The organism is Pseudarthrobacter lactosi (assembly GCF_055412785.1).
The window spans coordinates 1,027,760-1,258,445 of record NZ_JBVAYS010000001.1; the positions used below are offsets into that span (position 1 = coordinate 1,027,760).

Genomic DNA, 230,686 nt, shown 5'->3' on the forward strand with positions numbered 1-230,686 from the left:
GAAGCCGTCACGACGTGAGTCGTCCGGACCACAGCAACAAAGCCATACCCGCCTACCCCGGGTAGCCACGACCCTACAACGGCAACGGACCCACCCGTCAACACCATAAGGACAGTAACAAGCGTGGCCCGGGATGCACAGCACCCGGGCCACAACTGTCTCCTGGGCCGCTACTTCCGGCCGATGAACCAGTCCTGGAGCTTGCGCAGCCGGGACTGGAGCTGATCCTCGTTCGCCTGGGCCACCGGAGGGCCGCCACAGACAGTCCGCAGCTTCGTGTGCACCACACCGTGCGGTGTTCCGGTCCGGGCCGACCAGGCCGCCACGTTTTTGGCCAGCTCGTTGCGCAGGTCCATCAGCATCCGGTGGTCCGGTATGGCCGGCGCCGCGGCGGCCGGCTCGGCTGCCGGCGCACGCCGGTTCTTGCGGTTGAGCTGTTCGTGCTGGCGCTGCCGCAGCAGCGTTCCCACCTGCTCGGCGTCCAGCAGCCCGGGGATGCCCAGGAAGTCCAGTTCGTCCTCCGAGCCCACCTCTCCCCCGGTGCCGAACTCGCCGCCGTCATACAATACGCGGTCGAAGGACGCCTGCGAGTCGAGGGCCTCGAATTTGCCCTTGGTGAGGCTGTCGGACGCCTTGTCCTCCCGGTTGGCCTCTTCCATCAGGGAGTCCTCGGGATTGAACAGGCCGTCGCTGTCCTCTTTCTCGGGGCGGTCCAGCGCGTGGTCGCGTTCGGCCTCCATCGAGTTGGCCAGGGCCATCAGCGTCGGCACGGACGGCAGGAAGACCGAGGCCGTTTCGCCGCGCTTCCGGGCACGCACAAAGCGGCCCACCGCCTGGGCGAAGAATAGCGGCGTGGAGGTGGACGTCGCATAGACGCCGACGGAAAGCCGGGGCACATCCACGCCTTCTGACACCATCCGGACGGCAACCATCCACCGTTTCTCGCTCACGGTGAATTCCTCGATCTTGCTGGAGGCCTTGGCGTCGTCGGAAAGGATCACTGTGGGAGACTCTCCGGTGATCCGTTTCAGCTGCCCGGCATAGGCTCTGGCATCGTCATGGTCCGTGGCGATGACCAGCCCGCCGGCGTCCGGAACCGTGCGGCGCACTTCGCTGAGGCGTTTGTCCGCCCCCGCCAGGACAGCGGGGATCCATTCCCCGGTCGGGTTCAGCGCCGTCCGCCACGCCTGCGACGTGATGTCCTTGGTGACCGCGGCCTCGCCGAGGGAAGCCGCCATTTCCTCGCCGGCACTGGTGCGCCACCGCATCTGGCCCGAGTAGGCCATAAACATGACGGGACGCACCACGTGGTCACGCAGGGCGTTGCCGTAGCCGTACGTGTAGTCAGCTTTCGAGCGCCGGATGCCGTCCTTGTCCTGCGCGTATTCAACAAACGGGATGGGCGAGGTGTCGGAGCGAAACGGCGTACCAGTCAGGGAGAGCCGCCGTGTCGCCGGGTCAAACGCTTCGCGGAGGCCATCGCCCCAGGACAGGGCTTCGCCGCCGTGGTGGATCTCGTCAAGGATCACCAGCGTGCGGGCCGCCTCGGTCTTGGCCCGATGCAGCATGGGTTTGCTGGCCACCTGGGCGTACGTGACAGCCACCCCAACAAAACCGCGGCCGTGCTGGCCGTCGGAGTTCTTGAAGTTGGGGTCGATGGCGATGCCCACCTTCGCAGCGGCGTCGGCCCACTGCCGTTTCAGGTGGTCCGTGGGCGCTACAATGGTGACCCGGTTAACCGCCCCGGATTCGATGAGCATGGAAGCCACGCGCAACGCGAAGGTGGTCTTCCCGGCGCCGGGAGTTGCTACGGCCAGAAAGTCGCGGGGACCGGTCCTGAAGTAGAGGTCAAGGGCTTGCTGCTGCCAGGCACGGAGTTTTTGGGCGGTTCCCCAGGCTGCGCGTTCCGGATAAGCCGGTGGCAGGGTGGGGCCGCCAAAGAGCGTGTCCGTCACTACTTGTTGTCGCCCGAGTCCCCTCCGGGACCCTTGCCGCCGTCGTTGCCCGGGCGGAGGCCGTCATAAACCTCTTTGCACATGGGGCACACCGGGAACTTCTGCGGATCCCGGCCCGGTGTCCATACCTTGCCGCACAGGGCAATAACAGGATCACCCGTCAGCGCGGATTCCATGATCTTTTCCTTGCGCACGTAGTGCGAGAAGCGTTCCCGGTCACCGGGCTCCACTTCCTGGCGCAGCTCTTCGCGCTCGATGGTGGCCGTGGACGTTCCAGCCCCGGAAAGCTCGCGCATCGGGTCGTTTTCGAGAGGGTCCGTCATGCTAGTCATGGCATCCATCTTAGCGTCCCGGGAGGGCGGACGTTCGACGGCGGGAGGACCGTTTTGCACTCACCGCGCCGTTTGCCGCAGCCCGTTCCGCGCAACGCGGTACCCGACCACCCGTGGCGTGTGGCCGGAATTACAGCCCCCCGGAATTACAACTCCTGCCATGCAGGCTTGTGATCGTACGTGTGCCGGTAGAAGTCCGCGAGCTTCAGCGACGACGCCGCAGCCTCATCCACCAGGATGGTGGCGTGGGGGTGGAACTGGAGGACCGAAGCCGGGCAGAGGGCGGCAACGGGACCCTCCACGAAGTCGCGGACCGCCGGCGCCTTCTGCGCCCCGGTAGCGATGAGGACAACGTGCCGGGCCTCGAGAATGGTGCCCAGCCCCTGGGTCACCACGTGGTGGGGCACTTCTGCCAGGCTGGTGAAGAACCGGGCGTTGTCGCGGCGCGTCTGCTCGATCAGGGTTTTGATGCGGGTCCGGGATGCGAGCGAGGACGCGGGCTCGTTGAACCCGATGTGGCCATCCGTGCCGACGCCCAAGAGCTGCAGGTCCACGCCGCCCGCCGCCCGCATGGCATCTTCGTAGTCGCGGCAGGCCGCGGCCAGGTCAAGGGCCGCGCCGTCAGGCGTATGTACGTTGCGTTCGGCGATGTTGACGCGGCTGGTGAATTCCCGCCGGATGACTTCCCGGTAGGACTCCGGATGCCCGTGGGCAAGCCCCACGTATTCGTCCAGGGCGAAGGCGTGGGCATTGCTGAAGTCCAGTCCCGCATTCTGATGCCGCGCCGCCAGCTCGTCGTAGACGGGCAGCGGCGATGACCCCGTGGCGAGGCCCAGCACACAAGCTGGCTTCCGCCGGAGCAGGGCCTCGATGGCGTCGGCAACGAGCCGTCCGATCTGTTTGCTGCCCTGGAGGATGACAACTTCCATGTTGGCCGCCTTTCTGGTGCTTTTCGGAATCAGCGGTTGACGGTCAACTGGGCCAGCATTTCGGGGCCACGGGCCTCCAGCCAGCGGCCACCGAGCCTGATGCCCACGACAAAAAGTAGCAGTCCCAGGATGGGGCCCACTGCAAGGTTCAGCCATCCGAAGACAGGGTTTCCGGTCACACTTTGGGCAATGACCAAGCCAGCTTCCGGAAGCACCAGGACGGACAGGACACCCATGCCGCCGAACTGCACGGCCATGGTCTGGCCGACGCTGCCTGGGGGCTTCTTGAACGGGCTGTCCCCGGGCAGTGGCACTGCGACGTTGTACCGCGCCGAGACTACCGACGAGAGGCCAAGACCGGTCAGCAGAATTCCTACCGAAAGTCCCAGCACGCCGGGCAGCCATTCCCAGCTGCCGGTGAACATAAACGGCACCACTGAAAAGGCGAGCACCACCGGGACGGCGAGTATCAGGCACGCCAAGGCCCGGCCCAGCCGGTCCGGTACACCCCGCACGCCCGTGGCAAGGTGGAGCGCAAACGCGGTGTTGTCGTAGGAGATGTCGGCGGAGATCGCCCAGGCCATAAGGAAAGCGGTCAACGGGCCCAGCATCGCGAGGATCCCGAAGCTGTCCCCCTGGCTCGCCTGGAAGAACATCACCACGGCCAGCAGCGGAATCACAATGAGCGATCCGCCGTAACGGGGATCCCGCAGCCAGTAGGTCAGGGCACGTGCTGTGACGGCACCGGTGGGCGTGGCGGGCAGGAGCGCGAACAGCCCCAGCTTGCCGCCCTTCCGGCTCCCGCTTCCCTGGTACGGAGGGTTCACCAGGGCACGTTCCAGGAGGACTTTCCAGCACCACGCAAGTCCCGCGAGGGTGAGCAGCGAAATAAGCAGCTTCACGGCGGCCTCGCCGGGCCGGCCGGCGTCGAAGTCGCCGCCCAGGGACCAGGCAGCGCCGAGCGGCGTCCAGGCCAGCGTCCGGGCAAAGTCAGGCAGGAACCCGGCGGACGCTGAGATCCCCTGCGACACGCCCGCAACAATGGGGCCCATCAGAATCAACGGAACCATAAAAACAACGCCGCTGACGTCCTTGAAGCGCCGCGACGCCGCCAGGCTGGCCGTGGCGGTGGTGACCACTTTGGACAGCACAATGCACGTCATCACACCGAGGGCCGCTCCCAATAAGGCGGCAACGGCAGGAACGAAGCCACGGGCCCACGTGCCCACGGTGGCCAGCGCAACCAATGACGTGGCTACCCCGGGAATTCCGATCAGGCCGCCCAGGGCCAGGCCGGCCAGGAGCTGCCGCATGGGGACAGCAAATGTGGTGAAGCGGGCAGGATCGAGGGTCATGTCGGTGGCCGAAACCGCCACCGGGATGATTCCCCAGCCCAGGATGGCAGCTGAACCGCCAAGCACTATGGCCGTGTACGCCAGCTCGTTGTTTTCCTGCCGCAGCATCACCAGGGCCACAACGAGAGCACCCACGATGAAAAGCGCATAGAGGACGCCGAACGCCAGGCCCACGAGCTGCCAAGGGCTGCGGCGGAGGCCGTTCCGCAGCAGCGTCAGCTTGAGCCTTAGGAGGTGCGCAACCATTCCAGACCCTCCGTGTGGTTGCGTCCACCGACAAGCTGGACAAACCTTTCTTCCAGCGTTGCCCCGGCGCGGACTTCGTCCACGGTCCCGGCAGCGAGAAGCCTTCCGGCCGCCACCACGGCGACGTGGTCGCACATGCGCTGGACGAGATCCATCACGTGGCTCGAGACGATCACCGTCCCGCCGGAGGCTACATAACTGTCCAGGATGGAGCGGATGTTGGCAGCCGAGACGGGATCCACGGACTCGAAGGGTTCATCGAGCACCAACAGTCTCGGGGCGTGGATCAGGGCCGACGCCAGGGCGATCTTTTTTGTCATGCCGGCCGAATAGTCCACCACGAGGGTCCCGGCGTCCTCGTTGAGGTCCAGGGCGAACAGCAGCTCCCCCACGCGGGAGGCCACCACCTCTTTGTCCATGCCGCGCAGCAGCCCGGCGTAGGTGACCAGCTGTTCGCCGGTGAGCCGGTCAAAGAGGCGGACACCGTCAGGGAGAATGCCCATCAGTTTCTTTGCTTCCAGCGGGCGGGCCCAGACGTCAACCCCGTGGACAATGGCCGTGCCGAAGTCGGGCCGCAGCAGGCCGGTGGCCATGGACAACGTTGTGGTCTTGCCGGCGCCGTTGGGTCCCACGATGCCAAAGAACGAACCCGCCGGGACGTCGAGGCTGATACCGTCCACGGCGATTTTTCCGCCGAAACGCTTGGCGAGCCCGCGGATGGACAGGGCAGGAACGGGCCCGGTGTGCGCCACCGGATCAGAGTGGGGATCAGGATGCGGAGCAGTCATAACGCCAGCCTAGACCCAGGGCCCTGCCGAGGGGGTCCTCCCGCAGGACTAGGGCCAAAGGCGTAGGGAAGGCTAGAACGAATGCCGCGGCAGTGCCCGTTCGTACTGCGGCGCCCACGGGAGGTCATGCCCAAGTTCAAAAGCCGCCCGGAGCCACCAGTGCGGATCCCGGAGCGCGGCCCGGGCAATAAACACACCGTCGGCCTGCCCGGTGGCCACGGCATGCTCCGCCTGGCCCGCGGAGGTCAGCAGGCCAACGGTGCCTGTGGGGATCCCGGCTTCCCGGCGGATGCGTGCGGCGAACTCCGTTTGATAGCCCGGACCCGGCGTGATGTCCTGATGGGCCACGGCCCCTCCGCTGGAGACGTCAATGAGGTCCACCCCGTGCTCCGCCGCCCGGGCTGCCAGCCGGACCGAAGCCTGGACATCGACGCCGCCCGGCGCCCAGTCGGTGGCTGAAATCCGAAGCAGCAGGGGCATCGATTCAGGGATGACGTTGCGGACGGCGTCAACAACGGCGAGCATCAGCCGGTTCCGGCCGGCTTCGTCCCCGCCCCAGGAATCGATCCGGGTATTGATCAGCGGGCTCTGGAACTGGTGCAGGAGATAACCGTGCGCGCCATGGATCTCCACGGTGTCGAAGCCGGCGTCGACCGCACGCACCGCGGCCGCCGCGAAATCGGCAATAACGTCCTGGATCTGCGCCTCGGTCAGCGCAGCGGGCTCAACATAGCCGTCGAAAGCAAGCCCGGACGGACCCACCGTGGGCCAGCCGCCGTCGGATTCCGGGACGCTGCCCCGCAGGCCGGCGAATGGCCAGTAGGTGGACGCTTTCCGGCCGGCATGGGCAAGCTGGGCCCCGATCTTCGCTTCCGCCGCACCGTGCCGGTGCACAAAGGACGTGATCCGCTGCCAGGCCTCAGCCTGTTCGTCGTTGTACAGCCCGGCGTCACGGGGGCTGATCCTGCCGGCTGCATTAACCGCCGCCGCCTCGGTGAGGATCAACGCTGCGCCACCCGCGGCGAAGGAGCCCAGATGCATCAGGTGCCAGTCATTCGGAACCCCCGGGGCGCCGTCGGGACCGCAGCTGTACTGGCACATGGGTGAAACCCAGCCGCGGTGCGTGAGCTCCAGGGAACGGAGCTTGAGCGGCTGGAACAGGGCAGGCACTAGAACAGGACCCTGGCGAGTCCTTGGCGTGCCTTGGCAACACGGGGGTCGGAGGTGCCCACCACGTCAAAGAGCTCCAGGAGGCGTACGCGGGCGGTCTCCCGTTCCGGGCCAAAGTTCCGGCCAATGAAGCTGACCACGCGGTTCAGGGCGTCCTCCACATGGCCGCCGGACACATCCAGGTCCGCCACGCCCAGCTGGGCGGCCAAATTGTCAGGCTCGTTGGCGGCGAGGGAACGCAATGCTTCAGAGTCCTCTGCGGAGAGCGGCTGGAGCCGGGCCATCAGCTCCACCTGGGCGAGGCCGGCCTTGGCCTCCGCGTCGGCCGGCATTTCCAGCAAGGCCTGGCGGTAGGCCACGGCCGCTGCTTCATAGTCGCCCGCTTCGATGGCGTCGAAGGCGGCCTGGTGCAGCGGCGGAAGGGGTGCCGGTTCGGTTTCCGGCGGCGTACCGCCACCGCCGAGGCTGCCCGTGACACCATTGGCGGCCGCCACTTTGAGCAGTTCATCCAGGAGGGGCCGGATCTGGGCTTCCTCGGCGCCACCCTGGAAGAGCGGTACGGGCTGGCCCTTGAGCACGGCAACGGCGGTGGGGACGGCCTGGACCTGGAAGGCCTGAGCCAGCTGCGGGAAGGCTTCGATGTCCGCCGCCCCCAATACGAGGCGGCCGCCGTAGCTGTTGATGACCCGCTCCAGCGAGTCGAGCATCTCGGCGGATTCCGGCGAGTACGCCGCCCACAGCGCGAAGACCACCGGCACCTGCGCGGAGAGCTCCACGAGTTCCTGGAAATTGCCTTCGGTGACTGTGACCCGCAGCGGCGCAGCGCCGTCGTCGGGCGTTACTGCACCTGGGTCTGCGCTGGCACCCGCATCCCCGGGAACCGGCGGATTGCCGGGAGCGGCAGGAGGTGCCTGGCGCTGTTTCAGGGATGAAAGGTCGACGGCGCCACGCAGGTTAAGCAGGCTGGCAGCGGCTGGAGGGACTGGGCGGGAAGCTGGCGAACTCATGCTTTCCACTCTAGCCACTCCGGCCGCTGCCGGGGGTACTGCTTCAGGGACTGGACCCTGCGGACCTACTTGAAGCTTGCGCCTACAAGCCCGCGCGTTGCAGCGACCAGCTTGATGGGATCCGTCGAACCTGTCGGCGGGACGTAGACCGCCATTGATTCTGCAAAGTTCAGCACCATGCCGGTGGTGGTTTCCTTGCCGCCGGCAAGCGCCGCCGCGTCGTCGCCGATGGTGAGCTTGTCACCGGAGGCCTTTGGCGTGCCGTCAAAGCCGAAGTTGATCCGGCCCAGCACCAGCGCCCCGCCGTCAGCCGTCCGGAACACCACAGTGCTTTCCGGCGCCACCTTGTGGGTGAAGGAGAAGTTGCCGTTCTCTCCCGACTTCACTACCTCCGCCTGGTAGGACAGCGTGTCGGCGATGTACGGCGAAGAAGCGCCCTCCACCACCTTGTCCTTGAAGCTCGACTCCGGGTTGGTCAGGCGGTCGGCCAGCCCGGCCAGGGCTTCCTCGCCGCTGTACAGCAGGCCCGATTTGTCGTTGGCGGCCAGCGTGTCGGTGCCGTCCCGGCCGATGGCGGGGAACGTGGTTCCCGGCTGCAGCGGGGTGGTCTCGGTGAGCTTGTAGTTCTCCCGGGGCGAAGGCTGGACCAAGGTCAGGAGCTGCGGGACAACGTTGCCGTCGCCCTGTGTGACCGCGAGGACTGAACGGGGCCAGCTCTGGTCGCTAGTGACCACGGTGGTGAGGAGCTTCGTGGAACGGACAGGCATCCGGGCTTCATAGGTGCCCACCTGGGAACGGATCTTGTAGTTCTGGGTACGGACCTCAAGCTCCGTCCCGGCGACCCGCTCTGCGAGCTTGGCTGCATCCTTCGCGGCGTCGCCGGCATCGGCGGCGCTGGAGACCTGTTCCAGGATCCTGCGGAACTGGGCGTCCAGGAGGACCGGCGCGGCGGCCTGGGCGGCCTCCGGTGTCGCAGATCCGGTGGCCGGAGCCGGAGCGGGTGTGGTGGCAGCGTTCGCAGCAACACCCGTCCCGGCCATAACAAGGGCTGTCACTGCGGCGGTGACCATGCCGCCGGAAACCATGCCGAGCCGTGCGGAGGACTTCGCCTCGGCCTTGGCCCGTGCACGCCGGGCGAACAGGCTGCCCTTGCCGGTGCCTTCGCCATCGTGCTTGCGGGCGGACAGAACCACCAGCGCGAGGCCGGCGAGGATCAACAGGCCGCCAAGCACCATAAGCGGGATGGCCCAAGGGGTGGAGGTGTCATTCGGGAACGTCATGGAGATCGACGACGGTGCGGGCTTGGTGCCGTCGGAGGCCAGCAGCAGTGACCATTCGCCGTCAGCCGGCGGAGTCCACGAGTACTCCAGCTCACCACTCGCGTTCTCAGTGGACACCCAGAGGTCGGATCCGGACGGATTCGGCGCCGTGGCGTCGCCGTCGGCGTGCTCAACCTGCAGGGATTTGTTGTCCTCGGAAACCCCGGTGATGGTGTTGTGGGCCGTCGGGCCCACCCAGGCGTCCACGTCGCCAGGCCGGCCGGCTGCGAGCAGGAAGTTGCCGTCGCCTTCGATCTTGATCTTCACCGTTCCGCCCTGCGCGGTGCGCAGGTTCTGGTCGATGACGGTCAGTGGCGCCGCTGCGGCATCTGCCGGGGCGGAAGCCGTAAAGGTCTCGGAGGGAGCCCAGATTGTCTTTTGGCCGATACCGGCCAGAAGTGTCAGGAGGCCGAGCAGCACGAGTGCAACTGCAGTCTTGAAACGCAAAGGAAACACCTATCATTCGCGGGGGTTTACTTTCAATAGTAACCGTTTTGTTACCAGAACCCCCGTTTGGGCGTCGGCAGGGTCCGGAAACGACGCCGTCTGGGCGGCCCTACGGGCGCCCTCGCTCCTGTTGGCAAGGCTGCTGATAGTGTTTGCGATGATCATCACACCGGCCCGCAAATGCGGCGCCACGCACGGAACAGGCCCATAAACCAGTGACTGACAAGACGGAAGAGTCCTCCACGGGACACGAAAATCAACCGGCCGCTGGCTCTTTGGAATCCTCGCCGGACATGCCTGCGACGGCGAAGCGACGAGGGTCAGCAGCTGCGGCGCTGGGCCAGCTTGTGCGGCGCTTGCGCCAGCCGCTGCCGGGCGCCCAGCCCAGGCTCCGGTTTGAGTTCCCACCGGAATACAACCACACGGAAGAACCTGCCGCTACCGAAGACGACGAGGCTGACGGAACGAGTGGTAGGCCCGAGCAATTCGGCCGTCCGGGTCCGCGGATGTCAATGCAACATCCCCTCTATATGGGCTTCATGGGCACTGTGGGCGTGGGGCTTGCCCTGCTGGTCTACTGGATCGGCTCCAACACCACGCAGCTGCTGCTGTGGATTGTGGCTGCCCTTTTCATTGCCCTGGGCCTGGAACCCGTGGTGGGCTGGCTCGAGACCCGCCGGATTCCCCGCCCGGCCGGCATTCTTCTGGCCGTCCTGGTCCTGGTGATGGCTGTGGGAGGGTTCTTCGCCACCCTCATCCCCACCATCGTGGAACAGGTCACCGAAATCGTGGAGCAGGCACCCACCTGGGTACGTGATTTCATAGACTCTGAATTCTTCCGCAACGTGGATGACCAGTTTGGTGTGCGCGACCGCATCAATGAGGAACTCGACAAGTTCGTCAACAATCCCGAGGCCCTGGGCGGAATCTTCGGCGGGGTGGTGGGCTTCGGCTCCACGCTGGCCAACGGCCTCTTCGGCACGTTAATTGTCCTGGTCCTGAGCCTCTATTTCCTCGCAGCCCTTCCAGCCATGAAGAAGTGGGGCTACCGGCTGGCTCCGCGCTCCCGCCGGGCCCGGGTGGAGGCCCTCTCTGAGGAGATCACCCGGTCCGTCGGCAACTACGTGATCGGGCAGGCCTGTGTGGCTTTGCTCAATGCCACCTTCGCCTTCATCGTGATGTCCATTGTGGGTGTCCCATTCGCCCTCTTGCTGGCCTTCGTGGTGGCCCTGCTGGCTTTTATCCCCCTGGTGGGCGGCATGATCGCCGGCGTTGTGGTCCTGCTGGTATCCCTGACGGAGGGCTGGCAGACCGCCGCCATCTACGGCATCTGCTACTTCGCCTACCTTCAGTTCGAGGCTTACTTCATCTCGCCGCGCATCATGCAGAAAGCCGTGGCCGTCCCGGGCGCCGTCGCCGTGATCTCCGTGATTGCCGGCGGCAGCCTGCTGGGAGTCCTGGGGGCGCTGATCGCCATCCCCACAGCGGCGGCCATCCTGCTGCTGGTCAAGGAGATCTACATCGTCCGCCAGGACAAGCACTAAATCTCCAACACCAACGCCCAGGAACTAGGCGGCCGCGGTGGCCACCGGGCCGTTCCACACCTGCGGCAGACCTTCGGATCCGGAGCCTGCCTCCGTTACCTCATCCACAATTTCGTTGAGCACCCGGGAAGCGTATTTCTCCCCCACCCAAAGGTGCTTGGCGCCGTCGACGCCCACCACCCGGGCATGCGGCACCAGGCTGAATCGTTCAGCGGCGGCCGCGGGCTGGAGGTAGTCGTCATGCTCCGGCACGAGGACAGTAAGCGGCTTGGCGGAATCCGCCCAAAGGCGCAGGTGCGCGTCCGATGCGCGGTGCAGCGGCGGCGAGAGCAGCACGGCACCTTCGATCTGGCTGGCCACCGGCTCAACCGCCCCGTACATCAGCGCCAGCTCGGTGCCGAAGGACCAGCCCACCAGCCAGCGGTTGGGCAGTTGGCGTTCGACGGCGTAACGCACCGCCGCCTCAACGTCCTGCCGCTCGCCGATCCCCTCTTCGAAGGACCCTGCACTGGTTCCCCGCGGAGACGCAGTCCCGCGGGTGTTGAAGCGAAGCACGGCCACGCCGGCGAGCGCAGGAAGCCGGTAGGACGCCTTGCGGTAAACGTGCGAGTCCATAAAACCGCCGTGCGTCGGCAGCGGATGCAGCGTGATCAGGGTCGCCGTGATCGCGCCGGACTCCGGCAGCGCCAGCTCCCCCACCAGAATGTGGCCATCCTCGGTGCGGAGCTCGATGTTCTCGCGCCGGGCCGGCAACACTGTTGACGCGCGGATGGGGGTGGGCCCTGTTGGCTGGCTGAATTCGTACGACGCCGGATCAAAAGTCATGCCTGCCAGCTTAGCGACTCCCGTGGCCCGCAAGGTGCGGTGTTGCGACTCGTTAGCGGGCTTCTGCTGGGCGCCGATCGCCCGGGCCAGTGCCAGTCAGCGGTAACGGTAGGTCCGGGACAGCCAGCAGTTTGTGTGCCAGTGCCGACGTTCAGCCAGGCCTGCGGCCGCACCGAAGATATGATCGTCCTTCCACACCACCAAATGGGCGATGCCGGGGACCACCGCGGTGGAGCAGCCGGGGCAAATATAGGTCTTTTCCGCGTTCCTGGCGGTCATGGTCCTGACCATCCACTCGCCGTCGGGCGCGCTTTCCCGCCTCGCGATTCCAGCCCGTGCCCGCTCCAGATCCAGCTCAGGAACGTCGCCGTTGCCCTTCTTACCGGCCGGCTTTCCTGCAGTTACTCCCGGCCTTCCTGAGACAGGGCGGCGGGGACGGTTGGAACGCGGCATGCCTCCATTCTGCCCCAGCCCCGGTAGTGTGTACGGCGTGCGACTTGTCATAGCCCGATGTTCAGTTGATTATGTTGGCCGGCTCAAAGCCCATCTCCCCCTTGCCACCAGGCTCCTGCTGGTCAAGGCCGACGGCTCGGTGCTGGTCCATTCCGACGGCGGCTCCTATAAGCCGCTGAACTGGATGAGCCCGCCCGCCAGTCTCCGCGTGTCCTCGCCAGAGGATATTGACCTGGAGCTTGGTGTCACGGAACAGTGGACCGTCCAGTCCGCCAAGACAGATGACCGCCTGATCATCAACATCCACGAGCAGCTGCACGAGTCCTCCCACGACCTCGGGGTGGATCCCGGCCTGATCAAGGATGGCGTCGAAGCTGACCTCCAGCGCCTGCTCGCCGATCAGATCGAGACCCTGGGCTCTGGCTTTTCACTCATCCGGCGCGAATACTTCACCGCAATCGGCCCCGTGGACATCCTGGCCCGCGACGCCAGTGGAGCCACCGTGGCCATCGAGCTGAAGCGGCGCGGCGACATTGACGGCGTGGAGCAGCTCACCCGCTACCTTGAACTTCTGAACCGCGACCCGCTGCTGGCCCCGGTCCGTGGCATCTTCGCTGCCCAGCAGATCAAGCCGCAGGCAAAGGTGCTGGCAAACGACCGCGGCATCGACTGCATCACGCTGGACTACGATGCCATGCGCGGTGTGGACGACAGCGACTCACGGCTTTTCTGAGTCCAACAATCCGCTATTCTGACGCCGGGTATCCGCACGCGTCACGGCCTTCGGCCCCTGACAAGGGGAATCATCCCTTTTATGCCCAAAATTTGCCGTATTGACCGTTCAGAGGCGTTGACCTGGCGGAATCGGCGTGAAATTCTTAGATCAGTCTTTGTGTAGGTGTTTTTCATGCTCGCAAGACATGTTGCGAGCGCGAAGCTCCTGCAGCGCATGTTCCCAGGAACGGCATTGAAGGATTCTTCTCGCGGAGTGACCGAGTCCGGCACGAGGTGTGCCGGACTTAGACAAGTTCCATAATGAGGAGAAATAAATGGCACAGGGAACCGTCAAGTGGTTCAACGCTGAAAAGGGCTTCGGCTTCATCACCCCGGATGACTCCGATGGCGATGTCTTCGTTCACTACTCGGAAATCCAGACCGGTGGCTTCAAGACCCTCGACGAGAACCAGCGCGTTCAGTTCGAAATCGGTCAGGGCGCCAAGGGCCCCCAGGCTACCGGCGTAACGCTGGTCTAGTCCCCCGCCCGGCGGCCGACATCTGCTCGGTCTCCAGCGAAGACAAGATCCCCGGCATTTCTGCCGGGGATCTTTTCTTCGTCCCAGCGTCTTTGCCGACCACGGCTGCTCCAGACGAAAACCGTTCAGGGCTTCTGTGACGATCAGCTTCCCTGGCCCACCAGGCCCCGAACCAGCCGTGCCCCCTGCTGAAGCGAAAGGCCGGGCAAGTAGGCCCGCGTGAGCGCTCGCCCGATCGCCGGCAGCTGCAGCGGATCCTGATAATACAGGTAAAGCGCCCGGTACTCGGGTTGGAAGCGTGATTTGAAAGCCGCCAGGGACCGGAATCCGTAGACCGGTTCTAGGGCGTGGCCCACCACATTGAGAATCCGGACAAGATTCTCTGCCTGCAGCGGCTCCCCCGGCGTTTCGTCGCCGGGCCGGCTGGCGAGCGGGGACCCGGAGAGCGAGATCACTTCGACGGATTCGCGCAACTCCAGGACCGCCGAAGCAATGAGGAACTCCATCACCCCGGGAAATCCGTCGGCACCCCGGCGCATGACGTCCAGCGTGCGGCTAACGAGTGTCCCGCCGTCGTAAACGGGCAGCCAGCTCGTTAGCCCGTGCACGTGGCCGTCGCCGTCCACGGCCAGGCAACACAGCACTTCGTCGTCCATCAGTTCGTCCATGCCGCCGAGCGTAAACCCCATTTCCGGAACCGTTTTTCCTGCCGCCCATTCCTCCGATACTTCGCTGAGGCGGGCACGCAGCGCGGAGGGAAGCCCGTGGTATGTGCCCCAGACGGCTTTGACGCCCATCTTGGCGGCGCGGTTGCGGGCAGTCCTGACGTTCTGCCATTCCTTGCCGGTGAATTCGAGGTGCTTGACGGCCAGCCTGGTCTCCTGGGCCACGGACACGCGTTTGAAGCCCCGGTCCTGCAGTAGGGGCCACAGCGTGTCATCGCACGAGTAGAAGGCCGGGATGAGCGCCCGGTTGCCGCAATAGGAAAGAAAGCCTTCGGCGGTCTGCTGACGGGCGTTCGCCGCACCGAAAGGGCCCGCCAGCGTCAGTGCGACACTGCCGTGCAGCTGATAGGCGACTGCACCGCGGCCATCCGGGCTGAACCAATACCGGTTGGGCTCCCAGAGCGCCATCCACGACAGTGAATCGCCGCCCTCGTGCAACAGCTTCCGCGCCGCGGTCCTGTCGTCGTGGCCTGAATCGCTGCCATGGTGCCGGCCCAGGAGCACGGACCAGACGCCGGCCAGCGCAACGAGCCAGAAGACCGGTCCTGCATAGCCAAAAATCAGGGACTCGAGGCCGTCCCGTTCAGCAAAAACACGGCGGTAGAGATTCGGCAGCGGAACCGGCAGATACTGCCTGGACAGTTCAGCCAGCAAACCCAGCAGGCCGCCGTCGCGTGTCATCCCCCCAGCGCCAAACCAGGCCACGGCGTAGCTCCCCGACAGGAGGAGCCAGACGCCACCTACCACCGCCAAGAGCCGACGGCGGGCGGCTGGGATGGTTTCGACGCGGAATTGGCGGCGGTTAGCCCAAAGCAGGACGGCCAGCAGCAGGGGGACGATCACCAAGGGAAGGATGTGGGCAAAACCCGAACCCATGGCGGCAGTATACGGCCGCGCGGGATAGTGCGGGATCAGGGCGAACAAGGCCAGGTACACGGCGGCCATCGCCGTGACCGCCACCTGAAGGGCCAACGTGATGCGCAGTGCCATGCGGCGGCCCCGGCGCATTCCGTCAGCACAGATGAGGAGCAGAACCACCGGGACCACTGCCAGGGCGAGGCCAAAGGGTCCGGCGAAGCCTGTCCGCCCCACCTCCAGGCAGGATGCCTCCACTGTTGCTCCGCAGTTTGCTTCGAGCTGACCCAGTGTGGGCATGGGGTTCAGCACCACATCCCGGAGCAGCGCCAGTGGGCCGGTGGGCGTCCGGGCCACGGCGGTAATAATAGGTCCCACGGCGAACACGGCCACCGTCAGGGCGAGCAGGTTCCTTGTTTCCCGGCCGCTCGAACGGGGCGGGTGAACCTGGCCGTGCTCGCCCTGGTTCCACCAGCTGGCTGCGAGACCCACCAATGCACCTACCAGGCCGATGACGGTCTCGGCATGCCCCACATACAGAACCAGCAGCAGCGACACCGAGAGCACCGCCGTCCGCAGCCGGCGCCGCCACAGGACAGGAATCCTACCGCTCGCTGCCAGCGAAGCCGCAAGGACAGCGGCGTAAGGACCGATCAGGCTGTAGTCCGCCATCAGCCCCAGCCAGCCGTCTCCCGCATACCGCGCCAACTGGGTCAGAAGCAGGAAGACTGTAACAGCAGCAAACTGGCCACCGAGGAAAAACGCTGCAGCCTGAAGCGGCCCAAGGTTCCTCTCGGCCAGCCCCAGCAGCAGCAGGATCATCAGGGACGCCACAAGATAGGCCAGCGGGTTCGTGGCAAAGAACAGTGACGTCACCAGGGCCCACCAGTTGCCCGCCTTCAGACCAGGGGCGCTGACACCTGCGACGGAAAGAAGCTCCTCCGGCGGTCCGCTGAGGAAGCTGCCGGTTGCCGCCCCGACCAACAGGAAAATGCCGAGGATGCTGAGCGTCAGCGGCACCGACCGCAGGTAACCCCCCAATCTTCGGCCAGCCGGAAGCATGACGGTTGACCAGAGCAATCCCGGCGCACGGGATTCGCCAGCTTGCCTCATGTCGCCCACCCCCAGTGTGCCGCCAGCAGCACAAGCCCATTGTCCATGCCGGGAGTCAGCACGTCCCACGAATGGCCGGTGTGAGCCACCACGTCCGAGCCCACGGTGAAACCCGCCCCGCTGGCCGCGGCCTCAAGGGTCCGCAGATTTGCCACGAACTCCGGATCGGTGGCCCCGGCGGCAAAATATGCCACGCTGCCAGGATATTTGCGCTGATTCAACAGCGTCAGCGGCACCTGGGCGTCAAAGGCGGCGGTATCGCCGTGGAAAGCCGCGTCAACCGTTTTCTGGCGCTCCTTGGCCAGCGCAGGCTCGCTCTCGCTGGAGAAGGCGAGAACACCCGTATACAGTTCCGGGTGGCGGGTGCCCATCTGAACCGCGCACGTGCCACCAAAACTGAAGCCGCCGATGGCCCACTGCCGGTGGTCAGCGTCCACGTCCAACTTTCCTGAGATCCAAGCGGGAACGTCCACGGAGAGGTAGGTGTCCGCCTTGGCAATGGCGCTGTCCATGCAGAGATTGTTCGCTGACTGGTTGCCGTTGGGATCAACCACCACAACGACTGGTGCCACTCCCCCGTGCCGGGCGGAGAAATTGTCCATCCGTGCCGGAAGCGACCCGCCGGTCAGCCAGTCAGCGGGGCCGCCGGGCTGGCCGGGTACCAGAACCAGCACCGGAAGGCTGGGACGGTTCGAAGCAAAGTAGGCCGGCGGAAGGTAGATGTAGGCGTCGCGGGTCTGGAGGCCCGAGGCGGTTCCTGGAATGGATGCGGTACGGAGAACGCCATGGGCAGGGAGCTGATTGGCGGGTTTCCATCCGTCCAGGGACGTTGCCGGGCTGTTCGGCTGGCGCATCAGCTCCTGCTCCAGAGCAGGTATGCGGCTCAGCGCCGTTCCCGTCAGGTCCGCGACTGTCCGGTTGAGGCCGAAATAAGCGTTGATCTGCACCGTAGCCAGCAGCACCACTGCGAGGAGGGCAAGCACATCCAGCGCACGTCGCCGCCACGACGCCGAACGGAGCCGGAGCAACACGACCAGAAGTGCGGCCACAGCGAGCAACACCCATGCCAGGACGTCAAACGGCAGTTCTTCGGGAAAGGTTGAGGCCCAATAGATGAGGACCCAGTGGACCAGGAGCACCACTACGGCCGCGGCGGCCACTGCGGCGGCAACACTGAGGAACCAACGGCGGCGGCCAAGGGTGCGCGGACGCCAGACCAGGAAAAGTGCGGCGGTGGCTCCAAGTACCCAGGCGGCCCAGTACACAGGTCCGTCGGTTAAGCGGATATCAGCGATCCAGTCCACGTGGCTAGCGCCAGGTACCCACGCCGATGACCGGCCCGGCTTCCAGCCAGGAGGACAGCCCCGTGTAGGCATCGAATTTCATGGCCAGCCGCAGATCCTGCCCTTCGTACCGCAGCTCGACAATCACGACGTCGGGCTGGACCTTCACGGCCTCGGCCTCGGTGGGCTTGCGGCGGCCCATCAGCTCCAGGGAGCTGCGTTTGAACTTATGTTTGGGCCGCACGCTCAGGGAAAGCAAGCGGAACCATTCAAGGTCGTTGTCCTGATAACGACAAACCCCCATCTGCCAGCTGTTTCCAGCAATGCAAATGGAGGCGTCCACTGTGCCAAGGGCGCGCCGCAAATTGAAGCGGCGCACCCCCGAAAGGCACAGTGCGAAAACCAGCAATCCAAAAACGATTGCCAAGGCGATGAACGTAAGAGTCGGCGCGTCCATCAAGGTCGTGCTAGCGGATCCCAGCAGTAGCCGCGTCACCCAGTTGGGCGTTGTCAGCAACAATCACCACGCGGTTGTTGTCGACGGAGAAGAATCCGCCGTCAACAGCCACGGCAATGCGGTTCCCGGAAACCGGCTCAATAGCCAGTTCACCTTCGGCCAGGATCGCCAGCAGGGGCGAGTGGCCGGGCAGGATTCCGATCTCACCATCGCTGGTGCGGGCCTTGACCATCTTGGCCGCTCCGGACCACACGAAGTGATCCGCTGCGACAATCTCAACCTCAAGCTCAGCCATATTACTTGGTCTGTTCCTGGATCTTGGCCCACTGGCGCTCAACATCATCCAGGCCGCCGACGTTGAAGAACGCCTGCTCTGCGATGTGGTCAAGTTCGCCGTCGCAGATAGCGGTGAAGCCTTCAACCGTGTCCTTGATGGTCACGGTGGAGCCCTCGACGCCGGTGAACTGCTTGGCGGTGTAGGTGTTCTGGGAGAGGAACTGCTGGATACGGCGTGCACGCGACACAACGATCTTGTCCTCTTCCGACAGTTCGTCAACACCAAGGATGGCGATGATGTCCTGGAGTTCCTTGTTCTTCTGCAGGATCTGCTTCACACGGACAGCCGTGTTGTAGTGGTCCTGACCGATGTACTGCGGGTCCAGGATGCGGGACGTCGACGTCAGCGGGTCAACGGCCGGGTACAGACCACGGGAAGCAATTTCACGGGAAAGTTCCGTGGTTGCGTCGAGGTGCGCGAAGGTCGTGGCCGGGGCCGGGTCGGTGTAGTCATCTGCGGGAACGTAGATGGCCTGCATCGAGGTGATCGAGTGGCCCTTGGTGGACGTGATGCGCTCCTGGAGGAGACCCATCTCATCAGCCAGGTTGGGCTGGTAGCCCACGGCCGACGGCATGCGGCCGAGGAGGGTGGAGACCTCGGAGCCTGCCTGGGTGAAGCGGAAGATGTTGTCAATGAAGAGCAGCACGTCCTGGTTCTGCACATCGCGGAAGTACTCCGCCATGGTCAGAGCGGACAGCGCAACACGCAGACGCGTTCCCGGCGGCTCATCCATCTGGCCGAATACAAGGGCGGTGTCCTTGAGGACGCCGGCCTCTTCCATTTCAACCCAGAGGTCGTTACCTTCACGGGTACGCTCGCCAACACCGGCGAATACCGAGGTACCACCGAAGTTACGGGCCACACGGGTGATCATTTCCTGGATCAGAACCGTCTTGCCCACGCCGGCGCCGCCGAACAGGCCGATCTTTCCACCCTTGATGTACGGGGTGAGAAGGTCGATGACCTTGATGCCGGTTTCCAGCATCTCCGTGGAGCCTTCGAGCGTTGCGAAGGCCGGAGCCTTGCGGTGGATCGGCCAGCGTTCGCTGATGTTCAGTTCCGACTCAGCAACGTCCAGCGGCTGGCCGAGGACGTTGAAGATGTGGCCCTTGACGCCGTCGCCCACGGGCACGGTGATCGGAGAGCCGCTGTCCACTACGTTGGTGCCGCGGACGAGTCCGTCGGTAGCCTGCAGGGAGATGGCTCGGATGAGGTTGTCGCCCAAGTGGAGGGCAACCTCGAACGTGATGGTCTTGGTCTCACCGTTGAGGGTAATCTCCGTGGTGAGGGCGTTGTAAATCGAGGGGATTGCGTCAGCCGGGAATTCGACGTCGACAACCGGGCCAATAACACGTGCAATACGGCCGGTAGCACCGGTCGTCGCGGCTACGTGTTCGGTAGCAGTGGCAGTCATCTCTCTCACTTCACTCAGTAGATGGCGTGGGGTTTTAAGTTTGTTCTTTGGTGCAGGTACAGCTGGACCGGACCGTGCAGGCTAGGACGCGTTCAAGGCGTCGGCACCGGCAACAATTTCGGAAAGCTCCTGCGTAATTTCAGCCTGACGGGCAGTGTTGCGCAGACGCGTGTACTTCTTGATGAGGTCCGTGGCATTGTCGCCGGCGGACTTCATCGCCCGCTGGCGGGCTGCGAGCTCGGAAGCTGCTGCCTGCAACATGGCGGCGAAAATGCGTGACTCGATGTAGCGCGGGAGCAGGGCATCAAGAACCTGCTCAGCTTCCGGCTCGAATTCGTAGAGCGGCAGGAGGTCCGATTCGGACGCGGCCTGCTCTTCGACAACCTCAAGCGGCAGCAAACGGATAACCGTCGGCTCCTGAGTCACCATGGACTTGAAGCGGGTGTATACGACATGGATCTCATCGACACCGCCCTCTTCGTAGTCTGCAGCGAAGGCTTCGAGCAATGCCGCGCCAACCTCCCGTGCAGTTCCAAACTCCGGCGCATCGGTGTTGCCGGTCCACACGCGCTCGTAAGAAAGGTTACGGAAGTCGAAGTACGCCTGTGCCTTGCGGCCCATTACATACGTCTTGACTTCTTTACCCTCCTCATGGAGCAGCTCAGTGAGACCAACCGCCTGCTTAAGCACAGTCGCCGAGTAGGATCCTGCGAGGCCGCGGTCCGCACTGATGACCAGGACGGCTGCCCGGCGGATTTGCGCCGGCTCGGTGACCAACGGGTGGTCAATTTCGCTCTGGCTTGCGACAGCAGAAACGGCACGCGTAATCGCGTTTGCGTAAGGCAGTGAAGCCGCTACGCGTGCGCGGGCCTTGCCAATGCGCGAGGTAGCGATCAGTTCCATCGCCTTGAAGATCTTGCGCATCGACGTGGTCGAGCTGATCTTCTGGCGGTAGACCCGAATCTGGGCTCCCATACTTTTCCTTTCCTAAGATCCCGATGGCCGGGACTGCCGGAACCTTAGGGTTCCGGCAGTCCCTGCCAGCGAAACTAGCGCTTCTGCTTGACGATCTTTTCCTGGTCTACATCGGCTTCCGAGATAGCGTCGTGCTCCTCGTGGCCGGCGCCTACCAGGCGGTTGTCACCTTCACCGAAGAAGCCCTTTTTGAAGCTCACAATCGCGGTCTTCAGTGCTTCAGCGGTGTCATCGTCCATAACGTTGGTCTGCGCCAGCGTGGTCAGGATAGAGGACTTGTGCTTGAGGTGCTCCAGGAACTCGGTCTCAAAGCGGTTGATGTCCTCAACCGGAACCTCGTCGAGGTAGCCGTTGGTACCTGCCCAGATGGACACAACCTGGTTCTCGATCGGGAACGGTGAGTACTGGCCCTGCTTGAGCAGTTCCATCAGGCGGGCGCCGCGGGTCAGCTGCTGGCGCGATGCGGCATCGAGGTCCGATGCGAACATGGCGAAAGCCTGCATGTCGCGGTACTGGGCCAATTCCAGCTTCAAAGTACCGGAAACCTTCTTCATGGACTTGACCTGCGCAGCACCACCAACGCGGGACACAGATACACCCACGTCGACGGCCGGACGCTGGTTGGCGTTGAAGAGGTCCGACTGCAGGAAGATCTGGCCATCGGTAATGGAGATCACGTTGGTCGGGATGTAGGCAGAGACGTCATTTGCCTTGGTTTCGATGAGCGGCAGGCCGGTCATCGAACCGGCACCGAGCTCATCGGAGAGCTTGGCACAACGCTCCAGCAGACGGGAGTGCAAGTAGAAGACATCGCCCGGGTAGGCTTCGCGTCCCGGCGGGCGGCGCAGCAACAGTGACACTGCACGGTAGGCCTCAGCCTGCTTGGAGAGGTCATCAAACACGATGAGGACGTGCTTGCCGCCGTACATCCAGTGCTGGCCGATAGCCGAACCGGCGTACGGTGCCAGGTACTTGAAGCCTGCGGGGTCAGACGCGGGAGAAGCCACAATGGTGGTGTATTCCAGTGCGCCGTTGTCCTCAAGGGTCTGACGGACAGCCGCAATGGTGGATGCCTTCTGACCGATTGCCACGTAGATGCAACGCACCTGCTTGGTCACATCGCCGGAAGCCCAGTTGGCCTTCTGGTTAATGATGGTGTCGATAGCGATAGCCGACTTGCCGGTCTGGCGGTCACCGATGATCAGCTGACGCTGGCCGCGGCCGATCGGGATCATGGCGTCGATAGCCTTCAGACCGGTCTGCATCGGCTCGTGGACCGACTTACGCTGGGTCACGCCGGGCGCCTGAAGCTCCAGTGCACGGGTGGTTTCGGCCTTGATCTCGCCGAGGTCGTCGATGGGCTGGCCCAGGGGGTCAACCACACGGCCGAGGAAGGCGTCGCCTACCGGTACGGACAGAACCTGACCCGTACGGTGGACTTCCTGGCCCTCTTCGATTCCGGTGAAGTCACCGAGTACGATGACACCGATCTCGCGGACGTCGAGGTTCTGGGCAAGGCCCAGTGTGCCGTCTTCAAAGCGAAGCAGCTCGTTCGCCATGACCGAGGGAAGGCCCTCAACACGGGCGATGCCGTCACCTGCGGTTGTTACACGGCCAACCTCTACGCGCTCTGCGTTTCCGGGTTCGTAGGACGCCGCGAACTCGTTCAACGCATTACGGACGTCGTCGGCGTTGATGGTCAATTCGGCCATCTGCAGTCCCTGCTCTCCTGTTTTCGTGATCATCGTTGCTCACGATGACCGGGGTTTCGTTTCGTTAAGTTGTGCTTGTCCGGCTAACCGGCCAGTTGGCGGTGAAGCTGTCCCAGCCGGGTGATAACCGAAGCGTCAAGCACTTCGTCACCCACCTGGACACGGATTCCACCGATCAGTTCAGGATCAACGGTGATGTTGATCTTGAGCTCGCGACCGTACAGGGAATTAAGCCCTGACTGGAGGCGGGCAAACTGCGTTTCCGTCAAAGGACGGGTAACGCTGACCGTTGCAATCCAGCGCTGCTGCCGTTTGGCTGCCAGCTCGGCGAACCGGGCTACGAGCCTGGTCGGCTTGATGCCGCGGGGCTGGGAAACTGCCTGCGCAATGAGGACGTTTGCTTCCTCGCCTGCGCCGGGATTCAGCTTCCTCGCCAACCCGGTCTTCGCTGCAGCACTGGCCTGCGGCTCCGACAGAGCACGTTGTACCTCATGGTTGGAGGCAACGGCCTGGTTGAAGGAGAACAAATCGTTCTCCAGTTCTTCCAGCCCAGAGATTCCGGAGGCAGAAACGGCCGACTTGTTTTCAGCAACGGCAATGACCACCGTTGCGGCAAGCGTCTCGAGTGCATCGCCGATATCTCGGGCCGATGCCCAGCGTGAACTGGCCAGTCCACCCGCGATGTCCGCAGCCTCGGCGGAGACTTTTCCGCCAACAAGCTGCTTGACCAGCGCCGACTTTTCTTCACCGGTGCGGGATGGGTCAGTCAGGGCACGGCGCAAGCCAGCCGAGCTGTCCACCGTTCCCAGGATTCCGAAGAGTTCCTTAGCCAACTGCAGCGAGGCCAACGGAAGTTTTGCTTCCAGTTGGGTCAGCGCCGTGGTCAGCGATTCGCTCGATACACCTGACATTACTTAGCTGCACCTGCGTTCTGGTTCTCCAGATCTGCCAGGAAGCGGTCAACCACACGGGCGGAACGCTCGTCATCGTTGAGTGCTTCGCCAACGATGCGGCCTGCCAGCGTGGTGGCCAGCGTGCCTACCTCGGAGCGCAGGGACACAACTGCGGCCTGGCGCTCCGACTCGATCTGCACGTGTGCCTGGGCCGTGATGCGGGCAGACTCAGAGGCGGCCTTTTCCTTCAGATCTGCAAGGATCTGGGCGCCTTCAGCACGGGCTTCCTCACGGATGCGATTAGCTTCCGCGCGGGCGTCCGAGAGCTGCTGCTTGTACTCTTCGAGGGCGGCTGATGCTTCAGCCTGGGCCTTTTCAGCCTTGGCAATGCCGCCTTCGATTGCCTCTGCGCGCTCTGCAAATGTCTTTTCGAACATCGGGACAACGAACTTGACCACGATGAACATGAGGACAGCAAAGCCGACGAGGACAACGCCCATTTCCCAGACGTTGGGTACCAGTGGGTTAGTCTCGCCCTCTGTGGCGGCTGAGATGATCACCTGGTTCATAATTCACCCGTCCTTATCTACTCGGTTCTGGATGTTCGCTTGGTTCTGAGGACTAGCTCAGGACGAAGGCGAAGACCAGGCCGAGGATGGCGAGGGCTTCAGTCAGCGCAAGGCCGAGGAATGCGATCGGCTGCAGGACGCGCTGGGCTTCCGGCTGACGTGCCACGCCGTTGATGTAAGCGGCGAACACGAGACCAACACCGATACCACCGCCGATAGCGGAGAGACCGTAGCCGATGAGGTTGAGGGAGCCGTTAATGGAGCCTTCCATTTTTCTTCCTTTCAAGATGCCACCCGTGTGGCAGGTTGTTTGGTTTGCTTCATCCCCGTGAGGGGAAGTTTGTGGGTGCCTAGTGGCTGTCCGCGTGCAGCGCGCCTTCGATGTAGATGGCGGTCAGCAGCGTGAAGACGTAGGCCTGGAGGGCCATGATCAGTGCTTCCAGCATGTACATGGCGACGGCCCCGGCGATGACCAGAAGGGAGGTTCCCTTGAGCAGGATGTTCTCCTGCATGATCAGGAACTCAATGCCCGAACCGGCGATCATGACGATCAGGTGACCGGCCAGCATGGTGGCAAACAGACGAAGGCTGTGCGTGACCGGCCGGACCAGGAAGTTCGAGATGATCTCGATGGGGATGATGAGCGGGAGAATATAGACCGGTACGCCGGAGGGTACGGTGGCCAGCTTGAAGTACTTCAGGCCATTCTTCTTGATGCCGATGGCAATCCAGGTGACATAGACAATGCCCGCGAGGACATAGGCGCCGCCAACGTGCGAGAAGCTCGGGAGCTGAATGACGGGAATGGCGCCGTAAATGTTGTTTACGAGGATGAAGAAGAAGAGGCTGAACAACAGCGGCACGTACTTCATAAAGTCTTTGCCACCGATAATGTCCTTGGCGATGCTGTTACGCACAAAGCCATAGGCCATTTCACCAGCGAACTGGAGCTTGCCGGGAACGAGCTGCTGCTTCCGCGCAGCTAGCAGAAAGAATGTGGCGATAATGACGACCGACAGGATTACGAGCAGCATCTGCTTGGAGAATCCGTCAGCCACCCCCCACGGCAGGATTGCCGGCAGGTGCATTTCTTCAATTCCAGGAGGATTAAACTCTCCTGAATCTTGGGCCGGGAGCGCAAGCGCGATCAACGCGTTTCCTCTCTGCAGTGTCCATCATTGGGCGTTGGTCGAGGATCCGCGGATTTGTGCTCCGCAGCTCCCCCTGTGAAATTATTTGGCATTTGTGTTTCCGTCCGCGGACGGGCCGCTGTCTGCGCTGCTCTTACCGGCCGTGGTTCTGGAGCTGGTAAGGCCATGCATGTGGGAAAGATAGAAACCCCCGAGTGCTCCAAGCAGAGCGCCTGCGAGCACGATCCAGCGGGTTCCCCACAGATAATCCAGACCCCACCCTATCAAACTCCAGACGATGATTCCGCCAATAATGTAGCTAAAGACGGCCATTCCGGCGTTGTATCCGCCGTCATTGTTTTCGGCCGACACCCCCGGCGTTGGGGCAGCGTTCTTGGGCACCGAGGAACCGTTTTTCGCTGCTCGTTTCCGATCAGACATCGTTCGGCTCCTTTGGCTCGGGGTCGTTGTAAATCTGCAGGCGCGCTTTGCTGAACCCATAGATTTCGGCTGCCTGCCAGAAGACAACAGTGGCAACGGCACCGATCAGGAACCATTGCCCGTGAAGCCAGGCAGGTGCTCCGATCACAAACAGGACAACCGCAAAACCCACTACCTTGACAAAGTAGGTGGCCGCGAACATTCCGATGGCACCGGAGGGGTTGCTGCGCCCCATGAAGTGGCCCACCAGAAGACTGATGGCGAAGAAGAGCATCACCAGAAGGCCGCCCAGAGTACTGGACAGGACGCCGCTGGGGCCGTTGAGGATAACAGCCGGGATACCGGCCAGGATCAGTGCGCCTGCACCGGCAGCTGAACTATATGCGAGGAGGCTAAGCCACAGGGACCGTGTGGGACCGGAAACACCAACGGGTCCGCTGCCGGACGCACGTCCGGATTCGGCGTTGGAGGTCATAAGATCCCAATCGTTGGGGCCTGCTGGCGGCGCAGTGGAGTAGCAGCTTTGGCTGCCCCTAAATTCTACACGAGATAGAACTCAGCAACTCACAACGCGTCCCCGGGGTCGCAGAGTCGTCCAAGTCACGACTGCTCATTCTTCACCCAGCATCCAGGAAATAACCTATGAAATTTGCCGAGACGTCCTCAAACTCTCTTCACCCCGATTATCGAGATGAAGTCTTCCGTCACATAGCGTTGCGACCCTAGGCCGCCACCTCACTCAGAGCAGGGACCTCGGCAGACACCCTTTCGGCGTTTCAAAAAAGATGAGGGGAGGCGTTCGACGTCTTGGTCGAACACCTCCCCTCTCCTGCTACCCGAGCTTCAACTAGGGAACCTAGAGGATGTAATCAGCACTCACGGGCATCCGTAGCACCAAATCCCCAGGCTCCCGAAACGCGAACTACAGCCGTCTGGCCCGCCCCGACGGTCACACAGTCGCTATTGGCTCCAAATCCTGTAGCCATGATGTTTCTGGTGGAATCGCAGGTGTTCTTGATGGATGCAAAGGTGCTGTGCTCGCCCCGAATCGCACCATCAATCAACTGGGCACAGCCAGAGGCTTGTGCCGGAGCTGCCCCCACGGCAGCCCCCACCATGAGCAGGCCAAAGACCGCAATTCCGCTAGAAAGCTTCTTCATTTTTAACTTTACAGTTTTAGTCATAGCAATTTATCCATTCAACGGAAATATGATTACAGAGTCAGCTTTACATGATAGTTCTGTCATTGCAACCGACAAGATCCCCATGAGCGTGCTGGGCACACACCAGATCAAGGCTTCTTTAGGCAGGAAGGCGACGAACTCTGATCCGTCGGTTTCGTTAGGCTCCGCGCCGTAATGCCTGTGGAGCATCATCTGGCTAGTAGTAGGGGCCGTCATTTCATAGCGCGGAGGGCCAAGGACGCCACAGCGGGGGTCAGATCCCGCGTGCTGCCGGGGCCCAAGGTTTCCGGGACCTGGTACCACGGAATGAGAGTCCCTACGTCCGTTGAGGGCATGTTGAAAACCATGGAAATACGCCATGAGACGCCGACCGTCACCTGCAGATGATCGAGGCGCTCCTGGACGCTCGGGTGACCCTGAAGGAGTCAGGCATGACTGAGGATTAAGCGCTGATCTAGCCGTAACCGAATGGGAGGCGGCAGATTGACTCGACCGAATGGCTGCTGGCTTGCAACATGAATGTCGCGATCTTCCAACCGATTGATAATGATTCGCGGCTGGCACTGGCATCGTTGACAGCCACCGCCGAGATGAGCGAGGCCGCTATGCGCGTCGTGTCGGCAGCGATTACCGCCCATGTCGACGCTGAAGCCGACCAGGCGTGGAGGATGGGCCCGTTGGAGAATGTCTCAAATCCCTCAGCGTAACTTGCTCACCGACAACCCTCAAAAACCACCACCCAGACCAAGAACGAGCACTTACACCAGACGCTGCACCGGAATCTGAATCAATAACCATCGACACACACGATGGTGGCAGAACTCCAGGGATCGCTGAGTCTGACTGCTGCTACAACACTTAACCTGAGCCTGAATCAGTGCCACCAGGCTCCGCCCCACAGGCGGCCTGGGACGCCACAGCCATCGCCACACAACCCCGACATCACTGTGCTCTCGACGAGGCACAACGTTCAACGACGGGTCGGGAAAACGGTTCTGTTGCCGTCATCCGTACGCACTAAGCATAGGCAAAAACCACCTCGGCCATACCGTCCGTGTCCTCTAGGATGAGGCCACACCGTTCATCGACGGGCGCGGAAGCTGGACCATCATGTCCCCGTTCCCGTCCAAGGCTCAAACTACGTCGGGAACAACAAGCCCCGGGCTTCATTGACAACTACTGAGTCGCCAAATGTCCACTATGTAGTGAGGCACGGCACCGTCCTTTGGCACGAGGAGCTCAGCCATCGTCCTAAATGGGCCGTAACCCGAACCGACTTCGTTGACAACAAGAGTCGTGTGGCTGCCGTACGTGACGCTGTGTTTCGAAACCATCGACGGGGCGAGGCATCGGCTCATGCCAGATTGACGCTCCATTGCAGCAGGAAAATCAGTTTATTTGACGGCGTATATCCGACGCCTAAACGTGTCCTTAATTAGGGCCTGTCTTTACGCCGTCGGCTGGTCGCTGTTGCGGCGCAGGTACGGCCAGGCAGTAATCAGCCCCATGACGAGCGTGGCAAAGATGTCGGCCGCCAGCACAACTTGCCAGGGGAAGACGGCAAAAGCCAAACCCCCGAAAGACAGGATGGCGGTCCAGAGGTACATAAGGATCACAGCAGTCCGGTGCGAGTAGCCGATATCCAGCAGCTTGTGGTGGAGGTGGCCGCGGTCTGCGGACCAGGGCGAGCGGCCCCGCGCCGTCCGCCGGACAACGGCAAGGCCGAGGTCCAGCAGTGGCAGGAACAGCACGGCGAAGGGCAGCAGAATAGGTATGACGGTGGAGATACCGTTGGCGCGGTCGTAAAGCCCGGAGCCGATCTGACCCGTGGAGACGATACCGGCGGCCGCCATCAGCAGGCCGATCAGCATGGCACCGGAATCCCCCATAAAAATCTTGGACGGGAACCAGTTGTGCGGCAGGAAGCCGACGCAACTGCCAACGACGACGGCGGTGAGGAGCGTAGCCAGGTCCGAGTAGTCCAACAGGACGGCGTTACGGTGCACCCAGTATGCCGTGAAGAAGAACGCGGTTCCGCCGATGATGGCCACGCCGGCCGCCAGCCCATCGAGGCCGTCAATGAAGTTAAAAGCGTTCATGGTGGTGACAATCAGCCCGGCCGTCAGTACCACCCGCAGCAGTTCGCTTTCCAGGAGGATCGGCTCCGGGACCCACGGGACAATGGTCATCCGGACTCCCCAGATGGCCACCACCAGGGCTGCGGCGCTCTGGCCAATGAGTTTGACCCACCACCGGATGTCCAGGAGATCGTCCGCGATCCCCACCAGCACGATCAGCGCCGCACCCGCCAAGACGCCCCAAGGCGAAAAGTTGTTCCGGTAGATGTCCTTGACGAAGAAGGACTGGCTGGCCACGATGAGGGCCACCAGGATGCCAAGGAAGATGGCCACACCGCCCAGCCGGGACACCGGCGTCGTATGCATGTCACGGCTGCGGATAGGGGCATGGAGTTCAAGCCGGTGCCCGATGACCCGGGCACCCCAGGTGGCCCCGTAGGACACAATGGCAGCCGTCAGCCCCATAAGCAGGTACATAATCATGCGGCGGGTCCCCCTGCACGCCGCACATCGCGGAGCGGATAGATTCCGCTGAGGACCTGTTCGTTGCTCCGGGGCGCCTTCATTCCATGCAGCAGCCCGCGCAGGAGTCCTTTGATCAGGAGGAGTTTGTTCGGTGAGCCGGCAATGGTCCGGGTCCAGTTGCGGGCGGAGGCGCCCGAGTACAGCACCTTCTCCCAAGGAGTGAGCGCCGCTGAACGTGTGTAGACCCAAAGTTTGTTCCGCACTTCGTAGTAGAAGCGCGCACCGGGATCGGCACCGGCGTCCCCAAAGGACTTCGTATGGTGGTTCGCCACGGACTTTTCAACGGAAATGGCATTCCTGGCACGGGAGATCCGAGCCGTGTACTCCAAATCGTCATTCCAGATGAAGTAGTCGGCAATGGGAAGTCCGTGGTGCCGAATCTGCCCGGCTTCGATCAGTATCGAGACGAAAGAGGCCGTCCTGATCTGCACTCCCCCGGCCCGGCCCGCGATCCCGCGGTCGTCCTCGCTGGCACCCAGCCGTGGACGCATCCGGTTCATCGGATGGTCGCGGCCGTCGGTCCAGACCACCTTGCTGGCTACAAAGCTTGGCTCCCCGCCGGATTCGGCAGCGTAGGTCTGTGAAGCTGAAAGGGCTTCTTCCAGCGTCCGAGGCTGCGGTTCCGTGTCGTCGTCCATGATCCAGACATAGTCCGCCGCATGGTCCAGGACCGCACGCTCCATGCCTACCACAAACCCGCCGGCCCCGCCCAGGTTCTGCGGGAGCCTGATGGTGTCTGTGGGAACCGGTCCGTCATACGACGCCAGGAAACCCTGCGTGCCGTCCGTGGACGCATTGTCGACGACGACGATCGTGGAAGGCAGAACCGTTCCTGAGGTGATGCCTCGGAGCGTGGTCTCGAGGAGGTCCCGACGGTTGTACGTGACAACCACGGCGACGACGTTCTTGGTCATTTGCTGGCCTCTGTATCCGTGGATCGAAATTTCCGGCTGGCAAGGACAGCGGCCAGCTTCCAGGGCTCAATGAACACGCGTCCGAAGACCCGCCGGGGTGAATGAATGAGACGCCACAGCGATTCAAAGCCCAGCCGGCCCAGCCACCGCGGGGCGAGCCGCTGGTGGCCGGAAATCTGGTCCACTGCGCCGCCCACGGCACCATACACCGCTTCGGGGAGGTCTTCGCGGCGCTGCCACAGGAAGGTTTCCTGCAACGGCATGCCCAATCCCACGAGGACGAGGTTCGGCCGGAAGGCCCGAAGTTGATCGACAACCGAGAGTTCCCGGTCCGGGCCCCAGTTCTCCCCGGCGAGGCCCAGAATCTCTGTTTGAGGCAACTGCATCCCCAACCGGCGGCAGGCCTCCGCGTTGCTTGGGCTGTTGGTCCCCACCACGGCCAGCCGGTCAAGCCCGGTCACTGACGGCAGATGTTTGATCCAGTCCGTGGAACCGACGCGGAAGCTGGAATCGGCCGCCGCGGCTGCTTCTTGCCGCTTCCAGATCGCGTACACGGGTGCGCCGTCCATCAGCACAACGTCTGCGGAATCGTACAGTGCCTTGAAGGCGGGAAGCGTGTGATACAGGTAGCAGCTGTGCAGGTTATGACCCACAACAGTGCGTCGGCCCCCCGCGGCAATAAGATCGCCGAGGACTTCTGCCATCCCGTGTTCGGGCAGCGCAGTGACCTCAACGTCCAGGAGTCTTAGGCGGTCGCGGCCAACGGTCATGCCTCCGGATCCTTCTTGGCGGGACCTGAGGGCTCCCGTGTTGAAGGTGCGTCTTCCACAGCTCCTTCAGTCGCTACGGAGTCATCAGTCGCAGCCACTTCCTCAGTTGATGCGCGCTCCGTGACAGCGCTTTCCTCGTCCGCTGCGGCTTCCTCGGCCGCTACAGCTTCCTCGGGCTCAGCCATCGGAATTTCGCCCAGGCCCAAGACACCCGGAACGTGCTCGCGGAGTTGTTCCAGTGACACGGCGCCGTTCCGAACCACTCGCAGCAACGCCCCGGTGGCGTCCACGATGGTGGAGGGCACGGCGTCGGTTCCTTCCACCGGCCGGAAACCGCCTTCGAGGTATACCTCCACGGACTCCGCGAGCTGGGCCCGAGCCTCCGCGGCGGTCTGTGCAGGCGGCTGACCCGTCCGGTTGGCGGAGGACACAGCCAGCGGACCGGTCAGTGTCAGGAGTTCCTGGGCCACTTCGTCGGCGGGCATGCGCAGGGCCACTGTTCCCTGGGTCTCGCCCAGGTCCCAGTCCAGTGACGGCTGGGCGTGCAGGATCAGGGTCAGTCCACCGGGCCAAAACGCCTCGGCGAGCTTGCGGGCATCAGCGGAAACATCTGTGGCCAGGCCGTCCAGCGCGTTGATCCGGGGAATCAACACCGGCGGCGGCATGGTGCGGCTGCGCCCTTTGGACGCCAGCAGCATGGTGACTGCCTGCGGCGAAAAAGCATCGGCGGCAATCCCGTAGACCGTGTCCGTGGGGAACACCACGCACTTCTTTTCGCCGATGGCACGCTGTGCATGCTCCAGGCCAAGGGCGCGCTGATCCTCTGTCGTGCAGTTGTAGGTTGTGGTCACTGGCCTATTCTTTCATCACTCGTGGTGCGGACAGGCAAGGACGGCGCTGGTGGCGCGTTCTTTGCCGTTGAGGTCCAGGTTCGTGGTGATCTCCGACCAGACACCCATCCGCTGCATCATGCCGGCGATCCAGCCGGCCTGGACTTCCGCGTGTTCCATCACGAAGTAGCCGCCGGGAACCAGCAGCCGGGCAGCCGAGGCGGCCGCCGCCGTCGGAAGTTCCATGCCGTCCGCTCCCCCGCCGTACAGCGCTTCGGGAGGATCGTGGAGGGCAACCTCGGGTTCATTCGGGATGGCTTCGGCGGGAATATAGGGTGGGTTGGAGATGACGACGTCGAAGGTTCCGTTATGTTCCGGCAGCGCGTCACGGAGGTCCCCCAGGACCAGCTTGACGCCAAGTGGCGCCAGGTTCCGGGCTGCCCACGCGTGCGCGAACGGGCTGTACTCCACGGCGTGGACTTCGGCGCCGGACACCTCGTGGGCGATGGAGCCGGCGATCGCGCCGGAGCCCGTGCCGAGGTCCACAATCCGCGGATGCGCCATGCCCTTGACATGGTCGATGACCAGCTGCACCACGGACTCTGTTTCCGGCCGGGGGATAAAAACGCCGGGACCGACCGCAAGCTCCAGATACCGGAAGTGCGCCACTCCGGTGATGTGCTGCAACGGGATCCGTTGGGCCCGTTCAGAAACAAGTTCGGCATAGCCAACCGGCGCTGGGGTATCCCCCAGCATCATTGCCCGGAGCCTGCCGAGCCCCACGCCGAGCAGGTGGTCCGCCAGGAGTTCCGCGTCGACGCGGGGGCTGGGGACCCCGGCGTCCTGCAGGATAATCGTGGCCTCGCTGACGGCAGCCGCGAGGGACTGCTCCGACCCGAGTGTCATGGGCGCCGGGGCTAGTCGCCGATGGCGTCCAGGCGTGCCTGTTCGTCCATCTCGATGGCGGACTGGATGACCGGTTCCAGGTCACCGTTCATGACCTGGTCCAGGTTGTAGGCCTTGTAGCCGGTGCGGTGGTCCGCGATCCGGTTTTCCGGGTAGTTGTACGTGCGGATGCGCTCGGAACGGTCCATGGTGCGGATCTGGGATTTACGCTGGGCCGAGTTCTCGGCGTCGATGATTTCCTGCTGGTGCGCCAGGATGCGGGCGCGGAGCACACGCATGCCTGCTTCGCGGTTCTGCAGCTGGGATTTCTCGTTCTGCATGGCCACGACGATGCCGGTGGGAAGGTGCGTGATACGGACAGCGGAGTCCGTGGTGTTCACGGACTGGCCACCCGGACCCGAGGAGCGGTAGACGTCGATCTTGAGGTCGTTCTGGTTGATGTCCAGTTCTTCGGGCTCGTCAACTTCGGGGAGGACCAGGACGCCGGCAGCGGAGGTGTGGATGCGGCCCTGGGATTCGGTGACGGGCACACGCTGCACGCGGTGGACGCCGCCTTCGAACTTGAGCCGCGCGTAGACGCCTTCGGCAGGATCGTTCGAGTTGCCCTTGACGGCCATCTGGACGTCCTTGTAGCCGCCGAGGTCGGATTCGTTGGCTGAGATGAGTTCGGTCTTCCAGCCGCGGGATTCCGCGTACCGGGTGTACATCCGCAGGAGGTCGCCGGCGAACAGTGCGGCTTCGTCGCCGCCTTCTCCACCCTTGACCTCGAGGATCACGTTGCGGGCGTCGTCAGGGTCCCGCGGAATGAGGAGCCTGCGCAGGTTGGCCGAAGCAGCCTCCAGGGCCACCTCCAGCACGGGAACCTCGGCAGCGAACTCAGGGTCCTCCGAGGCCATTTCCTTGGCCGCGGCGAGGTCGTCCTCCAGGGCGTGCCACTTGTTGTATGCCTCGACGATGCCATTGAGCTGAGCAGAGCGCCGCCCCAGCTTCCGGGCCAGCCGCTGGTCAGCATAAACAGCAGGGTCACCAAGCTGCGCCTGGATAGCATCATGCTCATCAAGCAGGCCCTGTACGGACTCAAACATTTCAAAACCTCTTTCGACTCTTACAAGTCTAGTTTCATGGGACTTAACGACGAACCGCCCAAAACATGCCGGCCATCAGGCCGGCATGTTTTGAGCGGTGAGCGCAGCTACTTGTCGTTATCCGACTTCGCACCAAGCGTTGTCTTCTGGACCTGCATGAGGAACTCGACGTTGCTCCCGGTCTCCCGGATCTTGTTGGTCAGCAGCTCAAGGCTCTGCTGCGTTTCGAGTCCGGAAAGGACGCGGCGCAGCTTCCACATGATCTTGACTTCCTCGGGCGAAAGCAGGTTCTCTTCGCGGCGGGTACCGGACGCGTTGACGTCCACAGCCGGGAAGATGCGCTTGTCCGCCAGCTGGCGGGACAGGCGGAGCTCCATGTTGCCGGTGCCCTTGAACTCTTCGAAGATGACCTCGTCCATCTTGGAACCGGTCTCCACGAGCGCGGTGGCCAGGATGGTCAGCGAGCCACCGTTTTCGATGTTGCGGGCTGCACCGAAGAAGCGCTTCGGCGGGTACAGCGCAGCGGAGTCGACGCCACCGGACAGGATACGGCCGGAAGCCGGCGCTGCCAGGTTGTAGGCGCGGCCCAGGCGGGTCATGGAGTCCAGAAGGACCACCACGTCCATGCCCATTTCCACGAGGCGCTTGGCGCGTTCGATGGAGAGCTCGGCCACCGTGGTGTGGTCATCGGCGGGACGGTCGAAGGTGGAGGCAATAACCTCACCCTTGACGGTGCGCTGCATGTCCGTCACTTCTTCAGGGCGTTCGTCAACGAGCACCATCATGAGGTGGACCTCAGGATTGTTAATGGTGATGGCGTTGGCGATGGACTGCAGGATGAGCGTCTTGCCGGCCTTCGGCGGGGAGACGATCAGGCCACGCTGGCCCTTGCCGATCGGGGCAACCAGGTCAATGACGCGGGGCCCGATCTTCTTGGGGTCCGTCTCGAGGCGCAGGCGCTCGGACGGGTACAGCGGAACCAGCTTGGCGAATTCGACGCGGTCCTTGAGCTCTTCCGGCGTCTTTCCGTTGACGGACGTGACGCGGACCAGGGCGTTGAACTTCTGGCGGGCAGTCTGCTGGCTGCGGTCTTCGCCTTCTCGCGGTGCACGAATGGCACCAACACAGGCATCGCCCTTGCGCAGGTTGTACTTCTTGACCTGGGCCAGGGAGACGTAGACGTCGTTCGGGCCCGGCAGGTAGCCGGAGGTGCGGATGAAAGCGTAGTTCTCCAACACGTCCAGGATGCCGGCGACGGGCAGCAGGACGTCGTCCTCGGTGACCTCGACGTCGTCGACGTCCGGTCCCTGGGTGCGTCCCCGACGGCGGTCGTTGCGGTCGCGGAAACGGTCGTTGCGGGAGTTGTCCCGGCTGTCCTGGCCACCCTGGCCGCCGGAGCGGTCATTGCGGTCGTTCCGGTCGCGGCGGTTGCGGCGGTTCCGGCGGCTTCCGCCATCAGTGTCGTCGCCATCGCGAGAGTTGTCGCGGTTGTTGTCGCGGTTGTCATCGCGGCGGGCACCGTCACGCTGGCCTGCGTCACGGCTGCCTGCATTGTCGCGGCCGCCATCGGTGGTCTCGCGGGTAGCGGTTTCACGAGCCGTGGTGTCACGGGCTGCAGTGTCACGGGCAGGGGTTTCGCGAGCCGTGGTGTCACGGGCTGCAGTGTCGCGGGCTGCAGTGTCGCGGGCGCCCCGGGTGCGGCCGCTCTCACGACGGTCAGCACGCTGGCCGTCGCCTGATTCGGCAGCCTGGGAATCGGCACGCTGGGTTTCGGTGCGGTCAGCCTGGCGCTGTTCAGCGGCGGGCTGCTCGGCCGGAGCCTCAGTGGCTTCTGCCTGCGTTGACGTGGCGGCGGCTTCGCCGCGGCGGCGGTTGCGGGTACGCGGCTGGCGGCGTTCGCCTTCAGCCGCGGCCTCAACGGGCGCCGATGCCGGTGCCTCGGCGGGTGCGGCAGCGGAAGCTTCGGCGGCGGGTGCCGCTGCGGGTGCCGTTACTACTCCGTCGCTGACAGCGCGGCGGCTGCGGCCACGGCCACGTGCACGGGTCCCCTCCGCGGCCGGTGCCTCCGAGGTTTCGCTTGCGGCAGCCACCGGTGCAGCAACCGGTGCGGCAGCGGCCGGGGCTACGTGGTTTTCGGTCGCCTTCTCGGCCGCTTTGGCCGGGGCCTTGGCGGGTGCCTTGCTGGCTGATGTGCCTGCGCGATGGGCGGAAATGGCGGTTACCAGATCACCCTTACGCATGCGGGATCCACCGGAAATCCCCAACTGGCTGGCAAGTGCCTGCAGCTGGGCGAGCTTGAGGCCGGCGAGGCCACTGCTCTTGGCGGGTGCGGCCGTTGACGATCCGGCAGCAGAAGTTGATGGTTCCACAGCTGCGGACAGCTCAGTGGTTTCGGTCACGAAGGATCCTTCCCCCTCGACGGCGTCCAGACTAGGAGCTGGACGCGATGATTTTGATCTGGGCTGCAGTTCAGATCTGCAGCCGACATTTTCGGTCTTGCCGGTTGGATTTCGGCCAGCAGGGCCGGATACTGATTCACCTCACGCACCGATTAATGGCGGGGCGCCGGGCTGACGATTCAGGGGCAGTCAATTCTAGGCTGCAGATTCCTGCGACAGACCAAGCAGGCGGCACCGGAGAATATTTCGCAGTAGGAGATCACTAACAGCTGAATGCAGCTGCCGATCAGATAGGCGGGATTACCGCCGGTGCATGTCCACCTTAGCACCTTCGACGTCCACTGCCAGTTTCAGCACGCGCCAGCCGATGCCCGGCGTGTTCGCCTCCGTAAAGGACTCTATGAACCCAAGCACCTCGGCGGCTTCGGCGTCGCCGTCGGCGAGTACCAGGACCGTAGGTCCGGCACCCGAAACAACTGCCGCGTGGCCGGCGTTGCGCAGTGCCCTGATGAGGGCCGCGCTGGGCCGCATCGCCTCGGCGCGGTAGCTCTGGTGAAGGTAATCCTCCGTGCCTGCGTGCAGAAACTCGGGCTTCTGGGTCAGTGCATGGATCAGCAGCGCAGCCCGGCCGGAGTTCATTGCCGCGGCATGATGGCCCACAGACGCAGGCAGCAGTGCGCGCGCGGCCTCGGTAGACAATTCAAAATCGGGGACAGCCACGATGGGAATCACGGAGCCGGCCACGGTAGCGCGCGTGCTGCTGTACTGGTCACTGTCCTGCCATGACAGCGCCAGTCCGCCGAAAATCGCGGGCGCGACGTTGTCCGGGTGGCCTTCCATCTCGCTGGTCAACTGCAGGATCCAGTCCCGCCCGCGACGCGCCGCTTCGGGCACCATGGCGTTGGCAGCCGAGACGGCCGCCACCACTGCCGATGCCGACGATCCCAGGCCGCGGCCGTGGGGGTTGACGTTCGTCGCCGTGATCCTGAGCCCGCCGTGGCGGTAACCAAGCCGGGAAAAGGCAGCCTCCATCGCCCTGACCACCAGGTGGCTGGCGTCGCGCGGCAGCGTGTCCGCCCCCTCTCCGCTGAGCTCAAAGACGAGCTCAGCGGATTCGAGGCTTTCCACCGTCAGGGTGTCGTGCAAAGCCAGCGCCAGGCCCAGGCTGTCGTACCCCGGTCCAAGGTTGGCACTCGTGGCCGGGACCCTGACGGTGACACGCTGTCCTGCTTCGATGACAGGCAGGGTAACGGTGGTGGGCGACGTGGTTTTCAAGGCTACTTTTCTTCCAGTCCCAGTTCAGCTGCGACGGTCACGACGTCGTTGGAGACCTTGACGGGCTGCACTTCGCTGCCGTCTTCGGTCCGGAGGGCCCACTGGGGGTCCTTGAGGCCGTGGCCGGTAACGGTAATGACGATCGTCTTGCCTGTAGGAACTTCACCGGCGGCGTGCTTCTTGAGCAGGCCGGCCACACCGGCGGCGGAGCCGGGCTCCACAAAGACGCCTTCGCGGGCGGACAGCCAGCGGTGGGCATCCAGGATCTGCTCGTCAGTAACAGCGTCAATGAATCCGCCGGACTCGTCGCGGGCAGCGATGGCACCGTCCCACGATGCCGGGTTGCCGATCCGGATGGCTGTGGCGATGGTGTCCGGCTCCGTGATGGGGTGCCCCGCCACGAACGGTGCGGCACCTGCCGCCTGGAAGCCCCACATCTGGGGTGTTTTAGTGGACACGGCAGGCAAGGTTCCGGCTGTTTCGGATTCGAACGGCGCCGAGTACTCCTTGTAGCCCTTCCAGTACGCGGTGATATTGCCGGCGTTGCCTACCGGCAGGACATGGATGTCCGGAGCATCGCCGAGCGAATCGACAATCTCAAACGCGCCCGTCTTCTGGCCCTGGATGCGGGCCGGGTTGACGGAGTTGACCAGGAACACCGGGTAGGACTCCCCCAGCTTCCGCGCGATGTCCAGGCAGTTATCGAAGTTGCCGTCCACCTGGAGCAGCGTGGCGCCGTGCGCGATGGCCTGGCTCAGCTTGCCCATGGAGATCTTGCCTTCGGGGACCAGCACGGCGCATTTCAGTCCCGCAGCCGTGGCATAGGCCGCGGCGGAAGCTGAGGTGTTGCCGGTGGACGCGCACACCACAGCCTTGGCACCGGACGCAACAGCGGCGGTCATGGCCATGGTCATGCCGCGGTCCTTGAACGAACCAGTGGGGTTCATCCCCTCGACCTTCAGGTACACGGTGGAACCCGTGAGCTCGGAGAGCTTCTTCGCGCGGACCAGCGGCGTGCCGCCCTCGCCCAGCGTGATGACCCGGGTGGATTCCGTGACGGGCAGACGGTCAGCGTATTCGCGGATAACGCCGCGCCATTGGTGAGCCACTTAGACTCCTTCTACCCGCAGAACGGATGTTACTGAATTGATGACGTCCAGGCCCTTGACGGCCTGGACGGTGGCTGCGAGGGCAGCCTCTGATGCGCGGTGCGTAACGATCCGCAGTTCGGCCGACTCCACGTTGGACTCTGCGTCCCGGTGGATGGTCTGCCGCATGATTTCGATGGACACGCCATGCTCCGCAAAGAGCTGGGCGATCCGGGCCAGCACGCCGGGCTGGTCAGCCACGTCCAGACCGATGTAGTAGCTGGTCATGACCGCGTCGATGGGCAGCGCCGGGACGTGGCCCGTGGTGGTCTCCGTGCGTCCGGGGCCACCCAGCACAATGCGGCGGGCGGCCGAAACGAGGTCACCCAGCACGGCAGACGCCGTCGGGGTACCGCCGGCACCCTGGCCGTAGAACATCAGCTCGCCGGCGTTTTCCGCCTCAATGAAGACCGCGTTGAACGCGCCGCGGACGGCGGCCAGCGGGTGCTCGCGCGGCAGCAGCGTGGGGTGCACGCGCACGGAAACGCCTTCGCCGTCGCCTGTTCCTGTGTCTGCGACGGTCAGCTTTTCTGCAATCGCCAGCAGCTTGATGACAAAACCGGCGTCCTTGGCTGCGGCGATGTCCGCTGCGCTGACGGAGGTAATGCCTTCACAGTGGACGTTCTCCAGGGCGAAGCGGGTGTGGAAGGACAGCGAAGCCAGGATGGCGGCCTTGGCTGCGGCATCGTGGCCTTCGACGTCGGCGGTGGGGTCAGCTTCCGCGTAACCGAGGCGCTGGGCTTCGGCGAGGGCGTCGGCGAACTGGGCGCCGGTGGAATCCATCTGGTCCAGGATGAAGTTGGTGGTGCCGTTGACGATGCCCAGCACGCGGGTGATGCGGTCACCGGCGAGGCTGTCCCGGATGGGGCGCAGGATGGGGATGGCACCTGCTACGGCGGCTTCGTAGGAGAGCTGCACGCCGGCCTTGTCGGCCTCTTCGTACAGGGTGGGGCCGTCCTGTGCCAGCAGCGCCTTGTTTCCGGTGACCACGCAGGCACCGTTGCTCAGCGCGGAGAGGATCAGCGTGCGGGCAGGCTCGATCCCGCCCATCAGCTCGATGACGAGGTCCGCGTCTTTGACCAGGGTGTCGGCGTCGGTAGTGAAGAGCTCCTGCGGCAGTTCAACGTCGCGCTTGGCATCAAGGTTGCGCACGGCGATGCCGCTGAGCTGCAGGCGCGCACCGGTACGGGCGGCCAGGGTGTCGGCGTCCTCAATGAGAATCCGCGCAACCTGGGCCCCAACGTTGCCACAGCCCAGCAGGGCTACTTTCAGGGTTCGCAATTCAGTCATTCGGCACTCCCATGTCGCGGTTAAGCAGATCTTCTTCGGTTTCCCCGCGGACAATCAGCCGGGCAGATCCGCCGCGCACCGCGACAACGCCCGGCCGGGCCAGATAGTTGTAGTTGCTTGACAGGGCCCAGCAATAGGCGCCGGTCCCCGGTACAGCAAGCAGATCACCGGCTGCCACGTCCTCGGGCAGATATACATCTCTAACAACTATGTCGCCGCTCTCGCAATGTTTGCCCACCACGCGGGACAGCTGCGGGGCCGCGGAGGACGCGCGGGAGGCCAGAATCGCCGAGTAATCCGCGTCGTAGAGCACCGGGCGGGCGTTATCGCTCATGCCGCCGTCCACTGACACATACCGGCGGGGATGCGTAACGTTCTCCGGGCCTGCGTCGCTGGCCGGGGTGTCCACGCGCACGGTTTTCAGGGTGCCCACCTCGTACAACGTGAAGGTGGTGCTGCCCACGATTGCGCGTCCGGGTTCGATGGAAATCCGGGGTGACGTGATCCCCAGCTCAGCACAGGTGGAACGCACGACGGCGGCCATCGCCTGCGCGATGTCAGCTGCGGGGCGGGGGGTGTCCACCGGGGTGTAAGCAATGCCGTAGCCGCCGCCAAGGTCCAGCTCGGGCATAACGATGGAGTACTTTTCCTGCATGGCAGCGTGGAAGCGCAGCAGCTTCTGTGCGGCGAGTTCAAAGCCGTCCGGCTCGAAGATCTGCGAGCCGATGTGGCAGTGGAGTCCCAGCAGTTCGATGCTGGCGTAGCCGTTGGCCGCAGCCACAGCCTCCTCCGCTGCTGACAGCCCGGCCTGCTCCGTGGAATCCCCTGCCATGGAGAGGCCGAACTTCTGGTCCTCGTGGGCGGTGGCGATGAACTCGTGGGTGTGCGCATGCACGCCCGGCGTCAGACGGAGCATGACCTTGGCTGTTTCACCCCGGCCCGAGGCGATCCTGGCGACGCGGTCCAGCTCGTCGAGGCTGTCCACCACGATGCGTCCCAGTTTCATATCCAGCGCACGGTTGATCTCGGCGTCGGATTTGTTGTTGCCGTGCAGGCCCAGGTTTTCGCCCTGAATGCCAGCCCGGGCGGCCACGGCAAGCTCACCGCCGGAACAGGTGTCCAGCCGGAGTCCTTCGTCTGCCACCCAGGCGGCTACTGCGGTGCACAGGAAGGACTTGCCCGCGTAGTAGACGTCCACTCCCCCGCAGATGTCGGCGAACGCGGCGTCAAAGGCGTCCTTGAAGGAGCGGGCGCGGGCCCTGAAATCGGTCTCGCTCATCACAAAGAGCGGCGTGCCGAACTGTGCCTTGAGCTCGCTGACGGCGATGCCGTCGATGGCAAGCTCACCGGCGTCGTTCTTTTGGACATCCTGCGCCCACATGGGTTCGTGGAGCGCGTTCAGGTCCGCGGGAACGGTGAGCCATTCTGGCGCCAAGGGGGATGCGGTGTTGGTGTCCTGCGCTGACGCGTCCTGTGCTGAAATTTCCTGTGCCGGCATGGGTTTACATCCGTTCCGGCGCGGATACGCCCAGCAGGTCCAGGCCGTTTGCCAGCACCTGGCTGGTGGCGTCGTTCAGCCACAGGCGAGTGCGGTTAACGTCGGTCACCGGTTCGTCGCCCTGCGGGGCAACGCGACAGGCGTCGTACCAGCGGTGGTACGCGCCGGCAATGACCTCAAGATGGCGGGCCACGCGGTGCGGCTCACGCAGTTCGGCAGCTTTTGCCACAATCGAGGGATAGCTGCCCAGATAGGAGAGCAGTTCGTTTTCCGTGGCATGGTCCAGCAGGGAAGCTTCGAAGGCGCTCCGGTCCACGCCTGCAGCCACGGCGTTGCGGGCCGTTCCGCGGGACCGGGCGTGGGCGTACTGGACGTAGAACACCGGGTTCTCGTTGCTGTGCTTCTTCAACAGGTCAGGATCCAAGGTGAGCGGGGAATCCGCCGGAAAGCGGGCCAGGGAGTACCGTACGGCGTCCTTGCCCAGCCAGTCGATGAGATCCTTGAGCTCGATGATGTTGCCGGCACGCTTGGACAGCTTGGCGCCGTTAACCGACACCAGCTGGCCGATCAGCACCTCGATGTTCATCTCGGGATCGTCGCCAGCACACGCGGCGATGGCCTTGAGGCGGTTGATGTAACCGTGGTGGTCCGCACCCAGGAGGTAGATCTTTTCGGTGAAGCCGCGGTCCTTCTTGGACAGGTAGTACGCAGCGTCCGCGGCAAAGTAGGTGGGTTCACCGTTCGCGCGAATCATCACGCGGTCCTTATCGTCCCCGAAGTCCGTGGTGCGCAACCAGACCGCATCGCCGTCGTCGAACACGTGGCCCTGTTCGCGAAGGCGGGCAACGGCATTTTCGATGGCCCCGGCGTCGTGCAGTTCCTGCTCCGAGAAGTAAACGTCAAAGGCAACGCCAAAATCGGCGAGCGTGTCCTTGATGTCCTTCATCTGGGCTTTGTAGGCGGCGGCGCGGATGACGGGAAGGGCGGCCACCTCGGTGAGTTCGCGGATATCGGGGTGCACAGTCAGGACGTCATGGCCGAGGTCGGCAATGTATTGCCCCGGGTAGCCGCCGTCGGGCACGGGCAGGCCGTGGAGCCGGTTGTAGACCGACTGGGCGAAGGTGTTCATCTGCGAGCCGGCGTCGTTGATGTAGTACTCGGCCGTGACTTCAGCGCCGGACGCGCGCAGGACGCGGGCAATGGCGTCGCCGAGGGCAGCCCAGCGGGTGTGGCCGATATGCAGCGGACCGGTGGGGTTCGCCGACACAAACTCCATGTTCACCACGTGGCCGGCGAGCGTGGTGGTGGTGCCGTAGTCCCGTCCGGCCTCCACGATGGCCTTCGCCAAGGCACCGGCTGCAGCGGCGTCCACGGTGATGTTCAGGAACCCGGGGCCAGCGATGTCCACGGCAGAGACGCCGTTGATGGACTTCAGGCGGGCGCTCAGGACGGTGGCGAATTCGCGTGGGTTGGTGCCGGCCTGCTTGGACAGCTGGAGGGCGATGTTGGTGGCCCAGTCGCCGTGCTCCCGGGTCTTCGGTCGCTCCACGCGCACCTCATCAGGGACAGCTGATGCGGAAAGCGCGATTTCGCCAGCGGCGACGGCGTCTTTCAGGCAGGCGGATATGGCGAGGGAGAGTTCTTCGGGAGTCACCCCTCTAGCCTACCGGGGGCCGCCACGTGGACGAATTTGGGCGTGGTGGGTGACTGTCTCCGGACAACTTTCCGCACAGCGGACGCTCTGCTCATTCACAGGGTGAACCAATACGCTGAATCCGACGTTGAGTACAGCGTAAGCACCCGCCCACGAAACGAGCCCCAATATGAGACCGTCAGTCCGCAAGAGTGTTTTCGTCGGCATCGCCGGCCTGTCCCTCGCGGGAACGGTGGCTGGCTGCGCGCCGGCGGCCGCACCGGCCACGCCCGCTCCGGCTTCCGGCAACACGTCCGGCGCCTCCACTTCCCCTTCCGGGACGGCATCAACGCTGGCCAGCAGCGGCTCCCTCTATCAGGACGGCACCTACAGCGCCGACGGCACCTATGTTTCCCCCAATGGCACCGAAACGGTGGGGGTTGAGCTGACGCTAGCCTCCGGCACGGTCACGGCCGTCAACATCACCCAGCACCCTTCGAACCCGAACACGCGGAAATTCCAGGGCGAGTTCGCCGGCGGGATCGCAGCGCAGGTTGTGGGGAAGAGCATCGATGAACTCAAAATCTCCAAGGTGGCGGGCTCCTCGCTCACCAGCGGCGGCTTCAACCAGGCCCTGGACAAGATCAAGGCCGAGGCCCAGTAGGCCGTGCCGGACCCGGAGGACTTCCGCTTCGACGGGATCGGTACCCGTTGGGAAATCTCCACGCCCCGTCCGCTCAACGCAGGCGTCCGCGCCCGGCTGCTGGCCGAGGTGGAGCGGTACGACGGCGACTGGTCCCGATTTAAGCCCGATTCGACAGTCGGAGCCATGGCCCGCGAGCCTGGGCGGTATGAGCTGCCGTCGGAAGCCGCCGACCTTGGCCGGCTGTACCGATCGCTGTACGACATCACCGACGGAGCGATGACGCCCTTGATCGGCGGCAGCCTGGAACGCCTCGGGTACGACGCCGCATATACCCTGCGGCCTGCAGGGTCCGCTCTCCCGGCACCCCGCTGGGAGGACGTCCTGGCGTGGGACGGCTCAGTGCTCACCACATCCGCGCCCCTGGTCCTGGACATCGGTGCCGCCGGGAAAGGCCAGCTGGTGGACCTGCTCGCTGTGGAGCTGGGCTCCTGTGGCGTGGACACCTTCGTGATTGACGCCAGCGGCGACCTTCTTCACCGCGGGCCAGATCCGGTGTCCGTGGCATTGGAACACCCGTACGATCCGGCGAGGGCCATAGGCACCGTGTCGCTGGCAGGCAATGCTTTGTGCGCGTCAGCCTCAAACCGCCGGGCATGGGGCGACGGCCTGCACCATGTGCTCGATGGCACCACCGGGCTGCCCGTCAGCAAAGCGGTAGCCACGTGGGCCATGGCGGAAAGCACCATGGTCGCCGATGCTCTGGCCACTGCCCTGTTCTTTGTCCCCGGCAGCGAGCTGGAACGGAGCTTCGATTTCTCCTGGCTGACGGTTTTTTCTGATGGAAGTGCTGCCTACTCGGCCGGATTTGAAGGGACACTGTTCTCATGAGCCCCGTTGACGCCCCCAAGGCAACCGCCGTATTCACGGCTGGCCGGATGGACACCTTGTTGGGTAAGTACACGATGTACCGGCTGATCCTCCTGGTGCTGGGAGCCCTTGCCGCCTACAGCCTTCTGCTCAACGCCCTTGGCTGGCTGACGTTCGGCATCCCGCAGATGCTCGTTCACCTGGCCTTGTGTCTTGGCCTGACCTATGTGTCCAACCGCGGGCTGGCTGCCCTTTTCCACGTCCGCCCGCATTCCGAGTCCTCGTTGATCACCGGCCTGCTGCTGTATTTCCTGTTCTGGCCCTCCTTTATGCCTCTGGATATGGCAGGGGTGGCCCTGGCCTGCGTCCTGGCCTCCGCCTCCAAATACGCCCTGGCCTGGCGTGGCCGGCACATCTTCAACCCTGCCGCCGCCGGAGCCTTTGTGACCGGGCTGACCGGGCTGAACATCGCGACGTGGTGGGCGGCGACCCCCGCCATGCTCTGGCTGTTGATTCCGGGCATCCTCCTGGTGCTCTACCGGACACGTAAGTTGCTTATGGCGGCCGTGTTCCTTGTCGTTGCCACGGCGATTGTGAGCGCTGAGCTGCTGCAGGCCGGGCTCACCCTGGGCAGTGCACTCTGGCAGGCCCTTGCCCAACGGCCGCTGCTGTTCTTCGTCGGCTTTATGCTGACCGAGCCTCTCACCCTGGCGCCACGCCGCTGGCAGCAGCTCGCGCTCGCCGCCGTGGTTGGGGTGGTTTTTGCGGTGCCGTACAACTTCGGCTTCATCGCCAACTCACCGGAGCTGGCCCTGCTGGTCGGCAACCTGCTGGCGTTCCTCGTGGGCCAGCGCGGCGGGGTCAGGCTCCGGTTCACTGGCTCCCGTCCCCTGACGCCCAGCACCACAGAGTTCGCCTTTGAGCCGTCCCGGCCCGTCCGGTTTGTGCCGGGACAGTACATGGAACTGGATCTGCCGCACGCCAAGTCAGACGGTAAAGGCCGACGCCGGGTGTTCAGTTTGACCAGTGCCCCCGGTTCGGAGACGGTGAAGTTCGGCGTCCGGACGGCGGAGCCCCTGTCCGCGGTGAAGAAAGTCCTGCTGAACCTGAAGCCGGGTGATGAGGTGGCTGCCACGTCCGTGGGCGGAGATTTTGTCCTGCCCCGCGATCCCCGGACCCCCGTCCTCCTGATCGCCGCGGGCATCGGCATCACGCCTTATCTTGCACATCTGTCTTCCGGCGCCGCGCAGGACCGGGACGTGGTGGTGCTGCTGCTGGCGCGCGGTCCTGCCGAAATTGCCTACGCGGCCGAGCTGCAGGCATCCGGGGCGCGCATCCTGGCACGCCTTGCGGACGGTTCCGTCCCGCCGCCGTTCATCACCGATGCCGGGACGCTGGAGCCGGGCACGGCCGCTGGCACCAGGCTGGACGGAGATTCCCTTAAAGTCCTCGTGCCGGACATTGCCAACCGCGCAGTCTACGTCTCCGGGTCACCAGCGAGCGTCGCTTCGCTGCGCAGTGCAGCCCGGAAAGCGGGCGCGCGGCGCGTTCACGTGGACTCTTTTTCGGGCTACTGAAGCGAGCCGTTTTTCCTTGCAGGCACCTTCCTGCTAAGCTCTAGGACGTCCCGCTGGCAACGGCAGGATCCCTGAATTGCCCTCGTAGCTCAGGGGATAGAGCGTCTGCCTCCGGAGCAGAAGGTCGTTGGTTCGATTCCAATCGAGGGCACAGATGAAACCCCCGCCGCTTGCAAAAGTGGCGGGGGTTTTCTGCGTTTATCCGCCGGGCGCGAGCGGATACTTCAGGCCTTACCGCCCCGCGCGATCGGACAGTTCAAGCCCCACGAGGCTGCTCAAACAAACTGGCGCGTGCAGACACCCGCCGCGTGTGTAAGACGGGGCCTCCGCGGCACGCCGACTTGTCAGGCCCTGCCTCTGACGCTGAGCCTCAATACGCGGCGCACGCTAAGGCGGCGTGGTGCTCGATGCCCCCGACATCTGCGGCGCTGGCCAGGTGGGTGGTTCCCAGTCGGGGTGTTCGCTGGTGTAGTGGCGTCCGGTGGGTGATGTCCAGCCGGGTGGTTGGTTCTTGGTGGCTGCAGTGGGTTTCCAGGCTGTGGTGTGCCTGAGTCGGTGGTGTTTGTGGCAGGGCTGGCCGAGGTTGCTGATTCCGGTGGTGCCGCCGTGGGCCCAGGCAAGGAGGTGGTCCGCTTCGTTGTCGAGGGAGTGGTTGCTGCAGCCGGGGAACGGGCATTTCCCGTCGCGCAGTCTGAGCCATTGGCGTTGGGCTTTGGTGACCCGGTAGCTGCTCCGCCCGATCTCCAGCGGTTCACCATCGCGCGGGTCGATCAGGACGCGGTGGAACGATTCGGCGCCGCCGGCAACGAGTCGGCGGGCCATGGAGGGTGGGATGGGCCCGTATCCGTCGAGCATGGCTGGTTCATCGGTCAGGCCCATCAGCGCGAACACCGGCACGGTCACGAGAACTTGCGCCCGCGGCGAGGGGACACCGTCATTCCCATCCACGTCCCCGGCCGCATCGGCTTCCTCGCCCAATAGCCAGGTGGCGACGGTGTCGGCGCGGAGCTGGGTGAGGGTCCGGTCCTCGTCCGGTCCTTGGAGGGCGCGGGCTGCGGTGGTGGTGCGGTTCCAGATCCCGGCGGCGGTGTCGGCGGGGAGGTAGGCGGAGAGCCAGGCCATGCCGTCGCGGTCCGGGGCATACTCCACCCTTCGATCCTGGACACCGCGTGCGTGGCGTTTTTCGATGCTGACCGGGTGGTGCCGTTCCCGCCAGGTCCTGGCTTTGTGCCGGAACCTCCCGGGGATGAGTTCCCCGGCCAAACCACCCCTCGCCGCGTTCACCGCGTCGGGGTCCAGGAAATGTGCCTCCAGCGCCTGCGCGCCGGCGGGGTCCAGGTTGGTGGTTTCGTCGACCATGATCCTCGCGTGCTGCCAGGAAATGGTCCCGGCCTGCAGCGCGGACAACGTCAGCGGCAGGGCTGTCGTCAGGGAGTGGGCTTCGCCGAGCAGGGCACCGGCAGTGCGTTCGCTGACGGTCATGGCGCAGGCGACCTCGGCGATCACGGCCATCTCCTGGCCCCGGTGGTCCTGCGGGGACTCAGCCGGGCCGGCGAGAGCCTCGGCAGCGGCGCTGTAACCGGCAGCCAGCCAGACTTTGAGGGCGGCACTTTTCGCGTCCAGTCGTGAGATCTCGGCCAGCCCGTCCAGGAATCCATCCGCCGCCCGCCGCAGCGGATCAGCATCCCCGCGACCGGGGGAATCGGACCCGCCACGGAGCCGTGCAGCAAGCTCAGCGAAAGACACCGAAGGGGCCCCCGCCGTCACCACTCCCGCTCTGCTATCCATACCTAAATCATCCCGTGAGGGTCTGACAATAACAGCGAGGATGAACGCCTATGTGCATAACTCTGCTGACCTCATTATTGAGGTGCCGGCGGAGCTGGTCGGGCCTGAGTGTCCCTTCGCGACGTGGTTGGCCTCAAGGATCAACTCGCGCCCGGAGGCGAACGGGACGGTCCGCTTAGGGGCACCAGCTGTCGCTTCGTGCCATGAAACAGGGCCCCAACTGTCCGTTCGCGCTGGATTGCGTGCGCCTTCAACAGATTGTCGGTGGCCCCTCGTAGGCTGATTCAACGAACTCGAGGGGGTAGGCCAAGCACGTTCCAGCCACATTCTGTTACATCATTCCGCCGTATTTGCTGCGGCGGCTAGCTCGCCTGGACGAACCGCAGTTTTCCGCGGCTGCGCGGGCGGCCAAGGAAGCGCTGAGCCACGTCCGGTCCGTCCTGTCGGCCCGTACCCTGCCGGTCCCGGCCGCTCCCCCGGGACTGCGGCAGGTCCGCCCGGGCCCGCCCAGCAGGAGCATCTACGATGCCGGCGGTTCCGAGAACCTTCCCGGGAAGCTAGTGCGCAAGGAAGGCGAACCGGCTTTCGGTGATCAGTCCGCTGATGAGGCCTACGACGGCCTTGGGCAGACACACCGCCTGTTTGCCGATGTCTTCGGCCGTAACTCCATCGACGGCCAAGGCCTGCCGCTCGATGCCACTGTGCACTTTGGCAAGCTCTACGACAATGCGTTCTGGGACGGCCGGCAGATGGTCTTCGGCGATGGGGACGGTGAAGTTTTCGAGCGTTTCACGCGGTCGCTGAGCGTCATCGGGCACGAACTTACGCACGGCGTCACCCAGTACTCGGCGGGGCTGGCTTACCGCAACCAGGCAGGTGCCCTTAACGAATCCATGTCCGATGTTTTCGGCGCGCTCGTGGAACAGTACCTGAACAGCCAGTCGGTGACCGATGCCAGCTGGCTCATCGGTGAAGGACTCTTTACGCCTCAGGTTGAGGGATCGGCTCTCCGCTCGCTGAAGGCCCCGGGCACAGCGTACGACGACGACGTGCTGGGTAAGGATCCGCAGCCAGATTCGATGGACTCATACGTGCGGACGAGCGCCGACAACGGCGGCGTCCACATCAACTCCGGCATCCCAAACCGGGCCTTCTACCTCACTGCGCAGTCACTTGGCGGCAACGCCTGGGAGGCGCCGGGGCGGATCTGGTACGACGTACTGACCGGCGGCTCGCTGCCAGCCACCGCCACTTTCCGCGTATTTGCCAAAGCGACGGCAGCATCCGCCGTGGACCTGTTCGGCAGCGATTCGCCGGAGCATGACGCGGTGCGGCAGGCGTGGGAAACTGTGAAGGTCAAGCTTTAGTTGAACGCCTGCCCGCCGCGAGCCGGCGGCCAGGCCGCAGGAAAGCCCAGGACCGAGGCCATGAAGATCAGTGTGGAGCGCAGCGGCGGTATCGCGGCCCTGACCCGCGTATGGACAGTGCATGCCCAGACTGCGAGCGCCAAGAGCCAGTGGCAACCCATTGTGGAGGCATGCCCTTGGGATGCGGTACCCAAGACCGTCAGGGCCGCAGCCGCGGAAGCGCAAGGTCAACCTGACCGATTTATCTATTCGATCCGGGCCGGCCAGCGCCGCGCGGCGCTGGCTGAGCAGGCTGTCACAGGACCATGGCGCGTGCTGGTGGACAGCACCCGGGCCGCTTCCGAGGACGGCCCCGGGTTGCGGGACATGGCTGGACCGCAAGGGCCTACCCCGGCTTGATTAGCCCGCAGGGGGGAATACCTGCGTCGCCAGTCACCCTGCCGCAGGTCAGCCTGCCGTTACAAGTTGCCCTCGGAACGCCCGACGGTAGGACTGTGGGCTGGTGTCCAGCACTTTGGAAAAATGATGCCGGAGCAAGACTGGATGGCCAAAGCCCGATTCCCGGGCAACTTCGTCGATGTTCAGGTCAGTGGACTCCAGTAGTTCCTGCGCCCGGAGGACCCGCTGCGAGTTCAGCCAGGCAGCAGGTGTGGCCCCGGTTTCGGACCGGAAACGGCGGGCAAATGTCCTGGCTGACATGTGCACGCGTGCCGCCAACTCAACAACAGTGTGCTCCTGCTCCAGGTTCTGCACCATCCAGCGCAGCAGCTCTTCCATCGGCGCCGATCCACAGGCAGGCATGGGCCGGTCGATGAACTGGGCCTGGCCGCCGTCGCGGTGTGGCGGCACCACCATGTCCCGCGCAATGGCAGCGGCCACGTTGGCGCCCAGCTCAACGCGCACCAGATGGAGGCAGGCATCAATCCCTGCTGCGGTACCGGCACTGGTGATCAGGTTCCCGTCCTGAACGTAGAGCACGTTTTCATCGACCTGCACTTCCGGATACCGGCTTTCGAGCTCATGGGAATAGTGCCAGTGCGTGGTGCAACGCCGCCCGTTCAAGAGACCGGCGCGTGCCAGGGCGAAGGCGCCGGAGCAGATGGACATCACCCAGGCTCCCCGGGCGTCCGCGGCGCGCAACGCGTCCAACACCGATTCCGGAACGTCCTCGTTCCGGCCGAACGGCGTCATGATCACGAGGTCCGCGTCCTCAGTCGCGTCCAATCCCATCGAAACATTCATGGAGAGTCCCGATTTCATCCGGACATCACCCGGCTCCGGCGTGCATACACGGAAGTCAAAGGCGGGGACGTTGCTGCCGCGACCCGATCTGTCGATGCCAAACACCTCGCACGCCGTGGCGAACTCGAAGATCGAAAAATTGGGAACCACTATGACTGCCACTGATTTCAGCATGCATCCAGTATGGCAGAAATTAGAGCTTTTTGGGCATTTCTGCCACTGTTTCCTGGGCATGCATCGGAGCAGCATTGAGTCATGGAAATCCTCGGAATTGCCCTAGTGGTCCTGCTCCTCGTTGTTCTCGCCGCCACCGTCTCAGCGCTCCTGCGTGATGGCCGCGGCCACACCCCGCCCGTCACATCCGACCAGGCCTGGTCCGCTCTGGACCTGCCAAGCACCAACTACACACTGCGCATTTTCTAACCAGAAGGCATGCCTCAACCTGCCTTTATTAACCCATTCGTATTAACACAACAGGACCCGGCGAGAGCCGGGTCCTTCCTCATGTCCTGATTGAGCGGAGTCCGCGAGTCCGGGGCCAGGCGCGGCCGGCAGCGGACTGCCAGCAGCAAAGGCGGGAAACACGCGCAGCCCCAGTAGAATGGCTGCAGCCATGACATTTCATATCTCGTACCCTGCTGAGCTGCCCGTTTCCGAGCGCCGCGAGGACCTGATGGCTGCCATTGCTGCGAACCAGGTGACCATCATCGCCGGTGAGACCGGCTCCGGCAAGACCACCCAGATCCCCAAAATGTGCCTCGAGCTGGGGCTTGGGGACAACGGCCTGATCGGGCACACCCAGCCACGGCGGCTCGCTGCCCGCACCGTCGCTGAGCGCATCGCGGAGGAACTCGGTGTGGAGATCGGCCAGGAAGTCGGCTTCCAGGTGCGATTCACCGGCGAAGTCAGCCGCGCCACCAAGGTCAAGCTCATGACGGACGGCATCCTGCTCGCAGAGATCCAACGTGACAAACTGCTGCGCAAATACAACGCCATCATCATTGATGAAGCACACGAGCGCAGCCTCAACATCGACTTCATCCTGGGCTACCTCAAGCGCATCCTGCCGCAGCGGCCGGACCTGAAAATCATCATCACCTCGGCCACGATCGATCCGCAGCGTTTCGCCAAGCACTTCGGGTCCGACGACGAGCCCTCCCCCATCATCGAGGTGTCCGGGCGCACGTTCCCGGTGGAGGTCCGCTACCGGCCGCTGTCCCAGCCAGCTGGCGGACCCGCCGACGGCGAAGATGCAGACGCCTCCGACGACGAACTCGAAGAGGACCGCGATCCCCTGGATGCTGTCTGCGACGCCGTCGACGAGCTCGCCACTGAGGCCCAGGGCGACATCCTCATTTTCTTTTCCGGCGAGCGCGAGATCCGCGACGCGGCAGAGGCACTGAACGCCAGGATCCAGTCCAACCGGCGCCTGGCAGGAACCGAGGTGCTCCCGCTGTTCGCCCGCCTGAGCCTGCAGGAACAGCACAAGGTGTTCCACCCCGGCCGAAACCGCCGGATTGTGCTGGCCACCAACGTGGCCGAGACGTCCCTGACTGTCCCGGGCATCAAGTACGTCATCGACACCGGCACCGCCCGCATCTCCCGTTACTCGCACCGCACCAAGGTCCAGCGGCTGCCCATCGAGCGTGTGTCGCAGGCTTCGGCGAACCAGCGCTCCGGCCGGTGCGGCCGTGTGTCGGACGGCATTGCCATCAGGCTTTATTCGGAAGAGGACTTCGAGTCCCGGCCGCTGTTCACCGATCCGGAAATCCTGCGCACCAACCTGGCGGCAGTTATCCTGCAGATGACCGCCATGGGTGTGGCCCGTGGGCCCAAGGACGTGGAGAACTTCCCGTTTGTGGAGCCGCCGGACTCGCGGGCAATCAACGACGGCGTGACGCTCCTGCGCGAACTCGGCGCCTTGAATGCCGTTAGACCAGGTGACGCCCAGAGCGGTGGGCTGACCGCCGTCGGACAGCAGCTTGCCCAGCTGCCGGTGGATCCCCGCCTCGGCCGGATGATTGTGGAGGCCAGCAAGCGCGGCTGCGTCCGCGAAGTCATGATTCTGGCCGCGGCACTGACCATTCAGGACCCGCGCGAGCGTCCAACGGACAAGCAGCAGCTCGCCGCCGAGAAGCATGCCCGCTTCCGCGACGAAAACTCGGACTTCACCGGCTTCCTGAACCTGTGGAACTATCTGCAGGAAAAACAGCAGGAGCTCTCTTCCACCCAGTTCCGCCGCCTGTGCCGGACCGAGTTCATTAACTACCTGCGGGTCAGGGAATGGCAGGATCTCTTCGCTCAACTTCGCCAGATGGCCCGCCCGCTGGGGATCAGCCTGGACAACAAGCGCCTGGCCGATCCCGTGGGCAACCACGAGGGCATCCACATGAGCCTGCTGTCCGGTCTCCTCAGCCACATCGGCATCCTGGACGAGCGCAAGCGCGAATACGCGGGCGCCCGCGGCAGCCGCTTCGCCATCTTCCCGGGCTCGTCGCTCTTCAAGAAGTCCCCCACCTTTGTGATGGCTGCCGAGCTCGTGGAGACGAGCCGCCTCTGGGCCAGGGTCGCGGCAAAGTTCGATCCCGTCTGGGCAGAACAGGTGGCACCGGACCTCGTCAAGCGCAGCTACAGCGAACCGCACTGGTCCACCAAAATGGGCGCGGTCATGGCGTACGAGAAGGTGACCCTGTACGGGGTGCCCATCATCCCGCAGCGCCGGGTCAACTACAGCCGCGTGGACCCCGTGCTGGCCCGCGAGCTGTTCATCCGGCACGCCCTGGTGGAAGGCGACTGGAAAACGCACCACAAGTTCTTCCACCGCAACCGTGCCCTCCTCCTTGAGGTGGAGGAACTGGAGGCCAGGATGCGCCGCCGCGACCTGCTGGTGGACGACGAAACGCTGTTTGAGTTCTACGACGCCAGGATCGGGCCCGACGTTGTGTCCGAACGGCACTTCGATAAATGGTGGAAAGAGGCCCGGCAGCAGAGTCCGGACCTCCTGGACTATGACAAGTCACTGCTGCTCAACAACGACGCCGACGACCTGGACGAAGCCGCTTACCCGAAGACCCTGCTGCACAAGGGCTTCGAGCTGCCGCTCAGCTACGAATTCCACCCGGTGGCGCCCGGGTCACCGCCCAACCCGTCCGACGGCGTCACGGCCGAAGTCCCGGTACTCTTCCTGAACCAGCTCGATGATGCCGCCTTCCGCTGGCTGATCCCCGGCCAGCGTGCCGAGCTTGTGGCTGCCCTGATCAAGTCGCTCCCCAAGCAGGTCCGCAAGAACTTTGTCCCCGCCCCGGATGTGGCCCGGCAGGCAGTTGCTGCCCTGGAGTCGGACTTTGATCCGGCGCACGATGAGCTGGAGGCTTCACTGGAACTGGCCCTGCGCCGGATCCGCGGCCACGTCATCCCGCCCGGTTCCTGGAACTGGGACGCCGTGCCGTCCCACCTGCGGGTGAGCTTCAAGGTTGTCGATACCCAGGGCAAGGCGCTGGATGAGGGCAAGGACCTCGCAGCCCTGCAGGAACGGCTGGCCCCGGCAACACGCCGTGCCATTGCGGAATCCCTGGGGGCGACACCCGGAACCACCGCGCCGCAGTCCCGTGGGAATGCGAAGTCAGACGGAAAGTCCGGCGGGAACGTAACCGTGTCATCGGCAGGCGGACATTCAGCCGGCAGCAGCACGGGCTTCCAGGAACAGGCCGGCCTGACCGAGTGGGCCTTCGGCACGGTGCAGCTCCAGGTCAGCAACACTGTGAAGGGCCACACTGTCACCGGCTATCCGGCGTTGGTGGATGAGGGTACGTCTGTGGCGCTGCGCGTCTTCCAGACCTCCTCGGAGCAGCTTGAGGCCATGCGCGGCGGTGTGATCCGGCTGCTCGCCCTCAGGGTACCGGCCCCGGACCGCTACGTCCTGGAGCATCTCAACAACACCGAAAAGCTGACGTTCAGCCAGAATCCGCACGGTTCGGTGTCAGCCCTCATTGCCGATTGCGCCCTCGCTGCCGTGGACAAACTGACTCCGGCGGAACTCCCCTGGGACCGGGCGTCCTTCGACGCCCTCTACGAGCAGGTCCGCGCGGAACTCATCGATACTGTTTTCAGTGTGACGGCTGTGGTGGAGCGTGTCCTGGCCAGCACCCGGCGAATTGAGAAACAGCTGAAGGGCACCACCAGCCTGGCGCTTATCAGCGCACTGAACGATGTCAGGAGCCAGCTTGAACAGCTCGTGTTCCCGGGATTTGTGGCCCGCACAGGCTACAAGCAGCTGAGCCAGCTCCCCCGCTACCTTGCCGCCATCGAGAAGCGCCTCGAAAAGCTCCCTGGCAACGTTCAGCGGGATGGCCTGAGCATGGCTGCGGTGCAGCGGCTGGAAGACGACTACGACGACGCTGTGTCGGCCCTGCTCCCCGGGCGCCGGGTGGGTGCCGAATTGACCCAGGTCCGCTGGATGATCGAAGAGCTGCGGGTGAGCCTCTTCGCCGTCGAACTCGGAACGGCCTATTCCGTCTCCGAAAAGCGGATCAGGGCTGTCCTGAACAAGGCCCTCGCGCCGGCGTAGGCCGCCAGGAAAAATGACGCTGGACGGGCCACGCCGGCGCGAGCATCGGGCTCAGCTGGCGGGAACAAACTCCGCGTACCCGGCGGCACGGAGGCCGGCGCGCAGTTTTTCGGCGTTCGCGTCCAGCACCGCAGGATCCGGGTTCTGGTCGGCCGAGGCGAAATCAAAATCAGCCATTGTCCTGGACGGCCACACGTGGACGTGCAGGTGGTTGATCTCGTACCCGGCCACAATCAGCCCCGCCCGCTCGGCGGGGAAGACGTCCAGCTGCACGGCACCGATACGCCGGGCCACTTCCATCACCTTCGCGAGGGTTTCCGGGGACGCATCGGTCCAGCGGTCCACCTCCTCGGTGGGGACCACCAGCGTGTGCCCGTCCGCCAGGGGACCCGTGGTCAGGAACGCAGCAACTTCAGACTCCCGCCAGACGAATCGTCCGGGGATCTCGCCATTGATGATTTTGGTGAACAGGGTGCTCATACGTCTGCCTTCCCTGCCGGCGCCGGCAGGGTGCTGGCGTCCAGCACAAACCGGTACTTGACGTCGCCTGCCACCATACGGTCATAAGCCTCATTCAGCTGGTCGGCGTGCACCACTTCGATATCCGCCACCACTCCATGCTCGGCACAGAAATCGAGCATCTCCTGCGTTTCGGCGATGCCGCCGATCAGCGAGCCGGCGTACGCGATCCGCCGCCGGATCAGGGCTCCCGGGTTCACCGGAGGCATGGCGTCGGAGGGCAAGCCCAGCTGGAACAGCGCACCGTCCACGCGCAGGGTGCGGAAGAACGGATTCAAATCGTGCGGCGCGGCCACAGTGTCAATGATGAGGTCGATGCTGCGGTCCGCAGCAGCCATGGCGTCCTCGTCCCGGGACAGGATCACTTCGTCGGCTCCGAGTTCCAGCGCGGCCGGCACCTTGCCTTCGGAGGTGGTGAAGACCACTACCCGCGCCCCCATGGCCTTGGCGAGCTTCACGGCCATATGTCCGAGGCCGCCGAGGCCCACCACGCCCACAACGTCACCCTCCTCCACGTCAAAGTGCCGCAAGGGAGAGAACGTGGTGACACCGGCGCAGAGCAAAGGGGCGACGGCGGCCGGGTCCAGGTTTCCGGGCACCCGGACCACATAGCGCCGGTCCACCACCACGGCGGACGAGTAGCCGCCTTGGGTGATGGCATCGCCGTTGCGTGGGTCCTTGGCACCGTAGGTCCCGATCAGCCCGTTTTCGCAGTACTGTTCCAGGCCGTCCAGGCAGCTCTCGCATTCACGGCAGGAATCAACCATGCACCCGACGCCTACGCGCTCCCCCGGGGCGAAGTCAGTCACTGCCGAGCCGACCCGGCTGACAGTTCCGACGATCTCGTGGCCGGGGACCAGCGGGTATTTCTGGCTGCCCCATTCGCCGCGCGTGGCGTGCACGTCCGAGTGGCACAGGCCGCAAAATTCGATGGCGATCTCGACGTCGTCCGCTTTCGGGGCGCGCCGGGCGAGGGTCAGCGGCGCCAGGCCGCTGTCAGGGGAAACCGCGCCATAGGCGGCGGCCAGCAGGCCGGTGCCCGGATCCACAGCAGGATCGGCAACAGCGTCATTCGGTAATACGGGGCGGGCAAGGGGCGGCGGTACGGGGCGTCCTGGGGTCATCCTTCGACGCTACCCCCGCTGGCGGCCGCATCGCCACTCGGGCCGCTTCCCGTGGCCACCGGCCGGGCGGGGTCGTTGGACCATTCCGAGAAGGATCCCGGATAGAGGGCGGCCTGGAATCCGGCGATTTCGAGGGCAGCCACCTCATGGGCGGCGGTCACGCCCGAGCCGCAGTACACGGCCACGGCGACGTCGTCGCGGACTCCGAGGTCCTCGAACCGGCGCCGCAGCTCGTCGGCCGGCAGGAAATGGCCGGCTTCGTCCACGTTCTCCGTTGTTGGTGCGCTCCGGGCGCCCGGAATGTGGCCGGCGCGGGGGTCAACGGGTTCAAATTCGCCCCGGTACCTTTCGCCGGCCCTGGCATCCAGCAGGACACCCGTTGCCGGCCAGTCCGCTGCTCCGGCGGCCTCGATACTGGGCATCCTGCCTCCGGAAGGGCAAACGTCAAAGGAAACACGCCCGACGGCGGCGTCCACCGGTCCGGTGGCCAGCGGGAGACCGGCGTCCCGCCAGGCAGCCAAGCCGCCGTCGAGCAGGTAAACGGCCTGGAACCCGGCGTTGCGCAGCATCCACCAGAGCCGGGCTGCAGCCATGTTTTTGCTGTTGTCATAGGCCACCACAACGTCGCCGTTGTTGATCCCCCAGTGCCTGGCAGTTTCCTGGAATTCCGCGTCCGTGGGCAGCGGGTGCCTGCCGCGGGTGGGTGTAGCCGGCGTCGCCAGCTCGGTGGCAAGGTCCACAAAAACTGCGCCCGGGAGGTGGCCCCCAAGGTAGTGTTCCCGGCCGTGCGGGTCCCCCAGGGCCCACCGGACGTCCAGCAGGACGGTTCGCTGCCCGGCATCGAAACGCTCCGCCAAAGCCTGGACAGTCATCAGTGGACCCATCGTTCTCCTTGGCAATTGTGCTTGTGGGATTCAGTATCTGGTCCAACTCTAGCTGCGGCATGACACCTGGCAGGGAGAGCCAGGGGCGCCTGGTCGCAGCTAGAGTTGGTCCGGTGAAGAACGCGAGCGCGGAACGGGCCTGGGCTGACGAAGCCATGAGAAAAGTCATTGCAGAAAACAACAGGTCCGCCGATACCCATCTCTACTCAGTGCCGCTCCCGGAGCACTGGGGTGTCCAGCTGTACCTCAAGGACGAGTCCACGCACCGTTCGGGGAGCCTCAAGCACCGGCTGGCCCGCTCGCTGTTCCTCTTCGGCCTGGTCAACGGCTGGATCGGCGAAGGCACCACCATCGTGGAGGCTTCCAGTGGCAGTACCGCGGTCTCGGAGGCATACTTCGCGCAGCTCCTGGGTTTGCCGTTCGTTGCCGTTATGACCCGCACAACGAGCCCGGAGAAAATTGCGCTGATCGAACAGTTCGGCGGTTCGTGCCTGTTGGTTGACCATGCCTCAGAGGTTTACGCCGTGGCGGCGGACGTCGCTGCCACGTCCAACGGCCACTACATGGACCAGTTCACCTACGCAGAGCGGGCAACGGACTGGCGCGGCAACAACAACATTGCCGAGTCCATCTTCGGGCAGCTGGCGCTTGAGGAACACCCCGTTCCCCGCTGGATCGTGGTGGGCGCGGGCACCGGCGGCACCAGCGCGACCATCGGCCGCTACCTGCGCTACCGCGGCCACAACACGCGCCTTGCGGTGGTGGACCCGGAGAATTCCGCGTTTTACCCCAGCTGGGTGAACGAAACGGGCGCAGCCAGCACCGGCTTGCCATCACGGATCGAGGGCATCGGCCGTCCCCGGATGGAACCGAGCTTTGTTCCCGCCGTTATCGACCACATGATCCAGGTCCCCGATGCCGCCTCCGTCGCGGCCATGCGGCACCTGCGCACGGTCGCTGACCTGCATGCCGGACCGTCCACCGGCACGAACCTGTGGGGTGTCTGGCAACTCGTGGCGGAAATGGTCGCTGAGGGACAGCGCGGCAGCATTGTGTCGCTGATGTGCGACGCCGGCGACCGCTATGCCGGCAACTACTACAATCCGGAGTGGCTGTCAGGCCAAGGCCTGGACCCCGAGCCGCATGAGCAGGTCATCCGCCGGTTTTTCGAGACCGGCATCTGGAACGCGTAGCTGATCAGACCTCTACCGATTCCCGCGGGGCAAGGCGGGTGTACTCGGTGCCGTATTTCCGCCCCAACCGGGCAACATGGGCTTCTGCCACCTTCAGGCCGGTTTCGTTCAGCAGTCCGTCGTGGATCTGGAACGCACGCGGGGCCCGGACGGCGATGACAAAATCCACCACCTCGCTGACCTTGCTCCACGGCGCGTGGATCGGAACCAGCAGCGTCTTCACGCTGAGGCCGTCGGGGACGATGAACGAGTCCCCCGGATGGTACACATTGGCGTCCACCAGGTAGCCGATGTTGGCCACGATGGGAACCTGCGGGTGGATCAGTGCATGCTGTCCGCCGAAGCTGCGGACGTTGAAGCCGGCAGCGTCAAAAGTTGAGCCTGGTTCAACCGTGTGGATCTGGGCTGCCGCGTGCGGTGCCTCCTCCCGCAGGTGGGCGGCCACGCCGGCCGGCGCGAAGACCGCCAGGCCATCCGAGCCGCGGAGGGCGGTGACCATGGCCGGCACATCCACATGGTCGCTGTGCTCGTGGGTGATGAGCACCGCCTGCGCCCCTTCCAGCGCTTCCTCTGTTTCAGAGAATGTTCCTGGATCCAGCACCAGCACCCGGCCGTCCTGCTCAAGCCGGACGCACGCATGGGTGTATTTTGTCAGCTTCATAGCGCCAGCCTAGGGGCCGGGCCCAAACCTGTCCAAGGCACGTCTGGCGGCGCGCTCCCGGCTGGTAATCTGGATGATTGCCACCGTCCCTTAGGGAAGCGAGTACCTCCATGCCGTTCGGCACCAAAGCTGACGCGACGCCGTCGAACGCGGCATCCGGCGCAGGCACCGGCAGTGCGCCCGGCAAGGAGCAGCGCGTCACTAAACAGCGTGTGGCCGTCAGTGCTGCTCTGGACGAGCTGGACGACTTCGTCAGCACGCAGGAGCTCTACCGCATCCTGCAGAACAAGGGCGTCTCAGTTTCCTTGGCAACGGCGTACCGGATCCTGCAGTCCCTCGCCGACGACGGCCTAGTGGATGTGCTCCGCAACGGGGAGGGCGAAGCCGTCTACCGGCGCTGCGCCGTTACCGGGCATCACCACCATCTGCTGTGCCGCAACTGCGGGAAGGCCGTGGAAGTAGAGGCTCCGGCGGTGGAAACCTGGGCGGCCCGGATCGCCACGGAGCACGGCTACACCGAGGTGGCTCACACCGTGGAGATCTTCGGCTTATGCCCGGACTGCACAGCCCTTAGGGCCGCCGGAAAGCTCTGACAGCCTGCGCCGCCGCAACCTGGCGCATTCCACTTGAAGGGGTCAGCTTGACCGGGTCAGCGGGCGTGCACCAGCCGGCCGTTGATGCCCTTCTTGGCACGGACACTGCCGATGATGCGGCACACCACGTAGATCAGAAATGACAGCGTGGTGACATAGGGGCTGATGGGAATCCGTCCGCCCAAGGCCAGCAGGATTCCGCCCACCGTGGCCGTGACGGCAAAAACAACGCTGAGTGCCACCACCGCCACTGGAGCCGACGTCACCCGGAGCGCCGCGGCTGCCGGAGTGATCAGCAATGCGAGCACCAGGAGCGCCCCCACCACCTGGATGGACAGCGCCACGCTGACTCCCAGCAGCACCATAAAAACCAGCGCGAGCGTCCGGACAGGCACCCCGCGGGCCTCGGCCAGCTCGGGATCAACGCTGGCAAAGTTCAGTGGACGCCAGATGGCGGCCAAGGCTGCGATGACAAGCACGGCCGCGCCGGCGAGGACCTGGAGCTGGACGGTGTCCACGGAAACGATCTGCCCCGTGAGCAGCCCAAATTTGTTGGCGGCACGGCCTTCGTAGAGGGACAGGAACAGGATGCCGAGCCCCAGTCCGAACGGCATGATCACACCGATGATGGAGTTTTTGTCCCGGGCGCGGACCCCCATCAGGCCCAGGAGCAGCGCCGCCGCCACCGAGCCGATCAGCGAGCCAAACACGATGTCCGCGCCGATCAGGAGGGCAAACGCCGCGCCGGCGAAAGAAAGCTCTGAGATGCCGTGGACGGCGAAGGCCAGGTCCCGCTTCATCACGAAAGTACCCACCAGCCCGCCGAGCAGGCCCAGCACGGCCCCGGCCCAGATGGAGTTCTGGACCAGCACCAGCAGCTCGCCGTAGTTCTCGAAACTGAAGATCGCCCCGATAATGCTGTCCGCATCCATCAGGCCACCTCCCCCACCGTTGCGTGGACATCGGCATGGTGGTGCGTGGTCGCGTCGGGCAGGCCGACGACGACGATGCGGCCGTTCGCGTGGATGACCTCCACGTGGCTGCCGTAGAGCTCGGACAGGACTTCAGTGGTCATGACCTCGTCCGGGGTACCCACCCTGAAGCGGCCGCCGGCCAAGTACAGCACCCGGTCTACGTAATCGATGATGGGGTTGATTTCGTGGGTGACAAATACCACCGCGCTGTTCTGGGCGTGGCACTGCTTGTTGATCAGGGCACTGACGGCCTGCTGGTGGTGCAGGTCCAGGGACAGCAGCGGTTCGTCGCAGAGGAGGACCTTAGGATCCGTGGCCAGCGCCTGGGCCACCCGGAGGCGCTGCTGCTCGCCGCCGGAGAGCTGGCCCACCGGGACTTTGGCGTAGTCACTGGCACCCACCAGTTCCAGCAGCTCATCGATCCTGCGGTTTGCGCGGGACATGCCCAGCCGCAGCCCCCAGCGGTGGCCGTCCACGCCGAGCCCCACCAGGTCCCGGGCACGCATCGGGGTGTCCGGCGCAAAGGATTTCTGCTGCGGAATGTAGCCGATCAGGTTGCTGCCCCGCTCCACAGGACGGTCTCCCAGCGTGGCGTGGCCGGATTGCAGTTCCTGAAGGCCCAGAAGGACCTTGAGGAAACTGGTCTTGCCGCTGCCGTTGGGGCCAAGGACGGCGAAGAACTCACCAGGCCTGATGTCCAGGTCGAGATCCTCCCAGAGCAAGCGTTTGCCGAACTGCAAGGACGCCCCGCGGAGGCTGACCACTGGTTTCAACTATTTTTCTCCAAAACTTTGCTGACGTTGTCAACATTGTCCGTCATCCACTGCAGGTACGTCTTGCCTTCAGGCAGTGTTTCGCTGAAGTCAATGACGGGAACGCCGGCTGCTTCGGCTGCCTTTTTCAGCGCCTGCGTCTGGGGTCCCTCGGTCTGCTCGTTGTAGGCGAGGAACCTGATGTCCTTGGATCCGGCCAGGTCCGTGGCGGCCTTCAGTACGGCTGGCGGAACGTCCGAACCTTCCTCGATCGCGGCGGTGTAGTCGGCCGGGGTCCTGTTCTCCAGCCCTGCCGCCTCGAGCAGGTACAGCGGGACGGGTTCGGTCACGGCCACGGCGGCACCTGCTTCATTGGCCTTCAGTGCGGCGACCTTGCCAGCCAGGCCGTCCACGCCGGCCTTGAAGGTTGCGGCGTTGGACGTGAACAGGGCGGCTGAGCCCGGTTCGAGTTCGCCCAGCTTGGCCGCCACGGCATCTGCAAGTTTGCCCATGGCGTCCAGGCTGTACCAGGCGTGCTCGTTGAACTCCCCGTGCACGTGGTCATGGCCGTCAGCTGACTCGCTCGCCGCCGGCGTATCTGCGTGGTTTTCCTCCGGAGCGAGGCCAGCCACTTCGACGGCGGTGACGATATTGCTGTGCGGGATGTTGCTGTCGTCGGCCATCTTGTGGAGGAAGGCGTCGTAGCCGCCGCCGTTCTCGATCACCAGTTCCGCTTTGGAAACCAGCAGCCGGTCCTGTGCGGTGGCCTCGTAGGAGTGCGGGTCCTGGCTCGTCTTGGTGATGATGGACGTGACGTTGACCTTGTCCCCGCCGATGATCGCGGCGATGTCCCCGTACACATTGGTGGACGCCACCACATCGACGACGCCGGCGGGTGAGTCTGTGCCGGACGTCGCCGACGGCGCACCGCCGCCAGAGCCGCAGGCAGTGAGCATTAGGCTCACGCCGGCGAGGGCTGCGAGGGACATTCGGATGGCGGCGGGGTGGCGCACGGGAACCTCAGTTCAGTACAGGGGTGGACTTCTTGCGTCTCCAAAAAGCCTACCCCTAAATGTGAATGATTCCTATTTAGGATAGCCGCACTGGGCTCCTGCGGACCCGGGCGGGCTCAGTCTCCGTTCGGCTCGCCCAGCCTCCTGATGCCGGTGGCCTGCGTGGCGTCCCGGATCTCTCCCACTAACTGCTCGATCACGTCCTCCAGGAAGAGGACGCCGCGGGTCTGCCCGTCCGCACCTATCACGCGGGCCAGGTGTGAGCCCGTGCGCTGCATGACGGACATAGCCGTTTCAACTTCGTCGTCCAGCGCGAGGTTGGCCAGCGAGCGGATCCTGCTCTCGGCGATGGGGTGCTGGTAGTCCGAGTCTGGAATGGACAGCACATCCTTCACGTGGAGGTAGCCGGACAGCATGCCGTCATCGTCCAGCATCGGGAACCGTGAGAACCCGGTCCGGCTGACGGCTTTTTCAAATTCCACCGGTGTGGTGGCCGCCTTCAGCATGACCAGATCGTCCAGCGGAACCATGATGTTCGAAGCCGTGTATTCGGAGAATTCCAGGGCGCCGGTGATCAGGCCCGCGTCATCGTCCACCAGTCCGTGACGGGTGGATTCCTGCACGATCGACTGGACTTCCTCGAGCGTGAAGGACGAGTTCACCTCATCCTTGGGCTCAATCCGCAGGAGCTTGAGGATGTGGTTGGCCGACCAGTTCAGCGCGGCGATGGCCGGGTTGACCAGCTTCGCAACAAACATCAGCGGCGGGGCAAGCAGCAAGGCAGCTTTGTCCGCCACCGATACCGAAATGTTCTTCGGCACCATCTCGCCGAACGTCACGTGGAGGAAGGTCACCACCATCAGGGCAATGGCGAACGCTGCTACATCGGCAACTTCCACCGGCAGCCCAACAGCTTCCAGCGGAGCCGCCATCAGGTGGTGGATGGCCGGTTCGGCCACCTGCAGGATCAGCAGCGAGCACACGGTGATGCCCAACTGCGCACAGGCCAGCATCAAGGAGACGTTTTCCATGGCGCGCAACGTGGTCTGTGCCCGCTTGGAACCGGCTTCGGCGAGGGGTTCGATCTGGCTGCGCCTGGCAGACATCACGGCGAACTCGGCGCCGACAAAAAACGCGTTACCCAGAAGGAGGACAACCAGCCAGGCAATTCCGGCCCAGTCACTCATCGTTCGCTCCTGTCGTCCGGAGCGGGCTCCGCTTCGGGCGCGGCAGGATGGAACGAGATCCGCTCGATCCTTCGGCCGTCCATCCTGGTTACGCTCAGGGTGCCGCCGCCAACGTCGACGGTGTCCCCCACTGCGGCGATCCGGCCCAGTTCACTCATGACGTACCCGCCCACGGTTTCGTAGGCGGCTTCGTCCGGAACGGTCAGCCCCGGAATCTGTTCGGAAAGCTCGTCGGGGCGCAGCAGCCCGGGGAAGTACCAGTCGCCGGAGGCGCTCTGGAGCAGTCCCGGGCGTACCTTGTCGTGCTCGTCGGACACTTCACCGACGATTTCCTCCACGAGGTCCTCAAGGGTGGCGATGCCGGCGGTTCCGCCGTATTCATCCAGGACAATCGCGAGTTGGAGGTTTCCCTCGCGCAGCTCGGCAAGGAGCGCATCGAGGTGGATGGTCTCCGGCACGCGGAGGACATCGGTCATGATGGCTCCGGCCTCCAGATTGGCCCTCCGGTCCCACGGCACGGCAACTGCTTTCTTGACGTGGACCAGGCCCTTGATGTCGTCGGAGGACCCCCCGATGACCGGGAAGCGGGAGTACCCGGTGCGCCGGGCGGCGTCCAGGATATCCGAGACAGGCTGGTCGGCGTCGATGGTCTCCATCCGGATCCGGGGCGTCATAACGTCGGCGGCCGTCCGGGCCGAGAAGTTCAGGGTCCGCGCCACAAAGTTGGCCGTCCCGGCGTCGAGCGTTCCCATGGCGGCGGAGCGCCGCACCAGGGAGGCGAGCTCGGCCGGTGTCCGGGCACCGGAAATCTCCTCTTTGGCCTCCAGGCCAAAGACGTTCAGTACCTTGTTGGAAAAGCCGTTGAGCACCACGATGGCGGGCTTGAAGATGGCTGTAAAGACCAGCTGCGGCCGTGCCAATGCCTTGCCAACCTGGAAGGACAGCGCAATGGCCATGTTCTTGGGCACCAGTTCGCCAAGCAGCATGGACAGCAGCGTGGCCAGCACCATGGCGATGATCAGGGAAACGGATGCCGCCGCCACTTCGGGAACTCCGACGGCGGCCAGTGGGCCCTCCAGGAGGCGGCCCACCGACGGTTCCATCACGTAACCGGTTAGAAGGGTGGTGAGGGTGATGCCGAGCTGACAGCTGGAAAGCTGGGTTGAGAGGGATTTCAGGCACTTGAGCAGCGGGACGGCACCGGTGTCACCGTTATCGATGGCACGTTGGACCGTGGCCTGGTCAAGGGCAATCAGGGAGAATTCGACGGCGACGAAAAAGCCGGTGCCGGCGATCAGCAGGAGGCCTGCTGCGAGGAGCAACCACTCCATTCAGCATCCCGCCCGAAGGTCGGGGGCAATGGTGTGAGGCCGGGGGAAACGGACCGGCGGAGGATGATCGGCCGAGGCCGACGCTGTTTCCATAGGGGCTCCGACGCGATGGGCTGACGGAGAGTGATGGGCGCGTGTTCGGGGTTTGCCGGCTCTGTGGGTGGACTGCGCGGTGCTGTACTTCGTGCTCCGCTGACAGCCCCCAGGCCGGCACCTAGATTTACTGTCCATAAGAATTTCAGTCTACAGGAGCAGATTGCGCCTTTCGGATGGCCGCTCTGAGCTTCCGGCGCACCGGCGCCGTGGCGGCTTCCGGACGCCACAATCCGTGATCTCCACGTCATTGCCATGATTTGGGTCACCGTTATTGGCAGTTAACACAGAATGCTCATTAGACTGGCAACGGTCCGGGTTCAGGACGCAGAGACTGGTTCGAATGTTGTGCTGCGGCACCGTGGCGGCCAGAGAGAAATCAAACTCATGGAAGAGGCGTATTTCAAGTGCCAGAGCAGCCTAGCCACCGTCTACCAGAGGAATTTGGCGGAAACGAGTGGCTCGTTGACGAACTGTACGAGCAGTATCAGAAAGACAAGAACACGGTGGATACCAAATGGTGGCCCCTTTTCGAGTCCTTCGATTCAGGCAGCGGTTCTTCTTCCAACGGAAGCACGGCGGTAGCCGTGGCCCACCCAGCAACCCGCGAAATGCCGGCTGTACCGCCGGCACCTCCGGCTTCTGCAACTGCTGCACCGGCAACGTCGCCGGCCGCACAGCCCGCAGCACCGGCCACCGCCCCCGCGGCGGCAAAGAAAGCTCCCGCTACGGTCGCCCGCGATGGCGCGAAGAAGACCGAGCCCGGAAGCGGGGCCCAGCCGATCCCGGCCCAGCTTCCCAAGAACGTCAAGGCACCCACGGCCCCGGAAGAGGACGTGGTATCCGTTCTTCGCGGCCCGGCCAAGGCCATCGCCACCAACATGGTCACCAGCCTTGAGGTCCCCACGGCCACCAGCGTCCGGGCTATCCCGGCCAAGCTGCTGATCGATAACCGCGTGGTCATCAACTCCAACCTCGCCCGTGCACGCGGCGGCAAGGTCTCCTTCACGCACCTCATTGGCTACGCCGTGATCCGGGCACTCGCCCAGTTCCCGTCGATGAACGTCTACTACGACGAAATCGACGGCAAGCCCAGCGCTGTCCAGCCGGCCCACGTCAACTTCGGCATCGCCATTGACATGCCCAAGCCGGACGGTACGCGCCTGCTCATGGTGCCCAACATCAAGAAGGCGGAGACCCTCAACTTCTCCGAGTTCTGGCACACCTATGAAGACCTCATCAAGCGTGCCCGCGCCGGCAAGCTGACCGCTGATGACCACTCCGGCACCACGGTCTCCCTGACCAACCCCGGCGGCATCGGCACCGTTCACTCCGTGCCGCGACTGTCCAAGGGACAGGCTGCCATCATCGGCGTCGGCGCGCTGGACTACCCGGCCGAGTTCCAGGGTTCCAGCGAAAAGATCATTGCGCAGAACGCCATCAGCAAGGTCCTCACGCTGACGTCCACGTATGACCACCGCGTCATCCAGGGAGCCGGCAGCGGCGAATTCCTGAAGCTTGTGCACCAACTGCTGCTCGGTGCCCAGAACTTCTACGACGAAATCTTCGAGTCCCTCCGGATCCCGTACGAGCCCGTGCGCTGGAGCCCGGACCTGCAGGTGGATCCTGCCGACGAGATCAACAAGGTTGCCCGGATCCAGCAACTGATCCACTCGTACCGTGTGCGCGGCCACCTGATGGCGGACACCGATCCCCTGGAATACGTCCAGCGCAAGCACCCGGATCTTGACGTCCTCACGTATGGGCTGACCCTTTGGGACCTGGACCGCGAGTGGCCCACCGGCGGGTTCGGCGGCAAGCCGATGCTCAAGTTCCGCGACATCCTCGGTGTCCTCCGTGATGCCTACTGCCGCACCACCGGCATCGAGTACATGCACATCCAGGAGCCGGAGGAACGCAAGTGGTTCCAGGACCAGCTGGAGCACCCGTACTCGAAGCCGAGCCGCGAAGAGCAGCTGCGCATCGTGTCCCGGCTCAACGCGGCCGAGGCGTTTGAAACTTTCCTGCAGACCAAGTTCGTGGGCCAGAAGCGCTTCTCCCTGGAAGGCGGCGAATCCCTGATTCCGCTGCTGGACGCCATCATTTCCGATGCCGCTGATGACGGACTGGACGAGGTTGCGATCGGCATGGCCCACCGCGGCCGCCTTAACGTCCTCACCAACATCGCCGGCAAGACTTACGCCCAGGTGTTCCGCGAATTCGAAGGCACCCAGGATCCCCGCTCCGTGCAGGGCTCCGGCGACGTGAAGTACCACCTCGGTACCGAAGGCACGTTCACCTCGGAAAGCGGCAACGAGACCAAGGTCTACCTCGCCGCCAACCCGTCCCACCTCGAGGCTGTCGACTCTGTGCTCGAAGGCATTGTCCGCGCCAAGCAGGACCGTCTGGACCTGGGCGAGGCCTTCCCGGTCCTGCCCCTGATGGTCCACGGCGACGCTGCATTTGCCGGCCAGGGCGTGGTTGCCGAAACGCTGAACCTGTCCCAGCTCCGCGGCTACCGGACCGGCGGCACCATCCACGTGGTGGTCAACAACCAGGTGGGCTTCACCACGGCTCCGTCTTCGTCGCGCTCGTCCACGTACTCCACGGACGTCGCCAAGATGATCCAGGCACCGGTGTTCCACGTGAACGGTGACGATCCCGAGGCCGTGGTGCGCATTGCGCAGCTCGCCTACGCGTTCCGCCAGCGGTTCCACAAGGACGTTGTGATCGACATGGTGTGCTACCGCCGCCGTGGCCACAACGAGGGTGACGACCCCTCGATGACGCAGCCCATGATGTACAACCTGATCGAGGCCAAGCGCTCCGTCCGCAAGCTGTACACCGAGGCCCTTATCGGCCGTGGCGACATCACCGAGGAAGAAGCCGAGCAGTTGCTCCGCGACTACCAGGAACGGCTGGAACGGGTCTTCGCCGAAACGCACGCGGCCCAGACCTCGCCCATTCCGATCATCACCGCGGACTCCGCCGCCGTCTCCGACATTGAGCGTCCCATCGCCCAGCAGGCTGACTTCGGCACCAATGCCCCGGCGTCCACTGCGATTTCGCCGGAAACCCTGGCGCACATCGGCAAGGCCCACGTCCAGATTCCGGAGGGCTTCACTGTCCACGCCAAGCTCAAGCAACTCCTTGAGAAGCGCGAGCAGATGTCCCGCGAAGGCGGCATCGACTGGGGCTTTGGCGAGATCGCGGCCTTCGGTTCGCTGATCATGGAAGGCGTTCCCGTCCGGCTTGCGGGCCAGGACTCGCGCCGCGGCACGTTTGTGCAGCGCCACGCAGTGTTCCACGACCGCGCCAATGGCGGCGAGTGGCTGCCCCTGGGCCACCTCTCGGATGACCAGGCCAAGCTGTGGATCTACGATTCCCTGCTGTCCGAATACGCGGCCATGGGCTTCGAATACGGCTACTCGGTGGAACGCCCGGATGCCCTGGTGCTGTGGGAAGCGCAGTTCGGTGACTTCGTCAACGGCGCGCAGACCATCATCGATGAGTTCATCTCCTCGGCCGAGCAGAAGTGGGGCCAGCGCTCCTCCCTGGTCCTGATGCTGCCGCACGGCTACGAAGGCCAGGGCCCGGACCACTCCTCGGCACGCATCGAACGCTTCCTGCTGATGTGCGCCGAAGAGAACATGATCGTCGCCAACCCCACCACGGCGGCCTCGCACTTCCACCTGCTGCGCCGCCAGGCATACAGCAGGCCGCGCAAGCCGCTGATCATCTTCACGCCGAAGCAGCTGCTGCGCCTCAAGGCAGCCGCGTCGTCCGTCGAGGACTTCACCACGGGGGCCTTCCGTCCCGTCATCGGCGACCATGAGCAGTTGGCGGCAGACGCCGTCGAACGCGTACTGCTGGTCTCCGGCCGCCTGTACTACGATCTCCTGTCCACCCGGCAGAAGACCGATGACAAGACCACCGCGATTGTCCGCGTGGAGCAGCTCTACCCGCTGCCGCACGAAGAAATCGCGGCGGAACTGGCCAAGTACCCGAACGCGGAGGTTGTCTGGGCACAGGACGAGCCCGCCAACCAGGGACCATGGCCGTTTATGGGCCTGAACCTCCCGGAGGCGCTGGACCGGCGCGTCCGCCTGGTGTCCCGTCCCGCATCGGCCTCCACGGCGGCCGGCTCCATGAAGCGACACGCAGCTGAGCAGGATTCACTGCTGAAGCAGGCATTTGCGCGGAAGTAATACCAGTGGCTGCCCGGCCGGACGTCGAAATACCAGACTCCGGCCGGGCAGTTCTGTTTAATGAAGATGGATCATAGCCACGCCGGTTGACCTCAATCGGCACGGACGTTAAGAGGGACTTGTGGAAGACAGGAAGCTGCGGATCGCAGCTGTTGGAGACGAACTGCTGGCCGGTCTGGGCGATCCCAGGGCCCTCGGCTGGCTGGGCCGCGTGTTGGCCCGCACTCCGCAGGACGGCATGGTCATGGAAGCGTATGCCCTCCCCTGTCCCCAGGAAGGAACTGAAGGGCTGGCAGCCCGCTGGCAGGAGGAGGCCGGGCGGAGGTTCGGCGACCACCACGAGAACCGCCTGGTGATCGGCCTCTCGGGCCGGGACATCGAGTTCGGCCTTTCCACCGCCCGTAGCCGCCTTAACCTGGCCAACATCCTGGATACGGCAACGCAGAACCGGATCGAAGTGTTTGTGGTGGGACCGCCGCCCACGCTGGACCCGGTCCAGAACCGCCGGCTTGCCGATCTGAACACCGCCTTCGCTGACGTGACGACCAGGCGCAAGCACCTCTACGTGGACACGTTCTCCCCGCTGCTGAACCACGAACAGTGGCGCCAGGACCTGGCGGCCAACACCGGCACGCCAGGGCAGGCAGGCTATGGCCTGATGGCCTGGCTGGTCCTCCACCGCGGCTGGTTCCAATGGCTGGGCATGGACGCCCCCGAATAGGTTTTCTCCATTTCCCCATCGCGATATATCTTGACTCGCCCCGCTGGCCCGTTGTAGCTTGGGATATCAGTCACGATATATCGCGGTTTTGGAGGATTCATGACAGAGGACAGCTGGACCGTCACCGGTCCGCAAACCATCGACGTTGACCACGTCAGGTCGCTGAAGCTTGGCATGGTCCGCGGCAGGTTCGACGTCGTGACCCACTCGGAGGCCGTTGTTCGCGTGGAGATCAACGAGGTGCAGGGCGATCCTGTGTCGGTGACGCTGACGGACGGCAGGCTTGAGGTGCGCCATCAGCTGCACGGCCCCCAGGGCTGGTTCAAGAACCTGATGGGCACGGTCAACCACAACAGCAACAACTCAGCGGTTATCAGCATTGCCCTGCCCGCCGGCGTGGAGGTGGAAGCCGGCACGGTCAGCGGCGACGGCCTCGTCTCCGGAATCAGCGGGCACACCCGGCTCAATACCGTCTCGGGTTCTGTGATGGCAGACGGAACGTCCGGGGAACTTCACGTCAACACCGTCAGCGGCGAGGTCATCGCGCGAAACCACGACGGCGTCCTGACCGCCAAGAGCGTCTCCGGCGAGGTCACCGCATCCGGCCGGTTCAGCAATATCAGGGCTCACACCGTCAGCGGCGACATGAGTTTTGACCTTCTCAGTTTCACCCACGATTTCGGTGCCAATTCAGTCTCCGGCGACCTCACCATCAGGCTGCCGCACGACGTCGGGGTGGATATCGTGGCGAAGTCCGCCAGCGGCGTCGTGGTGATTGATGACCAGCAGTACTCCCAGCCCGGCGGCAAGGTGGAAACCATTGCCGGACCGGACGGCAAACTGATGCTGGTCCGGACGAACTCAGTGTCTGGGAAGACGTCCATCTTCCATGGCCAGCCGGCCCGCAGCGACGACGCAAGAAGCCCGGAAGCGGGGCACTGATGCCCCCGGTGTTCGCCCATGGGGCGCTCCGGCTTTACCTGCTCGCGCTGCTGGAGTCGGGGCCCAAACACGGTTATGAACTAATCAAGGCCCTCAGCGAACGCTTCGGCGGCACCTACTCCCCCAGCGCGGGAACCATTTATCCGCGGCTGGGGAAGCTGGAGGAAGAAGGACTCGTTGACACCGAGTCAGTTGGCCGCCGCACCAACTACCGCATCACCGCGGCGGGGCTTGCCGAACTCAACAAACGCAGGGACGAACTCGCCGGCGTCGAGAACGACATTTCCGCTTCCGTCCGCCGCCTGGCGGACAACCTGCGGTCGGATATCCGCGCCAACATGCGCGGGTTGCGGGCAGACCTGGCGGCTACAGCGGAGGCGGCCCGTTCCACGGCGCGGGCCGCCGATTTCCGGAGAGTCGGCCGCCAGCCGTCGGAGGGCATCCGGGAGCTAAAGGAAGCGGAGATGCTGCTGCAGGCGTTCCGGGACGACCTTCGCGTGGAGCTGCGGCTGCAGGCCACCCGGCAGCCGCTCAGCGCCGTGACGCTGGAAACTGTGAGGACCGTGCTGGACCAGGCGCGCATCTCCATCCGTAACTCACTGCCCGGCTGAAGCGCGGGCCGGCTGAAGCGCCGGGCTAAGCCGCCCGACTGTGCCGTTGAACTGCGCCGCCGGACCCTGTTGCCCCCGGTCACAGCCCGTTTCGGTTTCGCGGCGTGTCCCATGGTGTGGGAGACTTGAGGGCAGCTCTTTTGAGTACCAACATTTAAGGAGGCCAGCTATGAGCAAGCGTGCACGTAAACGTCGTGACCGTAAGCGTGGCGGCGCGAACCACGGGAAGCGCCCCAACGCCTAAGCTAAAGCTTGGAAAACGGTTTAAGCGAAGGACCCCGGAAGCCACACGGCTTCCGGGGTCCTTCGTCTTTGCCCTCTTCTTTTGCGCCTGCAGTACTGCTGGTGCCCATGGTGCTGCTGGCGGTCATCACCGCGGTCAAGCGGCCATGCGGTCATGTATCAGGCAGGCGGGTGTCGCTTGTGTCAGGCGTCCACCGGGCGGATGGAGTGGATCCTGTCCAGGATGGCGTTCTTCAGGTTTTCCGGAGCGGCCTCGGTGCACGAGCGCTTCACCATGGTGCGGATCACGCATTCCAGGTCGTACTGCTCGGTGCACTCAGGGCACTCATCAAGGTGGGTCTTGATTTCCGTGATGTCCTCGCGGGTCAATGCCCCGTCGAGGTATTCGTAGATGCGTTGCATCCTGGCGTCATCGCAGTCGCCCAATCCTTGGCAGTCGCTCATTTCCTGTTCTCCTGTTTTGTACTCGCGGCCGTGTCCTGTGATTCGACGGCGCCTTTGAATCCTCGTTCGGCGGCATAGTCCGCCAGCATGTCCCGCAACATTTTCCGGCCGCGGTGAAGCCGGGACATCACTGTCCCGATGGGCGTGTTCATGATGTCCGAGATTTCCTTGTACGCGAAGCCCTCGACGTCGGCGAAGTACACCGCCAGCCGGAATTCCTCGGGAATCGCCTGGAGCGCCCGCTTGACGTCAGAGTCCGGCAGGTGGTCCAGCGCCTCAGCCTCGGCTGATCGCAGGCCCCGGGAGGTGTGCGACTCAGCCCTGGCAAGCTGCCAGTCCTCAATGGTGTCCGAGTTCGACTGCAGCGGTTCGCGCTGCCGCTTGCGGTAGAGGTTGATGTACGTGTTGGTCAGGATCCGGTACAGCCAGGCCTTGAGGTTGGTACCGGGCTTGTACTGGTGGAATGCTGAGAACGCCTTGGTGTAGGCCTCCTGAACCAGGTCTTCCGCATCCGCGGGGTTCCTGGCCATCCGCATGGCGGCCGAGTAAAGCTGATCCACGTACTGCATGGCATCACGCTCAAAACGGACCCTGCGTTCCTCCGCCGATTCGGTAGCCACATCCACGGGTTGCTCAGCGGGCGCAGGCTCAACGGTTGCAGCGTGGACGGAAACAGGCTCAACGGCCGCAGGGACGCCCGCTTCAGGCTGCGCGTCGCTTCCTGCCGGCGTCTCACTGCTGGCGTTGGCTTCACTGCTTGTTTTGGCTTCGCGTTCGGATGCCTCATACATGGCCTCGAGGGCCGGATCCAGGGTGCTCATTGCGTTCAAGTGTACTGTGACGGCCTTGGCACGTGGCGTTCCGTACTCCGGAGGATCGGATTCCAGAGTCTGCAGTGCTACGGGCCCGGCGGATTCCGTCCCGTCCTTCAGTAACCTCAAGGGCAACTCCAGTCTGTCTCATGCCGGGGTGTTCAAGGCAAATACCTGCCCGGCATTTCGTGGTGCGTCAATTCGTCCGGTGTTCTGCGGACCCGCAATCCATAACCGCTGGCGGCAGGCAAATATTCCTCAAAAGTGCAAGACTAGAACGGACTCCGCCGCATTCGGTGCGGTTCGTCCAGCCAGGAGGAAATCCATGTCCTTTGTCCGTACTCTCGCCCGCCCCATGCTGGCTTCCAGTTTCGTCGTCGCCGGACTGGACAAGCTTAAGAACGCCGATGACACCGCCACCCAGCTCTCGCCGCTCCTGCAGAAGGCGGCCGCGTCGCTGCCGTTCCAGGCCGACGAGAAGATGCTGGCACGGGTGATTGGCGGAACGCAGGTGGGTGCCGGCGTGCTGTTCGGTCTGGGTAAGTTCAGCCGTCTCTCGGCCTCACTGCTGACCGTCATCTCCCTCCTTAATACCTTTGTGGAGTGGCGCAGCGCGGACATCAGCACCAAGGAAGGCCGTCAGGCCCGCCGGAACCAGCTGCTCAAGAACATTTCCCTCAGTGGCGGTGCTCTGCTTGCCTCCGTGGACACCGCCGGCAAGCCGGGCCTGGCCTGGCGTGCCGAGCACCTGGCCGCGGACGCCCGGAAGACTGCTGCGGGTGCCCGGAAGACCACCGGCCAAAAGCTCCACAAGGCGGACAAGGCCGTGCGCCGCGCCGTGGATCACGCAACGGGGGCGTAAGGACGGATGACCGGTTCCACCCCGCCCGCAGCCACGGATCCACTCGTCTCCAGCCACACGGTTCCGCACTGGCAGGCACCTTTCGCCAGCAGGCCCATCGATGCCACCGTCACGGTGCCTGGTTCCAAGTCCCTGACCAACAGGTTCCTGGTCCTGGCCGCGCTGGCCGACGGACCGTCCCGTCTCCGCGCACCCCTGCATTCCCGGGACTCCGCCCTGATGATCGAGGCCCTGCGCCAGCTGGGAGCCACCATCAAAGAGGTGCCCGGCGACGGGGCCTTCGGGCCGGACCTTGAGATCACGCCGCTGAGCCAGGAGGAGCCGTCGTCGACGACGCACATTGATTGCGGCCTCGCCGGAACAGTGATGCGTTTTGTTCCGCCGCTCGCGGCGCTGCGCAACGGCGTGAGCGTGTTCGACGGCGATCCCCACGCCCGGAATCGCCCCATGGGCACCATCATCGAGGCCCTGAAGGCCCTCGGGGTGGACCTGACCGCGTCCGACGGCGGGACCCCCTCGTCACTGCCGTTCACCGTTGAAGGCACCGGGGAGGTCCGGGGCGGCCACCTCGTGATCGATGCCAGCGCGTCATCCCAGTTTGTCTCCGCCCTCCTGCTGGTCGGCGCCAGATTTGCTGACGGACTCCACCTGGAGCACGTGGGCAGGCCGGTCCCCAGCCTGGACCACATCAACATGACGGTTGCCGTACTTCGCGGCGTCGGCGTGACCGTGGACGATTCGGTACCGAACCACTGGATGGTGGCCCCGGGCCCCATCCGTGCCTTTGATCAGCGCATCGAGCAGGACCTCTCCAACGCCGGCCCGTTCCTGGCCGCCGCCCTGGCCTCGGGCGGAACGGTGCGGATCCCGGACTGGCCCACCGGCACCACCCAGGTCGGAGATCTCTGGCGCAGCATCCTGGCGGACATGGGCGCAGAAGTCAGTCTGGCTGACGGCATCCTGACCGTCACCGGCGGACCAGAAATCAAGGGTGCAGATTTTGCCGAAACCAGCGAGCTCGCGCCCACCGTGGCGGCCCTCTGCGCCCTGGCCAGTGGACCTTCACGGCTGACCGGCATCGCCCACCTTCGCGGCCACGAAACAGACCGGCTGGCCGCGCTCGTCACCGAAATCAACCGCCTCGGCGGCGACGCGGAAGAGACCAGCGACGGCCTCGTGATCCGCCCGGCAAAGCTGCACGCCGGCGTCGTCCACAGTTACGCGGACCACCGGATGGCCACTGCCGGCGCCATCCTCGGCCTCGCCGTTCCCGGCATCGAGGTCCAGGACATCGCCACCACGGCCAAGACCATGCCGGAATTCCCGCAGATGTGGGCGGACATGCTCGCCCAGGGCGCGGCCGCCGGCGACGCCACGGAAGGTTCCGCTGGTGGCACGCAGCACTGATTCCTGGGACGAGTCCGACGTCCGGATCCGGCCCAGCAAAAAGGGCTCCCGGCCGCGCACGAAGGACCGCCCCAGCCACGATGACGCCGTCACGGGCCGCATCATCACCGTGGACCGCGGCCGCTACACCGCCGTCGTCGGAGAGGACTCGGGCGAGGAGCGGATCATCATTGCAGCGAGGGCCCGCGAACTGCGCCGCTCCCCCGTGGTGGCCGGCGACTTCGTCTCCCTTGTAGGCGATGTTTCCGGGGAGCCCGACACCCTGGCCCGGCTGGTCCGGATCCAGGACCGCAGGACCCTGCTGCGCCGCAGCGCCGATGACACTGATCCGATCGAACGTGCGGTGGTGGCCAACGCCGATCAGCTGGTGGTGGTAGTGGCCGCCGCAAACCCGGAGCCACGCACCGGGTTCATTGACCGCGCCCTGGTGGCCGCGTACGACGCCGGCATCGAGCCGCTGCTGCTCGTCACCAAGGCTGATGTCAAGGATCCCGCGGAACTGTTGTCCAACTATGAGCACCTCGACTTCCCGGTAATCATCAGCCGCACGTCAGACTCCGAGGCCTCAGGTATTGATGCCCGCTCCGATGACGGCCTCTCTGCCCGCCTGGACGGGGATGCGGTCTCGCAGCTCCGCGCGTACCTCGAGGGCAAGGTCTCGGTCATGTTGGGGCATTCGGGCGTGGGCAAGTCCACCATGGTCAATGCGCTCACCGGGGCCGAACGGGCTACAGGTGGAGTGAACGCGGTGACCGGCCGCGGCCGCCACACGTCGTCGTCGGCCCTTGCCCTGAAGCTGACCGGGGCTCCCGCCGGGAGCTGGATCATCGACACCCCTGGCATCCGCTCGTTCGGGCTGGCGCACGTGGACCCGGACCGGATCCTGCGGTCCTTCCCGGACCTGGAGCCGGGCACGGATGCGTGCGAGCGTGGCTGCAAGCACAACACGGCGGCCGTCAACTGTGGAGTGGACGCCTGGGTGGCGGCCGGTCAAGCAGGCCCCACCGGCCCGGCCCGGCTTGCGTCACTGCGCCGGCTACTCGGCACGGATCCCCGCCTGGTGGGCCAGGAAACCAAGGAACTGGGCAGCATAGGCTAGCGGCCTAAAGCCGACGTCCCCAACCCCACGGCCCTGAGACGGTAGTTTGTAACCATGATCCAACCCGCTTCGAGCTACAACGATGACCTGCGCCTTGCCCATGTGCTGGCCGATTCCGTGGACGACCAGACCATGAGCCGCTTCAAGGCACTGGACCTCCGCATCGAGACCAAGCCGGACCTGACACCGGTCACGGACGCGGACAAGGCCGCGGAGGAAGCCATCCGGGGCCAGCTCTCCCGCTCGCGTCCCCGCGACGCCGTGCTGGGCGAGGAATTCGGCAGCTCCGGCCACGGCTCCCGCCGCTGGATCATTGATCCCATCGACGGCACCAAGAACTTCATCCGCGGCGTCCCGGTCTGGGCCACCCTGATCGCCCTCGTGGACGAAGGCGAACCCGTGGTGGGAGTTGTCAGCGCCCCCGCGCTGGGCAAGCGCTGGTGGGCCGCCAAGGGTTCCGGCGCCTACATGGGCAAGTCGCTCGCCGCCGCAACGCGGCTCCGGGTCTCGGACGTCTCCCAACTTTCGGATGCCTCCCTGTCTTATTCCAGCCTGGGCGGCTGGAAGGAACGCGGCAACCTGGATGAGTTCCTGGGACTGACCGAAGAGGTGTGGCGCACACGCGCCTACGGTGATTTCTGGTCCTACTGCATGGTGGCCGAAGGTTCCGTGGACATTGCCTGCGAGCCGGAGCTGAACCTCTACGACATGGCTGCCCTGGTGCCCATCGTGGTGGAAGCCGGCGGCCGCTTCACCTCCCTGGAGGGTCAGGACGGACCGTTCGGCGGCAACGCGCTGGCCACCAATTCCATCCTGCATTCAGAGGTCCTCAAACGGCTTAACCCGGATCTGGACGACCTCCTTTAGGTCAATTTTCGAATTATCGACGGCGGGCACCTCCTGATGGGGGTGTCCGCCGTCGTATCTTCGACAAATGTTCCCTTCCTCAAACGCACGTAACAAAGCCCTTAACATTGAGCCGGGCTTCCTTCTCCCCCCGGCGCATGTTCTACGCTCTTAACAGGTCACGAGTGCCAGCGCTAAACCCCGGTTTGCTGGCCGGCAACCCTCCATTCGCGGTGGGGTGCCCCGGGTGACGACCAGGCCGGTCCGGAAGGGACACGGCAAGCGCGGATTCCCGGTACCGGGAGTCCTTTTAGAGTGAGGTCTCCGTGACAACTGCCACCGTCTCCCCCAGCAGTGTTTCTCCCAACAACGCCGCTTCGCTGTTCAAGGATGCCGCCGCCGTAGCCGGGCGGCCCCTTTCCGCGGTCACCGGCGCTGAAATCCAGGCACCGTTGATCCAGGGCGGCCACGTCCGCTACGCGAACCTGGACTACGGCGCCTCCGCTCCTGCCCTCTCCGTGGTGTCGGCCTACCTCAACGAGATCCTGCCGTTCTACGCCAGCGTCCACCGCGGCGCCGGCTTTGCATCGCAGATCAGCACCTCCGTCTATGAGAACGCCCGGAACATCGTGCGCGACTTTGTGGGCGGACGCCCGGACGACTCCGTCATCTTCACCCGGAACACCACCGACTCGCTCAACCTGCTGGCGGGCTGCCTGCCGGCGACGGACGGACGGCCCAACGGCGATGTCCTCTACCTGGACATCGAGCACCACGCCAACCTGCTGCCGTGGCAGGGCGTCCCGCACCGCAGCGTCGTCGCAGCGGACACCATCGTGGGGACGCTCGAGGTCCTCCGTGCCGAGCTTGAGCAGGGCAACGTGAGCCTCCTCGCGATCACGGGTGCCTCCAACGTCACCGGCGAGATCCTCCCGGTCAAGGCCCTGGCCGCCCTCGCCCATCAGTACGGCGCACGGATCGTGGTGGATGCCGCTCAGTTGGCGCCGCACCGGCGCATCAATATCAGTGCCGACGACGTCGACTACCTCGCCTTCTCCGGCCACAAGCTCTACGCGCCGTTCGGCTCCGGGGTACTGGTGGGCCGCACCGACTGGCTCGACGCAGGCACTCCCCATCTGGCCGGCGGCGGCGCCGTCCGCGAGGCCAGGCTCGACGGCGTCAGCTGGGCCACCGGTCCGGCCCGGCACGAGGGCGGCTCCCCCAACGTCCTGGGCGCGGCCACGCTGGCCCGAGCCACCCAGGTCATCGCATCCCTGGACCACGACCGCTGGCACGCCCACGAAGCGGCCATCAGGTCATTCCTGGTGGACGGGCTAGGGAAGATCGACGGCGTCACTGTGCATCAGATCTTCTCGGATACGGACGCTGAAACCGGCACCATCGGCGTGGTGAACTTCTCCGTGGCAGGGTACGACGCCGGACTCGTGGCCGCCTACCTGTCGGCCGAACACGGCGTTGGTCTCCGGGACGGCCGCTTCTGCGCGCACCCGCTGCTCAAGCGGCTCGGCCTTCCCTCGGGTTCGCTGCGGGCCAGCTTCGGCGTAGGATCCCGCCTGGAGGATGCCCAGCGGCTCCTCGCCGGACTGGAGCAACTTCGCCGGACCGGCCTGGGCTGGGATTACGTGGTGGACGCGGGGCGCTGGGTTCCGGCCAACGACACCCGAACGTACCCGCACTGGGCGCCCAACACGCCCGGCACTGCCGGTGCAGCTCCGTGCCTTGACGACTGAGCACCCTTTCGTCCCTGCTTCCTGACCTGACTGCTGCCCACCTGGTGGCGGCCCATGCGGTAAATTCGAAGGATACCGATGGGCACAGTTGAAGGAGGCCGCACGTGGCACGGGGTGGCCCCAGGCTTGAGCACGGACGCCGCCTGGAACTCGGGCAGAGTTTCCAGGACGGCGGCGAACATTATCAGCGTGTGCGTCCTGGCTACCCGGCCGAATCAGCGGACTGGCTGATCCCGGCAGGTGCCACGGACGCAGTGGACGTGGGCGCCGGGACCGGGAAGTTCACCGCACTGCTGCTGGAACGCGGCCTGGGGGTTTCCGCCGTGGACCCGTCCCCGGACATGCTTGACCAGCTGCGGGCACACTACCCGGGGGTGAACACGACCCAGGGGACCGCGGAGGCCACAGGACTCGCTGACTCCTCGTTCGACGTCGTGAGCGTTGCGCAGGCCTGGCATTGGTGCGATCCGCTGCCCGCGAGTACCGAACTGGCGCGGCTCCTGCGCCCCGGCGGAACGGTGGGGCTGATCTGGAACCAGCTGGACACGTCCGTTCCGTGGGTGCACCGGTTGTCCCGCATCATGCACGCGGGCGACGTCTACAAGCCCGGGTTCCGCCCGGTGGTGGGACCGGAGTTTGAAGGCCTCGAGAGCCATGTGACGCGGTGGGAGGACAGCCTCAGCACGGCGGAGATCATGGACCTGACGAAGTCCCGCAGCTACTACCTGCGCGCCGGCGAAGCCACCCGCAGCAAGGTCCTGGCCAATCTGGACTGGTATCTGCACGAACATCTGGGGCACGGCGTGGAAGAGGACATCGGCCTGCCGTACCTGACGCTGACGTGGCGGGCTACGAAGGCGTAACGGGCGCGGACCACCGGGTAGGCTTGGAGGCGTGAAGACCAGCGCGCCCTCCTCCTCGATCGAGGACTACGTCAAGGTCATCTACGGCTTCACGGAGTGGCAGGACAAACCAATTACGTCCTCCCAGCTCGCGCAGCGCCTGGGGGTGGCCAATTCCTCGGTCTCGGAGATGGTCCGCAAGCTCAAGGACCAGGGCCTGGTGGACCACAAGCCCTACAGCGCCATCACCCTCACGGACTCCGGTGTCCGGCTGGCACTGTCCATGGTGCGGCGGCACCGCCTTATTGAGACTTACCTCGTGCAGGAGTTCGGCTACAGCTGGGACGAAGTCCATGACGAAGCCGAACTGCTGGAGCATGCGGTGTCGGACACGTTTATCGAGCGCATGGCCGCGAAACTCGGCAACCCGCAACGCGACCCGCACGGCGACCCGATCCCCGCCGCGGACGGCACGGTGCTGCTGCCACCGGCCCATCTCCTCGGCGAACTCGATCCCGGGCACACCGGCCGGATCACCCGCATCAGCGACGAGAACCCGGATCTGCTCCGGTATCTTTCCGCCGAGGAAATCGATCTCGATGCAGAGGTGGAGGTAGTGGGCCGGAAGCCGTTCGGCGGCGCGCTGGTGGTGCGGATCAGTACCGCCGGCAGGAAACGGGACTACGATCTCGCGGATGAAGTCACCGCTGCGCTCTGGGTCCACAGCGACCACCCCCACACCGGCTGCACCCTCAGCGGCAGCTGAATGATGAACACCCGCGTGCCGCAGTGGCGGGCCTGGCTGGCCGTTGCGGTTGGCGGCCTGGCCGGAACGGAACTCCGGTACGGGCTGGGACTCGCGTTTCCGGAAACCGCGGGGACAATGCCTTGGACAACCCTGGGAATCAATGTGGCGGGCAGCTTTGTGCTGGCCGCCCTCACTACGGTGTGGATGGCCCGTCCGGAGACGGCATTCTGGCTCCGCGCCGGCCTCGGGCCCGGGCTCCTGGGATCATTCACCACTTTTTCAGCGGTGGTTTTCTCCATTGACCAGCTGGCCCGTGCCGGCGAACATCCGGTGTGGATGGCTTACCTGGGGCTGTCCGTGCTCTTGGGCTTGGGCGCCGCGGCCGGTGGCTGGCGGGCAGGGCGGCTGCTCGCCGATCGGTTGGGGGCGGCGGCATGATGGGCGCCGTCCTGGTGGGAGTGTTCGGTATGGCCGGCGCCCTGCTGCGCTTCGCCGTCGACAGCTGGTTCGCACGCCATTCGGGGCTGCGCGGCGCTGCCGGCCGCGGTAGTACTCCGCGGCACTGGCCGTGGGCCACGCTGACAGTCAACGTCACGGGGTGCCTGATCATTGGACTGTCCATCGGCATCACGGGGCGGCTCGGCCTTGCACCTGAGTGGCAGGCAGCCGTCGCCACCGGCCTTGCGGGCGGCCTCACGACATTTAGCTCCTGGACCACAGCTACGGTGCGGCTCTTGAGTGAGTCGCGGTTCGGAGCGGCAGTCCTGAACGTCGGAGCCAACCTGGCCGCCGGGGTTGCCGCGGCGGCTGTGGGCATCGCGCTGGCGTCGTAGGACGCTCTTCGGGTTTGGCCGAGTCCCGTATCGTTGACTCTGATGATTAGCAGACGTGACGCGGCAATTGCCCTTGATGTACCGATGGAAATGGCCCAACGCCATGGCATCCCGAAACGAATGACCGAGGCGGAGCTGGGCGACATCCTGGACAACCCGCCGGCATGGCTGATCCAGTCGCGGGCCAACAGGACCGGCAAGCGTCCGGTCTGGGTGCACCTGGAATGCGCCGTCTGCGGCTATGAGGAAGCGGCCCGGCCCAAGAAATGGTGGCCGGAATTCACGTATGTGGTGTGCGAGCACCATTCCCCGGAAGAGGTGCCCCCGCTGCGGGCGGGCCTTATCAGGAGCGAGTTCGACGGCGTCGGGACCCGTTTTGTGGGCATTGCGGACGTTGCAGTCCCGGACTGATCCGGGGCATTACATTCGGGGCTGAACAGGCGTATTTTACGAAGTGGGACGCAGCCCGTCCCCCGTTGTAAGGAGCACGCCATGCCGGACAAGTCACCACATCAGCAGCTGCACAAAAAGCCGGTCAAAACCATCAAGGAAAAACGCGCGGACAAGAAGGCCAAGAGTCCGATTGAAGGCCCGCAGGACCCGGTAGCGCACCTGAAGAAGCGCCGGTAGCGGTTTATCCGTTCCCGGCCATCTCTTCGGGCACTGCCACAATGTCCACTTCCTGGCCGTCCCTCAGCACCCGAATCGGCAGCGGCTGGCCGATCGCATCGGCGAACAGCAGCTTCTGCAGGCTCTCGGCGTTGCTGACGGGGCGGCTTCCGGCTGTCAGAATGACGTCACCCGCCCGGAGGCCCCCGCGATCTGCAGGCGAACCGGCCAGGACCTCCACCACGCGCAGCCCGTCCCTTTGTCCCGTCCTGATCACCGCGCTGGCGTTGAGCCGGAAGGGCGTGCTGACAACGCCGAGATAAGCGCGCCTGACTCGGCCGTCCTTCAGCAGCGCCGAGATGATGCGCCGCGTGGTGGTGTTGATGGGCACGGCCAGGCCCAGCCCAGCGCCGGCCACTGCGGTGTTGATTCCCACGATGCGTCCGTGGGTATCTGCCAGGGCCCCGCCGGAACTGCCTGCGTTGAGTGCCGCATCGGTCTGGATGACGTCCTCGATAACGCGCCGGTTGCCGCTGGACCACACCGGAATGGCGCGGCCCAGGCCGCTGACCACGCCTGCCGTAACGGATCCGGCCAAGCCCAGGGGATTTCCCACCGCGATGACCAACTGGCCAACCCGGAGGTTCTCGGCATCGCCGAACTGCGCCGGGGCCACCTTCGGAGCCCGGCCGTGGACCACCGCGAGGTCAGACAGAGGATCCGCCCCCACCAGCTCAAGATCGGTCCTGCTGCCGTCGGCAAAGGCCGCGTGGCCTTGGTGCGTGCCGGCCACGACGTGTGAATTGGTCAGCAGGTAACCGTCTTCCGTGAAGAGCACCGCCGAACCGGCGCCCATCCGGAAACGGCCGTTGCGGCGGTTGCCGGTCATTTCAATAGCCGCAACATGCGGGGTGACCATCTCGGCCACGCGCATGACGGTCTCCGAATACGAGTCCAGCGGACCGTCGTCGGCCGCTGCAAAGTTGTGTTCCCGCGCCGGGTCCATGGCGCACCTCCTGGCTGGCGTTGCTGCCTCCGGCTTCCAGCTCGTGTGCTGTGCCGGAGCTTATTGGCGACAACCACCCTGGGGCGGCCGGTAGTCCCGGAACGGCTACGCCGTCGGTGAACAAAGCGCCTAACACTGGGCTTAAATGCCAGAAGACCCGGACGCAAGGTCCGGGTCTTCTGGCAATGTCTTACGACATTCAAAATGTGGAGATGGGGGGAATTGAACCCCCGTCCGATGTCGTGTTGACAGGTCTTCTCCGGGCGCAGTTTGCGTCGGATTTTCTCGGCCCCAGCCCTCCTGCAAACAGGTGGCTGATCCGGGCCCAGTCATCTAAGAGTCCCGTTTGCCCCGATGACGGAGGCAAGCAGCAGTGGCTATCTAAATGACGCCAGGATCCGGGGCAATAGCAACCTCGGGCTGACGGACTGTCTTACTGCTTAGGCAGCGAGAGCGAAGTCAGTGCGGTTTGATTTGGCACTTATTGGTTTGCAGACAGCGTTTACGAGATAATTCTGCATCCTCGGCCCGCTTCACCTGTCGCGACTAACATCGTCGAAACCGATCATCCCCGTATTTTGTTTTCAAACCGGCCGGGCTGTGCAGGCACAAATCCCTGCCGGACTACCTATCCTAACGCATGCCAGGCGGAAAACATTCCTACCGGCGGTTGCGTTCGCGGACCTCGCGAAGGGCTTCGCGATTGTCCTGCTGCTCACGCAGGGTCTGGCGCTTGTCGTACTCCCGCTTACCGCGGGCGATCGCGATTTCCACCTTGGCCCGCCCGTCGAGGAAGTACAGCTGCAGCGGAACCACAGTGAAACCGGACTCGCGGATCTTCACAGAGATCTTGTTGAGCTCCTCACGGTGCAGCAGCAGCTTCCGACGGCGGCGTGCGGAGTGGTTGGTCCAGCTCCCCTGGTTGTACTCGGGGATATGGATGCCCTCCATCCACAGCTCGTCGTCGTAGAACGTGCAGAAGCCGTCCACCATGGAAGCGTGGCCCTCGCGCAGGGACTTGACCTCGGTACCCATCAGGGCGATGCCGGCCTCGTAGGTATCCAGCACAAGGTAGTCATGCCGGGCCTTGCGGTTGGTGGCCACTACTTTACGGCCACTTTCTTTGGGCACGGTGGAACTCCTCAGTTCTTGAATCCTGGTTGGCTCCGGCCGTTCCGGTGCGGAGTCATACCAGTCTACGGCAGGCGCAGACCAGCGTTACAGCAGGCGCATCGGGTCAACTGCGGCTCCGTTGAGCCAGGTCTCAAAGTGTGCGTGGCAGCCCGTTGAGTTGCCGGTGCTGCCCGAGTAGGCAATGAGCTGGCCCTGGGATACCTGCTGGCCGTTGGAGACCACGATGCTGCTGTTGTGGTAATAAATGGTGGTCAATGAGTTGCCCTGCACCACTCCGTGCGAGAGCTTCACGCGCCAGCCGCCGCCGTCGGCGGAGTTCCACCCCGAGGAGAAGACCTCGCCGGCTGCCGCTGCATAGACCGGTGTGCCGCAGGCGGCGCCGAAGTCGATGCCGGTGTGGAGGTAGCCGCCAGTGCCGTAGAAGTCGATGGTTCCCGGCGGCGTGGCACGCCAGCCGAAGCCGGAGGTGATGGGCACGTCACCGGAGAAGGGATGCCGCAGGCCAAAGGCCGACGGCGATCCGGTCACCGGGGCGTACGGCTGGACGGCCTGTCCCTTCGCAGCTGCTGCCGCGGCAGCAGCCTCCGCGAGCCGGCGCTGCTCGGCTTCCCACGCCTCCCGGAGCCTGCGGTCGCGCTCGGCGATCTCGTTGGCAACCGAGTTCTGGCTTGCCGCAACCGCCGCCATCTGACTCTGGATACCAGGCTTAGCCGCCTGGAGTTCAGCGTCAAGTCTTGTGGTATCGGCGATCAGCTGGTCAACCTGGGCCTTCTTGGCAGCGGCCTCGTCACGCGCGGCCTTTTCCCGCTCCAACGCGGCGTCGGCCTTGGCCTTGAGGTCCCGAATCTCAGTCTCGACGGCTTCAAGCCGGGCCTGCGAGTTCACGTTGGTGGCGCTCTGCTGGGACAGCTTGTCCATGGCGGCGTTCTGGCTGCGCATGGCCTGGTCCGCGAGGTCCATGGTGTCGGTCAGGCTGCCGCCGTTGTTGGCCCCGAAGAACAGCGTCAGGTTCGACGGGACACCGCCGGACTTGTAGGCCTGGGTGGCGATCTGGCCGATCAGCTTCTTGGTGCCCGCGATTTTCTGCTTGTCAGCCTCAAGCTGCTGGGTAATTTTGGCCTTGTTCTGCTGTGCAAGGTCAACCCGCGCCGTCAACGCTTCGACTTCCTTGACCGCACTGGCCACGCGCCCCTGGGCTTCAAGGAGGGCCTGCTGGGCGCCGGGCAGTTGGCCCTGGTAGATCACCAGGTCGCCGGCGGCTTTCGCAATGCGTGAGTCCACGAATTCCAAGGACTGCTGGACCCTGGCCGCCTCGGCTTCAAGGGCGGCACGCTTGTCATCGAGCTCGTCGGCGTGCGCCACCGGAGCTGAGGCGCCCATGCTGGCGGCGAGCAGCAAAGCCAGGACGCCGCTGACCAGGCCGGCGCGGCGGCCTGCAGGTCGCGTGCGTTCGGCCCGGTGCCGGGGCGCAGTTCGGTGCAATTCGATCATCAGGATTCCTTGTTCGGTTTGCACAGCCTAAACCTTCAAATATCTGCGTAAGGTCAAGAGAGACGAAATTCCTGCCAAAGATCCGCCAAGGATCAGCAAGGCTGGCGCAAGAATCAGCGTCTGCCCCGGTGAGATAAACGCCGTGTCCGGATACTGCTTGGACAGGTACTCGCCCAGGAAGAAGTGCGCCACTGCCCACAATGTGCCGGATGCCAGGGCTGCGCCGATCACAGCCGCAATCACGCCTTCCAGGATGAACGGGAGCTGGATAACGATCTTGGACGCACCCACAAGACGCATGATCCCGGTCTCCCGGCGGCGACTAAAGGCCGAGAGTCGGATGGTGGTGGCGATCAGGAGGATGGCGCAGACAATCATCACGCCGGCAATGCTGACAGCCACGAGGGACGCGGCATTCATGGCAGAGAAAAGCCGCTCGAGCAGCTGGCGCTGGTCAATGACCGTTTCGACGCCCGGCTGCGAGGAGAACGTCTCGCTGATGATCTGGTATTTTTCCGGATCCTTCATGTTGATCCGGAAGGATGAAGGGAGCTGGTCCGGCGTGACGGAATCGACGATCGGAGAATTGGAGAACTGGTCCTTGAAGTGCTTGTAGGCCTCTTCCTTGGACTCGTACTGGAAATCGTTGACGTACTGGGCCACAGAAGGTGACTTGAGCAGGGCCTGCAGGTTGTCCTGCTGCTCCGGGGTGACCGGACCTGTGGCGCAACCGGCCGCCGTCGAACCGTCACTGCAGAGGAAAATGGCGACCTGGACCTTGTCGTACCAGTAGCCCTTCATCTGGTTGATCTGGAGCTGGAGCATGCCTGCGGCACCGACAAATGTCAGTGAGACAAAGGTGACCAGGATGACCGAAACCACCATGGAAATGTTGCGGCGCAGTCCGCTTCCTATTTCACTGAGAACAAAAGCAAGCCTCATCGCTGCTCCTCCCCTGCATCGGCATTGCGTTCCCCGGGCGCGGGTGACTGGGCTTCGTCCCGGCCACTGGCGTCCCTGAGCCGGCGGGACTGGCCCACCACGGGAATCATGGAGGTATACAACGCCCTGGCCTCGTCGCGGATCACGATGCCGTTCTTGAGCTCCACAACCCGCTTGCGCATCTCGTTGACGATGTCGTCGTCGTGCGTGGCCATGACCACGGTGGTGCCATTCTGGTTGATCTTGTCCAGCACGCCCATAATGCCCATGGAGGTGGTGGGATCCAGGTTGCCGGTGGGTTCGTCGGCTAGGAGAATGCCGGGGCGGTTTACCACTGCGCGGGCGATGGCCACACGCTGCTGCTCGCCGCCGGAAAGCTCATGCGGAAGGCGGTTTTCCTTGCCTTCCAGGCCCACGGTCTTAAGGACTTCGGGGACGGTGTCGCGGATGACGCTGCGGCTCTTCCCGATGACCTGCATCGCGAAGGCAACGTTGGCGAACACGCTCTTCTGCGGCAGAAGCCGGAAGTCCTGGAAGACCACGCCGATGCCACGGCGGAGCCTGGGCACGCGCCAGCTGGAGATCTTGGCGACATTCTGCCCGGCCACGTACACGGCGCCGGAAGATGCCCTGTCTTCCTTCAGCACCAGCCGCAGGAAGGTGGACTTTCCGGATCCGGAAGCGCCAACGAGGAAGGCAAATTCACCACGGTCAATCTCAAGGCTGACATCGTCCAGCGCAGGCCGGGCCGTCTGGTCGTAGACCTTGGTGACATTTTCGAATCGGATCATGGCCCTAAGTACCCTGCAGGGCATGGCTGGTACAGCCCAGATCTGCAGCCGGCGCACGGGCTTTCGTTTGGGGGAAGTAGAGCTCCGGCTCCTCGACTATACGCAGTCTCTGGGCCGGTTTTCGGGGGCTTCGGGGGTGTGTCGCGCGATCGGGCCAACCGGGTGGGCCCGGCCGGTCCTACTTCGCAGCGTTGCGGTTGTCGGTGCGCCAGCGGATCCCGGCGTCAATGAAGTCGTCAATTTCGCCGTCGAACACGGCGGAGGTGTTACCCACCTCGTGCTCGGTCCTGAGGTCCTTGACCATCTGGTACGGGTTCAGGACGTAGGAGCGCATCTGGTCGCCCCAAGATGCCTTGACGTCGCCGGCGAACGCCTTCTTTTCTGCGTCCTCCTGTTCCTTCTTGAGGAGAAGGAGCCGCGACTGCAGAACGCGCAGGGCCGCTGCCCGGTTCTGGAGCTGCGACTTTTCATTCTGCATGGACACCACAGTGCCGGTGGGGATATGGGTCAGGCGAACGGCAGAGTCAGTGGTGTTAACCGACTGGCCGCCGGGGCCGGAGGACCGGAACACATCCACACGGATCTCGTTGTCCGGAATATCGATGGAATCCGTTGACTCGATGAGTGGAATGACCTCGACGGCGGCGAAGGACGTCTGGCGGCGGCCCTGGTTATCGAAGGGGCTAATCCGGACCAGGCGGTGGGTTCCGGCTTCGACGCTGAGCGTGCCGAACGCATACGGAGCCTTAACTTCGAACGTTGCAGACTTCAGTCCCGCCTCTTCGGCGTAGGACGTGTCCATCACGGTAGTGGGGTAACCATGGCGTTCGGCCCAGCGAAGATACATACGCATCAGCATTTCGGCGAAGTCTGCGGCGTCAACGCCGCCTGCCCCTGCCCTGATGGATACGACGGCTTCACGTTCGTCGTATTCTCCGGAAAGGAGGGTCACCACTTCGAGGTCTTTCAGGGATTTCCGGATGGACTCCAGCTCGGCAGCGGCTTCGCCCATGGAATCGGCGTCGTCCTCGTCCTGCCCGAGCTCCACCAGCACCTCGAGGTCATCAATCCGCGACACCAGCTTGTCCAGCCGCTCCAGCTCGGACTGGCGGTGCGACAGGCGTGAGGTGATCTTCTGGGCCGCCGCGGGGTCATCCCACAGGTTGGGCTCGCCGGCGCGTTCGCTCAGTTCGGCGATGTCTTCCTTCAATGCCTCAACATCGCTGACTTGCTCGATGGAGGTGTAGGTTGCGCGAAGAGCGCGGATTTCTGCGGAAAAATCAATAGTGGCCATGGTTGTTTAAGCCTACGCTATTAGGCCGAAGTGCCGGACTTCCCTGCGTCCACTCATCGGGTGAGCCGGGAACGGGCCGTGGAGGCAGCCTCGATTCTGATTCCATCAGGCACCAGGAAGTTCACTATCGGCGGGTGCACAACAGCACCGAGAACCACGACGGCGGTTGATCCGTCAGGGCTGCCGGTCCCCGCTGAAACGGCTAACCCGTCGAACCGGGCCGACGACGGGCTCCGCGCGACGAAGTCAGCCGCAACGCTGCGGACACGGCCAGAACCCAATACGGCTGAGGGGCTTCCGTCCTCTCCCCCGACCTCGCCCAGGGTATAGCTGTCGGCGGCAGCCAGCGAGGCGCCGTCGGCCAGGGACAACAGCCGCTTGTGTTCGAGGTAGACGCTCGAAATACCGATGACCACCGTCACCACCAGCAGTGCCAGGGCGACGTAGCCAATGATCATGACGATCATCTGACCGTATTCACTTGAATCGCTGGGCTTGGCTTCACGGTTCGCTTTGGGGATCGCTTTGCGCGTCACGTTCGGGTCACCGGAACCTGCCCACGAGTTGGGTGGAGGAGGCTTCAACTTCGCTGGCCCTGAGCCTGAAGTCTTCGTTGAACGGCACAAAAGGCAGCGGCACAGTGAGGTTGACCGTGATGGTGACAGCCGTGCCCGCAGCCTGGCAGTCGGCAGGGTCGCAACGGGTGGATATCCGCGCCTGCCCGGCATCGTGACCGAAGTCCGCGAGTGCGATGACTGCTGCCTGTTCGGCAGAGGCCTGCGCCGATGGTGCATCCGGCTGGGCCACGAACACCTTCGCAGCCTGGTCAGCGGCGCCGACTACGGCAAAGGACCCGCCCTGGATCTGGCCTACGGTGATGATGAAGTAGACCAGCGGGACCATCAGGAGCAGGGCGAGGAACGTGAATTCGACCACCGCACTCCCCTCCTCCCGCGCCCCCTCGCCGCGTGCCTCTCGGAGTCTTTGACGGAGGCGGGTTCGCAGGCTTTCAGGGCTGGATGGCCGCATGGCCTTTCACCTCCAGCAGGTCGCGGGGGCCGATCAGCCCGATGACGGGCATGGGAGCTTTGATCGTCACTTCCAGGGTCCGCAGGCCCTGGAACGTCATTTCGGTCGTGCTGATGTCCTGCGCGAAGTCAGCATTCAGTGCGGTCCCAATCAGCATGGCCGCCCGTTCCTCGGCATCTGACGCTCCCCGGTCCGCGAGCGTTCCATAGCGCGCCCCCGACGCGGCGGCGTCGATCAGTGTGTTGCGGACGTGTAGGACCAGGGTGAGCTGGATGATCGCCAGGAAAAACATGGTGAGCAGCCCGCCAACCATAACGAAGTCGACCACGGATGAGCCCCGTTCATCAGTGCGCCAGCCCGCATCGGCGCCGCCCCTGGACCGGCGCGGTAGCCTGCTGTAGGTGCACTGGCTGGCGCCCAGCATGCCTTACTTGCCGACCTTGTCCATCGCCTGGTTGAACATCGCTTCGAGAGCCGGGCCTGCGAGAGCCAACAAGCCCGCCACCAATACCGCGGACATCAGAGTGATCATCACCCAACCAGTTATGTGCATAATCTGGATATGTCTCATGAAATTGCGCAATATCCGAGTGCGAGCACTGTATTGCTGGTCTGGGCGACCAAGCCGTCAGCCGTAGCCAGTTCATGGCTGCGGGAAGGTGGGGTTAGCCCGGTGATCCTGGATCTCGTCGAAACCAAGAATGCTGAGACGATTCCCGTCCTCGTGGACCGGGGGATGCGCCCGCTGCAGTACTGGCCCAGCTATTTCTCCACTATGTCCGATGCGGTTTCAGCCTCAACTCTTCGGAACTACGCGTATGACGCTCGGCGATTCGCCGATTTCCTCTGTAATCGGGGCACCAACGTTGTAGCTGCCTCTCAGTCCGACATCGTCGAATATCGTCGGCATCGGACTGAGGTGACCGGTCAAAACGTGAGTCGCGCAACCTGGGATCGAGAGAAGGCGGTGATCACTTCTATGTATAAGTTCTTAATTGAACGGCGTCTTATCGACAAGGTGCCGTGGATTCAAATAGGCAGGCGTTCCCCAATTGACCATCCTTCCCTGCCCCGCAGCCCCCGGATCCGATTTCTTACCTGGGAGCAATGGCAGGTCTTTAGGAATGTTGGTCTGGGTGGCCAGCGCCCTGATGGAACTTCAGATTCGTCTTGGCGCGGAACCACCCCCCAACGGAATATTGCTGGAGCGGAACTAGCACTGGCCACAGGCATGAGGCTGCGCGAGTTCTCATCTGTGTTCGACCTTGAGGTCCCCTACAAGCCAGGGAGCACGGTTTCCTTCACGCTGGGCGCTACGGCCAAGTACTCACGCGAGAGGACTGTGCACGTTCCACCGGAAACCTTGAAAATCATCGACGTGTACCGGCGGACTGAGCGCGCCGACCTTGTCCGGAGAACGACACGAACCCGTCTTGAGCGTCGGAAGGATCTTCTCCTGGTTCACGACTTCGATTCCTCACAAAACAAGTTCCGCGGAACATACCAAGGCACGACCCGAACGTGGGCGCTGGAACGACTGCCTTCAGGTCTCCGTAGGCTCTGTGTGCGAGAGACAGAGCTTGGATTGGAACCCCTATCGCTTTTCGTCGGACTGGACGGTCTTGCAATCGGACAACGGGCCTGGAGCGGCGTGTTCCGAGCAGCAACAATTAGAACGAGTTCCGTCGGGGGCTTCCCCTTGGAAACCACAATGCCGCCCAAGGTGACTGCTCATGATTTGCGCCACACCTTTGCCGTTGTCATGCTTCGTTACCTCATGGTCAGAGCGTCTCAGAGGGAGGCCGATCGGAGGAACGGGCAACTCGGGCGCGGCACCATGAGTGACCACATCGTTTATTCGCCGATTTTGACCGTTCAGCGACTTCTCGGGCATTCCAGTCCGCTCACGACAATGACCTATCTGAGGTACGTGGAGGACACAGAAGAAATCGTCCGGCGGGCATTAGATACCTGGTCAGATTCCGAGACGACCTACGCAGACTACATTGGGGAGCTTTTTGCGATGCAGGCATCCAACTGATGAGCTTGGAATTGACGACAACTCGACGCTTGTCGTGGCGTATAGATGGCCGCGCCCGGGATCGAGTAGTGAACAGCACACTTGATCTTTCGTCCAGCAGGCTCCGCGGTCTCGCGGAAGAGATCGGAACTAGTTGGTTTGAAATGGCCAGCAATCTATCTTTAGCCCCGTCCACCGTCCGACGCCATTCGCATGTCGTACGTGACTTCTTCAGCTTTGCTGAGAAGACCGCGATCCACACTGGAGTTAGCCTCGCCGACGATGATTCAGCTTTCGTTGACTGTTTTCATGACTGGGAACTTCGACTCAAGCGGAAGTACTGGTCAACGAGCAACCTGCCGTACAAGGACGCAATGCAGTTTCTGCAAGTCCTTCGCTGGCACATTCAACGTGAACAACCGACCGGCGTCCTAACGAAATCTAGGGCACTTGCACCCCCGCTCGCTCCGAGCTTAAGCGAGTCTCCATTGGACGAGATTTCGAACGAAACCCGTGTACTGCTGAGGGATGCGTGCCGCCAAACAATCCGCGATGCCGAAAAGAGAATATCCGACGGCATACGGCTCGCGGACTTAGGGCTTCCAAGCGGAGACACTCAACCTTCGGAAGTCCGGAGCATACTTTGCAAGCTTTTGCAGGCGCCTCTGGATAGGACGGAGATTTTCCCAACAGCTGGGCGCGCTCTTCTCGCCCCCGAAGTGAGGGCTGTCCTCGACCTTCCTGAAAGTGGGCATCTGGGCGCCGATTGGCTGAAGGCACGTCAGCTCTTAATCGGCTTAGTCTCCCCGACAGCGCGGGATCTGCAGGCCTTCAGGATATTGCTCCTCATGGAGACAGGTTGGGCCCCTGAACAGCTTACGGATGTAAAAATGAAAGACATCGAATGGGGCGACGCCAAAGTTTCGGTGGTGACGCAGAAGCGCCGGGCAGGCACGCACAAGTCTTATGAGTACGCATCTGGAACAGCACGGTGGTCGGTTTACGCGCTCCTTGAACGGCTCGTTGCCATCACGGAACCTCTGAGGGGACAACAGCCTATTCCTGCTCCCGAGCAGTACCTGTTCGTCAAGTTTAGGGCACACGGCTCGAGGGCATCCGTCATCAATGAACTCTTTAATCATTATCTGCTCAAGGATTTTGTTCGGGACGCACGGATCCCCTGGACCGGAAAGTACGACATCCGTCGGCTGCGCAAGACATTCAAGTCCATCCAGGGGGCCGTTGCGGGAACAGCCGCAGGTGCTGCTGGATTCGATCACACGGTGCAGGTTTCACGAGATCACTACATGCAGACGACTACCATCAACGTACTCGCGGCTGGGGTTACCAACGCAGCTCAGAATTTCGTTTTCGACAGAGTCCGTCAAGGCCCTACAGTCGTCAACGGAACTGCAGCATCAGTCAGTAGAGACTTCGAATCCACCGCCGTCGGCGAACTCGCAAAGCAGACTTCATTCGAGTCTGAAAGAGACGCCGAAATGGGAGTTGCTGCGTGCCGCAACCCGTACGACTCGCCCTACACAAAATCGGGAAAGCTGTGCCATGTGCGGCCGACGATGTGCTTCCTGTGCCCCAATGCGTTAATCCTCCGGGATCACCTCCCGAGGATTCTTGCCTTCCAATCCACAATCCTCGATCAGAGACGAAACTATGACCCACGAGATTTCCAGGCCATGTGGGGAAATACGATTTCGGCGATCGACGCTGTATTGAATGAGTTCTCCTCGGACCAAGTAACTTATGCCCGGACTACGGCGCCCGGCCGCGTCCACATTCCATTGGCCCAGCGGGTGACCTTCTAATGGCGACGGTTTCAACGATCGAAGAGCCCGTCAAGCTCGTCAGCCAGACTTTCAATGACTCCGAACAGGTATTGCAAAGCGTCCATGTCATACCGGGACGGGAGATCCCCCGATTCGGCGATTCTGAATTCTGGGATTTGAATGCTTGGGAGCGCAACCCCAACCTTGGGCCGAGCGGTCACCGGATCGGGTTTGGTGAGTTGAGACCTGAATGGAATCTTCGAGCTAGGGAGGTCGCAATGATGATGCTGAACCCTTGCCATCCCAAAATTAGGAGGGCAGGCATTTTTCTCCGGATGTCACCCGCCGCCGTTTCCACCGTAAGGTCTGTCGTTTCAGGTATCAAGAAAATGGACGAATGGGCGCTTGCCAATGGCATGCCGGATGACTTGAATGACTGGACCCAGCAGCATGTGAATTCGTTCGCTGAAAGCCTCTCCAGTAACAACAGCAAGCATCTGCGCGCCGTACGGTGCCTCTATGACTACCGGTTCGCTTTGAGTGGAGGTGGGATAGAGTGCTCTGTTTCCCCTAAGCTCGGGGCCTCGCGAGCAGTCGGGCCTAAGGTCAAGACCGAAGCACTGCCGCCTACTGTGTGGTGGCCTCTCCTGCGAGCGTGTTGGAAGTATATTGATTGCTTCTCAGACGACATCCTGGACGCTCGCGATAAATGGATAACCCCGGAAATCCGAGGGGCGTCTTCAGCAAGCCCCGAAACGGAACTTTTGAGATGGCTCCAGGACGAAGGACACTACATTCCAACGCATCCGGAGGGCGCCCCTTCCCAAAACTCAGTCCACTGGAGCATGTTGTCACTGAGCGTTACAGCCGGCAGAACTTCACAAATATTTGTCGGCAACAAGAACACTAGGAAGCGGCTGCAATCGATCGTTCTGGATCCCGCGTTCCAGCACAGAAGACGCACGCTGAACCTCATTCCGAACGCGCAATTGATCGAGCATTCTGATGGGAGGAAAGCGCCATGGATAAGTGCCGTGACTCCGCGAAGACTCGGGCACGAGCTTGTAACCCTACGAACTGCCTGCTTCCTGTTCATAGCAGCCCTGAGCATGCTACGAGATTCAGAACTTCAGGGCATCCTCCGGGGGTCCGTCGTTGAGCACTTTGGCTCACCCGCAATCCGTTCCCGCAAGTTCAAACATGATCTCTCACGCGCTGACCAGAAGTGGTGGATCATTGAGCCCGTGGCGCAAGCGATTGCGGTTGCGGAGACGCTTTCCACGCACCCAACACGAATCTTCTCGTCAGTGCGAAACATCAACATTGACAACACATCCGTCAGCATCAACAAGGATATTCGAAAGTTTCTGCGCCACATCAATGAACATTGCGACGAGATGGGGTTACAGCCGATACCCGATCATCGCGTGAATCCGCACATGTTTCGCAAGACGATGGCCGTAATCGCGGGGCAGTTTCCTGATGGTGAAATTGCATTGGGGCTGACTCTCAAGCATGCTGCCATTCGAGCCCTGTCAAACAGCACAACTAGCGGATATGCGGAGCCGAGTGCGGAATGGGCCAAGGAGCTCAACATAGAGCTTGCGGATGCGGTTTCGGTCCGACTGTCCCGCCTACTAGAGGCACATCGGAACGGCGAAACCGTAGCATCCGGTCCGGGAGCCATCGAATTCACGGGCCGCCTTGACGCGGCCTTGGCGAAAATTGAGGCTATCTCTCCCTTTGCGGGCAGCGTCGTAGACGACCGGGTAGTGAGAAACCTGCTTCGCAGCGAATTCTCAAGCGTGAAGTTTGGCAACTTGAACGCCTGCCTGGGAGAAGAAGGAGCAGCCTTATGCCTTTCAGACCCTGATGCCAAAGCAGTCGGCTCTATGGGGATCAATCCTTCTCGTTGCAAGCCCCATCTTTGTAAGAACTCAGTGGTGACGGCCGAACATGAACCATACTGGCTTGCCACCGAAGAGGACCTAATGCGAGCACTTAAGGACAAGAGTCTTTCTGGCATGAACCGAGCGGAGCTCAGTCGAGAACTGGGGGACATCAGAAAGGTCGTGGACGGCAAGGGAAGGACAGCGCATGAGTAGTGCAACAAGCCGCACAACCGATAGCAAATTGCGGCAGGCCATGAATCGTCTCTTAGCCGGGGAAGCCATCCGGTGCGACGGACGGCTCACCAAGACGAACCTCGCGGTAGAGGCGCAGGTCTCCCGAGCAACTATGAATCGGGCCGCGAAGATCTTGGCCGACTGGGACCAACAGGTCGCAAACCGGTCACCGCGGAGTAGCACCGAGGAGACACTGCGATCACGTTTGTCGTCGGAGCAAGAACGAAACAGCGTGTTGGTTGCCGAGAACAAAGAGCTCAGCCGGCGAATCAGCGCCGCTCTTGGAGTTATCCTCGAGCTTCAGGCCCTGTTGGAAGCAGATAATCCGCACACGAAAATATCCGTCCTGAGAAGGACTTCAGGTGCAGCGGATTGAAGAAGCCGCGCCCCGCCCGCCTCGGGCTATAGCCAGTGCACGCTACCAGCCAGATAGCTCCGATACGTCAGATCATGCGCCATCGTGTCCAATAGACGAGCATAAAGGTCCGGCCGCATGACAATACCGCCAGTCATTTGGGCGTTGACTTGCGATCCGGTGACCTTCCAATACTGACCGCGTCGATATGCTGTGGCATGCGACTGCCCAATTTCAAATCAGAGTTTGCGCCACACGAAGTTCCGGAGCTGACCGGAGCGCGCATGACGAACAAGAATCTCGATGCCGAGGTCGCGAAGGTTCCCGAGCACGAACGTGTCGAGATCTCGCAGCAGAACCTCATTCTGAACGTCGTGAAGGACTTCTACTTCGCGAAGTATTTCTTCCTGAAGACAAACGCCGTGGACGACGAGGTCGACGACCGGCTCCAGGGGACTTTCAGCCATTTGTCGCACCAGCTGCTCAAGCAGGCCGTCATCTCGGTCGCCACGACGATCGACCTGACTGCTGGCCCTGCGGTGAACGGGCAGAAGCCGCCCGGCAGGACCGCGTCCATGCCTCACCTGCTCGAGAGGATCAAGAAGACGCTGGAAGACCTCGACACGGACGCCAGCGCCGAGCTCGACCTCGTGGAGCACATCAGAAAGTCTGTGGACCCCCAAAAGCACCCGACCCTAGGATATGTGCAGTACATGCGCAACAAGTGGGCGGGGCACGCTTCCATGGATCGCAGATTCGACACGTGGGTGCAAGCCCATGACAGCCTGAGCATCTCGGCTGTCGAAGCGGCTCTAGTGCGGATAGTGAACGCCTACGAGGATTTCTCGGACCTGGTGGAGATGAGCGACACCCTCACCGAGAAGACCAAGAAGCCGAAGCAGATGCCGACGATCAACGCGGATGGGCACAAGACCCGGAAGATGATGGTGAACTGGTCGAGCATCCGCACCTTCGCACCGCTCCAGAGGGATAGCGCACAGAAGGAAGCCGATCACTTCTTCGAGACGCTCTCGACCTCGGTGAACTAGATCCGATGGCACCGAAGATAGGCCCTGAGACAATGCTGGCCGAATGGCTCCTCGTCGAGACAGTCGCCGACGTCCGCCGGCGGAGCCAGGATCCGAGCGCGCGGAGCCGCTACGAGCTGCTCGGGATCGCGCCGCTCCTTCGCAAGCTCCTCATCGACGCCCGTCCCCTCCTCAACACTGTTCGAGCCGCTCACCCAGATGTTTCAACAGACTTTCGCATCAGGCAGTGGAGCGCTCCAGTCGACAGCCGCGACGACACGGATCTGCCGTATCTCCTGCGGCTCGGCGGACCGGAGCTCGTCGGTGGCCCTGAAGACCCGGCGCTGCCCAAGCTGAAACACTTCATCGGCGCGAGGGTGGGGCTGGTCGAAGGGCGGTCCCTGACCGTTAGCGAGGTGGTGAAGTACTACTCCAACGTGGAAGGCGGGGTCCACTTCGGCGCGCCCAAGGAGAAGGCCGACCACGTCTTGAGCGAAATGGCCCCCGTGCTTCTGGGGAGAACGACGGGGCAGATCGAGATCCTCGCCCACCTCGGCGCGATCGTGGTGGACGCGCTGACGCCGCTGTGCGAGTCGATCCTCGCCTCGCCCCTGATCGACGCGCGCATGCACCGGCGCAACGACCGGGGCTTCTTCGACGGCCACTGGACTACGGACCACTTCGAGAAGGTCAGCCAAGGGCGATAGCCGATGTTGGCTTGCCCTTAGTTGGGGTCAGACTGTCGTCGGCGACAGGGACAATGGTGCCGTGAGCGATTTCAATCTGTTCGAGGCAATTCTCGCCGGCGTCCCAGCGGCACCGACCAAAGTGTCGTCGCGCACTCTTCGGAACGCCATCGAGGAGGCGCTCATCCACACCTACACGCGGAGCGACCTCGAGACGGTATTCGCCGAGGAGCTTCGGCTGCCATGGCCGGGGACCGAGCATCAGCCGACCCACGCCGACTACTCGAAACGTGATGTCATCAAGGCCTACACCGCGGGCTGGGACCTTCCCCGCCTCGTGGCCCTTGCGCGACGCATCGTCGCCGAGCTCGAGGTGACCGGTGAGCTCCTCGCCGACCTGACTGCTCTGCTCGCCGAGTACGACCGTGGCGGAGGCGTCGGCACGCCGGCGAAGAACCTGATCTTCGCTGCGAACGGACCCAAGCCTGAGCTTGTGCTGCGCGACGCCGTCAACAACGACATCGAGATCGTCCGCAACGGCGACTACTGCCTCGTCTACGACCAGCCGATCCCTGCTGATGGCCTGACATTCAGCAATCTGATCGAGTGGTGGAGAGAGCATGAGGCCTTCGAAGACACGATCCCAGCACGGGACGTCGGGGTGGATCTGCACAATCGCCTGCGGGCTTCCCTGGGAAACAACAAGGTCGAGCTCTGCGTCTTCGACGCCTACGCGGCACGCTACAAGGACGGCCAGTTCGACATCCCGGCCCTGATCCCACAGGTCTACCTGCACTTCGACCCCGCAACCCAGTCGGCTCGTCGATCAGCTGGGCAAAGCGGCAGCCCGTTGGCACGGCAGCGGATGGACTTCCTCATCCTGTTCTCCAGCAGACATCGCGTGGTCCTCGAGGTCGACGGGAAGCAGCACTACGCGAACGGCGATACCGCGAGCCCAGCCCTTTACAGCGAGATGGTCTCCGAGGACCGACGGCTCAGGCTCGCCGGCTACGAGGTCTACCGGTTTGGCGGGGCCGAGTTGATGAAGGACAGTGCAGACAAAATGGTAGCCGAGTTCTTCGACCAGCTCGCCGAGCGCATGCGCTGATAGGCAATCTGGCGTCCTGAGATCGGTCCCTTGCTGGGCGCCCTTTCCTCCCTGGCGGCGTTCTTCGTCTCGGGAACCTGTCCACCTCATAGACTGGTTCACTGGTACCCCCTGGATCTAATACATGGCTTTAGGAGGGGACGTGCGACTCGTCCGTCTCAAATGAATGGAACACCCTTGACGCTTTCAATTTCAGATCCGGGTCAACTGACCCAGCGGCAGCTTGAATCGACACTCTGGTCGGCGGCTAATGCCCTCCGCGGGCCGGTCGATCCCGGTGACTTCAAGGCGTACGTGTTTCCTGTTTTGTTCTTCAAGTGGATTAGCGACAGTTGGGACCACGAACACGCCCGCGCTGTCGATGATTTCGGAGTTGCACTCTCACAAGAGATCGAGGCGGACTACCACACGTTCGCTATTCCAGACGGTTGCCACTGGGCAGATGTGATTGAGACGGCCCACCAGACCGGGGTCAAACTGGACAGCGCTATGCAACGAATTCAGCAGGCGAACCCCGATGCTCTTGCCGGGGTCTTCGGTGACGTCCAGTGGGCCAACCAGGAGAGACTTCCGCAGCCGGCCCTTGCGGCGTTGCTGAACTCATTCCATTCGGTCCGCCTCGATCCGGACAGTGTCAATGGCGACATGCTCGGCTCGGCCTACGAGTATTTGCTCCGGGAGTTCGCCGAAGCTTCCGGCAAGAAAGCAGGCGAGTTTTTCACCCCCCGCCACGTCGTCCACCTGCTGGTGAAGATCCTGGCGCCGAATGCCGGCGACACCATTGCCGACCCGGCTTGTGGTTCCGGCGGCATGCTGGTCGAGACGGTGACGGCTGTGAAGGATGCCGGGGGCGACCCCCGGACGCTCCGCCTGCACGGCCAGGAGATCAACCTGACAACCAGTGCCATCGCCAAAATGAACCTGTACCTGCACGGGCTCAAGGAGTTCAAGGTCGTCCGGGGCGACACGTTCCGGGAACCGAAACTGCTGGACGGTGACGGGCTGCAGAAGTTCGACGTAGTCATCGCCAACCCGCCGTTCAGTCTGCAGAACTGGGGTGCCGAAGGCTGGGCCAACGACCCGTATGGCCGCGTCATCTGCGGCGTCCCGCCGGCCAAGAACGGCGACTACGCCTGGATCCAGCACATGGTCGCCTCCATGAAGGAAGACACCGGACGGGTCGGGGTCGTCATGCCCCACGGCGTGCTGTTCCGCGGAGGAAAGGAAGGCGCCATCCGTGAGTGCCTGATCCGCAAAGACCTGCTCGAGGCCGTCATCGGCCTGCCCAACAACCTCTTCTACTCGACCTCCATCCCGGTGTGCCTGCTGATCTTCCGCAAAGCTAAACCCGCGGAACGCCAGGGCAAGGTCCTGTTTATCGACGCGACCAAGCGGTTTGTCGCCGGCAAGAACCAGAACACCATGTCAGACGAAGACATCGACGTCATCGACGCAGCCTACAAAGACGGCACTGACATAGACGGCGATGGTGGACTCAGCCTGCGCCTGGTCGGCATGGACGAGATCGTGGATAACGGCTTCGACCTCAACGTCGGCCGGTATATCAAGACCGACAGCATCGCCGAGGTCAACGTCGAGGAGGCCCTCATCGCTTACCAGGAAAGCCGTGAGCAGCTCGCTGCCGTCGAAGCGGTCCTGGCCGACAAGCTGAAGGCGGCCGGCTTTGTCCTCTGAGTGGGAGACCGTTGAGCTCGGTTGCCTGATGTCGAAGCGCACGGACTTCACCCCCATCTACGACGAGACTGAATACGATATTGTCGGCGTGCAGCGTAGTGGCTGGGGTTTAGTTCATCGGGACCCGGTCCGCGGCGACAGCATGAATTTCACCAAGCTCATGACGCTTGAAGAGGGCAATCTGGTTTACCGGACCATAACAGCCTTCGAGGCTCCTTCGGCTGTCGTCGGTCCTGATGATGCAGGAGCTTTCGTAACCCCTCAGGCCTTTCCGGTTTTCCGCCTTCATGAGAAGCGAATATTGCCGGCTTTCATGTCGCTAGTGACAACATTCCCGAAGTTCCACCAAGCCATGTCAGAGCGCTGTACCGGGACCGTACTCCGACGCAAGACTTTGGCGGTGGGTGCTTTTCTCGAAATTCCAATCCAACTTCCTCCGTTATCGGGACAGCGACGCGTCATCGATCTGATGGGTTCCATAGACGATGCGATCGAGGCTGCAAGCCGCCAGGGCGCTGCCTCAAACCGACTTCTCGAGGAGTACCTTGAGAGCGCAAGTTTTCCTCAGGAGAAGGCGTTGGGTGGGCTGGCCACGATGCGGTCCGGCCCTTCTTGGAAGGCAGCCGATGAATCTTCGGGTCCAATGCCTGGAAGCCACCCAGTCCTTGGAATAACGAACACGCCGCGAGGCCGGGATCTGGACCTCTCGGTTCAGAAGTACGTCTCAGGAATACCTGGAAACACGATGAAGGTGACCCCGAATTCGATAATCATGATCCGGACCAACGGAAATCGAAATCGAATCGGCAACGTCTACAGGCCATCACCGGGCATTGAGGGATTTGCCGTTTCGGCATTTCAGATCATGATCGAGCCAACCGATCCCGCAGATGCCGCCCTGCTCTATTGGGCCCTGAGCGCTCCCAGCATTCAGCGTCTTATCTCGGACGCGGCGAGTGGATCGACTGGTCTCGGAAATGTGGCAATAGGCTGGCTTCGTCAGCTGCAACTTCCGTACCCCTTGGGCGAGGAGCGACGCCGCTTGATCGAAACTTGCGAAGCACTGCACGATTCTGTGCAGGCCACGAATGACGTTAGTCTCCGTCTCCGTGACCTCCGCGCCGAGCTGCTGTCGTCCCTCCTCTCCGGTGCACATAGAATTCCAGAGACGTATGACGAACTAATGGGGACAGCATTGATGAATACGAGCGTCGGGTGACTGCCTGGGTCGTACGCGCCGGGCGGCACGGTGAAGACGAAGAGTGGAATCTCTCGAACGGCCGCGCGGGTGGTGGCTGGCAAGAGGTCGGAAATCTTACCAATGTCACATCTAGGGATCAGCTGAGAGAAACGGTTAATGAGGTCTTCTCAGGCTCGGCGCCAGGTAAAATCCGCAACTACACCGGCCAGCTGTGGGCGCTTCGGGAAGCTATCCAACCAGGCGACTTGATTGTTATGCCACGCAAGCGCGGCGGCCAGCTTGCCTTCGGAATGTGCACGTCAGGCTATGCCTATGACACGGACGAGCCCGACCGGCGCCGCCGGCACCACATCGTCGTCGACTGGGCGCCTGAAGAGGTCTCGCGGTCGGTTCTGAAAGATGACCTGGTCAACACGATCAACGGCGCTATGACGATCTTTACTGCTTCGCGGAATAACGCAGAGGCACGGCTACGGGCAGTTATGGAGCATGGCACGGACCCTGGCTCGAATGGAGTGCGCCCCCGACCCGTCCTGCCCGCGGTCCCTGCCGCTGAACGCCTTGAACTGCAAGAAGCCGGGGTGCTGGATCCGGAGCCGACGGTGACCTTGGAGACCATCCGCGACCGCATTTCTACACGGATCGTGGAGCATTTTTCTGGCCACAAACTGACTGCCCTCGTAGCCGACGTGCTCGCCGCCTTGGGATGGGTTTGCCGGGTGTCCCCGCCAGGTGCTGACGGTGGTGTGGACATCCTAGCCGGCCGTGGACCCTTGGGACTCGACTCACCCACTCTGGTCGTTGAGGTGAAGTCAGAACTGAAAGCCGTCGGTGCTCCCGTTGTTCGGGGACTCTCAGGAGCGGTCACGTCCAACGCCGCGGACCAGGGGTTACTGGTCGCGTGGGGCGGGGTGACTGATCCCGCGCGAAACGAGTTTGCCCAGCAGCGGACCCGGATCGCTATCTGGGACGCCAGCGACCTGCTGGAAAAGATCTTCGAGGTCTATCCGCAGCTCAGCGACGAAACCCGCGCGAGTCTGCCGCTGAAGATGGCGTGGGTCTTGGACGACGAAAACGATTTGGGGGCGTAGTTTCATGGCGGGGTTCAACGAGTCGAACACGGTGCAGCGGCCGGTCCTGGATTTGCTGGTGGCCGCAGGCTGGAAGCATATTCCGGGGCACCAGCTGAACCGGCATACCGAGGACGTGCTGATCGAGGCTGACCTCCGTAAGTCGCTGGGCAAACTCAACCCCGCCATTGCCAAATCGCCGGACCGCGCGGCCGAGCTCCTGACACCTCTGCGGAGTTTGATGCTCTCGGCCCGTGAGGATGGGCTGGTGCCGACGAACCAGCATTTCCTGGAGTGGCTCCGCGGCCAGAAAACCCACAGGTTCCAGGGCCGGGACGGGTTCGATCCGGTCCAGCTGATCGACTTCGCCAGTCCCGCCAGCAACATCCTGGTCGTCTCCGACGAGGTCACCTTCGGCACACCGGGCCATTCCTGCCGGTTTGACCTGGTCCTCTGGGTCAACGGCATACCCCTGGTGGTGATCGAGACCAAGACCCGGCTGGACGCACGAATCACCTGGCTGAAAGCCGCGCACGAGATCCACGCCATCTACGAACCGGGCTGGCCGGAATTTTTCGTACCCAACGCCTTCTCCGTCGCAACGGACGGCAAGGACTTCCATTACGGCGGCGTCGGGCAGGACATCGAATCGTGGGGCGTATGGGGCTGTACCGAAGAAGACATCCTGGCCGCCGGCTGGCCGCGGGTGAAACGCAGTGTCGAGCTGCTGCTCAACCCTGACACCGTGCTGTCGGTCATCGCCGACTTCACCGCCTACGAACTCAAAGGCAAGCATTCCGGCCTACCGCGCCTGCACAAGATCGTGCCCCGCTATCCCCAAGTTGAGGCCGTCCGGGCCATCCACGCCCGCGCCCTGCATGGGACCAAGAAGCAGGGCCTGATTCACCACACCCAGGGCTCAGGCAAGACCCTCGCGATGCTGTTTGCTGCCGTGAAGCTGGTCAACGAACCGAAGCTGAAAAACCCGTCCATCATCCTGATCGCGGACCGGATCCAGCTCGTCACGCAGATGTACCGGCAGTTCCTGCGGGCCGGCATGCCCTCCCTGGAGGCGCCGGAGAGCGCCGCCGACCTGCGGAAGATCCTGGGCGAGGACCGACGGGGCATCATCTTCACCACCGTCCACAAGTTCAAGAACGCCGGCGTCCTCAACACCCGGGAGAACATCATCGTCCTCGTCGACGAAGCCCACCGGACCCAGGAAGGCCAGCTCGGCAAGTTCCTCCGTGCCGCCTTCCCGAACGCCCGGTTCTTCGGCTTCACCGGCACCCCCATCGCCGATGAGGACCGGAACACGTACGAGCTCTTCGGGGACAAGGACGACCCCAACCATGCGATGAACACTTACGACTCGGACCGGTCCATCGCAGACGGCACGACCGTCCCTATGCACGTCTCGCCGCGCCTGGTGGATTTTCATATCCGCAAGGCAGACCTGGACAAGGCCTTCGATGAGCTCGCCGCCGAGGAGGGCCTCACCGAGGATGAGCAGGAGTACGTTGCCGCCAAAGCCACGGATACCCGGACGTTCTTCGCCAACCCGGAACGGGTCCGGAAAGTCTGCACGGACATCATCGACCATTTCTACTCCACAGTTGACCCGCTCGGCATGAAAGCCCAGGTTGTCGCCTACGACCGGGGACTCTGCTTCGCCTACCACCAGGAACTGACCCGGCAGCTGCAGGCCCGGGCCGTCAACGGATCCAGCCCCGGCGGGTCAACTGCTGACCAGGCCGCCGTCGTGATGTCCGTCCAGCCCAAGGACGACACAAGCTGGCAGCAGTTCCGGTTGACCGATGACAAGGAAGAAGCAGTCCTCAACCGGTTCCGCCAGCTCGGAGACCCGCTTAAATTCATCGTCGTCACGTCCAAGCTGGGCACCGGCTTTGACGCGCCCATCGAGGGCGTCATGTATCTGGATAAGCCGATGAAGCTGCACACCCTGTACCAGGCGATCACCCGGACCAACCGGAACTGGAAGAACCTGGCCACCGGGCAGGAGAAACGCTATGGGCTGATCGTGGACTACGTCGGGCTCGGTGACGGGTTCGCCCGCGCCATGTCACCGGCGAACCCCGAGCACGCCCGCAAGGAGATCGAGACGGACTCCCTGCTGGAGCAGTTCGAGATCGAGATCGCCAACGTCCTGGACCGGTTCGCCGGCATCGATCGGGGCGCCAGCGGTTTCGAGGCCCTCCAGGCCGCCCATGACCGGATCCCAGACGATAAGGCGATGGAGCGCTTCGCGGCCCAGTACGGGATGCTCCAAGGCATTTGGGAGGCCGCCTACCCGGACCTGCGTCTGGAAGCCCACCGGGCCGATTACAAATGGCTGTCCAAGGTGTACGCCTCCGTCGCCCCGGCAGATGACACCCGGGACCTGCTGTGGCACCGCCTCGGCGCCAAAACCCTGGAACTGGTGCACGGCCACATCGGCGAGGTCACCGTCAGCGACACTGGGGTCGACGTGGTCATCGCAGATGAAGGCACGATCAAGAGGCTCATTGAAGCCGGGGTCATTGACCCTGATGCCGGCTCCGGTGACACGCAGGTGACCACTGCCGGCGAAGTCATCGACAACATCGCCACCCGGCTCCATAAACGGCTTGAAGGGGACAACGGCGCACACCCCGCCTACAAGACACTCTCCGAACGCCTGGAACGGCTCCGGGAACGTCAGCTGGCCAAAGCCCACGACTCCGTGGATTTCCTCCGGGACCTCCTGGACCTGGCCCGCGACCTGGCCTCGGCGGAGAAGGCCGAAGACGAATCCGGCCCCGTGGGGCTGGACCTGTTGCCAGACCCGAACGTGGGCGCCCTGACCCAGATATTTGAGGAATTCAAACCGCAGGACGTGCCGCTGATTGTCGGGAAGGTCGTCGCTGACATTGACTCCATTGTCAAAGAGGTCCGATGGGATGGCTGGAACAACACAAGGGAAGGCGATAAGGCGGTCCGCATCGCCACTCGTAAGGTGCTGGTCCGCTACGGGCTGCCCGCGTCCGGAGAACTCTTTGATCGGGCCTACGCCTACGTGTCGGAAAACTATTGAGGCGAATGCTTGAACGTCCCTGAGTGGGCCGCCGAGTGGGCCACAGAGCTGGCTGAGACCTTGGCCTATCGCGGCCACGGACTGGCCCAGATCACGGTGGCGAGCTACCGAGGCCCTGGGGGACGGGATGAGGTAATTGCGATCGCCCGACAAGCAGCAGCGACCGCCGGCTGGCCAGTTTACGAACTGTCGGCAACCCTCGTCACTGAGGAACCATCTCAAGTGCAGGAGACCGGCTTCCTTATTCTGCGCGACATTGATGTGCCACTCCCAAAGTCAGTTCCCATCCTGGTCGGAGCCTTCCAACACCTCGTCCAACGAGACTTGGCAGTAGGGCTACTCCTGGTGGGGACAAACCGTGGGATCAGAGCGCTCCGCAAGAATCCGTCTGTGGGCTTTCTTAGCCGTGCGGAATCCGTCATTGAAACGTGAAGCTGGGACGCGGCGATCCAGCGGAGCGTCGCGGTAGGGGTAGGTTCCCACGGGGTTTCGGAGTTGGCGAAGCCTCCAACGAGATAGCCGCAGTGCCCGACACGGTCCTCGCTTGATTTGGGCATCCGGAACCGTAGTCCCGATCTGCTATGCCGGGTGCTTTGACCATCGTTCGCGCCACTTTCACCCCCGCGTGTGAGTCTGACTTCGTCGAGTGTCCGCCCCCGCTATATGAAGGCCGCGAAGCTCCGAGGCCAACTACTGTTAAACGAATCGCTGAGGTCTGACGACCTGGTCGGATCTGCCAGTCTCAGACAGCATTAGAGGGGCTCAGGACGCGGCTTCTGCTGACAACCGTGACGGATTTTGACCCTCTCGTGAGGGCCACATATAGCTCTTGAGCGTTATATTTGTCGGCATCGAGCAGAATCGCATGGTCGTATTCGAGCCCCTTGACCAGTAGCGGTCGCGATAGGACTCGCCGGGCTGGGCGTCGACCGCGAGCTCTTGCCCCGTTGCGGACCTGCGTCAGGGCGCGCGTAACGGAGAGCTCAGCGTCTACGGCGGCGAACTGAAGGGCATGAATTACTTCACTCCACGCTTCCCGACAGTAGATCTTGACATTCGGAAGACGCATGATCGCATCCAGTGCCGCGTGGACAGAACCTGGCGTCGGTCCCGAGAGCAGGGAGTTAATGGCAGCGTAAGTCGTCCGCCGATCAGTTGTTCGAGTCACAATGGCCTTGCCAGTGGCCAGACGTCTTCTTTTCGTCGAGTCGAGGTGCATCGCAATTCCCGTTGCGCAATTCACAGCGAACTCTACTGCGCCAGCTGCGACCTCGGGTGCGGTGCCGCTATCGACGAGTTGGCAAAACTTCTCTGTGACGCTCGAATCCAGCGCCTCCATGACCGAGTAGGACCCGTTGAGTTGCTGCGCAGGACTAAGGATGTCGTGGCGAAACTGCCCGAGAGCGACTGTGGAGCCATCCTGCGGCGATCTGAAACACGCTTCGGCTTGTTCTCTGACTTTGAATCGTCCGTCACTGGGCATTCGCCTCCACTGAACGGGAGCGCCTGCCAGGTTGATCGGATTCCCGTCGGCGAGAGTTTCCCTGATAGAGAGCAACCAATTTCCCAGTCTTGGATTGTGGTCATGCCACCTCCAAGGGTATGCATCAATCGACACTTCCGGAAAATGATTGAGGACGTCGCTCTTCCAGTCGACCGGCTGCTGACCTCCGAAATCAAACAGCCCCTGGAGAGGGTCCCCCAAGACCAGCGTCGGCAGCGCATCCGTGAATCCGACAGCCAGCCGATGCTGATCAATCAGGCAGTCTTGGTACTCGTCAACAACGATGAGGTCGTAGCTTACCGTGAGCATGCGCCGGACAGCGGCACTACCAACGGCACGTGTGGCCGCGATGTGATAGGCCTGCGAATAGGCCCAATCTGGGTCGGCCGGAACGGTAAGCCCGGCAAGCAGAGGAAAATGCTGAATAAGGTCAAAGCACCATGCGTCGATTGTGCGGACAATGACGTGCTGCTTGGGCACCGAAAACTTGGCCATTCGGCGTCGGAGCGCATCGACGCCGGCATGTGTGTGCGTTAGGACTAGGACACTGCCGCCCCTTGCCGCCACCTCAGCTACGACTGCTGCCACAAGTTCTGTTTTCCCGGTTCCCGCCGGCAACGTAATTGAACCGGGTAGCGAGCCCAGGATCCGAATAGCCGCACCGTTGAGGGCGGCGCTCTCAGTCATCGGATTTATCCGCCAATTCGGGTTCCGGCACGTCGCCTAAGACGAACTGGAAGACCTTCTCGATCGTGGCGCCCAAGAAACTGTTCTCGACACTTGCCCAGTGGTTTGCCACAAGGACCGCCAGCACTTCCCCGCCATCCACCTTCTTGAACCAAGGGTTCTTCTTGCTCTTAGCCGCCAGTCCTATTGCGTTTCGGATTTCCTCGGGTGTTTTGCCACAGGATGATTCCCATTCAGCGGGATCCGTGCCCTCAAGCTTGCGTACTGAGAGTTTCGCAGCGACGGCCGAGCAGACCGCTTCTTCGCTCATCAGCTCTGCGGCCCGGTCCACCAATTCCCTCAATCCTGCCGCGCCTAGACAGTGGGCGAGTTCATCTTCAAGGGCTCGGCCCGTCTGCCATTGAGAAATAACCACACCTGCGGCCTGCGCGGCCACAACGTTTGGCGCTACCTGGGGGTCATCGTTGTCCATGAGGACGAGAGCCGGGTACCCGAGGTTCCTAAACAACCGCGCCCTGTCTGGGGCGTCGTTACCACCCCTGCCATCGACGATAGCGAGCCCCAACGACACACTGCTTGGGTGCCCTTTCGCTATGCGGTCGGCGTCCCGTAGTCTGAACAATCCTCGAAGCAAGCCCACTTCAGTAGCCCCCTCACCGACGACTACAATTCGTGACAGCAGAGCAGAAGGTGCCGAGCGAAACACTCCTTGGGCGGTCTCGAGCTCCTCCGGGACCGGAAGAACGGTCGTTTTGCCATCGGCAGACCGAACTACCGCCAGATCCTTGGTCTTGAGGCTTTCGACAGCCATAGCGGAGTGTGTCGTGAACAACACCTGAATGGATGCGGTGGTCGCCTTCTTCTGAAGCACATTGAGCAGGTGTGCGAGACGATGCGGTTCGAGGCCATGCTCCACCTCATCAATGGCGATAATCGAACCTCCTATCACCGAAGCCGACTGGATGCCGAAACTGGTCAACCTTCTTGTCCCCAACCCGAACTGGGTAAGAGGGATAGGCCCGTCGTGCAACATCAGTGAATGGGCCGAAGACGCCGAGCTAGGCTCCAAACCGGGCTGGAGACGAGCAAACGGGGCGCTGCCCACTAACCGAGAGCTATCCTGAGCCAAAACCGCGGCCGCAAGGAGCGCCTCTGGTTGAGAGTCAAACACCGCCTTGCGAGCCAGCCGGTGAGCGTCCAGAATCACAGCAGCTCCTTGGCGATGTTCAGTAAGTCCGCTCAGTGCCGACGTGCGCGTCCATCGAAGATGGCTGTCTGCTTGGTCATCGATCCGGAAGAAGCCCAGCCGCTGTCGCTGGCTTGCGCTGACGGTACGCGTTGCGTCGGTCCCCGGACGAATGACCTCCCAAACCGGCTCGAGGTCCTGTTCGACGGTCAACCGAATCACCAGGCACGGTACCGCACCCGGGATTGGATCGTGTACCAATCTGCCATCCGGATAGATGCCTGACTGCTCTTTTCCGAGCTGGTTCTCCTGAACTAGGAAGTCAGGTAGATCGGTCACTGCTGCAGTGATGTGGATTGGAAGAGCCGTGTTCCCACCGAAAAAGTCGGCGTCGGTAAACCGAAGGGTGTAGGTGGGTGACAGCACCGCGCCGACGGCATCCAGAATCGTAGTCTTCGTCGAATCACCGGGTCCCACCAATGCGAGGAGATCGGCCGTAATATGCCAATCGCACTCGCGGATACCCCGAAAATTCCTAATGCTCAGACTGCGCAGTTTCATATCTTGATTCTCAGGTACAGCAGTTCCCCTAAGGAGGCGCGGCGCGCCGCTCACCAGCGGTTGGCCCGCCAGAATGGTTATGAAACGGGGCCAATGACGTCTTCGTCGTCATCCGACGCCTATTCCTCCGATTCGACCTTGGCGTCCCTATTGCTGAAGCCGCGCTGACCGGCTCTCCAAGCAATTATGTCCAACGCTCGCAGCGGCGAGATCTTAGGGCCGGGGGCAATTGCGGCGAGATCCTCCCATAGGGTCAGCTGGCTAATCAGGTCATGTTGGACGGCTTCGAGCCAAGCGCGACTGTAGGCCTCCCATGTTCGGCCGGCCGATGGAGGGACGGGTGCGTTGGCGCATCCGGTGTAGCAGTGGCGGACAAACCGGTCAAACACGGGGATAAGCCGCGGGCGCTTCCTGGCGATGACCTTGGAAACCTTGGTCATTCGGACGCCCTTGGGTCGGTCCTTGTCCAGAACGCTGAAAAGTCTGGCCACAGCATCCAGTGTCGCCGGGCTAGCGTCCTCCAGGTTTCCCCTGATGTCCGGGGTGGCCAACAGGGCGTTGAGCGGCTCGATGAGCGATTCGAGTGCGTAATAGGTCGGGACCGGCTTGTCCGACACGTTCAGCAGGACGATGGCGAGCAGGTCCTGTCGGCCGATTTCGTCGGTGCAGGATCCGGGGTAGGAGTCATATGCGGGGTAGCCTGACCGCCCGGGATTTTCGAGTAGGTACTCCCTGGCCCAACGTTCTGCCACATCGTAGGAGACCTTGAGACCACCCAGCGCTAGTGTCGTCATGGGAGCTACCCTAGCGACGGAGCGCTGAGGAACTTTGGTCGGCGCGCCGGCAACCCTAGGCGTTATGGGTCGATTGAGTTCCGGGGGCTCCCACGCCGCCTAGAACTCGAAAACGGTATCCGGGTCGTCCAACGCCTTCCTCAGTTCGCTGAGATTGCCGATACTGCGAGGGGTGAGGTTCGTGCGACCTCGACGATACCGCCGACGGCGACCTGCATCGCCGCAACGTCGCCGGAATCATGCGCCCGGTCAAGGTTCTCGAAGAGTCGCTTCTTCGCAACGGCACCGCCACCCGCGGCGAACACATGGTCCACACACTCCCGCCGTCGTCGCCCGCGCTGCCTGCTTCGTTTTCTTCCTGCGCGCCCGATGTACAAGCCGGGGCGAGTTGTCTGCCAGGCACGCTGCACTGACAAATCAATGCGCGTGTAAACACCATTGCAAATGGCCGTCCGCCCTCGTCACCTCATGGCTTCAGCGGATGGTTCGGCCCGCTTACGTACCTGACTCGCCACGAACGAAACGGCGAGCGTCCAGCAGCGTTGAAAGAACGGGGCGCCCGGATACAAGATCCTCGTAATAGCGGCCTTGTTCCTTCTTCTCCCTCAGCAGGTCGGCCGATTCTGGCCCCAACTCGTGAAGCGGAAGCCACTGAAGGGATTCGCCAGGGAACACTTCGTGACCAGGAAAGACATTGACTCCCGGATAAAGCATTGCAGACCGCGGCTCCACCGCCTTTGCAAAGTTGTGGGTAGCCAGTGCGCGGACCCCCACGAGGCCCTCGGTCACGCGCCCTTCGGGGGCGCCTGATCGTATGCTCTCGAAATAGCTCCCGCCCGCCTCACGTTTCTGGTTCTCCCGCAACGAGTAGAGGACACTCAGGGCTTCATTGAGAGCTCGCCGAAGTTCGTCCTCTTGGTCTGCTTCGCTAAGTCGAGTAAGCGAGGCGTCAAAATCTGTCAGCAGATCGTGGAGTGATGCCATGAACGAATGCTATCGATAACAGCGAGTCACACCTGCACCCCGGACTGCTCCGGCTGTGCCACCGCGCTACCACCCCTTGGCACTACCCTCCCGTTACCGCCTGCCCCTACACCGGACTGGCACAGCTTCTCTCGGCGTGCGTGCGTGCGGTGTTATCGCGACGAAAGTGGCCCCCGCCCTTGCCCTATTCCTCCTGAAAGGTCCCACAAATGACCACCCCTCTAGCCGCCGTAAGTGACGAATCGGCCGGTGCCACCGTCCCGGCGCAGCTGGGCGCCGCCGGCGCCTCCCTCTGGCGCTCCCCGGTAGCCGAGTATGAGCTCTCCATCCCCAAACGTGCCGCCCTGCTCCAGGCCGCCCAGACCATCGACACGCTCCGGATTACCGAGGACGCGATCCGCGAGACCGTCCGTCGCGAACGGCAAGCCCTCGCCCCTCGTGGCCGAAGCCCGGCAGCAGCAGGCCATCCAGGTCCGCCTCCTCGGGCTCCTGGACCTCCGCCGCGACGACGAAGAGGCCGCCGGCCCAAGTCCGTGGACGCGTCGCTGCCGAACCCAGCGATGGCACACACCCCCGCGCAGCCGTCACCATGGGCAAAGGGCGCTTCCAAGGCCAAGAAGACCCGTACAGGGGCAGCAGCGGGCGCTGAGAGGACAAAGAACGGTGCGGCCCGCTAAAGCCCTTGCCAGCCAGGAAGGGCCTACTTTGTGTATTAGTATTTGCAGGCACGCGGGCATCCGATTCCCAGTGACGGGCATTAAGAATCGCGCGAGATCGTCCTGAAAGAAGAGATGTGACTAAGCCAGCAGACCGTTTTGAAATGATCGACTTCCTCGGAGAACCGAGCGACCACTCCGTTGTCATGAGGGGCCGGGACTTCCAGTCCAACCAGGAATTTGCCGTGAAAATGGCTCGGGCGGGAGCCACGATCCAGAAGCGGTTTTCCCGCGAGGTGGAGGCGATGCAGTCGGCAGCCGGTCCTAGCGTAATGCCGGTACTCGAAGCGGACGTCGACGGCGAGTGGTACACCATGCCCATCGCGACACTCGAACTCACGAAAGCCGTCGCAAATTTGTCTTCGGAAGAACGAGAGCAATTAGCATGCGAAACGGTAAAGGTCGTAGCAGATGCCCTACGCCAATTTCATGAGCGCGGTCAGGTACACCGCGACCTCAAACCACAGAATATTCTTTGGCTACAAGACGATGGAGCAGGTCGATGGGTCGTCTCCGACTTTGGTATAGCTCGGAACACACCTGGCAGCACCACTTCCCAGCCGACTAAGGCGGGCGGGTTGTTAGGAACCAAGGGATGGGCGGCGCCTGAGCTCCATCACGACGCTCACAAAGCCACTGTCGAAACTGACATCTACAGCCTCGGTGCAATTGTTGCCTGGATTCTTACAGATGAGTTTCCGACGATTACTTCTGTTCCGCGGCCAATTGGTCGCTTCCGCTCAGTTGTTGTCCGGGCCACGCGCCGCGAACCGTCGCGGCGGTACTCCACCGTCGACCTAATGCTCGCCGCCATGGAAAGTGAAATGGTAAAACACGGGGGTCCTTTGAGTAGCGAACTGGCCGCTCTCCTGGCGCCCCCGATCAGCTATGACGAGCTGAGCAATTTTCTGGTCGCCCACAGGGATAACGCCGAGTTGCTTCTTCCAGAACTTCCTAGTCTGAGCAAAGCCGACCTCAGTTCGTGGTTCTCGGTCGATGCTGATGGCCTACTAGAAGTGGCTGTGCGAGTGAGCGAGATGCTACGGGACGAGCAAGGCCGGGCTGGACTGAACCAAGAAGGCCTTCGCCCGCCACTTTGGTGGCTTCTCAGCGTGCTTAAGCTCTTCCTCATTCACAAGGAGGCCAGCATGGCCGAGCCTCTCGCGATTGGCTTCTTCGAAGCTTTGGAAGTCTGTGACCAGTGGCCGGTGAGTAAGGAGACCGCGTCCTGGCTCAAAGGGCTGGGCAACAGTGACGCAGAAGCGATGATTGCTGCGGCGGAGGCGTCCGCCACTGAGCCCTATTTAGTGCCGTTCATTACGGATAATTGGAAAAAGCCGCAGAGCAACGTTCTCCGCCGATGGATAACCTAGCCGGACTGTGTAGCTCGCTCCCGAATGCAGCGAGGGCATACGCCCAGCGCCGCAATGACCTAGGGTTTAGGGGCGGCCAAGGCCAAGAAGACCGCACCGGGACAGCAGCGGGCGCTGAGCGGGTCAGGAAGGTACCGCCCGATAGATTGCTACATACCAAGGGGAGACCGCCACGGGCAGTCTCCCCTTTCCGTGCGAGGTGACTGTAAGGGTTCCTTGAGTCCGCACTCAGGAAGCTTAGCCGCTGGCGCCCTGTTCGGGTTCTTCCTTATCATCTGCGACGGGGTCGCTTGCCGATGCATCAGAGTCGGGAAGTCCTTCGGTCCGTTCGGTGGCTGGGGCTATGTCTTGGGTTGCTTTGACGGCCCGGTTGATCTTTTGAAGGGTTTCCGGCGGCAGGGTGAGGTCTTGGGCGGCCTTGATGGCCCTGCTCATGTTCTGAAGGGTTTCCGGCGGCAGGGTGAGGTCTTGCGCGGACTTGATGGCCCTGCTCATGTTCTGAAGGGTTTCCGGCGGCAGGGTGAGGTCTTGCGCGGACTTGATGGCCGTGCTCAAGTTCTGAAGGGTCTCCGGCGGCAGGGTGAGGTCTTGCGCGGACTTGATGGCCGTGCTCAAGTTCTGAAGGGTCTCCGGCGGCAGGGTGAGGTCTTGCGCGGACTTGATGGCCCTGCTCAAGTTCTGAAGGGTCTCCGGCGGCAGGGTGAGGTCTTGCGCGGACTTGATGGCCCTGCTCAAGTTCTGAAGGGTCTCCGGCGGCAGGGTGAGGTCTTGGGCGGACTTGATGGCCCTGCTCAAGTTCTGAAGGGTCTCCGGCGGCAGGGTGAGGTCTTGGGCGGCCTTAGTGGCCTGGCTGAAGGTTGCGACGAACGTGGCTGACCCCACGAGGTCGAGTTGCCCGAATCCGGTTGAGGTCAGCACTGCCCACAAGCCACGGTTGGGATCGTCGGGCAGGGCCTCAATTTTGGAAATTTGGACTTCCTCTGGCTGTCCTTGCTTCGTGAAACTAGCTGTCCCCGAAACGCGGAGAGGCTTGTTCACTACTGATGGCGCCGTGGAGTGGTCAGCAGAGAATGCGAGAATTTCCGCTTCTGCGTTTACAGCATAGTTGGCTGTCCAGCGGTCTTCTCCCCGTCCCGCGGCATCAGAAAACTTCCAATCCGGAGCACGAGTGAGGAGCTTGTTCACGACAGACTGTGCCGTTCCCGGATTCAGAGCGGCGTCCTTGGGAGGAATGACGATACTTGTCTGATCGTTCAGCAAGTCTTGAAGGGCGGCGAAGTCGAGCAGTGAAGTCAGTTCCGTTAGGTATTCGGGCGAGATGGGACCGTGCATTGCGGCGATGTGTTGTTCCAGGGATCGCAGACTGGTTGCGTACCTGACCCTCCCCTGCAGCCCTCGAGTTTCCAGATCCTGCAGCAGTTGAGGGTGTAGAGGCCTCGGGAGCGGGGGTGTGTCATCAGCGTCCCCCTTTTTCTTGAAAGATGGATCGCCAAAATCATTCGTGTTGTTGCTGACGAACCAGACCTCATGGTCGGGTTTTCTCTTCGCTACGTCAAGCACGGTTAACCATATGAGAGTGTCCCTGTACCCGTCCTTGTCCCCTGCATGGTACGGAGCTAGTCCCCTGGAAGCGCGAAAAGCGATGTCCGAATGTGGAACATCTGGGGTCGGCACGATCTGAGCGCCCAGCTCTGACAGCCGGGAGTGCAACTGATCTTCGTAGCCGTCGATGTGGTCTTGGATGCCCCGCAAAAGAGCGTCCAGGTTGCCTTGCAACCCGAAGGTGCCGACCTTGGCTTTACTCAGGTGGTCCCATTGTTTGGCCCACTCCCTCGGAACAACTTTGGTCGTTTCCATAACGACAACGTCTGGGACCAGCAGAGCGACTTCCCAATCCGCTCGGTGGTCTGAAAGAGAGATCCACTCAGTACGGGACAATGTAGGAGACTCGCTAATAATGTTCGTGTCCACGACGATGGCAATCATGCTTCAAGTATCCGTGAAAGGGGAGATCTCCTGTGGCGGTCTCCCCTTAGTGAGCATCGTGTTCTAGGAGTAGCTGCGTCCGTACATCGGTGACCCAGCGAGTAGGCGCCTTCTTTGGTTCCAAATGTTCGGGATTCCTGTGCTTTTGCATGTCCATCTGTAAAACGGGCCGTGAGGGTCCAGAAGGATGCGCTCGTGATGGTCTGCGTGGTCCCGCCAACAGACGCTCATTCCGGTAGCGGCGTCGAGGCGCAGGTGTTCCAGGCCCGCCAACGAGTTGGTACTCGAGAGACTGCTTCAGGATGGAAGTACCACTCGATGCACCATTTGCGGAGTGGCCGTCAACGTCGCGGACGTAAGTCGGCAGCGGCTGCATATGCAGACACTCTTCGGCTGGGCCGTAGACCAGTTCCGGCGGCTTTTCCGCTCCCACTGCGTCACTCCCGTCGCCATGGCTGGGAGCAGGTGTGGGTATTGAACCGTCCGAGGTCTTCTGACATGGCTTGTTGTTTCCTTACTTTCGTGACCCAGGGGTTGGCCGCCGGTGCGGCTCCCACCGGTACCACGATGCCCGAGAACGGCGTCTGGCCCTCCGTCTCCCGCCAGGCCCGCAGGGCTGCCCGGCCCGCTGGAGCCCCTGAGCATGGCCCGCCGCAAACCGGCCGCCCCGCTTCCGGCGCGTGGAAGGGACCGCCCCGGCGACTTCCCGCCCCTGGCACCGACCACGGCGCCCAGGACCCCGGCGGAGGCAGTGGACGCTGCCTCCAAATAGGCAGCGACTTACCCACCAGCGCCGGCGCAAGTACCCTCATCAGGTGCGCCTACCGGGCGATCCTGGCAGCCTATCCTGACCTTGGTAAGTCCTACTCACAGCTCTGAGTTTCTGCGATGCGACTTCGGCTATGTGGCGACTAAGGCCTTCAGGCGCGTCCAGCGCGTGGGACGTCGCCCGGGCCTGTTTCCACTGGGTTATTAGGTAGCAGGTGCACCGGCGACTCCGGTCCCGTTGGGCTCTGCGGAAGCGGGCGAACGCCGTCCGGAAGTTCCAAGTGAAGCTCGATCGCCGGCGGGGGACTTGGTGGAACGGGGTCTTCTTTGAATTGTGACTGCATGATCTGCACCACTGACAGCATCACTGCGGCCCAAGCCGCAAATTCGCCTCGTGTCATTGGCGGGTTAGTCCAGAACTTCAGCGCGGCGTTTTGCGCTGGGGTGTATTCCGTGTCGCCTGCGGCCAATAGTGCCGGCGGGAGCGTCTGGTTCAGTACGCCCGCCCGGAACGCTGCACGGTCCAGCGGGCTGAGTTCCGCCAGTACCGGCCAGAAGTCCTCGACATACTGCCGTATCTGCCCAAACGTGAGACGCTCTAGGTCATCGTGAGTGAAGAGCTCCAACTCATCCCAAGTGAAGTTCTCCATCTCGCCCCAAGTAACCACGCAATCCCCTTCCGCTTGCCCATTTTGAGCCCACCCTAGGCCCCGCGCAGTAAAAGTAGCAAACGGCAGTATTGCTCCCTCCGTGCCTGGAATCGTCCGCCCTGTCTTCGTTTCTTGCCGGATGGCTATCGGACTAAAAATGCCATAGATGCATCAGGGCGCCACGACCTGCCACCACTCGGCGTGCTCAGCCTGGCTGACCACGTCGATGCTGCTCGGGGCGTTATGTAAGTTCACGAGACCAGCTTAGACGGGGCCCTGCTTCGCCTCGTGCTCAACGGCCTGGGCGGGTTCGTTCTGGTGGCGTCACAGGATCGCCCTGCTCCAGCTGACCAGCTCTGATGCCCGTGCAGCGCGACGGCCCGTCCCACGTCTGCTCCGGCCTAGGGCTCGGGCGTCGACTGTCGAGAATTTATGTTCCGGTCTCTGTGCCGACGTCGGCCACCCCGATAAATGATTCTCTGGGGCATGGTTTCAGGTGGAACAAAGAGATCGACTATGTCAACACCGAGCACCGCAGAGATGTCCCAGAGGCGTTCATAGCCCAGACTCCTCTGGCCCAGTTCGATGTACAGCACGGTCTTCCGATCCATTCCTGCAGCGTTTCCGAGCTCCTCCTGCGTCAAACTTCGTTCCAATCGCAATTCGCGTATCCGAGCTCCCACCGCTTTGCGTCGCGTACTCCAAACCTCTAGCTGCTCGGCGGAGGACTTACGGGGAACGGGCATCGTTCAATGTCACTAAGATGGGACATTGTTGTCTGTCCAACTAGTTGGACATGGGACCTAAATCACCTTTCAAACGAGGAGTATCACCCTTGGCAGTACAGGTCAGACTCGACCTTTCGAACTCAGTCTCCATCCGCGATCTCCGCACCTTCCTCAACTGCATGCCGCAGTGCGTCGACGAAACGAAGGACCTGCGCTACCGGTACGTGCAGGAGGAAAGGCTCGCTTACCTCGCCGTAGAGTTCCCCTCCGCATCCCAGCAAATCGAAGCGGCGTCGAGCAGCCAGGCCGCATGACGAAGCCTTCGCAATCCGACCACACAAAAAGACCCGTGAGCGCTCGGATTATTGACGCCGAACCGGTAGCGGCTGTCACCGACCTCGACTACGGCAGTTATCTAGTCATAACCGCCTCAGTTTCGGTATACGTTCTCGTCATTGGGCCTGAGTCCAGCTCACTCGTCCGCTCCTCCCAGTGCCAAAGCGTGGGCGAATGGGAGGCGGTACCCCTCCGGCGGGACGGGGATACTGTGCCCTTACTCGGAATCATCCAACTTCAGATCGGGCGTCCGGCGGTCTTCCGTATCGACGTCCGCGGCGATGGCATCGAGACGACCAGAACCACAACTTCCGTGTGCGACATCAGAAGGCTCACAGAGTGAACGCCGTCCGATTCGCTGTGGCCGGCGACTGGCACGGCGACCTCAGCATCGCTCGAGCCGTAGTCCGAACGCTGAAGAGCGAGGACGTACACCTGCTCCTTCACGTCGGCGACCTAGCCGTTCGATGGCCGGGCCCCAAGAAGGGCCGTTTCGACAAGCGCCTGGGCCAGCTGCTCGACGACGCCGACATCGAGTTTCTCTTCATCGACGGCAACCACGACAACCACAAGGAACTCCGCGGGCTTAGCCCGCTCCCTGACGGGACCAGGAGACTGTCCGATCGGATGAGCTACGTGCCTCGGGGGGCTGTCATCGAGCGCCTCGGCGTCCGCATCGGGGGCCTCGGAGGCGCATACAGTGTTGACCGGCGATGGCGGACCGAGGGCAAAGACCTTTGGGCCGACCTTGAGGAACCGACACCGGCGGAGGCCGAACGGCTCATCGCATCGGCTCCAGTTGACGTGCTCCTGACGCACGATGCCCCGGCCAGCTTCCAGGGACTCAAGGGGCTCGCGTTGCCGCCAGAGGTCGCCTCTGCGGCAGAACGCACGCGGGGACTGCTTCAGAGAACGGTCGAGGTGCTGCAACCCACGCTGCTGTTTTCGGGACACTGGCACCAGCGCAAGAGTCAAGAGCTTGTCTGGGGCGACGGCACCCTAACGGCCGCTCACGTCCTCGCCCACGAGGGCTCATGGGGCGGGAACACCGTTCTTGTCCAATGGGCGGATGACCAGAAGCCAGAGGTCATGCCTCTGAGAATCCGGTCCTAGGATCAGATCCAGTCGTCCCCGCCGACTACACCCTTAGCCCAGGCGTCTGCGACGCGTGGGTATGGAACCGACGCATCTCTCCGGACTACACCTCACAGCTAGTTCTAGTCGAGGGCTATACCTGAACCGGTCACTTGCGATCGGCTCCCTCGACTGTGTCTCATGAGACACCGTACTTGCGCATAAGGGCTCGCACGTCACCGCGTTCCGGGTGGTCACGGACAGACCCATCGGAGCCATCACGGCCACAACTCCGAGCCGGCCCGGTACGACTCGCCCATGCCCCCAGGCCGGCCAGTAACGCAAGGAGCAACACGCTGCTCGTGATTCCCATGTTTTTCATTTCGGTCCCATTCATTGGTGAGTGACGCTATATAAGTGACGTGGCGGCTAAGGAATATGAACGCAGGGTCTTGGTCATGGCTACAGTCCGAGGCTGATGGCCGCGATACCAGGGAAAACTGCGAAGACCACCGTTAAGGGAAGGACACCAAAAACCAGGGGCACCATCATGGCAATTTCCTTTTTGCCCGCCGACTCCATGAGGTTCCGTTTTGCCGTGTCCCGGACGTCCTGGGCCTGAGCCCTCAGCACATCTGCCAACGGTGTGCCCCGCTCGACCGCGACGATGATGCCATCAACAAATCTGACCAGTGGCCCGAGATCTGTCCGGGAGGAAAACTCCTGGAGCGCTTCCACCAGCGGTTTCCCCGCCCGGGTCTCAGCAAGAATCTTGGAAAACTCCTTGGCCAGTTCTCCATTCGCACTGCGACAGACGCGGTCCAGTGCACCCGTGGCACTTTCACCGGCACCGACAGCCAGCGCCATAAGCTCGGCGAGACTGGGGAATTCTGCCATCATTCGGGATTCCCGCCTGCTGATCTGGACACCGAGCCAGAAGTCCCTGAACAGAAACCCGCCGAGCGCGCTTCCGAGGACGGCCACAAAGGCGAGGAACGGACTGAAGCGGCCGGATACGGCGCCCAGTCCCACCGCCGCCAGGGCAGCAGCGAATCCGGTGGCAGCCCAGAGGAGCTGTTCGGCCCGGAAATCGACAGGTGATTTGCTGATCCCTGCTTGAGCCAGCCGTCGGGTCAGCGCCTTTGACCCGAGGTTTAACTTCCCGAGGGCGGCGAGTCCGTCGTGAAGCAGGGGACGCACGATCCGTTCTAGTGGCCCGAATGGCGTGGCGTTCTGCCCGCTTGCCCGAAGCAACCGCGATTCAAGGTTTTGCGATTTCAGCTGTGGCTCGATGCGCTCGACGAACGTGAGCGGCCGCATAAAGGGCAGCCTAACGAAGAGCAGCCACAGGCCCGTCCCGAGGACGATGCCGCAGGCAATCGCTGCCGCAGAGATCCCGTTCATCGCAGCACCCGTTCGTCCTGCGGAAGGGCGCCAATGCGCAGCATGATGGAGTAGCAGACCAGAGACACAACCAGTCCGCCCACGAGGACAGCGGCTCCCATAGGTGTGTTGTACGCGTTCACGGCCTCAGGCCTGGTGGCCAGGAGGAGCATAACGATCCAAGGAGCGGCCACCGCGAGCCTGGCGGCGTTGACCGTCCAGGACTGCCGGGCCTCAAGCTCACTGCGGGTCCGGGCATTCTCCCGGAGGAACTCCGCGAGGGTGCCCAGCAGTTTTCCCAGGTCCGAACCGCCCACTTCACGAGTCAGCCGGAGTGCCTCGACAATCCGGTCCGCCACAGGGTCCGCCAAGCGGTCCTTGAGTTTGTTAAGAGAAGCATCGAACTGCCCGCCGGCACGGTAGTCGGCCCCGAAGTCGCGGAAAACATGCCGAAGCTCCTCAGGGCCTTTCTCGCCTAGCTGGATCAGAGCCTCCGGCAGTGAAAGCCCCGCGCGAATGGCTGAGCGCAGATGGTCCACCACGTCCGGCCACAGTTGGCGAAGCACCGCGGTTCTCCTGTTCGCCCGCCACCGGACAACGCTGATGGGCAGCCAGGCGCCGAACAGTCCGAAGCAGACGGATATCGGCCATGACCGGCTGACAACAAAGAAGATGAGAGCAACAAAAATGCCCAGTCCCAGGCATGAGGCCACAAGGCCCGTCCCGGTGACCTTATCGATTCCGGCCGATGCCAGCAGGTCTTCGAGGCGGCTGGCCCTGGGCAGGCGCTTAGGCGCCGCCGGCTTTTCCCAGAACGACCACCAGATCAGGAAAAGCCCGGCGCCTGCCAGTACCCCTAACAGAGGCGCCATCAGCGCGGCTCCAGCAGCGCCGCGACGTCGTACCCTGCCCGGGAAAACTTCTCTGCCGCGGGCATGGAGTTGGCCCGCGGCTGCAGCTGCCCATCCTCCATCGCGAAAACCATGGAGGACTCGATGATTCCGTTTTCCACCCTCCGTCCGAGGGAAAGGATCTCAGTTACTTGGCGTCTGCCGTTGGCATGGCGGCTGCAGTGGACCACGAGGTCAATGCAGGACGCCACAGTGGGAACCACGAAGGCAGAGGAGATGTTTTCGCCAGCGAGTAATGGAAGCGTGCAAATCTTCGTCACAGCGTCATGGGCCGAGTTTGCATGGACGGTGCACATCCCTGGAAGCCCACTATTCAAGGCGATGAGCATGTCGAGGCTTTCCGCTTCCCGTACCTCTCCCACGACCAAACGGTCCGGACGCATCCGGAGGGCTTCCTTGACAAGTCTGCGTAGGGGGATCTCGCCTTCGCCTTCGAGGTTGGGCTGCCTGCACTGGAGTCCCACAACGTCCCGAAGCGGGAACTGGAGTTCAAAGATTTCCTCCACCGTAATAACGCGCTCACGGCTGCCGATGCTCGCTGCCAGGCAGTTGAGCATCGTGGTTTTGCCCGCTTGGGTCGATCCCGACACGAGGATATTCAGTCCGGCGGACACCGCAGCGCCGAGGAACCGAGCAGACTGAGGTGTCAGCGTCCCCAGCTCGACCAAGTGCTCAAGGCGGCTGGCCTTCACCACGAACTTTCGGATATTCACCGCCCAGTGTCTGCGGGTGACATCCGGAATGACGACGTGGAGCCTCGAGCCGTCGGGCAAGGCTGCGTCCACAAAGGGCGACGACATGTCCAGACGGCGGCCGGAACTCTTCAGCATGCGCTCCACGAGATCGCGAACTTGCTGGTCAGTGAGGCTAAGGGAGGTCAGTTCCGACTCGCCGTTCCTGGCGACATAGATTTCGTTGGGCGCGTTGATCCAGACTTCCTCGATGGTCGGATCGTCCAGCAGCGGCTGGAGGACACCGAACCCGGCTACCGCGTCAAAGACAAACCTGCGCGCAGCCTCCAGCGGACCAATCGGAGGCAGCGGCCCCATCAGGGCGCGTTCGTCGTAGTCGCTGACAGCCGCTTCGACCAGGCGGCGGACCTCGCCTGCCTGCCGCAGCGGATCAAGACCCCGACGGCGGATCAGCTCGCGGACTTCGTCTTCCACGATTCGCACAGCGTCCATGTAGTTCCCCAATACAACTGCCGCCCCCGGTGGAGGCAGTTCAACTGGGTACAGCCTAGGGAGCGTAGCGCACGCCGCCAAGTCATATGGTGCGGGCTGTGGATAACAGTGGCGCATCATTCATCCGGGAAATGCCTGGGCGTCTGCGCCCGATTGGTGCTCTGCACATCTTGGTAGCTTTCCCCGTCCACACAGGTAGCGACCCACGACAATACAGGTATCGCCTACTCTAGCTGGGCGGTTCGGGGGAACGTTATGGTAACGGCACTGCGCGAGTGCGGATCTCGGAGCCTGTCGTCATCGCCGAGGGCGAGGGTAACTGTCGGGCCAGCTAGTTCCGTCCGCCAAGATCAGATGCCACAAGAAGCGAGGGCGACATGGAAGTCATAAATCGATTCAGTGTAGTGGGTACCGCTGTACGGCATAATGGCGCGCGTTTTTTGCGGCCTCGTTGGGTGGCCAGAAATCCAGGAACGGCCGGAAAACGACCACCCGGAATATGGTCAGCGATTCCGCTCGCTTTTGTTCTGGCACTCGGCGGAACGTCTCTTGCGACTGCGCCGACCGCCCAAGCCGCGAGCGGTGGCATGATCAGCGTGACCTTTGACGACGGCTGGACCAGCCAATTCGACAATGCTCTGCCCATTCTGAACAAATACGCCGTTCCCGCCACGATGTACATTTACACAGAAGCAATTAACCAGACTCCGACTTACATGACGCAGGCACAGATCCAAGCCTTCGCAAGCCGCGGTGATGAGATCGCGTCCCACACCATCACCCATGCGGACCTGACCACACTCACTCCTGCCCAGCTCAATACCGAGCTGTCGCAGAGCAAGGCCACGCTGCAGCAGATGTTTGGTCCTTCAGCCGCGATCAATTTCGCCTCCCCCTACGGGGCGTACAACCCGACGACCACGGCGGCAGTGAAGAATTACTACGCCACCCAGCGCAACACCGACGGCGGGTTCAACTTCCAGACAGGCTTCGACCCGTATAACATCCAGGTGCAGAACGTCGACTCCACCACAACTGCCGCCACGGTGCAAGGCTGGGTAAACACGGCGAAGGCCGACGGTACCTGGCTTGTACTGGTCTACCACGAGGTCGGAGCGAACATCGGCGGAGATATATACAACACCCCTACGGCTACGCTCGACGCCCACATGGCGGCAGTGAAAAACAGCGGGCTGCCTATGGTCACCGTTCGGCAGGGCGTCCAGGCGCTGACCTCGCCACCGGGTATTGCAGGCGGTTCCACCGCGATCACCCCGACCCGTTTCCTGGATACGCGTTCGTCGTCGGGTCCGGTGGCGGGCGGGGGTACGGTTTCGTTCCAGGCTGCGGGGGTGAATGGTGTTCCCGCGGATGCTTCGGCGGTGGTGGTGAACCTGACCGTAACCGAGCCGAAGTCATTCGGGTACCTCACCGCCTACGCCTCCGGGTCAGCGAAGCCGGGCACGTCGAACGTGAACTACGCCGGCGGGCAGACCGTGCCTAATCTGGCCGTGGTCCCGGTGGGCCCGGACGGTAAGGTATCGATCGCCAACACCTCGTCAGGCTCTGCACAGGTCATCGCTGACGTCTCGGCGTATTACCGGGGCGGGACCCCTACTGCGGCAGGTGCCTTCGCCCCGCTGACCCCGACCAGGTTCCTGGACACGCGCTCATCATCTGGTCCGGTCGTCTCAGGCGGGAACGTTTCGTTCCAGGTCGGCGGCGTCAGTGGGATCCCCGCCAACGCCTCAGCCGTGGTGGTGAACCTGACCGTAACCGAGCCGAACTCGTTCGGGTACCTCACCGCCTACGCCTCCGGGTCAGCGAAGCCGGGCACGTCGAACGTGAACTACGCCGGCGGGCAGACCGTGCCTAATCTGGCCGTGGTCCCGGTGGGCCCGGACGGTAAGGTAACGATCGCCAACACCGAGTCCGGATCCGGTTCAAGCGCGCAGGTCGTCGCCGATGTCTCCGGGTACTTCCTGTCAGGTGCCCCCACTGACTCAGGGGCGTTCGGGTCGGTCAACCCCGCCCGTGCACTGGACACTCGCAACTCGTCCGGTCCTGTTCCGGCTGGTGGTACGGTCTCCTTCCAAGCCGCAGGGGTGGCCGGGGTCCCGGCGAACGCCGCCGGAGTGTGGGTAAACCTCACCGTCACCCAAGCGACTTCCTTCGGTTACCTGACCGCGTACGCCTCGGGGAGCCCGAAGCCGGGCACCTCGAACCTGAACTACGCCACAGGGCAGACCGTGCCTAACATGGCGTACCTGCCCGTCGGACCGGACGGGAAGGTGACCATCGCGAACACCGAGTCCGGCGCAGGCTCCACAGTCCAGGTAATCGCCGACATCGCCGGATACCAACTCCGATAACACCAGCACCCGGAAGACGCCACACCGGCAAAAGGGGCCCCGTCTGACACCGTTCAGACGGGGCCCCGACGCGTTCAGTGCTCCGCCTGCATGCAACTGCCCTTCGTGCAGCCGTAGGCAACGTAGCGATTCTTGCCTGACGGCGGCAGTATTGCGTCGCTGTCGCCGTCGAAGCCCATGTTCGTGCCGTATTCGGAGCACACGACGAGACCTTCAAGCAGGCTCTTGGCTGGCATTCCGGCTCGCTGGACCTGGGTGAGCTGCATCCGACGACCCGGTGATCGAAGGCCCGACGAGTGCGTACTTCCGTGACGAGTACGCTGGCTAAACTCCAGTGGCTGTACAGAACTTCACGAGGCATTCCGTGAGGCTCAGCTTCTCGCTCAGGTAGTCAGCTAAAGCGGTCTGAACTGGTGGTCCAACTACGGGTTCCGCAACAACCTTGCACATGCTGCGGGGCTTCTTCGAGCGCTGGGTACTGGTTGTAGCCGAGGGGTGCCCTGCCGCGCGTGGACGGTGCACATCCCGGGAAGGCCACCGTTCAACGCAATCAGCATGTCGAGGCTTCCACTTCCCGGACTTCGCCTACAACCAAGCGGTCCGGAAGCATCCGGAGGAACTCCTTGACGATGTGCCTGAGCGGGATCACGCCCTCGCACTCGAGGTCGGCCTGCCTGCATCACGGCTGCCGATGCCGCCTGTTAACGCCAGCCCGGCATGGTGGACCCATTAGGGCACGTTCGTCGTAATCGCTGACAGCTGCTTCGACAAGCCGGACCTCGCCGGCCTGCCGGGACGGGTCCTGGCCACGACGGCGCATCAGCCCGCGGACTTCGTCCTCCACGATTTGCACAGCGTCCATAATTCCCCAAACCACTGCCGCCCTCGGCGGAGGCAGTGCAACTGGCCAAGGCAAGGGAGGTACCACACGCTGCCAAGTCACATGGCGACAGGTGTGGATAACAGTGCGGCATCTTTCACTCTGGCAACAAGAGAACCACTGGTTTCACCAGCATCCCGGTGTTAGGGTGAGCGCGTTAAGTCCCGATATTCCAGTTCCTCGCCTCCAGCCCGGATACCCGGGGAACTGCAAACCCTAATGGTGCGCTCTGGGGAGAGCGCCTCGTTTGCCTCCGGAGCCAATATGAAGCGGAACCAGTCTCACCGTCGAACAGTACTCCAAGCCGTAAGGACAGCAGTCCTGGCTGCCGCTCTCGTGGCCGGTCCGGGACTGGCAGGAGTCGCCTTCGCTGTAGAGCCCGCTCCTACGCCCACCTCTGACTCCTATACAGCTTCGGTTTCTTCCCCCGCACCGTCTGCGTCGGTCCGCGATTCGGCTGCTACACAAACAGCGTCACCCGTTGCTACGCAGGCTGCTGCCTCGCCGACTACAACGGCGGCGCCCACGTCTAGTCCTGTATCAGTCAGCACCAACGAGACGATGGCTGAAGCCGTTGGGGTCGGCGGCGCGGAAATGGGGCAACGGTCCGCTCGCGTCGCTGCATCATCCTCGAGCAACAGCTTTAAGAAACTCAGCAGTGAGGCACTCGGAACGGAAGGCACCTGGACGCCTACGTTTGGCATCCAGGGACTCGATGTAAGCGGCCATCAACCGAGCATCGATTGGCAGCAGCAGTGGAACATGGGCGCACGGTTCGCCTACGTGAAGGCAAGCGAAGGCAACTACTACACGAATCCGTCATACGGCTCGCAGTATCAGGGTTCGCGAAACGTCGGCATGATCCGGGGCGCCTACCATTTCGCTATCCCGAACTGGTCTTCGGGAGCTGATCAGGCACGGTACTTCGTTCAAAACGGTGGAGGCTGGACGGCCGACGGATACACGATGCCGCCGGTCTTGGACTTCGAGTTCAATCCCTATGAGGGCCGTACCATCAACGGTTTCTACTTCGGAAACACGTGCTACGGGATGTCGCCTGCACAATTGGCCTCCTGGGTCCGGGACTTCGGCAACACCATGCAGGCGCTGACCGGCCGTCTGCCTGTCATTTACACCAACACCAACTGGTGGAACCAGTGCCTCGGCAATCCCACAGGCTTTGGAGACTACCCGTTATGGGTTGCCGCTTACCCGGGCTCCCCGACGAATGACGCAGGGGCGGTCCCCACAGCGAGTTGGGGAACCTACAGCATCTGGCAGTACAGCAGCACGGGGCCGTTCGCAGGTGACTCGAACGTATGGAACGGTGACTACGCTTCGCTTCGCACGTTCGCCGGCGCCCCGGCGCCTATTGGATCCTTCGACGAGCTGTCGCTCAAACGAACCGAAGCTCTTGTAGAGCTTTCCGTGCGTGGCTGGGCAGTTGACCTTGCCGACATAAGCAAGGCAACAGAGGCTCACGCATACGTCACGGCACCGAACGGAACTCGCACCGGCTACGTCATCACCGCAAACTCCAGCCGTCCCGACGTCGGGGAGGCTCTTGGGGTCGGTTCCAACCATGGCTTCTTGAAGACCATTCCCATCAACGCGTCCGGTAGTTACCAAGTCTGTGTCTATTCCATCGGCGCCAATTCCAACACCTCCCTGGGTTGCAAGTCGCTGACGGCCAAGGGTGTGGAACCACCAATCGGGAGCATCGACGAGTTCCGCGAAATAAGGACACCGGACAAATCCGCCCTATTAGTGAGAGGTTGGGCGGTGGACATGGCGAACGCGTCAAGCTCCACCCAGGCACACGCCTACGTCACTGGACCGGACGGAGTAAGGACAGGCTACGCAATCGACGCAAACCTTGCGCGTCCCGACGTTGACCAGGTCCTGCGTCTCGGAACCAACCACGGCTATGCGAAGGAAATACCGATCACAAAGCCGGGGCAGTATTCTGTTTGCGTCTATTCGATCGGACAGTACAGCAACACTCATCTCGGCTGCACGTCTCTCACTGTTGCCCATGCCACCCTGCCCACGGGGTACCTGGACGGAGTATCAATGGTAAAGACGTCAACTTCCGCCTCGATCAAGGCCTCGGGCTGGGCCCTTGACCGTGGGGATGCAGGTCGCTCGATCCAGGTCCACGTTTACGTCACCGCACCTGACGGCAGCGTCAAGAGCTATCCATACACGGCTTCCCAGCCCAGGCCAGATGTCAATAGCGTGCTGGGCGTCTCCGGCAACCACGGTTACGAGACATCCATCAGCGTCAGCAAGCCGGGTGTATACGGGGTCTGCGCCTACGCAATCGCTCTCAGTCCCATAGCTACCGCGAATCCCCTACTCGGCTGCACATCCATAGACGCCGGAAGGAGCGGCTCCCCCATCGGCTATCTCGACTCCGCCAGGATCGTAACTCCCAACGGACAAGTATCTCTTGAATCGTCCGGCTGGACACTCGATCCCGACATGGCCACCCAGTCGAACCCTGTCCACGTCTACGTAACTTCACCCGACGGCAAGACCACGGGCTACGTTTTTTCCACAACCATCAATCGGGCAGACGTCAACAACTTTGTCGGGACCAGTGGCAGACACGGATACTCCACTCTCGTCCAGATTAGCCAGCGAGGAAAATACACTGTGTGCAGCTACGGCATCGGCATCTCCCCGTTTACCTCCGGGAACACACTGCTGGGCTGCCAAACGGTCACCTACTAAATCGTTCAACAGCAGAGGGGCCGACGCGTTGAGCGCCGGCCCCTCTTTTTGGAATCAAGCAAACGTAGAAGAACGCCCGGTTAAGACTCCCAACCTGCCTCGAGATATGCGCTAAGGCGCACGGAACTCGCCAAGGGCTTGAAACCGGAGTTCTTGATCTTGTCCAGGTCGAGGACGCTGTTGAGCGGCCGGGGTGCGGCGGCTTTGCCTTTGAAGTATTCCTCGGTGCTGACGCCGGTGACGGAGCTCCGCGGCTGCCCCGCGAGCTCGTACACGTCCGCGGCGATGTCGGCCCAGGACTGCGGCTCGCCGTCGTTGCTGAGGTTGTACGTGCCGTACGCGGCACCGGATTCGAGGAGGTGCCGGATCCCGGCGGCGATGTCCTCGGTGAAGCTGAGCCGGCCAATCTGGTCATTGACGACAGCCGGCTCGATGCCGCGGCCGGCGAGGGACGCCATGGTGCGGACGAAGTTGTTGCCTTCACCGATGACCCAACTGGTCCGCACGATGTAGTGGCGGGGAACAACACTGACGACGGCGTCGCCAGCTGCCTTCGTCTGCCCGTATACACCCAGCGGAGCGAACGGCTCAGCCTCATCGTGGCGGTCACGGACGCCGTCGAAAACGTAGTCCGAGGAAACGTGCACCAGGGTGAGGTCATGCTGGACGGCGGTCCGGGCCAGCCGCGCCACGGCGGTGACGTTGATGGCCCAGGCGGCCGCCCGGCCCTCCGCGGTTTCCGCAGTGTCAACGGCGGTGTACGCGGCGGCGTTAATGATCGTGGAGTAGTTCTTCCAGTTCTTCCCCGCAAAGGCGGCCTCACTGGACAGATCGAAACCGGCCCGGCCGGCGAACTCCACGGCGGGGTCGCCGTCGTACAGTTCCCGCAGCGCCTTGCCCAACTGTCCGTCGGCGCCGACCACCAGGATTTTCTTCGCCGGCATCGGCACGACGTCCGCGAGGCGCGGGTGCGCCTTGTCCTTGTCGGACAGCTCAGCGTCCGCCAGCGGGACCGGCCAGACGATGGCGGCGGTCTCATCCGCGAGGTTCAGGAACGTGTACTGGCCCTGCGCATCGGCGGACCAGTGGTCGTTGACCAGATACGTGTAGGCCGTGTTGTCTTCCAGGGTCTGGAAGGCGTTGCCCACACCGCGCGGAATAAAGATCGCCTGGCTGGCGTCCAGTTCAGTTGTGAAGACGGCACCGAACGAAGGGCCTTCGCGCAGGTCCACCCAGGCACCGAAGATCCTGCCCGTGGCGACCGAGATGAACTTGTCCCACGGCTCGGCGTGGATACCGCGGGTGGTGCCGGCCTTTTCGTTGAACGAAATATTGTTCTGCACGGGGCGGAAGTCCGGCAGCCCGAGGGCCACCATTTTCTCCCGCTGCCAGTTTTCCTTGAACCAGCCCCGGTTATCCCCATGGACCGGCAGGTCATAGAGCACCACTCCGGGGATCGGGGTTTCGTGCGCGGTCAGCTTCTTGGAGAACTCGATCGACATGCTCTACTGGCCCTGTTCCTGGTACTTCGCTTCGGTCTGGGCCTTCTGCGGCCGCCACCAGTCCTCGTTCTCCCGGTACCAGGCGATGGTGTCCTCGATGCCGGCATCAAAGTTGGAGAAGCGCGGCTCCCACCCGAGCTCGTCGCGGAGCTTGGCGGAGTCGATGGCGTAGCGCAGGTCATGGCCCGGGCGGTCCACGACGTGGTCGTAGGCATCCGGGGACTGACCCATGTGCTTAAGGATCAGCTCGACAACGTCCTTGTTGTTCTTCTCCCCGTCAGCACCGATCAGGTAGGTCTCCCCGATCCGGCCCTTGGCGATTATGGCCAGCACGGCCGAGGAGTGGTCGTTAGCGTGGATCCAGTCACGGACGTTCTCGCCCTTGCCGTAGAGCTTGGGACGGATCCCGTCGATCACGTTGGTGATCTGGCGCGGGATGAACTTCTCCACATGCTGGTACGGCCCGTAATTGTTCGAGCAGTTACTGATCGTGGCCTGCAGCCCAAAGGAACGCACCCAGGCACGGACCAGCAAGTCGGAGCCGGCTTTTGTGGAAGAGTACGGGCTCGAGGGGTTATACGGGGTGTCCTCAGTAAACCGTTCCGGATCATCGAGCTCCAGATCGCCATAGACCTCATCCGTGGAGATGTGATGGAAACGCTTGCTGTGCTTCCGGGCCGCCTCAATCAGCGTGTACGTCCCGATGATGTTCGTATCCAGGAACGGACGCGGATCATGCAGCGAATTATCATTGTGCGACTCAGCCGCGTAATGAACCACCACATCGGCGTCGGCCAGGAGCGTATCGACCAGTGCTGCGTCGCAGATATCACCCTCCACAAACCGGAAACGCTCTTCCGGGAGCCCGCTCAGGGATTCAAGGTTGCCTGCGTACGTCAGCTTGTCCAGGACAGTGACGTGATCCTCAGTGTTCTGGAGAACGTAGTGGACAAAGTTGGAACCGATGAAGCCGGCACCGCCGGTGACAAGGAGTTTCTGCATTCAGCCAGCTTACCGGTTGCTCGTTCACCGCTTAATCGCGCACTTGCCCATGCAGGTTGCGCCAAAGTGCCGGAGGCTCCCCTAGCCGCGCGCCCACCGAAGCCGTCGTCGGGCTTCGACAACAAGCCGCACGAGCATGAACCGCGCAGCGGCGATCTTGCCAAGCGACCGAAAGCCGGCAGGTGTTTCATTACTGTCATGCAGTCGCCTCATCAGTGTGGCCTGTTCCAAGTGCGCCACGGATCCGGCGAGGTTTCCACATATGGCCAGCCATAGGTCGTGCGATTCACGCACGTAGGGCGGGATTGGTGTGAAGACTGGAAGCATGTCCCGGCGGAACGCCATTCCACAGCCGTAATAGGCCCGGTAGCCCACCATGATTCCAAAGAGGTTTGCCCACGGTCGCGTATCCCAGGCCGAACGGAGTGGCGGAATCCAGGGGCGCGGACCGCCGCCCAGAATTTCAAAATTAGAGGCAACGACATCGGCGGACCTTAACGCCTGAAGCATCGCGGCCACCCGCCCCGGCACCCAGATGTCGTCCTGGTCTGAAAGGAAGATGTAGTCCCCCCGGCTGGCCAATACAGAGGCCTCGAAGGAACGCACATACCCCCGGTTGACGGGACTCTCGATCAAACGGATCCGCGGGTCCGCGACGGACCGGATAATTTCGACTGTATTGTCCGGAGAGGCGTCATCAACAACGATTACCTCATCGTTGTCCTCCAACTGCGCAAGGATGGACTGCAGCTGCTCCGAGATAAACCCTGCACCGCGATAGCTGGCCATGCAGACACTAACTCGGATCCGGCCAGGACCCTCGGGAGGATTGCTCGTCATAGACGAAGACACTATCCGATGGTGTCCCCGAAGATTAAAGACGCGGCTGCCGGACCGGCGGCCTGGCGTATGCTCGAGAGTCGGCAGATTCCCAATCCCAGGACCAGTCAAAAATATGAGAACCGTTTTTGCCCGACTCGCAGGCTTCACTTTCCTGCCCCTCCTGTCCCTGATAACTCCGCTGTTCATGCTCCCGGTCATCGCGCGCATCGTCGGTGACGGCGGGTGGGCTTCTGCCATTGCAGGCCAGGCGATCGGCACCTTTGGGGCCACCGTCATTATGTGGGGCTGGAACGTCGACGGCCCGGTACGGGTCGCACGGGCTGCGTCTCAATCGACCATGGGCAGCATCTACAACGAGAGCCTGCGGACGCGCCTCGCACTTGGTCTGCTGGTTCTGCCAGCTGTGTCGGCCGTGGCTTTCCTTGTCGGCCACGACGGTCACCGCTGGGATGGCGTAGCCATGGCGTGGACGACGGCCCTTGCTGGTTTTTCTCCGGCATGGGTAGGCATCGGCCAAGGCAAGCCCATGCTTCTGGCGGTCTACGACACGCTTCCACGGTTCCTGGCCACGTGCCTCGCCATTCCCGTTCTGCTGCTATCCGGGCAGATTTATTGGTACGCCGGGCTCCTGCTCTTGGCCACTTTGATCAGCCTTGTCGTGTTCCAGCGGAGGCTGGGGCTGCCCATACGATCGTTCGGGGCCCCGCCGGGAACAGTCATGAAGGAACTGAAGAGCCAATCCAGCACTGCGCTGATCAGCTTCAGCGGCAACGCATACGCTGCAACTCCGGCGCCGATAGCCACGCTGACGACTCCGGCGGCAGTGGCTGCCGGGTTCGCCTCCGCAGACACTATTTACAGGTTCGGCCTCTTCTCCGCCATTGCGTTGGGCAATGCGCTACAGGGATGGACACTGGAACGCGACATCCCTAACCGCAGGTCCCGGCACGTAAATGCCCTGATCGCGCACGGTGTGCTGGGAATGTTGGGCTTGGGCCTCTTCGTCGCGCTGGGCCCATGGGTGTCAGCGCTCGTCTTCGGCGACGCACTAAAAACCGACAGGTTGACCTCGCTCTTCTTCGGTTTGGCGTTTTTCTTCCTGTCCGCCGGCACCCCCTTGATAAGGAATCTCCTCATCCCGGCAGGCCGTCAACGCATTGTGCTGAGGTGGACCGTTATCTCCGCTGTTGTCGGTCTTAGTACGATGATTGTCTTGGGTTCCATGCACTTTGTTGCGGGCGTAGCACTCGGGATGGCCATCAGCGAAGCCATCCTCTTCGTCGGCCTTCTGGCTCCGGCACTCGCACACCTGCAAACCGCAAGGGAGCCTTCCACGACATGAACGGGGAACTTTTGAAGTCCGAGGCGAAATCAACTGCTGCCATCGTTGCCGTCTTCAATCCTGATGGATCATTGTTCGACAACATCGCTTTGGCGGCGGCCCAGGTTGGGCGGGTCATCGTGGTGGATGACGGATCAACCGCGCTCGGAACCATCGATTTGTTAGACCAGTTGACGGGCACTGGCGTCACCGTCATCCGGCAAGCTACCAACGGAGGCATTGCTTCCGCCCTTAACGCCGGGATCCGCGCGGCCCTGGAGTCTGACGAGGTTGAATTCGTCCTCACCCTCGACCAGGACTCCGGATTGAAGCCTGACTACGTCCAACGCTGCCTTGAGACCTGGAGGGCGGCAATATCAACTGGCCAGAAGGTGGGCTTCGTCGCAGCCGAGCGGTTTGATTCCAACGACTTTCCGGCCGCCGGAACCGTCAATGGACTGAAGCTCGCTTTTGATCCCCTTCAGTCGGGATGCCTGCTCCCCCGGACAACGCTGGAAGTTATGGGGCTACTCGACGAAACACTGTTCATCGACGGCGTCGACTCCGAGTACACCGCCAGGAATCGTGCGGCCGGACGATTGGTGCTGATCGGACGCGGTTGCGCCATGTCACACAGCCTCGGGGACCGGCGCCAGGTACGGGCCCTGGGCCGCCCCACGCCGCTTAGCTACAACTACCACCCGCCCGCCCGGGTTTACTACATGGCCCGGAATGGAGTCGTGCTCGTCCGACGGTACTGGCGGCGGGCTCCGCGGTGGATCCTCCGCCGCTCGGTTGAGGAACTCAAGGCTCATACTCTCCGGCTCATGTTCAGCCCTGATCGGGCCGCAGTAGCACTCGCCATCCGGTTCGGTCTCGCTGACGCGTTTCGCGGACGCCTGGGCCGGATCCCGGACGCAACCCGGAGCCGAATCACCGCCGGCGGCTCCGCTTAGCCGCTCTTCGGGCAGCGCGTTCTGACAGGGACTGCGTTGATATAGTTGGGATAATATGCGCAATTTGGTAAATAACCGGGTCCTGGTCATCATGCCTGCGTGGAACGAGGCGGATTGTGTGGGTGCAACCGTGTCCGAAGTGCTTGGCCTCGGCGAGCCCTACGACGTCCTCGTGGTCAACGACGGCTCAACGGATAATACGGCTGGGATTGCGGCCGCTGCAGGCGCCACGGTCCTGAACCTGCCGTTCAATCTCGGCGTCGGCGGCGCCATGAGGGCTGGATTCAAGTATGCCCAGCGTCTCGGTTACCCGCAGGTGATTCAGGTAGACGCCGACGGCCAGCACGACCCCCGCAACATCCGGGAAGTGCTCAACGGCCTGATTTCGGCTGACATTTCCATCGGGGCCCGGTTCGCCGACCGTGGTGACTACACCGTCAGTGGCCCTCGAAAGTGGGCCATGAAGTTCCTGGCGTCCGTGCTCACCCGACTTGCGAAAACACCGTTGACCGATGTTACATCTGGCTTCCGGGCCGGAAACGTCCGGGCAATCGCGCAGTATCTCGACCACTATCCCGCCGAATACCTCGGAGACACCATAGATTCGCTCGTGGTGGCAATCCGGTCAGGTCTCAAGGTGACCCAGGTTCCGGTGGAGATGCGGCCACGTCAGGGCGGCACCCCCAGCCACCACCCGATTAAGGCTGCCGTTTACCTTGGCCGCTCGTTCTTTGCCCTTGCGTTTGCGCTGACCCGCCGGCGATCGCACCTTGCGCTACCGGCCCCCACAATGGCAGGACAGAAATGATGCCCAACCTAGCGGCTTTCCTCCTGGCATTGGCCATTGTGGGGCTTGTGACCGAAATGCTCCGACGCAAGAAGCTCCGCGAAAAATATGCCATCTGGTGGCTTGTTGTGGGTGTCGCGACGTTGATCCTCGCAGCGTTCCCGCAACTCCTGGTGATGGTGGCCCAGTTAGTTGGCGTGCAACTGCCGTCCAACCTGCTGTTTATTCTCAGTATCCTGATGCTTCTCGGCGTCTGCCTCCACCTTTCCTGGGAGATTTCTGTCGTTGAGGAGGAAACCCGCGCCTTGGCGGAAGAAGTGGCCATACTGCGCGTCCAAGTTGAACGGATTAACAGCATGGCATCTTCGCCACGTGAGGGCGGCAGTCTCAACCCCGAAGGCAACATCTGACCATGGCGACATCCCTCGACATCTTCGTTCCCTACTGGGGAGACCCGGCCTACATGAAGCTCACGATCGAAAGTGTGCTGGCCCAAAGCGACTCACGCTGGTTGCTCACAGTGATCGATGACGCATACCCGGACCCCACAATTGAGAAGTTCGTCGCGGGAATCGCAGATGACCGGATCACTTACGTGAAGAAGCCGAAGAACGAGGGCATCACTGCTAGTTTCAGGACGTCCGTCCAGATGGCGACTCAAGACCTCGTTAGTGTTGTCGGCTGCGACGATATCCTTCTGCCGAACTATGTGAAAACCATCCTGAAGGCCCATGAGGCCTGCCCCGAAGCCGACATCATCCAGCCCGGAGTACAGGTCATCGATGCCTCCGGAGCACCGGCGAATACCCTTGTTGACCGGGTTAAGCAGAACCTCCTTCGGCCCAAAGTTTCCGGCTCCACCATCCTGTCCGGCGAAAAGCTCGCTACTAGCCTGCTTCACGGGGACTGGCTGTACTGGCCGTCACTAACCTTCAAGACGGCGTCGATCCGTACGGTGGACTTCCGTAACGAGTTCCCCATCATCCAGGACCTGGCGCTGATCATGGACATGATCCTGCAAGACCGCTCCTTGCTCCTCGTCCCCACGGACTGCTTTGCGTATCGTCGTCATTCCGAGAGTGCCTCGTCGATGCTCATTATGGGCGGTTCGCGGTTCTCCGGCGAGCGGGAGTACTTTGCACTCGCCGCCCGGTTGGCCACCGGAAAGGGCTGGCGGAGGGCTGCAACTGCCGCGCGCTTGCGCCTAACATCCCGTGCCCACGCTCTCTCGCTGCTGCCAAGGCTCATCAAGAACAAGGACGGCCGTGGTCTTCGCACCATGGTCCGCCACGGCCTGGGGGCATGATGAACGCAATAGTCGAACCGGTCACTGTGGCCGTCGTCAGTACCTTTAACCCGCATCCAAACCTTGTCGACAACTGTGCTGCCCTGCTAGCCCAGTGCACCGAGGTAATTGTGGCGGACGACGGGAGCAGCGCACCCGACGAAGCCGTCTTCACGGCTGTCGAGGGCCTCGGCTGCACCGTGCTGAGGCTGCCCTCGAATGCCGGAATCGCTGCGGCACTAAACAGCGGCGTGGACCTCGCCCGGGATCGTCAGCGGGATCTGGATTTCGTCCTCACCATGGACCAGGATTCGCTGGTGGAGCCGGGCTTCGTTCGTGAACTCACACTAGCCGCTGCAGCTGCGCAGTCAGCTGGCTTCACGGTGGGAATGGTGGCGCCAGGAACCGTGAGCGGCCTGCCAGGCAGGGCACGGAAGCGCGTGCGGAACGTGGTCATAGGCGACGAACCGGTCCAGTCCGGCCTTCTAATACCTTCAGGCACCATGGATGCAATCGGGAAGTTCAACGAGGCCCTCTTCATCGATGGGGTGGACAGCGACTTCTATTTGCGGGCGAAGGCCGCAGGCTGGAACTGCATTATCGCCCCGAATGCGTCCCTGACGCACTCGCTCGGCACGATGGTACCCGCACGCCTCGGGCCCTGGACTATCAAGCTGCGGGGGAACCAGCTCATGATACGAACGGCCGCAAGCTGGCGCTACTACTACATCGTCCGGAATCGCATACTTCTGGGTCGGAAGTTCGTCCACAAGGAGCCATATTGGGTTCTGCGCGGCTTCCTCGGCGATGCCAGGCACATACTTCTGGTCACCGTTCTCGCTGCGGGAAGGCGTGAGCGCCTGTCCTCCGCAGCCGCCGGACTTCACGCCGGCCTGCGGGGCCGCAGCGGGCCGCGCCACAACGCTTAGAGGGGGCTCAGCGGCGCTCCCGTTTGGCGCAAGGTCAACTGTGGTGAATGATTGAACCCATGCGTGGAATTATCTTGGCCGGCGGAACTGGGTCCCGGCTGCACCCGATCACCCTCGGAATCAGCAAACAGCTTGTCCCCGTCTATGACAAGCCGATGATCTATTATCCGCTTTCCACGCTGATTCTCGCGGGAATCCGGGACATCCTGATCATTACAACACCACATGACGCAGAGCAGTTCCAGCGGTTGCTGGGCGACGGTTCCCGTTTCGGCATCAACCTCAGCTATGTGCAGCAGCCTTCACCCGATGGCCTCGCCCAGGCTTTCATTTTGGGTGCCGAACACATCGGCAACGAAACTGTCGCCCTGGTCCTTGGCGACAACATCTTCTACGGCCAGGGAATGGGGACACAGCTGCGCCGACATGCCGACATAGATGGCGGAGCCGTCTTCGGTTACTGGGTGAAGGACCCCAAGGCCTATGGCGTTGTTGAATTCGACGATGCTGGCAAGGCACTTTCGCTGGAAGAAAAACCGGAAAAGCCGCGTAGCCATTACGCCGTCCCCGGCCTATATTTCTACGACAATGACGTCATCGAAATCGCCAGCAACCTGAAGCCGTCCCCGCGCGGTGAGCTTGAAATCACGGACGTCAACCGGACGTATTTGGAGCGCGAAAAGCTCCAGGTGGAGATTCTGCCTCGGGGCACTGCCTGGCTGGACACCGGGACCTTCAATGACCTCAGCGATGCCTCCAACTTCGTCCGCACGGTGGAGAACCGCCAAGGTCTCAAGATTGGTGCGCCCGAAGAAATCGCCTGGCGCCAAGGTTTCCTCACGGACAACGAGTTGCGGGAACGGGCCGAGCCGCTGGTGAAGAGCGGCTACGGAAGCTATCTTCTGGGGCTCTTGGAAGACTAGGGGGCCGGGCGGGGCAATTTTCCCCGTTCCGTCAATCGCCTTCCGTATTTCTTGTGGAGTCTAAATGAGCTGGTTTTCAACGGTACCTATTGTTGCCGCATGCCTGGCGCTGCTGTTCCTGCCCGGCATTCTGATTGTCTTGGCGCTGGGTTTGCGAAAGCCCGCATTCATTGCCGTGGCCCCGCCGCTGACGGTTTGCCTCGTCGCAGTGACTGCCATCGTGGCACCCTACCTGGGCGTCGCGTGGTCGCTGCTGCCGGTCCTTGCCGCCACGGCCCTTACGGCTGCGTCAATTTGTGGCCTCAGGAAATTGGTTGAACGACGGAGGTCCGCACCTGACAGCCCGCGTCCGGCGTTTGGCAAGCCCACGGGGATGCATGCCGTAGCGGCGGCCGGGTTCGTTATCGGTGCAGGATCCATTGCACTCCAGCTCCACCGGGCACTCGGTCGCCCTGAGAGCATCTCGCAGACATTCGACAATGTCTTCCATCTGAACGCTGTGCGGTTCGTCCTGGAATCCGGCAATGCATCATCGATGACCCTCACCGGGATGACAAATGGCGACAATCCGCCATACTTCTACCCAGCTGCGTGGCATGGGCTGGCTTCATTGCTCGTCCAGATCACGGGCGCGCCGTTGACCGTCTCCGTCAATGTCCTCAACCTTTGCATCGCGTCCACGGTGTGGACGCTCGGGTGCATGTTCCTGGTGCGATCCATCGCGGGTCCCAACTCTTACGCTGTCGGGGCGGCCGGGATCCTGGCCGCAGGGTTCGGTTCCTTTCCGCTCCTGCTGCTCGACTTCGGTGTCCTGTACCCCAACTTCCTGTCAGTAAGCATGATCCCAGCGGCGCTCGCCTGCGTCAGTATCTTTTTCAGCACCAGCGACCTGTCCGCTTCCGGAGCGGTGGCGCGCTACACCTTGGCGCCTTTGGCGGCCATCGCGGTTGCAATCGCGCATCCAAACGGCGTTATGTCGCTGATCGCGCTGTCCATTCCGATCATGGTTTCAGCCTTCGTAATGTATTGGGTCGTACGCCGACGGAATGGCAACACGATCCAGCTCAGTCTTGTGGCCGGCGCAGGACTGCTCGCGATCCTGGGGATCATTGCCGTCCTCTGGAAATTCGTTCGGCCCCCTGCAGCGGCAGCCACGTGGTTGCCTGTTCAGACTCCGGGGCAAGCCGTGGGAGAGGTGCTGACGAACTCTGCGATGCTTCGTCCGCCAGCATGGGCGGTAAGTATTCTAGTGATAGTCGGGCTTGTCTACGTTCTTCGGAAGCCTCGGTCTTTGTGGCTAGTTGGCTCGTTCCTCATAGTGGCCGGCCTGTTCGTCGTTGTGTCAGCTGGCCCGGCCGGTTGGCTCCGCGACATATTAACAGGAGTCTGGTACAACGACAGCTACCGCCTTGCTGCGTTGCTGCCTGTGACTGCCGTTGCCCTTGCCTCAATCGGGGCGGCCTGGGTGGTGCGAACATTACAGTCCCGCTGGCGAGCCGCCACGGAGGACCGCGTTCTGCCCGCCCTGTTCAGGAAGCCAGCGGTCGCATCATTCATAGTGCCAGTCGCTTTCTTGGCCGTCGTAGCAGGCGCTCAGGCACCCCCGATGATTACTCCCGTTCGTTCGGCTCAGGCAAATTATTCAACGACACCGGACTCGCCTCTCGTTAGTTCTGACGAGATGGCGTTGATCGATGAGTTGGATGACTTCGTCCCGGCCGAGGCAACCATTGCTGTAAACCCTTGGACTGGAGGTGCGATGGCATTCGCCATTGCCGACCGCAACACAACGTCCAAGCACACTCTGACCACATACACCAAGGCAACTGAGTTGCTGAACGAGAAACTGCGGGAAGCAAGCACTGATCCATCCGTCTGCGCGGCCGCCCGGGCGGACAACGTGGGATTCGTGCTTGATTTTGGAACCCGCGAGGTCCATGGTGGAAACCACGGCTTTGTCGGCTTGCAAATCCCCGATTCTACGCCCGGCTTCGACCTTCTGGCGCGACACGGTGACGCAAAACTGTTCAAAGTAACTGCCTGCGGCTGACCCGCTCGCCGCCATGGAAGGCTGCAACCCCAGGTGACTCGCCCTATTTTGCGGCGGAAGCCAGATCAGAGGCGTAGCATTCTGGCCAGTGGAGAGGCGAGCGTCCTGGCGTAACTGTTGGTCATGTGGTTGTCCCTATAGACCAACACGTTGCCAATGACCGACGGGCAGGACCCATCGGCGCAGAAGAAGGGGTAGAGGTCGATGACCTCGACGCCGGGCACCCTCGCGGCAGCTGCGACCAACGGATCCTCCGGACGGTCCTCGGGGGGCTGCTGCACGGTGCAGGCCTCGGAGGCCGGACCGTGCGACTGGACGCAGTCCGGTGCCGCAAAGTCGGGATAGGGAATATCCATCACGACGGCGACCCTGATGCCGGCGTCCCGAAGCGGCTTGAGCATGGCCACATACCCGGACACGAGCGACTCCGGATCCTTCCACCCCCACTGCAGGGCGCGCCGGTATCCCCAAGGCGTCATACCGGACACCACCACAAGATCAGGCTTTCGGTGCAGGATCCGCTCCAGCGACACCCGGTTCTGGTTGGGGCAGTTGTGGAAGACCGTATCCGCGGATTCGGGCGGTGCAGCTGAAAAAGGGCAGCCGTTCCGGACCATCGCCTGGACGTTCCAGCCGGCCTGCTCCCCTACCAGCAGCAGGGGGTCGACCAGCTGGGCCGCATGCGAGTCACCCACAAGCATCATTGTCCGCTCCGCATCCGGACGGCCGTAACGGCACGCCTCATCGCCCATCGTCGACGGATCGAACGCGCCGCACTCGTTGCCGCCCGTCAGTGGCACATCCTTCATCGCCACTGCCGGGTCGGGCCGCAAAGCGAGGCCTGACGGCACTGCCGCTGGCCGGTCCCGGTCGAGAGCCATCGCGCCGGGATACTGGCGAATATTAAGGGCACCGTCCAGCTGCTGGGATTTTGCTTCAACGATTCCCCAGGGCGCCACCGCGGCCACCAAGGTTGCAACCACCAGGCCGGCTGCCAGGACAAACGCTCCGCGGTGGCGGGACCGGCCGCTGGTGCCGGTCGCCGGACGCCCGGACGGATGCCGGAACCTTTGTTCGACGAGGTAGTAGGAGGCAATTGCCGCGGCCATGCTGATAAGTGCTATCACGGATCCATGAAGGAAGCTGGGCGCCCTGCCCAGGCGGAAGACATAGAAGACGACCACGGGCCAGTGCCACAGGTAAAGAGAGTACGAGATGTCCCCGAGGTACTTGGCCGGGCCGATAGCGAGTATCCACGACGCGCTGAAGCGCCCGGCGTCGTCCGTCTTTTTCGGTTCGGTGCCCGCCGCCAGCACCAGGACTGTTGCCGCGACGGGAAGCAGCGCCACATAGCCCGGAAAATCCATGGAGGTGGAGAAAGTGAAAGCGCACCAGAAGACCGCCGCCAGCCCGGCCCATCCCAGAAGCCGTCCTGTACGCTCCCCGAACTGCAACCGTGGTGCGGTCAGTGCCAGGATGCCGCCGAGGCCTAATTCCCAGACGCGTGTGGTTGTGGCGAAGTAGGCGACGTCATGGTCGGCTGCCGAGAACGCGATGCTGTGGACGAATGACACGGCTGACAGCGCAATGATCAGGTAGAGGCAGGCAGTCTTCCTGGGCACGCCGGACTTTCGGGCCCACGCGGCCGCGGCCAGCAGGCACAGGGGCACCACAAGGTAGAACTGCTCTTCGACGGCCAGCGACCAATAATGCTGGACGGGCGATACGAGGGCAGTGGCTCCTTCGTAGCTCCCGGAGCCGAAGGCCTGGTTCCAGTTCTGGACCTGGAGGGCCGCCATGACCACGTCGAAGGAGATTGACTGCCACCGGCTTTGAGGAAGCAGGAGAACCATCGCCGCGAGGGTTGCCAGCAGGACCAGGCTGGCCGCGGGGAGGAGCCGCCTAATCCGCTTTGCGTAAAACGACCGTACGGAGATCCGCCCGGTGGCCTCGACTTCGCGGACGAGCGATCCAACAATGAGGAAACCCGAGATGACAAAGAAGACGTCGACGCCGATGAAGCCGCCCGGCAGTATCTGCGGCCAGATGTGGTAGACGATGACCAGCCCCACTGCCACCGTCCGGAGGCCTTGGATGTCGCGGCGCGGCGCAGGCAAAGATGACACGACTACCTTCCGGTTGAGAGCGATAATTGTCCGCTCCGTTGCTGGACGTTCTCTCCCGCAGGAGCGGGCTGGTTTGCCGCTAGGAGCGCAGCATCGCCACTGCGTCGTGAATGGGTCCGTCGAACAGGACGTTTCCGTGCTCCAGCAGGATTCCCCGGGCGCAGATGCGCGACACGAGGTCTAGGTCATGGCTGACCACCACGAGCGTCTTGCCGTTGCGCGCGAGTTCCTGGATCTTGTCGATGCACTTCCGCTGGAAGGGCTCGTCTCCGACGGCGAGAATCTCGTCAATCAGGAACACTTCAGGATCTGTGTGGACGGCAACGGAGAACGCCAGCCTAAGATACATGCCGGAAGAATAGAACTTAACCTCGGTGTCGATGAACTGACCGATCTCAGAAAACTCAACGATGTCATCGAATCGCTCCTTGACCTGCTGCTCAGTCATCCCCAGGATGGCGCCATTCAGGTAGACATTGTCGCGACCCGAAAGATCAGGGTGGAATCCAGCCCCAACCTCGATCAGGCCTGCGACTCGACCACGCGTGCGCACACTGCCGGCGTCCGGCAGCATAACGCCCGAAATGTGCTTCAGCAGTGTGGATTTGCCAGATCCGTTCAGTCCCAACAGCGCTACAGTTTCCCCTGTCTTCACGTGCAAGGAAACGTCTTTCAGGGCATGGAATTTCTGAGACATATCGCCTTTTCGCCCCTTGGCCAGCCACACAACGGCTTCCTTGATGGAACGCGTATGGCGAAGAACGAACTCCTTGCTGATGCCGGAGACCTCTATTGCATTAGTCACTCACAGCTCCTGAGCAAAGCGGCCCTCAAGCCGCCGAAAAGTGAATTGTCCCAAAACGAGAACCGCGAGGGAAACTACAAGCCCTACTGGCAACCACAACACGAACAAATTCGGGGGTATCGCCGATGACCCGTCAGTCGTCGGGAACCAGAAAGCGTAGTGGAACAGCTCGACGCCAATCGTGACCGGGTTTGCCTGATAGATGGCATAACCGACAGAGCCAAGCTTGTCGTGCACCATGGTCCATGCGTACATCACCGGCGACGCCCAGGTGGCGACCATGAGCAACATATCTACGATGTTCTCGGAATCCCTGAAATACACGTTGACGGCCCCGAAGATCAGACCAAGCCCCGTAGCGAGCAAGGCCACCACTACGAATCCACAGAGTGCGGTGAGCAGCTGGAAAGCATCTGGACGCCAACCGGCAAACAGGCAGGCAGCCACCAGAACCACTAGCTGAGGAAAGAAATGAACGGCCGACACCCAGACCGATGCCACGGGAAACAATTCCCGGGGTAGGTAGATCTTCTTGATGAGATTGCCGTTATTGACTATCGACCGGGCGGCGTTCCCCAGCGCCTCGGAAAAGAAGTTGATGAGAACAATGCCTGAAAACAGGTATACGGCATAGTTCGCCAGTCCCTCAGGATTCCTCGGGCTGCGTTCCAGCCCGAGGAATACGCCCAAAGCCACATAGAAGACAATGAACTGCACGCCGGGCTTTACATAGGACCAGAGCATGCCCAGGGCGGAACCCCGGTAGCGGATTTTGAGTTCCTTGCGTACCAACAGTTTCAGCAGGAAACCAGATTGCCGGATGTCGCGGAGTCCTCCGCTCACCCCCGGCGCAGTCAGTTCCGCGGCACTAATACCGCTCACTTGACATCGTTCTGAGTGTGCTGCTCGAACGTCTTCCTCCACGATTCAATGGATGTCAGGTCGTTCATGGCAGTTTTGTATTTCCTGCTTAGAGCAGGCCAGTCCCTAAGCAGTTCTGCGTGCAAGCGCGCGCTTTCAGCCAACATCTTGCGGAGCTTTTTCGGATCGCGCCGGTACCATGACGCGCCTGTCCCCTCAGCATTGGAAACTACAGCGCTGTCGTACTGTGACATCCGCCACCAGCGGTTGTCCTGATGGGCGATAGTTGTCTGAGGACGTTCGGCACTCAATCCGCTGACCGGGGAGGCCAACTGGCGGATTACAGTTTTTGCTGCCCACGGAATAAGCGAAATCTTTGATGGCTGTGAAATTCCCTGTCCCCGTCGCGGAGGCTTATCCATCTTGGGAGCAGGGAATTCGTCAGGGGCCGGAAGGAACACAGAATCAGAGTATCCAGACATCATTTCCCTTATCTGAGGGAGTTTTGTCGAAAGCAGGTCCCGAAGGCCATCCGGTCCCTTCAGCACGTCCTCAAGCGCCCAGCGACGACCGTGAGCAGTCGCGTACTGCATGGATACGAGATGCTTAATGTCCGCGTACTGCGATTCCCGCGGTACGCGGCCACCAAACTCATAGGGGCTATGCAGCAGTCCAACGATGAACCGGTTGCGTGCATGGAAGTAAGCCTGCCACCCAACAAGGTCGTCTTTGTCGATCCATGAAACGTGCCAGACAGCAGAACCGGGAAGTGAGACCGTCGCGTAGCCTTTGGCCTTCGCGCGGAGACCGTACTCCGCGTCGTCCCACTTGATGAACAACGGAAGGGAAAGCCCGATATCGCGAATAACCTTCGTGGGAATCAGGCACATCCACCAGCCGTTGTAGTCCACATCGCATCGGCGGTGGAGCCAGGAAGTTTGGCGGAGATTCGACGACATGAAGTCGTGCCCCAAGATCATTTCATCACTGGGCAGCGACGGCTGGAAGCGGTAAGGGTTAACAGTTTCACCGAACGTATGCATAACAGTCCGGTTGTACAAGTCGAACATATGTCCACCGACAATAGTCGGCGTCTTGCAACGATCTGCAAATGTCAGCAAACGTGTGATGCTCTCAGGCTCGACCACAACATCGTCGTCCATGAGCAGGACGTAATCGCTGCCGTTCTCCACAGCCTCAAACATGCCGCGAGCAAAGCCTCCAGAGCCACCGAGGTTGGACTGGTTAATAATCCGCAGCTTCCCCTGCAGTGCATTCTCTACCTCCGCAAAGCCCTCAGCGTCAGCAACTTTTTGGGATCCCTGGTCCACGATGAGGATTTCCTGGACGTGTTCCAGAGCCTCAGGGTTCTCGGCGAGGAGACGCAGGTTATTGAGGCAGAAGTCCGTCTTGTTGAGCGTGGTGATCTGCAGCGTCACCGAACCAGAGGGCGTCTCGGCCGCTGGCCCCTGCCATTCCGCGTCCAGCATGACGAGGGGTTCCGAGCCGGCCACGAGATCGAACCAATACCAGCCGCCATCGCCGAACGGTGCCAGGGAAAGATTGAAGGAGTTCTCCGTGATTCCCTCCACCCTGCGGGTGTCCACGCGCTGCAGCGAACCGCGCGCGTTCGACTTGTAGACGATGACAGATCCGGTCCCTTGCGTGCGCACGTGCAGGCGGATCTTCTCAACATTGGTCCAACGGCGCCAATAGCTGGCAGGAAAAGCGTTGAAGTAGCTGCCGAAGGAGACCCGCTCCCCGGACCGCACTGAAGTCGAGAAGCGCGACAGGAAGTCTTCAACGTGGGCTTCCTTAGTCGGGCTACTCACGGTTTGCGGCTTGCTGACCTTTTTGTCGGGGTCACCAATAGTGGGCAGCTGGATTCCGGTGGCGGTGCCCATGTCCATGTACAGCGGCACCGTGTCCATCTGGCTGGAACTCGGGAGGATAACCCGCTGGAGCGTACTCCACCGCTCTCCGTTAGCTTGTGGGCTATCGATGCCATTCGTGCTTTCAGTTGAGACACTCATGCGTCAACGCCTCCGCTTTCAAGCTTTGTTCCGGCCTCAAAATGCGGCCGAATCTGGTTGTCAAACATCGTCAGGGCCGAGCCGATGGCCATGTGCATGTCGAGGTATTTGTATGTGCCAAGCCGTCCGCCGAAGAGAACGTCTTTTTCGGCTGCGGCCAGGTCGCGGTACTTCAGCAACCGCTCCCGGTCCGTCGGCGTGTTGATCGGGTAGTAGGGCTCGTCGCCCTTCTCCGCAGCACGGGAGAACTCGCGCATAATGACGGTCTTTTCCGTCTGGTAGTCGCGCTCGGGGTGGAAGTGACGCGGCTCAATAATGCGCGTGTAGTCCACATCGGCGTCGTTGTAGTTGACCACCGACGTCCCCTGGAAATCGGCGACGTCGAGCACCTCTTCTTCGAAGTCGATCGTGCGCCACGAGAGGTCGCCCTCGGTGAAGTCGAAGTACCTATCAACAGGGCCTGTGTAGATCACGGGGATGTTGCCGACGACCTTGTCCTTGCTGTACTCGTGCGATTCGTCGAAGAAGTCCGTGTTCAGCCGAACTTCGATGTTCGGGTGTTCCGCCATCTTTTCAATCCAGGCCGTGTAACCGTTGGTCGGCAGGCCCTCGTACTTGTCGTTGAAGTACCGGTTGTCGTAGTTGTAACGCACCGGGAGGCGGGAGATGATGCCGGCGGGCAGGTCCTTGGGGTCCGTCTGCCACTGCTTACCGGTGTAGTGCTTGATGAACGCTTCGTAGAGCGGCCGCCCGATGAGCTGGATGCCCTTGTCGTTCAGGTTCTGCGGATCAGTTCCGGCGAGCTCGCCGGCCTGCTCCTGGATTAGGGCCTGGGCCTGGGCCGGCGTCAGGTTGGCACGGAAAAACTGGTTGATCGTGGCCAGGTTAATGGGCAGGGAGTAGACCTCACCCTTGTGCACACCGTAGACCTTGTGGACGTAATTCGTGAACGTGGTGAACCGGTTCACGTATTCCCACACTCGCTCGTTCGAGGTGTGGAAAAGGTGAGCACCGTAGCGGTGCACCTCAATCCCGGTCTGCTCTTCCTTTTCGCTGTACGCGTTTCCACCGATGTGATGCCGGCGGTCAAGGACGACCACCTTCAAGCCGAGCTCGGTGGCGGCCTGTTCTGCGATTGTCAGGCCAAAAAAGCCAGACCCTACGATGACGAGGTCAGCGGTCACAAAATCTCCTGGTTCGAAAGCGGGCAGCGCAATGTTGCGCATTGTCTGCTGAACCAGCCTACCCGAGACCCCATCGTGACCTACTAATCCGGGGCGGCCGCCCCGATGCTGCCGAGCACAAAACGGCCGCTAATCCCCCACCTGGCGCAGCCCGCCGTCGTGCTCCTCATAGCGGTTGCCCGTGCGCGGGCACACCCATAATCCGTTGTCCTCACGCAGCGGAAGTCCCGCTTGGCCCACCCAGCCAATGCGTTTCGCTGGGACACCCGCCACCAGGGCGAAGTCGGGCACATCGCGCGTCACCACTGCGCCAGCGGCTACCGTGGCCCAGGCACCGATGGTCACCGGCGCAATGCAGACAGCACGAGCTCCGATCGAGGCACCTTCTTTGATGGTGACGCCAACCTTGTCCCAGTCGTCCTCGGTCTTGAGCGTCCCGTCGGCGTTGATGGCCCGGGGAAACACGTCATTCGTCAGCACCACCGCCGGCCCAATGAACACACCCTCTCCAAGAACCGCAGGCTCGTAGACCAGAGCGTAGTTCTGCACCTTGCAGTTGTTTCCCAGCTGCACGCCGGGACCGATGTAGGCCCCGCGGCCGATGATGCAGTTCTCTCCCAGTTTGGCCCCCTCGCGGACCTGCGCAAGGTGCCAGATCTTCGACCCCTCACCGATGTCGGAGCTGGCTGAGACGTCGGCGGTTGCTTCCACTGAACTCACGGGAATCGCTCCTTCTGGTGGAGGGCTCGGACATTGCATGCGGCGTAGTGCCACTGATCCTAACCGAGGCCCGCGGCCTACGGACAGAGTCCGTCGGAGACTCCCCGAGCCTTTATCCACATACGGCTTTCACCCCCGCGACATGCTCCAGCCCGACGGCTAGCTTGTAGAGAGAAGCCGACCGTTAGGACGCTCACATCATGCCGCTGCACTGCACGCTCGTTCGGAGCCCGGGCGCAGCTCGCCAGGAACCTCCCGTGGAGCTGACCATCAAGGGCCCACTGGGGGCTTCCGGCGCGGAACTCCAGGCCGTGCTGACCGCAAAATTCGGGACCGGGATTGTGTCTGTCGACAGCCAGCCTGTCACTGAGCTCACACTCGGACAGCCGCCGCTGGTCAACGGAGCCACGCTCGTTGATGGAGCGGACCTCATGGGTCGCAGGTCCCGGCAGCGCGCCTCCGAGCCTCCGGCGTCGCTGGCGTTGGCCGTGCACAGCGGTGCCGGCGCGGGGACAGTTGTGCCGCTGCGCCGGGGCACGTATACCGTGGGCCGCAGCAACGCCGACATACTCATCCCCGATGCCGATCTTTCGCGCGTCCACGCGCGCCTGGTGGTCACGGAGACAGCCATCACGATCATTGACTTGGACAGCGCCAACGGCACCGATGTGGACGGCGAGCGCGTGCGGAATGCGGAGATTTCGACCGGCTCCAGCATTCGTTGCGGCAACTCCACCATGTCGTTGGCGTTCCTCGAGCGTTCCGGTAACGGATTGGCTGACGCGGGGATGGATGTCCACGAGCCGTTGGTTGTCGGCCGCCGCGACGATCCAACGAATCGCGCGGCCCTCATCCTGACTGCTGTGCTGCCATTGGTCATCGGCGTGGGCCTTGCCGTCCTAACCGGAATGTGGATGTTCCTGGCCTTCACCGCCGTCTCAGCAATCTCCCTCCTGGTCCCGGTGATCGGCGGACGCCGGCAACGCCGCGAACTCGCTGCAGCGATCAGAGACGCTGTCACCCAGGACCAGGAACGACGACGGCGGGCCGCGCCGCCGCTCTCGGACCTGACCATCGGGGGCACAACAGTGAAGGATCGGGCCGGGCCGGCCGCCAACGATGGCATCTGGCTGCGGCTGGGCCAAGCCATCCAGCCAGCCAATCTCCGGTTTGAGCCCACGGATCGGGGCCGGGCAATTCCTTCGGCCGGTTTACTGCCGCTGACGCTCAGCCCGGCCAGGCCCCTCACCACTATCCGCGGGCCACACGCCGCCGTCGACGGGCTGGTGCGCTCACTACTGATGCAGCTCGCCGGCTTTCCGCGGGGCCGGAATACCCGGATGGTTATCCATGGCAAGGAAGAGCGTCTCCCCCTCGCCGCACGCTTTCTTGAGGGTGTCACGCTGTCCTGTCAGTCCAGCACCGTCGGGACCCTGCTCAAACAGGGCTTCGGGCTTTCTCACGGACACGGGGTGCTTCTTCTTTTGGACGGGACGGAGTCCGCGGCCCAAATCACCGCCACTGCCTTGGACCACGGGTGGCAGGTCATTTATGCCCCCGAAGGCGGGACCGTGCCAACAACAGCAGACGTGGAACTCGGTGAACGCTCGTCTGTGTTCAACGCTGCCGACGAGAGCATCCGATTCCTCGCCGATCTGGCGCCTGTAGACGTCTTCAACAGGTTTTGCCGCGGCCTGGCGCGGGATGGGAACCGGTCCGGCGGCGCAGCACGGACCATTCCCACGGCCTGTCGGCTCGTAGAGATGCTCCCCTGCTCCACGCCCGACACATCCAGGCGATGGTCAGCAAACAGCAGCCGTCCCGGGTTAGCCGTTCCCATCGGGCGCGGTCTTGAGGGTGTCCGGACACTCGATCTCCAAAACGACGGACCGCACCTGCTGGTCGCCGGCACCACCGGCTCCGGAAAATCCGAACTCTTGCGCAGCCTGACCGTGGCCCTCGCCCTCAGCTACGCGCCGGACCGCATCAACTTCCTTTTTGTGGACTTCAAGGGCGGCTCGGGACTTGGGCCCCTGACCGGACTCCCGCACTGCGTGGGCATGCTCACTGACCTGAGCAGCCACGAGCTCGAACGTGCGCTGCATTCGCTCCGCGCCGAGATTAGATTCCGGGAAGTGCACCTGGCGGCAGTTCAGGCACCGGACCTGACGTCATTCCGGGCGACGGCGGCAGGCCGGGCCTCGCCGCTCCCCCACCTCGTGATTGTCATCGACGAATTTCGAATGCTGGTGGAGGAGGCACCCGAATCGCTCCGGGAGCTCATGAGGATCGCCGCCATCGGCCGTTCCCTGGGCATTCACCTGATTATGGCCACGCAACGGCCCCAGGGGGCGCTGACGGCCGACATTCGTGCCAATGTCACCACCAGTATCGCGTTGCGCGTCCAGTCCGAGATGGAATCGGTGGACATCCTCAATTCCAAAGCCGCGGCCGGCATAAGTGTGGATACGCCGGGCCGGGCTTATCTGGCCCGCGGAACGGAGGCTCCGATGGAGTTCCAGGCCGGATCGCTGACAGCCGGAGCCACCCGGTCTGAACCGGCCGGAGTCTCCGTGTGGTTGGCCTCCGAGTACATCGATACCCCCGCCGTACCGGAGGGCTTCGGATCTCCCGGCAGTGTTCCGACTCCTGCCGAAGCGACCGCCCCGTTGATAGCCTCCATGACCGGATTGTGGGAGGCCATGAACGGTCCACCCATCCGGAAGCCGATTGCTGCACCACTCCCCTGGCTCCTCGCCGAACCTGCTGGCTCGCCTACCCGTGAGCCCGCTGATGACAACCACGAAGCTGACCATGACTATGCGCGGGACAACGCCAATGCCGACGGCCGAGCCAGCTGGTCCATAGAGTTCGGCCTGATGGACCTGCCCGCCGAGCAATCAACTGCCCCTTTGATCTGGGAACCTGCAGGCCACGGACACCTGGCGCTCATAGGCGGACCGGAATCAGGGGTGGCCGACGCAATCCGGCTCGCAGTCCTCCGTTTGGCATCCCAAACCAGGGAATCGCACTTGTATGTTCTGGACCCGGACAGTTCGTTCGCGGGGTTGGCTTCCCACTGCCGGGTGGGCGCCAGGGCAGGACTTCATGAGCTTCGCCGCGCCGTACGTATCCTGGAGCGTCTGGCCCGGGAGCAGTCCTACCGACTAGGACGTCCGGCCGCTAGCGACGACATACCGCTCGTGCTGGTGGTCGCTGGCTGGGGATCATGGCTCTCGGCTTTCCGTGCAGGGCCGTTGGCGTGGGCCGAGGACGTTCTCCATGACCTTGTCCGTGATGGAAGCCGAGCGGGTATCTCAGTGATCATCTCCGGTCAGCGGGAACTGGTCACTGCCAGGTTCTTCGCAGCCGTTCCGAACCGCGTGTATTTCCCGACCGGATCCAGCGATGACAGCCGGGTTGCCTGGCCGAAACTGCCTCCGACTGCGTCCGTGGTCGGCAGGGGCGTGGCAGCGGGCGCGCTATCGGGTGGAAGAACCGCAGTCTGCCAGTTCTACACAACTCCCGTCGGTGACACACGGGATCCGGAGGTAGCCCAACCCCAACAGCCTTCGATGCGCCGTCGGCCCTTCCGTGTGGAGCCGCTGCCGGTCATGGTACCGGCGGCCCGGATAGATGAAAGGGCGGCCGTCCAGATCCCGGCCGGACTGAAACCCAGGGCCAGACAAGGGCAGCGCACCTTCCGCATCGGTGTGGGCGGTGACGAACTTGAACCGGTGTCCGTCCGGGTGCCGGCGGGCGGGGTACTGGCCGTGCTGGGCGGCCCGGCGTCGGGCAAGTCGTCATTTCTCCGGCTGCTCCCGAGGGTGAACTCTGGAACCGGACCGTGGCTCCAGCCGGAGCCGATTGCCGAACCTGGGGAGTACTGGTCGGGGATCCTGCGCCAAGCCACCGCTGGCGGTGTGGAACGGAACTCGGTGGCATTGGTTGACGATGCGGACCTGTTGCCGCAGGACGTCAACCGCGACCTTGCCGACCTCAACGCGCTTGGAATCACGGTGGTGATGACTGCGGGGTACAGTCCGGTACTCGCCCAGCGTGTTCCGCTGGCGCTCCAGGCACGCAACCTGGGCCGCGGCATCCTGATCGCACCCAGGACCTTCATGGACGGCGACCTCTTAGGGGTCCGATTCGAGGCGGAAGCCAACCCGCCACCGGGACGGAGCGTTCTCATTCAGGACGGCCGCGCCCTGGCCGTCCAGCTGGGCTGGGCACCGCCGGATCAGTCGCTGGACGGATTGGCTGCCTAGAACGCCGGAGGCGAATCCCCTGTCCGGGAGGCGTAGCTGATGACGCGTTTGTCAAACAGGAGCACTATGGCCGCAAGGGCCGGCACCACCATGGCGATCCCAGCCCAGATCACGCCGCCCGTAAGGGTCGGAATGCCGATAGTTAGGACAAACAACTGGGCTACCAGCGCCGCTGCCCGCGTCCACCGGCGACCGATGAAGAGAAAATGCCCTACCGAATAGAGCCAGGCCGAGAAAGCAAGCAACAGCCCCAGGGTAAAAACGGCACCCCAAAAAGACATGACCGGGGCGGCCGTCAGGAGTTCGTAGCCGTACCAGGCGGCGGCAACCAATAGCGCGGTGGCTTCGGCTGCAACAACGAGCGATATCGCCACAATGCCGCGGGGGCGCGTCGAAGGCGGCTGGTCTGAAGGGTTCATGGGGGGTCTTGACACACTGGCACCCTACCGGACATAGTCGGACGGTGGCGGGGACCGGCAATGCCCGTGTGATGTATCGCTCAGCTATCCGGGGATTTCCAGCTCTATTACCCCTTGTTTACACAGCGTTAACATGACAGGCTTGATTGAGATGACCAAGGGGGCCCCAGAGGGCCCTTTTCCTTTGTAGCTACTAGTGAATTATTTCACAAACGGCTTATCCCAGAATTGGAGCAACTGATCAGCATGGATTGGCGTAACCGCGCGGCGTGCCTCGACAAGGACCCGGAACTGTTTTTCCCCGTAGGAAACACAGGTCCTGCCCTCCTCCAGATTGAGGAAGCCAAAAGCGTATGCCGCCGCTGCCCCGTCGTTGACACGTGCCTTCAGTGGGCTCTCGAGTCCGGCCAGGACGCCGGCGTCTGGGGCGGTATGAGCGAAGACGAACGCCGCGCCCTTAAGCGCCGCGCCGCACGCGCCCGCCGCGCCTCCTAGGTCCGGTCCAACCAGCGTCGGTCCCCCGGGCCCAGTCCTACCAGGCCTGGTCCTAGCAGCCCCACACATTAACAGACACGCCGATGGCCACAACCTTTAGGGTTGCGGCCATCGGCGGTTAAATCTCCGGACTAAGTCACCGGCTTAGCCCCCTGGCTACCGGGCCGCCAGGCTGAGGCGGATCTGGACAGCCGTTCCGCCGCCGTCGCGCGGGTGCCACGCGATGGAGCCGCCTAGCTCACTGGTGACCAGCGTACGGACTATCTGCAGCCCCAGTCCCTCTACGTGCGGCGTCTCCGGCAATCCCACTCCGTCGTCGGCAATAGTGACGGTCAGCAGTTCCTCGCCGTCCTCCTCTTCGGAGCGGTCCGCGATGAGCCAGACGGTGCCCGTACGTCCTTCGAGGCCATGCTCGACGGCGTTGGTCACGAGTTCATTGATGACCAACGCCAGCGGGGTGGCGAAGTCGCTGGGCAGCTCACCAAATAGTCCGGACCGCTCGGTCTTGACCTGTTGCGACGGCGACGCGACCTCGGCGGACAGCCTGAACTGGCGGCCGATCAGCTCGTCGAAGTCAACGCTCTGAGCCAATCCCTGTGAAAGTGTCTCGTGGACCAGCGCAATGGTGGCCACACGACGCATCGCCTGCTCCAGGCCCTGTTTGGCCTCGTCGCTGACCATCCGGCGGGACTGCATACGCAGCAGGGCCGCTACGGTCTGCAGGTTGTTTTTCACCCGGTGGTGGATCTCGCGGATGGTTGCGTCCTTGGTGACGAGTTCCATTTCCCGACGCCGCAATTCGGACACGTCCCGGCACAGCACCAGCGCACCAAAGCGCTGCTGCTCATCCCGCAGTGGGATGGCCCGCAGTGACAGGCTCACGCCACGCGATTCAATCTCGCTGCGCCACGGCATCCGGCCTGTCACCACCAGCGGCAGTGTCTCGTCCACCAGCCGCCGGTCCTTCAGCAGCCCGGCGGTCACCTCAGCCAGGGAACGGCCTTCCAGCGACTCGCCGTCGCCCAGCCGCCGGAAGGCCGATACGCCGTTGGGGCTTGCGTACTGCACAATTCCTTCGGCATCGAGCCTGATCAGACCGTCCCCTACCCGAGGCGCGCCACGGCGCGAACCGGTGGGCGAGGCAAAATCGGGCCACAGTCCCAGCGTTCCCATCCGCAGGAGATCGTAGGCGCACTGCCGGTACGTCAGCTCCAGGCGGGACGGCATCCGGGAACTGGACAGGTCCATGTGAGTGGTCACCACAGCCAGGGTCCGGCCGTTGCGGACCATTGGCACAGCCTCCACCCGCAACGCCATGTCCGTGCTCCAGTTGGTCTCACTGGACCGCTCGATGGCACGGCTGCTCCAGGCCTTATCCACCAGCGGCTGCAGGTCCTGCCGGATGGGCTCGCCCACAAAGTCGCCGTGGAACACGGTGTGCGTGGTGGACGGCCTGACATGCGCCAGCGCCACATAGCCATGATCCGGGTGCGGAAACCACAACGCCAGGTCAGCGAAAGCCAGGTCAGCGACCATCTGCCAGTCGCCCACCAGGAGGTGCAGCCATTCGGCATCGCCCGGCCCGAAATCAGCGTGTTCCCTGATGGGGTCCGTAAAGATTGCCACTGCACCTCCAGTTACGACGCCGGGATTCCTAGCGTCGGACGATTGACCTCAAGAGCCTCAATGCTACCGACAGTGACGCCATATCGTCGGCTTCGAGTGAGTTGACCTCGTCAAACATGCTCTTCGCCCTGCCCAGCTGCTCGGCATTCTGGCGTTCCCAATCTTTCAGCCTGTCCTCCGCAGAGCCCCCGGACACGGTCGACTCAAGTACCGCCGTCGTCATGTCCGAAACGGTGGAATAGAGGTCATCGCGCAGTGCGGCCCTAGCCAATGCCTGCCACCTGTCCTGGCGCGGCAGGCTGCTGATCCGTTCCAGCAGCGAGTCCGCATGGAAGCGGTTGAACACGGTGTAGTAGACCGCCGCAATCTCCTCCACCGGCTCCTTACGGGCATGCACGATCTTGGCGATGTCCAGCAGGACAAAGCTCTCGAAGAGCTCCGCCCACCGGAAGGCAAGCCCCTCCGGAAGGTCCCACCCTCGGGCAGTCTCCAGCCAGCTGGCAACCCGGTCACGGTCATCGCCACGGAGATAGTCCAGCAGCCGCGCGCGCATCGGGTCCAGAAGCGGCTTGAATTCGGCCACGGTACCTGCGATGGGCCGGGACGTGCCGCCCTGGGCCAGCAGCCACCGGACAGCGCGGTCCAGCAGGCGGCGGATGTCCAGGTGGACGGTGCTCCAGTGCTCGGTGGGGAACGATGCCGGCAGGCTGTTCAGCTCCCCCACCATGGTGTCCAGGTCGAAGATCTCGCGGAGCGCCACGAAGGACTTGGCCACAGCCACCTCCGTCGCCGAGGTTTCCTCCATGGTGCGGAAGGCGAAGGTGATGCCGCCCATGTTGATCATGTCGTTGGCCACCACCGTGGCAATAATCTCGCGCCGCAGCGGATGGGTGTCCAGTTCGGCGTCGAACCGCTCGCGCAGCTGCTTCGGGAAGTACGCGCGCAGAGTCCCGCGGAACCACGGATCGTCGGCGAGGTCGCTGTCACGCAGCGCCGAGGCCAGCTCGATCTTCGCGTAGGCCGCCAGCACCGAGAGCTCCGGTGATGTCAGACCTTGGCCCTGGCTTAGGCGTTCCCGCAGCGTTTCGGTGCTGGGCAGCGCTTCGAGGTCACGCTTCAGGTCGGCCGACTTTTCGAGCCAGTCCATCAGGCGCTCATAGCTGGGACTCCACTCGGCCACGCGCATCCGGTCGTTCAGGAGCAGGATGTTCTGGTCCACGTTGTCCTCAAGGACCAGCCGCCCCACTTCGTCCGTCATGGAGGCGAGGAAGCCTGCCCGCTCTTCCGGGGTCAGTTTGTCCGCGGCCACCATCCGGTCAACGAAGATCTTGATGTTCACTTCGTGGTCGGAGCAGTCGACGCCGGCCGAGTTGTCGATCGCGTCGGTGTTCAGGATGACGCCCTGCAGGGCGGCTTCGATGCGGCCGCGCTGCGTCATGCCCAGGTTTCCGCCTTCGCCGACCACCTTGACCCGCAGGTCCTTGCCGTCCACGCGGATGGCGTCGTTGGCCTTGTCACCCACGGAGGCGTTGGACTCGGTGCTGGCCTTGACGTACGTTCCGATCCCGCCGTTGTAGAGCAGATCGGCGGGGGCGAGCAGAATGGCGCGGAGAAGCTCCGGCGGGCTCAGCTCGGTGGTCGCCTCGGGCAGGCCCAGGGCTGCCCGGACCTGCGGCGACACCGGAATGGACTTGGCCTGGCGGGCGTACACGCCGCCGCCTTCGCTGATGAGGGATTTGTTGTAGTCGTCCCAGGAGGACCGGGGCAGTTCGAACAGCCGCTGCCGTTCCACGAACGACGATTCCGTGTCCGGTGCGGGGTCCAGGAAGATGTGCCGGTGGTCGAAGGCTGCCAGCAGCCGGATGTGCCGGGACAGGAGCATGCCGTTGCCGAACACGTCACCGGACATGTCTCCCACGCCCACCACGCTGAACGGCTGGGTCTGGGTGTCCACGTCTAGCTCGCTGAAGTGGCGTTTGACCGACTCCCAGGCGCCGCGGGCCGTGATGCCCATGGCCTTGTGGTCATAGCCCACCGAACCTCCGGAGGCGAACGCGTCACCGAGCCAGAACCCGTATTCTGCGGCCAGCCCGTTGGCGATGTCCGAGAACGTGGCCGTCCCCTTGTCCGCCGCCACCACGAGGTAGGAATCGTCGTCGTCGTGCCTGACAACGTCCGACGGCGGCACTACAGTTTCGCCGTCGGCTCCAGTAACGAGGTTGTCGGTGAGGTCCAATAGACCCCGGATGAACGTCTTGTAGCTTTCAACACCCTCAGCCATCCACGCCGCACGGTCCGCGGCGGGGTCGGGCAGCCGCTTGGCGAAGAAACCGCCCTTGGCCCCGGTGGGAACGATAACCGCGTTTTTGACGGTCTGCGCCTTCACCAGGCCAAGGATTTCGGTCCGGAAATCCTCGCGCCGGTCAGACCAGCGCAAGCCGCCGCGGGCCACCTTGCCGAACCGGAGGTGGACGCCCTCGACCCGCGGGGAATAGACCCAGATTTCGAACATCGGCCGCGGGAACGGCAGACCCTCAATCCGGGCGGGATCCAGCTTGAAGCTCAGGTGCGTCTTGTACTGGTAGTAGTTGGTGCGTAGGGTCGCCTCGATCAGGTTCGCCAAGGTCCGCAGCACACGGTCGGCGTCGAGCGTTGCCACCTCGTCAATGGCAGCCGACAGCTCGCCGCGGACCTTCTCCTGCGCCGCAAGGCGCTCGGTCCCGCTCAGGGCGGGGTCGAACCGGGCCGCGAAAAGAGCCGTCAGGGCCTTGGTGACAACGGGATTGGCGAGCAGAGTGTCCGCCATGAAGCCCACCGAGTTGGTGTTCCCCATTTGCCGCATGTACCGGGCGTAGGCCCGCAGGACCGTGATCTGGCGCCACTGCATCCCCTCACGCAGCACCAGCCGGTCAAAACTGTCCGACTCAACGGCGCCGGACACGGCGGCACCGAACGAGTCTGCCAGCAGCTGTCCTGTGGCCAGCGGATCAATGCCGGCGGGGTATTTCAGCCCGAGGTCATAGAGGAAGAAGTCCCGCTGGTCAGCCGTCTCGATCTCAAAGGGCCGCTCATCCAGCACCTCGAGTCCCAGATTGTGGAAGAACGGCAGGATCTGGCTCAGGCTCTTGGGCTCCAACATGTACAGCTTGACGCGGGCATCCTCTTCAAGGACTTCACCGGCTCCCTTGGGCAAGTACACGTGGACGCCCGGCCGTTCCTGCCTTGCACCGGCTGCGCGCTCGGCTTCAGCCCCGTATTTCTCGAAACGGGCGATGTCCTCCAGCGCGTCTTCGACCTCGTAATCCACCCTGTAGCCGGCCGGGAAAGCCTCCGACCAGATGGCGGCGAGCTCTTTGGCCTTCTCATCGGCGCCGCGTTCCCGCAGGACTTCAGCGATGCCCTCACTCCAGGAACGGGCTGCCCGGACCAGCCGCGCTTCAAGCTCATCGGCGTTGAAGTGGCTGACCTCGCTGCCCTTGGGCAGGCGGATCCGGAAGAACAGGCGCGCGAGGGCCGATTCGGTCATCCGAGCCTCGTAGTCGATGGACTCAGCCTGGAACGTGGTCCGTAGTTCTTCCTCGATGCGGAGCCGAACATTGGTGGTGTACCGGTCACGCGGAAGGTAGACCAACGCAGACATAAAACGGCCGTAGATGTCCGGCCGGAGGAACAGCCGGGTCCGCCGCCGCTCCTGCAATTTTTGGATGCCGGTTGCGGTAGCCGCCAGGTCCTCGGTCTCGATCTGGAACAGCTCGTCCCGAGGGTAGGTCTCCAGGATCCCCAAGAGGTCCTTGCCGGAGTGTGAGTCCGGGGGGAAGCCGGCATTGCCCAGCACGGCGTCAATTTTTTCGCGCACAACGGGGATGTTCCGGACGGATCCGGCGTAGGCGCTGGTCGCGAACAGGCCGATGAAGCGGCGCTCGCCGGTGACGTTGCCTGCGGCGTCAAAACTCTTCACGCCGATATAATCCAGGTACGCGGGGCGGTGGACGGTGGACCGCGAGTTTGCCTTGGTGATTACCAGTGCCCGCTTTTCACGGGCCTTTTTGCGGCCGGCGTCGGTGAGGTGCTGCATGTGCGGAGCTCCCGGCTTCGCCCGGAGCAGTCCAAGGCCGCTGTCTTCGCGCAGTTCCAGTACATCTTCACCTTCGACGGTGACGAGGTCGTACTCACGGTAACCGAGGAAGGTGAAGTTGCCGCCGTCGAGCCAGCGCAGAAGTTCCTGCGCCTGCCGCAGTTCGGCAATCTGGGCAGGGTGGGACACCTGGTCCAGGCTCGCGGCAATCTGTTGGGCCTTGTTGCGCATCTTGGGCCAGTCCTCGACGGCGGCGCGCACGTCGCTCAGGATGCGGTCCAGCCCTTCCAGCAACGACGCCTTCGCCTCGTCGGAGACGCGGTTGATTTCCACGGCGATCCACGACTCCATGTGGGAGGCGTTTTCGCCCTGCGCGATGAGGTGCGACAGCATAGGCATCGCCGCCGTATCACCGCTGGAGAGACCGATGTGGGACGGGACGCGGTCAACTTTTACCAACTGCCCCGTTTCCCGGTTCCGGGTCACCACAAACAGTGGGTGAAGCACAAGCCCGATGGCGGCGTTCTGGCGCACCAGCTCGGCGTTGACCGAGTCAACAAGGAAAGGCATATCGTCCGTGACGACATAGACAACGCTGCTGTCCTGCTCGTTGACGATGGAAACCTGCGCCTGGCCGGGCTGCCGGTTCGCGGCGACACCGCGGTGGGTTTCCGCCCGGTTGGCCAGCGCCTCCGGGGAATAAGTCCGGGCATCCTCTTCGGCGAGATGCTGGTAATAATCGGCCAGGAATCCCTCCCGGTCACCAATAGCCAAGGCTTGATCCTCCACGCTGGATCCAGACGACATCAACAAACGCCTCCATCACAAGTTTGATGCTGCACCGTTGCAGCTCCTACGGTGAGCCTAGCCCTTTCGCTGAAGCCTCGGTGTGGAAGAAAATACAGAGGATCGGGAAGATCGCTGGACAGGTGCACAAACCAATTCTGCGATCGCCTGCCGGAGCTTGGAATCCGGTGCTGTTTCGAGCAGCAGAGAGCCGGCCAGCAGCGCCGCGTCGGCAGCGGGACTGTCCGCCGGGAGGAAAGCCGCGATCTGCGCCGAAGGGCCATATCGCCCCCACGCATCCTTCAGCTGGCGTTCCGGGGATCTCCCCACCGCCGCCGCCCGAACCTTGTTCATCACCACAACAGGCGACACATGCGGAACTGCCAACTCGAGCTCGGCCAGTCCGCGGACCAGCCGAGGAACGCCCACGGGATCGGCGGCCCCCACGGCATAGACGGTGTCAGCAAGCTCCAGGCTGCGCAGGGTCGCGGCATTCCGGCGCGGAGCCATCGTGTCGAAGCTGAGCTCCTCATCCGCCTCCAGGCAGAAACCCGTGTCCACAACCACGACGTCGGCAACCTCCTTCGCGCGTTCCAGCACCAGTGAAAGGGCAGCGGCCCGCAATTCCGTCCATCTGTCCGCCCGCGTGATGCCGGTCAAGACCCGGAAAGTCCCGCGCTTGGTGGTGACGGGCGTTGCCACCTTCAGCAGCGCACCGGCGTCGAGTAAACCCTGGTCCGCAAGCCGGCAGGCCTGCGCGATCCCGGCAGATTCATCCAACAGGCCAAGGACTGCCGCGATGCTCGCCCCGTAACTGTCGGCGTCGACGAGGAGCACGGATTTGCCATCTGCAGCCAACTCCCCCGCAATGTTGGCCGCAACGAAGGTCCGTCCGGGTGAACCGGCGGGACCCCACACGGCAATGACCTTGCCCGCCCCGGAGGCCAGCGGCACCTCCACCTGGTCGGCGGGACGCTGGCGCAACGCAGCACTGGTATCCCCCAGCCCACTCCCGAACGTCGCCTCCTTGGCAGTGCCGGTCAGCTGGGCAACCACCTCGGCAATCCTGCCCGCCAAGGCGGCGGACTCCACTCCCGTCAGTGCGGAAGCCACACCGATCCCACGCAGCCTGGCGGCCTCGTCCGCGTCATCCGTCAGGGCGATAATCGCCACGCCGACGGCTCCAAGCCGGTCAACAAGCGAAGCAGTCAGGCCCTCGCTGCCATCTGCGACAACCGCTGCCCGTGCCAGGCCGCTCTGGCAGGCGGCAAGCAGTTCAGTCAGTTCGCCGCAGCGCCTGACCACAGTGACGGGACCGTGCAGCCGCTCCAACCCGCCCACCACGTCCTCGCGGGCCTGGCCCACGGTGATCACGGGAATGCTCATGAGGCTCCGCCGCCCGGGTTCCACACCACTGAAATCTTGGCCTGGTTCGCCTGCGCGCCCAGGATCGCCGGCATCTGGCCGTCGGCAACCAGCACCATCAGCACAGTGTTGCGGGAGGACCCCAATGCCGTGGAGCCTGCGGTCACCTGCGCAATTTCCGCGCTCGGCAGCAGGAGCTTTGGCTCACTGAAACCGTTTCGCGCATCCGGCAACGCAACCCAGACATCCACCCGGGTCCCGGCCACCGCCTGCGGCGGCAGCGCTTCATCAATGGTCACGGCCACGGGCTTGCGGTCCAACGCATCCACAGTGGCCAGGCTTTCCTTGGGTACCAACTGGTTCTTGCCGATTCTTTGGACTGCCACCAGACCGTCCGGCAGCCCTGCCTCAACGGTGACGTAATGCTGCTCAGTCTCACCCAGACGGACCTTGGCCCGGACCACATTGTCCGCGGTCAGCTTCTCCCCCACCGCAATGGACTCCCGGGCCGCGTAAACCTCGGTGGTCTGATCGGCGCTGCCAATCAGGGAGATCACTCCCACCACCGATGCCAGGACCAGCAGCACGCCAACCAGCAGGCGGGGATCCTTCCACGACGGTGGTTTCAACCGGGCACCCGTACTAGCTGCATCGTGACTCATGCTTTTCTCCCCCTTGCTCCGGCCCAGTCCGTCGGCTGCGCCCGGACACCTCATTGTTACGGCATGGGCCCCGGAACAAAAGTCAAAAGACCAAACAACATCAAACTGTGGATAACCGCACCAGATGGCACCTTCAATGGCAAAATGGAACTATGCCCAGATTCCTCACTCTTGCCGATGTTGCTGAACAACTGCAGATCAACTCACCGGCGGCCTATGCCCTGGTCCGCAGCGGAGAACTGAAGGCCATCCAGGTAGGCGGCCGGGGGCAGTGGCGCGTCGAGGAAAAGATGCTGGAACAATACATCGAAGAGCGCTACGCCGAGGCCAACCGCATGATCCAGGAAGCCAAAGCCAAGCAGGGCTGACTCCGGCCCGCAGCTAGAGCTCTCCTGCACTCCGTGACCGGAGGGCACCCAGCGCCGCAAACGGAATCGTGGCCACCTGCCGGACCTGCGATGCCCGCCGGGACTCCCCTGGACTGACCAGCGCCAGGTCCAAAAAGTCACTGCCCACCCTGTCAATGACTCCGGCCAGCCCGGAGTCTCGTCCCGGCGCGTGGCGAAGGATAACGGCAAGTTCGGCCCGGTCCCGCGCGAGGCCCCGTAGCGCATGTGCCAATCCGATCCGGCGCCGCACCTGCGACATTTCGGCCACGGAGACCCGCCCCAAGCCTGCGTAGCTCGCCGCCGCGCCATAGGGAATCAGTACTTGGTGACGCAACTCGGTCAGGACCAGGGCGTCGGCGCCGGCATGACTCAAGGTTCCTTCGAAGACGCGCCCACACATCAGCTGCACGGCCACGTGACTGTCCAGGGAACCCCGCAAGCGATCAGCCAGTGCTACGGAGGCTGTTTCCGCTCTCGCCCGCTCAGAGATCTCGGCATCAACGGCCAGCCGCTCGCCCTCGGCGAACTGTGCCTCCATGTCAGTGAACAGAGCATCCCAACGCATGGGGCCAAGCGTAGGTCGCGGCTTCATCCGGGGTCAATTCACCAACAACTTCTCTCCAGTCTCTGGACAAATCCAGCCTAGCTGCGCCAAACTAATCCTATATTGGTCAAACAACATCAAACTGCATCAAAAGACAAGATGGGAGCACCATGACGGCAGCTACAGCACGCGGGCTCCGCGCAGACGCCGTTATGGCGGCGTCCATCCTCCTGTTGGGATTCTTCCTCTGCGCTGCCGGCTGGGGCATGGTGGATCGGTGGCAGCTGTCCACAGCCCGCCGGCAAGGCCTGGACGTAGATGACCTACTTGGTGCCGCGGCAGTTGCCGCCGGGCTGGCCATCGTGGCGTGGTGGGTCTTCTCGATGATTGCGGCTGCAACGGCTGCCGTGCTGGACAAATGCGGTAGGCGGCGGGCCGCCAACAGGGCAGGCAAGTGTTGTCCGGCGTTTATGCGGCGCCTCGCTGTGGCCGCACTCTCGGTGCAACTCCTGACAGCACCCTTGGCGAACGCCGCCGTACCTCCGGCCGGACCCGCTTGGGTACCCACACAGGAAGTGGCCGTCCAGGACACACGGGTACACGGCGTAGCCATCCAGGCCCAGTGGTCCCCCACAAGCGGCCACCCGCTGATCCCGGAAGCAGAGGGAACAGCTCCCGGGGACCCAGGGGCCCAGGCTCCTGCGGCTACGATCCGTCCCGACTGGCGTCCCAGCCCGCCGGTCACGGACCCCGGCCTGATGGCTGCCCAGCCCGTCCGGGCGGAGCAGACCACAACGCCGGCATTAAGTGAGGTCACCGTGCTGGCCGGCGACACACTGTGGGACATCGCCTCCCGCCATTTGGGCCCGGCCGCTTCGGATGTGGACGTCGCCCTGCACTGGCCCCGCTGGTATGAGGCCAACAAATCCCAGATCGGCGAAAGTCCGCATGTCCTGCTGCCCGGGCAGATATTGAGAGCACCTTCCACGGCCTGACCGACGTTCCGACATTCAGCAGCTCACGACTAAGGGGAATCACATGTACGCAGTTACGCCAATCCGCTCCGCCACGGTCAGCCCGGGCGGCGGGGCAGGAGTCCGCCAGGTACCTCCGCGCACCACTTCCGCGCCGGCGGCACCACTGCGTGCTGCAGACGAGAACTCCGAAATCCTGGCGATCACACGCAGTACCGTACAGGCGGCCATGGAAGTCCTCGCCGGTATCCGGCCGATCCACCAACTCGCCCGCCGGCTGGATCCGCGCTGCCTCGCCGTGCTGCAGCACCGCTCGGCCCTGATCCGCCGCGAACAGGCCCGGTCCGCTTCGCCAGCCCTGGCCCGGCTGCACAGGAACTCCATCGTGCGCTCGGTCCGCGCCTGCGAGGTCGCCCCGGGCATTTATGAGGCAAGCGCCGTGGTGGTTGACGATGTCCGCGCCCGGGCGGTAGCGGTCCGGCTTGAACGCAGCAAGCAGGTCTGGCGGGTGACTGAGTTCATGGTGGGCTGACCGGTTGCCCACAATGGCAGGAAGTGTTCCCAGACGAAGAAGTGCCCGAAGCCAAATGCTCCGGGCACTTCTTGTGTCCAGCTACGACCTACAGGTTTGTCCTGGAAACCGTGGTTGCGTTACCGTCGCTTTTTCTTGGCCGGACGCTTGGTGGCGTCCTGCGCTGCAGCTTTGGCCGGGTTGCCGGACTTAGACGAGGCGCGGCCTTCCACCCGGGTCTGGGATGCGCCGTCTTCACCGGGAGCCGTGTACTGCAGCTGGGCAGGTTTCTCCGGCGCTTCCAGGCCTGCGGCGTGGATCTGCGGCTCAACGTGCTCGGTGTGGCCACCGGCTGCGTCCGGAACCACCACATCCTGGGCCGGAGTCACCTCAACTTCAAGGTTGAACAGGAAACCGACGCTTTCCTCGCGGATGGCCTCCATCATGCTCTGGAACATGGTGAAGCCCTCCCGCTGGTATTCCACCAGTGGGTCACGCTGTGCCATGGCGCGCAGGCCGATGCCTTCCTTGAGGTAGTCCATCTCATAGAGGTGTTCCTGCCACTTACGCCCGATGACCGACAGCACCACGCGGCGTTCCAGCTCGCGCATGCTTTCAGAACCGATGGTCTCTTCCCGGGTCTGGTAGACCACGCGGGCGTCGGAGAGCAGTTCTTCCTTGAGGAAATCAACAGTGAGCTTGGACTTGCCACCGGCCTCCTCGATGATCTCTTCCGCTGTGACGCTGACGGGGTAAAGCGTCTTGAGGTTGGTCCACAGCTGGGTGTAGTCCCAGTCGTCGCCATTGCCTTCGGCCGTGGCGGAGTCGATCAGGGCGGTGATGGTGTCCTCCACGAAGAACTGGACCTTCTCGTGGAGATCGTCACCTTCGAGGATCCGGCGGCGGTCACCGTAGATGGCTTCGCGCTGGCGGTTCAGGACGTCGTCGTACTTGAGGACATTCTTGCGCTGCTCGGCGTTGCGGCCTTCAACCTGGCCCTGCGCCGACGCGATGGCCCGGGAAACCAGTTTCGATTCCAAGGCCACATCATCCGGGACGGAGCTGTTCATGAGCCGTTCGGCTGCGCCCGAGTTGAACAGCCGCATCAGGTCATCAGTCAGGGAGAGGTAGAAGCGTGATTCGCCGGGGTCGCCCTGGCGGCCGGAACGGCCACGGAGCTGGTTGTCGATGCGGCGGGACTCGTGCCGCTCAGTTCCCAGGACATACAGCCCGCCGAGGTTGAGTACTTCCTCGTGTTCGTCCTTCACGGACTGCTTGGCGGCCTCCAGTGCAGCAGGCCAGGCGGCCTCGTACTCTTCGGAATTCTCTTCCGGGTCCAGCCCGCGCTTGGCCAGGTCCGCCACCGCGGTGAATTCGGCATTGCCGCCCAGCATGATGTCAGTGCCTCGGCCTGCCATGTTGGTCGCTACCGTGACGGCACCCTTGCGTCCGGCCTGCGCCACGATGGCCGCTTCACGGGCGTGGTTCTTGGCGTTCAGGACTTCGTGCCTGATGCCCTCCTTGGCGAGCAGCCCGGAGAGGTATTCGCTCTTTTCGACACTCGTGGTGCCCACAAGGATCGGCTGGCCCTCTTCGTGGCGCTCGGCAATGTCCTTCACGACGGCGTCGAACTTCACCTTCTCGTTCTTGAACACCAGGTCTGACTGGTCGAGACGCTGCATGTCCCGGTTGGTGGGGATGGCCACCACGCCGAGCTTATACGTGCCCATGAATTCGGCGGCCTCGGTCTCGGCCGTGCCGGTCATACCTGCCAGCTTGGAGTACATCCGGAAGTAGTTCTGGAGCGTCACCGTGGCCAGGGTCTGGTTTTCGGCCTTGATCTCCACGGCTTCCTTGGCCTCGATGGCCTGGTGCATGCCCTCGTTGTAGCGGCGCCCGGCCAGGATGCGGCCGGTGTGTTCGTCAACGATCAGCACTTCGCCGTCGAGGATGACGTAGTCCTTGTCCCGCTTGAACAGTTCCTTGGCCTTGATGGCGTTGTTCAGGAACCCGATGAGGGGAGTGTTCGCGGATTCGTAGAGGTTCTGGATGCCCAGGTAGTCCTCCACCTTTTCGATGCCGCTTTCGAGGACGCCGACCGTGCGCTTCTTCTCGTCCGCCTCGTAGTCCTCGCCGGCCTTCAGGCGCTGCACCACCTTGGCAAATTCGCTGTACCACCGGTTGGTGTCGCCCTGGGCAGGGCCGGAAATGATGAGCGGTGTGCGGGCTTCGTCGATGAGGATGGAGTCGACCTCATCAACGATGGCGAAATTGTGGCCACGCTGGACTAGTTCGGACTGGTCCCAGGCCATGTTGTCGCGGAGGTAGTCAAAACCGAATTCGTTGTTGGTGCCGTAGGTGATGTCCGCGGCGTACTGCTGCCGGCGCACCGCTGGATCCTGGTTGGACAGGATGCAACCGCTGGTCAGGCCAAGGAAGCGGTAGACCCTGCCCATGAGGTCTGACTGGTACTCCGCAAGGTAGTCGTTCACCGTGATGACGTGGACGCCATTGCCGGTGAGGGCATTCAGGTAGGCGGGCGCGGTGGCCACGAGGGTCTTGCCTTCGCCGGTCTTCATTTCCGCGATGTTGCCCAAGTGGAGTGCCGCGCCACCCATAAGCTGGACGTCGAAGTGACGCATGCCCAAGGTGCGGGACGAGGCCTCGCGCACGGCAGCGAACGCCTCCGGAAGCAGATCGTCCAGTTGCTCGCCGTCCTGGTGGCGGGCGCGGAGGTGGTCAGTTTCCTCGCGGAGCTCAGCATCCGTGAAGGTTTTGAACGAGTCTTCGAGCGCATTGATGGAGTCGGCATAGTTCCGCAGTTGCCGCAGGGTTTTTTTGTCACCCGTGCGGAGAAGTTTTTCGATAAGTGATGCCACGTGAAGATACTCCCAGTCTTATGCCGCCGAATTCTGGCGTTTTTAGTCTACGGGAGAGACACAGGCCACGCGGCCGGTGTTCCCTCAGAGCTGAGTGGACCGGCACGGTGATGCAGTGCACCCGCGAGGGACTCCGCCAGATCCCCGACCGGGCTGACCACAATGTCCCCCAACTCCAGCCATCCGGCCATGAGTTCCAGCTCGGCGGCGAGTTCGACGGCGGTCCCTGCCGGCGCGTCCGGCTCACCGTACGCGGACCTGACCAACAGCTTCCCCGCTGCACGGTCCGCTTTAAGGTCCACTCTCGCCACGATGGTGTCGCCGAGGAGAAACGGCAGGACGTAGTACCCGAAGCGCCGGAGGTGTGCTGGCGTGTAGATCTCTATCCGGTAGTGGAACCCGAAGAGCTCCTCCAGCCGGCGCCGTTCGAAGACCAGGGAGTCAAAGGGACTGAGGAGGGCTCGCCCAGCTGCCCGCCGCGGCCTGGCGGCTTTGGCATGGAGGTACACCTTCCGATCCCAGCCTGCGACAGCCACCGGTTCCAGCCTTCCCAGGCTGACCAGATGGTCCACCGACGCGGCGGCCGCCTTGACAGGCGTCCGGAAGTAGTCCGCGAAGCACTTCACGGTTCCGATGCCATGGGCCTGCGCGGCCGCGTCGATGAGCCGATGCATGGCCTCAACAGGGTCCGGCGTGGTTTCGGGGGCAAGCCGGCGCGGCAGCACCCTGGCGGTCAGCGCATATTTCCGCTCGAACTGTTCGGTTCTGGACGCCGCGGAAATGATGCCTGCCTCGAACAGGTCTTCAAGCACGCGTTTGACGGCGTTCCAGTTCCATCCCCAGTTGTCGCCCCGCCGGTCCTCCACGTGCCCTATGTCGACCGTCAGTTCCGCCGCCGTCTTGGGCCGCCCGGCGGCGAGGGCGCCGAGGATCTTTCCGGCCACCGCATCGCGCAGCTCCGGGTCCATGGCGGACGCCCCCACCCACGTGCGTTTCTGCCACAATCGGAGGTCCTGGAAGTGATCAGGCCGGATGAAGCTGGCCTCGTGCGCCCAGTACTCCATCATTCGTCTGGGAGGCGAGCTGGCCATCCGCTGGAGGATGTTGCGGTCGTAGTTGCCGAGCCTAGAAAAGAACGGCAGAAAGTGGCTGCGGGACAACACGTTGACGGAGTCGATCTGGACAAGCTGGATCCGGGCAAAGGTACGGCCCACCGTCCGTGAGGTCAGGGGGCCGGCGGGCCGTCCTTTGTCGAGTCCCTGAGCTGCCAGGGCGATCCGCCGGGCCTGGTTAAGGCTCAGCGTCGCTGGCACATCAGTCCTTTCATTGAGGGGTGTGAACCACCCTAGACTTTTGCAGCCGCGTCATCGGAGCGGTAGGCGATGATTTTTTCTTCGACGACGGTGTCCCCCGGTTCGCATTCGTGGTCCAGGGTGATTACGCCGTACGTCCAGCCACGGCGCCGGTAGACCACCGAGGGCGTGTTGGTGGCTTTGTCCACGAAGAGGTAGAAATCGTGACCCACGAGCTCCATATTGTCCACGGCATCGTCAAGGGTGAGGGAGGCTGCAGGGAAAACTTTGCGCCGGATCAGCACCGGGGAGTCCCCTGCCGGAATGTCGTTCTCGACCTCATAGGGCGATGGCTGAACTGGTGTTGCCTGGGGTTCGCTGTGATGGCTCGCCTCGACGTAGAGGGGCTCACTGGTACTGGCGGGTTCCAATGACGCGGTGGCCTCACGTACTGCCTTGGGGGTGTGGCGCCCGTGATGGACCTTCTTGCGGTCCTTGGCGCGGCGGAGGCGTTCAAGCAGCTTGGTGTAGGCGAGATCGAACGCAGCGAACTTGTCTGCGGCGCTAGCTTCGGCACGGATTACGGGTCCCCGTCCCAGTACCGTCACTTCAACAGTGAGCTGGTCTCCGGTCTGGCGTGCGTTCGTTTCCTTGGAAACCTTCGCATCAACCCGCTGGACCTTGTCGCCAAGTGATTCGATCTTCGAGATCTTTTCACCGGCGTATTCGCGGAAGCGGTCTGAGACCGTCAGATTTCGTCCGCTGATCATAAACTCCATGGTGCCCTCCAAATGACTTCGGTGACACGACGGCGACACTTCCCATGGGCCGATCTGCTTGACAGTCGAGCCCCTTTCCGAGCCGCCATCGAAAGGTACAACTTGTTCTTGGTACCCACAACCGACGTTAGTTCATAGCCACCTGTTATTCATCCTTTCTTCGTTTATTTTTTTCTAAGACGGGCAGCTTTCCGCCAGCTCACGGGCCGGGCGATTCGCCGCCAGCTGAATCCGGCGGGCGTGTCGCGGCGAGCACAACCGCCCCTACCACCACGGCGCCGCTGAGGTGGAGGGCACGGGCTGCTTCCGCCAATGTGGCCCCCGTGGTGAGGACGTCGTCGACAATGATGCACCGGCGGCCGGACACTCGCGCGACCAGGCGTTCCGGGACTTTCATGGACCCCCTGACCCGGCTCGCCCGGGCTCCACGGCCGAGTCCCTTTTGACCTCCAGGCAGCCGTTCCAGTGCGGCGCGGCGCCGGGATTTCCGCACCACGTCAACCACCGATGCCCCGGGAAGGGTGGTCCCACGCCGCAACTCTGCAAGCAGGAGGTGGACCGGGCTGAAGCCCCTCTTGACGTAGCCGGCCGTACTGCTGGGCACCGGAACCAGGCAGACGCCGTCTACGCCGGCCACGGCCGCGGCAATGCCCCGCCCCAGGCCCCGCGCCAGGACAGTGGTGAGCTGGTGCTGGCCATGGCTCTTGAACGACAGCACGGCCTGTGCCAACTCCTCGCGGTACACCCCCGCCGCCACCACGGGAAGGATCAGGCCGCCGTCGACATTCATCAGGGCCGGCGCCTGTTCCTCTGCCCGGAACGGGTGCCTGGTCAGCAGGCGCACTTGGCGTTCGCACGCGACGCATAAGGCCAGGTCCTCCGCACCACAGCAGACGCAGTCAACAGGGACGGCAAGTGCCAGGAGCTCCGCGGCGGCGGCGCCCATCTGGTCGGCGGCCCGCAGCCAACGGCGGCGCTGGCCGCCGCGATGCTTGGCGTGCGGCGCAGGAGGGAGCAGGTCCGGATCCAGGCTTGCAGCACTTCTGGCAGGACTGTCCTCGGCACCGCGCGCGGCATGGCCCTCGGAGCTGTGCGCAGGAGCGGGCAGCACAGGAAGGTACCGCGCCGGAGGTGGTGCGGGCTGAGCTTGGGTCACACCCTATGGTGGTCTCCCGGCCGCGGCCCCGGTACCCCCAGGCCCCGCTATGTGGAGAACACGCTAGCCGGGGAATGAGGGGTCGATGGGACCCTTAAGCTGGGGAGACCAGCCGTTGCCCAGCCGCTGGAAAATTCCCTCTGCCGACTGGCCGTAGATTTCCTCCAGCCCGTTGCCGGCGCTGAGCCACACGAGGCCAGGCCAGGGCGCCAGCTGCTGGGGTTGTCCGGATGTTAGGGACAGCAGCTCCGGCGTGACGTTCGAGCCTGCCGATGCCTTCATCACGGCAACCGTGGTGTCGTTCACCCAGACGCCTTGGTCCGGGTCACCGGAAGCCACCAGGGTGATCGGGGCAGTCAGTTCCCGGGGAGTCCCGTCGGCATTCCGGATGATCCCGGCAATCTGCACCTTCGTGTTGCCGTTCTGTTCCGAAATGACCAGTGCCCGGACGCCCTCGCGGGAAATCCTCAGCTCCTTGACGATTCGTCCCGCCAGCCAGGACGGCGTGAGGGTAACGGTGGGAACAGCCGCACCTTCGGCAACCCCGATGGGCCGGTAGGCCACCACCTCAGTACCCCCGGTTGCTCCCGGCCCTGCGGCCCACACCCAGTCATGGAGACTGAAGGAAGGGTGCGTGATGGTGGTGCGCGTTGTCAGCGCCCGGGCCGGCTGTCCCGGCACCATGCTGTAAAGCGTCGTCCGGCTTTCATTAAGGAAAGCCACAGTCTGGGACACCGGGGATTCCGCCGGGTAGCGCGGCCCGAGCGAGGAAACAGGCTGCATATCCGGCAGCGGGGACACCCTGTTGTTCTCGTAGCGAACCAGCTCGTTGCCGCTGACGGCAATCTCGCGGACCGGCACGTTCTTGTCCCGCACCGGGGGCAGCACCGAGCCATTGTCCTCGACCCGGACCAGGTCCTGGTTCGCGTGCAGCTCCACATTAACGACGTCGGGCTGGCTGCGGAACGTGAGTGCAAGCTGTGTCTGCATCCGGAGCCTGTCCTCCGTGGACGCCTCCGTGAGTTCCTTGGCGGTGAGGTCCACCTGCGCGGCTCCGGACACCACCGGAACCGATTCGCGGGCAAGTTTGATGCCTGACGGGAAGGCGCTCACCACGGCTCCGCGGAGATAGGGTGCGGGGCCGGCAAGCAGGGCGCTTGTCATGGCTTTGACGGTCTTGTTCTTGATAAACCAGCGGACGTCGGGCACGGCATATGTGAAGCTGGGATCGTAGAAGTAGATGGGGTACGACCCGTAGATGACCTTGAAGGTTTCTTCAGGGATAGCGGTTCCGTCCGGGATGGCTGAGATCCGCCATTCGCCGTCCACCTGGGTGAGCGTGGCCGGGATGTTCTCGATGGTGCCCTCGGGCATCTGGGTGGCAATACCGTCGACATCCACGCTGTAGGAAACGTCCAGCTGGTAGTTGTAAACGTTGTCGACGCCGGTGCCCACCACCTTCGCTTCGCGATAAACGAGTGCGCGCTGGTCGGGTTTCCAGGACACAGATGCCGCCTGCGTCAAGTATTCGCGGGCCACCGCGTAGTCACCCTCGTAACCCGTACCGGCGCGGTAGAAGTAATCAATGATGTTTTCCGGAGTAGCGCCGGCCTGGGGCGCGGCCGGAAGGAATACCGGTGCATTAACGTTCCCGGCGCTGCCTTCCGCACTCTTACCCACCGGCCCGGCAGTGGGGATGCGCGCGCACGAAGCCAGCAGCAGAACAACTGCGAGCAGCACAACGCTCCTCTTCAGCAATATGCGCAGTTCTCGGCCCGTCATGACGACTCCTTCGGCGTTCCTGGTCCCAGGACCAGCGCGCTTGCGGCGCGAGGAAAGCCGGGGAGGATGATGTCCTCCGGTTCAAGCTGCACGGGCGAGCGGTCGATCTCCTCGCCCTGGCGCAACGGAATGGTCAGCCGAAAATTGGCCCCTCTGCCCTTGTTTCCCCATGCCTGCAGCCAGCCGTTATGGAGTTTCGTGTCCTCCATGGCGATGGACAGGCCCAGGCCGCTGCCTCCGGTGGTGCGGGCCCGGGCCGGATCTGCACGCCAGAATCGGTCAAAGACCCGGGCGGCCTCGGCCGGAGTCATGCCGATCCCCTGGTCCCGGACAGCAACCCCCACCGCTGACTGGTTGGCCGCCACAGTGACAGTGACCGGCCGGCCTTCGCCATGCTCCACAGCATTGAGGATGAGGTTCCGCAGGATCCTGTCGATCCTCCTGGCATCCATTTCCGCCACAATTCCCTCGGCGGGCGCCCGGAGGATGATCTCAGAGCCGTATTCGGCCGCGACGGGCGTCGCCCCGTCAATGACGTGGGCAATCACCTGCAGGATGTCCTCGGGCTCGGCGTCGAGCATGGCCACTCCGGCATCGAAGCGGGAGATCTCGAGAAGGTCGGCCAGCAGGGATTGGAACCTCTCTACCTGGTTGTACAGGAGTTCGGCGGAGCGCTTGTTGATGGGGTCGAAGTCGTGGCGGGCGTCGTACAGCACCTCCGCGGCCATCCGGACGGTGGTCAGGGGCGTGCGGAGTTCGTGCGAGACGTCGGAGACAAACCGCTGCTGCATCTGGGACAGCATGGCCAGCTGGGTGATCTGCTCCTGGAGACTTGCGGCCATGTGGTTGAACGAAGCCCCGAGGCGTGCCACCTCGTCCTCGCCCTTGACCACCATGCGCTCCTGCAACTGGCCGGCCGCGAGCTTCTCCGACACCAGCGCAGCGTGGCTGACCGGGCTGACCACGTTTCGGGTGACGTACCAGGCGATGGCCCCGATCATCAGCACCAGCACCGCGCCGCCGGCCAAGAGGACACTCTGGATCTCGTCGAGCGTCTGCTGGGCCGTGTTGACGTCGTAGATCAGGTACAGCTCATACACTGTCCCGTTGAAAGTCACCAGGTTACCCACGGCAATGCCCGGCCTGTCCTCGGTACCTACCGGAATCACGGTTGATGCCCAGTACTGGTCTTTGCCTGATGCCTGGACTGCCGTACGGAGTTGAGGCGGGATGACGCTGACGGTCAGCTGGTCCGACGCCCGCGACTCCACCCAGCGGTTCCTGGGTTTGGTCTGCTCGGGTTTGGCCTCGAAAACATAGCGCCGCTGGATGACAGAGCCGCGGCCCTCCACGGCGTTCAGAGTGTCGTAGACCAGGGTGATGACGCTGGACTGGTCGGTGACCTGGGCGCCGTCGAACGTCTCCTGGACCTGCCTGACGTAGTAACGGGTTTCGGATTCTGCCTGGGTCAGGCGCTCCTGGAAAAGGTTGTTGGCGATCTGGTTGGACAGGTAGGCGCCCACGGCACCAAAGGATGTCACGGCCAACAGCAGGGTAGTGAGGACGGTCCGGAACTGAAGGGACCGGCGCCAGCGCCGCCGCATGGACCGCCCGGCAAAACGGACCGCAGGAAAGAAACGGGTGACGCCGATCTGGACAAGGCGGCCCACCCGTAGCCCCACGATGACTCCACGGCGCCGCCATATCCGCGCCCGGAACGGCAGCGTTGCCAGCTCCGCCGGCAGCGCATCCGTATGCTCCGGGCTCTTGGCAGCGGGAAGGTCCGGGGCGCGGTGCGCTTCTGGTCCTGAGGACTCAGGAACCTGCTTTGTAGCCGACACCACGAACCGTCAATACAACTTCGGGAGCTTCCGGATCCCGTTCAATTTTTGACCGGAGGCGTTGGACGTGGACGTTGACCAGCCGGGTGTCCGCGGCGTGGCGGTAGCCCCAGACCTGTTCCAGCAGCAACTCGCGGGTGAATACCTGCCAGGGCTTCCGGGCCAACGCTACGAGGAGATCAAATTCCAGGGGCGTCAGCGAGATCCGCTCATCGGCACGTTTCACGGTGTGGCCGGCCACGTCGATGGTTATGTCTGCGATCCGCAGCGTTTCAGGCGCCTTCTGGTCGCCGGGCCGCAGGCGGGCACGCACCCTTGCCACCAGTTCGGCGGGTTTGAACGGCTTGGGCACGTAGTCGTCTGCGCCGGACTCAAGGCCACGGACGACGTCGGACGTATCCGACTTGGCGGTGAGCATCACGATGGGCACGTCCGATTCGGCACGGATCTGCCGGCACACCTCGATGCCGTCCACGCCGGGAAGCATCAGGTCAAGCAGCACGAGGTCAGGCTTCGATGAACGGAAAATATCCAGCGCCTGGCTGCCGTCGGCGCAAAAAACCGGCTCGAAGCCGTCATTGCGCAGGACAATCCCAATCATTTCGGCCAGCGCTTCGTCATCGTCAACTACCAGAATGCGTGCCTTCATAGTTATATGTTCCCTTATTGAACAGGGTTTGTCCTGTTCAACGGCCTTACGGCATGGCGCCGCGCTATGACGCCCGACCCCGGAACTATAGGCTGGCAACACGCGGACAGTCCCGCACGGGGGAAGGAACAGGGTGCCAAACCAGGATCCGAACATGCAGCAGCCGAATCCTGCCGGCGAGGCCGGGAGTAGCCAGCCGCCAGGGAGCCCGCCTCCGTGGGGGCCGCAGCCCGGCCCTGCACAGCATTCCTGGGGCGGTCCGCCGGTGTGGGGCCCACCTCAGGGTGGCCCGCAGGCCTGGGGCACTCCTCCGCACAACCCCTACGGCGCCCCGCCGCCCTACCAACAGCCCCGTTACGTGGCCCCGCCCAAACCCGGCATCGTTCCCCTGCGCCCGCTGATGTTCGGCGAGATCCTGGACGGCTCGTTCCAGGCGATCCGGCGCAATGCCAAGGCCATGCTGGGCGCTGCGCTGCTGGCGCAGACACTCGCCGCAGTGCTGACGGCAGTCCTCACTGCATTTTCCGCAACGTCCGCTGCGTCGCTGGAGACCTGGGCGGAGGGACTGACGGAGCAGGACCTTGTCCCGGTGGTGCTCACCTTCGCGTCCGGCGTCGTACTCGTCTCGGTGCTGACCGTTTTCCTGTCGGCGGTCCTTCAGGGCGCCATGGTGGTTCCGGTCGCCAGGTCCGTCCTTAACCGTCCCACTGGCTTCCGGCAGATGTGGGCTCTGGCGCGGTCCCGCGCGTGGGCCCTCATCCGTCTCGCGGCGCTGCTGGTCGGCGCCGGGCTCCTCGTAGCACTCCTGTTTGTGGCGCTGGCAGTGCTGCTGGTCAGCACGGTGGGTGGAATGGGCGCCCTGATCCTGCTCCCGCTGGGTCTCGTGTGCTTTGTGCTGTACGTGTGGGTCTACATCAAGCTGATGGTGGCACCGGCCGCCGTGGTGGTGGAGGAGCTCGGGGCGCTGGCCGGCATACGCCGCTCTTGGGAACTCACCCGCAACAGCTGGTGGCGGCTGCTGGGCATCACGCTGGTGGTGGGCATCATGGTGGGGGTCATCGCCCAGATCGTCACCATTCCGGTCTCTCTTCTCTCCGGCTTTTACACCGGCGTGGTCTCACCCCATGGCGGTGCCGAGCAGGCCATGACGGCGGCAGTGGTGGCGGGCGTTGCCACCGCGATCGTTGGTGCGGTGGTGGGAGCGGTGGGATTCGCTTTCCAGACCTCCGTCATGGCGCTGCTCTACCTCGACCTCAGGATGCGCCGGGATGGCCTGGATATCGCCTTGCTCCGGTTGCTGGAATCGGGGGCGGATCCCGACGGCGTCCCGGGCCGCGGTGTCCCGGTCTATAAGGCAGGACGACCCGGCCAAACCCTGCGGCCGCCCTACGGGACACCGCCAAACGAAACGCCACCGTTCGGGGCATGGCCCGATGGCCGCTGAACCGCCGGTCCTGCCTGGCCGCGATGAGGCCCGCCGCTGGGCCGCAGAAGAACTTGCCAAGCCGGAATATCGTGACGCGGCCCCCGGCTGGCTGGACAGCGTCTGGGCCGACATCCTGGACTGGCTGCGGTCCCTGGACGGCGGCTCCGGCCCGGACAGCACCGTGGCGGCGCCGTGGATCGGCGTGGCCATCGCCGTGCTGATCGGCGCCGCGGTCATCCTGGCCCGACCGCGCCTCAACGCGAAAGCCAAGCGTGCCAAAGACGTGTTCGACGCCGACGCAACAGTCAGTGCCACGGCCTACCGCCAGCGCGCGGAAGCCGCAGCCGCGGCCGGCAACTGGAGTGCCGCCGTCGTGGACTGTTTCCGCGCACTGGTGCGCACGGCCGAGGACAGAATGGTTCTCGACGCGCGGCCTGGCCGGACCGCGGACGAGGTGGCACACGAACTGGCCGCACCGTTTCCGTCAGAGGCCGGCCGCCTGACGGAGACCGCGCGTACGTTCGACGGGATCCGCTACGGCAATGAACACGCAGACCAGGCCGACTATGCCGCCGTGCACAGGCTGGACGTCACTCTGCAGTCCCTCACGCCGGCGAGCGCGGCCCTGCCCGCTGACCGTGACGAACCGGCGGTTCCGCGATGACGCAGGGTCCCACCATGCAGAACCCTTCGCAGGATCGCCTGACGCCCAACCTTCCAACGCAGAGTGCACCGGACGCGCAGCCGGGTTACGCCCCTGCACCCGGATCGGATTCCGGGTCCGGTGCCGGTTCCTGGTTCCGGCGGCACCGCGGCGGAGCAACGATCGGCGCGGTGGCCGCCGTCGGACTTGCCGTGGTAATTTCCGCCCAGCTGGCACCAAAGGGCGATTCCCTGCCTTTGTCCGTCCACAACGCCGGGCCGAACGGCGCCAGGGCGGTGAGCGAGATACTCGGCCGCCACGGTGTCGAGGTCCACGATGTTGAATCCTTTGAGGCCGCCACGGCGGCACTCGCAGACCGGCAAGGTGCCACCCTGCTCCTGTACGACCGGAGCGGATTCCTGGACCAATCCCGGCTGGACGAGCTGACCGCAAGTGCAGGACGGGTGGTAGTGGTGACGCCGCGGCTGGGCACGCTGAAGGCCCTCGATACCGGCATTAGCCAGGCCGGCGTGGTGCCGGAGTCAACGGCGCTCCTGGCACCGGGCTGCGATCTCAGCGATCCCGCCGCGGCAGGTGCCGTGTCCGGAACCGGCGGCTTCCTGTACGACGGCGGCACGGTGTGCTTCAGCCCGCAGGGAAGCACCGCCGGGCTACTTGCCCGCACGGACGACGGCGGTCTGACCGTCCTGGGCAGCACCGCCCTCCTGAACAACGGCGGGCTTGCCGACCATGGCCATGCCGCGCTGGCACTCCGGACGCTGGGCAGCTCAGGGGACCTTGTCTGGTACCTGCCCGGGCTGGGCGACGCGGCCGCTGCGGATTCGACCCAGACACTTGATGACCTTGCCCCTGACTGGGTGGCTTTCCTGGGGCCATGGTTGTTCTTTGTGGCCGTGCTCGCCGTCGTGTGGCGTGGGCGCCGCCTGGGCCCGCTCGTCTTTGAACCGCTGCCCGTGGTGGTCAAGGCCGTGGAGACCGCCGAAGGCCGCGCGCGCCTCTATCAGGATTCCCACGCACTGGACCGGGCGCGGGACAACCTTCGGGCCGGCACCCTGGTTCGTCTGGCACACGCCCTTCGAGTGGGATCCGAGGCCACTGCCGACGACGTCGTGCAGGCAACGGCCCGGCACCTGGGCCGGCCCGTCACCGACATCAGCAGCCTGATCCTGGAAAGGCCCAGTACCGCAGCCCGGCTGGTGCAATGGTCACAGGAACTGGACAAACTAGAGAACGAGGTCAGGACCCGATGAACGAACCGTACGGCGCCCCGCAGATCATGGACAGTTCCCCGCGGACTCTGGATCCCGCCCGGCAGGCACTGCTGGATGTCCGCCACGAGGTTGCGAAAGCCGTGGTGGGCCAGGATGCCACCGTCACGGGACTCCTGATCGCGCTGCTATCCCAAGGGCATGTCCTCCTCGAAGGCGTGCCCGGTGTGGCCAAGACACTCCTGGTCCGTGCACTGTCCGCCGCGCTGAGCCTGGACACCAAACGCGTGCAGTTCACCCCTGACCTGATGCCCGGCGACATCACCGGTTCCCTGGTCTATGACTCGCACACCTCGGAGTTCAGCTTCCGCGAAGGCCCGGTCTTCACCAACATCCTGCTGGCGGACGAAATCAACCGGACGCCGCCGAAGACGCAGGCCTCCCTCTTGGAGGCCATGGAGGAGCGGCAGGTCTCGGTGGACGGCGTGTCCCGGCAGCTGCCGGCGAACTTCCTGGTGGCGGCAACGCAGAACCCTGTGGAGTATGAGGGAACCTATCCCCTGCCTGAGGCCCAGTTGGACCGGTTCCTGCTCAAGCTCACCATGCCGCTGCCTGGCCGGACTGACGAGGTGGAGGTGATCCGGCGGCACGCGGCCGGCTTCAATCCGCGCGACCTTGCTGCCGCCGGCGTCCGTGCGGTGGCCGGCGCCGAGGACCTCGAACGGGCGCGGCGGGCTGTGGCAACCGTAGCCGTCGAACCGGAAATCATCGGCTACATCGTGGACCTGGTGCGCGCAACCCGGCAGGCGCCGTCGTTCCAGCTGGGTGTTTCACCCCGCGGCGCGACCGCACTGCTTAATACGTCCCGCGCCTGGGCCTGGCTGTCCGGCCGCAGCTTTGTCACCCCCGACGATGTTAAGGCACTCGCGCTGCCGTGCCTGCGCCACCGGGTGGCCCTGCAGCCTGATGCCCAGATGGACGGGGTCCGCGTGGACGATGTCCTGGGCAGCATCCTGGCCTCCGTCCCCGTCCCCCGCTGATCCGCCTGCACATGGCACTCTCCGGACGGTTCGTGTTGCTGGCCCTGCTGGGCCTGGTGCCGGTGCTGCTGTTCCCCGGTTGGGGAACGGTCCTGGGCGTGGTCGTGGCGCTCGCTGCCCTTCTGGGGCTGGACCTTGGCCTGGCCGCGTCCCCGCGGGCCATCATCGTCACGCGCGCCGACCCCGGCAACGTAGCCCTGCACGGCATGGCTACTTCGGTCCTCACCCTGCGCAACGGTGGCCGGCGACGACTGCGTGCCACCGTCCGGGACGCATGGCAGCCGTCTGCCGGGGCCGTGAATCCGGTCCAGGACCTGGACATTCCCGCCCTGGAAGGCCGCCGGATGACAGTCCGGTTACGGCCGGTCCGCCGTGGTGACATGGGCGCCCGGCATGTCACCGTCCGCTCGCATGGACCACTTCGGCTTGCGGCACGCCAGCGCACGTTTGAGTGCACTGGCCTCCTGCGGGTCCTGCCACCGTTCCATTCCCGCAGGCACCTGCCGTCGAAGCTCAGGAAACTCCGCGAACTCGACGGCAAAGCCGCCGTGCAGATCCGCGGTGCCGGCACCGAATTCGATTCGCTGCGGGACTACGTCCGCGGAGACGACGTCCGTTCAATCGACTGGCGCGCCACCGCCCGCCGGTCCGCCGTCGTTGTCCGCACCTGGCGACCGGAACGCGACCGGCGCGTGGTGATCATGCTGGATACCTCGCGCACGTCAGCCGCGAGGATCGAGGACGAACCACGGCTGGATACCGGCATCGAAGCGGCGCTCCTGCTGGCGGTCCTGGCCGAGCGTGGCGGGGACCGGGTAGATTTCCTGGCCTACGACCGCCGGCCGCGGGCCAGGGCCGGCTCCGCCACCACAGGCAACCTCCTGGGGCAGCTGGTGCAGGCAATGGCGCCCCTCGAGGCTGAACTGATCGAGCTGGACTGGTCCAGTCTTCCAGGGCAGATCCGGGCTGTTTCCGCCCACCGGTCATTGGTGGTGCTGCTGACCGCATTGGACGGCGGGGCCCCGGAGGAAGGTCTCATTCCCGTGGCCGCTCAGCTCGCCCAGCAGCACGTTGTGGTAGTGGCCGCCGTCCGTGATCCTATGCTGGGGCAGATGCTGCGTGAACGTGATAACGCCGCCGGTGTATTCAGGGCGGCAGCAGCTGAACGCGTACTGCTGGAACGGGCGGCGGTCAGCGCCGAGCTCCGGCACCACGGGGTGGAAGTGGTGGATGCGGAACCACACCAGCTGCCGCCGCAACTGGCCGACATGTACATCCGGCTCAAGGCGGCCGGTAGATTGTGAATTACGGCAGCACCGCTGACGGTACCGGCCAGGAGGTTAAGATGAACGTCCCTATTTACAAGCAGGCCTTGGGCGAGGACTTTCAACGGCTGCAGCCTGAGCTGCAGGAGTACTTTTCTCTCGCGCCTGGCTCAGGGCACTACGGCGTCGGGGAGGGCGTGTTCGACGTTGTGGGCTGCCGGCAGGCATGGCTGCGGCCCCTGCTCAAGCTCACCTCCGGGGAGGACGCGTTCTTCCCGGATTACGGCGAAGGCATCCCCTTCCGGATTGAAAACCATGCACACCAGGATCCGTTCGGCCGCTCCAGCCTGACTGCCCGACGGGAAATCCGCTTCCCAGGGCATCTCCGGATCTTCCAGGACACCACCAGCCTCGTGGATTCCGACGGCAGCCCGCGGCTTGTGGACTACCTGGGCCGTTACCGACGCATGGTGACCGACCTCAAACTCAGCGTGACAGCTGAGGGCAGGCTGCGCGGCGTTTCCGACGCGTCGCGGCTTTTCCTGGGCCCCCTTCGCCTGCCGCTGCCGGCCACCGTCGATGCCAAGGCCTACGCCGAGCAGTGGTGGGACGGCGCCGCTGGCGAGAACGGTCAGCACCGGATCCAGGTCAAGGTCCTCCAGCCGCAGATCGGGCAGGTCCTTGTCTATGCGGGCGGCTTCGACTACCGCTTGCGCCCATACATCGGCGGCAGTTCGGCGCAGAGTTTCCTGCCCCGCTACGCCCGGCCGGACCGTTGGGAAAACCGGACGTAGTTGTTGGACGTCCGCACGGCTGAGCAGTGGGCCCGCTCAGCCGTGCGCGCGCTGGTTCAGTCCGTCGGCTACCTGGGTGAGCCGGCCCAACACCGCTGTGGCGGTGGCCGGCGTATGGCCGGAAAGTCCCGCCGAGGGGGTCACCCGGATACTGCGTAGGGACGACGCCGGGAGCCCCAGCTCGTGCCACGGCCGCCAGACGGACTCCACGACGTCGGCCACCCTGGGCAGTGTGCCGCGGCTGACGTCCAGGGCACCGGCCCAGATCCGTTTGCCTGCCTCCACCGCTGTGGCCAGCTGCTCCCACTGCCGGGTGGTCAAGGCCCTCAGCGGCACGGCGACGCCGTCGGCACCGGCGGCAATGATCCGGTCGATGGGGGCCTCAATTTCAGGCACGGAGATAACGATTTCGGCGGCGCCCGCCGCACGGAGCGCCTCGATCACCACCTGCCAGGACTCGGTGACCTCCTGGCCACCCACCGCCCGCAGCGTGCGGTAACCGCTCGAGGTCGGAATAGTGCCGGCGAGTACGGCGGCGATATCAGGCTCGTCCACCTGGACCACCAGCCGCGCGCCCGGAACCGCGCTGGAGATCCGGGACAGGTAACCACCGACCCCTGCGGCAAGTGAGTGGGCAATGTCCCGGCGCGCGCCGTAATCGATCAGTGCCCGTTCGCCGTTGTGCAGGTGCAGCCCGGCGGCAAGACCCAGCGGTCCAAGCAGCTGGACCTTGAGTTCGGGGGACGTGGTGTCCTCGGCGCCGGCGACGTCTGCGAGGACGTTGATGTCGGTGGACAGGGCAGACGCGGCGCGGCGGAAATCCTTGCCCGGTCGGTCCACGAGCCGCCAGCCGTACGGCTGGACATCCACGGCCATTTCAACCAGGAGTGCGGCTGTCCGCCCCAGGGCGTCGGAGCCGACTCCACGGTCCGGAAGCTCCGCCAGGAACGGAAGGTGCGGGCTGCCAAGCTCGCCGCGGATAATGCGGGCAGCCTCCACGGGGTCCTCCCCCGGCCAGGGTCCAAGCCCGGTGGCAGTTACTTCCACTCTGCTGCGGCCTGGTGGTCCTCGGCGATGGCTTCATGATGGCGGATGACCTCACCGATGATGAAGTTCAGGAACTTCTCCGCAAAGGCGGGATCGAGGTGTGCATCCTCTGCCAGCCGCCGGAGACGGGCGATCTGGGCGGATTCCCGGCCGGGGTCCCCTGCGGGGAGCCGGTGCGCGGCCTTGAGGAAGCCCACTTTCTGGGTGGCCTTGAACCGTTCGGCCAGGAGGTACACCAGAGTCGCATCGATGTTGTCGATGCTGGAGCGGATGGACAGCAGTTCCGCCATCACCGAGTTGTCCACCTGGCCTGCCAGCGAACTCGCGGCGGCATCGTAGGTGTCGGTGTCGGGAACATCGTGGTTTTGCTGCGTCATGGTCCAAGTCTATGGGGCGGCCGCGGAAATCCCTTCCGTCGTTAAGCGGCGGACGGACACCCCGCCTGGGGGCGGGATGTCCGTCTGATGGTGCCGCGACTGTGGGGCGCCGGGAGTGCTTACTGCGCCAGCAACGCCCGGTGCGCTTCCCGGCGTCGGGCCTGTTCGTCCGGATCAGGGACCGGCAGGGAGGCAATCAGCCGTTTGGTGTAGTCGTGCTGCGGCGCGCCCATCACCTGGCTGCCGATACCCTGCTCCACGAGTTTGCCTTTGTAGAGGACGCCCACCCATTGCGACAGGATGTCCACCACCGCGAGGTCGTGGCTGATGAACAGGGCCGCGAACCCGAACTCGGCCTGGATTTCCTTGAAGAGTTCCAGGACCTTTGCCTGCACGGAGACGTCCAATGCCGACGTCGGCTCGTCAGCGATGAGCAGCCGCGGGTTCAGGATGAGCGCGCGTGCCAAAGACGCCCGCTGGCGCTGCCCACCGGACAGCTCGTGCGGGTACCGTTCAGCGTACGACGCCGGCAGCTGCACTGATTCGAGCAGTTCGGCAACGCGTTTGCGCGCCTGCGCCGGGCTGGGGTTGGTGTGGATGATCATGGGTTCCGCCACGCAGTCACCGATGGTCAGCTGGGGGTTGAAGGACGCTGCCGGATCCTGGAACACAAAGCCAATATCTTTCCGGAGGGGCTTGAAGGTCCGCTCCTTAAAGTTCAGCATCTCGTAGCCGAGTACCTTCAGGCTGCCGCCGGTGGTCCGGTTCAGGCCGGCGATGGCCCGGCCAATGGTGGTTTTCCCTGAGCCGGATTCGCCCACCAACCCAAAGACTTCGCCCTGGGACACGGTGAAGCTGACCCCGTCCACGGCCTTGAAGGCCGGCGTCCCCAGCCTGCCGGGATACTCGATGGTCAGGTTGGTTGCCTCCACCAGGACCGGTGAGCCCTGGTGGGCGCGTTCCAACAGACCCTCCGAGGCCGAGTTCCGGCCCAGGTGGGGCACGGCCGCCAGCAGTTTCTTGGTGTAGTCCTCTTTGGGTTCGGCAAACAGCACCCGCACCGGCGCTTCCTCCACTACATCACCCTGGTACATCACCACCACGCGATCCGCGAGGTCGGCCACTACACCCATGTTGTGGGTGATCAGCACGATCGATGTGCCGTACTTGTCCCGAAGGTCCCGGAGCAACTCCAGGATCTCGGCCTGTACCGTGACATCCAGGGCCGTGGTGGGTTCATCAGCCACAATCAGTCCCGGGTTCAGTGCAAGTGCGGCGGCGATCACCACGCGCTGCTTCTGGCCTCCGGAGAACTGGTGCGGATAGTAGTTGACCCGGTGTTCCGGATCCGGGATCCCCACCTTGCGCAGCGCCTCAATGGCACGGGACTTGGCATCCTTGGCCGAGACACGCTTCCCGCCGGCACCGCCGGCGTGGGCACGGATGCCCTCGGCAATCTGCCAGCCCACGGTGAACACGGGGTTCAGGGCCGTGGAGGGCTCCTGGAACACCATGGCCACATCGCGGCCGCGGATCTGCCTCAGTTTCGCGGCGCTGACGCTGATCACGTCGTTCCCGTTGATCAGGACGGCGCCCCCGCTGGTGGCAGTCTCCGGCAGCAGCCCGAGAATGGTTTTCGCGGTCACGGTCTTGCCGGAACCGGATTCGCCCACGATGGCCAGGACCTCGCCGGTGCGGACGTCGAGGCTGACATCCTTCACGGCGTAGACGTCTCCGCCGTCGGTGGCGAAGGTGACTTTAAGGTGGTCGATCTCCAGTACTGGCTGGTCTGCCGGCCTGGACTGGTCAGATACCGAATCAATATTGATGGTCACAGTCCTCTCACATCCGCTGCAATGGCGGCGTTCGCGGCGGCGGTTGATGGTCCCGGGGCGCCCTTGGCGCCGGCAGCCTTGCGCCCGCGCAGCCGCGGATCGTTCAGGTCGTTGATGCTTTCTCCTACCAAGGTGAGGCCAACCACCGTCAACACTATGGCCATGCCGGGGAACACACCGGTCCACCAAATGCCGGATGAGGCATCGGACATCGCCTTGTTCAGGTCAAAGCCCCATTCAGCGGCGGAGCTTGGCTCAATACCGAAACCGAGGAAGCCCAGACCTGCCAGTGTGAGGATGGCTTCGGAGGCGTTCAACGTGAAGATCAGCGGCAGGGTCCGGGTCGCGTTGGAGAAGATGTGCCTGCTGATGATCCTGGCGCTGGAGGCGCCAACAACCTGCGCTGATTCCACAAACGGTTCAGCCTTGAGCCGAATGGTCTCAGCACGGATAACTCGGAAGTACTGCGGCACAAACACTGCAGTGATGGCGAACCCGCAGGCGAGGATTCCGCCCCAGAATCCAGACTGGCCTTTGTTGATGGCGATCGACATCACGATAGCCACAAGGAGTGTCGGGAAGGCGTAAATTGCGTCTGCAATTACCACCAGCACGCGGTCCAGCCAGCCGCCGAAGTAGCCGCTCACCAGTCCGAGGAATACGCCCAGGAAGATGGACATCAACACCGCGGCAACAATCACCGCAAAGGCTGTCTGCGATCCCCAGATCACCCGGGACAGGACATCGTAGCCACCCACTGTCGTTCCCAGCAGATGTTTGCCACCGGGTTCGGCCTGTGCCGGGAACGAGCCGGCGTCGTCGGAAATCTGGGAATATCCATACGGCGCCAGAAGCGGCGCAAATATCGCGGCCAGCACAAAAACGGTGCAAAGCACGACGCCGGCCAGCAGCATGGTGCGCTGCAGTCCAACGCTTTGGCGGATGTGGGACGAGACCGGCAGCCGGTCCAGCAAGGACTTCTTTCTCGGTTCCAATACTGCTTCGGTGCCCATCAGTACCTCACTCGCGGGTCAATGAGGGCAGCGGCAATGTCCACTGCGAAGTTAGTGAGTGCCACGATGACGGCCAGCAACATCACGATGCCCTGAACGGCGACAAAGTCACGCGCGGTGAGGTATTGGGCCAGCTGATACCCCAGTCCCTTCCACTCGAACGTGGTTTCCGTCAGCACCGCACCGCCGAGCAGCAAGGCAATCTGCAGACCCATCACCGTGATGATGGGGATCAGGGCCGGCTTGTAGGCGTGCTGTGTCACCAGTCGGTATTCGCTGACTCCCCGGGACCTGCCTGCCTCAACGTAGTCCTTGCCCAGCGTGCCGATGACGTTGGTGCGGACCAGACGGAGAAAGACGCCGGCGGTCAGGAGGCCCAGCGCGACTGCGGGAAGAACCGCGTGCTGGACGATATCGCCGAAGGCTGACAGGTTGCCGCTGCGCAGGGCGTCCAGCCAGTAGATACCTGATGGCGCTGCGAGCCTGCCCATCGCCAATTCCGTTGTGGTGGAAGCACGGCCGGCCACTGGGAACCAGCCAAGGCCTACCGAAAATGTCAGCTTCAACAGCAGGCCGGCAAAGAAGACAGGGGTGGCGTAGCAAAGGATGGCGAACATACGCAGGACTGCATCCGGAACTTTGTCGCGCTTGTGGGCGGCAAACATACCCAGCGGAATTCCTACCAGCAGTGCCACCACCAGGGCGTTGATGCTCAGTTCCAGGGTGGCGGCACCAAATTTGGCCAGCATCTCGATGACCGGCCGGCCATCTGAAATGGTCCGGCCGAAGTTGCCGGTGGCGATGTTGCCAAGGTACTCGATGTACTGGATGAAGAGGTTCCGGTCGTAACCGGCCTGGTGTATCAGGGCGTCAATTTGGGCTTGTGGAAGACGTCCGCCCTGGGCTGCGGTAATGGGATCGCCGGTGATCCGCATCAGGAAGAACACCAGGGTAACGAGGATGAAAATCGTCGGAAAAATGAGCAGGAAGCGGACCAGGATGTATTTCCCCAGGCCACCTCCCGCGGACTTGGATTTGGGTGCCGCGACCGTAGGCGGCGGCGTATCTATTAGTGTGGCCATGCTGTCCCTGCTTGGTTTGAATCTAGAACTTTGGGAGCCAACACGTAGGAGGCAGGGCCGTTCGGCCCCACCTCCTCACGCGGGTGTTGGGTGTTACCTGTGAACCTGGCGGCTACTTGGAAACCGTGCCGAGCCGGAACTTGAACGACGCGTCCTGGGTCGAATCCACGCCCTTGACCTTCGTCCCGGAGACAGCAACCTGGGCGCCCTGCAGCAACGGCAATGTGGAGATGTCCTTTGCGAGGAGGTTCTGGACTTCCTGGATCGACTTCTCGCGCTCGGCCTTGTCACCTGTAACAAGCTGCTTCGCGATCAGCGTTTCGACTTCCTTGTTGGAGTAGTGGTTGTTCATGAACCCGCCGCCCACAAAGAAGGGAGTCAGGTAGTTATCCGCGTCGCTGAAGTCCGGGAACCAGCCCAGCTGGAAGACAGGGTAGCTGTCTTTCTTCGACGCAGAGTTGTAGGTGACCCACTCGGTGGACTGGAGATCCACTGTGAACAGTCCGCTCTTCTCCAACTGGTCCTTGACCATGGCGTATTCGTCACCGGATGACTTGCCGTAGTGGTCAGGGTTGTACTGCAGCTTGATGTTCACCGGGCTGCTGATACCGGCGTCGGCCAGGACTTTCTTGGCTTTGTCCAAGCTTGGTTTGCCGGAGCCGTCGCCGTAGGCCTGCTTGAAGGATTCGTTGGCCCCCACAAATCCGGAGGGAACGTTGGACCACATCGGCAGGTAGGTGCCCTTGTAGACCTGATCAGAGATGGCCTGGCGGTCAATGAGGTTTGCCGTGGCCTGCCGGACGGCAAGCGCCTTCTTCGGATCCGCCTCGGGGGTCTTGGCGCCGAACGGCATGGTGTCGAAGTTGAAGACGATGTACCGCATCTCGCCGCCGGGTCCAACGTGGACCGTGACGTTGGAATCCTTTTTGAGGTCATCGATGTCGGTGGCGCTCAGGCTGCGGTTGGCAACATCGATCTGGCCGCCCTTGACCTCCAACTTCATGTTGGTCTGGTCTGTGTAGTACTTGATCGTGGCCCCTGCGTTCGCAGGCTTGCCAAGCACACCCTTGTAGTCCGGCCAGGCCTTCAGGCTGACCAGCGTGTTCTTGTTGTAGGAGTCGATGATGTACTGGCCGTGGAAGGCGTTGGCCTTGACAATTTCCTCGTCGCTGAGGAGTTTGTCAGCCGGGAAGACTTCATCGTCAACGATCGGGGCGGCCGGGCTGGTCAGGATCTGCGGGAACGTCTGGTCGTTGGCGTTCTTCAGCGTGAAAACCACGGTGCTGGCATCAGGCGTGGCGATGGACTCAATATTGGTCAGCAGCGATGCCGGTCCGTCGGGATTGTTGATCGCGGTTTGACGATCAAACGAGAACTTCACGTCCTTGGAATCCAGCACGTGTCCGTTGGCCCATTTGAGGTCGCTCTTCAGCTTGACGGTGAATTCCGTGGGCTTGGTGAACGACGATGATTCGGCCAGGTCCGGCACGGGATCGGCGCCACCAGGCTTGGAGTTCAACAAGAAAGAGTAGATCTGGTTCATCAGCATAAACGAACCGTTGTCGTACGAGCCCGCCGGGTCCAGTGCGGTGACTTTGTCTGTGGTTCCGTACGCAATGACGCTGCTTGCATTCTCCGATGCTGTGCTGCCACCGCCGCCGCCGTCTGTTGGGCCCGTGCAGGCCGTCAATGCGAAGGCGGAAACGCCTGCGAGCGCGATTACGCTCCGCAAGGCTTTAGTGCTCTTAGTCATCTGTGAACTTTCTGTTCGATGAGTACGCGCTCGCCGCCCGCTAATGGGTGTCTTGGCTAGAGCGGGCAGCGCGCTGTCTTGATGCCTAGATTCAACCAGACGCCGGACTCATCAACCGGCTTTTTTGTGAGTTGAGACACAAAATTTACCTGACCAGGGTAAATTTGATCCGCCTCAGAGCTCCGCGCGCTGCAAAGACCGGGCGGCGTCGATGGTGGCCTGGCCCAGGACACGGCTGCCCTGGTAGAGGACCACCGTCTGGCCGGGCGCCACGCCGCGCAGCGGATCGGTCAAGGTAACCAGGAGCTGAGGCGCGTCCTCGCCGGGCAGCATACGCGCGGTTGCCGGCACGGGGTCCCCGTGGGCACGGACCTGGGCATAGCAGTCAAACTCGGCGCCGGTCTCGATTTCCGCGATAGGCAGGCCGGCCCACGAGACCTTGATGCCGCGGATCTCGTCAATGGCCAGCAGCGCCTGTGGCCCCACTACTACCTTGTTTTCCTTGGGCCGGATCTCCAGGACGAACCTGGGCTTGCCGTCCGCTGCGGGCGTGCCTAGCTTCAGGCCGCGGCGTTGGCCCACAGTGAACGCGTTGGCTCCCGGGTGCTCCCCCACCTTCGAGCCGGTCTCGTCCACGATGTCACCGGTGGTCATGTCGATTTTTTCCGCGAGCCAGCCCGCGGTGTCGCCGTCGGGAATGAAGCAGATGTCGTGACTGTCGGGCTTATTGGCCACCGACAGTCCCCGCCGCTCGGCTTCCGCCCGCACTTCGGCCTTGGAAGGCGTGTCCGCCAGCGGGAACATGGAGTGCTTGAGCTGCTCGTGGGTCAGGACACCGAGGACGTAGCTCTGGTCCTTGGCCCAGTCGGCGGCGCGGTGCAGCTCTGGATTGCCGTCCGCATCCTGGATGACCTTGGCATAGTGGCCGGTGCAGACGGCATCGAACCCCAGGGCAATGGCCTTCTCAAGCAAGGCTGCGAACTTGATCCGCTCGTTGCAGCGCATGCAGGGGTTGGGCGTCCGCCCGGCAGCATACTCGTCGATGAAGTCCTGGACCACATCTTCCTTGAAGCGTTCCGAGAAATCCCAGACGTAATAAGGAATGCCCAGCACATCGCAAGCCCGCCACGCATCGCGCGAGTCCTCGATGGTGCAGCAGCCGCGGCTGCCCGTCCGCAGGGTGCCGGGCATCCTGGACAGCGCAAGGTGAACGCCGACGACGTCGTGCCCGGCTTCGACGGCACGTGCTGCGGCAACGGCGGAGTCGACTCCACCGCTCATGGCTGCTAGAACTCGCATGCTGGCTTTCTTTAGGGTGCGGGGGATGCCGGCAGAGGGCGGCTGCCGATCAACCGGTGGCCGCAGAAATAGCACAATGCCTGCCGCACCAGTCTATCGCCACGCCGAATCCTGCCCAAAAGACTCTTGACTCGGCGAGCCCCTCCTTCTAAAGTCAGGATATACAGTTTTAGACTTCGAGCGCGCACCAGCGGGAATCAGGCGGACATGACCGAGGACAGTGCGAGCGCGGGGGGCATCGTGATTGCCGGCGGCGGGCTGGCCGGGGCCACCGCCGCGAAGACACTGCGGGCGGAGGGGTTCGCGGGGCCGGTGACCATCATCGGCGCCGAGGCCCACCATCCCTACCTGCGTCCGCCCTTGTCCAAGGAGTATCTGCTGGGCAAGGCCGCCGAGGAGACCGTCCCGGTGGTGCCTCCGGGCTGGTACGCGGAGAACGACGTCGGACTCCGCCTGGGTGCCCGCGTCACCGGCATCAGGCCGGATGCCCGGAGGGTGGAGCTGGACGACGGAAGCACCCTGGCCTACGGTTCCCTGCTGCTCGCCACCGGAGCGACGCCGCGAACCCTGCGCCTGCCCGGCAGTGACCTTGCCGGCGTCTCCACTTTCCGCACCCTGGATGACAGCCGGCGGCTGCGCAGCCGCCTCGCGAGGGGCGGCCTGAAGGTGGTGATGATCGGCTCCGGTTGGATCGGCATGGAACTGGCTGCGGCTGCCGCCACGTATGGCAATACGGTCACCCTGCTGGGACTGGAAGCGATCCCCTTGGCTTCGGCCATCGGTCCTGACCTCGGACGGTTCTTCCGCAGACTCCACGAAGCCAACGGCGTGAGCTTCCGGCTTCCTGCCTCTGCACGGGAAATTACCGGCGACGGCGGGGCTGTCACCGCGGTAGTCACCGATTCCGGAGAGGTACTCCAGGCGGACATCGTGGTGATCGCCGTCGGCGTGGTTCCCGAGACTAGCCTCGCTCAGGCGGCTGGCCTCGCCCTGGACAACGGGATCCTTACGGACGCCTCCTTGCGGACCAGCGCACCCGGCGTCTTTGCCGCCGGGGACATCGCCAACGCGCTGCACCCCTTCACCGGACAGCACCACCGCAGCGAGCACTGGTCCAACGCCCTGAACGGCGGAAAGGTGGCCGCCAGGGCCATGCTCGGCCAGGACGCCGTCCTGAGCACCATCCCGTACTTTTACACCGATCAGTACGACGTCAGCATGGAGTACTCAGGCTTCCCGGCACTGGCTGCCGGTGCTGAGCCGGTGATCCGGGGATCGCTGGAGGACAAGGAGTTCATCGCGTTCTGGCAGCAGGATTCCAGGGTGGTGGCCGGCATGAGCGTCAATTGGCCGCGGAAGCCACAGCCCGGCGCGCAGAAGACCATCAAGGCCCTCATCTCGGCCAGGACTCCTGTCTCAGCGGAGCGTCTGGCCGACAGCTCCGCCGGACTTGATCAGCTCCTGCCGGCGGAGGCCTGACGCGCTACCGTTCCCGCAGTCTGGATCGAGGATTCGTGCCCAGCCATCCCTGCCTGGCGGGCGCGTTGGTACGCGCCGGGGAGGGCGGTTAACAAGGCATCCACGTCCTCGTCGGTTGAGGCGTGTCCCAGCGTGAAGCGCTGTGCACCGCGGGCCGTCGCCTCGTCCAGCCCCATGGCCAGCAGCACGTGGGACGGCCGTGGAACACCGGCCGTGCAGGCTGATCCCGTGGAGGATTCCACCCCCGCCAGATCCAGGAGGAACAACAGGGAGTCGCCTTCGCAGCCAGGGAACGTGAAGTGCGCATTGCCGGGCAGCCGCCCCTCCCCCGGCGCTCCGCGGAGCACGGCTTCGGGCACCTGCTCAAGAACGCCGTCGATGAGTCTGTCCCGCAGGGCAGCGATCCTCGCGGACTCCGTGGCAAGTTGTGCGGCGGCGGTTTCGGCGGCCGCAGCGAAGGCGGCGATGGACGCCGTGTCCAGCGTCCCGGAGCGCACATCGCGTTCCTGGCCGCCACCGTGCTGCACCGGAGTCAGCTTGACGGCCCGTCCCAACAGGAGTGCGCCGACTCCCACCGGCCCGCCGATTTTGTGCCCGGAAACCGACATGGCGTCCAGTCCAGAGGCCTTGAAATCCACCGGCAGGGAGCCGAAGGCCTGCACGGCATCCGAATGAACCGGCACCCCGGAGGCATGCGCCAGCTCCACAATCCTGCTCACCGGCTGGATGGTGCCCACCTCATTGTTGGCCCACATAACCGTCACGAGCGCAATGGTCCCAGGGTCCCTGGCCAGCTCGGCGGCGAGGATTACCAGGTCCACTACGCCTTCGCTGTCGACCGGAAGCCAGGTGACAATGGCGCCCTCGTGCCGCTCCAGCCATTCAACGGTGTCCAGCACGGCATGATGTTCGACGGCGGAGCAGAGGATGCGCCGCCGTGCCGGGTCTTCGCCGGAACGGGCCCAGTACAGGCCCTTGACGGCAAGGTTGTCCGATTCAGTGCCTCCGGACGTAAAGATGACCTCTGAGGGGTGGGCGCCGGCCGCCGTCGCGATGGCTTCCCTGGCGTCCTCCACGGAGCGGCGGGCACGGCGGCCCGAGCCGTGCAGGGACGAGGGATTGCCCGTGCGGGACAGTTCCCGGGTCAGGGCTGCCAGCGCCTCGGCGGAAAGGGGCGTGGTGGCTGCATGATCGAGGTAGACGGGCACGCTTCAATTCTAGCGGCGGGCAGGGCGTGCAGCCGCGGCCCTGCCCGATCAGGCGTCATGGCGGGGGGTGATCCTGGCACAGCACTGGCCCGGTTCACTGTTCGGCGCCACGCGCTCCTCCGGCTCCCCGCATGCCGCTGCCGCGCCCTGCAGGAATGAACCGTTCATGGTGCAGACCACGTCCGGGTGCCCGTCCGAGAGCCGATGGAACGGGCAGTTAGCCAGCACAAAGCCGCCCGCGCCGTCAGGCCGGGGCTCGTACCCTTCTCCGTCGAGGAAGTCCCGCAGGGTTGCGGCGCCGGAGGCCAGCGCCTGGCCCTTGCCGTACGACGTTGCCAGCAGCGAATCGCGCACCGCGCCGCCGGTCGCTGTGGAGTTCTCGATGGCTGCGACCAACAGCTCGGCAGCGAGATCATAGTTGCGGTCAGGCACGGATGCCCCGACCTCGCCCACTGCCTGCCGGTACATTTTCGCCGGCCGCCCGGAGCCTGGACCCGACTTCCCGGCAGCCTTGTGAAATTCCACGGCCAGGAGTCCGTCCTGGACCAGCCTGTCGAGATGGAAGGATGCCGTACTCCTTGGCAGCTCGAGGGCCAGCGCTGCCTCATCGCGCCCTACGGCGGCATCCGAGGCGGCGATCAGTTCAAAAAGCTGCCGGCGCTTCTCGTCGCCCAATGACGCGACGGCGGCCATGCGGCGGCCCCACGGAAGTCTGCGCACGCTGTCCCCCTAAATCTAAAAACAACATCCATTGCTTAATTGTCTTGATCTTTCTAAAATAATAGTATCTACTTTTAGAAGGAGTCCACCATGACAACCAACGCGGACATCGACGCGGGCGGTCGGCTTCAGTCGATGGCCCCGAACCGGCAGGCGTTCTTCCTGCTGCGAACAGCATTCACCGTCGCACCGATTCTCTTCGGTCTGGACAAGTTCACCAATATCCTGACGGACTGGACCATCTACCTTGCGCCCGTTGCCACCACCGTGGTGCCGGTGTCGGCGCAGACCTTTATGTACATCGTGGGCGTCGTGGAGATCGTCGCCGGCCTCGCGGTGGCGGTCCGTCCCCGGTTCGGTTCCCTGCTGGTTGCCGTCTGGCTGCTGGGCATCATCCTTAACCTGCTGGTCCTGGGCAGCTTCTACGACGTTGCTTTGCGGGACTTCGGCCTGCTTGTGGGCGCACTCGCCCTGAACCGCCTTTCCCCTGCCGGTTCCTGGCGCAGGCACGGCAGGTAACCGGCTCGCCTAGTTCGACGGCGGAACCGGCACGGCTAATTCGACGGCGGAACCACCAGTAGGCGTTCTGCGACGTCGGCCCGGGCGGCTGCCAGAGCGGCGTCGTCCGGGCAGGCCACGGAAATGTAGACCGATGATGCGGCGGTGCCGAACACTCGCGCCATCACCGCCGTGGGCCTGACGCCCGGTTGGCCGGGTTTCTCCAGCACCAACACCTCGGTCGATGGCCCCGGCTTGCCAACCTCGCCGCCCCACCGCAGCGTCCCGGTCTTCAGGTAACCAGGCAGGATGGTCGGATCAAGGTACGTGAAGAGGCCGATGGTTGACTCTTTGTCGTCCTCGCGCACCAGCGGGACCTGATTGGTGCGGACCTTGGCCGCCACGACGCAGCCATCTCCCTTCAGGTACTGACTCTCGCCGGCCACGTTATCCTTGACCTGCTGCCAGCCGGGCACTTCCTTCAGTCCGTCCGAGATCGATACGGGGACCCCGGCAGCCAGGGAACCGCCGGCGGAGAACGGCATGTCCTTTCCGGCCACTGCTTCTGCGTCATGGCCGGGGGTAATGGTAGGGGTGGCCAGGGCGGTGCCGGTTGGCTCCACTTTCGGGGCGGTCGGATCGGGCACACCAACACTGCAGCCTCCCAGTGCTGTCATGCCCAGCAGCGTCCCCGCCACGAATACAGCCGCCTGTGCCTTCACGTCCACCCCAATTTGTTCGCCCGGACGGCCAGCCTGCCGTCATCCTCAAAGAGTCTAGACGCCGTCCGCGGCGCCTACGCGAGCACGCGGACGGCGTCGGGCGCCACCTCGATGGTCAGGGGCAGCGCACCAATGCTCTCGCCGTCGGCATAGGCATTGATGTTGGCAGCCGAAATCCGCACCTTCCGGACCTGCCGGATCTCCACGGCCGGGTGCCCGAGATGCCGGCCGGAGAAAACCTTGGGAAACACTGCCAGGAAGGCAGCACGCGACAGGGGTTTGACGATGAACAGGTCCAGGAGCCCATCGTCGATGCGGGCCGCGGGCGTGATCCTCATGCCGCCGCCGATCGACTGACCGTTGGCCACGGAGATCAGCATGGCGCCCTGCCGCCAGGTGTCGCCGTCGTCGGACGCTGTGAAATCGGTGACGGTGTAGTCGATGGCACGGAAAGTGGCCAGCTCGCGCACCATGGCAAGGTTGTAGCGGGACCGCCCGCGCGGCCAGCGCCAGGCGTTTGCCCTGGCATTGACGGCGGCATCGAAACCTGCCGAGACTACGCCGGCAAAATAGCGGGGCGGACCGTCGCCGGTAACCCGGCCCAGGTCCATGGGCCGGCCATCGGTCACCATTGCCGAGGTGATGCGGCTGCAGGCCGCCGGGACGTCGTTGAGCGGTATGCCCAGCGCCCTGGCCATATCATTGCCTGTTCCGCTGGGCACGATCCCCAACGGCACGCGGGCCCACTCCGACCCTGCCAGCACGTTCACCGCCAGGTGCACCAGACCGTCACCGCCTACAAGCACCAGCGCATCAATGCCCGCCGCCAGGGCGGCCCGTACCTCCTGCTCAAGCCGGACGCCGCTTTCCGCCCGCAGCTCCAGCACGTCCTCGCCTGCCGAACGGAATTGGTGGATGGCCACCGCTCCCGCGGAGTGTTGTTTGCCGAAGGAAGCCTGCGGGTTGACGGCGACGGCGATCCTCATGGGCTGAATTATGCCAGCCGAGGGAACCACTGAGGCCTGCGCAGACGTTGTGTGGGCAGGCCGTAAACTGGGGCCCACCGGGCTGCGTGCCGTGGACTGGCCAGACGAAGAAGAAGGATGAGTGCTTGACCGAGAGCAGCAGCTCCTACTACGAGGTGCTCCGTGTCGCCGTGACGGCCACCGACAAGGAGATCAAGGTGGCCTACCGCCGGGCCGCGCGAAAGGCCCATCCTGACCATGGCGGGGACGCCGCTGCTTTCCGGCGGGTGACGGCGGCGTACGAAACCCTGATAGACCCGACGCGCCGAAAGGCCTACGACCGCTCCTATTCCGCAGGATCATCCCGCAACACAGACGATTCCGCCGCGGGGCCGCACTTTGATGCGCCAGCGGCGGGCAGCCACGCCTCGGCCACCGTGCACAGGAATCCCACGCCCCGGAACACCGCAGGCGACCCGCCCGTTTACGTCCCGCCCTACGATGCTGCGGCCTACGAGGCGTCGGGCACGGTACCGCTCATCCCGTTCGCCCATGCCAGCCAACAGGTCCACGGGATGCCTCGCAAACGGGGCATTTTTGGCGCTGAGGCGAGGATCCAGCGTGAACTGCGCACCGTGCAGCTCATCACTCGCCAGGTCCTGCCTGCGGTTCCTGCCGCCCGGCTGGTAAACGGCCTGCAGTCCCCCGCTGACAACAGCCACATCGACCACGCCCTCCTGTCCGGCTACCGGCTGGCCCTTATCGGGTCCATGCTCCTTCCAAAAGGCGCCTACGCGTGGGACGGACAAACCCTCAGGCACGGCGGACGTTCCATCGCGCCGCCGCAGCTGGCCCACGTGGTCCGGGCCATGCAGGACATCTTCCCGGAACTGAACGTCACCGGCTGGACAGTCATCCACAGCGCAGACGGCAACCTCCATGAACCCGTCATCGACCGCCACCGGCGAGCCACCGGCAGCTCCGAAGCCATTCAGGTGGTCAACGCAGCAGGTCTGGTCCGCGGCCTCAAACAATTCCTCTCCTCCGGCCCCACGCCCAACACCGTCAATGTGTCCGTGCTGGCCAGGCTTCTTCGCGGCATGCACTGAACCGTTGACCCGGATTGGTTGACTAGGATTGGACGGTGTTCCGAATCCTCTTCCACGCCCCCGAAATCCCCGGCAACACCGGCAATGCGATCCGGCTGGCAGCCATCACCGGCGCCGAACTGCACCTGGTGGAACCCCTCGGCTTTGATTTCTCCGACGCCAAGCTCCGGCGTGCCGGCCTGGACTACCACGACCTCGCCGTCGTCACCGTCCACAAAAGCATCGAGGATGCCTGGCGCAAACTGCAGCCGGAGCGTGTGTACGCCTTCACCTCGGACGGCACCGCCAGCTACGCGGACATCACCTACCGTCCCGGCGATGTGCTGATGTTCGGGCAGGAATCGGTAGGCCTGCCCGAACATCTCAAGAAAGATCCGCGTGTCACGGCCACCGTCCGGCTTCCCATGCTGCCGTCCCTGCGTTCGCTGAACCTGGCCAACGCGGCGTCCATTGCCGTCTACGAGGCGTGGCGTCAGCAGGGATTTTCCGGCGCCCAGTCTTGAGCGCCCGCGCGGCCCATCCGCAGGGCTGCCCGCACCGAATCACTCCTGACAGCAATTCCGGGGCGAGGAAGGAGCGGCAGGTGACACTGCTAAAGACGAGGCGGGCGGCGCCGGCTATCCCTTTTAACAGGGGCAGCACCGGCCGCGATGCCCCGGTTTCACCGCCGGGCGACTTATGCTGGGTAGTGATGGAAACTCCCAATGCGCCAAACCCCGAGGCCCCGGCCGCAGTCACAGACTCACCGGCGGATCTCAGCAAGCGCTTGGCCGGGCTGCTAGCTCGCATAGCCGGCGGCGACCAGGCCGCGTTTGCCGAATTCTACCAATTGACATCGCGCAGGGTGTTCGGCATGGCGCGGCGGGTCCTCATCGATCCCGAACTCAGCGAAGACACCACGCAGGAGGTTTTCCTCCAGGTCTGGCAGAACGCCGCGAAGTTCAACCCGGAAGCGGGCAGTCCGCTGTCGTGGCTGATGACCATCTCGCACCGTCGGGCGGTGGACAAGGTCCGTTCCTCGCAGTCGGCCACCGACCGTGAGGCCAAGTACGGCGCCAGCAGCCAGGACGTGGACCACGACTCCGTCTCCGCCGAGGTGGACAGCAGGCTCGAGGCCGAGGCGGTGGTCCGGTGCCTGGAAACGCTGACCGATACACAACAGGAATCCGTGCGTCTTGCCTACTACGGCGGCCTCACTTACCGCGAAGTCGCGGAAAAGCTAAACGCAGCAGTACCCACCATCAAGTCCCGCATCCGCGACGGACTGATCCGCTTGAAGACCTGTCTGGGGGTGAGTTGAGATGACAGAAATGAATAGTCAGGGAGGCACCCGCCGTCCCGGCTCTTTCGGAACTGAGATCGCTGCCGACCTCGAATCCGGGCGGGCCGTCGATCTCGCCGAGCTCTACGCCCTGGACGCGATCAGCGATACCGAACGCGCCGCCATTGACCGCTACATCTCGGCCGCGCCCGCCGCCGAGCGCAACGCCTTCCTTGAGCGTGTCCGCCAGGCCAGGGAGACTCTCGCGACGTCCTTCACGGCTGAGGCGGAGCCGCCCGCTGATCTTTTCGCCCGTATCGTGTCGCAGTTGCCGTCCCTCGCGCAGTTGCCTGCCGCTGGTCCCACCGCGGCCATGGCTGCTCCTGCCGCCATGGCCACACCGGCCGAACAGACGCCGGCAGAAGCCCTGGATGAGCTCGCCGCCGCCAGGGTCCGCCGGGAAGAACGACGCCGGCCTGCCGGCGCCCGCCGCTGGCTCACCGCCGTGGCGGCAGCCGCCGTGATCGCCCTCGGCGGTGTAGGCGTGGGCGCGTACATCTCAGACCAGAACGACCCCCTGAACCAGGTGGTCCGGGCCGGGGACGTCCGCGAAGCATCCGTGCCCGTCTCCGCCGGCGGCACCGCCACCGTGCTGATTTCGTCATCCAAGGATGCCGTGGTGGTCAAGATGAACGGTGTACCCGCGCCGCCGGCCGGCAAGGTCTACCAGATGTGGCTGATCCCGAAGGACGGCTCGGCACCGGTTTCCCAGGGCCTGATGGACGAAGCAGCCCTGTCGAAGCCAGCCGTGGTGAAGGGCATTGCGTCCGCCGCAGCGCTCGGAATCACCGTGGAGCCCGTAGGCGGCTCGGCCGCCCCGACGTTCCCCACCGTGGCCGCCGCACCGCTGGGCGCCTGAGCCCGGGGGGCGGCTGCGCCACAGGCCAGCCGCCCCACTACGGGAAGTCCTAGAAGCCGGCGATGGTCCCCGGACCGTTCACGGCGACTACGTGGAAGGTTTCGGCGCTGCGGCCCTCGGCAAAGCCAGCACGCCGGGCATTCACGTGCATGCCATTGCGCACCGCCGATTCCATGGCGCCGACGTCGGGATGCTGGCTCACGTGCACGTGGATCGCCTCAAGTTTGGCGTCCACATGGTCGGTGACGTCCACAAAGTGGTTGTCGCGCTCTTCCGGCCCGGCGTAGAGCCACAGCCACGGCAGCTTGTACGCCTCGAGGCCCGCCTCAGCCAGCTCCGGATAGGCGAACGGGTTTTCCACAGCTGGATAGACGGCCCGGGTCACCGCCTCCCCCACGGCAAGATGGTCCGGGTGGCTCTTCTGGAGGCGGTCCCAGTTCCGTTCCGGATGCATGGCAAGCACGACGTCGGGACGGAGTTCCCGGATCAGCTTCACCACACCCTTCATGACCTCGTGCGTCGGTTCCAGGTAGCCGTCACGCTCATGGAGGTAGTGGATGTCGGTCACACCCACGAGTTCGGCGGCCCGGCGCTGCTCGGCCGCCCTGAGGGCGATGATCTCCGCCCGGTGCGCAGGGTCAAAGCCGCCGGCATCGCCGTCGGTCATGATGCAGTAGCTGACGTGGATTCCCGCGGCCGTCCAGGCGGCGATGGTGCCGGCCGCACCGAAGTCGATGTCATCCGGGTGGGCGGCGAAACAGAGCACCCGCCCAATCCGGTGGATGTCCGGATTGAACGGGCTCTGTGCTGAGGCAGCGGAGTGGGCCAAGGGTCAGCCTTTTCGCTTCTTGATTTCTTCGGTGGCCTGCGGCAGGACGTCGAAGAGGTCTCCGATGATGCCAAAATCGGCGATTTCGAAGATCGGTGACTCGGCGTCTTTGTTCACGGCCACGATGACTTTGGCTGTCTGCATCCCGGCTTTCTGCTGGATGGCACCGGAGATACCGGCGGAGATGTAGAGCTGGGGAGACACGGTCTTGCCGGTCTGGCCCACCTGGGCGTCGTGGCTGATCCAGCCGGCGTCCGTGGCTGCCCGGGAAGCGCCGACGGCAGCACCGAGGGCGTCCGCAAGCTGCTCCACGGGGCCGAAGTCGCCGTCCACCCCGCGTCCACCGGCCACCACGATGCGGGCGTCCGACAGATCAGGGCGGCCGCTGGCCGCCTTCTGCTCGCGGCCGGTGATGCGGGCCGCCGTGGCGGTGCCGTCCGCCGGCACTTCGACCGTGGACGTCTCCGGGGCGGAAGCCACGGATGCCGGCTCCGGGGTGACGTTGTTGGCCTTCACCGTCAGCACGGAAACCGCCGTGGTGGTCCTGGCAGCGGTGGTGTAGGAACCCGCCAGGACCGACTTGTGCGCTGTACCGTCGGCGTCGACCGCCACGACGTCGGTGATGACGCCGGCGTTGAGCCGGATGCCGAGCCGCGCCGCGATCTCTTTGCCTTCGGGCGAGTTGTCCAGGAGGACCGTGCCGGCACCCGCGGCACCGGCGGCGGCTGCGAGATAGGCCGCTTTCGCAGAGACGAGGTAGTCATCCAGGTCCGGGGCGGAAGGCCGGTAAACCGCGGTGACGCCGTATTCGGCGAGCGTGGCCGAGACGTCCCGGTGCAGGTCACCGTTAACGGCAACGGCGGTCTCTCCGAGGGAACGTCCCAGGGTGAGCAGTTCGAGGGAGCTCTTCTTCAGGGCATCGCCGGGGTTGTCAATGAATACGAGTACGTTTGCCATGTCTGTGATCCCTCTTAGAGCAGCTTCTGGGCGGCCAGGAAGTCGACGAGCTTGATGCCGGCGTCGCCTTCGTCGGTGATGATGGTTCCGGCGGTGCGCGGCGGACGTTCCTCGGCAGCAGTCACCGTGGTCCACGATCCGGCGTGGCCCACGTGTGCGGGATCAACCCCAATATCTGCCAGCGACAGGGTGGTGATGCTCTTGCGCTTGGCCGCGATGATGCCCTTGAAGTTGGGATAGCGCGGCTCGTTGATCTGGTCCGTTACGGATACGACTGCGGGCAGCGACGCTTCGACGGTCTCCGAGTAGGTGTCGGCGTCGCGGCGTGCGGTGAGGCGTCCGCCGTCGACCGTCAGCGAGGAGGCGAAGGTGACCTGCGGCAGGCCGAGGCGCTCGGCGAGCTGGGCCGGGACCAGGGACGTTTCGCCGTCGGTGGACGCCATTCCGGTGAGGACAAGGTCCACCGGGGCGCCGGTGCCGAGGTGGCGAATGGCGGCCGCGAGCGCAAGCGACGTGGCGGCGGCATCTGAACCAGCCAGCGCACTGTCGGTGAGGTGTACACCTTCCGTGGCGCCCATCTGGAGTGATTTCTTCACCGCGTTCACGGCACCGGACGCGCCCATGCTCAGCGCAATGACCTGGTTACCGGCTTTAGCGCCACCGCGGGCCTCAGCCAGCTGCAATGCGGCCTCCAGCGCGTATTCGTCCAGCTCGGAAAGGATGCTTTCGTCACGGTCCGTGGTGTAGCCCTCGCCGGTGAGGTGACGGTCAAACTGTGCGTCCGGTACATGCTTGACCAGGACGATGATCTTCAATGTCTCTTCCACTGTATTTACAGCAGCCTTCCATGCTTGTGGACAGCCAGCCGGATGGGGTCATGGCCTCGGAACGCCCGGGATACGGGTAGATCCTAGCTAACCATATAGCCGTCCCCCGTTGCCGTCCCGTTAACGCCTGTGTCACGGCGCTGCCCGGCCTCCTGCGGGGAACACGAACGACGACGGCGGCGATCACCTTTGGTGAGCGCCGCCGTCGTCCGTTTTAGCGTGTGCCGCGTGTTCTGTGGCTCAAGTCTTACTGGTCAGCTGCGGTGCCAAGCGTGACGTCGAACGTCTGTTCCTGGCCGTTGCGCACGACCGTGAGCTTGACCTTGGAGCCGCCGGCCTGCTCGCGGACGGCCGCGGTCAGCTGGTTTGGCTCGCTGATGACCAGGTCATTGAACTTGGTCACCACATCGCCTACCTTGATGCCGGCCTTGCCTGCCGGTGAGTTTGCCTCTACCGTGGCCACGTCAGCGCCGACGGAGAACCCTGACGTGGTCCCGCTGGATGACTTGTCCCGGACGCTGACACCCAACTGGCCGTGGGATGCCTTGCCGTTGTCAATAATCTCCTGAGCCACCCGCTTGGCGTTGTTAATGGGGATGCTGAAGCCCACACCGATGTTTCCGCTAGAGGACGAAGAATCGGAGCCCGCGGACGCGATGGCCACATTGACGCCGATGATTTCGCCCTTGGTGTTGACCAGGGCGCCGCCGGAGTTGCCGGGGTTGATGGCCGCATCCGTCTGGATCACGTTGATGGAGATGGAGCCCTGGTTCGCGGTGCTTTGGCCCTGGCCACCGTTGGGCGGGGCGAACTGGAAGCCGCCGTCGCCGCTTTCGGTCTTGTCACCTTCCTTGGGTGCCGCCGATGAGGCAACACTGATGGTCCGGTTGAGGGTGGACACGATGCCGTCCGTAACGGTGCCTGTGAGGCCCAACGGGGAGCCGATGGCGATGGCCGTGTCACCCACGTTGAGCTTGCCGGAATCGCCGAGGGTTGCAGGAGTGAGTCCTGAAGAGTCGTCCACCTTGATGACCGCCAGGTCAGACAGGGGGTCGGTGCCCACCAGCGTGGCCTTGAGGACCTTGCCGGCGCTGGTGCGGACCTCCAGGGTTGCGTCGGCGCTCTGGCCATCCAGGGTCACCACGTGGGTGTTGGTGAGGATGTGCCCGTCGTCGTCCAGGATGATGCCGGAGCCGGTGCCGCCGGAACCTCCACTGGTGGCGCTGATGGTCACCACGCTGGGGGACGCCTTCTGCGCGGCCGCCGTGATGGCGTTGACATCGTCCTTGTTGTTGACGATGACGGTCCCCGGCTGGCTGTTGCTGCTCGCCGCCGACGGAGAGCCGTTGTTGAAGAGGTTGCCGGAACCGACTGTTGCTACGCCGCCACCCACGAGGCCGGCGGCCAGGATGCTGGCCACCAGGGTGCCGACGCCGAAGGTGGCCTTCCGGCGGGGCGCGTCGGCCGGGTTCGGGGCAGCGTTGTACTGGCTTGGGGCGTACTGGCCCGCGTTGTACTGGCCCGGCCCGTTATGGCCTGGGTTGTGCTGGCCCGGGTTTTGCTGGCCCGCAGAGCCGCCGGGCGCTGCCGAATGCGCTCCGTGCTGGGCGTACTGGTGTCCGGAAGCGGGCTGGCCCGGTGTCTGCTGACCATAGAACGGCTCGCGGGGAGGATAAACCGGACGGGGCGCACCCGGCAGCGGCTCGGTGTGGTTCCCGGGTACCCCGGAGCGGTCCAGCTGCTCCGTCGGATTAGCCTGACCGGCAGCGGCACTGCGGACCTCCGCAGGGCTCTGGTCCGCATTCCGGTTCTCATCCGGATTGCGGTTCTCCGGCGCTGCACCCTGGGTTGGGTTCTCAGTCATTGGACTTCCTTTCATCCTCGTCTGCATTAACTATGTACTGTCTGGCTGGAACTCGGGCGAACGTTGGCTGGGAGGTTGCTGAGAGACCGAATTCGCGCGCAAGCAGGCACGTCCGGTGGTTTCGCTGGTGGCATATTCGCCGCTGTGGACGCACCAGGAGGTGCACCATAGAATCAATAGGAATTGCCACAGCGACCTGCGGCTTTACACCACGCGTGGGGGCGCTGCTGCATTCTGAGACGCTCATTCGTCCCGAATCGGTGTCAGTCGTGCTGAAGGGTTGCACATGCGGTCAAAGTTCAAACGTATCCTCGCCGTGATCGGCCTGACCGGGCTGCTCGCGGTTCCTGCCGGCGCGGCCTGGGCTGAAGACCCGGTGACTCTGGATCCCTCCACCAAGATCGTGGATTCCGCCGGCGTCCTCGGCTCGAAGAAGGCTGATGTGCAGGAAGCCATCAAGAAGCTCGGAACCGACCACGCCACTGTTCTGCATGTCGTCACGGTCAAGAAGTTCGAAAACCCAACCGACCGCGAAGCGTGGACGGACGAGGTAGCCAAAAAGGCCAACCTCGGACCCAATGCATTAATTTTTGCGGTGGCTACCGAGACCAGACAGTACATCCTGAACAAGCCCAGCGGCAGCAAGATCACCGCCGCCCAAATCGAAAACATCAAAAGCAAAGCCATCGGCCCGCAGCTGGCCAATGACGACTACGCCCAAGCGGCCATTAACGCCGCGGCTGCCGTCGGAGACGCAGCAGGTGGCGGCAGCGGGAACGTCCCAGGTGACGGCGCCGGCGCAGCTGTGCTCGTTGGCACGGGCGTAGTTGCCGCCGGTGGGGCCGGCGCCTACCTTTACTTCCGCAACAAGCGCAAGAAGGCAGCGCAGGCGCCCAGTGCCAGCTATGGCCCCCAGGGCGCCGAGCTTGATCCGCTCGCTTCGCTCAGCATCGAGGAACTCCGGCGCAAGAGCGGCTCGCTGATCATCGAGGCCGATGACGCCATCAAGTCCAGCGAGCAGGAACTCGGCTTCGCCGAGGCCCAGTACGGCGATGCCGCGGTGGGAAACTTCACCAAGGCCCTGGCCGAAGCCAAGGCTCACATGTCCGAATCCTTCAAGCTCCAGCAGCAGCTTGATGACCACATTCCGGACACCGAAGAACAGCAGCGTAGCTGGCTCGGCGAGATCATCCGCCGTTCAGAGGCGGCGCTCGGCTCGCTCCAGGAGCAAAAGGCCGACTTCGACTCTCTCCGCGAGCTCGAGAAGAACGCCCCGCAGGCACTGGCAGCCATCAGCGCGGGCGCGCAGGAAGCCGATGCCAAGATCGCCAGCGCCGAACAGTCACTGACGGCGTTGCGCGCCAAGTACGCGGACAGCGCACTGGTGCAGGTCGCTGACAACATCACCCAGGCCAAAGAACGCCTGGACTTTGTGCAGAACGCCACGGCCACCGCCCAGGAGAAGCTCACCGCAGGCGAGGGCAGCCTCGCCGCGGTCGCCGTGCGGGCGTCGGAAGAGAGCCTGCACCAGACCAACGTCCTCCTGGATGCCATCGCCAAGGTTTCTGCCAGCCTCGACGAGGCCCGCAACGGCCTGGAGGCGGCCGTCGTCGAAACCTCCCAGGACCTCGCGCAGGCGAAGGCTATGATCCAGTCCGGCGAGCACCCCGAACTGGCCGGCCCGGTGGCCGGTGTTGAGGCAGCCCTGGGTCAGGTCAAGGCCGAAATCCAGGGCGGGAAGATAGATCCCATCGCCACCCTGCAGCGCGTCGAAACAGCGCACCAGGCCCTGGACCAGTCCCTCACCGGTATCCGGAACCAGCAGGACCAGGCCCGCCGCGCGCAGGCTTCGCTGCAACAAACCATCATGTCGGCGCAGGCGCAGATCAGCGCCACCTCGGACTACATCACCGCCCGCCGTGGCGGCGTTGGCACCGAAGCGCGCACGCGGCTCGCAGAATCCCAGCGCAACCTCGACTATGCACTGTCCATCTCCCGCAACGATCCAGTCACCGCGCTGACCTACGCCCAGCAGGCACACGCCCTGGCGGCTCAGGCAGCGCAGCTGGCCCAGGCTGACGTAGACAACTTTGGTGGCTACGCCAACCAGGGCTTCGGCGGCGGCGGGGGCATGTTCGGCGGGCGCGGCGGAGGCGGCGGCGGCCTTGGTGGCGCCATCCTTGGCGGTATCCTCATCAACTCCATCCTCAATGGAGGCAGCGGCGGAGGCTGGGGCGGAGGCCACAGCGACGGCGGCAGCTGGGGCGGGGACTCCGGCGGCGATATGGGCGGCGGCTGGGGCGGCGATTCCGGCGGCGGCGGGGACTTCTGACCCATCACAAGCTAGCGCCGGCAGGAACGAACCTGCAGGCGAAGAGAAGCGGTACAACAACTGTTCACTGATCTCAGTGGCCACCATTGAGCAGGACGAAAGGTAACACCATGGTTAAGCAGTCCATTTTCGGCCGGATCGCACAGCTGGCAAAGGCAAACATCAACACTTTGCTGGACAACGCTGAGGATCCGCAGAAGATGCTGGACCAGATGGTCCGGGACTACACAAACAACATCGCGGAGGCGGAATCCGCAGTCGCCCAGACCATCGGCAACCTGCGTATGCTCCAGGATGACTACCGCGAGGACATCAAGAACGCCCAAGACTGGGGCAACAAGGCCCTTGCCGCATCCCGCAAGGCAGACGAATACCGCGGTGCCGGCGACAGCATCGACGCCGAGAAGTTCGACAACCTCGCAAAGGTGGCGCTGCAGCGCCAGATGTCCGCGGAAAGCGAAGCCAAGGGTGCTGAGCCGAGCATCGCCTCGCAGACCGAGGTAGTGGACAAGCTCAAGTCGGGCCTGGATCAGATGAAGGGCAAGCTCAACGAGCTCACCAGCAAGCGCAACGAGCTGGTTGCCCGGTCCAAGACTGCAGCGGCGCAGTCCCAGGTGCACGATGCCATCAAGAGCATCGACTTCATGGATCCCACCAGCGAAGTTGGCCGTTTCGAAGAGAAAATCCGCCGCGAAGAGGCCAAGGTGCGCGGCCAGCAGGAGCTTTCCGCGTCGAGCCTGGACGCCCAGTTCAACCAGCTGGAAGACCTCGGCGAGCAGGTGGAAATCGAAGCACGCCTGGCAGCCCTGAAGTCCGGCGGCGCCAAGCCGGCCATCGGCGCTTCCGGCGCCACGTCTGCGTCCACGGTCGACGAAGCCGACTTCGACAAGCTGTAGCCAGCCGCGTCCGCCACTGAGCGGGCCAGCCGGGGCCGGGGTTCATCATGAACCCCGGCCCTTGTTGTGCCCGGGCAGTACCTCCAACCGGTAGTGCCACCGGCGGTGCAACCAGCCCCATGCGGCCGTGCGGCTCCTGACGAGGGTGTGTAGCGTGGAGGCCATGGCCTCCACCGTCGCATCCTCCATCGTCTGGCTCCGTGATGACCTTCGCTTGGACGATAACCCCGCACTGTCCCACGCCGTCGAACTCGGACTGCCGCTCACGGTGGTCTACATCCTCGATGAGGAATCCCCCGGAATCCGTCCCTTGGGAGGCGCGGCCCGCTGGTGGCTGCACCACTCACTGACGTCCCTGGCCGCGGCGATTGCTGAGGCCGGTTCCACGCTCACCCTCCGGCGAGGCCCCGCCGGCCGTGTGATCCGGGAGCTCGCCGCGGAAACCGGCGCTCAGCACGTTCTGTGGAACCGCCGCTACGGCGGTCCTGAACGGTCCCTGGACGCGGACCTCAAGGCCTGGGCGGCGGAGAACGGCATCGAAGCAGTCAGCTTCCAGGCCAACCTGCTCTTCGAACCGTGGACCATCACCACGGGCAGCGGCGGCCCCTACAAGGTGTTCACCCCCTATTGGCGGGCCTGCACTGCGTCCGGCGAGCCGCGTCCGCCGCTGGATGCGCCGGCCCGCCTGCCCTCCCCCGCATTCGCCGGTTCGATGAAGCAGGCCGGCAGCGACGCCTTGGCGGAGTGGTCACTGCTGCCCGTGTCCCCGGACTGGAGCGGCGGGCTGGCCGCAGCCTGGGAACCCGGGGAAGCCGGAGCACACAGCAGGCTGGAGGACTTCCTGGACGGGCCCGCACAGGAGTACGGCACGGGCCGGGACATTCCCGGGGTGGAAGGCACGTCCAGGCTGTCCCCGCACCTCCGTTTTGGTGAGATCAGCCCTTTCCGCGTCTGGCATGAGCTCCGCCGCCGCTTCCCCCGCGAAGTGACTCCCGACGTCGGGATCTTCCGCTCCGAACTGGGCTGGCGGGAGTTCTGCTGGCAGCTGCTTTATGCCAACCCCCAGCTGGCTACCCGAAACTATCGGCCGGAATTCGACCGGTTCGAATGGCAGGATCCCACCACGGCGGAACTGGGCGCCTGGCAGCAGGGCCGGACCGGCTACCCGCTGGTGGACGCGGGAATGCGGCAGCTGTGGCAGACAGGCTGGATGCATAACCGGGTCCGGATGGCCGCGGCGTCCTTCCTCGTCAAGAACCTTCTGGCCGACTGGCGCCTGGGAGAGGCGTGGTTCTGGGACACCCTGGTGGATGCCGATGCGGCGAGCAACCCCGCTAATTGGCAATGGGTGGCGGGCTCAGGCGCCGACGCATCCCCGTACTTCCGGATCTTCAATCCGGTGACGCAGAGCAAGAAGTTCGACGCCGAGGGCCGGTACCTTCGCGAGTTCATTCCGGAGCTCGCCCGGATGGACCGCAAGGCCATCCATGAACCGTGGAAGCAGACCGATGTCCACGGCTACCCCGCTCCCGTAGTGGGACTCCCCGAGTCCAGGGAGCGTGCGCTTGCGACCTATCAGAAGCTTCGGGAGGACCAGCCAGGCAGGGACGCGTCCACCGGCACGGAAATCAGCGGCTGACTTTGCCCATCAGGGAAGCAATGGGGCGCAGGAAGATGGGCCGGGCGAGGAACCATGCCGCGACCATCAGAGCCACGGACACGAGGAAGATCCAGAAGCCGAGCCAGCCGTCGCCGTCGGACACCGCGTACATGTGGTTCAGGTTCCGCAGTGCACCAGTGGCAAGTACCAGGAAGACATGCACCACGATGAAAGCCACGAAGTAGATCATGACGGGGAAATGGATGGCCCGCGCCAGTTCGATCGGGTACGCCTTGTTCAGCGCGGCAGCCTTTTTGGGCCAGGCGGAGGACGTCCGGATGCCCGAGATGAAGGCAAGTGGCGCGGCGATGAAGACGGTGAGGAAGTACGTCAGCAACTGCAAGGCGTTGTAGTTGACCCAGCCGTTTTCCGTGGGCCAGTTCAGGGATGCGTACTGCAGGGCTGCGGACAGCGCGTTGGGAAAGACATCCCAGCTAGTGGGGACGATCCTCGTCCACTGTCCTGTCGCGAACAGGAGGACGGCAAACACCAGTCCATTAAGGATCCACAATGCGTCCAGCGTCAGGTGGAACCAAAGCTCCAACGTGATCTTGGTAGGCGCGTTCCTGGTCTTGATCAAGCCCTTGTTGTTGCGCGTCCAGTGGCCGCTGGGGCGGGTGGTGGTCCGCACCTGCCAGCCGGTCCTGATGATGAGCAGCAGGAAGAAACCATTCAGGAAGTGCTGCCAGGCCAGCCACGCCGGGAATCCGACGGGTGCGCCCTCAGGCAGTTCCGAATGTCCCGGATAGTCGGCCAGGAACGAGGCCACCGCAGGAAGGCCCGTCATCCACTTCGCCAGCAGCACCACCAGCACCAGCACTACGAGAGCGGCAGGGACACCCCAGTAGACCCTGGACCGCTTGCCTGTAGAGGAACCGGGCTTCTTCGTGGGTGTCGACATCGAACAACATTCCTCTCAAGAATGACTGACCAGGTGCTCAAAGGGCTTGCGAACGAGAATACTAGGAACCACATGTAATCGGGCAAAAGAAGACCCCGACCGGCGTAATGCCGGTCGGGGTCTTCTACATGGTTGCGGGGACAGGATTTGAACCTGTGACCTCTGGGTTATGAGCCCAGCGAGCTACCGAACTGCTCCACCCCGCGTCGCAAGAACAACACTACCGTACTTTGGAGTAGGTAAGAACCAATCGTGATTGCAGGACGCCACAGCCCCGAGGTTGCCTTCCCGGGGCGGGCCGCTTAAACCAAAAAGTCCGGATTCTGATTCCAGAATCCGGACTTTTCGCCAGTTGCGGGGACAGGATTTGAACCTGTGACCTCTGGGTTATGAGCCCAGCGAGCTACCGAACTGCTCCACCCCGCGTCGCAAGAACAACACTACCGAACTTTGGAGCAGGTAAAAACCAATCCGGATTGAGAGCCGCCATAACCCCGTTCTATGGCCCTACGGGGCGGACGCTCCCTGGGATATGGGCCGGTCCGGTTAAACCAAAAAGTCCGGATTCTGTTTCCAGAATCCGGACTTTTCGCCAGTTGCGGGGACAGGATTTGAACCTGTGACCTCTGGGTTATGAGCCCAGCGAGCTACCGAACTGCTCCACCCCGCGTCGCAAGATCAACTTTACCGTTCGGTGAACGGGAGGCCAAATCCTGGTGGCGTGATGTGCGTCTCGCTGGTCAAGCCCCCTAGTTGCCGGCTGACGGCGAGGGCGTCGCCGTAGGTGTAGCCGTCGGCGTAGCCTCGGGCGACGGCGTGGCTTCAGGGGCCGGCGCCGGGATCTTGCCCTCGGCGTCAAGCGCCTTCTGCAGGGCCGCAGCCAGTTTCTTCTGCTCTTCCCCATAGGCCGCAAAGTCGCCGGCAGCCAAGGCTGCCTGGCCGGCCTTGATGGCGGCGTTCGCCTCATCCAGCGCGGCCTTGAGGTCAGCCTGGGCACCTGCGCTCACCGGCGGCGTAGTCCCTGGAGTGGGCGGGGCCTGGCCGGTGTTGTCGGAGTCACCTGCGGCAGCTCCGGAGTCGCCGCCGAAGAGTTGCTTCAGGGCGCCGTCGAGAGTCGGAGCAAAGCCGACCTTGTCACCGAAGGCCACCAGCACACGCTGGAGGGTGGGGTAGGACGTCTCGCCGGTCGACTTGAGGTAAACCGGCTGGACGTACAGGATGCCACCGCCCACAGGCAGAGTCAGCAGGTTGCCGTTGAGCACTTCGGAAGCACCCTGCCTCAGAAGGTTCAAAGCCTGGGACACCGTTGGATCGGAGTTGAACTTGTTCTGGGCCTGGCCCGGCCCGGGAACCTGGATCGCCGGCGGAATCTGCAGCAGCCTGAGCTTGCCGTAGGTATCGGCCTTCACGCCCTTTTCCTTTCCGGCGTCGGAGTCGGCCGCCAGGAAGCCGTAGAGCACGTTCCGGGCTGTGCCGTTCCCAGGCTGTGGAATGAAGGACGAGGTCAGCTGGAACGCCGGATCGTCCTGATCAGGCATCTGCAGCGACATGTAGAACGGCGGCTGCTTCACCTCGGTGTCCACGGTTGGATCGTTCGGCACGCTCCACACGTCGTCGCTCTTGAAGAAGCTCACCGGGTCTGTGACATGGTAACGGCCCAGCAGTTCGCGCTGGACCTTGAACAGGTCTTCCGGGTACCGGACGTGGCTCATAACGTCTCCGGACATCTCCGAGTAGGGCTTCAGGGATGTGGGGAAAACCTTCTGCCAGGCCTTCAGAACAGGGTCCTGGTCGTCCCACGCATAGAGCGTGACCGAGCCGTCATAGGCATCGACCGTGGCCTTGACGGAGTTCCTGATGTAGTTCACCGAGCTGTTGGGCAGGGCAACCGTCCGGCCTGACGTGGTCTGGGAGTCTGCAGTGGCGGCCGAGAGCTGCTCCTGCTGCGAGTACGGGTAGTACTGGCTGGTGGTATAGCCGTCCACAATCCACTTGACGCGGCCGTCAACAACGGCCGGGTAGGCGTTACCGTCAACGGTCAAGTACGGGGCAACCTTTTCCACACGGTCACGCGGACTGCGGTCGTAAAGGATCTGGGATTCCGCGTTGACCCCATCGGAGAGGAGCAGGTCCGAGGACTGGAACTTGATGGAGTAGAGGACCTTGTTGAAGAAGCTGCCAACGCTGGGTCCACCGTTGCCGGTGAAGGTGTACTGGGTTTCCCCATCGCCTTCCTTGCCGGAAGGCCTGTCCTGTTCGCGGTGCGGTGATCCCTCGGGCGCTCCAACAATGGAGTACTCCGGAGAGTCTTCGCCGAAGTAGATACGCGGCTCATACGTGGAATCATCGCCAAGGACACCTGTGGACGGGATACCCGACTGGAGGAACTCCGGTTTGCCGTCAACGGTGAACTTGTTTCCCTTGGCCGCCACGACGCCATAGCCGTGGGTGTAGACAACGTGCTGGTTGAGCCAACCTTGCTGGTTGGCGGCGACATTCTCCGGGTTCAGCTCGCGAACGGCGATGACTGTGTCCTGGATCTTGCCGTCAACCTCGTAGCGGTCGACGTTCAGTGCCTCCGGGAACTGGTAGTACGGGCGGTACTGCTCCAGCTGGGAGAAGGCATCGGAGATCAGGTTGGGGTCCAGGAGACGGATGTTTGCCGTGGTCTGGGCGTCCGGGGCCAGCGCGCCGGTGCTGGCGGTATTCGTGGCGTCGTAGCGATCCACCTGGATCTGGTCCAGGCCATAGGCAGCCCGGGTCATTTCGATATTGCGTTGGATGAACTCCTTCTCCAACGTCTGCTCGGACGGCCGCACCTGGAACTGCTGGATGACCCACGGGTACACGCCGCCGGCCAGGATTGAGGTGATGATCAGCATGGCGGTACCGATGACCGGCAGGCGCCAGCGGCCGATGACCGCCGCAACTATGAAGAGGATGGCCACCAGGCCTGCCGCCACGGCGAGGATCGCCTTGGTGGGGATAACGGCGTTCACGTCCGTGTACAGCGCACCGGCCCAGCGCCCGCCGTTGCCCTGCAGGGCAGCATAGCGGTCAAGCCAGAAGTTTGCGCCGAGCAGGATCAGGAAGGCTGCGCCGGTCACGGCGAGGTGGATCTGTGCCGCGCGGCTGGTGAATACGCCGCGTTCCATCAGGCGGATGCTGCCGTAGAGGTAGTGGGTGAGGATTCCGGCGATGCCGGCCACGACCACCACGCTGATGAGAAACCCTGTGACGAATCCCAGGAACGGAAGTGTCATGAGGTAGAAGCTGATGTCCAGATCAAACTCAGGATCCCTCTGGCCGAACGGCTCCTGGTTGAAGAACAGCAGCACTTTTTGCCATTGGCTGGCCGCAGCGCTGCCGGCGAAGAGTCCGAACAGGATGGGCAGGCCAAGCATAACGACGCGGCGGACCGGTTCAAGCTGGGCCTGGTAGCGGTTCAGGTTGTCGCGCATCTCGGAGTCCGGTGCGTAGACCGGCCGTGCGTGGTAGGCAACCCGGATGGCAAAAAAGACGGCCACGAACATAAGCGCGAAGCCGGCGAGGAAGATGCCGATCCGGGCAAGGTTTTCCGTGACGAACACTTCGAAGTAGCCGAGCTGCCGGTACCAGAGGACGTCAGTCCACACGTTGGCGAAGAAGATGAAGCCCACCACTGCGATGGCAACAACGATCAGCGTGGGCGTTAGCGCCCCGCGTCTCGAGGGGGGTCTTCCGGGCGGGATGGGGCTGGTAGGACGGGACAAACTCGGTACCTCATAGCTGGTCGTCAGGTTTACATGAGAAGCGTGCGTGCGGTTGACGTCCGGCACCGGTCAAGCGTGTGGCAACGTCCGTCATATCTGCCACGAGTGGCGGTAAAGCTTAGTTCCTGCCTCAGTCTAGTTGCTGGTACAGACGGGCAAAGCGCCCATGTCCAGCCCGGATCCGGCGACCTCGACGGCGTGCCGCGCCTCTGCGATGTTCTCCACTTTGAGCACCTGCAGCCCGTCCGGAATATGGCCGACAACTTCGTCGCAGTTTTCTGCCGGGGCGAGGAACACGGTGGCTCCGCCTTCACGCGCGCCGAGCATCTTCTGCCGGATGCCGCCGATGGGGCCAACCGCGCCGTCCGGGGTGATGGTCCCCGTTCCGGCGACATGTTTGCCGCCGGTAAGGTCCCCCGGCGTCACGGTGTCAATGATGCCCAGCGAAAACATCAGCCCTGCGCTTGGTCCGCCAACCTTGTCCAGGGAAATCTTCACGTCAAACGGAAACGTGAACAGGTACTTGAGCATGACTCCGAGAATGTAGCGGCCTGCCCCGTTGTCCATGGGGGTGATGGTCTGCGTGACGGATTCCCCTCCTCGCTGCACCACCAGGCTGGCCGGTGCCCCCCGGCCGGCGACAAGTTCCTCCTGCACAACGGCGAGCGACGTGATGGGTTTGCCGTTGATCGATTCGAAGATGTCGCCGTTTTCAACCTTGCCGGCCGACGGCGAACCGTCGGGCAGTCCCGCGGCCTGGAGTTGCTGGCCGAAGGGAATATCGAGCTCCTTGAGTGCTGATGCCACCGCATTCTCCTGCGATGACGTCATGGCCACGGAGCTCTGTTCGTCAGCCTCTTCCTTCGTGGTGCCGCTAGGGTAAAGCAGCTCCACAGGGTGAACGGATTTGGACCCGTCCAGCCAAGCGGTGAAAGCACCCAAGACGCTCACCGGGCCGTTGGGACCGCCGTCAACATAAACGGTGGTCAGGTCCAGATTTCCCTTGGCGGGATAGGTTTCGTGGCCCGTCACACTGATGACAGGACTGCCCTGGCTCTGGCCGATGGTGTTGAAGGTGGGACCGGGAGACTCCACAACATAAGGCACCGGGACGGTGACGGCAGCGATCCCCAGGCCCAGCGCCAGGACGCCGGAGAGCATCATCACGGACACGCGCCGGTCCCCCGGCGGGGAGCTGCGGGGGGCATATTGCCCGGTCGGCGGGATGCTGGCCTCACCCGTTCCGGCTGCTGCGGCACTCGCTGTGGTGGCGGCGTCGAACTCTGGAGTGTGGTCCTCATGCGGATGATCGCCGCGGGTTGTAGTCACTGAATCAACAGTACGCGGTGCCGCCTCCGGCCAGCTCTTTGCCTACAGCGAACGTGACGCCTGTCCGGCAGACAGGCGCTCCGGCCCGGGGTACCGTGAAGTGAACAGTCACACCGACGATCGGCGGGATCATGACCTCCAACCCACTCAATCCGTCCAACGGCGACGATACGCCGAAGGATCCGTTGACCGAGATGCTGCAGAACCTGATGGGCGGCAAGGGCATGGAAAACTTCGATCCTGCCGAACTCGCGAAGGCAGCTGGACTGCCGAACGACCCCAATCTTCTGGCCCAGATGTTTTCCCAGGTCCAGGCCATGATGAGCGCCCCGTCCGAGGGGCCCGTCAACTGGCAGCTCGCGCACGAGAACGCCCGCCGGGTTGCCGCCAGCAGCGCCGACCTGTCCGTCACGTCCCTGCAGACCCGCGAAGTCGACGAGGCCCTCCGACTGGCGGAACTGTGGCTCGATCCCGTGACCGACCTGCCTGCCACCGGCCTGATCGGCCGTGCGTGGTCGCGCGCTGAGTGGGTGGAAGCCACCCTTGGAACGTGGAAGCGGCTGACCGAGCCCGTAGCCAACAGCATCGCCAACGCTCTCTCGAGCGCCATGACCGAACAGATGCCCGAAGAGATGAAGTCCATGATGGGCGGGGCATCATCCCTGCTGCAGAACATGGGCGGCGCGATCTTTGGGATGCAGCTCGGGCAGGCCATCGGCGCATTGTCCGCCGAGGTTGTCAGCTCGACGGACATCGGCGTTCCCCTGGCCGACCTGGAAATGGCGCTCCTGCCGGCCAATGTGACCAAGTTCGGGGAGGGCCTGAGCCTTCCGGAGAACGACATCCGGCTGTTCCTGGCCGTCCGCGAGGCTGCCCACGCGCGGCTGTTTGTCCAGGTTCCCTGGCTGCGTGGCCACCTGCTCGGCGCCATCGAGGCCTACGCCCGCGGCATCCACATCGACACGTCCAGGATTGAAGAGCTCGCCCGCGACCTGGACCCCAGCAACCCTGAAGGCATCCAGGAAGCACTCTCCCAGGGTGTCTTTATGCCACAGCGGACCCCCGCACAGGAGCAGGCGCTTGAAAAACTGGAGACCGCCCTGGCCCTCGTTGAAGGCTGGGTGGACGAACTCACAGCTGCGGCCACAGAGAAGCTGCTGCCCTCCGCCGGCGCGCTCCGGGAAACAGTCCGGCGACGCCGTGCCACCGGCGGTCCGGCGGAGCACGCGTTTTCTTCCCTGGTGGGACTGGAACTCCGTCCCCGCCGCCTGCGCGAGGCTGCCACGTTGTGGGCCGCACTGAAGGACGAGCGCGGTATTGCCGGACGCGATGCCATCTGGCAGCACCCGGACCTCCTCCCGACTGCCGAGGACCTCGATGACCCGCAGGGCTTCAGCGGCCGCCGCCAACTGGCCGAGGCCAGCGACAGCGAAGTGGACGATGCCCTGCAGAAGCTGCTGAGCGGCGGGTTCGACGACGCGCCGCAGGATGATTCCGACGCCGGAGACGGGGAACAGCCAGCCGGCGACGGTGACCAGCCCAAGGGCGACGGGGACCAGCCCAAGGCTTAGCCAGACCTCACGGTACGACGGCGGCCACGCCGGCTTTCGCCGCCGCTGGAGGTGTTCGAATGCGCCGGATCATCCAGATGATGTCGGTGTCCTTGCTCGATGGCGACGTTTAGACGACCTTCCCTAGTCGGCGTCACCTGACGCTGGATCATTGCTGCCCGCGGTCAGACCCCGGGAGGTGGCGAACGAGACGCCTTCCAGGAAAGCCTTGGCCCGCATCGTGTCGGGGTAGGCCTCCAACAGCTTCCAGAAGGCGGCGTTGTGCCCGGCCACCAGCAGGTGGGCGAGCTCATGCAGGAGGACGTAGTCGATGACCCACTGCGGCATGGGCCTGAGCTTGTCGGAGAGTCGGATGGATCCTTCCGACGGCGTTGCGGAGCCCCAGCGCGAGTTCTGGTTGCTGACCCAGCGGACCGACGTCGGGACTGCCCTGCCGCCGAAGTACCGGGCCGAAAGGGCTGCGGCGTGGGCGGCCAACGCAGTATCTGTGGCCGGCTGCTTACTTCCTTTGCGTGAGCGCCGCTCCCCCTGGCGGTGCAGCTTCTCCAGCATGCGGTGCACCCATTCAGACTCCTGAGCGGCGGTGAACCGGGCAGGAATGGCCACCACCGCCGTCCCGTTCTCCCAGAAGGCAGCCACGGTCCTGGTCCGGCGGGCCGACCGCCGCACCTCAACCGGCGCTCCGTCCGCCGTGGTAAAGGGGAGGGTGTCCTGTCCTACCGGCCGGCGTGTCACAGGGTGGTGCTTTCGACGAGCACCCGCAGCACGTGTTCGCCGTATTTTTCCAGTTTGGACGGACCCACGCCGGCCAGTGCCGCAAGCTCCTCCAGCGTGGACGGTTTGGCCTCGGCGATGGCCGTCAGCGTGGCATCCGTGAAGACCACAAACGCCGGCACCTCGGCAGCCAAGGCGATTTCCTTCCGCCACTGCCGAAGGGCATCGAACGTCTGTTCTTCGTAGCTGGGAGGACAGTCGTTGCAGCGGCCCACCTTGCGTTCGGCGCCACTGGACAGCATGCTCCCGCAGACCCTGCAAGTGGCGGGGGCAGCTGATTTCCGGCGCGGCGCCGGCCCTTTTCCGCGGGCGCTGGAGCTGGCCACCGAATTGGGCCGGAGCCCGTCGAGGAAGCGTGAAGGTTTGCGGTTGGCCCGGCCCCCCGGCGTGCGTGCCGTGGACCAGGAAAGCGACAGGTGCTCACGGGCACGCGTGATACCCACGTAGAGCAGGCGGCGCTCCTCGTCCACGGCTTCGGGTGTGTCCGCGAAGGAAATAGGCATCAGGCCTTCGCAGAGGCCCACCAGGAACACGGCATCCCATTCGAGACCCTTCGCGGCGTGCAGCGACGCGAGCGTCACACCCTGGACAGTGGGAGCATGCTGCGCGAGGGACCGCTCCTGGAGTTCATTAACGAAGTCCCCGAGACTGAACTGCTCACCGCGGACGTGGACAAGCTCGTCCGCGAGCGCCACCAGCGCTGCCAGGGACTCCCAGCGTTCGCGCAGTGCGCCGCCGTTATGGGGTGGAGCCTCCGTGTATCCCAGCGAGGCCACGATATCGCGGACGAGTTGGCCGAGCGGTTCCGGTGTCGCGGTTTCGGCGACGGCCCTGGTGGCCGCGCGCAGCTGAAGGATGGCGTCACGCACTTCCTTGCGTGCGAAGAAACGCTCACCGCCCCGGAGCTGGTAACTGATCCCGGCCGCAGCGAGCGCCTGTTCGTATGCTTGGGACTGCCCGTTGGTGCGGAAGAGGACAGCCACTTGGCTGGCGGGAGTGCCGGCGTCGAGCAGTTCCTGGATCTTAATGGCCACTGTGGCGGCTTCGGCTTCATCGTCGCTGCATTCGGTGAACTGGGGCACCGGCCCCGCCGCCCGCTGGGCCACCAGCTGCAGCGGAGCCGCCCAGGCAGCATCGGCCACCGGTCCGCCACCGCGACGGGCGGCAAGGAGATCGTTGGCCAGCTTGACCACCTGCGGCGTGGAACGGTAATCCCGGATCAGTTTCACCACATTGGCCTCAGGGTACTGCGCCTTGAATCCCAGCAGGTGTTTGGGCGAAGCGCCGGTAAACGAGTAGATCGTCTGGCTCGCATCGCCCACTACGCACAGCTCGTCCCGCCCACCAAGCCACAGTTCCAGGAGGCGCTGCTGCAGCGGCGAAACGTCCTGGTACTCATCGACCACAAAATGCCGGTACTGCTCGCGGACGGTGGCCGCGACTTTCTGGTCCTCCTGCAGGATCCCTACGGTGATCAGGAGTACGTCCTCGAAGTCGATGACGTTGCGGTCCGTCTTGACGTCCTCGTAGGACTGGAAGACCCGGGCGACGGCGGTGAGGTCGAACCCGCCAGGGGTTCCCCTGCCCTGCGCGTTCTCGAGGTAGTTGGCCGGGGTCAGCATGGAGACCTTGGCCCATTCAATTTCGGAGGCGAGGTCCCGGATGGACGCGCGGTCAGTGCTGAGCCGCAGGCGGCGGGACGCTTCGGCGATCATCTGGGCCTTGTGGTCCAGCAGGTTGGGCAGGGTGCCGCCGACCGCCTGTGGCCAGAAAAACTGCAACTGCCGCAAGGCGGCGGCGTGGAACGTGCGTGCCTGCACATTGCCCACGCCGAGGTCCCGCAGCCTGCTGCGCATTTCCGCTGCGGCCCGGGCCGTGAACGTCACGGCGAGGAGCCGCTGGGGGCTATACACCCCGGAGTGCACGCCGTAGGCAATCCGGTGCGTAATGGCCCGGGTCTTGCCGGTGCCGGCACCGGCGAGGACGCACAGCGGCCCATTCAGCGTGCTGGCGACCTCGCGCTGTTCAGCGTCAAGTCCCCCAAGGATTCGTTCCTCAAGGGACTGGGCACTGTCAAGATTCTCTGTGGTCACTTCTGCTGCTCTGTTGTCGCGACTGCCACGTGCTGGCGTCTGGCCAATGGTGATGCCTGTTCCGGGTGTCAGGTGTCCGTGCGGTCCATGATCCGGCCGCCGTACCAGTGCTCAATCAGCGAGCGGGCGATGGACAGCCGGCTGGAGATGGTGATTTCTCCGGTGAGCACGGCGCCCTGGAGTTCCTCCCGGCTGAACCAGCGCGCACGGGTTACCTCCACGCCGTCGGGCTTTGCCACAGTGTCTTCGGTGATGGCGGTAAATCCAAGCATAAGGGAGGCCGGGAACGGCCAGGACTGCGAGCCCAAGTACTGGCATCCTGTGACCCGGACACCCACTTCTTCGTGGATTTCCCTGACGACGGCCTGTTCCAGGGATTCGCCTGGTTCGACGAATCCGGCCAGCGTGGAGTAGTTTTTGGCGTCAACCGGGCCGCCGCCACCGAGCAGCAGCCGTCCGTCCGGCCCTACCACCGTGACGATGATGGCCGGATCCGTCCGGGGGTAGTGTTCCGAGCTGTCCTCGGGGCAGCGGCGGACCCAGCCGCCGGCCTCCACCGCAGTACGTGTCCCGCAACGGGGGCAGTGCGTATGGCCGGCATGCCAGTTGGCGATGGCGCTGGCCTCGACGAACAACGCCGTGTCAGTGGGGTTCAGGACGGCAGCGATGTCGCGGAAGCCGGCCCACTGCGCATCGTTCGGGATTCCCGCAGTGCCGGGCTCGGCAGGTTCGGGAAGGATAACAAGGACCACTTCGGTGCCGGCGGCAAGATCCGAGCCGTCCAATGCGGCGCCAAGATAGATGACCTGCTCCGGGGCTAAGCCGCGGTCCCGCAGGTGAGCGAGCAACCGGGCGGCTGCGGGCAGCAGGAGCTGGTTGCCTTGTACCAGGGTCTGCCTCCCGGCTAGGACCACTGCCCGCGTAAGCTCGCTGGCCAGCAATTCCTCAACCATGCCTGGCCGGACACGATCAGCGGAGCCGCGGTCAACGGCAGCCGGGAGGACCGGCAGCACGGTATCAAACAGGTGGTTGGCCGGCAGCTGGACTGCCTGCGGCTGGTAGGCCGGTATAGCGGACTCCGCATGACTCATGTGTCCACCGTACTGACTCGGACGGACAATTTACATTCGGCAGGGACATTCGGCCAGGACATGTGGCGTGGGCCTCCAAGCGGTGTGCCGAAGCCGACTTTTGCAGCATATCTGGAGACTCGCCGCCGCACATCGTTGTCTTGGCCGCCACTCAATCTACCGTGGAACGGTGAGAAGAAAACCGATCGAACTGGCAGCCGTGGCAACCGCGGCAGTCCCCGGGCTGACCCCTACCGCCGTTAGCTCCGCCGCGGACGATCCCGCGGATTTCGACTCCGCACTGCTGCTGGATTCGGAGGGCAAGCGGTGGCGGGTCAGGTCGCCGCGGCATGCGGAAGCAAGCGCCAGGCTCGAGACGGAGTTCCTTGTCCTCCGCGCATTCGCACCGGCCATCCGGGCCGAGTTGCCCTTCCTCATGCCCACGGTTGCCGGCAGCGTCCGGTTGGGCAGCCTCAGCACCTTTGTCTACTCCCATCTGGCCGGCAGCACGCAAAGTGTTGAGGAACTCACCGCTGGTCCCGCCGTGCTTGCCCGGGAAATCGGGACAGCCCTGGCGGCCATCCATGATCTTCCGCATTCCCTGGTCAGCAACGCGGACCTGCCCAGCTATACGCCCAACGAATTCCGCCAGCGCCGGCTCAACGAGCTAGACCAGGCAGCAACTACCGGAAAAATCCCGGCGTCGCTGCTGCTCCGCTGGGAACATGCCCTCGAAGACGTCTCGCTATGGCGGTTCAACCCGTGCGTTGTCCACGGCGACCTCCACGAGGACAACCTGCTCGTCGAAAGCGGCCGTGTCACGGCCGTTACTGGTTGGACGGACCTTCGGATTGGGGATCCCGCCGACGACTTTGCCTGGCTGGTTGCCTCGAATGAACAGGATTTTGTGGACGCCGTCCTGGCAAGCTACACCGGCAGCCGCCGCGACGTACCGGACCAGCACCTGATCCGGCGGGCCGCTTTGTCAGCCGAGTTCGCGTTGGCGCAATACCTCGTCAAGGGCATTGCGGCTGGCGACGACGGGATGGTTGCCGAAGCCGAAGGCATGCTGGAAACGCTCGCGGACGACGTCGAAGAGCACGGCGGGCAGGCCATCAGTGTCGAACCGCTGCCCGCGCCGGCTGCCCCGGCCGACGACGCCGCCCAGTCCCCTGCTGCCCACCCCGCGGCAGCGGGCAGGTCCCAGCCGGCGGGTCTTGCCGCTGCTCCGGCGGTGACCGTCGCCCCCGTGCCCGTCCCATCGGTGGAGCCTGTTCCGGCTGTGCCGGCCGTACAAGTCATCCGCATCCCTGCTGAGCCCATCCCGTCCGACGTGGCACCGGCGGACGAAGAGCCGGCAGTCGAAGAGCCGGACGACAAGCCGGCAGTACGCCCGTCCGCCGAGGATACTTCCACCGCGGCCATCAGCATCGTCGAAGTCAGGAAGCACTGACGCCCGGAAGCTCTTCCTGACTCCAGGGAGCACTGGCGTCAGGGAACGCTGACATCCAGGGCAGCGGACACGATCTGTTCGAGCTCCTCAGCAGTGCCCAGATCGTGCGGCCGAACCACCTGGTTGTCCGCAACGTAGAAGAAGGCGGCCCTGACGTCCTCCACTGCCACGCCCTTGAGCCGGGCCCAAGCAAGCCGGTACGCGGCGAGCTGCACCGATTTGGCCCTCAGCTGGGCGGCAGAGGGCCGGCGGCCTGTTTTCCAGTCCACGAGGTCCCATCTGCCGTCCGCGTCCTGGAAGACAGCATCTATGCGGCCACGGACCACAACGTCGCCCACGCGCGTTTCCACCGGTACTTCGACAAATGCCGGTGACCTGTCCGCCCATTCCGAGGCCCTGAAGGTGGCCACCATGCTGTCGAGATCATAGGCGGCGTCAATGTGATCATCGGAGCCCGGGGCCTCGCCAAGATCCAGCATGCCGGCTGCGCCGAAGTACTCTTCAACCCAGGCGTGGAATGCCGTCCCCTTCCGCGCGGACATGCCGGGCTCACGCGGAACAGGCCTTCGCAGCCGGCCCACTACCCCCGCCGGGTCCTCGCCAAGATCCACCAGCGTGGACGCAGAGATGTGACCGGGCAAATGAACGTCCTGCCCGGATGCGCGCCTGGAACGCCGTTCCAGCAGCAAGGCCGCTTCCCTCGCCCAGCCAGCCGCATTTCCCCGGAGCCCTGGCTTGGACTCATTGGCGGATGCATGTTCAAGGACCGGCTCTTGGTCCCCGGACACCAAGGGCTCCAACGCCTCGCGGACACGTGCCGCGGCGTTCTCCATGGCCAGCCGCCTGCCGGGAATAACCCGCAGTCGCTCCCCGGTCCGCGCATCCACCGGGCCTTCGAGGGGGTCATAAGGCCATCCGGCCACCTCAGTTTCGGTAGTCAACGGGCTCTTCTCCGGCAGGGAGGCCTCGTCCACTGACGCCGGGTGGACCAAGGCCCAGTTTGTTTCCATGTCCCGTCCCGGAGCGCTGTCAGGGACGGGCCCGACAAGCTGTTCCAGTTCAGCGAGGAACGGTGACATTTCGGCACGCCCAGCCCTGGAGCCCACCCATGCTGCGCTGGAGACCCAAAGGACATGCTTTGCCCTGGTGTACGCCACATAGGCAAGACGGCGTTCCTCACCCTCACCGTGGACCTGGACCGCTGATTTGAAGTCCTTTTCGGCGTCCAGCCAGCCCTTCTGGTCCGGCTGGTCGGTATCCCATTGGGGCAGATCCGATCGGTCCCCGCGCAGCGGCCACGGCAGTGCGGCCGCGCCGCTGCTCCAGCGGGAATCTTTGCTGCTGGGGAAGGCACCGGCGTTGAGGCCCGGAACAAAAACGACGTCCCATTCCAGGCCCTTTGACGCATGGACGGTCAGCAGCTGCACAGCCTCGCGGTTGATATCCGACGGCGGAGCCTCAAGGCCGTTTTCCTCGGCCGCGGCGGCTTCAAGCCAGGCCAGGAACGCAAGGATGTCCACCCGGTGCGAGGTCCGCAGGAAGCCGGCCGCTGCGTCCTGGAAGGCATCCAGGTTTCGGCGGGCCTGGTGGATGCTGGTTCCCGGGCGCGCTGCCACTTCGATGTCGAGCAACATGGCGCGTTCCACCTCACCGAGCAGGGTGGTGAGGTCGTCCCCGAGGTAGCCGCGCAGCTGCCTTAGTTCTGTGGAGAGCCTGCCGAAGCGGTCGCGGGCTGGCTCGGTCAGCGACCGGCCATGGGACGAGGTCCAGTCTGCGCGTGGCAGCCAGTCCAGTGCTTCGACCAGGCTGGCGCCGTCAGTCAGGTCACTTTCGATGACGGCCTCCTCGGATGCGTCCATGGGGCCGTCCTCCGGCGTAGTCGCGCCGGAGGATGGGCGGCCGCGGCGGCGTGCGAGCTGGCTGGACCAGTCGCGGAAGGCCATCAGGTCTGCCGGCCCGATCCGCCAGCGTGCGCCAGCCAGGAGGCGCATCAGGGAGTCCGAGCGGCCAGGATCGGCCAGCACCCGGAGCGTGGCCACCAGGTCAACGATTTCGGGGGTGTCGAGCAGCCCGCCTAGCCCGACGATTTCGTAGGCAATCCCCCGCGCCTCGAACTCCCGCCGGATGGTCTCCATCTGGGCACGTCGCCGGCACAGTACGGCTAGTGCCGGTGGCACCGGTGTGCCGTCAGCCTCACGTTCAAAGTCCGTGATCCGGTATTTCAGGACGTCTTCGGCAAGGACTGCGGCTTCGTCGAGGTCTGTGCCGAAGCGGCCCAGCACCACCCGTCCCTCCACCGCGAAAGGGCTGGGCTGCAGGGGCGGCACATTCGCCGCCGCGCTAGCCGTGCCCGCCGGAATGGTGCCTGTCGCAGCGCTGCCGGCAGGGGCCTTCCGGGCCTCTGCGCGCCCCAAGGCCTCAGACATGATGTTGGCCGCAGACAGGATGGTCCGGCCGTTGCGCCACGCCGTGGTGAGGTATGACGTAGGGGCGGGCTCGAAGCGTGCCTGCCCGTCGTCACCATCCACGCGGACCGGGAATTCACGGACAAAGTGGAAGAGCTGACCTGCCGAAGCACCCCGGAAGCCGTAAATCGACTGGTTGGGGTCTCCCACAGCGGTGACCGCATGGCCCTCCCCGAATAGCCGCGAAAACAAGACCAGCTGGGCATACGACGTGTCCTGGAACTCGTCGAGGAGCACCACCTTGTAGCGCTGGCGTTCCATATCCGCCGCAAGGGGGATCTCACGGGCAACACGGGCCGCAAGTGCCACCAGGTCGCCGAAGTCCAAGGCTCCACGTGACTTCTTGGCGGTGGCGTAGCGGCCCACCATGTCAGCCACGCTGGCCCTCGTACGCAGCATCGCGGCGAGTTCACCGGCCGCCTGAGGGGCGTTCTTTGTCGCTCCGGCCACGTAGGGACGTTCTTCGAACTCGGCGAGCCGCGCCAGCAGCCAGGCCTCGACGTCGGCCGGTTCCTGCAGGTGCTCTGCGCACTCCCCCGCGAGTTGGATGACTGCCTTGACCAGCGTGGACTTGGCTGCCTTGAAATGGCTGTAATCGCCGTCGAACGCTTCCACCACTTCGCTGGCGAGCTGCCAGGCCTGGGCCCCGCCAAGCAGCACAACGTCGCGTTCCACGCCCAGCCGCAGCCCGTAGTCAGAAACGATGCCGCTGGCAAATGAGTGGTACGTGGACACTTTGGGCTCAAGGGCGTCGGTGCTTAGCAGACCCTCGGGGAACACTTCATGCCGCGTGTCCTGGGCAGCGACCCGCTGCAGCGCGGCCAGCTTGGCCCGGATCCGGGTGGCAAGCTCACCGGCCGCCTTCCGGGTAAAGGTCACGCCCAGGACTTCCTCAGGCCTGACCCAGCCGTTGGCGACGAGCCAGACCACGCGGTCGGCCATGGTGGCGGTCTTGCCGGAGCCCGCTCCCGCGATCACCAGCCGGGGAGCCAGTGGTGAGGAAATAATGGCGGACTGTTCGGGCGTCGGCGTATTCTTTTCGCCCAGCAGCCTGGACAGCTGCTCCGGGGTAAACAGCGGCGTTGGAACCTGGGGCTGGCTCATTCAGTGACCTGCTTTCCGCGGACGCAGAGCGGACAGACCTCGGGGAGCCGGCAGCCGTGCCCTCCGTGGCTGCTCTTTGCGGGGTCGTGCCTGGCCTCGAAGCCGTTGCCGGACATAACGGCGGCCGCATCCGTGACCATGTCCAGAGCCCAGTTATCCCTGGCGTCCAGGGGATCCTGTTGCTGAACGCCGGGGCTCTTGGTGCTTGTTCCCAGCTGCGCCAGCACGGCGCCGCCCGGCACAGGTGAGCCCGGTATTGGTAAGTCCGGCACTACCGTGTCGGGTTCTGCTGAGCCGGGCAGCCCTCGAACATCCGCAAAACCGCCTGCAAGGACCGCCGCCTGGTAAGCCCCCAATTGGGGATGGCGAGACAACTCTGCCTTGCCGGGCTGCCTTTTACCGGTTTTGAGGTCCACAATGACCAGCCTTCCTTCGGCGTCGACCTCCAGCCGGTCAACCTGGCCGCGGAGCACAGCGGCGCGGGGAAGGACGGGCCCGCTGTCCAAGTCTCCGGCGGACGGGGCACCGTGCTGCCCGGCATCAGACGGCGGAACGTCGGGCAACCGGACCTCGAAGTCCTGCTCGACGCCCAGCAGGCTCCGGCCCTCGCTCCGCATCACCAGGACGTACTGTGCGAGCTTGCGCACCATTGTTTCGGCCCGCTGGAAGTCGAGTTTGCCTTCCCAGTTGTCCTTCATGCCCAGGGTTGGCCACCGGCGGATGAGTTCGGCGACGTACTCGCCCCCGGAGGCGTCCGGCAGGTCCTGCGCGATGGCATGTACCAGCGTGCCCAGACTCCGGGCGAAGTCGGTGGCGGCTTCTCCGCCAGCCGCCTGCACAAACCAGTCGAGCGGTGATTTCTGGACGGATTCCACCTTCGACGGCGAGACGTAAACCGTCCCTCCGGGCGGGACAACCGGCTCCGACGTCGTCAAAGGCGATAGGCCCCACCAGCTGTCCGGATGCGCTCCGGGGACCGCCGGTTCCACGGCAGCAAGTCCGGCCAGAACCCTGGCGGCCTCGGCGGCTTCGGGCTCGTACCTTCCATCCAGCTGAGCGTATTGGCGCAGTTCTGCCACCAGGGCGCGAAGGGTCATGGGCCGTTCCACCGGAGTAAACCCCCTGCCCTCGGCGCCAGGGGCAAGCGGCGCTACATAGTCAAGGAAGGACGACGGCTGGTCATCCTCGGACGAAACCGCAGTGCAAATCAGGATCTCGCATGCTCTGGAAACGGCCGTGGAGAAGCTTCGGAGTTCGTCGTAGCGGATTTCCCGCAGCCGGCTCAGCGGGTCCAGCTGCAATGCATAGCTGACCCCGTGCTCGACAGCGTCAGCGTACAGGCTGCTGCCCAGCAGCTCACCGCGGAGCCTGGTATTGGGCCAGACGCCTTCCTGCAGCCCCGCCACAATGACCACGGGCCACTGCCGCCCGGCAGCACTGGCCGGGGTCATCAGCTCGACGGCGTCGTCCACCTGCGCCCGGGCGGCCAGGGTATCCATCGGCAGCTCCTGGTTCAGGAGGTACTCAAGGAACTGCTCCGGCCCGGCGCCCGGCATCTGGTCCACGTAGCGCTCGGCGGTGTGGAAAAGTGCCATCATGGCGTCGAGGTCCCGGTCGGCGCGGGCTCCGTGGGAACCGCCGGTGAGGGCGGATTCGGTCCACGCGTTGGCCAGTCCGGTGGAGTGCCACAGGGCCCAGAGAACGGTCTCGGCATTGGCTCCGGGCTCGGCGGCGGCGCTCCGTCCGGCCTGGATCATGCGGGCGGTCCGGCGCGCGGAACGGCCTTCCAGTCCCAGTGTCCCCAGGGCACCGGGTTCCGATAATGCTTCAACCAGCAGGGCGTCGCTGGTCCGTCCGCCGCCGCCCAGCAGTTCTTCCCGCCTGAGCGACTGACGCAGCCGGCGCAGTTCAATGGACGTGGCGCCGCCGATCCGTGACGTCAGCAGGGCGACGGCGGCTTCCGGGGTCAGCAGTTCCGGATCCAGCGCAATGGCGTAGGCGTCCAGCAGCGGGCGTACGGCCACCTCATCGCGGACCGCGGACTCGGCTACCGGAACGCGCACCGGGATCCCCTGGCCCGTGAGATATCGCTGCAGCTCACTGAGCTGGCCGCCGTTACGCACGATCACCGCTATCTCGGCGAGGTCGCGGCCATGGTTAACGTGCTGGTCCAGGATGCGCTGGGCAACGTACCGCAGTTCGTGGACCGGCGACGGAACGAGGTGCGCCTCCACCGTTCCGGCGAATTGGGATTGGGATTGGGGTTCGACGACGGCGGCGGGGCCGTGCGCGGTTCCGGCCAGGGGTTCGGGCTGCTCAAGCCGCCTGGCCAGCTGGCCGCCCGCACGCTGTGAGATCCGGCCCGCGACGCCGAGCCAGGCTTCTGCGATGGCGGGGGCGTGCCGATGGGTGTGCCAGAGCGGCCGCTCGATGATGCCGGTTTCCGTCGAAAGCAGGTGCGGCAGTTCCGCAACGAGGTCGGGCCTGGCCCCGCGGAATCCCTGCACAACGGTATCCGGGGAGAAAGCGACATAGCAGTCCTTGCCGGCGGCGATATCGGCGAGGAGCTCAAAAACGGCGGGGTTTGCCTCCTGCACATCATCCACCAGCACCAGTTGGAGACGGTCCCGTTCCGCGGCCAGGAACTCAGGCTCGTCCTGGAAGATCTGCCGTGCCGTGGTGATGATGCCGGCAGGATCGAAGGCCTCCGGCATGCGCAGGTCCAGGACGTCCCGGTACTCGGCGTACAGTGCGGACGCGGCGATCCAGTCCGGCCGGCCGCACTGGCGGCCCAGCTCCTCGAGGTCACCGGCGGTACGGCCGGATTCGATGATCCGGTCGAAGAGTTGGCGTACCTCGTGGCGGAAGCCCCGCGTCTCCAGTGCCGCTTCCAGGTCCGCAGGCCACGGAAGTTCCAGGCCGGGCATCCGGTGGCCCTCCAGGAGTTCGCGGATGATGAGGTCCTGTTCCGGGCCGGACAGAAGGCGCGGCGCGCGCGGAAGCGGAAGGAGTCCCTCTGCCTTTGCCCGGCGGATCAGGTCAAAGGCATAGGATGCCCAGGTCCGGGCCGGCGTGGTGCTCAGGCTCCGGTCCAGGCGCGCGGTGAACCGGTCGCGGAGTGAGTCGGCGGCGAGGCGTCCGGGCGCCAGGATAAGGATCCGCTCCGGGTCCACGTCGCCCTGCAGGGCGCGACGAACGGCGGCTTCGATCAGGACCGTTGATTTTCCGGTTCCCGGTGCGCCGGGAACCAGGACCGGCCCGGAGCCGTGGGGCACGTCGACGGCGTCACGCTGGTCCGCAGACAATGCCGGAACATCGGCGTGCAGCTGCCGCGGCGGAAGAAGACGCAGGCCCGTACCGCTGGCACGTCCGGCCGCGGACGCGGGCCTGGCTGACGTGCGTGTGGACTTGGCGGGGTCAACTACGGGGATTGATACGGTCACACAGACATTTCATCATCAGCCACCGACAATCTATGCAGCCGCCGCTCCAGCTGCTCCGCAATGGCGTCGATCCGGTCGAAGTCATCCTCGCCCGGGGCCCAGCGTGCTGCCATCAGGTCCACCCGCCATTTGCCGTCGCCGGTACGCAGAAAAACATCGTGGCTGCCGAGCAGCGGCGTCCCCTCCTGCAGGTAGTGGCGCAGTGCTTCGGCCTCATGGCCTTCCGGACCCTGGCCGCTTGCTTTGAGGATCCGCCACCACGCGACCTGGCTGCCGTAGTGGCTCATGGCGTGGCCCACTTGCCGGGGACCGCCGGACCCCAGCAACTCGGCCACATCACCGTAGGCCAGTGCGGTGCCGGGTGGAACCAGCTCGACCAGCGCGAGCACCGCCTCAATGTACTCAGTCCGCATGCATCAAGGTTACCGGCAGTGGCGTTGACGGATCCTGTCGGTGCTGGCCGGTAGCGTTGAACCATGACCTCCTGGAACACCCTCCCCCGCGCAGCCTTCGATCTCGAAACCACCGGACGGAATTCGCGTGCCGCGCGCATCGTCACGGCGTCGGTCACCGTGGTGGACCACAAGGGGGACGTCATCACCGAACACGAATGGCTGGCCGATCCCGGCGTCGAAATCCCTACCGAGGCCAGCGATATCCACGGCGTCACCACGGAGCAGGCCCGGCGTGAGGGACGGCCGGCCCATGAAGTCACCGGGGAGCTCGCAACGGTCCTGCAGGACCTGTTTGACGCCGGCATTCCGGTCATTGCCTTCAACGCCAGCTACGATTTCACCGTCCTGGCCGCCGAGTCCGCCCGGTACGGCGTCCGGCAGTTGAGCCGGTTCCCCGTCCTGGACCCGTTCATCATGAACAAGCAGGTGGACCGGTACCGCAAGGGCAAGCGCACTTTGACGGCCCTGTGTGAGGAGTACGGCATCACGCTGGACAACGCCCACACGTCGGCCGCGGATGCTTTGGCCACTCTCCGGATGTTGGACGCCATGGCCATCAAGTTTCCGAAGCTCAAGATGCCGGCCAGCCAGCTTCACGAACTGCAAAAGGACTGGGCCGTCAGCCAAGCGGCGGACTTCCAGAACTACCTGCGCAAGACCAAGCCCGCCGCCGTGATCGAAGGGGAATGGCCCGTCCTTCCACCCGAAGACGCCAGCAGTGAATTCTAGCTGAGAGCTAACTCACAATTAGGCCGGAACCGCGGACCGCCACCGCGGGAACACTCGGATTCGGCCGCAAAGGCAGCATTCATTCATCAGATGTTCAGGAAGTGTTTCGGCCATCCATTAGTTCGGTCTAAAGCGCCAATGGGCAAGTCTTTATTCGTCCGAAAGCCCTGAAAGCCGGAAATGAGATGATTAAGTTCAGCGGTATTCCCGCCCCGGCCGGCCGGCAGTTGGGAGCAAGGCGCCAGACGCCACACGCGCAGCCTCAGGCCCGGTTGAATTTATGACTCTGATGAAAGTGACTTTCTCATGAAGACCAAAGCCATGAAGTGGCTGACCAGCGTTCCTGTCGCGGTTGCCCTTGCTGTCTCGCTGGCCGCCTGTGGCTCGGGGACTGCCCAGCCCAGCGGCACGCCCACCGATGCCCTCGCCGGCAGTGACCAGCAGACGCTGGACAAGTACACCACCGCCGACGTCACGCCGCTGGATAAGATCGACAAGACCAAGCTGGGCCTCAACACCGAAGGCAAGCTTGAAGTTGGCACGCTCTCCGACGCGCCGCCGAATATCTTCATCGACCCGGCCGGCAAGTTCACCGGCTACGACAACGAGCTGCTGCGTGCCATTGGCGGCAAGCTTGGCCTTGAAGTTGAATTCGTCGCGACCGACTTCTCGGCGCTGCTGTCCCAGGTACAGACGAAGCAGTTCGATGTGGGATCGTCCTCGATTTCCACCACTGACGCCCGCCGCGCCAATGTGGGCTTCACCAACGGCTACGACTTCGGCTTTATGGCTGTCGTCGCCAAGACCGACAGCGACGTCAAGGGTTTCGCAAACCTGGATGCCAACGTCCGCATCGGCGTCGTCCAGGGCACGGTCCAGGACGACTACGTCACCAACACCCTCAAGCTTGAGCCGGTCCGTTTCCCCGATTACGCCACCGTGTACGCCAATGTACGCAACGGCCAGATCGATGCCTGGGTTGCACCTTCGCAGCAGGCCACCGGCCAGGTGAAGGAAGGTGACGGTACCGTCATCGCCGAGTCCGTGGTGAATACCCAGAACTTCACTGCCTATGCAGTGAACAAGGACAACAAAGCCCTGATCGACGCTTTGAACTCCGGACTTGACGCTGTGATTGCTGACGGTACCTGGTCCAAGCTGACCAAGGAATGGTACCCGGACCGCGAGACCCCCGCCGACTGGAAGCCGGGAAGCAAAGCTGCTCCGGCTCCCCAGAGCTGATCTGGGCCTAACCGCTTATGGATCTCCTGGACCAACTGGGTGAAACGTTCCTCAACTGGGAGGAAATGGCGAAAGTCGTTCCTTCCCTTCTCACGGTGGGCTTGCCCAACACCCTGATCCTGGCATTGGCCTCGGGCATCCTCGGCTCCTTGCTGGGGCTGCTGCTCGCACTCATGGGCATTTCCCGGAATCCAGTGGCCCGCTGGGCAGCCCGGATCTACACCGACCTGTTCCGCGGCCTGCCCGCCATCCTGGTCATTCTGGTGATCGGCATCGGGCTGAGCCCCATTGCCCGGGAACTCACCGGTAACCGGAATCCGTATCCGCTCGGGATCCTGGCGCTGACACTGATCGCCGGCGCCTACATCGG

At 63.8% G+C, this 230,686-nt stretch carries 195 protein-coding genes, 4 tRNA genes, 1 other RNA gene, 2 pseudogenes and 1 riboswitch (1 of these 203 only partly in view); of the genes and pseudogenes, 80 read left to right on the forward strand and 122 right to left on the reverse strand.

What is annotated here, in order from left to right:
- Nucleotides 1-170: 170 nt before the first annotated feature.
- From ACZY0Q_RS04760 to ACZY0Q_RS04795, 8 genes are all read right to left on the reverse strand, one after another.
- Nucleotides 171-1,955 (reverse strand): DEAD/DEAH box helicase, encoded by a 1,785-nt coding sequence (locus tag ACZY0Q_RS04760; protein ID WP_463915046.1) that lies wholly within the window; start codon nucleotides 1,953-1,955, stop codon nucleotides 171-173.
- On the reverse strand, nucleotides 1,955-2,296 hold the full coding sequence (locus ACZY0Q_RS04765; protein WP_463915047.1) for a DUF3039 domain-containing protein: 342 nt from the start codon (nucleotides 2,294-2,296) through the stop codon (nucleotides 1,955-1,957). Before ACZY0Q_RS04765 ends, ACZY0Q_RS04760 begins: the two co-directional genes overlap by 1 nt.
- Before the next feature lie 137 nt (nucleotides 2,297-2,433).
- On the reverse strand, nucleotides 2,434-3,216 hold the full coding sequence (nagB, locus tag ACZY0Q_RS04770; protein ID WP_463915048.1) for a glucosamine-6-phosphate deaminase: 783 nt from the start codon (nucleotides 3,214-3,216) through the stop codon (nucleotides 2,434-2,436).
- 29 nt (nucleotides 3,217-3,245) lie between these two features.
- Nucleotides 3,246-4,817 carry a transporter gene (locus tag ACZY0Q_RS04775; RefSeq protein ID WP_463915049.1) on the reverse strand — a complete coding sequence of 524 codons (1,572 nt, stop codon included), beginning with the start codon at nucleotides 4,815-4,817 and terminating at the stop codon, nucleotides 3,246-3,248.
- Nucleotides 4,799-5,605 (reverse strand): ABC transporter ATP-binding protein, encoded by an 807-nt coding sequence (locus ACZY0Q_RS04780; protein WP_463915050.1) that lies wholly within the window; start codon nucleotides 5,603-5,605, stop codon nucleotides 4,799-4,801. The genes ACZY0Q_RS04775 and ACZY0Q_RS04780 overlap by 19 nt, the downstream gene beginning before the upstream one ends.
- 72 nt (nucleotides 5,606-5,677) lie before the next feature.
- Nucleotides 5,678-6,775, reverse strand: coding sequence for an NADH:flavin oxidoreductase/NADH oxidase (locus tag ACZY0Q_RS04785; protein ID WP_463915051.1), 1,098 nt, complete (start codon nucleotides 6,773-6,775; stop codon nucleotides 5,678-5,680).
- Entirely contained in the window at nucleotides 6,775-7,782 is a 1,008-nt protein-coding gene (locus tag ACZY0Q_RS04790) for a tetratricopeptide repeat protein (protein ID WP_463915052.1), read from the reverse strand. Before ACZY0Q_RS04790 ends, ACZY0Q_RS04785 begins: the two co-directional genes overlap by 1 nt.
- A 65-nt stretch (nucleotides 7,783-7,847) precedes the next feature.
- The gene (locus ACZY0Q_RS04795) at nucleotides 7,848-9,548 is read right to left on the reverse strand and encodes a DUF8094 domain-containing protein (RefSeq protein ID WP_463915053.1); all 1,701 of its coding nucleotides are present in this window, start codon (nucleotides 9,546-9,548) and stop codon (nucleotides 7,848-7,850) included.
- A gap of 215 nt (nucleotides 9,549-9,763) precedes the next feature.
- Here ACZY0Q_RS04795 and ACZY0Q_RS04800 point away from each other — a divergent pair, with 215 nt between their 5' ends.
- Nucleotides 9,764-11,092 (forward strand): AI-2E family transporter, encoded by a 1,329-nt coding sequence (locus ACZY0Q_RS04800; RefSeq protein WP_463915054.1) that lies wholly within the window; start codon nucleotides 9,764-9,766, stop codon nucleotides 11,090-11,092.
- A gap of 24 nt (nucleotides 11,093-11,116) precedes the next feature.
- On the opposite strand, the gene ACZY0Q_RS04805 is transcribed toward ACZY0Q_RS04800, so the two are convergent.
- Together ACZY0Q_RS04805 and ACZY0Q_RS04810 are read right to left on the reverse strand one after the other, a co-directional pair.
- Nucleotides 11,117-11,917, reverse strand: coding sequence for an alpha/beta hydrolase (locus tag ACZY0Q_RS04805; RefSeq protein ID WP_463915055.1), 801 nt, complete (start codon nucleotides 11,915-11,917; stop codon nucleotides 11,117-11,119).
- Nucleotides 11,918-12,013: 96 nt separating this feature from the next.
- Entirely contained in the window at nucleotides 12,014-12,370 is a 357-nt protein-coding gene (locus tag ACZY0Q_RS04810) for an ATP/GTP-binding protein (protein ID WP_463915056.1), read from the reverse strand.
- Between the two features lie 37 nt (nucleotides 12,371-12,407).
- Between ACZY0Q_RS04810 and nucS the strand changes: the two genes are divergently transcribed.
- Together nucS and ACZY0Q_RS04820 are read left to right on the forward strand one after the other, a co-directional pair.
- Complete coding sequence (nucS, locus tag ACZY0Q_RS04815) at nucleotides 12,408-13,103, forward strand: endonuclease NucS (protein WP_463915057.1); 696 nt, start codon at nucleotides 12,408-12,410, stop codon at nucleotides 13,101-13,103.
- Nucleotides 13,104-13,419: 316 nt separating this feature from the next.
- Complete coding sequence (locus ACZY0Q_RS04820; protein ID WP_011692441.1) at nucleotides 13,420-13,623, forward strand: cold-shock protein; 204 nt, start codon at nucleotides 13,420-13,422, stop codon at nucleotides 13,621-13,623.
- A 143-nt stretch (nucleotides 13,624-13,766) separates the two neighbouring features.
- On the opposite strand, the gene ACZY0Q_RS04825 is transcribed toward ACZY0Q_RS04820, so the two are convergent.
- The 13 genes from ACZY0Q_RS04825 to ACZY0Q_RS04885 all read right to left on the reverse strand — a co-directional run bounded on the left by ACZY0Q_RS04825 (nucleotide 13,767) and on the right by ACZY0Q_RS04885 (nucleotide 26,002).
- Complete coding sequence (locus ACZY0Q_RS04825; protein ID WP_463915058.1) at nucleotides 13,767-16,316, reverse strand: bifunctional lysylphosphatidylglycerol flippase/synthetase MprF; 2,550 nt, start codon at nucleotides 16,314-16,316, stop codon at nucleotides 13,767-13,769.
- Nucleotides 16,313-17,620, reverse strand: coding sequence for an alpha/beta hydrolase (locus tag ACZY0Q_RS04830; RefSeq protein WP_463915059.1), 1,308 nt, complete (start codon nucleotides 17,618-17,620; stop codon nucleotides 16,313-16,315). The genes ACZY0Q_RS04825 and ACZY0Q_RS04830 overlap by 4 nt, the downstream gene beginning before the upstream one ends.
- A gap of 4 nt (nucleotides 17,621-17,624) precedes the next feature.
- Entirely contained in the window at nucleotides 17,625-18,056 is a 432-nt protein-coding gene (locus ACZY0Q_RS04835; RefSeq protein ID WP_463915060.1) for a DUF2550 domain-containing protein, read from the reverse strand.
- Between the two features lie 10 nt (nucleotides 18,057-18,066).
- Nucleotides 18,067-18,351, reverse strand: a complete 285-nt coding sequence (locus ACZY0Q_RS04840) for a F0F1 ATP synthase subunit epsilon (protein WP_056349400.1) — start codon at nucleotides 18,349-18,351, stop codon at nucleotides 18,067-18,069.
- A gap of 1 nt (nucleotide 18,352) precedes the next feature.
- Nucleotides 18,353-19,807, reverse strand: coding sequence for a F0F1 ATP synthase subunit beta (gene atpD / locus ACZY0Q_RS04845; RefSeq protein WP_463915061.1), 1,455 nt, complete (start codon nucleotides 19,805-19,807; stop codon nucleotides 18,353-18,355).
- Between the two features lie 81 nt (nucleotides 19,808-19,888).
- Entirely contained in the window at nucleotides 19,889-20,782 is an 894-nt protein-coding gene (locus ACZY0Q_RS04850) for a F0F1 ATP synthase subunit gamma (RefSeq protein ID WP_463915062.1), read from the reverse strand.
- Nucleotides 20,783-20,856: 74 nt separating this feature from the next.
- Nucleotides 20,857-22,494: a F0F1 ATP synthase subunit alpha gene (gene atpA, locus ACZY0Q_RS04855; protein WP_463916252.1), complete on the reverse strand. Its 1,638-nt coding sequence runs from the start codon at nucleotides 22,492-22,494 to the stop codon at nucleotides 20,857-20,859.
- 83 nt (nucleotides 22,495-22,577) lie between these two features.
- A complete protein-coding gene (locus ACZY0Q_RS04860; RefSeq protein ID WP_463915063.1) occupies nucleotides 22,578-23,405 on the reverse strand; it encodes a F0F1 ATP synthase subunit delta in 828 nt (275 codons plus the stop codon).
- Nucleotides 23,405-23,956, reverse strand: coding sequence for a F0F1 ATP synthase subunit B (locus tag ACZY0Q_RS04865; RefSeq protein WP_463915064.1), 552 nt, complete (start codon nucleotides 23,954-23,956; stop codon nucleotides 23,405-23,407). The genes ACZY0Q_RS04860 and ACZY0Q_RS04865 overlap by 1 nt, the downstream gene beginning before the upstream one ends.
- 52 nt (nucleotides 23,957-24,008) lie before the next feature.
- Entirely contained in the window at nucleotides 24,009-24,227 is a 219-nt protein-coding gene (gene atpE / locus ACZY0Q_RS04870) for an ATP synthase F0 subunit C (protein WP_011692451.1), read from the reverse strand.
- A 79-nt stretch (nucleotides 24,228-24,306) separates the two neighbouring features.
- On the reverse strand, nucleotides 24,307-25,107 hold the full coding sequence (gene atpB, locus ACZY0Q_RS04875) for a F0F1 ATP synthase subunit A (RefSeq protein WP_111907823.1): 801 nt from the start codon (nucleotides 25,105-25,107) through the stop codon (nucleotides 24,307-24,309).
- Nucleotides 25,108-25,188: 81 nt separating this feature from the next.
- Nucleotides 25,189-25,527, reverse strand: coding sequence for a hypothetical protein (locus ACZY0Q_RS04880; RefSeq protein ID WP_463915065.1), 339 nt, complete (start codon nucleotides 25,525-25,527; stop codon nucleotides 25,189-25,191).
- Complete coding sequence (locus tag ACZY0Q_RS04885) at nucleotides 25,520-26,002, reverse strand: hypothetical protein (RefSeq protein ID WP_463915066.1); 483 nt, start codon at nucleotides 26,000-26,002, stop codon at nucleotides 25,520-25,522. Before ACZY0Q_RS04885 ends, ACZY0Q_RS04880 begins: the two co-directional genes overlap by 8 nt.
- A 509-nt stretch (nucleotides 26,003-26,511) precedes the next feature.
- Here ACZY0Q_RS04885 and ACZY0Q_RS04890 point away from each other — a divergent pair.
- Both ACZY0Q_RS04890 and ACZY0Q_RS04895 read left to right on the forward strand, forming a co-directional pair.
- Nucleotides 26,512-26,886 carry a hypothetical protein gene (locus ACZY0Q_RS04890; RefSeq protein ID WP_463915067.1) on the forward strand — a complete coding sequence of 125 codons (375 nt, stop codon included), beginning with the start codon at nucleotides 26,512-26,514 and terminating at the stop codon, nucleotides 26,884-26,886.
- Nucleotides 26,887-27,226: 340 nt separating this feature from the next.
- Nucleotides 27,227-27,418, forward strand: a complete 192-nt coding sequence (locus tag ACZY0Q_RS04895; protein WP_463915068.1) for a hypothetical protein — start codon at nucleotides 27,227-27,229, stop codon at nucleotides 27,416-27,418.
- Nucleotides 27,419-28,159: 741 nt separating this feature from the next.
- Here the strand turns inward: ACZY0Q_RS04895 and ACZY0Q_RS04900 are convergent.
- The 12 genes from ACZY0Q_RS04900 to argS form a co-directional block, all read right to left on the reverse strand.
- The gene (locus ACZY0Q_RS04900; protein WP_463915069.1) at nucleotides 28,160-29,272 is read right to left on the reverse strand and encodes an MraY family glycosyltransferase; all 1,113 of its coding nucleotides are present in this window, start codon (nucleotides 29,270-29,272) and stop codon (nucleotides 28,160-28,162) included.
- Nucleotides 29,269-30,228, reverse strand: coding sequence for a glycosyltransferase family 2 protein (locus ACZY0Q_RS04905; RefSeq protein ID WP_463915070.1), 960 nt, complete (start codon nucleotides 30,226-30,228; stop codon nucleotides 29,269-29,271). Before ACZY0Q_RS04905 ends, ACZY0Q_RS04900 begins: the two co-directional genes overlap by 4 nt.
- Complete coding sequence (locus ACZY0Q_RS04910; protein ID WP_463915071.1) at nucleotides 30,225-30,998, reverse strand: WecB/TagA/CpsF family glycosyltransferase; 774 nt, start codon at nucleotides 30,996-30,998, stop codon at nucleotides 30,225-30,227. The genes ACZY0Q_RS04905 and ACZY0Q_RS04910 overlap by 4 nt, the downstream gene beginning before the upstream one ends.
- Nucleotides 30,995-31,849 (reverse strand): L-threonylcarbamoyladenylate synthase, encoded by an 855-nt coding sequence (locus ACZY0Q_RS04915; protein WP_463915072.1) that lies wholly within the window; start codon nucleotides 31,847-31,849, stop codon nucleotides 30,995-30,997. The genes ACZY0Q_RS04910 and ACZY0Q_RS04915 overlap by 4 nt, the downstream gene beginning before the upstream one ends.
- A 15-nt stretch (nucleotides 31,850-31,864) precedes the next feature.
- Nucleotides 31,865-32,734, reverse strand: coding sequence for a peptide chain release factor N(5)-glutamine methyltransferase (prmC, locus tag ACZY0Q_RS04920; protein ID WP_463915073.1), 870 nt, complete (start codon nucleotides 32,732-32,734; stop codon nucleotides 31,865-31,867).
- 11 nt (nucleotides 32,735-32,745) lie between these two features.
- Nucleotides 32,746-33,819 carry a peptide chain release factor 1 gene (gene prfA / locus ACZY0Q_RS04925; protein ID WP_463915074.1) on the reverse strand — a complete coding sequence of 358 codons (1,074 nt, stop codon included), beginning with the start codon at nucleotides 33,817-33,819 and terminating at the stop codon, nucleotides 32,746-32,748.
- A gap of 107 nt (nucleotides 33,820-33,926) precedes the next feature.
- Complete coding sequence (rho, locus tag ACZY0Q_RS04930) at nucleotides 33,927-36,218, reverse strand: transcription termination factor Rho (protein WP_463915075.1); 2,292 nt, start codon at nucleotides 36,216-36,218, stop codon at nucleotides 33,927-33,929.
- Between the two features lie 300 nt (nucleotides 36,219-36,518).
- On the reverse strand, nucleotides 36,519-37,493 hold the full coding sequence (thrB, locus tag ACZY0Q_RS04935) for a homoserine kinase (protein ID WP_463915076.1): 975 nt from the start codon (nucleotides 37,491-37,493) through the stop codon (nucleotides 36,519-36,521).
- A gap of 2 nt (nucleotides 37,494-37,495) precedes the next feature.
- Complete coding sequence (gene thrC, locus ACZY0Q_RS04940; RefSeq protein ID WP_463915077.1) at nucleotides 37,496-38,602, reverse strand: threonine synthase; 1,107 nt, start codon at nucleotides 38,600-38,602, stop codon at nucleotides 37,496-37,498.
- Nucleotides 38,603-39,931 (reverse strand): homoserine dehydrogenase, encoded by a 1,329-nt coding sequence (locus tag ACZY0Q_RS04945; RefSeq protein WP_463915078.1) that lies wholly within the window; start codon nucleotides 39,929-39,931, stop codon nucleotides 38,603-38,605. It abuts the gene before it with no gap.
- A complete protein-coding gene (lysA, locus tag ACZY0Q_RS04950) occupies nucleotides 39,924-41,429 on the reverse strand; it encodes a diaminopimelate decarboxylase (protein WP_463915079.1) in 1,506 nt (501 codons plus the stop codon). Before lysA ends, ACZY0Q_RS04945 begins: the two co-directional genes overlap by 8 nt.
- 4 nt (nucleotides 41,430-41,433) lie before the next feature.
- Nucleotides 41,434-43,083 carry an arginine--tRNA ligase gene (argS, locus tag ACZY0Q_RS04955; protein ID WP_463915080.1) on the reverse strand — a complete coding sequence of 550 codons (1,650 nt, stop codon included), beginning with the start codon at nucleotides 43,081-43,083 and terminating at the stop codon, nucleotides 41,434-41,436.
- A gap of 169 nt (nucleotides 43,084-43,252) precedes the next feature.
- Here argS and ACZY0Q_RS04960 point away from each other — a divergent pair, with 169 nt between their 5' ends.
- The 4 genes from ACZY0Q_RS04960 to ACZY0Q_RS04975 all read left to right on the forward strand — a co-directional run bounded on the left by ACZY0Q_RS04960 (nucleotide 43,253) and on the right by ACZY0Q_RS04975 (nucleotide 46,303).
- Nucleotides 43,253-43,726, forward strand: coding sequence for an FMN-binding protein (locus ACZY0Q_RS04960; protein WP_463915081.1), 474 nt, complete (start codon nucleotides 43,253-43,255; stop codon nucleotides 43,724-43,726).
- A gap of 3 nt (nucleotides 43,727-43,729) precedes the next feature.
- The gene (locus ACZY0Q_RS04965; protein ID WP_463915082.1) at nucleotides 43,730-44,596 is read left to right on the forward strand and encodes an FAD:protein FMN transferase; all 867 of its coding nucleotides are present in this window, start codon (nucleotides 43,730-43,732) and stop codon (nucleotides 44,594-44,596) included.
- Nucleotides 44,593-46,152 carry a ferredoxin--NADP reductase gene (locus tag ACZY0Q_RS04970; RefSeq protein ID WP_463915083.1) on the forward strand — a complete coding sequence of 520 codons (1,560 nt, stop codon included), beginning with the start codon at nucleotides 44,593-44,595 and terminating at the stop codon, nucleotides 46,150-46,152. Before ACZY0Q_RS04965 ends, ACZY0Q_RS04970 begins: the two co-directional genes overlap by 4 nt.
- 78 nt (nucleotides 46,153-46,230) lie before the next feature.
- Nucleotides 46,231-46,303 (forward strand) — tRNA-Arg (locus ACZY0Q_RS04975).
- A gap of 236 nt (nucleotides 46,304-46,539) precedes the next feature.
- Here the strand turns inward: ACZY0Q_RS04975 and ACZY0Q_RS04980 are convergent.
- Entirely contained in the window at nucleotides 46,540-47,940 is a 1,401-nt protein-coding gene (locus ACZY0Q_RS04980) for an HNH endonuclease signature motif containing protein (RefSeq protein WP_463915084.1), read from the reverse strand.
- A 350-nt stretch (nucleotides 47,941-48,290) separates the two neighbouring features.
- Between ACZY0Q_RS04980 and ACZY0Q_RS04985 the strand changes: the two genes are divergently transcribed.
- Both ACZY0Q_RS04985 and ACZY0Q_RS04990 read left to right on the forward strand, forming a co-directional pair.
- Nucleotides 48,291-49,307, forward strand: coding sequence for a M4 family metallopeptidase (locus ACZY0Q_RS04985; protein WP_463915085.1), 1,017 nt, complete (start codon nucleotides 48,291-48,293; stop codon nucleotides 49,305-49,307).
- A 60-nt stretch (nucleotides 49,308-49,367) separates the two neighbouring features.
- Entirely contained in the window at nucleotides 49,368-49,706 is a 339-nt protein-coding gene (locus tag ACZY0Q_RS04990; protein WP_463915086.1) for a protealysin inhibitor emfourin, read from the forward strand.
- A gap of 48 nt (nucleotides 49,707-49,754) precedes the next feature.
- On the opposite strand, the gene ACZY0Q_RS04995 is transcribed toward ACZY0Q_RS04990, so the two are convergent.
- Nucleotides 49,755-50,723: a GlxA family transcriptional regulator gene (locus ACZY0Q_RS04995; protein WP_463915087.1), complete on the reverse strand. Its 969-nt coding sequence runs from the start codon at nucleotides 50,721-50,723 to the stop codon at nucleotides 49,755-49,757.
- 81 nt (nucleotides 50,724-50,804) lie between these two features.
- Between ACZY0Q_RS04995 and ACZY0Q_RS05000 the strand changes: the two genes are divergently transcribed.
- Nucleotides 50,805-50,972 carry a hypothetical protein gene (locus ACZY0Q_RS05000; protein ID WP_463915088.1) on the forward strand — a complete coding sequence of 56 codons (168 nt, stop codon included), beginning with the start codon at nucleotides 50,805-50,807 and terminating at the stop codon, nucleotides 50,970-50,972.
- A gap of 190 nt (nucleotides 50,973-51,162) precedes the next feature.
- On the forward strand, nucleotides 51,163-55,116 hold the full coding sequence (gene hrpA, locus ACZY0Q_RS05005; RefSeq protein ID WP_463915089.1) for an ATP-dependent RNA helicase HrpA: 3,954 nt from the start codon (nucleotides 51,163-51,165) through the stop codon (nucleotides 55,114-55,116).
- A 51-nt stretch (nucleotides 55,117-55,167) separates the two neighbouring features.
- Here the strand turns inward: hrpA and ACZY0Q_RS05010 are convergent, their stop codons facing one another.
- The 3 genes from ACZY0Q_RS05010 to ACZY0Q_RS05020 are packed head-to-tail and all read right to left on the reverse strand — an operon-like array spanning nucleotide 55,168 to nucleotide 57,643.
- Nucleotides 55,168-55,596 (reverse strand): HIT family protein, encoded by a 429-nt coding sequence (locus ACZY0Q_RS05010; protein ID WP_463915090.1) that lies wholly within the window; start codon nucleotides 55,594-55,596, stop codon nucleotides 55,168-55,170.
- A complete protein-coding gene (locus tag ACZY0Q_RS05015; RefSeq protein ID WP_463915091.1) occupies nucleotides 55,593-56,759 on the reverse strand; it encodes an NAD(P)-dependent alcohol dehydrogenase in 1,167 nt (388 codons plus the stop codon). Before ACZY0Q_RS05015 ends, ACZY0Q_RS05010 begins: the two co-directional genes overlap by 4 nt.
- A complete protein-coding gene (locus ACZY0Q_RS05020; RefSeq protein ID WP_463915092.1) occupies nucleotides 56,756-57,643 on the reverse strand; it encodes a sulfurtransferase in 888 nt (295 codons plus the stop codon). The genes ACZY0Q_RS05015 and ACZY0Q_RS05020 overlap by 4 nt, the downstream gene beginning before the upstream one ends.
- A 155-nt stretch (nucleotides 57,644-57,798) precedes the next feature.
- On the opposite strand from ACZY0Q_RS05020, the gene ACZY0Q_RS05025 reads away from it, so the two are divergent.
- Nucleotides 57,799-58,836 (forward strand): PLP-dependent cysteine synthase family protein, encoded by a 1,038-nt coding sequence (locus tag ACZY0Q_RS05025; protein WP_463916254.1) that lies wholly within the window; start codon nucleotides 57,799-57,801, stop codon nucleotides 58,834-58,836.
- A gap of 4 nt (nucleotides 58,837-58,840) precedes the next feature.
- Here the strand turns inward: ACZY0Q_RS05025 and ACZY0Q_RS05030 are convergent, their stop codons facing one another.
- Entirely contained in the window at nucleotides 58,841-59,497 is a 657-nt protein-coding gene (locus tag ACZY0Q_RS05030) for an MBL fold metallo-hydrolase (RefSeq protein WP_463915093.1), read from the reverse strand.
- Nucleotides 59,498-59,607: 110 nt separating this feature from the next.
- Between ACZY0Q_RS05030 and ACZY0Q_RS05035 the strand changes: the two genes are divergently transcribed.
- Nucleotides 59,608-60,090, forward strand: a complete 483-nt coding sequence (locus tag ACZY0Q_RS05035; RefSeq protein WP_463916255.1) for a Fur family transcriptional regulator — start codon at nucleotides 59,608-59,610, stop codon at nucleotides 60,088-60,090.
- Between the two features lie 56 nt (nucleotides 60,091-60,146).
- On the opposite strand, the gene ACZY0Q_RS05040 is transcribed toward ACZY0Q_RS05035, so the two are convergent.
- The 5 genes from ACZY0Q_RS05040 to ACZY0Q_RS05060 all read right to left on the reverse strand — a co-directional run bounded on the left by ACZY0Q_RS05040 (nucleotide 60,147) and on the right by ACZY0Q_RS05060 (nucleotide 65,347).
- Nucleotides 60,147-61,022: a metal ABC transporter permease gene (locus ACZY0Q_RS05040; protein ID WP_463915094.1), complete on the reverse strand. Its 876-nt coding sequence runs from the start codon at nucleotides 61,020-61,022 to the stop codon at nucleotides 60,147-60,149.
- On the reverse strand, nucleotides 61,022-61,837 hold the full coding sequence (locus ACZY0Q_RS05045) for a metal ABC transporter ATP-binding protein (RefSeq protein ID WP_463915095.1): 816 nt from the start codon (nucleotides 61,835-61,837) through the stop codon (nucleotides 61,022-61,024). Before ACZY0Q_RS05045 ends, ACZY0Q_RS05040 begins: the two co-directional genes overlap by 1 nt.
- The gene (locus ACZY0Q_RS05050; protein WP_463915096.1) at nucleotides 61,834-62,829 is read right to left on the reverse strand and encodes a metal ABC transporter solute-binding protein, Zn/Mn family; all 996 of its coding nucleotides are present in this window, start codon (nucleotides 62,827-62,829) and stop codon (nucleotides 61,834-61,836) included. Before ACZY0Q_RS05050 ends, ACZY0Q_RS05045 begins: the two co-directional genes overlap by 4 nt.
- A 116-nt stretch (nucleotides 62,830-62,945) precedes the next feature.
- On the reverse strand, nucleotides 62,946-64,016 hold the full coding sequence (locus ACZY0Q_RS05055; protein ID WP_463915097.1) for a hemolysin family protein: 1,071 nt from the start codon (nucleotides 64,014-64,016) through the stop codon (nucleotides 62,946-62,948).
- Nucleotides 64,013-65,347, reverse strand: coding sequence for a hemolysin family protein (locus ACZY0Q_RS05060; protein WP_463915098.1), 1,335 nt, complete (start codon nucleotides 65,345-65,347; stop codon nucleotides 64,013-64,015). Before ACZY0Q_RS05060 ends, ACZY0Q_RS05055 begins: the two co-directional genes overlap by 4 nt.
- A 500-nt stretch (nucleotides 65,348-65,847) precedes the next feature.
- On the opposite strand from ACZY0Q_RS05060, the gene ACZY0Q_RS05065 reads away from it, so the two are divergent.
- The 5 genes from ACZY0Q_RS05065 (at nucleotide 65,848) to ACZY0Q_RS05085 (ending at nucleotide 72,166) form a co-directional block, all read left to right on the forward strand.
- Nucleotides 65,848-69,648 carry a multifunctional oxoglutarate decarboxylase/oxoglutarate dehydrogenase thiamine pyrophosphate-binding subunit/dihydrolipoyllysine-residue succinyltransferase subunit gene (locus ACZY0Q_RS05065; protein ID WP_463915099.1) on the forward strand — a complete coding sequence of 1,267 codons (3,801 nt, stop codon included), beginning with the start codon at nucleotides 65,848-65,850 and terminating at the stop codon, nucleotides 69,646-69,648.
- 121 nt (nucleotides 69,649-69,769) lie between these two features.
- Nucleotides 69,770-70,369, forward strand: a complete 600-nt coding sequence (locus ACZY0Q_RS05070; protein ID WP_354153589.1) for a GDSL-type esterase/lipase family protein — start codon at nucleotides 69,770-69,772, stop codon at nucleotides 70,367-70,369.
- Between the two features lie 99 nt (nucleotides 70,370-70,468).
- Nucleotides 70,469-71,311, forward strand: a complete 843-nt coding sequence (locus ACZY0Q_RS05075) for a DUF4097 family beta strand repeat-containing protein (protein WP_463915100.1) — start codon at nucleotides 70,469-70,471, stop codon at nucleotides 71,309-71,311.
- Nucleotides 71,311-71,922 carry a PadR family transcriptional regulator gene (locus ACZY0Q_RS05080; RefSeq protein WP_463915101.1) on the forward strand — a complete coding sequence of 204 codons (612 nt, stop codon included), beginning with the start codon at nucleotides 71,311-71,313 and terminating at the stop codon, nucleotides 71,920-71,922. The genes ACZY0Q_RS05075 and ACZY0Q_RS05080 overlap by 1 nt, the downstream gene beginning before the upstream one ends.
- Before the next feature lie 169 nt (nucleotides 71,923-72,091).
- Nucleotides 72,092-72,166, forward strand: coding sequence for a 50S ribosomal protein bL37 (locus ACZY0Q_RS05085; protein ID WP_104061284.1), 75 nt, complete (start codon nucleotides 72,092-72,094; stop codon nucleotides 72,164-72,166).
- Nucleotides 72,167-72,348: 182 nt separating this feature from the next.
- On the opposite strand, the gene rsrA is transcribed toward ACZY0Q_RS05085, so the two are convergent.
- Together rsrA and ACZY0Q_RS05095 are read right to left on the reverse strand one after the other, a co-directional pair.
- Complete coding sequence (gene rsrA, locus ACZY0Q_RS05090; protein WP_185260958.1) at nucleotides 72,349-72,609, reverse strand: mycothiol system anti-sigma-R factor; 261 nt, start codon at nucleotides 72,607-72,609, stop codon at nucleotides 72,349-72,351.
- On the reverse strand, nucleotides 72,606-73,430 hold the full coding sequence (locus ACZY0Q_RS05095) for a sigma-70 family RNA polymerase sigma factor (RefSeq protein ID WP_463915102.1): 825 nt from the start codon (nucleotides 73,428-73,430) through the stop codon (nucleotides 72,606-72,608). Before ACZY0Q_RS05095 ends, rsrA begins: the two co-directional genes overlap by 4 nt.
- Before the next feature lie 316 nt (nucleotides 73,431-73,746).
- Here ACZY0Q_RS05095 and ACZY0Q_RS05100 point away from each other — a divergent pair, with 316 nt between their 5' ends.
- From ACZY0Q_RS05100 to ACZY0Q_RS05150, 11 genes are all read left to right on the forward strand, one after another.
- Entirely contained in the window at nucleotides 73,747-74,283 is a 537-nt protein-coding gene (locus tag ACZY0Q_RS05100) for a DoxX family protein (protein WP_463915103.1), read from the forward strand.
- A gap of 6 nt (nucleotides 74,284-74,289) precedes the next feature.
- Nucleotides 74,290-75,690, forward strand: coding sequence for a 3-phosphoshikimate 1-carboxyvinyltransferase (gene aroA / locus ACZY0Q_RS05105; protein WP_463915104.1), 1,401 nt, complete (start codon nucleotides 74,290-74,292; stop codon nucleotides 75,688-75,690).
- Nucleotides 75,674-76,789, forward strand: a complete 1,116-nt coding sequence (gene rsgA, locus ACZY0Q_RS05110; protein WP_463915105.1) for a ribosome small subunit-dependent GTPase A — start codon at nucleotides 75,674-75,676, stop codon at nucleotides 76,787-76,789. The genes aroA and rsgA overlap by 17 nt, the downstream gene beginning before the upstream one ends.
- A 54-nt stretch (nucleotides 76,790-76,843) precedes the next feature.
- Nucleotides 76,844-77,656 carry a histidinol-phosphatase gene (gene hisN / locus ACZY0Q_RS05115; RefSeq protein ID WP_463915106.1) on the forward strand — a complete coding sequence of 271 codons (813 nt, stop codon included), beginning with the start codon at nucleotides 76,844-76,846 and terminating at the stop codon, nucleotides 77,654-77,656.
- A 156-nt stretch (nucleotides 77,657-77,812) separates the two neighbouring features.
- Nucleotides 77,813-77,926: riboswitch (SAM riboswitch) on the forward strand.
- Nucleotides 77,927-77,961: 35 nt separating this feature from the next.
- On the forward strand, nucleotides 77,962-79,386 hold the full coding sequence (locus ACZY0Q_RS05120; RefSeq protein WP_463915107.1) for an aminotransferase class V-fold PLP-dependent enzyme: 1,425 nt from the start codon (nucleotides 77,962-77,964) through the stop codon (nucleotides 79,384-79,386).
- 104 nt (nucleotides 79,387-79,490) lie between these two features.
- Nucleotides 79,491-80,249: a class I SAM-dependent methyltransferase gene (locus ACZY0Q_RS05125; RefSeq protein ID WP_463915108.1), complete on the forward strand. Its 759-nt coding sequence runs from the start codon at nucleotides 79,491-79,493 to the stop codon at nucleotides 80,247-80,249.
- Nucleotides 80,250-80,280: 31 nt separating this feature from the next.
- The gene (locus ACZY0Q_RS05130) at nucleotides 80,281-80,994 is read left to right on the forward strand and encodes a metal-dependent transcriptional regulator (protein WP_463915109.1); all 714 of its coding nucleotides are present in this window, start codon (nucleotides 80,281-80,283) and stop codon (nucleotides 80,992-80,994) included.
- Nucleotides 80,995-81,414 carry a fluoride efflux transporter FluC gene (locus ACZY0Q_RS05135; RefSeq protein WP_463915110.1) on the forward strand — a complete coding sequence of 140 codons (420 nt, stop codon included), beginning with the start codon at nucleotides 80,995-80,997 and terminating at the stop codon, nucleotides 81,412-81,414.
- Nucleotides 81,411-81,809, forward strand: a complete 399-nt coding sequence (locus ACZY0Q_RS05140; protein ID WP_463915111.1) for a fluoride efflux transporter FluC — start codon at nucleotides 81,411-81,413, stop codon at nucleotides 81,807-81,809. Before ACZY0Q_RS05135 ends, ACZY0Q_RS05140 begins: the two co-directional genes overlap by 4 nt.
- 42 nt (nucleotides 81,810-81,851) lie before the next feature.
- Complete coding sequence (locus ACZY0Q_RS05145; protein ID WP_463915112.1) at nucleotides 81,852-82,220, forward strand: hypothetical protein; 369 nt, start codon at nucleotides 81,852-81,854, stop codon at nucleotides 82,218-82,220.
- Between the two features lie 81 nt (nucleotides 82,221-82,301).
- The gene (locus tag ACZY0Q_RS05150; protein WP_252576407.1) at nucleotides 82,302-82,439 is read left to right on the forward strand and encodes a hypothetical protein; all 138 of its coding nucleotides are present in this window, start codon (nucleotides 82,302-82,304) and stop codon (nucleotides 82,437-82,439) included.
- Between the two features lie 4 nt (nucleotides 82,440-82,443).
- Here the strand turns inward: ACZY0Q_RS05150 and ACZY0Q_RS05155 are convergent, their stop codons facing one another.
- The 10 genes from ACZY0Q_RS05155 to ACZY0Q_RS05200 form a co-directional block, all read right to left on the reverse strand.
- A complete protein-coding gene (locus ACZY0Q_RS05155) occupies nucleotides 82,444-83,424 on the reverse strand; it encodes a S1C family serine protease (RefSeq protein WP_463915113.1) in 981 nt (326 codons plus the stop codon).
- Nucleotides 83,425-83,628: 204 nt separating this feature from the next.
- Nucleotides 83,629-83,997: a transfer-messenger RNA gene (ssrA, locus tag ACZY0Q_RS05160) on the reverse strand.
- Between the two features lie 87 nt (nucleotides 83,998-84,084).
- Nucleotides 84,085-84,555 (reverse strand): SsrA-binding protein SmpB, encoded by a 471-nt coding sequence (gene smpB, locus ACZY0Q_RS05165; RefSeq protein ID WP_463915114.1) that lies wholly within the window; start codon nucleotides 84,553-84,555, stop codon nucleotides 84,085-84,087.
- 87 nt (nucleotides 84,556-84,642) lie between these two features.
- Nucleotides 84,643-86,049, reverse strand: a complete 1,407-nt coding sequence (locus tag ACZY0Q_RS05170) for a M23 family metallopeptidase (protein WP_463915115.1) — start codon at nucleotides 86,047-86,049, stop codon at nucleotides 84,643-84,645.
- Between the two features lie 27 nt (nucleotides 86,050-86,076).
- Complete coding sequence (gene ftsX / locus ACZY0Q_RS05175) at nucleotides 86,077-86,991, reverse strand: permease-like cell division protein FtsX (protein ID WP_463915116.1); 915 nt, start codon at nucleotides 86,989-86,991, stop codon at nucleotides 86,077-86,079.
- The gene (ftsE, locus tag ACZY0Q_RS05180; RefSeq protein ID WP_463915117.1) at nucleotides 86,988-87,782 is read right to left on the reverse strand and encodes a cell division ATP-binding protein FtsE; all 795 of its coding nucleotides are present in this window, start codon (nucleotides 87,780-87,782) and stop codon (nucleotides 86,988-86,990) included. The genes ftsX and ftsE overlap by 4 nt, the downstream gene beginning before the upstream one ends.
- A gap of 178 nt (nucleotides 87,783-87,960) precedes the next feature.
- The gene (gene prfB / locus ACZY0Q_RS05185) at nucleotides 87,961-89,076 is read right to left on the reverse strand and encodes a peptide chain release factor 2 (RefSeq protein WP_463915118.1); all 1,116 of its coding nucleotides are present in this window, start codon (nucleotides 89,074-89,076) and stop codon (nucleotides 87,961-87,963) included.
- A 53-nt stretch (nucleotides 89,077-89,129) separates the two neighbouring features.
- A complete protein-coding gene (locus tag ACZY0Q_RS05190; RefSeq protein WP_463916256.1) occupies nucleotides 89,130-89,543 on the reverse strand; it encodes a pilus assembly protein TadG-related protein in 414 nt (137 codons plus the stop codon).
- Between the two features lie 76 nt (nucleotides 89,544-89,619).
- Complete coding sequence (locus tag ACZY0Q_RS05195; protein ID WP_463915119.1) at nucleotides 89,620-90,012, reverse strand: hypothetical protein; 393 nt, start codon at nucleotides 90,010-90,012, stop codon at nucleotides 89,620-89,622.
- A 73-nt stretch (nucleotides 90,013-90,085) separates the two neighbouring features.
- Complete coding sequence (locus ACZY0Q_RS05200) at nucleotides 90,086-90,433, reverse strand: TadE family protein (RefSeq protein ID WP_463915120.1); 348 nt, start codon at nucleotides 90,431-90,433, stop codon at nucleotides 90,086-90,088.
- Nucleotides 90,434-90,667: 234 nt separating this feature from the next.
- Between ACZY0Q_RS05200 and ACZY0Q_RS05205 the strand changes: the two genes are divergently transcribed.
- From ACZY0Q_RS05205 to ACZY0Q_RS05250, 10 genes are all read left to right on the forward strand, one after another.
- Nucleotides 90,668-92,146 (forward strand): tyrosine-type recombinase/integrase, encoded by a 1,479-nt coding sequence (locus ACZY0Q_RS05205; RefSeq protein WP_463915121.1) that lies wholly within the window; start codon nucleotides 90,668-90,670, stop codon nucleotides 92,144-92,146.
- A gap of 68 nt (nucleotides 92,147-92,214) precedes the next feature.
- Nucleotides 92,215-93,948: a hypothetical protein gene (locus tag ACZY0Q_RS05210; protein ID WP_463915122.1), complete on the forward strand. Its 1,734-nt coding sequence runs from the start codon at nucleotides 92,215-92,217 to the stop codon at nucleotides 93,946-93,948.
- Entirely contained in the window at nucleotides 93,948-96,014 is a 2,067-nt protein-coding gene (locus ACZY0Q_RS05215; RefSeq protein ID WP_463915123.1) for a hypothetical protein, read from the forward strand. The genes ACZY0Q_RS05210 and ACZY0Q_RS05215 overlap by 1 nt, the downstream gene beginning before the upstream one ends.
- Nucleotides 96,015-96,674: 660 nt before the next feature.
- Complete coding sequence (locus ACZY0Q_RS05220) at nucleotides 96,675-97,439, forward strand: hypothetical protein (protein ID WP_463915124.1); 765 nt, start codon at nucleotides 96,675-96,677, stop codon at nucleotides 97,437-97,439.
- Nucleotides 97,440-97,471: 32 nt separating this feature from the next.
- Entirely contained in the window at nucleotides 97,472-98,125 is a 654-nt protein-coding gene (locus ACZY0Q_RS05225; RefSeq protein ID WP_463915125.1) for a hypothetical protein, read from the forward strand.
- A 61-nt stretch (nucleotides 98,126-98,186) separates the two neighbouring features.
- Entirely contained in the window at nucleotides 98,187-99,212 is a 1,026-nt protein-coding gene (locus ACZY0Q_RS05230) for a hypothetical protein (RefSeq protein ID WP_463915126.1), read from the forward strand.
- A gap of 177 nt (nucleotides 99,213-99,389) precedes the next feature.
- A complete protein-coding gene (locus ACZY0Q_RS05235) occupies nucleotides 99,390-100,907 on the forward strand; it encodes a type I restriction-modification system subunit M (protein ID WP_463915127.1) in 1,518 nt (505 codons plus the stop codon).
- Between the two features lie 28 nt (nucleotides 100,908-100,935).
- Nucleotides 100,936-102,126: a restriction endonuclease subunit S gene (locus tag ACZY0Q_RS05240; RefSeq protein WP_463915128.1), complete on the forward strand. Its 1,191-nt coding sequence runs from the start codon at nucleotides 100,936-100,938 to the stop codon at nucleotides 102,124-102,126.
- Nucleotides 102,127-102,362: 236 nt separating this feature from the next.
- Nucleotides 102,363-103,199 (forward strand): restriction endonuclease, encoded by an 837-nt coding sequence (locus ACZY0Q_RS05245; RefSeq protein ID WP_463916257.1) that lies wholly within the window; start codon nucleotides 102,363-102,365, stop codon nucleotides 103,197-103,199.
- Between the two features lie 4 nt (nucleotides 103,200-103,203).
- Nucleotides 103,204-106,251 carry a type I restriction endonuclease subunit R gene (locus ACZY0Q_RS05250; protein WP_463915129.1) on the forward strand — a complete coding sequence of 1,016 codons (3,048 nt, stop codon included), beginning with the start codon at nucleotides 103,204-103,206 and terminating at the stop codon, nucleotides 106,249-106,251.
- A 742-nt stretch (nucleotides 106,252-106,993) separates the two neighbouring features.
- On the opposite strand, the gene ACZY0Q_RS05255 is transcribed toward ACZY0Q_RS05250, so the two are convergent.
- The 5 genes from ACZY0Q_RS05255 to ACZY0Q_RS05275 all read right to left on the reverse strand — a co-directional run bounded on the left by ACZY0Q_RS05255 (nucleotide 106,994) and on the right by ACZY0Q_RS05275 (nucleotide 111,967).
- Complete coding sequence (locus ACZY0Q_RS05255) at nucleotides 106,994-108,442, reverse strand: AAA family ATPase (protein ID WP_463915130.1); 1,449 nt, start codon at nucleotides 108,440-108,442, stop codon at nucleotides 106,994-106,996.
- Nucleotides 108,435-110,189: an ATP-dependent nuclease gene (locus tag ACZY0Q_RS05260; RefSeq protein ID WP_463915131.1), complete on the reverse strand. Its 1,755-nt coding sequence runs from the start codon at nucleotides 110,187-110,189 to the stop codon at nucleotides 108,435-108,437. The genes ACZY0Q_RS05255 and ACZY0Q_RS05260 overlap by 8 nt, the downstream gene beginning before the upstream one ends.
- 119 nt (nucleotides 110,190-110,308) lie before the next feature.
- On the reverse strand, nucleotides 110,309-110,983 hold the full coding sequence (locus ACZY0Q_RS05265) for a DUF6308 family protein (RefSeq protein WP_463915132.1): 675 nt from the start codon (nucleotides 110,981-110,983) through the stop codon (nucleotides 110,309-110,311).
- Nucleotides 110,984-111,123: 140 nt separating this feature from the next.
- Nucleotides 111,124-111,297, reverse strand: a complete 174-nt coding sequence (locus ACZY0Q_RS05270; RefSeq protein ID WP_463915133.1) for a hypothetical protein — start codon at nucleotides 111,295-111,297, stop codon at nucleotides 111,124-111,126.
- Nucleotides 111,298-111,478: 181 nt separating this feature from the next.
- Nucleotides 111,479-111,967, reverse strand: a complete 489-nt coding sequence (locus tag ACZY0Q_RS05275) for a hypothetical protein (RefSeq protein WP_463915134.1) — start codon at nucleotides 111,965-111,967, stop codon at nucleotides 111,479-111,481.
- 209 nt (nucleotides 111,968-112,176) lie between these two features.
- Here ACZY0Q_RS05275 and ACZY0Q_RS05280 point away from each other — a divergent pair, with 209 nt between their 5' ends.
- Nucleotides 112,177-112,644, forward strand: coding sequence for a hypothetical protein (locus ACZY0Q_RS05280; protein WP_463915135.1), 468 nt, complete (start codon nucleotides 112,177-112,179; stop codon nucleotides 112,642-112,644).
- Between the two features lie 116 nt (nucleotides 112,645-112,760).
- Complete coding sequence (locus ACZY0Q_RS05285) at nucleotides 112,761-114,056, forward strand: serine/threonine-protein kinase (protein WP_463915136.1); 1,296 nt, start codon at nucleotides 112,761-112,763, stop codon at nucleotides 114,054-114,056.
- 237 nt (nucleotides 114,057-114,293) lie between these two features.
- Here ACZY0Q_RS05285 and ACZY0Q_RS05290 read toward each other — a convergent pair whose 3' ends face one another.
- The 4 genes and pseudogenes from ACZY0Q_RS05290 to ACZY0Q_RS05305 all read right to left on the reverse strand — a co-directional run bounded on the left by ACZY0Q_RS05290 (nucleotide 114,294) and on the right by ACZY0Q_RS05305 (nucleotide 118,206).
- On the reverse strand, nucleotides 114,294-116,042 hold the full coding sequence (locus ACZY0Q_RS05290; protein WP_463915137.1) for a PIN domain-containing protein: 1,749 nt from the start codon (nucleotides 116,040-116,042) through the stop codon (nucleotides 114,294-114,296).
- A gap of 46 nt (nucleotides 116,043-116,088) precedes the next feature.
- Nucleotides 116,089-116,542, reverse strand: a pseudogene (locus ACZY0Q_RS05295) (DUF4913 domain-containing protein).
- Between the two features lie 420 nt (nucleotides 116,543-116,962).
- Nucleotides 116,963-117,460, reverse strand: a complete 498-nt coding sequence (locus ACZY0Q_RS05300) for a hypothetical protein (protein WP_463915138.1) — start codon at nucleotides 117,458-117,460, stop codon at nucleotides 116,963-116,965.
- 401 nt (nucleotides 117,461-117,861) lie between these two features.
- Nucleotides 117,862-118,206 (reverse strand): helix-turn-helix domain-containing protein, encoded by a 345-nt coding sequence (locus ACZY0Q_RS05305; protein WP_463915139.1) that lies wholly within the window; start codon nucleotides 118,204-118,206, stop codon nucleotides 117,862-117,864.
- A gap of 89 nt (nucleotides 118,207-118,295) precedes the next feature.
- On the opposite strand from ACZY0Q_RS05305, the gene ACZY0Q_RS05310 reads away from it, so the two are divergent.
- Together ACZY0Q_RS05310 and ACZY0Q_RS05315 are read left to right on the forward strand one after the other, a co-directional pair.
- On the forward strand, nucleotides 118,296-118,502 hold the full coding sequence (locus tag ACZY0Q_RS05310) for a hypothetical protein (RefSeq protein ID WP_463915140.1): 207 nt from the start codon (nucleotides 118,296-118,298) through the stop codon (nucleotides 118,500-118,502).
- A 361-nt stretch (nucleotides 118,503-118,863) separates the two neighbouring features.
- A complete protein-coding gene (locus tag ACZY0Q_RS05315) occupies nucleotides 118,864-119,637 on the forward strand; it encodes a metallophosphoesterase family protein (protein WP_463915141.1) in 774 nt (257 codons plus the stop codon).
- A 423-nt stretch (nucleotides 119,638-120,060) separates the two neighbouring features.
- On the opposite strand, the gene ACZY0Q_RS05320 is transcribed toward ACZY0Q_RS05315, so the two are convergent.
- Genes ACZY0Q_RS05320 through ACZY0Q_RS05330 form a run of 3 tightly spaced genes read right to left on the reverse strand, consistent with a single transcriptional unit; the run spans nucleotide 120,061 to nucleotide 123,076 of the window.
- Nucleotides 120,061-121,002 (reverse strand): type II secretion system F family protein, encoded by a 942-nt coding sequence (locus tag ACZY0Q_RS05320; RefSeq protein WP_463915142.1) that lies wholly within the window; start codon nucleotides 121,000-121,002, stop codon nucleotides 120,061-120,063.
- Nucleotides 120,999-121,853, reverse strand: coding sequence for a type II secretion system F family protein (locus tag ACZY0Q_RS05325; RefSeq protein ID WP_463915143.1), 855 nt, complete (start codon nucleotides 121,851-121,853; stop codon nucleotides 120,999-121,001). The genes ACZY0Q_RS05320 and ACZY0Q_RS05325 overlap by 4 nt, the downstream gene beginning before the upstream one ends.
- Nucleotides 121,853-123,076, reverse strand: coding sequence for a CpaF family protein (locus tag ACZY0Q_RS05330; RefSeq protein ID WP_463915144.1), 1,224 nt, complete (start codon nucleotides 123,074-123,076; stop codon nucleotides 121,853-121,855). Before ACZY0Q_RS05330 ends, ACZY0Q_RS05325 begins: the two co-directional genes overlap by 1 nt.
- A gap of 587 nt (nucleotides 123,077-123,663) precedes the next feature.
- On the opposite strand from ACZY0Q_RS05330, the gene ACZY0Q_RS05335 reads away from it, so the two are divergent.
- Nucleotides 123,664-125,448 carry a polysaccharide deacetylase family protein gene (locus ACZY0Q_RS05335; RefSeq protein ID WP_463915145.1) on the forward strand — a complete coding sequence of 595 codons (1,785 nt, stop codon included), beginning with the start codon at nucleotides 123,664-123,666 and terminating at the stop codon, nucleotides 125,446-125,448.
- 74 nt (nucleotides 125,449-125,522) lie between these two features.
- Here ACZY0Q_RS05335 and ACZY0Q_RS05340 read toward each other — a convergent pair whose 3' ends face one another.
- From ACZY0Q_RS05340 to ACZY0Q_RS05350, 3 genes and pseudogenes are all read right to left on the reverse strand, one after another.
- Nucleotides 125,523-125,684, reverse strand: a complete 162-nt coding sequence (locus tag ACZY0Q_RS05340) for a hypothetical protein (protein WP_463915146.1) — start codon at nucleotides 125,682-125,684, stop codon at nucleotides 125,523-125,525.
- Nucleotides 125,685-125,954: 270 nt separating this feature from the next.
- Nucleotides 125,955-126,127 (reverse strand): annotated as a pseudogene (locus ACZY0Q_RS05345) (ATPase, T2SS/T4P/T4SS family); the annotation flags it as partial.
- Nucleotides 126,128-126,310, reverse strand: a complete 183-nt coding sequence (locus ACZY0Q_RS05350; protein WP_463915147.1) for a hypothetical protein — start codon at nucleotides 126,308-126,310, stop codon at nucleotides 126,128-126,130.
- 282 nt (nucleotides 126,311-126,592) lie between these two features.
- Between ACZY0Q_RS05350 and ACZY0Q_RS05355 the strand changes: the two genes are divergently transcribed.
- Complete coding sequence (locus ACZY0Q_RS05355; protein WP_463915148.1) at nucleotides 126,593-129,064, forward strand: lysozyme; 2,472 nt, start codon at nucleotides 126,593-126,595, stop codon at nucleotides 129,062-129,064.
- A gap of 80 nt (nucleotides 129,065-129,144) precedes the next feature.
- Here the strand turns inward: ACZY0Q_RS05355 and ACZY0Q_RS05360 are convergent, their stop codons facing one another.
- From ACZY0Q_RS05360 to ACZY0Q_RS05370, 3 genes are all read right to left on the reverse strand, one after another.
- A complete protein-coding gene (locus ACZY0Q_RS05360; protein ID WP_463915149.1) occupies nucleotides 129,145-130,566 on the reverse strand; it encodes a sugar nucleotide-binding protein in 1,422 nt (473 codons plus the stop codon).
- Nucleotides 130,567-130,569: 3 nt separating this feature from the next.
- Nucleotides 130,570-131,568: a dTDP-glucose 4,6-dehydratase gene (gene rfbB / locus ACZY0Q_RS05365; RefSeq protein WP_463915150.1), complete on the reverse strand. Its 999-nt coding sequence runs from the start codon at nucleotides 131,566-131,568 to the stop codon at nucleotides 130,570-130,572.
- Between the two features lie 81 nt (nucleotides 131,569-131,649).
- Nucleotides 131,650-132,357: a glycosyltransferase gene (locus ACZY0Q_RS05370; RefSeq protein WP_463915151.1), complete on the reverse strand. Its 708-nt coding sequence runs from the start codon at nucleotides 132,355-132,357 to the stop codon at nucleotides 131,650-131,652.
- Between the two features lie 166 nt (nucleotides 132,358-132,523).
- On the opposite strand from ACZY0Q_RS05370, the gene ACZY0Q_RS05375 reads away from it, so the two are divergent.
- The 8 genes from ACZY0Q_RS05375 to ACZY0Q_RS05410 all read left to right on the forward strand — a co-directional run bounded on the left by ACZY0Q_RS05375 (nucleotide 132,524) and on the right by ACZY0Q_RS05410 (nucleotide 140,662).
- A complete protein-coding gene (locus ACZY0Q_RS05375) occupies nucleotides 132,524-133,753 on the forward strand; it encodes a polysaccharide biosynthesis protein (protein ID WP_463915152.1) in 1,230 nt (409 codons plus the stop codon).
- Nucleotides 133,750-134,688, forward strand: a complete 939-nt coding sequence (locus ACZY0Q_RS05380) for a glycosyltransferase (RefSeq protein ID WP_463915153.1) — start codon at nucleotides 133,750-133,752, stop codon at nucleotides 134,686-134,688. Before ACZY0Q_RS05375 ends, ACZY0Q_RS05380 begins: the two co-directional genes overlap by 4 nt.
- Before the next feature lie 55 nt (nucleotides 134,689-134,743).
- Nucleotides 134,744-135,496 carry a glycosyltransferase family 2 protein gene (locus ACZY0Q_RS05385; RefSeq protein WP_463915154.1) on the forward strand — a complete coding sequence of 251 codons (753 nt, stop codon included), beginning with the start codon at nucleotides 134,744-134,746 and terminating at the stop codon, nucleotides 135,494-135,496.
- Nucleotides 135,496-135,885: a DUF2304 family protein gene (locus tag ACZY0Q_RS05390; RefSeq protein WP_463916258.1), complete on the forward strand. Its 390-nt coding sequence runs from the start codon at nucleotides 135,496-135,498 to the stop codon at nucleotides 135,883-135,885. The genes ACZY0Q_RS05385 and ACZY0Q_RS05390 overlap by 1 nt, the downstream gene beginning before the upstream one ends.
- A 2-nt stretch (nucleotides 135,886-135,887) precedes the next feature.
- Nucleotides 135,888-136,781, forward strand: coding sequence for a glycosyltransferase (locus tag ACZY0Q_RS05395; RefSeq protein ID WP_463915155.1), 894 nt, complete (start codon nucleotides 135,888-135,890; stop codon nucleotides 136,779-136,781).
- Complete coding sequence (locus ACZY0Q_RS05400; protein ID WP_463915156.1) at nucleotides 136,778-137,689, forward strand: glycosyltransferase; 912 nt, start codon at nucleotides 136,778-136,780, stop codon at nucleotides 137,687-137,689. Before ACZY0Q_RS05395 ends, ACZY0Q_RS05400 begins: the two co-directional genes overlap by 4 nt.
- Nucleotides 137,690-137,748: 59 nt before the next feature.
- On the forward strand, nucleotides 137,749-138,612 hold the full coding sequence (rfbA, locus tag ACZY0Q_RS05405) for a glucose-1-phosphate thymidylyltransferase RfbA (protein WP_463915157.1): 864 nt from the start codon (nucleotides 137,749-137,751) through the stop codon (nucleotides 138,610-138,612).
- 64 nt (nucleotides 138,613-138,676) lie between these two features.
- Nucleotides 138,677-140,662, forward strand: a complete 1,986-nt coding sequence (locus tag ACZY0Q_RS05410) for a DUF6541 family protein (protein WP_463915158.1) — start codon at nucleotides 138,677-138,679, stop codon at nucleotides 140,660-140,662.
- A gap of 65 nt (nucleotides 140,663-140,727) precedes the next feature.
- On the opposite strand, the gene ACZY0Q_RS05415 is transcribed toward ACZY0Q_RS05410, so the two are convergent.
- The 6 genes from ACZY0Q_RS05415 to ACZY0Q_RS05440 all read right to left on the reverse strand — a co-directional run bounded on the left by ACZY0Q_RS05415 (nucleotide 140,728) and on the right by ACZY0Q_RS05440 (nucleotide 148,430).
- Entirely contained in the window at nucleotides 140,728-142,788 is a 2,061-nt protein-coding gene (locus ACZY0Q_RS05415) for an acyltransferase family protein (RefSeq protein ID WP_463915159.1), read from the reverse strand.
- A gap of 79 nt (nucleotides 142,789-142,867) precedes the next feature.
- Nucleotides 142,868-143,593: an ABC transporter ATP-binding protein gene (locus ACZY0Q_RS05420; protein WP_463915160.1), complete on the reverse strand. Its 726-nt coding sequence runs from the start codon at nucleotides 143,591-143,593 to the stop codon at nucleotides 142,868-142,870.
- On the reverse strand, nucleotides 143,594-144,475 hold the full coding sequence (locus ACZY0Q_RS05425) for an ABC transporter permease (protein ID WP_463915161.1): 882 nt from the start codon (nucleotides 144,473-144,475) through the stop codon (nucleotides 143,594-143,596).
- Nucleotides 144,472-146,487, reverse strand: a complete 2,016-nt coding sequence (locus ACZY0Q_RS05430; RefSeq protein WP_463915162.1) for a glycosyltransferase — start codon at nucleotides 146,485-146,487, stop codon at nucleotides 144,472-144,474. Before ACZY0Q_RS05430 ends, ACZY0Q_RS05425 begins: the two co-directional genes overlap by 4 nt.
- Nucleotides 146,484-147,671, reverse strand: a complete 1,188-nt coding sequence (gene glf / locus ACZY0Q_RS05435; RefSeq protein WP_463915163.1) for a UDP-galactopyranose mutase — start codon at nucleotides 147,669-147,671, stop codon at nucleotides 146,484-146,486. The genes ACZY0Q_RS05430 and glf overlap by 4 nt, the downstream gene beginning before the upstream one ends.
- 129 nt (nucleotides 147,672-147,800) lie before the next feature.
- The gene (locus tag ACZY0Q_RS05440) at nucleotides 147,801-148,430 is read right to left on the reverse strand and encodes an acyltransferase (protein WP_463915164.1); all 630 of its coding nucleotides are present in this window, start codon (nucleotides 148,428-148,430) and stop codon (nucleotides 147,801-147,803) included.
- Between the two features lie 218 nt (nucleotides 148,431-148,648).
- Here ACZY0Q_RS05440 and ACZY0Q_RS05445 point away from each other — a divergent pair, with 218 nt between their 5' ends.
- Complete coding sequence (locus tag ACZY0Q_RS05445) at nucleotides 148,649-152,662, forward strand: FtsK/SpoIIIE domain-containing protein (protein WP_463915165.1); 4,014 nt, start codon at nucleotides 148,649-148,651, stop codon at nucleotides 152,660-152,662.
- Here the strand turns inward: ACZY0Q_RS05445 and ACZY0Q_RS05450 are convergent.
- Nucleotides 152,659-153,081 carry a hypothetical protein gene (locus tag ACZY0Q_RS05450; RefSeq protein WP_463915166.1) on the reverse strand — a complete coding sequence of 141 codons (423 nt, stop codon included), beginning with the start codon at nucleotides 153,079-153,081 and terminating at the stop codon, nucleotides 152,659-152,661. The genes ACZY0Q_RS05445 and ACZY0Q_RS05450 overlap by 4 nt on opposite strands.
- 246 nt (nucleotides 153,082-153,327) lie before the next feature.
- Here ACZY0Q_RS05450 and ACZY0Q_RS05455 point away from each other — a divergent pair, with 246 nt between their 5' ends.
- Nucleotides 153,328-153,576, forward strand: a complete 249-nt coding sequence (locus ACZY0Q_RS05455; RefSeq protein ID WP_003804966.1) for a WhiB family transcriptional regulator — start codon at nucleotides 153,328-153,330, stop codon at nucleotides 153,574-153,576.
- Nucleotides 153,577-153,732: 156 nt separating this feature from the next.
- Here the strand turns inward: ACZY0Q_RS05455 and ACZY0Q_RS05460 are convergent, their stop codons facing one another.
- Genes ACZY0Q_RS05460 through ACZY0Q_RS05475 form a run of 4 tightly spaced genes read right to left on the reverse strand, consistent with a single transcriptional unit; the run spans nucleotide 153,733 to nucleotide 162,090 of the window.
- Nucleotides 153,733-155,202 carry a sensor histidine kinase gene (locus ACZY0Q_RS05460; RefSeq protein WP_463915167.1) on the reverse strand — a complete coding sequence of 490 codons (1,470 nt, stop codon included), beginning with the start codon at nucleotides 155,200-155,202 and terminating at the stop codon, nucleotides 153,733-153,735.
- A gap of 28 nt (nucleotides 155,203-155,230) precedes the next feature.
- Nucleotides 155,231-160,084 carry an NAD-glutamate dehydrogenase gene (locus ACZY0Q_RS05465; RefSeq protein WP_463915168.1) on the reverse strand — a complete coding sequence of 1,618 codons (4,854 nt, stop codon included), beginning with the start codon at nucleotides 160,082-160,084 and terminating at the stop codon, nucleotides 155,231-155,233.
- A 57-nt stretch (nucleotides 160,085-160,141) separates the two neighbouring features.
- Complete coding sequence (locus ACZY0Q_RS05470; RefSeq protein ID WP_463915169.1) at nucleotides 160,142-161,449, reverse strand: AAA family ATPase; 1,308 nt, start codon at nucleotides 161,447-161,449, stop codon at nucleotides 160,142-160,144.
- Nucleotides 161,446-162,090 (reverse strand): SAF domain-containing protein, encoded by a 645-nt coding sequence (locus ACZY0Q_RS05475; RefSeq protein ID WP_463915170.1) that lies wholly within the window; start codon nucleotides 162,088-162,090, stop codon nucleotides 161,446-161,448. The genes ACZY0Q_RS05470 and ACZY0Q_RS05475 overlap by 4 nt, the downstream gene beginning before the upstream one ends.
- A 152-nt stretch (nucleotides 162,091-162,242) precedes the next feature.
- Here ACZY0Q_RS05475 and ACZY0Q_RS05480 point away from each other — a divergent pair, with 152 nt between their 5' ends.
- The gene (locus ACZY0Q_RS05480; protein ID WP_463915171.1) at nucleotides 162,243-162,458 is read left to right on the forward strand and encodes a helix-turn-helix domain-containing protein; all 216 of its coding nucleotides are present in this window, start codon (nucleotides 162,243-162,245) and stop codon (nucleotides 162,456-162,458) included.
- Nucleotides 162,459-162,471: 13 nt separating this feature from the next.
- Here the strand turns inward: ACZY0Q_RS05480 and ACZY0Q_RS05485 are convergent, their stop codons facing one another.
- A complete protein-coding gene (locus ACZY0Q_RS05485; RefSeq protein ID WP_463915172.1) occupies nucleotides 162,472-163,044 on the reverse strand; it encodes a hypothetical protein in 573 nt (190 codons plus the stop codon).
- Nucleotides 163,045-163,193: 149 nt separating this feature from the next.
- On the opposite strand from ACZY0Q_RS05485, the gene ACZY0Q_RS05490 reads away from it, so the two are divergent.
- Both ACZY0Q_RS05490 and ACZY0Q_RS05495 read left to right on the forward strand, forming a co-directional pair.
- Nucleotides 163,194-164,018 carry a LysM peptidoglycan-binding domain-containing protein gene (locus tag ACZY0Q_RS05490; RefSeq protein WP_463915173.1) on the forward strand — a complete coding sequence of 275 codons (825 nt, stop codon included), beginning with the start codon at nucleotides 163,194-163,196 and terminating at the stop codon, nucleotides 164,016-164,018.
- A gap of 43 nt (nucleotides 164,019-164,061) precedes the next feature.
- A complete protein-coding gene (locus tag ACZY0Q_RS05495; RefSeq protein WP_463915174.1) occupies nucleotides 164,062-164,529 on the forward strand; it encodes an Rv3235 family protein in 468 nt (155 codons plus the stop codon).
- Between the two features lie 119 nt (nucleotides 164,530-164,648).
- Here ACZY0Q_RS05495 and secA read toward each other — a convergent pair whose 3' ends face one another.
- From secA to mtrA, 7 genes are all read right to left on the reverse strand, one after another.
- Nucleotides 164,649-167,387 carry a preprotein translocase subunit SecA gene (gene secA, locus ACZY0Q_RS05500; RefSeq protein ID WP_463915175.1) on the reverse strand — a complete coding sequence of 913 codons (2,739 nt, stop codon included), beginning with the start codon at nucleotides 167,385-167,387 and terminating at the stop codon, nucleotides 164,649-164,651.
- A gap of 47 nt (nucleotides 167,388-167,434) precedes the next feature.
- Nucleotides 167,435-168,700 (reverse strand): winged helix-turn-helix domain-containing protein, encoded by a 1,266-nt coding sequence (locus tag ACZY0Q_RS05505; RefSeq protein WP_463915176.1) that lies wholly within the window; start codon nucleotides 168,698-168,700, stop codon nucleotides 167,435-167,437.
- 32 nt (nucleotides 168,701-168,732) lie between these two features.
- Nucleotides 168,733-169,458, reverse strand: a complete 726-nt coding sequence (gene hpf, locus ACZY0Q_RS05510; protein ID WP_463915177.1) for a ribosome hibernation-promoting factor, HPF/YfiA family — start codon at nucleotides 169,456-169,458, stop codon at nucleotides 168,733-168,735.
- A gap of 199 nt (nucleotides 169,459-169,657) precedes the next feature.
- Complete coding sequence (locus tag ACZY0Q_RS05515; RefSeq protein WP_463915178.1) at nucleotides 169,658-170,614, reverse strand: ComF family protein; 957 nt, start codon at nucleotides 170,612-170,614, stop codon at nucleotides 169,658-169,660.
- Between the two features lie 63 nt (nucleotides 170,615-170,677).
- Nucleotides 170,678-172,396, reverse strand: coding sequence for an LpqB family beta-propeller domain-containing protein (locus tag ACZY0Q_RS05520; RefSeq protein ID WP_463915179.1), 1,719 nt, complete (start codon nucleotides 172,394-172,396; stop codon nucleotides 170,678-170,680).
- A complete protein-coding gene (mtrB, locus tag ACZY0Q_RS05525; RefSeq protein WP_463915180.1) occupies nucleotides 172,393-174,240 on the reverse strand; it encodes an MtrAB system histidine kinase MtrB in 1,848 nt (615 codons plus the stop codon). Before mtrB ends, ACZY0Q_RS05520 begins: the two co-directional genes overlap by 4 nt.
- On the reverse strand, nucleotides 174,212-174,886 hold the full coding sequence (gene mtrA / locus ACZY0Q_RS05530; RefSeq protein WP_463915181.1) for an MtrAB system response regulator MtrA: 675 nt from the start codon (nucleotides 174,884-174,886) through the stop codon (nucleotides 174,212-174,214). The genes mtrB and mtrA overlap by 29 nt, the downstream gene beginning before the upstream one ends.
- A 358-nt stretch (nucleotides 174,887-175,244) precedes the next feature.
- Between mtrA and ACZY0Q_RS05535 the strand changes: the two genes are divergently transcribed.
- Genes ACZY0Q_RS05535 through ACZY0Q_RS05560 form a run of 6 tightly spaced genes read left to right on the forward strand, consistent with a single transcriptional unit; the run spans nucleotide 175,245 to nucleotide 181,283 of the window.
- Nucleotides 175,245-176,330, forward strand: a complete 1,086-nt coding sequence (locus tag ACZY0Q_RS05535; protein WP_463915182.1) for a DUF7847 domain-containing protein — start codon at nucleotides 175,245-175,247, stop codon at nucleotides 176,328-176,330.
- Nucleotides 176,320-176,976, forward strand: a complete 657-nt coding sequence (locus ACZY0Q_RS05540; RefSeq protein WP_463915183.1) for a DUF4129 domain-containing protein — start codon at nucleotides 176,320-176,322, stop codon at nucleotides 176,974-176,976. Before ACZY0Q_RS05535 ends, ACZY0Q_RS05540 begins: the two co-directional genes overlap by 11 nt.
- 14 nt (nucleotides 176,977-176,990) lie before the next feature.
- Nucleotides 176,991-178,226 (forward strand): DUF4350 domain-containing protein, encoded by a 1,236-nt coding sequence (locus ACZY0Q_RS05545; RefSeq protein ID WP_463915184.1) that lies wholly within the window; start codon nucleotides 176,991-176,993, stop codon nucleotides 178,224-178,226.
- Entirely contained in the window at nucleotides 178,223-179,224 is a 1,002-nt protein-coding gene (locus ACZY0Q_RS05550; protein WP_463915185.1) for an AAA family ATPase, read from the forward strand. The genes ACZY0Q_RS05545 and ACZY0Q_RS05550 overlap by 4 nt, the downstream gene beginning before the upstream one ends.
- 11 nt (nucleotides 179,225-179,235) lie before the next feature.
- Nucleotides 179,236-180,528, forward strand: coding sequence for a DUF58 domain-containing protein (locus ACZY0Q_RS05555; protein WP_463915186.1), 1,293 nt, complete (start codon nucleotides 179,236-179,238; stop codon nucleotides 180,526-180,528).
- 41 nt (nucleotides 180,529-180,569) lie between these two features.
- Complete coding sequence (locus tag ACZY0Q_RS05560) at nucleotides 180,570-181,283, forward strand: DUF4166 domain-containing protein (RefSeq protein WP_463915187.1); 714 nt, start codon at nucleotides 180,570-180,572, stop codon at nucleotides 181,281-181,283.
- Nucleotides 181,284-181,319: 36 nt separating this feature from the next.
- Here the strand turns inward: ACZY0Q_RS05560 and ACZY0Q_RS05565 are convergent, their stop codons facing one another.
- The 7 genes from ACZY0Q_RS05565 to mnmA all read right to left on the reverse strand — a co-directional run bounded on the left by ACZY0Q_RS05565 (nucleotide 181,320) and on the right by mnmA (nucleotide 189,689).
- On the reverse strand, nucleotides 181,320-182,330 hold the full coding sequence (locus tag ACZY0Q_RS05565; protein WP_463915188.1) for a uroporphyrinogen decarboxylase/cobalamine-independent methonine synthase family protein: 1,011 nt from the start codon (nucleotides 182,328-182,330) through the stop codon (nucleotides 181,320-181,322).
- On the reverse strand, nucleotides 182,321-182,707 hold the full coding sequence (locus ACZY0Q_RS05570) for a chorismate mutase (protein WP_056343785.1): 387 nt from the start codon (nucleotides 182,705-182,707) through the stop codon (nucleotides 182,321-182,323). Before ACZY0Q_RS05570 ends, ACZY0Q_RS05565 begins: the two co-directional genes overlap by 10 nt.
- Nucleotides 182,708-182,826: 119 nt before the next feature.
- On the reverse strand, nucleotides 182,827-184,542 hold the full coding sequence (locus tag ACZY0Q_RS05575; protein WP_463915189.1) for an ABC transporter ATP-binding protein: 1,716 nt from the start codon (nucleotides 184,540-184,542) through the stop codon (nucleotides 182,827-182,829).
- On the reverse strand, nucleotides 184,539-185,555 hold the full coding sequence (locus ACZY0Q_RS05580; RefSeq protein ID WP_463915190.1) for an ABC transporter permease: 1,017 nt from the start codon (nucleotides 185,553-185,555) through the stop codon (nucleotides 184,539-184,541). Before ACZY0Q_RS05580 ends, ACZY0Q_RS05575 begins: the two co-directional genes overlap by 4 nt.
- A complete protein-coding gene (locus ACZY0Q_RS05585; RefSeq protein ID WP_463915191.1) occupies nucleotides 185,555-186,637 on the reverse strand; it encodes an ABC transporter permease in 1,083 nt (360 codons plus the stop codon). The genes ACZY0Q_RS05580 and ACZY0Q_RS05585 overlap by 1 nt, the downstream gene beginning before the upstream one ends.
- A gap of 112 nt (nucleotides 186,638-186,749) precedes the next feature.
- On the reverse strand, nucleotides 186,750-188,390 hold the full coding sequence (locus ACZY0Q_RS05590; RefSeq protein WP_463915192.1) for an ABC transporter substrate-binding protein: 1,641 nt from the start codon (nucleotides 188,388-188,390) through the stop codon (nucleotides 186,750-186,752).
- Between the two features lie 174 nt (nucleotides 188,391-188,564).
- Nucleotides 188,565-189,689, reverse strand: a complete 1,125-nt coding sequence (gene mnmA, locus ACZY0Q_RS05595) for a tRNA 2-thiouridine(34) synthase MnmA (RefSeq protein ID WP_463915193.1) — start codon at nucleotides 189,687-189,689, stop codon at nucleotides 188,565-188,567.
- A 207-nt stretch (nucleotides 189,690-189,896) separates the two neighbouring features.
- Between mnmA and ACZY0Q_RS05600 the strand changes: the two genes are divergently transcribed.
- Nucleotides 189,897-191,168: an NAD(P)/FAD-dependent oxidoreductase gene (locus ACZY0Q_RS05600; protein ID WP_463915194.1), complete on the forward strand. Its 1,272-nt coding sequence runs from the start codon at nucleotides 189,897-189,899 to the stop codon at nucleotides 191,166-191,168.
- Here the strand turns inward: ACZY0Q_RS05600 and ACZY0Q_RS05605 are convergent.
- Nucleotides 191,144-192,376 carry a cysteine desulfurase family protein gene (locus ACZY0Q_RS05605; RefSeq protein ID WP_463915195.1) on the reverse strand — a complete coding sequence of 411 codons (1,233 nt, stop codon included), beginning with the start codon at nucleotides 192,374-192,376 and terminating at the stop codon, nucleotides 191,144-191,146. The two genes, ACZY0Q_RS05600 and ACZY0Q_RS05605, sit on opposite strands and share 25 nt — an antisense overlap.
- Before the next feature lie 48 nt (nucleotides 192,377-192,424).
- Nucleotides 192,425-193,096 carry a helix-turn-helix transcriptional regulator gene (locus ACZY0Q_RS05610; RefSeq protein WP_463915196.1) on the reverse strand — a complete coding sequence of 224 codons (672 nt, stop codon included), beginning with the start codon at nucleotides 193,094-193,096 and terminating at the stop codon, nucleotides 192,425-192,427.
- Between the two features lie 90 nt (nucleotides 193,097-193,186).
- Between ACZY0Q_RS05610 and ACZY0Q_RS05615 the strand changes: the two genes are divergently transcribed.
- Nucleotides 193,187-193,615, forward strand: coding sequence for a hypothetical protein (locus ACZY0Q_RS05615; RefSeq protein ID WP_463915197.1), 429 nt, complete (start codon nucleotides 193,187-193,189; stop codon nucleotides 193,613-193,615).
- Nucleotides 193,616-193,650: 35 nt separating this feature from the next.
- Here the strand turns inward: ACZY0Q_RS05615 and ACZY0Q_RS05620 are convergent, their stop codons facing one another.
- Both ACZY0Q_RS05620 and ACZY0Q_RS05625 read right to left on the reverse strand, forming a co-directional pair.
- On the reverse strand, nucleotides 193,651-194,322 hold the full coding sequence (locus ACZY0Q_RS05620) for a hypothetical protein (protein ID WP_463915198.1): 672 nt from the start codon (nucleotides 194,320-194,322) through the stop codon (nucleotides 193,651-193,653).
- Between the two features lie 68 nt (nucleotides 194,323-194,390).
- Nucleotides 194,391-195,302, reverse strand: coding sequence for a diacylglycerol/lipid kinase family protein (locus ACZY0Q_RS05625; protein ID WP_463915199.1), 912 nt, complete (start codon nucleotides 195,300-195,302; stop codon nucleotides 194,391-194,393).
- Nucleotides 195,303-195,427: 125 nt separating this feature from the next.
- Between ACZY0Q_RS05625 and ACZY0Q_RS05630 the strand changes: the two genes are divergently transcribed.
- From ACZY0Q_RS05630 to ACZY0Q_RS05645, 4 genes are all read left to right on the forward strand, one after another.
- Nucleotides 195,428-196,390 carry a J domain-containing protein gene (locus ACZY0Q_RS05630; protein WP_463915200.1) on the forward strand — a complete coding sequence of 321 codons (963 nt, stop codon included), beginning with the start codon at nucleotides 195,428-195,430 and terminating at the stop codon, nucleotides 196,388-196,390.
- Between the two features lie 35 nt (nucleotides 196,391-196,425).
- On the forward strand, nucleotides 196,426-196,893 hold the full coding sequence (locus ACZY0Q_RS05635; RefSeq protein WP_463915201.1) for a tRNA (cytidine(34)-2'-O)-methyltransferase: 468 nt from the start codon (nucleotides 196,426-196,428) through the stop codon (nucleotides 196,891-196,893).
- Between the two features lie 188 nt (nucleotides 196,894-197,081).
- On the forward strand, nucleotides 197,082-197,690 hold the full coding sequence (locus ACZY0Q_RS05640; RefSeq protein ID WP_463915202.1) for a sigma-70 family RNA polymerase sigma factor: 609 nt from the start codon (nucleotides 197,082-197,084) through the stop codon (nucleotides 197,688-197,690).
- Between the two features lies 1 nt (nucleotide 197,691).
- The gene (locus ACZY0Q_RS05645) at nucleotides 197,692-198,570 is read left to right on the forward strand and encodes an anti-sigma factor (RefSeq protein ID WP_463915203.1); all 879 of its coding nucleotides are present in this window, start codon (nucleotides 197,692-197,694) and stop codon (nucleotides 198,568-198,570) included.
- A gap of 49 nt (nucleotides 198,571-198,619) precedes the next feature.
- Here the strand turns inward: ACZY0Q_RS05645 and ACZY0Q_RS05650 are convergent, their stop codons facing one another.
- From ACZY0Q_RS05650 to ACZY0Q_RS05665, 4 genes are all read right to left on the reverse strand, one after another.
- On the reverse strand, nucleotides 198,620-199,399 hold the full coding sequence (locus ACZY0Q_RS05650) for a PIG-L deacetylase family protein (RefSeq protein WP_463915204.1): 780 nt from the start codon (nucleotides 199,397-199,399) through the stop codon (nucleotides 198,620-198,622).
- A 3-nt stretch (nucleotides 199,400-199,402) separates the two neighbouring features.
- A complete protein-coding gene (locus tag ACZY0Q_RS05655; RefSeq protein ID WP_463915205.1) occupies nucleotides 199,403-200,356 on the reverse strand; it encodes an electron transfer flavoprotein subunit alpha/FixB family protein in 954 nt (317 codons plus the stop codon).
- A gap of 14 nt (nucleotides 200,357-200,370) precedes the next feature.
- On the reverse strand, nucleotides 200,371-201,171 hold the full coding sequence (locus ACZY0Q_RS05660) for an electron transfer flavoprotein subunit beta/FixA family protein (protein WP_160678999.1): 801 nt from the start codon (nucleotides 201,169-201,171) through the stop codon (nucleotides 200,371-200,373).
- 259 nt (nucleotides 201,172-201,430) lie between these two features.
- Nucleotides 201,431-203,047 carry a S1C family serine protease gene (locus tag ACZY0Q_RS05665; protein ID WP_463915206.1) on the reverse strand — a complete coding sequence of 539 codons (1,617 nt, stop codon included), beginning with the start codon at nucleotides 203,045-203,047 and terminating at the stop codon, nucleotides 201,431-201,433.
- A 286-nt stretch (nucleotides 203,048-203,333) separates the two neighbouring features.
- Here ACZY0Q_RS05665 and ACZY0Q_RS05670 point away from each other — a divergent pair, with 286 nt between their 5' ends.
- From ACZY0Q_RS05670 to ACZY0Q_RS05680, 3 genes are all read left to right on the forward strand, one after another.
- Complete coding sequence (locus tag ACZY0Q_RS05670; RefSeq protein ID WP_463915207.1) at nucleotides 203,334-205,379, forward strand: TPM domain-containing protein; 2,046 nt, start codon at nucleotides 203,334-203,336, stop codon at nucleotides 205,377-205,379.
- Nucleotides 205,380-205,489: 110 nt separating this feature from the next.
- Nucleotides 205,490-206,275, forward strand: a complete 786-nt coding sequence (locus tag ACZY0Q_RS05675) for a PspA/IM30 family protein (protein WP_463915208.1) — start codon at nucleotides 205,490-205,492, stop codon at nucleotides 206,273-206,275.
- A gap of 163 nt (nucleotides 206,276-206,438) precedes the next feature.
- Nucleotides 206,439-207,914, forward strand: coding sequence for a cryptochrome/photolyase family protein (locus ACZY0Q_RS05680; protein ID WP_463915209.1), 1,476 nt, complete (start codon nucleotides 206,439-206,441; stop codon nucleotides 207,912-207,914).
- On the opposite strand, the gene ACZY0Q_RS05685 is transcribed toward ACZY0Q_RS05680, so the two are convergent.
- The 6 genes from ACZY0Q_RS05685 to ACZY0Q_RS05710 all read right to left on the reverse strand — a co-directional run bounded on the left by ACZY0Q_RS05685 (nucleotide 207,904) and on the right by ACZY0Q_RS05710 (nucleotide 213,917).
- Nucleotides 207,904-208,836, reverse strand: coding sequence for a cytochrome b/b6 domain-containing protein (locus ACZY0Q_RS05685; protein WP_463915210.1), 933 nt, complete (start codon nucleotides 208,834-208,836; stop codon nucleotides 207,904-207,906). The genes ACZY0Q_RS05680 and ACZY0Q_RS05685 overlap by 11 nt on opposite strands.
- Nucleotides 208,837-208,965: 129 nt before the next feature.
- A tRNA-Met gene (locus ACZY0Q_RS05690) sits at nucleotides 208,966-209,042 on the reverse strand.
- 146 nt (nucleotides 209,043-209,188) lie between these two features.
- Nucleotides 209,189-209,262: transfer RNA gene (locus tag ACZY0Q_RS05695), tRNA-Met, on the reverse strand.
- A 170-nt stretch (nucleotides 209,263-209,432) separates the two neighbouring features.
- A tRNA-Met gene (locus tag ACZY0Q_RS05700) sits at nucleotides 209,433-209,506 on the reverse strand.
- 79 nt (nucleotides 209,507-209,585) lie between these two features.
- On the reverse strand, nucleotides 209,586-212,588 hold the full coding sequence (locus tag ACZY0Q_RS05705; RefSeq protein ID WP_463915211.1) for a UPF0182 family membrane protein: 3,003 nt from the start codon (nucleotides 212,586-212,588) through the stop codon (nucleotides 209,586-209,588).
- A gap of 135 nt (nucleotides 212,589-212,723) precedes the next feature.
- A complete protein-coding gene (locus ACZY0Q_RS05710; RefSeq protein ID WP_463915212.1) occupies nucleotides 212,724-213,917 on the reverse strand; it encodes a YlbL family protein in 1,194 nt (397 codons plus the stop codon).
- Between the two features lie 131 nt (nucleotides 213,918-214,048).
- Between ACZY0Q_RS05710 and ACZY0Q_RS05715 the strand changes: the two genes are divergently transcribed.
- A complete protein-coding gene (locus tag ACZY0Q_RS05715) occupies nucleotides 214,049-215,488 on the forward strand; it encodes a zinc-dependent metalloprotease (protein ID WP_463915213.1) in 1,440 nt (479 codons plus the stop codon).
- Between the two features lie 123 nt (nucleotides 215,489-215,611).
- Here ACZY0Q_RS05715 and ACZY0Q_RS05720 read toward each other — a convergent pair whose 3' ends face one another.
- From ACZY0Q_RS05720 to nudC, 3 genes are all read right to left on the reverse strand, one after another.
- A complete protein-coding gene (locus tag ACZY0Q_RS05720) occupies nucleotides 215,612-216,223 on the reverse strand; it encodes a M48 metallopeptidase family protein (protein ID WP_463915214.1) in 612 nt (203 codons plus the stop codon).
- Complete coding sequence (locus ACZY0Q_RS05725) at nucleotides 216,220-218,355, reverse strand: ATP-dependent DNA helicase UvrD2 (protein WP_463915215.1); 2,136 nt, start codon at nucleotides 218,353-218,355, stop codon at nucleotides 216,220-216,222. Before ACZY0Q_RS05725 ends, ACZY0Q_RS05720 begins: the two co-directional genes overlap by 4 nt.
- A 68-nt stretch (nucleotides 218,356-218,423) precedes the next feature.
- Nucleotides 218,424-219,446 (reverse strand): NAD(+) diphosphatase, encoded by a 1,023-nt coding sequence (gene nudC / locus ACZY0Q_RS05730; RefSeq protein ID WP_463915216.1) that lies wholly within the window; start codon nucleotides 219,444-219,446, stop codon nucleotides 218,424-218,426.
- 169 nt (nucleotides 219,447-219,615) lie between these two features.
- Between nudC and ACZY0Q_RS05735 the strand changes: the two genes are divergently transcribed.
- On the forward strand, nucleotides 219,616-220,878 hold the full coding sequence (locus ACZY0Q_RS05735) for a macrolide 2'-phosphotransferase (RefSeq protein WP_463915217.1): 1,263 nt from the start codon (nucleotides 219,616-219,618) through the stop codon (nucleotides 220,876-220,878).
- Nucleotides 220,879-220,916: 38 nt separating this feature from the next.
- On the opposite strand, the gene ACZY0Q_RS05740 is transcribed toward ACZY0Q_RS05735, so the two are convergent.
- From ACZY0Q_RS05740 to ACZY0Q_RS05750, 3 genes are read right to left on the reverse strand one after another with little or no spacing between them, the layout of a single operon-like run.
- Nucleotides 220,917-224,447, reverse strand: a complete 3,531-nt coding sequence (locus tag ACZY0Q_RS05740; protein ID WP_463915218.1) for an ATP-dependent helicase — start codon at nucleotides 224,445-224,447, stop codon at nucleotides 220,917-220,919.
- Complete coding sequence (locus tag ACZY0Q_RS05745) at nucleotides 224,444-227,890, reverse strand: ATP-dependent helicase (RefSeq protein ID WP_463915219.1); 3,447 nt, start codon at nucleotides 227,888-227,890, stop codon at nucleotides 224,444-224,446. Before ACZY0Q_RS05745 ends, ACZY0Q_RS05740 begins: the two co-directional genes overlap by 4 nt.
- A complete protein-coding gene (locus ACZY0Q_RS05750; protein ID WP_463915220.1) occupies nucleotides 227,887-228,303 on the reverse strand; it encodes an MGMT family protein in 417 nt (138 codons plus the stop codon). The genes ACZY0Q_RS05745 and ACZY0Q_RS05750 overlap by 4 nt, the downstream gene beginning before the upstream one ends.
- 63 nt (nucleotides 228,304-228,366) lie before the next feature.
- Between ACZY0Q_RS05750 and ACZY0Q_RS05755 the strand changes: the two genes are divergently transcribed.
- The 3 genes from ACZY0Q_RS05755 to ACZY0Q_RS05765 all read left to right on the forward strand — a co-directional run.
- Nucleotides 228,367-229,074 (forward strand): exonuclease domain-containing protein, encoded by a 708-nt coding sequence (locus ACZY0Q_RS05755; RefSeq protein WP_463915221.1) that lies wholly within the window; start codon nucleotides 228,367-228,369, stop codon nucleotides 229,072-229,074.
- Between the two features lie 306 nt (nucleotides 229,075-229,380).
- Nucleotides 229,381-230,316, forward strand: coding sequence for an ABC transporter substrate-binding protein (locus ACZY0Q_RS05760; RefSeq protein WP_463915222.1), 936 nt, complete (start codon nucleotides 229,381-229,383; stop codon nucleotides 230,314-230,316).
- Between the two features lie 17 nt (nucleotides 230,317-230,333).
- On the forward strand, nucleotides 230,334-230,686 hold the beginning of the coding sequence (locus ACZY0Q_RS05765; protein ID WP_056343886.1) for an amino acid ABC transporter permease. 412 nt of this gene lie beyond the right edge of the window; 353 of the gene's 765 nt are visible here — the first part of the coding sequence; the start codon lies at nucleotides 230,334-230,336; its stop codon lies off the right edge, out of view.

Bases quoted from the DNA above. Each gene is read 5' to 3' on its own strand.
- nagB (WP_463915048.1), bottom strand. From the start codon at position 3,216: ATGGAAGTTGTCATCCTCCAGGGCAGCAAACAGATCGGACGGCTCGTT.
- ACZY0Q_RS05030 (WP_463915093.1), bottom strand. From the start codon at position 59,497: ATGAAGCTGACAAAATACACCCATGCGTGCGTCCGGCTTGAGCAGGAC.
- aroA (WP_463915104.1), top strand. From the start codon at position 74,290: ATGACCGGTTCCACCCCGCCCGCAGCCACGGATCCACTCGTCTCCAGC.
- ACZY0Q_RS05490 (WP_463915173.1), top strand. From the start codon at position 163,194: ATGACGGCAGCTACAGCACGCGGGCTCCGCGCAGACGCCGTTATGGCG.
- ACZY0Q_RS05375 (WP_463915152.1), top strand. From the start codon at position 132,524: ATGAGAACCGTTTTTGCCCGACTCGCAGGCTTCACTTTCCTGCCCCTC.
- ACZY0Q_RS05475 (WP_463915170.1), bottom strand. From the start codon at position 162,090: ATGAGTCACGATGCAGCTAGTACGGGTGCCCGGTTGAAACCACCGTCG.
- ACZY0Q_RS05340 (WP_463915146.1), bottom strand. From the start codon at position 125,684: ATGCCAGCCAAGAGCCTGCTTGAAGGTCTCGTCGTGTGCTCCGAATAC.
- ftsX (WP_463915116.1), bottom strand. From the start codon at position 86,991: ATGAGGCTTGCTTTTGTTCTCAGTGAAATAGGAAGCGGACTGCGCCGC.
- ACZY0Q_RS05305 (WP_463915139.1), bottom strand. From the start codon at position 118,206: ATGCCCGTTCCCCGTAAGTCCTCCGCCGAGCAGCTAGAGGTTTGGAGT.
- ACZY0Q_RS04910 (WP_463915071.1), bottom strand. From the start codon at position 30,998: ATGACCGTTGGCCGCGACCGCCTAAGACTCCTGGACGTTGAGGTCACT.
- ACZY0Q_RS04900 (WP_463915069.1), bottom strand. From the start codon at position 29,272: ATGATTATGTACCTGCTTATGGGGCTGACGGCTGCCATTGTGTCCTAC.
- ACZY0Q_RS05320 (WP_463915142.1), bottom strand. From the start codon at position 121,002: ATGAACGGGATCTCTGCGGCAGCGATTGCCTGCGGCATCGTCCTCGGG.
- ACZY0Q_RS05060 (WP_463915098.1), bottom strand. From the start codon at position 65,347: ATGGAGTGGTTGCTCCTCGCAGCAGGCCTCCTGCTGATCGCCGGCACC.
- prfA (WP_463915074.1), bottom strand. From the start codon at position 33,819: ATGTTTGAGTCCGTACAGGGCCTGCTTGATGAGCATGATGCTATCCAG.
- ACZY0Q_RS05495 (WP_463915174.1), top strand. From the start codon at position 164,062: ATGTACGCAGTTACGCCAATCCGCTCCGCCACGGTCAGCCCGGGCGGC.
- ACZY0Q_RS05680 (WP_463915209.1), top strand. From the start codon at position 206,439: ATGGCCTCCACCGTCGCATCCTCCATCGTCTGGCTCCGTGATGACCTT.
- ACZY0Q_RS05255 (WP_463915130.1), bottom strand. From the start codon at position 108,442: ATGACTGAGAGCGCCGCCCTCAACGGTGCGGCTATTCGGATCCTGGGC.
- ACZY0Q_RS04825 (WP_463915058.1), bottom strand. From the start codon at position 16,316: ATGAGGCAAGCTGGCGAATCCCGTGCGCCGGGATTGCTCTGGTCAACC.
- nudC (WP_463915216.1), bottom strand. From the start codon at position 219,446: ATGAGTCATGCGGAGTCCGCTATACCGGCCTACCAGCCGCAGGCAGTC.
- ACZY0Q_RS05335 (WP_463915145.1), top strand. From the start codon at position 123,664: ATGATCAGCGTGACCTTTGACGACGGCTGGACCAGCCAATTCGACAAT.
- ACZY0Q_RS05485 (WP_463915172.1), bottom strand. From the start codon at position 163,044: ATGCGTTGGGATGCTCTGTTCACTGACATGGAGGCACAGTTCGCCGAG.
- ACZY0Q_RS05455 (WP_003804966.1), top strand. From the start codon at position 153,328: ATGGATTGGCGTAACCGCGCGGCGTGCCTCGACAAGGACCCGGAACTG.
- ACZY0Q_RS05550 (WP_463915185.1), top strand. From the start codon at position 178,223: ATGAACGAACCGTACGGCGCCCCGCAGATCATGGACAGTTCCCCGCGG.
- rsrA (WP_185260958.1), bottom strand. From the start codon at position 72,609: ATGAGCGACTGCCAAGGATTGGGCGACTGCGATGACGCCAGGATGCAA.
- hrpA (WP_463915089.1), top strand. From the start codon at position 51,163: ATGACATTTCATATCTCGTACCCTGCTGAGCTGCCCGTTTCCGAGCGC.
- ACZY0Q_RS04890 (WP_463915067.1), top strand. From the start codon at position 26,512: ATGATGTTTCTGGTGGAATCGCAGGTGTTCTTGATGGATGCAAAGGTG.
- ACZY0Q_RS05055 (WP_463915097.1), bottom strand. From the start codon at position 64,016: ATGAGTGACTGGGCCGGAATTGCCTGGCTGGTTGTCCTCCTTCTGGGT.
- ACZY0Q_RS05615 (WP_463915197.1), top strand. From the start codon at position 193,187: ATGACAACCAACGCGGACATCGACGCGGGCGGTCGGCTTCAGTCGATG.
- ACZY0Q_RS05155 (WP_463915113.1), bottom strand. From the start codon at position 83,424: ATGGACCCGGCGCGGGAACACAACTTTGCAGCGGCCGACGACGGTCCG.
- ACZY0Q_RS05150 (WP_252576407.1), top strand. From the start codon at position 82,302: ATGCCGGACAAGTCACCACATCAGCAGCTGCACAAAAAGCCGGTCAAA.
- ACZY0Q_RS05020 (WP_463915092.1), bottom strand. From the start codon at position 57,643: ATGGGTCCACTGATGACTGTCCAGGCTTTGGCGGAGCGTTTCGATGCC.
- ACZY0Q_RS05560 (WP_463915187.1), top strand. From the start codon at position 180,570: ATGAACGTCCCTATTTACAAGCAGGCCTTGGGCGAGGACTTTCAACGG.
- hpf (WP_463915177.1), bottom strand. From the start codon at position 169,458: ATGGAGTTTATGATCAGCGGACGAAATCTGACGGTCTCAGACCGCTTC.
- rfbA (WP_463915157.1), top strand. From the start codon at position 137,749: ATGCGTGGAATTATCTTGGCCGGCGGAACTGGGTCCCGGCTGCACCCG.
- ACZY0Q_RS05645 (WP_463915203.1), top strand. From the start codon at position 197,692: ATGACAGAAATGAATAGTCAGGGAGGCACCCGCCGTCCCGGCTCTTTC.
- ACZY0Q_RS05755 (WP_463915221.1), top strand. From the start codon at position 228,367: ATGACCTCCTGGAACACCCTCCCCCGCGCAGCCTTCGATCTCGAAACC.
- ACZY0Q_RS05410 (WP_463915158.1), top strand. From the start codon at position 138,677: ATGAGCTGGTTTTCAACGGTACCTATTGTTGCCGCATGCCTGGCGCTG.
- ACZY0Q_RS05245 (WP_463916257.1), top strand. From the start codon at position 102,363: ATGCCACGCAAGCGCGGCGGCCAGCTTGCCTTCGGAATGTGCACGTCA.
- ACZY0Q_RS05715 (WP_463915213.1), top strand. From the start codon at position 214,049: ATGACCTCCAACCCACTCAATCCGTCCAACGGCGACGATACGCCGAAG.
- ACZY0Q_RS05385 (WP_463915154.1), top strand. From the start codon at position 134,744: ATGCGCAATTTGGTAAATAACCGGGTCCTGGTCATCATGCCTGCGTGG.
- ACZY0Q_RS04960 (WP_463915081.1), top strand. From the start codon at position 43,253: ATGAGACCGTCAGTCCGCAAGAGTGTTTTCGTCGGCATCGCCGGCCTG.
- ACZY0Q_RS05095 (WP_463915102.1), bottom strand. From the start codon at position 73,430: ATGAGCACCCTGGATCCGGCCCTCGAGGCCATGTATGAGGCATCCGAA.
- ACZY0Q_RS05355 (WP_463915148.1), top strand. From the start codon at position 126,593: ATGAAGCGGAACCAGTCTCACCGTCGAACAGTACTCCAAGCCGTAAGG.
- ACZY0Q_RS04810 (WP_463915056.1), bottom strand. From the start codon at position 12,370: ATGCCGCGTTCCAACCGTCCCCGCCGCCCTGTCTCAGGAAGGCCGGGA.
- ACZY0Q_RS05640 (WP_463915202.1), top strand. From the start codon at position 197,082: ATGGAAACTCCCAATGCGCCAAACCCCGAGGCCCCGGCCGCAGTCACA.
- ACZY0Q_RS05190 (WP_463916256.1), bottom strand. From the start codon at position 89,543: ATGATCGTCATGATCATTGGCTACGTCGCCCTGGCACTGCTGGTGGTG.
- ACZY0Q_RS05080 (WP_463915101.1), top strand. From the start codon at position 71,311: ATGCCCCCGGTGTTCGCCCATGGGGCGCTCCGGCTTTACCTGCTCGCG.
- ACZY0Q_RS05555 (WP_463915186.1), top strand. From the start codon at position 179,236: ATGGCACTCTCCGGACGGTTCGTGTTGCTGGCCCTGCTGGGCCTGGTG.
- atpA (WP_463916252.1), bottom strand. From the start codon at position 22,494: ATGGCCGAATTGACCATCAACGCCGACGACGTCCGTAATGCGTTGAAC.
- prmC (WP_463915073.1), bottom strand. From the start codon at position 32,734: ATGACACTCGGGTCGGAGCAGTCCCTCGCGGCTGCCGTCAGCGAGGCC.
- ACZY0Q_RS05430 (WP_463915162.1), bottom strand. From the start codon at position 146,487: ATGAGTGTCTCAACTGAAAGCACGAATGGCATCGATAGCCCACAAGCT.
- ACZY0Q_RS05570 (WP_056343785.1), bottom strand. From the start codon at position 182,707: ATGACGCAGCAAAACCACGATGTTCCCGACACCGACACCTACGATGCC.
- ACZY0Q_RS05675 (WP_463915208.1), top strand. From the start codon at position 205,490: ATGGTTAAGCAGTCCATTTTCGGCCGGATCGCACAGCTGGCAAAGGCA.
- ACZY0Q_RS05170 (WP_463915115.1), bottom strand. From the start codon at position 86,049: ATGATCGAATTGCACCGAACTGCGCCCCGGCACCGGGCCGAACGCACG.
- ACZY0Q_RS05240 (WP_463915128.1), top strand. From the start codon at position 100,936: ATGTCGAAGCGCACGGACTTCACCCCCATCTACGACGAGACTGAATAC.
- ACZY0Q_RS05145 (WP_463915112.1), top strand. From the start codon at position 81,852: ATGATTAGCAGACGTGACGCGGCAATTGCCCTTGATGTACCGATGGAA.
- ACZY0Q_RS04790 (WP_463915052.1), bottom strand. From the start codon at position 7,782: ATGAGTTCGCCAGCTTCCCGCCCAGTCCCTCCAGCCGCTGCCAGCCTG.
- ACZY0Q_RS04775 (WP_463915049.1), bottom strand. From the start codon at position 4,817: ATGGTTGCGCACCTCCTAAGGCTCAAGCTGACGCTGCTGCGGAACGGC.
- ACZY0Q_RS04970 (WP_463915083.1), top strand. From the start codon at position 44,593: ATGAGCCCCGTTGACGCCCCCAAGGCAACCGCCGTATTCACGGCTGGC.
- mtrA (WP_463915181.1), bottom strand. From the start codon at position 174,886: ATGAAGGCACGCATTCTGGTAGTTGACGATGACGAAGCGCTGGCCGAA.
- ACZY0Q_RS04990 (WP_463915086.1), top strand. From the start codon at position 49,368: ATGAAGATCAGTGTGGAGCGCAGCGGCGGTATCGCGGCCCTGACCCGC.
- atpE (WP_011692451.1), bottom strand. From the start codon at position 24,227: ATGGAAGGCTCCATTAACGGCTCCCTCAACCTCATCGGCTACGGTCTC.
- ACZY0Q_RS05450 (WP_463915166.1), bottom strand. From the start codon at position 153,081: ATGAACCCTTCAGACCAGCCGCCTTCGACGCGCCCCCGCGGCATTGTG.
- ACZY0Q_RS05685 (WP_463915210.1), bottom strand. From the start codon at position 208,836: ATGTCGACACCCACGAAGAAGCCCGGTTCCTCTACAGGCAAGCGGTCC.
- ACZY0Q_RS05470 (WP_463915169.1), bottom strand. From the start codon at position 161,449: ATGAGCATTCCCGTGATCACCGTGGGCCAGGCCCGCGAGGACGTGGTG.
- ACZY0Q_RS05600 (WP_463915194.1), top strand. From the start codon at position 189,897: ATGACCGAGGACAGTGCGAGCGCGGGGGGCATCGTGATTGCCGGCGGC.
- ACZY0Q_RS04980 (WP_463915084.1), bottom strand. From the start codon at position 47,940: ATGGATAGCAGAGCGGGAGTGGTGACGGCGGGGGCCCCTTCGGTGTCT.
- ACZY0Q_RS05670 (WP_463915207.1), top strand. From the start codon at position 203,334: ATGCGGTCAAAGTTCAAACGTATCCTCGCCGTGATCGGCCTGACCGGG.
- ACZY0Q_RS04880 (WP_463915065.1), bottom strand. From the start codon at position 25,527: ATGTCTGATCGGAAACGAGCAGCGAAAAACGGTTCCTCGGTGCCCAAG.
- ACZY0Q_RS04780 (WP_463915050.1), bottom strand. From the start codon at position 5,605: ATGACTGCTCCGCATCCTGATCCCCACTCTGATCCGGTGGCGCACACC.
- ACZY0Q_RS05380 (WP_463915153.1), top strand. From the start codon at position 133,750: ATGAACGGGGAACTTTTGAAGTCCGAGGCGAAATCAACTGCTGCCATC.
- ACZY0Q_RS05665 (WP_463915206.1), bottom strand. From the start codon at position 203,047: ATGACTGAGAACCCAACCCAGGGTGCAGCGCCGGAGAACCGCAATCCG.
- ACZY0Q_RS04840 (WP_056349400.1), bottom strand. From the start codon at position 18,351: ATGGCTGAGCTTGAGGTTGAGATTGTCGCAGCGGATCACTTCGTGTGG.
- ACZY0Q_RS04885 (WP_463915066.1), bottom strand. From the start codon at position 26,002: ATGACCTCCAACGCCGAATCCGGACGTGCGTCCGGCAGCGGACCCGTT.
- atpD (WP_463915061.1), bottom strand. From the start codon at position 19,807: ATGACTGCCACTGCTACCGAACACGTAGCCGCGACGACCGGTGCTACC.
- ACZY0Q_RS05590 (WP_463915192.1), bottom strand. From the start codon at position 188,390: ATGACTAAGAGCACTAAAGCCTTGCGGAGCGTAATCGCGCTCGCAGGC.
- ACZY0Q_RS05015 (WP_463915091.1), bottom strand. From the start codon at position 56,759: ATGACCCCAGGACGCCCCGTACCGCCGCCCCTTGCCCGCCCCGTATTA.
- ACZY0Q_RS05740 (WP_463915218.1), bottom strand. From the start codon at position 224,447: ATGAGCCAGCCCCAGGTTCCAACGCCGCTGTTTACCCCGGAGCAGCTG.
- ACZY0Q_RS05580 (WP_463915190.1), bottom strand. From the start codon at position 185,555: ATGGGCACCGAAGCAGTATTGGAACCGAGAAAGAAGTCCTTGCTGGAC.
- ACZY0Q_RS04805 (WP_463915055.1), bottom strand. From the start codon at position 11,917: ATGACTTTTGATCCGGCGTCGTACGAATTCAGCCAGCCAACAGGGCCC.
- ACZY0Q_RS05220 (WP_463915124.1), top strand. From the start codon at position 96,675: ATGACGAACAAGAATCTCGATGCCGAGGTCGCGAAGGTTCCCGAGCAC.
- ACZY0Q_RS05280 (WP_463915135.1), top strand. From the start codon at position 112,177: ATGACCACCCCTCTAGCCGCCGTAAGTGACGAATCGGCCGGTGCCACC.
- ACZY0Q_RS05540 (WP_463915183.1), top strand. From the start codon at position 176,320: ATGGCCGCTGAACCGCCGGTCCTGCCTGGCCGCGATGAGGCCCGCCGC.
- ACZY0Q_RS04765 (WP_463915047.1), bottom strand. From the start codon at position 2,296: ATGGATGCCATGACTAGCATGACGGACCCTCTCGAAAACGACCCGATG.
- ACZY0Q_RS05265 (WP_463915132.1), bottom strand. From the start codon at position 110,983: ATGACGACACTAGCGCTGGGTGGTCTCAAGGTCTCCTACGATGTGGCA.
- ACZY0Q_RS05000 (WP_463915088.1), top strand. From the start codon at position 50,805: ATGGAAATCCTCGGAATTGCCCTAGTGGTCCTGCTCCTCGTTGTTCTC.
- ACZY0Q_RS05040 (WP_463915094.1), bottom strand. From the start codon at position 61,022: ATGGATGCGGACAGCATTATCGGGGCGATCTTCAGTTTCGAGAACTAC.
- prfB (WP_463915118.1), bottom strand. From the start codon at position 89,076: ATGGCCACTATTGATTTTTCCGCAGAAATCCGCGCTCTTCGCGCAACC.
- ACZY0Q_RS05330 (WP_463915144.1), bottom strand. From the start codon at position 123,076: ATGGACGCTGTGCGAATCGTGGAAGACGAAGTCCGCGAGCTGATCCGC.
- ACZY0Q_RS04905 (WP_463915070.1), bottom strand. From the start codon at position 30,228: ATGACCAAGAACGTCGTCGCCGTGGTTGTCACGTACAACCGTCGGGAC.
- ACZY0Q_RS05290 (WP_463915137.1), bottom strand. From the start codon at position 116,042: ATGATTGCCATCGTCGTGGACACGAACATTATTAGCGAGTCTCCTACA.
- ACZY0Q_RS04945 (WP_463915078.1), bottom strand. From the start codon at position 39,931: ATGACTGAATTGCGAACCCTGAAAGTAGCCCTGCTGGGCTGTGGCAAC.
- rfbB (WP_463915150.1), bottom strand. From the start codon at position 131,568: ATGCAGAAACTCCTTGTCACCGGCGGTGCCGGCTTCATCGGTTCCAAC.
- ACZY0Q_RS05250 (WP_463915129.1), top strand. From the start codon at position 103,204: ATGGCGGGGTTCAACGAGTCGAACACGGTGCAGCGGCCGGTCCTGGAT.
- ACZY0Q_RS05360 (WP_463915149.1), bottom strand. From the start codon at position 130,566: ATGTCGATCGAGTTCTCCAAGAAGCTGACCGCGCACGAAACCCCGATC.
- hisN (WP_463915106.1), top strand. From the start codon at position 76,844: ATGATCCAACCCGCTTCGAGCTACAACGATGACCTGCGCCTTGCCCAT.
- ACZY0Q_RS05760 (WP_463915222.1), top strand. From the start codon at position 229,381: ATGAAGACCAAAGCCATGAAGTGGCTGACCAGCGTTCCTGTCGCGGTT.
- ACZY0Q_RS05400 (WP_463915156.1), top strand. From the start codon at position 136,778: ATGATGAACGCAATAGTCGAACCGGTCACTGTGGCCGTCGTCAGTACC.
- ACZY0Q_RS05390 (WP_463916258.1), top strand. From the start codon at position 135,496: ATGCCCAACCTAGCGGCTTTCCTCCTGGCATTGGCCATTGTGGGGCTT.
- ACZY0Q_RS04995 (WP_463915087.1), bottom strand. From the start codon at position 50,723: ATGCTGAAATCAGTGGCAGTCATAGTGGTTCCCAATTTTTCGATCTTC.
- ACZY0Q_RS05545 (WP_463915184.1), top strand. From the start codon at position 176,991: ATGCAGAACCCTTCGCAGGATCGCCTGACGCCCAACCTTCCAACGCAG.
- ACZY0Q_RS04860 (WP_463915063.1), bottom strand. From the start codon at position 23,405: ATGTCAGGTGTATCGAGCGAATCGCTGACCACGGCGCTGACCCAACTG.
- ACZY0Q_RS05275 (WP_463915134.1), bottom strand. From the start codon at position 111,967: ATGGCATCACTCCACGATCTGCTGACAGATTTTGACGCCTCGCTTACT.
- ACZY0Q_RS05395 (WP_463915155.1), top strand. From the start codon at position 135,888: ATGGCGACATCCCTCGACATCTTCGTTCCCTACTGGGGAGACCCGGCC.
- lysA (WP_463915079.1), bottom strand. From the start codon at position 41,429: ATGCCGGCACAGGAAATTTCAGCACAGGACGCGTCAGCGCAGGACACC.
- ACZY0Q_RS05100 (WP_463915103.1), top strand. From the start codon at position 73,747: ATGTCCTTTGTCCGTACTCTCGCCCGCCCCATGCTGGCTTCCAGTTTC.
- ftsE (WP_463915117.1), bottom strand. From the start codon at position 87,782: ATGATCCGATTCGAAAATGTCACCAAGGTCTACGACCAGACGGCCCGG.
- ACZY0Q_RS05205 (WP_463915121.1), top strand. From the start codon at position 90,668: ATGTCTCATGAAATTGCGCAATATCCGAGTGCGAGCACTGTATTGCTG.
- ACZY0Q_RS05140 (WP_463915111.1), top strand. From the start codon at position 81,411: ATGATGGGCGCCGTCCTGGTGGGAGTGTTCGGTATGGCCGGCGCCCTG.
- ACZY0Q_RS05035 (WP_463916255.1), top strand. From the start codon at position 59,608: ATGCCGTTCGGCACCAAAGCTGACGCGACGCCGTCGAACGCGGCATCC.
- ACZY0Q_RS05325 (WP_463915143.1), bottom strand. From the start codon at position 121,853: ATGGCGCCTCTGTTAGGGGTACTGGCAGGCGCCGGGCTTTTCCTGATC.
- ACZY0Q_RS04835 (WP_463915060.1), bottom strand. From the start codon at position 18,056: ATGGACGCGCCGACTCTTACGTTCATCGCCTTGGCAATCGTTTTTGGA.
- ACZY0Q_RS04820 (WP_011692441.1), top strand. From the start codon at position 13,420: ATGGCACAGGGAACCGTCAAGTGGTTCAACGCTGAAAAGGGCTTCGGC.
- ACZY0Q_RS05260 (WP_463915131.1), bottom strand. From the start codon at position 110,189: ATGAAACTGCGCAGTCTGAGCATTAGGAATTTTCGGGGTATCCGCGAG.
- ACZY0Q_RS05520 (WP_463915179.1), bottom strand. From the start codon at position 172,396: ATGACGGGCCGAGAACTGCGCATATTGCTGAAGAGGAGCGTTGTGCTG.
- ACZY0Q_RS05075 (WP_463915100.1), top strand. From the start codon at position 70,469: ATGACAGAGGACAGCTGGACCGTCACCGGTCCGCAAACCATCGACGTT.
- ACZY0Q_RS05440 (WP_463915164.1), bottom strand. From the start codon at position 148,430: ATGCAATGTCCGAGCCCTCCACCAGAAGGAGCGATTCCCGTGAGTTCA.
- ACZY0Q_RS05370 (WP_463915151.1), bottom strand. From the start codon at position 132,357: ATGGCCAGCTATCGCGGTGCAGGGTTTATCTCGGAGCAGCTGCAGTCC.
- ACZY0Q_RS05625 (WP_463915199.1), bottom strand. From the start codon at position 195,302: ATGAGGATCGCCGTCGCCGTCAACCCGCAGGCTTCCTTCGGCAAACAA.
- ACZY0Q_RS04850 (WP_463915062.1), bottom strand. From the start codon at position 20,782: ATGGGAGCCCAGATTCGGGTCTACCGCCAGAAGATCAGCTCGACCACG.
- ACZY0Q_RS05350 (WP_463915147.1), bottom strand. From the start codon at position 126,310: ATGGACGCTGTGCAAATCGTGGAGGACGAAGTCCGCGGGCTGATGCGC.
- ACZY0Q_RS04865 (WP_463915064.1), bottom strand. From the start codon at position 23,956: ATGAACCAGGTGATCATCTCAGCCGCCACAGAGGGCGAGACTAACCCA.
- ACZY0Q_RS05010 (WP_463915090.1), bottom strand. From the start codon at position 55,596: ATGAGCACCCTGTTCACCAAAATCATCAATGGCGAGATCCCCGGACGA.
- ACZY0Q_RS05025 (WP_463916254.1), top strand. From the start codon at position 57,799: ATGAGAAAAGTCATTGCAGAAAACAACAGGTCCGCCGATACCCATCTC.
- ACZY0Q_RS05300 (WP_463915138.1), bottom strand. From the start codon at position 117,460: ATGGAGAACTTCACTTGGGATGAGTTGGAGCTCTTCACTCACGATGAC.
- mnmA (WP_463915193.1), bottom strand. From the start codon at position 189,689: ATGCGAGTTCTAGCAGCCATGAGCGGTGGAGTCGACTCCGCCGTTGCC.
- ACZY0Q_RS05750 (WP_463915220.1), bottom strand. From the start codon at position 228,303: ATGCGGACTGAGTACATTGAGGCGGTGCTCGCGCTGGTCGAGCTGGTT.
- ACZY0Q_RS05480 (WP_463915171.1), top strand. From the start codon at position 162,243: ATGCCCAGATTCCTCACTCTTGCCGATGTTGCTGAACAACTGCAGATC.
- ACZY0Q_RS05655 (WP_463915205.1), bottom strand. From the start codon at position 200,356: ATGGCAAACGTACTCGTATTCATTGACAACCCCGGCGATGCCCTGAAG.
- ACZY0Q_RS04895 (WP_463915068.1), top strand. From the start codon at position 27,227: ATGAATGTCGCGATCTTCCAACCGATTGATAATGATTCGCGGCTGGCA.
- ACZY0Q_RS05585 (WP_463915191.1), bottom strand. From the start codon at position 186,637: ATGGCCACACTAATAGATACGCCGCCGCCTACGGTCGCGGCACCCAAA.
- ACZY0Q_RS05225 (WP_463915125.1), top strand. From the start codon at position 97,472: ATGCTGGCCGAATGGCTCCTCGTCGAGACAGTCGCCGACGTCCGCCGG.
- ACZY0Q_RS05215 (WP_463915123.1), top strand. From the start codon at position 93,948: ATGGCGACGGTTTCAACGATCGAAGAGCCCGTCAAGCTCGTCAGCCAG.
- ACZY0Q_RS05465 (WP_463915168.1), bottom strand. From the start codon at position 160,084: ATGTCGTCTGGATCCAGCGTGGAGGATCAAGCCTTGGCTATTGGTGAC.
- ACZY0Q_RS05135 (WP_463915110.1), top strand. From the start codon at position 80,995: ATGATGAACACCCGCGTGCCGCAGTGGCGGGCCTGGCTGGCCGTTGCG.